The following is a 230,686-nucleotide window of genomic DNA, read 5'->3' as shown; positions in this document are numbered from 1 at the left end:
CACCGTCCGCAGCCCTTACAATTACAGGAAACGGAATCATAGGGTGCTTTGATGTCATGCTTCTTCCTCCATAAATTTTTTGATAAATTCCAGTCCGGCGTGTCTTCTTCTCTGGATGGTAGAACGGTTGACTTCCAGAATTTTTGAAATTTCCGTATCGTCAAATCCGAGGAAATAATATCTCAGGATAACGTCACGTTTCTTTTCATCCAGATTTTCTAATGCTTCTGCTAATAGGCTGTTTTCAATGCGGACAGTAAATCCATCCATTTCAAAAGTATGGAAATGGGAGGGATAGGTGTCTTCGGAAGAAAACAGATTGACGGTGTAATCGTCCATATCACAGAACAGGGTTTCCCGTTTACACTGTCTGGACAACGCTTTGAGATAGTCTTTGCGTTCATTCTCCATAGCGACTTTACAGATATAATCAAACTGGTTCTCTATGGTTGTCTGAAATTCAGATGGCTTCATCATTGCTCACCCCCTTTCCAGCCTTGAAAGGGAGCGAGTTGATAGGAATTTCTGCTTCTTTCCCCCTTTTCGCTCTTAGTCCCGACAGGACAGGGGGTGCAGTTGCGTTTTGAGAAGAAAAATTTAAAAACTTTTTCTTCCAACTAAAAAAGCACGCAAACAGACGATATTTCTGCTTGTGTGCTTCGATAGTTCTTACTATGTATTGTGAAAAACCATATTGCAGGTCAGACTTTTCTAGCGTAGGTGGATGGCTTTTTTTAACGGTTTACCGAATGTAGATATATTTAAGAAAATATTTTGCATAGCGGCTTCCTCCTGTAAGCCGCCGGAGCCTAAAAAAAGCTGACTTTAATACAACCTCCATGTGTTCTGGAAAAAAGAAAGACGGCGGCTTTTATTAAACCGTCGTCTGGAAAGGCTTATGTGATTTTGACGCAAGAAAAGTGTACTGCCAAATAACGGTTTTTTTTATTTCCGTTTCAGCAGCATAGTTTTATCTTTGGTACACATAATAGGAACTGTACAACTGTACAATACGTTTTTCTATACCTGTCACTATTATAACAGGAACAGTAAAATGTACAGAGGTGGTGTATTATGCGTAAAAAAGAAGATAAATATGATTTCAGGGCTTTGGGGCTTGCCATAAAAGAAGCCCGTAAAAAACAGGGTTTGACCCGTGAACAGGTGGGAGCAATGATTGAGATTGACCCACGTTATTTAACCAATATTGAGAACAAAGGGCAGCATCCCAGCTTACAGGTGCTTTACGACCTTGTATCTCTGCTGAATGTATCAGTGGATGAGTTTTTCTTGCCTGCCAGCAGTCGGGTGAAAAGTACCAAACGCAGGCAGTTAGAAAACAAAATAGACAATTTCACAGACGCTGACCTTGTTATTATGGAAAGCGTCGCAGATGGTATTGTCAAATCTAAGGAAGTGGGGGAAATGTAAATCCTCCACTTTTGTTTATAATTGCAGTGATATTAGAATTGATACTCTGCAATATTTTTGAAATCATTGTTCAACACATAATATACCTTATTTTTAGCAACGGAATATACAAAAGAAACTCTGGTTGCCCAAAGTCCTTCCTGACGTACTGACCTAAGTACATCAAAGGCGTTGGAAATAGAGAAGTTTTCTCCATATCCTTGCAGTAAATCCTTTGCCTTTTCATATCTGTTATCCCCAGATAAAACATATGGATTAGTCAATTCTGGTTTTAGAATGGAGTAATTTGTTATTAAGGAATATTTTTCTTTTTCCAAACGATACCCAATCCCCGGTTCAATAATGAGAACACGCCCAGTTCTATCCGAAAACATAGCCTGCATAGTAGTGTCAGGAGCATAAGTAATTTTCTTTTTTTTCACTATTTCCAATGAATCATCAAAAGAGAGGTTGCCTTTTATAAAATTTTCTGTCAAATCAGCTATTGTATAGCATGATTCATTACCGCAAAATTGTGCATTGTCATTTCCATGTACATACAACAATGTGCCAACATTCCCATTTCTATTGATTCCGTGAAAAGAGTGATACTTATTATCGGACATTTTTATCCCTATAAAAAAACGGTCTTTTTCAGCAATTACGGTATGTTCCCATTCAGAAAGGTCAATATCAAAATTGAACCCAACAATGGTTTCTTTCCCATTATACACAAATCTTGTACACATATTTGTAGTTCCTTTCATAAACTAATTATAGTAGTATCAAAACTAATTATATTAGTAATATTAAATATTATAATACAATTTGTCAATATAAAAGTTCTTTTTTTCTAACCTAATTATTGACTTCGCTAATTTAATTACTTAAAATGAGGTAAATGATGTGAAGAAAGAGGAAAATGAATATGCGAGTTACAAGAGCCGAAGTTATAAAAACAGCGTCTGATATGGCTGATAGAAATGGACTTCATAATGTTTCTTTGAAAGCTATTGCTGAAAATTTAGGGATTCGTACCCCCTCCTTATATAATCATATAGGAAGTTTGGATGAACTTCTTAGGGAGATAGCACATAGTGGTATGCGTACTATGAATGAAAAAATGATTCGTGCAGCAATCGGTAAGACAGGGGATTCAGCGTTAAAATTAGTGGCAGTTGAATATCTTAATTATATGATTGAACATCCCGGTGTGTATGAAATAATTCAATGGGCTAGTTGGAATGGAACAGAGGAAACAGCAATCATTTTTAATGATTATCTATCTTTACTTAAAACACTTATTTGCTCATGTGGCTTTAATCCAGATAAGACCACTGAAATTTTGAGCATGGTAACAGGTATGCTTCATGGTTATACAACATTACAATTAAGATATGCCTTTTCAAATCCTGATAAAGTAAGAAAAGAATTATCCGAAGCAATTGATACACTACTGCTGGGAGCTAATCAAAAATATAAAGATTAAACGAAAATTTCTTTTAAATACTTTGTAAGAGAAACGTGCAAATCTCCAAATGAGAAATGCACGTTTCTCTATAACTATTTCACAATTTTCCAGTTTTCCCCGTTCTTTTCCAGCACAAGGTAAAACTGCGATACCTGTGTTGTCATGGTCTGGTTATCCAGATATTTTACTGCAAGGGAAGCTGTCACCTGATTTCCGTTTCGGTTGTAGACAGGATTTACCAGTTCCGAGAAGATATATTCTTTCCCCACAGGTTTCAGCACGCCCTCATTCACATAATAGGTCAGCTCTTTTGCGGTTGCCGTAGGGTACAGCTTGAAAAAGGTAGTGAGAAATTCGTTGATTTCCTCCGTGGTGATGGAATCCACCGTACCGTCACTTTGTACCGCTTTTGGGGTGTAACCGGATTTTACAGGAACGCTGGTGATGGTTGGGTTCTGGATAATCGTCAGGTTTCCAGAGCCGTCCACATAGACCGTCACCTGATAGGCGGAACGGACGGTTTTACTGGATTCTCCCTCTGTGATACGCTGTTCCACTGTATAGGTCACTTGATAATGCTGCTCCTTTTCTTTTGTAATTTCCCATATCTGAAAATCGGTCAGGGCAGACGATACGGGGATGTCCTTTCGGACAGTATCTACATTCAGGGCTTGCAGCTCTCCGGTGAGATACCCTTTTAAAGCGTTTGTCCGGTTGTCAATGGAAGTGGCGGACTGTTCCCATGAATAGTAGACTTCTGCGAAATTCTCCACAAAGTTTTCTATCTTGTGAGTGTCGAGGATGGTTTCCTCAATCACTTTGGTTTCATGGACAGTATGAATGTCTATCGCCGTGAAATTCTTATAGACGGCAAACAGGAAGCTCATTGCCAGCAGCACCCACAGGGCAATCACGGTTTTTTTGTGGGTATTGACTTTGTAAACTTTCAGTTTCTTTTCTTTCTGCTTTTTCTGGTTATCCTCTTTTCTAATCTGAATCATATCGGTTCATCCTTTCTTATTGTTTGATTCGTCCGGCTCCGGCAAGGTGCTGTTGCCAGTAGGAGCCTGTCAGGTCTGCGTAACCAATGGGATTTCCGGCATGGTACATCCGGTTATTTCCCACATACAGCCCCACATGGGTGATGTAGGTTCCGGCGTTGTAGGTGGAGTGGAAAAAGACCAAATCCCCTGCTTTTGCTTCGGACAGGGGGATGTGCTGCGTCACATTATACTGTTCCTGTGCTGTCCGTGGCAGGGCGATTCCTGCCTTGCCATAGCACCACTGCACCAGTCCCGAACAGTCAAAGGAAGTGGAGGGGGAATCGCCCCCGTACACATACGTCCAGCCCTCATACTTTAAGGCTTCCTCCATGATAGCCTGCACCGTTTCATCATCAAACTGTGCCACGGTCAGGTATTGCGATACCAAGAGGACATAGAACATATTTCCGTAGGAATACCGCCAGCCTCCGTTTTTCTCTACCGCAACAGGGTTGGTGTAGGTGACTTTCTTTCCGCCGGATTTGTCCCTTGCGAAGCTCTCTGCCAGTTCAAAGGTGTACGTTTTCCCGTGTCCTGCTACATAATCTAAAAAACCGCCGCCGTAGTTATAGGACTGAATCACGCTGTTTAAGTCACAGCCCTTTGTTTCTGCTGCTGCGAGCAGTTCCGAGAAATACTTGCAGCCCTGTTTGATGGATTCCTCTGTACTAAGGGAGTTCGGAGGAAGCCCCAGAGATTCCGAGGACTGCATAACGTCTTCCAGCGTGCCGCCGGATTCCACCTGAATGATGGCGAGCAGCACATTTAAGTATTCTTCTATGCCATATTCCTTTGCATACTTTTCCAGCATAGGTTTATGGGCGAGGACTTCCTGTGATACGCTCACGCCCCCATAGATAAGGTTTCCGCCGCTTCCGCCGTCTTCCTCATCCGAGAAGACAATTACCACCAAAAGGAGCAGGGAGAACATCATCACGAACACGCCGGAACAGGCAAAGAAAAGGTGTCTTAACTTCATGGTTTCTCCCCTTGCTTTTGTTTGGCAGCCGCTTTTACCGTTTTTGTCCACTCCTTTCTGGCGGTGGTACGCCGGATGGTAAAGTTCGATTCTTTTACCACAGGGGCAGCCCGTTTTCTTTCCGGTATCACAGGAGCCGTATCATTCTGGACAGGTCTTGCCGGATGGGGAGCAGCAGGGGTGATGGTGGGACTTGTCTTTTGTCTTTCCTCTGGTTTGTCTGGGGAAACCGGAGGGAGTATCTGGCGTTCCGTCCTTACTGGCGGTGTTTGCTCATGGTGGATGGAAGCTGCTTTTACCACCGGAACCGAAGCCCGTTCCGCCACAGTTCCCCCATAAGAAACCTGTCCCCGTTCCCTGATGGATGGGGAAGCTGGCTGCATGGCTGGTTTTCCTGCATGATGTCGGAAATCTTCTGGCTGCTTTGCAGTAACAGGGCGTTCATGGACAGGAGCCGCCCCTTTGGGTGCTTCGGAAGCTGTCTTTTGCGGCTGTTTTGCCTGTTCCAGTTCCGCCCTGCGTTCTGCAATGGTCTGTCTGCGGCTTTCTGCCTGTGCGTTTCGCTGTTCGGCTCTGGCAGTTCGGGTCTGGGTCACGCTGGAAGTAAAATCCCGTACTCCCTCTGATACCTGTGTTTTCCCGTGGTAAAGGGCGTACTTTGCATTGACAGGCAAATCCTTTGCCTGCTCCCGAAGCTGTCCGGCAGTATCGGCTATCTTATCTTTGGTATCTGCCACCGCACCTACCGCAGAGCCAGCCCGTTTCCATGCGGATTCCTTTTCCGGTGCTGCCTGTCCGTCTGGTCTGCTGTGGTCTGCCTGCGTCCGTTTGGAAGAGCCGGAGCTGGAAGCAGTTCTCTGGTCTGAGCCAGCCTGTTTTCCTGCATGGTAGGCAGCCGTACCAGCCCCAAGAGCCGCCACAGAACGTCCTAACTTATGCTGTAAACGGTGCATATGGGCGTGCATGAGCATACGGGGTCTTCGCATGATACGGCTCCCCATGCTTTGGGAATCCCCACTCTGTAAGGAGAACATCCCCATCAAATCCCCCAGCTTGAAATAAATTCCGGCAAAGGTCACTATCTGCAAGAACGCCGTCAGGAAGAACGGATATTCCCCAGACAGGTTGTAGAGCATGGTGGAAATACTGAACGCTACCGTGATAATCAGGGTGATTCCGGCTCTGGTAAGGATGGTGTTGAACAGTTTTGTAATGGCACGTTTTGACATCCCCTCAAAAGAGGGAACCATGCTAAGGAGAAAGCTCACAGGCAGGAACATGGCGTAGATGATAAAAAGCACCTGTGAGAAAATCATTATCCCTGTGAGCAGGAATACAAAAATGGAGATACCCATATTGAACATGAACAGGAAGAAGACGGTTCCCAAGCGGTTGATGGTCTTTGTGATGGTAAGGTTGGTGTTTTCCCTGTCTTCGATTTCCTCCACTACGATTTCTTCCCTGTCCTGCCCATTGTTTTCGTTTGGGCTGGTTGAGAGCAGGCTTTCCACACGGTCAGCCCCAATGCTTTCCACATCTGAGTTGCCGTATTGCAGCAGGAGCCACGGCTGCTTTACCTGTATGGAAAACAGGCTGTCCCGTATCAAATCCACGCTGTCTTTTCCTTGACTTTCCGAGTTCGGCAGCACAATCTTTGTACCAAGGGTCAGGCTGGCATTGCTGATGTCTGCGGAAAATTCATTGATTTTCCCGATATAATCAGGGGCATAGGCGATAAAGGCAGCGGACAGCACGAACACCATCACGAAATTGACAACGGCATGGATGGCTTTTGTGGTTTCCCGTTTGATAAGCCCTGTGTAGGCAACGTAAATCCCCACCACCAGAATGAGAATCAGCAGGAACCCGATATAAAATCCCTCCGAGGACAAGCCGCCTGTGGTAACGCCTGCCAAGGTCTGCATATTTTTTCCAATGGAATCCGCCGTAGAGGAAATGAAGTCCAGCGAGTAGGCTTCCTGAATCAGATACCCCGTGGCGTTGGAAAGGTACAGGCTGATTGTCCAGATAAAATTTGTGATGGCATATAGCCCGTACATCACCTGTTTTCCGATACCGTCCAGCCAGTTCCACGGGAGCCAGTCCCATCCGCTGTCCACATAAAAATCAAGCTGGTAGTTGTCCAGAGGATATTTGCTGTATTCGTTGGCAGCGTCCACCGTATCATCCACCAGTCCGGCAGCGTGGGCGGCTGTGCCGAAGACTGCAAACAGCAGGAGGATGAAAAGGAGTGCCAGAAGCACTTTTCCTGCTATACTCCCGATTTTTTTAAAAGAGTTTTCTCCCTTTGTCCGGCAAGGGACAAGAGCTGTCCCCTGTTGGATGGGCTTTCTTATCTTCATTCCTCCACCTCTTTTCTTACGGGCGGTCTGGTATCAAAGGCATGGAACAGGTCTTCAAAGATAGGATGGAACTGTATGACTCCCACACGCCCGTATAAATCACTGATAAGGCACTGTCCGTTTTCCAAGTCACGGAGCCGCTTCTGGTTGTTTTCATCTTCGGAATCCACCCCGAAAAAGGCAAGGGTCTTCTTGATTTCGTTGATGTCTGTGGAACGGAACGCAAATTTCAAGCCCAGATTGTTTTTCAGCTTTTCATCCAGCAAATCGTCCGTGTTCTGGGTGACAAAGTAAACGCCTGCGTTCATGGCACGTCCGGCACGAACCAGCTTCATGGAGAGTGTCTTGCCCTGTGCCACCTGTAAGAAGCTCCATGCTTCATCCAAATCCACAATCTTAAACACGCTGCGGTCGGTATGGATGAAGTCGAGGGCAAAGGTGCTGATTACAATGAGCATTGCCACGGAAAGTAGCTCCATTGTGGTGTATTCTTCAAACGAGGTTTCCTTATCCGGCAGCACCAAATTCGCCACTTGAATGATGTTGAGTTGCTTTTCAAGGCTGATGGACTGTGTGACATCCCCATCCGAAAAGAGCAGGTGTGCAAAGTCATAGTCCGTAAAGGATTCGATATGGTCGGCTATGCTGGTGCTGATGGTGGTTCCCTCCGCCCGAAGTTCTTCAATCACCTTGAAAAGCCCCCGTTCCTCACTGTTTGTTACCGCACGGATGGCTTTCCGAAGAACAGGGAACTTCTCTCCGTCACGGCTGGAAATGCCTGTTAAAAAAGTCAGGATGTCGATTGCCAGTGATTCGGAATCCTTTGGGTTCTCCATAATCACATACGGGTCAAGTAAGCCCCTGTTCTGTTCCTCCGAAGTCAGGTTTACGATATTGATTTCATGGGCGATTTCCGGCAGGGTTTCTTTCCACCGTCCCCGTTCTGCTTTCGGGTCAACAATGAGAGCCTGTGCCCCAAATAATACGGAATAATAGACAATCATGTTGTTGCTGAATGATTTTCCACCGCCGAGGGAGCCGACAAAAGCGGCAGCAAGGGCGTTGGTGACGGAGCCTTTTACTCCTTGACTGGCAAGGGCAGGCTTTAAGTACACGTTTCTTCCCGTATCAAGGCTGTACCCGATATAAATGCCCTCCGGTTCCCCCAACATCTGGGTTGCCCCGAAGCCAAGACCAGCGAGGAAGTCGCTGGTTACATACTGGATGTAATCGTTCAGATACCGCTTGCTGGCAGGGAGAAATTCCCCATGCAGCCCCAGCATATCTCCAAAGGGGCGAACCAGCTTCACGTTCAAATCGTCATAAAAATCTTTCACCTCATTGCAGCGGCGTTTCAGTTCTTCCAAGTCGGGAGCCGTCACACGCACCACATAGGACAGCTTATACATAGATTCCTTGCTCTGGTCTAAGGTGGATTCCAGCTCATTTACGCTGTCTAAAGCGTCCACCACGTTTGTACTGGTTTCACTGTCATTCTGCCATGCGTGGTTGTCCAAATCTTTCAGCTCTTTTTTCTTGTTCCGCACCGTGGAGAGGGCTTTCCGGTTTGTCACAATCTCCACATTCATAGAGGTATCAATGGGAAAAGTGAATTGCTGCTGCTGATAGTAAAAGATTTCCGAGGATGGGAAGTCCAGTTCCCCTACAATGCTGTTGATAGTAAAGTAGGCGGCATAAACTGTCCCGTCTTCCTGTTCGATTTTCAGATACCGCTGGTTTTCCTCTATCAGACAACGGGTGGGTTTGATGAGGTCATAGTATTTCACCAGCGTTTCCTGCTGAAACCGTTTCTTCGGAAGATAATACTCATAATCTTCGTAGGCGGTTCCGGTCTGCCCGTATAAATGCTCAATCAGATAGCCAAAATCGTCCTTGTTAAGCCGCCGGACTTTGAAGCGGCGTGAGATTTTACTTTCCAGCAGCTTTTCCATCTTCTGAAACCGCCAGATTTCTTCATTGCTCATGGAAACAAAATCTCCCATGAGTTTGTGGTTGACTTCATGGAGAAAATCGGAAACGGCGGTCTTTGCTTCCCTGCGAAACTGCTTCATGGTGACTTCCTGCTCATTGACAAGCAGCTTGAAGCCGATAAAAAAGCGGTAGTCCACCTGATTTTCCCCTATCATGGAAATCAGGGCTTCGGTCTGTGCGTCAATCTTTGCACAGGCAATATCTTTTAACTTGCCTGTTACTTCCTGTTTGGAGCGTTCCTGTGCTGCCCGTATGCTGGATTCGGTGCTGATTTGCAGGGCGTGAATCTTCCCGTCCCTGTTCTGGGCGATAAGCTGCCGGAACGAATCGTGTACCTGATATTTCTGTTCAGGGCTTAAAAAGGAATAGTTGTAGGGAAGCAGCTCATAGTAAGCGAAGCACTCCCCGTCATGGTTGAACACAAGGTTATTTTCGATGTATTTAATCGGATATGCCATAAATATCACTCCTTACTGCCGTGATGGGCTGTGCTGGATATTCCTTTTCCAGCTTCACGGGCTTTCCTGCATAGGTCAGTTTCGGGCGTACCAGATATGCCAGTACGGATTTCAGGAAGCCGTAAGGCTTCTTCCCGTCAAAGGTCTTCTGGCACATGAACCAAGTGAGGGCAAAAGGTACGCCGAAATATTTTAAAAATGCCCCGTCAATGAATGAAAGGGGAGGGAGGTTCCCCAAGAGCATAACTGCAAACACCGATACCACGAACCACGCCATCTGTGTGAACGTGATGGGGAATGGCAGCTTAAAATCATTGATGGAATAGAGTACCTTTTCCACCGACCAGATACTGGTATAGCTTCGTATTTTCTTCATGTTGTCCGTCCTTTCTAAAAGATGGGGACAGCAAAAGAGCCGCCCCTGAATAAAAAATCCGCCTGTATTTCCTGAAAGAGATACAGACGGGTCTACCGTAAGATTTCATATACGCCGTGGTTCGTGACAACAAAGGTTCCCTCCAATTCCATGTCACGCCCATAGGCTGCATAGTCGATATAGTTTTGTAAGTGTGCCGGAAGTTCTCCAAGCTGTCCGCTTTCTTCCAGATAGTAGCGAGCCACATCCGCCATATCGTCACAGCCGGAATGGCAGATAATATCGTCTTCATGCTCACAGAGTTCTTCGATACTGCCAAAGTAGGATTGCAGCTCTGATAGTTCCTCCTGAATGTACTCCGGTAAGTCCTCCACCATTTCACACAGGCGGTTGACTTCCTCAATGGGGGTATATTCGTCAATCTCAAAGGGCAGTTCATAGTCATGGATGGCGTATTCCTCATATTCATCATTCAAACTGATACGTTCCTTGACTTCCTCAAAATCCACAGGCGGCGTGAACCATGCCCCTACCAGTTCGCCCTCATTGTATTTTCCTAAGTTGGCAATGTAAATCCGCATTTCTTCCAAGTTCCTCCACCTCCTTTTAGCGGTAATAAAAGATACCATTGTCCGTAAACAGATAGTTTTCGCTGGTTTCCAGCTCCCGACCAATGGAAGCGTAGTCGATATGGTTCAACAGGTCTGGATGTACTTCTCCAAATATCTGTACCTCCTGCACCAGATAACGGGCGAGGGATTCCCCGTCCTGAACCGGATAGCAGCGTATCTGGTCTTTGTGGTCGATAAATTCCGTAAAGCTGGAAAACCACCGCTTTTGTACCACATCCATTTCATAATAGAGGGGCGTTCCCTGCATTTCCTGTACCATCCGGCAAAGGGCGTTGATTTCCCAGAGCCTTGTGTTGCCCTCCAACGGAAACGGCAGCTCATAGTCTTCAATTTCGATTTCTTCCTCACTCTGAACGCCAAGACGTTCCTTGACTTCCTCAAAATCCACGGGACAGGAAAACCATGCCCCAGGGTACTCCTCAAAATCCTCATGGTAAAACCGTGTGGTGTTCAGGATGTAGATTCTCATTTTCTCAATTAGTATCACGTCCTTTCTTAGAACAAAAAATGGCAACTAACTTTGTTTGTCAGTTGCCATTTTTCTAATAAAATATTCGCTTTAATTCTTCATCACTATTGATTTTTTTAATTACCCAAGGTTGTAAAAAATAATTGATTTGTGGGTCTAACATACTTACTAAATGAGTTTGTCCGGCAGGGGTTAATATTTGTAAATGTTGAAGTTCTATTACTAATCCATTGTTCATGGGTAATGGCAGGGTGTGAGTTGGTTCACGTAAAAACTCCCGAATGATTGTCACCTGTTCTGGTGTCATATTTTTCAAATATTTAATCTGAGCAGTTCCTAATCTCTTTGAAGCATACTTGTCATAAAAGAAATGAAAAATTTTAGATAGTAATAAAACTATTAGTAAGGCTGTGGAAATCACAAAAACAATGCCTATTGTAAAACCATATTTTTCTCGAAAATTTATAATATAAAACTTTTGGGCTAACTTTTGAGGCAATAATAATAATGTACCACTGGCAATAGATAAAGCTCCTAAAATGTTCGGTGGTAATTTCAAAAAATCAATAAAATCCTTCATACATTTCCTCCGCTTTCAATTACTATATAAAGAAATTATACCACCATTCTTAGTTTATCTCAATTATCATACACTATCATATTACATCTTCTTTCTTTTGGGGAGTTACGCTCCCCAAGCCCCTAGTGGACTTCCGCCATGAAGCAATCAGAGCTTGCTCCATAACGGAAGTGTAAAATGGGTTTTTCTATGCACCGATAATCTTATTGAACAGTTCCAGTAAGATGTCCTTTACACCGTCCGCATTGAAGACCAGCCCAACCGCTACAAGGGAAACTACCAGAAAACCGATAAGTTTGGAAAATTCCCTCTTAAATCCGAGGTACAGTCCAATTACCACGATTGCCAGCAGCACAAGGGACTGGGCGTTGGATAAAAACCAGTTGTAAAGATTCTGTCCGAAATTCATAAAAGCTCCTTTCTTTCCTGTAAGAGTTCTTAGGTTCCAAAATTGCCGCCGTTAAAGCACCACCTCCTTTGCAGCGGCGGCTTGCTGCTTCAGGATTTTTTCGTGCTTCTCCGTCAGCTTTGCATGGGTGATGATGTCATGGACAATCTGGGTGTGGTTCATCTTATCCAGACGGAGAGCCAGCTTTAATGTGGGTGCTACCTGATGGGAGAGCCAGTGCAGGGTGCGTTCAAAGGAATAGGGTTCCGGTTTGGTTGTCAGTTTCAGGCTTCCCCTGTGTTCCCCAATGAACCACGCCCATTCCTCACTGATACGCCAGTCAGAACGGGGTTTCGTATCGTCCTTGTCCACGAACCGGACATAGCGGTTGATGATTTGAAAGGCTGTCCGTTCTGGATTGTCATGTTCTAACAGGTCACGGATGGCGTAAAAGGCACGCTCATTTTTCAGCCGGATTTCAAAGCGGTTCTTTACCTCTGCGTCCGCAATGGGAATATCATGCTTTTTGTACTGCTCATAGTCCTTTTCGTAAATGCAGAAGTACACCTCACTTTGGAGGGAGCCGATATACAGGGTGTTCCCCATACATTCTTTTTCCTCACGCCGTACCAGTTCGCCGCTGCGGTAGCTTTTGAAGCTGCGGAAGACCGAGATACATTCCTCATTCCGGCACTTCTCTGTCAGATGGGGAATGTTCAGGATTCCCGTTTTGTCATTGATGGCGAGGTCAAGCCGCTTCATCACGCCGTCCTCCATGAGAACATCCATGAAAAACTCATACCAGCTCCGTTCCTGTGCCAGCAGATAGCTTTCAAACTGGCGGCAGCCACGCCCTTTCAGTTCCAGCAGCACCCCTTTTTCCAGTTCCGGTGATACCAGAACGAAAATATCCCCCAGATAGTAATGCTCTGTGTAAGAGTAGAAACCGTAGTCTTCATGGATAAAGTAGGGGAGCTTTAGCCGCAGCACGTCTTCCACGATATGCTTCACATCCGTAGTGGGAAAGCGAATCCGCACATAGTCAAAGAGCATTTCAAGGGGAGCGTCTGGGTTGAATCGTTCCAGAGCTTCCGTGATGGCTTCCTGTAATACTTCGGACGGGTGAGCCTTGCCTGTTTCAATGTCGCTCAGGTACGGACGGGTGATTCCGGCAGCTAGGGCAAGTTTCTGTTGTGAGATACCGTAACTTTCCCGTTTTTCTTTGATGTCCCGTACCCATGTTTCTTCATTCAGTGAAAATCCCTCCTGTCTAAAAAAGCGTATGTCAACTTTCAGAGCCTTGTTGACACACGCCGGATATGGGAAAATCCCTTGTGTACCATGGGATTCTGCCCTGTTGTTTGGTTGTTGCCTGTCGATTTGTACCCCTCTGTTAGATACGAGGGGTTTATGCTGGCGTGCCTTGCGGCACACCAGCCACAGCAGGTCAGTCCGCTTCTGCGGCTTTCGCTTCGCACGCCGCCTGCACTCCCTGCCTGCTGTCTGTCAGTTTTTTTATTTCTTTGAGGAAATCGTGTCCTTTTTGTACAAGGGGCGTGTAAAACTCCGAGATAACGCTAGTTCCCACATCCATATAGCCACGCCCCTTTATCTGCTTTAGGAAGAAGTCCTTTGTGGTTTCCCCGAACATCATCCCATAGCCCATTTCCGACATCCGCCCCAGAGCCACACGGAAATTGAACTGGTCACGGATTCCGTCCCCCAGATACTTTGCGTCCGGACGCTGGCAGGCGAGAATCAGGAAGAAGCCAGCCTGCCGCCCAAGCATAACGATTTGTTTTAATTTGTTGAGGACGGCGGCGTTTTCCTTTGTGCCGAGCATTTCCATAAATGCCACATATTCATCAAAGATAAGGAAATGTGCCGAAAGTCCCAAGTAAGCGTAGTTTTCCCCTGTCCGGTAATTCTCCATGAGCTTCATGTCTTCGCTGCGTTTCATCATTTCTTCATAGAAACGGTCAATGCAGGCGAGCATATCTTCCTTTTTGTAGTACACATCCGGCATAACCGCCTGTAAATCCGCAAGGTCAGCGTTCTTTGGGTCTAACACGAACAGGACAGCGTTGGTGCGGAGCAGGGCTTCAATGAGGGTCAGGATGAAGTAGGTCTTTCCGCCGCCGGTTCCTCCGGCAATGAGCATATGGGGGAGCTTATCATACTCCCACCAGACATTTTTCATAAGCCGGAGCCTGCCGTCCTTTGCCTGTACATCCTCAATGGAGATACGGTTGGCAATGGTATCATAGAGCAGGGTGTACTCCACATAGGAATCCTTTAATTCCTTATCCGTCAGCTCACAGTACAAGCCGCTTTCCAGCTTTTTCTCCAAGTTTAAGAGCTGTTCCTGATATTTCCCCAAGGTGATTTCCACACGGATATGGAGCAAGCCCTGTTTCATCCGGTAGTAGATTTTGGGAAAGTAAGTGATGGTTTCTTTGGAACGGCTGGAAGACAAGTCCTTGAAAAAAGCGTCTTCTTTTCTCTGCTCTGATTCATACCACTTGTTTTCCAATACCATCCTTGCCAGCTTTTGACGGTGGATGAGCTGCTTTACTTCATCCCTGCGGTATCGCCAGAACAGAAGAACGGCTGTAAGGCACACCATTCCTGCCACGCCCATGCTGAATAGCAGATAAGGGAGATTTACATCCTGTGTTATCTGGGAGAGGGACACTTCCTGCCAGTTGGTTCCGGCAATTTGCCGGATATGAAACAGCAGGACAACCAGCAGGAAGACAGGGAACAGGGCGGCAAGGGAAGTATGGAACACAAGGTCTTTATCCGTGGGACGGATACGTTTTCCACGGGGGAAAAATGGTTTCATACTGAAATCCTCCTTTTCATAAATTAAATTTTTAATCTTGACAAAAAGAATGAATAAGTGTTATACAATAAATATAACTAGATGATACCGGCATGAAAGTAGATTCATGTTGCTAACCTCAAACAGCTAAGGAGGATTGTTATGAAAAAAATTAAACATTCTACTACTTTTTCTTTTCATCGAGAGAAAACAGATACAAAAACAGAGTTATTGTTATCTCTAACAACGTCATCAACGTCTAAATCAACTTTTGATTCATCGAACATGTCAGCAATACCCAAAATCGGTAAGCAACTAATATCTTTTATTCTTACTAACTATAATAAGATTTTACCGTTCTGTTCCACTATACAAGATAGTTTGCTTATTGATTTAGTTATATTTTTATTGATTGAAAACTTTTTATAATAACTTATGAAAGGTGTAGCCGAACTACTCGCTGTATGAGTAATTCGGCTACTAAAGGTTTTGGATGCTATGCAAAAAATCTTGACCTATGTTATTTATATTCAGTAACCATGTCTATTCCTATTTTCTAACTACTTCATCTTTTTTCGGCTGCTGCGGATTCATGGCAGCCCCTTTTTTCAGGACAATATCCTCCGCCTTGATGTACCAGTCCACCTCTGCTCCCTGAAAGGTAGCCGTTGCTACGGTATCCGCCACAGGATTGATAATTTCTACCTCTGCGTTGTAATCGAACTCCTTTAACGGCACGCTGGCAGGGATGGAAACCTGAATCATACGCCCCTGCCCTCTGGATTTTAAGTCATAGGTACGTTCTTTGATTTCTTCTGATACCGAGCCGTCTTCATTCTGGAGGTGAACCTCACGGCGGAGGGCAGAAAACTTCAATGCCCCGAATGTTGCTTCCTTGTCAATCACGATTCCGTTTGCTAATCTCATAGTCTGATGTCCTCCTTTTCCTTACGCTTTTACCATATCGTCAGCGTGTAAAATGTAGTTGGTAAAGCCCCTTGTGCCGATTTTATAGCCCTCTGCGGTGATACGAGGATTGACGAGCTTCACACGTTCCTCAAAGTCAAAATGTTTCTCTCCTGCTTCAGCAGGGAGGATAACCACAATATCATCTGCCCTCTGTACGTCTGAATAAAGATTGAAGCTGCGAGAGAGTACCGCCATGCGTCCGTTGATTCTTCTCTGTTCTGTTTTGTCTTCTCCGGCAAACTCCAAGTTGCCAAATGTTTTTTCCATGTTGGGGATAACGAATTTTAATTCCATATAGATGTATCTGTCCTTTCTGAATGTTGTGTTTGTTGGTTTTGGGTTCTGGTCTGGAAGCGGAGGGGAACGCTCCAGCGGTGGTGAGTTCTTCGTAGTATCACATCCTTTCTGGGGCTATTGAAGAAATTACAGGGTTGTGATATTATCTAAGTGTTAAAAATTAAGTGGTCATGGTTAGGATTGTTAGCTTGTATTTTCTCATGCAGCTCTGTCATGTACTCCCAACAACTTAAAAGTAGATTTCAGTGGAGATTTATAATATCAGGAGGTACGGTTATGACAATAATAACGACTGTAAAAAGCATTATGGTGGGCAACGGAATTTCTGGGAATTTTTGCTAAAGTGTGCAGGGGCAGTGGGAAAAATTACGGCTGGCATGACATGAAGAATCCGGGAGGGTCAAATCTCCAATTCCCATCGGGGCTGTTTTCAGCCCCATTTAATTTTGAAACAAAAAATAGACGCTCATTCTTGAACGTCTATTTTGGGATGATATTGAGGTTTGCTGGTCTATCTTATAAAATCTGAATGTACTTCGATTGCATTTTTATTGCATTTTTTATTTTTTTTCATATAAATTTTAGTGGTTGATAGTTCCTGAAAATGCCTTAAAATCAATGATTTTCACTTATATAGCATACTGTCTGTCTGGAGTTTGAATAAACAAAAATGCTTAGTAAACCAAGCACTTATGCGGGTTTGCGGCACTTTTAAAAGTCTTTTGATAACAAATTGATAACAGTTGCATAAGAGCCATTATTCTTGTAATCCGGTGGTTTTCGGGTTAGAGAATGATTGACAGGTGGTTGTGCAACAAATAAATCCATATTTATCTAAAAAGCCCTTAGCTGTGGGTAAAAACTCATAGCTAAGGGCTTTTTGTCGTGCTTATTTATTTTTTTGCTGACGCTTTATAAGAATATCCATCAACTCGATATCATTATGGGGTAATTCATCATCTTCAAATTCACCTAAATAAGTTACATCATGATATTTTTGACCATCATATTCGTAACCAGTGTAAGGATACCCCCTATCTGTTGTTCCGTGATATTCTTTGAACTCTTGTTTGGCTTCTTCGGCGGTGAAAGTGCTTGAATCGAAATAGATACCTTCTTTTTCTTTAGCCCAACCCATTTTTGTTGCCTTAAACAGATGCTTCATAGATGTTCCTCCTTTAAAGAATTTATTAGAGCGTCGCTAAGTGCCTGTGATGGGACTTTTGCCCATGTTTGCGTAGTATCAAATTCTGGGTAGTGGTAACGCCACTCATCGTATTTGTCTTTACTGATTTCCTCAGAAGATAGCTTGTCAGCCTGTTCTTTCCAGGCATACAGCATTTTCTGGAGTTCGTGAGCATCTTTGCCTTTGGAAGTATCGACTTTCAGACAGATTTTTCCGTCTGATTCACTGACAGTCAGACCGTACAAATCTTCAAGGGTAAACAAAGTGTGCATCAGCCCGATATAGCTGTCAATGTCAGGCACATCGAGGGCATGAGGGGAAACATCCAGAGCCTGTGCCAGTGCAGCAGTAAGTTCCGCCTTCGGTTTTCTTGTTCCTGTTTCGTATTGTGCCAAACGTACATCGGCACTTCGCTCAGGAAAGCCGACAATCGTACCAAGATATTTTTGTGTCATTCCACGCAGAATGCGGAAAAAATGGATTCTCTCTCCAATCGCCATAACGTGTCCACTCCTTGTATGTATTTTACTATGAGTATAGCAGATATGTTTAGGATAAGTCAAGACAATACAAAACAAAAAAGTTTAATATTTTTCGCAAAGCCACTTGACACAAACAAATATGCTTAGTATAATAAGTTCGAAATTAAACAAATAAGTTTAATAAAAACGAAATGACCGTCCGAACAGTATAAACCGCCAAGACCTTGACAGAAAGCAAGCGAGCACCTGACATATTACGATATATCGGGACAGCACAGTGCCGAACAGGGAATACCTGCTGGAACTTCATTCGGATAGAACGGCAATAAAAAACGAAAGAAGGGATTGATGATATGAAAAACAGATTTATTTGTGCCGAAGAAGTGGCACAGGAACTAAGCGTATCAAAGCCGTATGCCTACAAGTTAATCCGTCAGTTGAATGAGGAATTGAAAGCAAAAGGCTTTATTACGATTTCAGGACGGGTAAACCGCCAGTATTTCTATGAAAGACTCTACGGAGCAGGAAATCCCCAAGGGGATACCACTATGTCCTATAAGGCAGGACAGGAATAAGGAAAGGAGGATGAATAATGCCGGTATTTAAAAACGAGGACAATGGAACATGGTATGTGATGGCGAGGTATGTAAACTGGAAAGGCGAGCGTAAACAGAAATGCAAGCGTGGATTTGCTACCAAGAAAGAAGCACAGGAATGGGAGCGAATGTTCCAGTTGCAGAACTCTTCCGATATGGATATGAGTTTTGAAGCATTTACCGAACTGTATATCCGGGATATGAAAAGCCGTCTGAAGGAGAACACATGGCTGACGAAGGAGCATATCATCTGCACGAAGATTTTACCTTATTTCGGCAAGCTGAAAATCAGTGAGATTTCCACAAAAGAGGTTATCGCATGGCAGAATGAGATGCTTGCCTATCGGGACGAAAAGAAAAAGCCATACTCACAGACCTATTTGAAAACGCTGCACAATCAGTTGTCCGCTATCTTCAATCATGCGGTGCGGTATTATGAGCTGCGTTCCAATCCTGCCGCCAAAGCAGGAAATATGGGAAGTGAGGAACACAAGGAAATGCTGTTCTGGACGAAAGAAGAATACAAGAAATTCTCATTCGAGATGATGGATAAGCCGGTTTCCTTTTACGCTTTTGAAATGCTCTACTGGTGCGGCATCCGAGAGGGAGAATTGTTGGCACTGACCGCCGCTGATTTTGATTTTGAGAAAGAAACGGTCAGAATCAACAAGTCCTATCAGCGATTACACGGAGAAGATGTGATTACCACACCGAAAACAAAGAAAAGTAATCGCATCATCAAAATGCCGAAGTTCCTTTGTGAAGAAATGAGGGAGTATTTGCAGATGCTTTACGGACTGAAGAAGAAAGACCGAATCTTTACAGTCACAAAAAGTTATCTTCATCACGAGATGGACAGAGGTGCGAAAGCCGCAGGTGTAAAACGAATCCGTATCCATGATTTACGGCACCCGTATGTCAAGCCCACGACAAAAAAATTTATAACTTTTTTTGAAGTTTTTCGGGCAGCTTCATAGCTGCCCATAGCTGTTTCAAATGGGTGTTCACGGTTATACCTTTTCGGATTCCTTAGTTTCTAAGAAATCCCGTGTTGTATATTCAATCTCAATCCGATCTCCTGGAAAGACGTAAACTTTGTTGATAAGCCGGTCAATCAGAGCTTTTGTCAGCATGTTGGCGTTTCCGACTTCCTGCACAATTTCCTGTTGTTTCAGCTTGATCTCATAATCACTTTTTATCTGCTTTGTCTGTGCAGTAATGACAGCATGAACATTTTTAGCTCGTACCAGTTCCGTGTCATAAACCGCTTTTCGTGTTCGATAGGTTTCCAAATCAATCTCTCCAAGCGCATACTGCTCATAAAGATGCCGCTTGCTGTCTTGAATAGAACGGAGTTTTTCTTCATGTTCGGCCTGCTGGACTGTCTGCAAATCCAATTTATCCTTATTGCTGTCAATTCCCAGTGCCGGACACATTTGAGCCCGAATTGTTTCAAATACAACCTGCTCCAGATCGGCCATCTTTATGCGCACACCATGACAAGGAAGCGTTTCAGCCACCTCGGAATGACGGCAATAAAACCACGCACCATTTCGTAGAGACATTGCATGATCGCAGCATCCGCAGAATACCTTACCACGGAGCAGATAATCATGCGTTTTTTTATTTGACAGAGAGAAACGCTTAATTGAAGCATTGGCTTTTTCAAATAGATCCACACTTACAATAGCCGGATGATGGTTCGGTATTTTGAACCACTCACTTTCATCCTTTAACTGTGTATGTCGGCTGCCAATCTCTTTTACCTTTCTCTTGCCAATTACATAGGTACCGATATATCTTTGATCTTCTAAAATACGCAGAACCGTTGATGTACTCCAAACGCCGTTTGTTCGGGAAACATTATAATAGTCCTTGCCTTTAAGTTTGCGATATTCCCCAGGGGTGGGGATATTCATGGCATACAGTCTTCTTGTGATCTCGGCCGCGGTGTTGCCTTCAAACGCCCATTGAAATATCATCTGTACATTCGGGGCAACATCCTCGTCCGGTTCCATACGTCCGTCTGCACTCTTGCGATAGCCGTAAGGACAGATGACACTCTGATATTCCCCACGACGCATCTTTGCGTATTTTGCACTTTTGGTTTTCATGGACATATCCCGGCTATAACACTCGCTGATAAGATACTTGAAAGCAATATCAATCCCTCCGGTATCACCTTTGAAATTAGCTGTGTCAAAATCATCACTGACGGAAATAAAACGGGTGTGGTAAAGAGGAAATACCCGCTCAATAAAATAGCCGGTTTCAATGCTGTTACGTCCAAATCGGGAAAGGTCTTTTACAATAATACAGTTGATTTTTCCGGCCTGAACCATTGTTAAAAGTTCCTGCACCGCCGGACGCTCAAAGTTTGTCCCCGTATGACCATTGTCAATAAATTCCAAAATCTCGCTGTCATCCCATTCCGGCAGAGACATAGCTTTTTCACGAAGAATCAGTTTTTGATTTGGTATGCTCAAACTTTCAGTTTTGAAATCTTCCACAGAAAGACGGATATAAAGAGCAATCACATAGTTGCGCACGGTTCCACCGCCTTTCCCTGAAATTCATTTTTGAAACGGAAGGTCACATGAATATTCCGCTCGTGGTCTATCTCAATTCGTTCAATGAGCCGTTCGATCAGTTCTGCAGTCAGTACGTGATCCTGTGCCAGTGTTTTTGCATCCTTTTCCATTGCACGGTATCTGGCAAGCTGGTTGTCCAGAGAGTCCATAGATTTTTCAAATACTTCAATCTCACCAGACAGAGTATTGATAGCATGTTCATAATCCGCTTTCAATTCAAAGTATTCGTCATTTGTCAAAATACCCTGCACAAAATTTTCATATAGGCCACGAATCAGCCGGCGTGTTTTTTCAATTTCCTGTCGTTTGGTCGACATCTGAATTTTCAGCTTATCTTTTTCCTGTTTTTGTCTTGCCTCCAACTGAAAGAGTGGCAGCGACATTCCCAGCGCAACTGTCAGCTCTTTTTCAAGAATAGCCGTAACAGTAGAAATCAGTTCTTTCTCCTGTATCATCGCACCTTTGCAGCTATCTTTTTCCACCCGGCTGTTTGTAAGGCAGTGGAACCAGTAAGTGTCGGGTCCTTTCCGGCGCTCGGCGCGTTGCCTGTGAAGGCTTCTGCCACAATCAGCACAGAACACTTTACCTTTGAAAATGTTTGGTGTGTAGGGACGTTTTGGAGTTGCTTTGCTTTCTTCACAGATCTGTTTTCTGTATTCCTGAACTGCATTAAACAACTCATGGCTGATAATCGGTTCATGGGTGCATTTTACAATAATCAGATTATCTTCTCCAGCCTTGACCTGCTGATGATCTACAATCTTTGTTTTCCCTTGCACCAGATCGCCTGTATAAACTTCGCTTTCTAAGATTTTCATCACTGTACGGGTCTGCCATTTGCCGCTTCCGATCAGTCCCGGACTGGTAATCTCGCCAGTGGTCTTTTTATAATGGCTCGGTGCCGGAATCCCCATCTCATTTAGGTTGCGGACAATCCGGTTCAGTGCCACATGTTCATGTGCCCATTCAAAAATCTGTTTTACTACAGGGGCAGTATTTTCATCAATCAGAAGTTTATGGCAATCATCCGGGTCTTTCCTGTAACCGTAAGGTGCCCGTGCACCAATATAGTCGCCATCTTTCATAGCCTGCCGCGCCTGTGCTTTGATTTTTCGCCCAATGTCCAGAGCATAGGCTTCATTGATCATATTTTTCAAAGGCAGCATGATACCGCCATGAAGATTTCCGGAATCCGCTGTGTCAAACTGATCCGTAACAGCAATGAACCGAACATTATGCGCATGAAAATATTGTTCGATATAATAACCTGTGTCAATAGAATTTCGCCCTAATCGGGAAAGATCCTTAACAATCACACAGTTAATGTGGCCTGCTTCAATATCAGATAGCATTTGCTGAAATCCAGGGCGGTGAAAATTTGTCCCTGTTGCTCCGTTGTCGATATAAGTATCATACACAACGAAGTCCGGTTTATCCGAAAGAAAGTCATTCAGTACCAGTTTTTGGTTTTCTACTGAGCAACCCCGCTTTTTGTTATCCTCCACAGAAAGACGGATATACAGAGCCACATGTACATACAAAGATGGTGCCGGCATAGGAGCTGCCGTCTGTTTTCTGCTTTTTCTTGCCATTTAGCTCACCATCCTTTCTTCATTTTTTGTAGCAATCTGTTCAGCCAAAGAGATTGCTTTCTGATATTCATCCTGGTAATTAAATTCAATATGCAGTTCATCTTTACCCATTACCCGTATGCTTCGGATAAGCTGCATGACTGCCCGGCGGTCAATATCCTCCATAGTAGAAAATTTCATAAAATGGTTGATCCAACGGTTTCGTTCGCTTCGGTTTTCCAATACATCTGTAAGTTTATCGTTCCATTCAGCGATTGCCTTTTGGAACAGTTCAATATCTGCATTGTATTTTAGCTTATAAGAGAGAAATTCTTCCTTTGTCAGAATTCCACTCACCAGATTTTCATAGAGTTTTGCCTTAAAGCCCTCGGTCTGTGCCACACGCTTTTCATTTACTCTGATCTGTGCGGCATATTCCTGCGCCAATTCCCGGTTGATCCGTTCCTGACTGATACTGGACAGCAGGGCATCCAGAGAAGCAACATTTTCAATATGTCCTTTCAAACTGTCCTGCACACATTCAATCAGATCCGACTCTTTCAGCATGACCGACGATGTGCAGCCATTCTTTTTGCCGGTCGGGCAGTAATAATAGTGATACTCTTTGTCTTTATAGCGGTTCGTCTTGCGGGTCATACGGCAGCCACAGCATCCGCAGATCAAAATACCGGAAAACAGGTAAACCTTATCCGATTTGGGAGAAGTCCTTGTGTCAATCCTGCGGAGCCGTTGCACCAGATCAAAATCGTGCTTTTGTATGATCGCTTCATGGGTTCCCTCCACACGAATCCATTCCGAAGAAGGTTTGTCCTCACGCTCTTTTAATTTGAAATGGGGCGTTGTCTGTTTGCCCTGGACCAGTGTTCCGGTGTAAGTTTCATCCTGCAAAATGCGGATGATTGTAGTTGCAGACCATTTGCAATCCTTTCGGTCTGTATAGCCACCTTTTGCATGAGGCATTCCATGATTGCGCTTATACGCCAAAGGCGAAAGAATTCCTAATCGGTTCAGTTCATCCGCTATATGGGAAGCGCTGAATCCCTCCAGCCGTTTTCTGAAAATATCCCGCACAACATTAGCAGCATATTCGTCTACTTCCAGGCTCTTGTGTTTATCGCCGACTTTCACATAACCATAGATGGTAAAAGCACCTACAAAATCCCCGCTGCGCCGTTTTACTTCCAGGGCGCTCCGTGTCTTAACGGAAATATCCCGACAGTAAGCCTCATTCATAATGTTTTTGACAGAAACTGTGAGATCATCGGCAGCGTCATTTTCCGTATCTACATTATCGTTAATTGCGATAAAACGCACTCCATAGGCTGGAAATACCCTGCGCATATAACGGCCTGTTTCTATGTACTCACGACCTAAGCGGGAGAGGTCTTTGACAATCACGCAGTTAGCCTCGCCCTGTTCGATCATCCGCATCATTTCCTGAAATGCTGGACGGTCAAAGAGGACACCGCTGTAACCGTCGTCAATCTTTTCTGCCACAACCTCAATCTCCGGGTGCCGGGCAATGAAATCATCAATGAGCCGCCGCTGATTGGCAACGCTGTCACTTTCCACCGACTTGTCATCCGTATAGGAAAGACGGATATACTTAATAGCTTTATAAACCTGCATAAAAAAACACTCCTTTCGTTGCGCAGAAAAATCCCCGCAATTCAAGAAGTGTGGTTATGCCGTATTCAATTCCTTTTCCGACTCTTATTGTACCACGCTCTTACGGGAAAGTCAGCCCTTTTCTGGAAGAAATTTTGCTTCACCGTAAAATACCCTTGATACATTCCTCCAGGGTGGCACCGCCAGGGGCAAAGCTGGCCCGGACGGTAAAACGTCCGCACTTAAAACGGTAAGGGTTTTTGATCTGGCGCACAAATTCAGTGATTCGTTCCTCGCGGGGAAGCTCCTTATCCACGGTGACATCCCGAATGTCTACCAATGAACCGCTTCCGCCAGCAGTAATATTCTCCATAATACCAACTCCTTCCTGAAATTACTGGTCTATCAAAACCACATGAATAAGCCGGACCCGCCCTATAAATAGAAACAGGTCCGGCCCATTGTATCTGATTTCGATTTTGCTTGCCGTATTTGCCACGCCCCCCGGCAGCTCTGTCTACACAAAGCGGGGTTGCCATAGGCTGCGGCCAGCTTTACCGCATCATAGCCCCGCAGATGCCGCCGCTTTGCCAGAGCAAGCGCACACCGCAGGGACTTCCCTTCAAGTCCGTGAGAGATTGTGAAAAAGTACCATTATGATCTGCGCCGTCGTCGCGCCCGGCCTGCCACAGCCGGGTCAATGGATTGCGTGGATCGCTCGGACAGCCGGATTCATCACCTCCCTGGCTGCCTGTCTTTGCGCCGCTCCATTTGCCGCTCGGAACACAGAATGACGTACCCATAGCAACGTATATTCGGTTGTCAAAGTGCAACGAGGGCACGGCCATTATGACATTTTATAGTTGGGGTGGACCAGAGCATGTGCTGTATGGCCGCACCCATTGGACTTGTCTGCCGAATATGTCCCTCTATTATTCATTTCATTTTCGGGGGCAAAGTTGCCGTCTGTCAGGAAAGTTCTTTCAAAAACTTTTCCAAACTTCGCAGGCCGGCATTGATAGAGCGAGTAATTCGGCTCTTATGGGTGCCCTCCGCTTTTGCAATATCCGATTTGCTCATGCCAAGAAAATAGTGCGCATAAATCCGATTCCGCTGTTTCTCCGGCAAAGAGGCAAGTGCCTGATACAGCCTGGCATTTTCTTCTTTCCGTTCCAAAATATCCGCAGGTGTCAGGACAATTACCAGAGCGTCACGCTCGACATTGGCATCATAGTCCAGCGAAAAATATGCTTTGTGCCGGTATGTACGCAAAATATAAGCCGCCTCATTCAGCTTATACTCATGGAGCAAATCAGCCACTTCGTCCGGCACTTCCACAATGGTATCAGTTGTATAAAACGGGTAATAATCCCGCAGATTGATCTTTTTCATTAGATTATCCTCCAATTTCAATTTTTGAGTTGATAGGCAAAATCGAAATCAGAGGGCGGGGAGCGACAGCCAGGAGTTCCGCCTACAAGAAAAAAATCAGATAGGCTTGTCCGCCTTTCAGATATGAAAAAAGCGCGTACCTGTTTTATTTCAGGAACGCGCTCATAGGAATATTTTGTTGAGTATTGGGGAAAAGGATAAAAATATGTCGATACAAAAAGCGCCGCAGCGTTTTGAGCTGCGGCACTAAAAGATTTTCGGCTATATCGTTGTCGGTTTCTGTAGAAATATTGGACCTTCCAAATGTGCATGTCTGCCCCCATACCTGGGGGAGCACAAACAGATTAGAACGGTATTGCTTTTATACTTCCCCCAATCTGTTACTTTGGGGACATTATATAGGGTATAGTAATCAGCCTCCGTTCACCTTTTTCTCAGAAGTTAATCAAGATGTTGTAATTTCACTTCTTTTGCTGCGTTGTGTCAAATTTATATCCAACACCGCGCACACTGATAATATAATCTGGAATGTCCGGGGATATTTTGAGTTTTTGCCGCAGCCGACTCATTATGTTATGAATCGCAGTTAGTTCGTTCTCAACATATTCCTCACTCCATACATGGTAGGCTATGGTTTCAAAGGTCATTACTCGTCTTCGATTCATAAGCAATAAGTAAAGGGCATTAAACTCTCTGACCGACAAATCTACCTTTTTCCCTTGGACAGCGACCTCTCTTTCTTCCAGACAAAAATACAGATCACCTTCCCGAATTTCTGTTAAAGGTTGAGACGTATCTATCCGTGCGCCAAAAGAATCCGGGTTAGTACATGGGATGGCCGAAAAGCCCTGCTGTTGTTCTGTTTCAAGGACAAACTGTATCATTTCGCGTTTCTGCTCAACATCAAGCAAAACAAAAAGTTTCTCACCAATCTGCCGGCCATTCTCCGATAAATCAAGTACCGCTAGTTTCCCATGTCATCACCTTCCTTCCTTAAAGCGTCTTTCAATTTCTGAAAGGATTCCTCGCTGATTGCGTGTTCTATCCGGCAGGCGTCTTGCTCTGCCGTTTCCTGATCGACACCGGCAGCGACAAGCTGCTCCGTAAAGAATCGGTGCCGTTCATAAATTTTCTCGGCAATCTCCCGGCCTATGTCTGTCAGATGGAGAAAACCATCTTTATCCACGGTCAGAAAGCCACCGTCCCGCAGGACACCTACTGCATGGCTGATACTCGGTTTGCTAAAGCCCATGTGTCGGGCAAGATCAACAGAGCGTACCATGCCGGATTTCTTTTGCAGCATTAGTATGGCCTCTAAGTAGTCCTCGCCTGACGCATGAAGTTTCATCCGTTCCTCCCTTATGTAAGGCTCCATCCAGCAGATTTTTTTCGGATATTGACAAATTCCTGATAAATTCCGGCTTTTGCCATAAGCTCATCATGGGTTCCCTGTTCGCTAATCTGTCCATTAGAGATTACCAAAATCTGATCTGCCTGCCGGATGGTATTCAGCCGATGTGCAATTACAAGTAATGTCTTACCCTTGACCAGCTCATTGATTGCCTCCTGAATGTAACTTTCATTATCAGTATCGACACTGGCTGTTGCTTCGTCTAAAATTACAATCGGGGCATCTTTCAGAATACAGCGGGCAATAGAAATACGCTGTTTCTCGCCGCCGGACAAAGTAGCGCCGCCCTCGCCAACAACAGTCTGAAATCCATCCGGCAGAGCCATGATAAAGTCATAACACCGAGCTTTCTTAGCTGCCTCATAGACTTCCTGTTCAGTGGCGTCAGGTTTGCCCATGCTGATATTGTTATAAATTGTGTCTTGGAATAAGTACACGCGCTGGAATACCATGCTGATTTGTTCCATCAACTCAGCCAGCGGCACATCCCGAATATCCGTCCCGCGAACCGTTACCGTTCCAGATTTCACATCCCACAGCCGCGCCAGAAGGTTCGCAATCGTGGATTTGCCACCGCCAGACGGTCCCACAAGTGCGGTCATGGTATTCTTCTGCATAGAGAAGCTGATGTTGTGCAGGACTTCCTTGTCCTGATAGGCGAAGGCCACATCGCTAAATTGTACTTCTGGCTGATCCGGCTGTGCCTGTGACAGAATATGTTGATTTCCGTTATCGGGAAGTTCGGGCTCGTCCAAAACAGCTTCAATGCGGTCTAATGCGGCATTCATCACGGTCAGTCGGGTTGCTTCTCCATAAAGAGCTTTCAGAGGCCCAAAGAGATCAAAGACAAACAGCAGCACGCCCAAAAGATAAGCCAGGGAGAGTACGCCTTCCTGATGTAAAAAAACGGATAAACCGAAGATAGCGGCAATACCCACGCCATAGAGAATGTTTAAGCCAGTGGTCCACGGTGTCATTTTCTGCTCAAACTTCGTATTGACATCCCTTGATTTTTTGAAGTTTTCCGTTAATTCGTCAGATTTTTCTCCGAGCAGATTGTAACTTTTGATAACCCCAATTCCTTCAGCAAAAGACAAGACCGCATCCGTCAAATTCTCGCTTTGGTTTTGACGCCCGACAGCCTCCTTGAAGGAAACCTTATTCATATATTTTGCAACCAGCGATGCCAGCAAGGTAATGATTACCGCAATCAGCCCAAGTCTCCAATCCAGTACGAACATAAAAACAGCTAAAACCAAAGTAGACAGCATATAGCTCATCATGTTGCCAATGGTACTCATAGAAACTTCCTCAATGAAAACCATATCCGTACTGAGAACAGAGCTGATTTTGCCAATATTCCCCGATGTAAAGTAACCCATCGGCATTTTTCTTAAATGATTTCCCAACTCCATCCGTTTATCAGCAAAGATCATAAATCCAGCGGCACTTTGCAGACGGTCGCTCAAATAGTGAACCACTGTCTGAACCACTACAACAGCTAATAATCCAAGTCCGACAAACAGACAGGTCTTTCCAGTCAGCGTATTATCAGCAAACCCGGCAAAGACAATAAACGCCATGAAGATCGGCATTTTGGAGAGAATGGACTCGACAAATGCACATAGAAATGCAGCCTGAATACGGCTTTTATACCTCCCGGAGAGGTTCAGGATTCTTGAAATCAATGCAAACATTTATCTTCCCTCCTTTGCAGTAGATACTTTCCACTCGGCGCTGTCCTGAGCCGCTTTCCACAACTTTTGGTATTCTGGGCAAGCTTGAATCAGCTCCTGATGTTTTCCGGTTGCCACCATCTTTCCGTGATCCATAACGCATATTTGATCTGCGTTCATTATAGCGGGAAGTTTGTGAGCGATAACTACCAAGGTTTTTCCCTTCACCAGCTCCGCAATAGCAGCCTCCATTTTTTCCTCATTTTCTGGATCAGCATAGGCCGTGGCCTCGTCAAGCACTACAATCGGGGCATCCTTCAATATTGCTCGCGCCAGGGAAATTCGCTGGCGCTGCCCCCCGGAAAGCATTTTCCCCGCATCGCCCGCCATGGAGTGAATACCTTGCGGCAGCTTTTCCAGAAACTCCATACACTGGGCTTTCTTCGCCGCCTCCATTACTTCCTCATCGGTAGCATCCAAACGTCCAAGACGGATATTTTCCAGCAGGGAGGTGTTAAACAGGTACTGATCCTGAGCCACATAGGAAATGCGGCTGTTCAATGCCTCCAGGCTCATATCACAAAGTTTCTGCCCGCCAATGGAAATGCTCCCTTTCTGCGGGTCATAGTAGTGGATCAACAGTTTTGCAAGGGTGCTCTTGCCAGAACCGGATTCACCAACCAGGGCAGTTTTTTGTCCTGCTTTTGCCACAAGGGTAATATCGTGGAGGACTTCGTTTTCCGCTATTATCGGTTTCCCATCTGGGCCAGGCTGTGTCGTTTGATACGCAAAGGAAACATGATCGTAAGAAATGTTAAAATCCTGTCCGTGGAAATCATCCTCAGCAGCTTGCAGCGGTGCCGCATTTAACATCTGTTCAAGTGCCGTGATCTTATAATTCAGATTCGGAATCGTCTCCATAAAGCCCAGTGCTTTCAGGAGAGGAATCCCAATGCTGAGGGAAAGGCAGAGGACTAAAATCAAATCAGGTAAAGTGCTTATGCCACAGAGAACAAACCATGCCCCAAGAGGCAAAGTCAGAATAACAGTGCAGGGCAGCAGACTTCCGTATATCGCCATCCAGGGCCAGGCGGCCTTATACCATGCCAAGGTATAATCCCGATAGTCCGTTACATCCTTGCGGAAGTTCTCGTAAGATTCACTCTCCCGGTTGAAAACCTTGACAACCTCCATACCATTGATGTACTCAATGATCGTGTTGTTCATTTTCTGTGCAGACTGATAGTAGGGACCCATGCGCTTCATTCCAACAGAGTACATAATGACCATGGAGAGCAGGCTGATCGGGATAGAGGCCAAAGACATAAGAGCCAGTTTCCAGTCCGCACAAAACATAGCAACATAAATCACCAGCGGGATCAGCAAATTTGCGATACCCTCCGGGACTGAATGAGCAAGGAGCAATTCCAAGCTGTCCACATCATCGACAAACAGCTTTTTGATTGTCCCTGTCCCTTTTTCCTCCACAATGCCAAGGGGAAGTTTCTCAAACTTCTCTTGCAGAGATACCCGCAGCCGGAACAATGTGTTATATGCTGCTTTATGAGAAATTGATAATCCCCATCCATATAAAACCGCCTGCAAAACAAGACAGATCAAAACCCCTATAACACGCAATAAAACAAATTCTGTCTCAACAGAATCGCCCATAACCAATGGCGAAATGACCTGATAGGCCAGCACAAAAGGCAGGACGCCCATAAGAACGCTGACCAGTACGACAACCGTGGCCACATACATATTTTTCTTATATGGCCCTGCGTACTCAAAGATTTTTTTGAACATAAGCCCTCCTTATATTGAGCCGTACTGTCTGTGCTTCAAAAACAAGAGGCCGCCAAAGTAAAGCGGCCTCTTATCATTATCTTTCTGTCCAGTCAAGGCGGCCCTGACATTCATAATTTCTAAAATTCACTGGCGGATTCGGAAAAAATCCAAAACCTTTTTACTGCCGGATTCGTCCAATGGATAGCTTTCTTTTATTTGCCCTTTTTCCATATGGACTACATACGAACATCCCGCCATCACCAACTCCGGATCATGCGTAATAACAAGAAGCGTTTTGCCCTGATCCGCGAGTGACTTCAAACTCCGCGCAACTTCCCACATATGTTTGAGATCAAGCCCGCTGGTTGGTTCGTCAAACACAATGATCTCCCGGTTACTCACAATGGCAGATGCGATCGCTACCCGCTGTTTTTGCCCGCCGGAAAGAGAAAGCGGGTGCCTGTCTTTATATTCCAGCAGATCAAACTGTTTAAGGATTTCATCTGCAACAGTTTCATCCTCGTTGTCCATGCTCAGAAGCACTTCATCCATCACGCTTTCGGTAAATAGCTGATGGCTGGTATCCTGCATTACCATGTAGCAATGTTTGAGCCGGGCTTTCCAATCAAGGGTTTTCCCGTCAACCTGCAAAAGGCCACACTTCTTTTCCAGTCCGCAAATACAGCGGGCCAAAGTAGATTTTCCAGCGCCATTCAGGCCGATAATGGCAATCGTTTCTCCAACAGGCAGTTCAGCACTCGGAATATGGAGGCTTTCCGGTTCCCGCTTTTTATACGCAAAGCAGAAATTTTGAAATTCCATCAGTTTAGCTGTATGCGCCTGATACTGATTCGCGGGTTTCAACTTCGAGAGAGAAAACGGCCGCAGCCCCATTTCTTTTCGAGTGCTATCCGATAAACTGTCAAATTCAGCAGGCGTGTATTCCCGTTCAATCTCCCCATCTTTTACATACAGCACACGATCTGCAAGATCGTGAAGGTAGTAAAGGCGGTGTTCTGCAATCAGAATTGTTTTGCCCTGCTTTTTCCAGAGGCTCAAGACCTGCCGCAGGTCATCAATAGCAGCCATATCCAGATTAGAAGATGGTTCGTCAAGGACCATAATTCCCGGTAGCAATACACTTGATGAAGCACAGGCTATTTTTTGCTTTTCGCCCCCGGACAGAGCAAACACGCTTCGCCCCATCAAATCTTCAATATGATAATCGGAAACTGTACGGTCAATCCTTTTCAGGATATCTTCCTGGGGATAGCCTAAATTTTCACAGGCAAAGGCTAATTCACTATCCGTATCCACGTTGAAAAACTGACTTTTGGGATTCTGGAATACAGATCCCACCATAGCAGCCAAGTCATAAAGCGGCGTATCTGATACGCTTTTTCCGTCCAGAAGGACATCACCCTCTAAATTGCCCTCGTAATAATGAGGCACCAGCCCGTTTACCAAACGGGTAATCGTTGTTTTCCCACAGCCGGATTCTCCCGTGAGTAAAACAAATTCCCCTGTGTTTATGGTGAGATTGACATTTCTAATCCCTCCGCCGCTGGATTCTTCACCATAAGAAAAAGAAACATTTTGAAAATCTATCATGGCAAAATCCCTCCTGCGGAAATTATCGGGGAAGCAATCGCCCAAAATACTACAAAGCAGCAGAACAAAATCAGCACCACATCAGCGAAATTGAATTTAAGCTGACAAATATTTGTCCGTTTAACGGGAGCGCCAAGGCCACGGGTAATCGCAGAAGCGGAAAGTTCCTCCCCAATTTTCACGGAACAGGTAATCATTGGAATCAACTTATACTCCAGTATTTTTGAAGATTTTTTCCCACCGAGTTTAATCCCCCGCATTTTCATGGCATCACTGATTGCTTCCGACTCTTGAAAGACAGTTGGAAAAAAGCGGAACATGACAGTTAAGGGGATTGTCACTTCTTTAGGCATGTGGATTCTTTCCATGCCCGAAATCAATTCACTAACCGTTGTTGTTTTGACTGCATACGCAGCGATTGCAACGCTGGGAAGGATACGGCAGAAAAATCCTGTTGTAAACAGCACGAGAAAATTCAATATTCCTGTAAGGTGTGGTAAAACATAAACTTGAACAGCGTAAAAAACAGAGAACACAGCAATATAGCTTACGGCTTTTACAAATTGTTTTGAAGTAAGCAACAACAGTGCCGGAACCGCACAAAGAACAAGGCGGATCAGCCCCATAGCCTCTCCGCCTGTTCCTCCCATGACAAAAATACTTATGATGAAGATGAGCAACAGCTTTGTACGCGGATCAAGCCGCAACCCTTGTTCTGTTTTTTTGCTGAGCAGAATTTCCCGCGCCATTACGCAATACCTGCACGCTGGAAGTGCTTTTTACAAATTGCTTTGCCAAGCAGACCGCCGACAAGTCCGAACACAAAGCAGGCAACCAGCAGAACAGGAGCAATCCACATCGGCATATAGCTATTAAGCGTAGCAGCATATTCCGCACCATAGCCTTCAGTCAGCATAACCATATAGCTTTCGCGGTTCAGGAAAATGGGAGCAAAGTTGCCAAACACCCAAATGCTGAACACGCCGCAGGATAGAACGCTGCTCTTTGCGCTTTTATATCCGCCGTTTTTCAAAATTACATCAGCAATCAGACCGCCAACCAGCCCTGTTACCATCGTAAGATAGCCGTTACCAAAGAACACCATGACCAGGCCGATCAGGAAACCCATGATTGCGGTCATCCCGAATTTTTTAGCCTTTGTAACATACAGCATATAGGGGATGCCACCAATCAAAGGGCACAGCACCGCCATCAGCGGAATAAAAATGGGGATGAAGCCAAGCATCGCCACCAGCATGACAATAACAACATAGATAACCGTGTAAATGCCAATCGTGATTAAGTCCTTTCCCTCAAGTCGGGAAGCACTTTTTTTCTTTGCATCCATAAACAATATCCTCCTATCCTTGTACGGAAAAATAAAATGTGGCGTAGTTAGCATAATCTAACCACACCACATATTGTAACTGTTACCGACAATGAATCCAACCCAAACCCGATTTCATTCTACCCAAAAACGGTATTTTTTTAGGTTTAGCCAATCGTATTTTCATCTTTATAGTTCTTAGGTATTACTCCATATTTCTTTTTGAACGCAGCCGCAAAATTGCTTGGTTTTGAATATCCAACCAGCGTTGCGATCTGGCTTACATTCAAGTCGCTTTCCAAAAGCAGCCCTGCCGCTTTTTCCAGTCTTTGATCTATGATGTATGCGTGAACCGATGTCCCAAATAAAGAATTAAATCCCTTTGTCAGCTTGGAAACACTGATATTGACCTTTTTCGCCAGTTTCTCACAACTCGGTGCAAAAGCAAGCTGGCTGTCGATAATCCGCTTTGCCTCGGTAATTGAGTCCCTGTCACTTTTAGAAATGCTGATATAACTCGATGAAAGAATACTGAGTTCCAATACTTCACTCAAATACACGGACAGCAATTCAAAGACCTTGCTTTCCAGAAATAAATACCCTAAACCGCCCCGGTATTGCGTAAAATCTTTTAACTCCGCAAAAATATGTTCCATATACGGGGTGATACTCACTTTTGAAATGCCAGTCAATAATTTTTTCTCATAAGCATCTATCTCACTATCTTCAAAGTAGTCACTCAAAATTTTATGAAAATAGGGCATGGGAATTTTTATATTTTTGAAAAGAAAGTTTGTCTTTCCGGAATAACACAGATATTCCATCTTACCATGTCCTCGATAAATACAGGATTCGCCTTTCTGTATGCTGACACATTGACGTGCATCTGCAATATTCCACGATACGCCATCATTAAAGCAAAATAAAAGTTGAATATAATCTTCGCAGCTTACACCCTGCACATTCATATCTGAAAAATAATTCATTTTCCAGTCTGATACAACAGCTCCTTGCTTTGTAACAACCTGTGAAATCTGACCTGTTCCCATATCAGCCGGAATATCTATTGTCACTGTCTGCGGAGAGTTGGAGAGCAGATCATGGTACAGCTTTGTCATGTATTGATTTGTCATTGTGCGCCCTCCTTTTGGTTAGTTTTAGCTAATCACAGTCTACACCACTTGCCTTGAAAAGTCAATTTATCTCTGTGGAATATGCAAAGATTAGAGAACAAAACTGGTTATCAGTAATTCACGATACTACCGGCAAGCAATGCAATCTTCCGTAAGATTGCGTATTTTGGCAGGAATCCGTTTCCGGTATTCCTGCCAAAATGCTTGTTGGTGACATATCCCCAAACCCCTGAGATCATCACCTGCGGTGATGGCTGCGCGTTCCGTTGGAACGCTGAAAACCGAAAGCAGAAGGAAAACTATTGCCGCGACTTCTGCGATTCCTTCTGCGGTTCCCGTCCGGTAGGAATGTCCAGCAAATGCTCCACATTTGCCCGGATATTATAAAGCTCCTTCATATCGGCTCTGGCCTGTTTGTAAGAAGAATAGGCTTTCCGTTTCTGTTCCAGAAGTCCGGCATATTCCTCACGCAGAGATTTGACGGAGGGCAGCTTTGTAATCCCAACCTCGTCAAAGTGTTTCTTCGCCGCCTGGTGCAGAAGGATTTCCGTCTCATGCACCGCACGGAATTTTTTGCTGTACCCGGCTTTCCGGTACTCCACATAGGCCGCCCGCGTCTTGGCATAATTTACGATCTGTTTCTGCAGCTCCCCGTTGGCGGCCATCTGTGATTCCAGTTCCTTGATCTGTACCGACAGCGCATTGAAGCTGGCGGTAGCGGCATCTGATTTTTTCTGCAAATCCTCATAGCTCATATCGCCATGCTCTTTGAGATAGATTACCGCCTGGGAAAGCTGCTTTAAGTTGAACACCTTCGCCCAGCGTTCATACCCCGGCCCTTTGCCGGAACGGACCGCCGCCTCAATGTCCACCAGCAGTCCGACTTTGGAAACTGGCTTTTGGGGAGAGATACGGCGCGGTTTCACCGTCCGGATGCCGGCGATCCGTTCTCTGATGGCCTGCTCGGTATAGTCGCCCTTTAGCGTATCACACCGGGTATATCTATCTTCCGGTGACAGGCGAAAACGGAGGTACTTCCGCTCTTGGTTGACTTCGATCCCGGCCGCCTCCAGCTTCTTCAAAAGTTCTTCAAAGTCCTTCGGCTTTTCCTCCAGGGCAGCATCGATGGCCCAGCGTAGCTGCTCCTGATGGGAAGGCTGTTTCTGACTTCCCATCCATGTGCCGTAGTGGTTGCGGCTGGGCTTCGGATTCTCTACAATGGAAAGCCCATGCTCCAGGCACAGCTTGTCATTCATGCGCCGGATCGCCCAGGTGGAACCCCAGAAGTTGCGGAATTTTTTCTGACAGTCCAGCGTGGTAGAATTTATGATGATGTGGTTATGGACATGGTGTTTATCCACATGGGTGCAGACAACAAAAGCATGGTTTTCCTTCGTCAGTTTTAGTGCCAGCTCCCGCCCGATCTGGTTCGCTTCTTCTGGCGTGACCTCGCCGGGCTTGAACGCCTGCCGGAGATGGTAGGCAATCACATCATCCGCGCCCCGGTTACGTCCGGTCAGGTTCGCATACTGCCGTTTGGATAAAAGAAACTCCGCATCGGCGGTTCGGGTGTCACACTCATAACCATAAATGAATTTTCCAAAATCGGTTTTCTGCGGATTCTCTACGTAGTCAATGATGTCTGCAATCGCCGTGGAAACATCCCGGCCTTTACCGACATGCAGCGGCATGAGCCGTGTGGTCGCCATCCCATCACCCCCTTACTGTAAAACCGGCTCTGTTATCGTGTCTGTTCTTTTTTCATTTTCGGTTTGTCGCTGTGAGCCGCCTGCTGCCCGGCATGTTTGCCCAGACTGTCATGTATGGAAGGCTTTTCACCTTGTTCCTGAGTAAGCTCCTGTTGGGTCAGTTTCCGATATGTGTCCATACCGGGAATCAGTGAAAGGCTGCGTCCATTGTCCCAGGCAACCCCAATCTGGCCTATGTCATCCACATACTTGACAGTTCCACGGGTGCCAGCGGGCACCGGGGCATAGGGATCATCCATATGCTGCAACAAAATCCGGGTATTCGGTGGGTAGGTCTGACGTATAAACTCCACTTGGTTACGGCTCGTAAACTCTTGATTCATCTTGAAATCCTCCTTTGCAATGTCTCTGGCTTGGGTAAGAAATAAATCCATTAGTCCTGGATGGCTACGGTCTACCACAAAGGAAACATTCCTGTCATATCCGAAACCGTCCTTATCTTCACAGACCGGGATTGTCTGCGCCCAGGCTTTGTTATCACGGGAAATTCGCCCGTCATGTTCTTTCTGCCGGACCGTGTTGGCAAGGACATAGAAAATCCGGCCAGGATCAAATTGTTGTAAGACCTGCTGCACACATGCGGGGCCTAAACGGTTATCCCGGTAGTTGTCCGCAATGGCCTGTTCGATTGCCTCTTTACACGCAATGTTTGCCTTGTGGGAAGCACGGTACTGATCCAGCTCCCCATGCTCATGCGCATAGGTGGCAGAATGAAAATAAATTGGCGTTGTATCTTTCAATCAAATCCCTCCAATCAAAAAGCTGCCATAGCAGACAGCCATAATTATAGAAAAAGGGCGGGGCTGCCAATGAGCCCCGCCGAAACTGTTTAACCAAATACGAAATCCTTTAACGCGCTGTTTGCGCCTCCGATGATCCCCACCAGCCAGGCCGCCGCCATTGGCAGACCGTAGGGGCTGATCAGGAACGCGATCACCAGCCATGAAAGCCCCGGCCAGAACCCGGCTGCAAAGAACAGCGCCAGCGCCGCCAGAAATACGATCCCCGATAGAATCCCCAGCACAGCGCCGGAAACGACCACCAGGAATTTACACACCAGATAGAGAATCCCCGTAACCAGTACAAAGGGAAGTGCCAGTAATTTACCAATCAGACGCATACGCCCGCCTCCTTTCAAAGAGAAACATATTGTCCCTCTATCAAAATTCTACCGTGCCGGTTGCCGGAAAGCAACGGCGTTTTTTTCCTGTTTACGAAATGTTCGCAAATCCCCGCAGCAGCTTATCCATGCCATCCCATAAACTGTCCAGGCGTGTGCGCAGATCGTCCACGTCGGCAGCGTAAATACTGCCGGTCTCATTGGCACGCCGGGTGTACTGGTTCAGGTTATTGGAGCAAATGCGAAGGAGCCGTATCATTTCCTGAATGTCGCTCATATCCAGATGGATGATATAACCGTCCACCGCCATCTTGCGCAGATATGCGGAGAGGTTGGTAATGCCAAGTTCCGCCATGCGTTCTTTTACCAGTTCGGCCTCCGGTTCGGACATGACAAATTCGACACGGACGGATTTTTTGTTATGCCCGGCCTTCATCGTTCAGGCTCCTTTTTATGGGAAGGCGGTTTCCGGGTGAAAGCGGCTACCGCCTGCACCTCTTTCAGTTTCCCCCGCAGTGTGCTCTTTTTCAGGCTATCCATATATTCCTGAATATCACCGGGCTTTGCATGGTAATCCCGCTTAACGTGCTCCCGCCGCAGGATTGTTTGTAATTCCCGCTCACTTTCCGGCAGCCAGGTCACACATTTGGAAGTTCCATGCTCTGCCTTAAACATGTTAATCTGCTGTATATAGGAATCATAGGGGAATACCGCCTGTGTACCATCCTGGAACAATACCGATACTTTTTCAATCGCACAGGACAGCAGCTTGACCCGTTCCACATGGGCGTGATAATCGAGAGGCCAGATACAGCCGGTGACTTTCCCGTCCTGTATGCCGTCCAGTTGGATTGCATACGCCAGGATAGAATCTTTCGTCTGCTCATGGTAAAACCGCCACACCTTATTTTCGTGGCTGTCCTGCAGGTAAACATCCCTTTCCCATAAACAGTAAGTGCCGCAGGTCCTGGACATCCATAAAAGCTGTTCATTTTCTCCATTTCTGCAAGCCGCAAGATTTTGTATCAGTTCCTTGTCAATATCAAAATCGTCCTTATAATGCTGCGTGTGCAGCTCTACAACCTTCCCTAAAAAGTCCAGCACATCCACGCCCTCAAATTTTACCGCGCCCATCAGCGTTCCCTTTCCGGCACAGGCGGCGCTGCCTGTTTCGCCTCATGCTCCGGGCGTTCCGCTTTCAGCCGCTCCATCAGGGAAGGTTTTTCCTCCGGCAAAGTCTCCGGTGCAAGCTCCCGGATTTCCTCATAGGTCTGGCCGTCCGTTAAGTCAGGGCGTTCCGGCGGCTCATTATTCAGCCGGCCATCCAGCATATTATAGTTTCCGGTCTGTCCTTCCTCGTAGAGTTCCGCATTACGCAGATAGCTCTCCGGCGGCTGGAAGGGCTGCCCGGCGAACAGGATTTCTCTTTGGGTGGTAAACTGTGCAAGGACGCCATTTTGCAGTCTCGCAAATTCTTCGTACTGGTGCAGGGTGAGTCCTCGTTCCAGCATTTCCGCCTGGGTATGCGCCCAGCCTTCTCCATAAAGAAAATAATACATATCGGGCTGATCACAGACAAAACACAGGGAACCGTCCTGATTGTCATAGTAAGATGGCTGCATATCCTGGTAATGGCAGCGTTCCTCATGCCCCAAATACACACGGTTGTCCGCACCCAGCATAGCGACCATACCCGCGTAATTACTATGAACCGCAGAGCGGATTTCTACCAGCGGATCTGTTTGAGAAGGAATCTGTCTGCCCGGAATCTCATTTTGTTTTTCCGCTGCATCATTTCTTGGTATCACTTCTTCATGGCTGCGTGCATCCAGCTCCGGTTGAGATGTTCCTTTCCGAACAGCACCGGGCTCCGGTTCTTTTTCTTTCACATAGTATCGGACATTTGCTGTCGTATGCTCGTTGGCTTCCTTTGCATAGTTTTCAGCAGCAGCTTTGGTATCAAACTCCAACGGTTTTCCATTTTCCTTGCACCAGCTTTGTGCCGGTCCGAAAATAGAAGTGCTGCTTCGTACTGCCCATACACCATAGGTCCGTTTCTTTTCCATTCCGCATCCCTCCTTATCGTTCCTGCTGTTTGGAAGTTTGTTGCTTTTTTACCGGGTCTGCCGGTTTTGTTGCTTTTAGCTGCTGACGGAGAGAATTCTTATGCTCCGGTTCGGAATCTGTGATGTTGACATATTCGCCAATGATACAGAGCGCTTCTCCATAACTGCCGGAAGCAAATACCCGATCAGACATTTCTTTTGCCTGTTCTTTCAAACCATGCTCCCGCAAAGTACGGGAAGCAATACCCAGCAGATTAAAAATGTTCCCATCTGCTCCGATCAGCGGACAATCCGGTTTATCTGCCAACGCTTCCGGTGTTTCTATAAATCCGCCTAAATAATTCGGCACAAAGTCCGACAGCCATGTGCCGCCATAGACTTCATGGGTCTGCAATCGCCACATGGCAAGTTTCCCAATGTCCAGCTTCACATTCTCAAAAGGATAGAGCAGACAGGTAAGCTCCCCATACTGGAAAGTGGAAACACCCTCAAATTTACTGCCATCCTTCAAAATGCCCGCTTCGGTGAACATCTCATTGATCCCGTCCACCCATTCCTTCAAATCCCCGCCGCAGCCCTGTAAGATCAGGCCGTCTTTGCCCTCCATGTGCCGCAGGTCATCGATTGTGATCGTATTGATATTCAAAAAATCGCCTCCTATCGTTCCTGTTGATGATTGGTTTTCTGCCGGGTGGCTTTTGCCTCCGGCTGTTTTTTTAGCTGCCTGCGGACAGAGGGTTTCTGCCCCGGTTCCCGCATATCCGTAAAAATATCGGATAACGGCTGCTCCCAGTTTTCCCCGAAGCCACGGACCACCGTGCCCGCCAGCGCGCCGTTTTCCTGAAACATTTTCAGTGTGTCAAAAGCCCGGTCAAACAGCGTGATATTTCTCTTATCTACACAGGGGGCAAAGTGGATCACCCCTTTGGGGTAGTCCCCGCCAGTGCCGATCCAGCCCCGGACAAAATTGTCATAGCCTTTTGTAATCCCGGCGTCGGCCAGTTCGTTGGCATGGCTGGAAACCATTGTACTTGTAGCTGCATACTGATAACCTAAGACCAATATGCCGGTTTTGGGGTTATACATAAAGCGCCGGTTATCAATCTGCTGTATATCAATCATCTGCCTCCTGGTATCAATCCGCATAAGCTCTTTTGTAATCGCTGTCTTTTCTATCTGCATCCCTCCCGTTTGTTTATTTGTCCGCAACTTAGACCTGTTTCGGGGCGTCAGAGTATTCTAATACAGCCACCCCTCAAACCGGGTCCCGAAAGCCTTGAAAATCAAGCCTCATTTTGGTTAAGTTGCGGACATATTACCTTTAATTTTTTCTGATCCGGCGCTTGCGTTCCCGCTCGGATTTCCGTCTGGCAAAGGTGCGGCAGGAATCCGAACAATACGCCTGGCTGGTAGTAGGCAGATAGGCTTTCCCACAAACCGGGCATGTTTTCTGTTTCAGGGAAGTGTCCTCGCCGGTAATGGCAGATTCCAGCGCCGGGTCCACCGGCAGCACCGCCTCCCGGAAGTATCGGCAGAAAGAGCCGGTCCACCATTTTTGCAGCATATAACAGGGGCAGTCTAAGGGGAGGCAGAGCCTATCCTGATTGTCATGGTTAGCGCAAAGGTCTGTTACCAGCCTTCGGATTGCTGCCCGTTCCTGTCTTGTTAATTCCCGTGAGGGCTGCCCGGTCATTTCTTTCTGCCTTTCTTAGCCGGAAATTCCAGCTTGAAATTCACATATTTTCCGCCCGTATCATCCAGCAGCACCACCGCGTCATAGGTCTTTCCCGTCTTTTCGCTGTAAAGCCCGGACATGGAAACGCGGCCCTCTTTCAGAAGGGCCGCCGCCACGGATTTTGTTATGGATTTTTTCTTGCCGGAAAAGAATTTATTGTCTTTCCACAGCGCAAAAGCACAGTCCCGGTTATCACAAAAGAATCCTTTTTTACCCTCATATACGGTTCCGCCGCAGCGGGGGCAGGTGCCGACAGCCTCACCTCCGTTTCTTTTTGCATCCGGGAAGAGGCCGGAAAAGCGTTCCTCCGGGGCGGTATGTTCCTTTACCAGCGTCCGGCTCATATCCGCAATCTGCCCCATAAAGGATTCTGCAGCCAGCTCGCCGCGTTCTACCTGCTTCAACATGGATTCCCATTCTGCGGTGAGCGTAGGCGATTTGATATTGTCCGGCAGGACCAGGATCAGGTTCGTACCTTTTTCCGTTGGAATAAGCTGCTTTTTTTTCCGATCCACAAATCCGGCAGAGACCAGTTTTTCCAGTGTAGCCGCACGAGTGGCCGGGGTGCCTAATCCTTTACGCTCGGTATCCTCCGGCATATCCCCGGCTCCGGCGGTCTCCATTGCTGCCAGAAGGGAATCCTCCGTATAGTGTTTCGGCGGGGAGGTTCTGCCCTCCCGGACGCTGGCAGAGACCGTTTCAAAAACCTGCCCCTCCTGCAGCATGGGAAGGGAAGCATCCGTACTCTCGTCATCCTCCGGTTTGGATTGTTTCAATCCCATGCGGTAGAGGCGTTCCACTTCCTTCCATCCGGCCTGCAATACGGTTTTCCCTTTTGCTGTAAAGGAATTACCCCGGCAGTCCAGGACCGCCGTCACCGCCTCGAACCGGTGCGCCTGGGCCGTGGCAGAAAGCAGCCTTGCGGCAATCAGCGTCAGTACATCCCGCTCCCCGGAAGGCAGCTCCGATAAATCCGTCCGGGCAACCTCCACCGTAGGGATAATCGCGTGATGGTCGGTGACTTTGCTGCCGTCCGTTACGCGGTCAATATCAGGTTCCCCTGTGCAGCCTTTTCCAAAGGGCATATAATCCCGCAGCCAGAGAACCAGGGAGGCGGCGGTTGCCTGCATGTCCTCAGTCAGATACTGGCTGTCCGTCCGGGGATAGGTCGCCAGTTTTTTCTCATAGAGGGATTGCACATAATCAAGGGTCTGCTGTGCCGTATAGCCATAAATGCGGTTACATTCCCGCTGCAAAGTTGTCAGGTCATACAGGCGGGGCGGCTGCACCGTCTTGACCTGCTTCTCCACGGATAGCACTAAAGCACCCTGCCCGTCACAGTCCATACAGATTTTTTCAGCTTCATTTTTCCCGGACAGCTTTTCCCCAGAGGCAGTAAAGCCGCCGCAGGTGATCTCCGGCACATAGAAGGGCTTGCTCGTAAATGCCCGAATATCTGCCTCCCGCTGTACCAGAAGGGCCAGCGTGGGCGACATGACGCGCCCCACATTCAGCGTGACGCCATACAGGACAGAGAAAAGCCGGGTGGCGTTAATACCGATCAGCCAGTCAGCCCCGGCCCGGCAGACCGCCGCGTCATAGAGCTTATCGTAGTCGCTGCCAGGACGCAGGTGCTCAAACCCGTCACGGATTGCCGCATCCTCCATACTGGAAATCCAGAGACGTTCCATCGGTTTCTTACATCCGGCGTGTTCATAGACCAGACGGAAGATCAGTTCGCCCTCCCGTCCGGCGTCCGTAGCGCATACCACGGAATCCACCCGTTTGTCTTTCATCAGCCGGCAAAGAAGGTCAAGCTGCTTTTTCTTATCCTTCGGCACTTCATATTTCCATGTTTCCGGCAGAATCGGCAGATCACCATAACGCCATCTGGCATACCGTTCCCCATAAGCCTCCGGCTGCGCCAGTTCCAGAAGGTGTCCCACGCACCAGCTTACCAGATAACCCCCGCCCTCCATGTAGCCGTCTTTTTTCTCATTCGCACCCAGAACCGCCGCCAGCGACATGGCGACGGAGGGCTTTTCCGCAATTACTAACTTCATTCCTGTAACCTCCATTTCTTTGAATTAGAAAAGGCAGCATAGCCGCTGCCCCTTATAAGCTCGGTTCCTGTTTGGTTTTCTGTCTTTCTTTTGGTGCTTTTGCCTCTCTTTCCTGTACCTGTGCTTTATTTTCGGAAAGACGTTCCAATAGTCCTTTTTCCTGTTTTCGTCCCAGGGTTTTTGCTGCCCGGTCATAATACTGCACCTTATCAGAAAGTAAATCCTCTGGCGGCACCTGGGTAGCATTCACTTCTTTTACCATATCCTCCAGTTCTTTAGTCTGCATATTCCCGTTATCCGGCACAAGGATAACTTCATGGGTCGATGATGGGAGGACATAAAAATCAGAACCAAGCAGCTCGCCGATTTTATCCAGTACGCCGTCTCTTGCCAGAACCCCGGCGCCATTTACTTTATTCTGGTTTGTCAGGATATACATAGGTATCATTTCAGATTCTAATGGTTCCGTCTGTTCAAAAAGATTCTCAGGCTTTACGGACAGCATTATTTCTGACATCACATCATCCATTGTGTATAAACAGACAGGATTCCGGGCGTTTTCTGCTGACACCGTATCGTGGTGAAGCTGCTCTGGTGTAATTCCCCAAAGATTCAACATATCATTTGTAACAACAGCGGAAGCCGTTCCGCTGCTGTCCTCCATGATCTGAATACGGTAGGTTGCCGCCAGTTCCCCACATGCGGTATGGGGTTTATCTTTCAAATATTCCTGATTCTTTTCCGGGTCGCACAGACGGATCGCAAGCAGCGGCCTGGCTGTTTCATAATCCTGAAGTCCTTTCACATCAATAGGAAGTTCCAGGCTGTTTTCCATTTTTATCTGTGCAATTTCCTTCATAATGTCGTCCATCGGGCGGCCTTTGCCAAACTGTTCCTCATAGTGTTCCAGATAAATGGACGGTACAGCCGTTTCATCATCCTTTCGGATGATAAGCCCTGTAAGAATCCGGTCATTTCCTTTGGTGACTTTTTCAAGGGTTATCTTTGCATCCTGATAGTCCACCGGCAGATATTCCCGGATATGGTTTTTGATATTTTCTGCAAATTCCTGGTTCATTCGTTTTCCTCCCGTTTCCTGTTTTCTAACCATTCATCTTCCTGCTTTCCCGTCTGCAAAAGACACATCAGCACAACGCCGGCAGACATTCCCCCGGTGAATGTAAGAAAGTGTGTAATCATGTTCCACATAAAAAATCCTCCTAAAAAATAGGTAAAGAAAAACGCCCACCGAAAAGTGAGCGCATCATCAAGTATCAGTTATCCATTTTTTCATTTTCTTTTCGCAATGGGTTGGCCTGGCAGAACAATCTCCCCGACAGGGATTTCCCGCAGTACCTTTTTCATCTGGTGGGCAAACCGGATTGTCCTCACCGTGCCGCCTTTTTCCCTCCCGTCATACACAGCGATCACCCGGTCTGAGTGTTCCACCATGTAGCGGTTCCGGTGGGAATAGACGCTGGGGTGGTATTCCTCCTGCATGACAACAACATCCGCGCAAGCCTCCAGCATTTCATAAGTCCGGCCCTTTGCCATCAGGCTGTCCAGACGCTTTTGATAGGGAATGACAGCAATCAGCTCCAGCGCCGGATTTGTCTTTTTTTTCTCCAGCACAATCTCGGCAAAATACTGGTCCACGCCGTCTGCGAAACCGCTCATAAAGCGGGTAAACCCGTCTGCAACCGCTGAATCAATTTCACGCCGCAGGGCGGTCTTTACATGGTTAATCTCTTTCTGGGGTAAATCCCTGTGTCCGGTGACACAGCAGGTCTTTCCTTCCATTTTTATTCCTCCGTCCGATAGGTATTATTCTTCACTTTCCATATTGTAATAGATTTAATTTAGCAAGTCAACGAAAACACCCTTTTTCCCTTTGCGAATAATACAAGGGCGTGAGGTACAATCTATTACAGAATGGGAGGTGAAGGCGATGTATGAAGATTTTGTCCCGGAACGGCTGGCAAAGCTGCGGACACAGAAAGGCGTATCTGCGCGCGATATGTCTCTATCGTTAGGACAGGCAAACAACTACATCAACAACATTGAAAACAAAAAGTCACTTCCCGCCATGCAGTCTTTTTTCTATATCTGTGAATACCTGGGTGTAACACCGCAGGAATTCTTTGATGAGGGTAACACCTGCCCCGAAGCCTTGCGGGAATTTATCGCAGAGGCGAAACAGCTCGACTCCAAATCCATGCAGTATATCCTCGGTATTATGAAAGAACTCAATAGCAGAAAGTAAGCGGTCACGGTGCTGGCCGCTTTATTTGTAAATTTTTTTCGTACCCCTTGCATAAATCCCTCAAAGTGGATATACTATAAGTAAGAAAGTAAGAATTTCTTACTTTCAAACTTAAAGCAAAGGAGATGATCGTATGCTGGCCGAATTGCGTCAAAAAGCCCAGGTCACAATTCCAAAGGAAATCATCGTTAAACTCGGTCTGTCCGAAGGCGATAAACTGGACATCTTCGAGAAGGACGGTTCCATCTGCATCATGCCGGTGGTTGTCTACCCCAAAAAATATTTAAGCGAGCTTAAAGAAGAAATCGGGGATGTAAAAGCAAAAATCGCATCCGGGGAGCAGCCTGTCTTTGACAGCGTGGACGCCCTGTTTGACAAATTGGAGGCGGAATGATGGCGTATGAGTTTACCTTTACGCCCCGTTTCCAAAAGCATTTTAAGGGTCTGACCGTACAGGAGAAGAAGCAGCTTAAAAACAAGCTGGAACTTTTGGCCGAAAATCCTTCCCATCCGTCGCTGCGCACTAAACGCATCCAGGGAACCACGGATCTTTTTGAGTGCAGCGTCAACATGGACATCCGCATTATCTGGTATTACGAAGGCGACAAAATGATTATCCTGGTGGACGTAGGGCACCACGACATATTAAAGCAGTTTTAAGCAGCAGGGCGGTACGCTATGACAGTGTACCGCCTTTTGCTGCCTTCTGCCTTTCTTTTATTGTACCCTGCAATCTTCCTGATATGCCCAATCTCACTACCGGCGATAATTCCCTAATTACTCTCTAAAAGTCACTTTTTTATTTTCCTGTACTTCCAAATCCGCCTGTGCCGCGCTGCTCGCCAAGTTCGGTAACAAAATCCGCGATCACAACCGGGGTGATCACAAGCTGGCCCACGCGGGAGCCTTTGGAAAGCTCCTGCGTCTGATTGCTTACATTACTGATGATCGCATGGATTTCCCCACGGTAGCCGGAATCCACAGGAGGCAGTTCACAGACCAGCCCTTTTACCGCCATGCTGGTACGTGGGAACACATAGCCCGCATAGCCGTCCGGCACTTCAATCCCGAATCCAAGAGGAACCTTTGCGATCTCTCCCGGCTGCAAAGTACAGTCATAGGGCATGTAAACATCCGCGCCGGCATCGTTCCCATGCGGACGGAAAGGGCGGCGGCCCTCCGGCACGCCAAAGTCAATCAATTTGATCTTCATGCGCGCCTCCTTCCGAAAGTGCCGGATAGTCCGCTTTCAGAAGATCCTCCGGCGTTATATCCGCGTCTATTTTTCTGCCGCAGGCCATTTTCCCCTCCAGGCATTTGTCCCGTTGGCAGAACGATCCTGTAAGGCCAGGGGCAAACAGCGCCGGGCTTAAGGTATAAAGCTCCTGCCAGATTTTCAAAAGTACGATCCGGGTTTCGTCCGTATTGCGCCGGCATACCCGCTGGCCGATGATGTGTTTCCACTGATAGGGCGTGGCGCTGATAATCAGCACATTCCGAAGCCCCTGGGGTGTGGCATAGCCCGCCGCGTCATGGCCGATTCCCTCGGCACACAGCTTTTCGTAACAGTCCATACCTTCGTGACAGCTTTTTAAGTACAGTTCCCGGACCGCAGCCGGGGCGGCCAGAATCTCATAGGGTACGGCAAAATCCGCCTGCCCCGCATAATTGCTGTACTGTAAGGACGCGCTCATAAACTTTACTTCGTTCTGATGGCGCGTGATCTGCGACAGGAACCGCCTGCTTGCCCCCACAACAGCAACGGTGATCACCGCAAATTTCTGAACCGTGGGGTGCGGAAGGCCGCTGATTGCCGCCACGGTATTTTCGCTGAATGATTTTTCATAAAGAGCCATCAGATCATCCATTGTGGCAATCCGGTGGCCCCTTTGCGTGAGCCGGGCGGCAAAGACCATGTTTTTCTCGGCCTCTGCAATCGCCTGACAGTTTAATATTTTTACTTCAATCCGTTTGATTGGTATGTCCCTCCTTTACAATAGCTTTCAGTAAGAACAGATAGTTGAGACTGTCTGTGATCTTTTCATTCCATGTACTTAAATCGTAATCCGTATCATCGTCAAAGCACATGTCATACAGGGAAACGATATGCTTCGCCAGCATCCCGGCAAGGGCACGCTCCGGCGTGGTGTGCTGTAAAGCTGCCGCCGCCTTAAAAGCCCCCAGCCGGTCCGTATCGTCCCCGGTGTATTCTTTGGTTTTCTTTTGCAGAGTGTCAGCGCAGAGCTGCACCTGCTCGTCAAATACGGCATTGACTTCCTTTTGTGTGATATGGCATCCCTCCTTTGAAAATGAACTGTCCCGAATTTTGTCTATTATTCGGGACAAATTTATATAAAGTTCCCGGCATTATGCGCTGGGAAGGTAGATCCAGTCGTGCATCAGGCACACGCTGGGTTCGTCCTCCCTGGGAACCAGGCGGTAGGTACATTCCCCGTACACGGTCCGTTTGTCCTCAATCTCCATGCCATACGCCTTATAGAAGCGGTATTCCAGGTTGGAAATGATACAGCGGAGCGTCTGCAGCGCCTCCCGCTGTGAGGTCACGATCAAATCCCGGTCAATGCTGCGCTTTAAGAACAGCAGGGATTTATAAAGCTGTACCTCTGTCCGGTAAGGGCGGCAGTTCATATGTTCCAGCCAGTTGCTAAAGGCTACCGGCCCGCTCTGGATCACATCACGCTCCGGGTGGTAATACTCGTAGCAGTCCAGGTTTGCCGTGTTCAAAAGATAGAGCATTTCCCGGACCTCATTTTCCGGCATATCATAGAACCGCAAAAGGGAGCGGTACAGATGGACGTAGCCGGGTATTGGAATAATGGCATTCACCATAGAAAAATCCTCCTAAATAGCAGGTGCGGGAGCAGACAGCCCCCGCACCGGTTTCCCATATTCTTGTTAATCGTTTACAGCCGCCAGTTTTCCCATGACAATGAAGCGGCTCGCGCCTCCGGGCGTACAGGTGGAAAGGGTCAGCACCTTGTCACTGGAAGTCACCGTAACATCGGTTTCAATGACAGAACGGCCCGCCATTTCAGAAAGCCATGTGGTGTAGGCCCCGTCATCCTTGAAGCTAAGCCTCCAGGGGGAAGTGTCGCTGCCGGACTCGCTGGGTTTTGCTACAAACGCCGTGAAAATTTCCACGACATAGCCGCCGTCAGGGGTGACAAGATACATCTGCGGGTGTCCGTCATAATAGCTCTGTTCGTCATACTCATTCAGCGTGGCGAACATGGAGCCGTCCCGCATATTGTGGCCGTAGATAATGGTATTGCGGTCCGAAAAATCCTCCTGATTTTCATAATCCGCAAACAGGCAGCCCGTCTTATTATAGGTACCGTCATACAGGTGGTGCAGGTAATACTCGTTGTCGTCTGTCTGCGTGACCGGGTAGTTAATGGCCGTATCAGGAAGGGTAAGCCACCCGATGATGTCCGGCCCGGTTTCCCGGAGCGCATCAAAATCCACTGTGGGGAGGACCACAGAAGGGTCCTCCCCGGCAGGTTCCGTTTCCGTATTATCGTCCTCCGGCGCTTCGGTCTGCTCTGGCAGCTCTACATGGGAAGCAATGTCCTCATAGGCCCCGGCGCTCTCGGAATACTGGTTAAGGTCGCGTACCATCAGAAACCCGCTGCCAAGTGCCAACAACCCGCAGAGGGAAACCACCGCAATACCAACAACTTTTCTCTTTGGGGTATTTCTGCTGTACTTGCCCTTTTTGAAATAGGCTGCGGCAAACAGCCCGCCGCCAATCACAGCCAGCGCCAGGAGCCCGCCATACAGGAAAATGAAATTGTCATCCCCAGTCTGCGGTACCGCTTTATCAGGGTTAGATGGTGTGGACGGATTGGACGGTGTTTTCGGATTATCCGGGTTATCCGGGGTGGTCGGTTTCTCCGGCTTTTCATTGAAGAACTGGACCGTTGCGGTTTCGTCTGCCTTGATCTCCACGGTGGCAGCGTCAGGAATGATATAGTCCCTGCTTGCCCGGTTGGAGATTTCCGTTACGGTATAAATGCCAACACGCAGCCCTTTGACCTCGATCACGCCGGATTTTGGGCTGGTAAAGGTCTCACAGTAGGAGCCGTCTGCGCTCTTGACCTCAAAAGCGAACCCATCCTTGCGCCCGTCACTGGAATCCTTTGTAATCTTCAGGTTCCCGCGGTACGCCTCATTGGTAAAGCCCCGTCCGGCCTCACCATTTTCCACAACCGCAACCTGGCCGTCCTCTGTGATGGCAAAGTAGTAGGCGTTCCCGTCAAGCTGGTAGCCCTCCGGTGCCTTGCTTTCCTTCACAAAGTAGCCCTTTGCCAGAAGGCCCTCCGCGGTATGGTAGCCTGCATCCGATTCTTTCAGTGTGCCGATCTTCGTATCTTCGGAATCAAATTCCTTATTGCCGTTGGCGTCCTCATACAGATCGAATACCGCGCCGTAGAGGAAACGCAGGAAGGTGTTGTTATCTTTGTCCTCTTTCTTCACAGAAGAAGGCTCGTCTACTGCCTCGGTTTTCATCACCTGCACGCTGCCGCGGATCAGGGTATTTTCCACTTTGATTTCAATGCGCTGGCCGTCCACACCGATATAGATATGGTGCTGCTGCGGGCTTACCGTATAAAGTGCCGGAGAGGAAATTTCCTTTACAATCCAGTGGCCGTAAGGGATATTCTCAAAGGCAAAGCTGCCATCCTCGGCAGTGGTGACAGTAAGCAGCGCATTTTCCTCGGTAAATTCTTCCGTGTCCGGCCTGAATAATCCCATCAGTGCCCCGGACAGCTTCACATCTTCGCCGCCCTCCGGGTTTTCGCCGACTTTCACGCCGTCCACACGCCCGCGCAGCAGGTCGTTGGAAACAACCTCGCCTTCATTTACAAGAATCTGCACCAGCGCCGCCTCCTGGCCGGCATACTCAAAGACAACCGGATATTCGGTATCAGAGAGGATATAGGCGTTGTTTGTGGTGCGTTCCTTCACATAGTAGCTGCCAAAAGGCAGGTCGGAAGCAAAGGAAGCGTCATAGCCGCCCGCCTCATTCGGGTCAACGGAAACCACCTCTAAAAGCCCGCCAGCCGGAATTACGCTGCCGTCAAGAGCCGTCAGGTCTGCGGAAGCATACAAGCCGAAAGAAATATCTTTGTATTCCTCATTCATGCCAAGCCCAAAAAGATCGTCCGTTTCCAGTGCTTTGAACAGGCTCACATCCACCTTCTGACGCTCGTCATAAAGTCCGATGGCGGTCTGCGTTACTTCCACAGTTTCACCCGCATAAGTAAGCTCGGCATATTCCGGCTGGGTATTTAAGACCATCCCCTCCGGCGCCTGGCGTTCCTCCAGACGGTAGCGGCCCAGATAGAGAAGCCCGCTCTGGGCGGTTCCATCCTCCCCGGTGGTAAGGGTTTCCACAACCGTATCTTTTGCCGCCCTGAGCGTTCCGTCACCGGTATAAATATCTTCATCCGCGATCACGTCATAGACTGCGCCCGGCAGCCCCATGACCTCATACACCGGCTGGTACAGACCATCGTTTTCCTGGACGGAAGCGAATACCTCGCCGGTCTTGGTGATGGTAAGCTGCCCCTTCTGCGGCATATTGTACTGCGTAACCGTGACAACGGCCTCGCTGCCGTCAATGGTAAACGGCACCGGCTCGCTGGAAAGTACATACCCGTAAGGCGCCGCCACCTCGTAAAGCTCATAATCCCCGGTGTGCAGAGGCTCCGGCAGCATCAGCCAGCCTTCATCCGATACATAGAAGGTATCAAGGGTTTCCGGGTTCGGATAGTAAATATCCTGGGTGACAAATTCCCCGGTAGACAGGTCCTTGATCTGGAAACCGGTGCCCGTCATGGGGATAATATTGCCGGTCTCCGCGTCGCATTTCTCCACACGCAGCCTTGCGGTAATGGTGCGGTTATTCAGGATATAACTGTAAGTCTGTCCGTTGGAGGAAATAAAGACCGTAAAATCCGGGATAAACGCTTTTCCTTCCTCGCCGGAAACCTGGTGGATCGTATAATGGCCGTAAGGGAGCATTTTGGAGGAAGCGAAGCCGTCTCCATCGGTGGTGAGCAGATCACGCTCGCTTTCCTTTGCCGCATCATAGTTGCCTGCCGCCTTCAGGTAAACCTCAAAGACCGCACCGGCCTCCGGGCGTTCAATGACGCCCTCATTGGGTTCGTCCGTATTTTCATCCCCGGACACATCCGGGTCCAGGTCGTCCGTATGCTTCACCAGCTGGATATTTCCATAAATGACCGTTTCCGTAACCTGGTTTTCCGTGGTATTCAGTTCCACTTCATACAGGGTCGGGGAAGCGCCCACCTCATAGACCGTATCGTTTAAGAGGTAGCCGGTGCTGGGATCAATCTCCCTCACCGTCCAGTTATCACCGCAGACATAGTAGCGGGTCATAAAGCTGCCGTCCGGCCCGGTGGTGTAGGTGTCTACCAGCTCGCCATTGTTATAAATGCCATAAGTCGCCCCGGCAAGGGTGGCGTCGCCCTGGGCGGTGCCGGTATCAGCGTCGCTCTTTACCGCATGGACGCGGAACTTTTTCAGGATATTGCTGAAATGCACCGTGGAGGTCTGGCCGCTTTCAATGGTGACATACTGCGCGGAAGGGGTCACATAACGGTCCACCGGCAGCTCTTTCACCAGATAGGTGCCGGGCAGCAGCTTTTCTTTAATCTGCCCGTTTTCTCCGGTAGTGACAGTTTCATCCACTTTATTTCCCAGAATGTCCGTACCGGAGATTTGGAAAGGAATCCCGGACACAATGCCGTCCTCACTGGTCTTGACAATCTTTGCGGTGCCGTAGGTTTCGGTCTTGATCTTTACAAAGAAGGAAACCGGGTCGCTGGCGCCGGTCATCATAGTCTGGTAGCCGGGTCTGCCCCAGATCAGCATGTCATTGGCAACCGGGATGTCCTTTCGGAATTCAAAGGTGACGGGGTCCATAATCATGTTCTTACTGGTGAACGTGTACTTGTTCCCGCTTCTTGTGACGGAAACGCCGCTGCCTTTCAAAGTCTCCAGGTCGATTTTCAGGTTATTGGTGTCCGTGACAGTCAGGGTATAAATCTTCTTTTCCGTGTCCCATTTCAGTTCCAGCTCTGGTGCCTCGCTTTTCTTCGTGGAAGTAAAAGAGGGGACCGTGGAATGGGAGGCAACCTGTGACAAAATCCAGTTGTAGGCTTTTTCCGCAGGACGTCCGGCAATCACGCTGAAATACTGGTTGGCGTCTGCATGGCCGTTCCCATGCCGGCTGTATGGGTCGCTGCGAAGCTGCTGCTGGTATTCCCAAAGGATGATCTGCGTCGCCATTTTGTAATCGTCCTCGTTAATGCCGGACACAGGGAGGGAGGCGCCGGGTTTCCAGCCGTAGATTGCCGTGAGGGTGATCCCCCGTCTTGCCTCGGAAGGGAGCAGGTTTAAGTAATTGCTGTTGGTGCCGCTTTCCGATGTATAGGTATTGTCGGAAGTGTTATAGGCAATGCCGCTTTCCACACAATATACCTGCTGGCTGCTCCCGTCCGAAGCTGTCAGCATATAGTGCCGGTAAGCGTTGCCCCCAGAACTGCTGCGAACATCCATCGTTCCATCAGAATTGTAAACAAGGTAGGTGTAAGGCGCCGGCGCATAATAATGCTGTCCGTCAGACCCTACATATTGATCGCCCAGCCAAGAGCTTGCTTTCTGTCCCGGCGAAAATGCGAACGCCTGGGTAGGGATCATCCCAAAGACGCATACTGCGCAAAGCAGAAATGCCAACAGCCTCTTTACGCCGCTGCGGTAATGGGTATTTATTTTTTCCATGAAATATCCTCGCTTTCTTAAAATAGTAAAGGACAGCTTTACTCGCTGTCCTCCTGTTCCTTATTGATTCTGTCATCAAAATCATCTTCGGAGAGATATTCCGGCTCTCCATAGGCTTCATCCGGGTCAAAGCCTTCGCCGTACCCGTCATCCTCGAAATCTTCGTCATCCTCTGCCTGCTGCTTCGGACGGACGATCTTTACATAATAGCCAACGCCGCCTACCGCAAGCAAGGCAACGATAATAAAGATAATCGTGCCGGCGCTGCCGTTGTCCTTTTTCGGCGGTTCGGTCTGTGCGGGTTCCTCTGTTTCCGCAGGTCTTTCCTTTCCTGTGCAGCCTTTGAGGTCATTCTTGCAGACCGGGCAGGCGGTATTGACTTCGCCGGCTTCGCATTTATCCGTACAGGTGCAGACGTCCTCTGCCGGGATCACGCTCATGGTGCCCTCGTTCTTTTCCGCCAGAGCCATCAGGTCAGCTTCGGTAACACCATTCAGGAAGTAGACGTTGTTGTCGTCCCGCTTGCCGTCAATGATAAGATAGAACACATTTCCGGCCTCGGTGGTAATCGTGTAAAACTGCTTATCGTCACCCTCGCCAGTAGCTTCATCCAGCACTGTGCCGGTTCCCTCCGGGGTAAACGCGCCATCCGGGATAGAGGAAGTGGTTTCCGTTTCTTCCTGGGAATTGGAGCTGCCGCCATTTGTGCCGGAGGCTGTATTGCTGCCAGTATGGTCCGTATTCGTACCCGCATTAGAGCTATTCCCGGAAGCATTACTGCCGGAATTGCTGCTTTGGGCGTTAGTATTTGTACTGCCGGAAGAAGCAGCCTGGGCTTGCACAGGTTTCACCGCTGCGCTGTTCTGGTTCTGCTGTACCGTGGCAGCAGGTTTCTCCGTGGGTGCTGGTTCCTCATAATAGGGATTCTCAAACTTCACGGTCTTTGAGCGGTTCCCGGCATAATCCTGGGCATACACGCTTACCTGTTTTCCTGTGCCGGCATAATCCTTTAAGGTGACGGTAGCCGTCCCATTGGTCAGGGAGTTGATACGGTTCCCGTCCACAAAGACCGCCTCCACGCCGGAATTGTCGTCGCTGCTTTCTACTTTCAGCGTACCGCCGTCCAGAGAAGCCGCAAGCTCCGGCGGTGTGGTATCTTTGTCCCCGGCAGCATAAGCCGTCAGGGGCAAAGCGATGGCGCTTATGACAAGCACAAGCGCCAATAGCAGAGAGATTTTTTTAGTCCTCATTCATGTCCTCCTGTTTCTGCAGCGGACCATCCCCGGACGGAGCGGCCTGCTGCGATTTCAGAAATTCGGCCAACTGCTGGGGCGTCAGATGGAAGCTGCGGGCAATCGCCACATAGTCGGTGTTCTCCAGCTCCGTTTTCTGTTTTTCCAGGTCGCGGAGCCTGGCCTGCATCTCCGCAATCTTGTTTTTCGTCTTGTCAATCTCTTTCTCCAGTTTTTCAATCTTAGGGTTCAATTTATTACCTCCAATCTGTCAGGGCAGACGCCCAAATGTATAAAAGTGTTGCTGCCAGTAGCTTGTGTTGATGTTCGCGTAGGAGATCGGGTCCCCGCAATGGATCATCATCCCGTTACCCACATAGATTCCCACATGGCTTGCGCCGCTGGTATTGTAGGTCCCCTGGAAGAAGATCAGGTCGCCGGGTCTTGCATCGGCGCTTGATACAGGCGTACACACGTCTAAAAGCCCATTCGCGGTCAGGCGTCCAAAGTTCCAGCCCACGCCGCAATGGTTGACTACCCAGGAAACATAGCCGGAACAGTCAAAGGAAGTGGAAGGGCTTGCGCCGCCCCATACATACGGATAACCTAAATACTTTTCGGCCTCCGCAAGCATGGCCGCAAATTTTTCATCCGCAAGGGCCTCCGGTGGAACATCATAGTCAAAATAATTCCCTCCGCCGCCTGCGCCTGTTGCCGGCAGATGCCGCTCGCTGGTATCGCCGGTATCGGCAAAATACAACGGGTTCCTATACTGTCCGTCAACCAATACCTCCAGGTGCAGGTGCGGCCCGGTGGAGTTTCCGGTGCTGCCGACCTTTGCGATCACATCCCCGGCCTTTACCTCCTGTCCGGCAGATACTAAGATTTGCGAACAGTGGCCGTATTTGGTGGTAAGGGAGTGCCCCTCGTAAGCCTCGCCCTCAATGGCGACGCACAGGCCATAGCCGCCTGCGTTTCCTGCCAGCGTGACCGTGCCGTCATGCCCGGCCAAAATCTCCGTGCCCTGGGGCATCCCAATGTCAACGCCGGTATGGTAGTTCTTTTCCCCGCTGATCGGGTGTACCCGGTAGCCGTAGTAGCTGGTGACATAGGGCAGCCAGTTCGTGCCAAACACATTTTTCACATACTGCCGGTTTCCTTTGGTCTGCAATAGAATCTCGCAGATTTCTTTCTGGTCTGCGTCCATGCGTGAAACCACCAGGTTTTCAAGCGGCGTGGAAGTAAGCGTTACATTTAAGATGTGCCACTCATAAGGCACTTCTTCTTCGGTTTCTTCGCCGGTCTCCGGGTCCACATGGGTCTCTGTCCGGTAGCGGATTTCCGTTTCTTCTGAAAAGGATAAGGAATACTGCCCGTTAAAAAGCTCCCGGAGAACACTCTCGATCTGCGCATAGGTGAAATCCTGATACGCAGAGGTGAGATAACCCATTAAAACATAAGGATCATGCTCAATGGGGCCGATATTATAGCGGTACTCGTCATAACCGGGCCGGTCCGATTCCACACGGTTGATCTGCATCTGCAGGTCCGTTTCCCACTCGGTATATATAAGCTCCGCATTGTTGATGTCCGCATCGTCCGCCAGATAAGTAGAGGCGGCAAGGCTCCCCAGCCCTCCGGTTCCGATATTGGAAAAGGAAGAAAACAAGGAAGCGATCAGGAAAAATACCAAAAGGAGCAGGATCACGATTCCGCATAGAACCGGGTGGCGCTTGACAGCGTGAACCACACTTGCAGCGATCTTTTCCGTGGTAACGGCGGTGTCCTTTGCCCGCTTTCCGGCTTTTTGTGCCTCCCTCGCTGCCTTGGCATACTGGCGTTTTAGTTTTTGTTTCTGCCACATCCGGGCAAGAAGATTTTTCTTCAGCTCCGGGTTATTCTGTAATGCCTGCCGGTAGGCAAGCCGGGCATTGGCCCTGGCTGATTTCTGCTGTAATTTTGCCACCCTGCGGTATGGCACGGTCTTATGCCTGTGATATGCCATGCGCAGCCCCGACTCGCTTACAAGCTCGGTGCGGTGGGCCGCTTTAATGCCGACATTTTCATTCTCCGCCTGGTAGATTTTTTTGTGGGCGTAGCCAACCGCCATGTTTGCACCGGCCTTTACCGGGCGCAGAGGAACCGGACCCTTTACATGGGTCCGCTGGGATTTCACTTCCTTTTCAAATTTCAGGCGTTTTTTGGCCTTACCCGTATCAGGATCAGAAGATGTTTCCATCCGCAGCTTACGGCGGGCAGGCAGACGGTTTTCCGCCTGCTCCAGTTTTTCCGCTGTCCGTTCCGCTTTCCTCCGGGCTTTGGTGAGCTTTGTATCTTTTGCCTCTGGTGGGAGTTCGTCAGCGGTAAATTCCAGCTTGGAAGGCCGTTTTGGTTCTCCTTCGGCTGCCTCCGGTGGTTTCTCCTTTGGTTCCTCGGCTTTTGCCGCCTCCTGGAAACGCTGCTGGTATTTGTTGCCGTGCTGGTGCATCCGGGAACGGCGTTCTGTCTGGCTGGATTCTCCCTGCGTGGAGTGCCCTATATCAGAATTGCCGCTGTCAGAATCCTCACGCCAGGAATCCACATATCTAAAATCCCTCCGGCGCGGTTCCGGTGCAGAAGTTCCCGGTTCCAGAGGATTCCGTGTTTCAGGTGCCCGTGCCGGCTCATGGTCCATATCCCTGCTTTCCAAATGTTCCGGTATGGAAATATCCGCCTGCTGCGGTACATCCGCTTTGAAAGGCTGTGTATCATCCGCTGCCTGCTGTGCTGCGGTTTCATACCTCCGGCTCCGGGCCGTTCCCGAAGAAGAAGGGGCGTCCCTGACCCGCAGCAGGTTAAAATCCTGTTCGCTCTGCCGGGTGTCCATACGTTCCTCCGCATGGGAATCACGGACCGGCATCCGGGTATCTTTCTTTTTCCTCTGAAATTCTTTTTCCCGCGGCACTGTTATCACCTCCAGTCATTTTTATTTTCGGGAATTTATGCACCTGCCACTTCATCAGGCCGTGTTGTGAGTACGCTGTATAACAGGGTGTCTTTCGGAAAATGATCGACAAAGGGGATAATCACATTCCCGAAAAACAGAAGCCCCTCGCCGGGACCGGAATGGGTTACATAAGAAAGCTGGTGCGGGGAAATTCCCAACTGTTTCGCCAAAATCTGCCGGTCCCCCTGGGCCTGGTTCAGCATGTAGATAAAATCCGAGTTCTCAAAAATATTCTCAATCTCACGGGAGGCCAGCAGGTCTTTCACATTCTGCGTCAGGCCGCTGGGTATGCCGCCCCATTTCCTGAACCGTTTCCATATCTCCACGCTGAAACTTCCGGTCTGCCCTTTCAAAAGGAGATGGAATTCGTCGATATAGAACCAGGTCGTCTTGTGCTTCGAGCGGTTGGCGGTAACACGGTTCCACACGGCATCCTGCATAATGAGAAGCCCGATCTCTTTCAGGGCCTTGCCCAGAGATTTGAGCTGGAAACAGAGTACCCGGTGGTTATTCATGTCAATGTTGGAACGGTGATTGAACACATTCAGGGAACCATTGACGTAGATTTCCAGCGCCGTAGCGATATTCTGCGCCTCCGGTTCAGACTGCTTCAAAAGAAGCTCATATAGGTCTCCCAGAACCGGCATATTCTCCGGGCGGGGGTCCTGCAGGTAATCCCGGTACACAAGCCTTGTGCAGCGGTCAATGATGGTCCTCTCAATCGGGGAAAGCCCTTCCTTGCCGCCGATAATCAGGTCACACAGCGACAGGATAAAATCGCTTTTCAGTGTGATGGGATTTTCATCGTCCGAATAGTCCAGGTTAATGTCCATCGGATTGATATAGTTGGTGGAAGTCGGGGAAATGTCAATGACCTGCCCCTGGGCTCCAAACTGCTGTACCAGAGGCCCGTACTCATTTTCCGGGTCTGCAATAATGATGTCATCCTCCGTCAAAAGGAACACGTTGACGATCTCACGCTTGGCAGAGAAGGACTTGCCGCTGCCGGGCGTTCCCAGGAACAGGCCGTTTGGATTCTTTAAGTTCTTGCGGTTCGCCATAATCAGGTTATTACTTAATGCGTTCAGACCATAATAAAGAGCCTCGCCCTCCTGGAACAGCTCGCAGGTCGTAAACGGCACGAAAATGGCGGTGCTGCTGGTCGTAAGCCCACGCTCAATTTCAATCTGGTTCAACCCTAAGGCAAGAGAGGACATAAGCCCCTGTTCCTGCTGGTAGTCCAGACGTTTCAGGGCACAGTTATATTTCTGCGCAATACCGGAGGCAGACAGAATATCATTAAACAGCTTTTGCCGTTTGGAAGCGATATTCTCCACCAGCACTGTCACAAGAAACATGCGCTCATTCCGGCTCTGCAAATCCTGTAAGAGATTCTTTGCTTCTTCGCCGTAGGTGGCAACGATATGAATGTACAGGAGTCTGTAAATGTGATTTATCAGACGGCAGAGGATGGACTGGCAGATACAGTAAAGCCAAGACTTGAGCTTGCCGGAGCGGATTGTGAAAAGATACTTGTTATTGATGAAAGTGATAAATCACTGTCTATGGCAGATGAAAGGCTGGAAGAGGCAATTGCTAAGACAAGGGCAAAAGTATTGATATTAGATCCGATACAGGCTTATCTCGGTGGTGGTATGGATATGAACCGGGCAAATGAAGCAAGAGATATGACAAAGAAGCTGGGAGCATTAGCGGAGAAATATCAATGTGCAATTCTTCTTATCGGTCATATGAATAAAGCATCAGGTAATAAAGCGGCATATAGGGAGATGGGCTCTATTGATTTCTTTGCAGTAGCAAGGAGCGTGCTTCTGGTCGGCAGGATAGAGGGAGAACCTAATACAAGAGCAGTTGTTCAGATAAAGAATAATCTTGCGTCATTTGGATATCCAAAGGCATTTATGTTATCAGAAACGGGCTTTCATTGGTTGGGAGATTATGAGATTACAGCAGATGAAGTACTTGGTGGTATTGCACCAAAAGCAAATAAGTTGGAACAGGCAAAGCAAATGCTTCGTGAATTGGCAGAAACAACTAATATGGTGCAGAGTAATGAAATATTTGAAATGGCTGATAAACAGGGCATTTCAAAGAGAACATTGGAAAATGCCAAGAAAGAACTAGGTATCCGGGCAAAGAAAATCAATAATTCGTGGTATTGGGAACTGGATGCAGTAAAACAGAGATAGGACAAGAACGCAACATTGCAGGCTATATAGAAATTGCGGAGATAAACTTTGCAAGGTTGCAAAGCATATAGACTTTGCAGTGTTGCGGTCTTGAATGAATTAGGAAAGGGATGGTGGATTGATATGAAAAATGTACAGATTTCAGAAGAACTCTTCGTTGCGATAATGAGATATTTTATGTTGGAACAGGAAGAACTGTTGCCTCAGATAAAACAGGGGCTGGAGAAGAAGCTGGACGCAATGGTAATGAGAGAATTGTATACAAAATATAAGACTGCACCAACGGAAGAAGAAAAGGAAAAGGCTCGAAAGGAATATTTGGATAGACGAGGTGTGCCGGAGAGCTTCCGGTGGTAGTTTTTTCTTAAACATATATAACGGCTGCGTGTCACGCTTCCGTTAGAATCGATAAGGAAAATGTGGTGTGCTTGACACAGTGGAGGCTTGTGTACACTGACTGCCGCAGGCAGAAAAGCTCCCGGCAGGGCGCAAAACCTGACAAGTCAGGTTGCATTTTTGATGCCGCAGGTGTCAAAAGTGCTTTTGCGTTACTTTCGGCGAAAGTAACAAAGCCTGCGCCGTATCCGGCGCTAATATGACAGATAAAAGAAAGGGGAAGATTGCCTATGGAGAGAACGATAAGTGCAATGATCGGAAAAGGTTCTGTGAACCATAATACCAGAGCATTTACAGCTAAGAATGTAGATAAAAACAGAAGTGCTGATAATGTGGAATTTTGCCAGGAAGATATTAAGCAGGTTTATCATAAATTGTTTGATGAAGCACGGGAACGATATAATGCAAAACAGAAACGGAAAGATCGCATGATTGATGATTACTATGAGAAAATCAGACGAGGCAAGCAGGAAAAGTTGTTTCATGAAGTAATATTTCAGATTGGGAACAAGGATGATATGAATGCCAGAAGTGAGGACGGAGTGCTGGCAAAAAAGATTTTAACGGAATTTATGAACGAGTTTCAGGCAAGAAATCCCAATTTATATGTATTCTCGGCACATCTGCATATGGATGAGGAAACACCACATTTGCATATTGATTTCGTACCATATATTACAGGAAGTAAGCGAGGACTTGATACAAGGGTATCATTAAAATCTGCACTGGCAGCAGAAGGATTTGCTGGTGGTACAAGGGGTGCAACAGAATTAAATCAGTGGATTGCATCAGAGAAACAGGAGCTTGCAGCTGTAATGGAGCGATATGGTGTGGAATGGCTGCAAAAGGGTACACATGAGAAACATTTGTCGGTGCTTGAATTTGAAAAGAAAGAGCGGGTAAGGGAAGTAGCTGAATTGGATAGTCAGAAGCGGGAAATATCTTCGGTGGTTGCACAGCTTGGAGAAGAGGTTTCTGTAAAGAAACAGGAATTAAAGAATGCTACAACTGAAAAAGAACTGGCAGAAGAAGCTACACAGAAAGCAAACGAGGAGAGAATTACAGCACAACAGGAGAAGGAAGTATTGCTTGCAGGTAATAAGGATTTGAGAATGGAAAATTCAAGGCTTGAAAGCCACAAGGACAGACTTCGCATGGAAAATCATGATTTGAAGCAAAAGCAGTTACAGTTGCAGACAGATAATGAAGAACTGGAACAACGGCATGAAGATTTACAATATACGAATAGTAAATTGAAGAATGTGAATGATCAGTTATCTGATGACAATCACACTCTGGAGCAAAGGAATGATTCATTGAAATCTGATAATCAGGTATTAAGACAGAAATACAATGATTTGCAACAGAATAATGTTCAACTTGAAAAGCAACAGAATGAGCTTAAGAGCCATATAGAGCAGATAGTGCAGTCGGAGCAGTTATTACAGCGTGATGTAAGAAAGTATGATGAAGCATCGGAGTGGCAATTGCCGGAACCGGGAGCATTTGCAAGTGCTAAGTCATTTCGGGATAAGGTAGTCATGCCATTTGTGAACAAGCTTAAAACACTGATAAAGAATCTGACAATCCAGTGTGTAAGGCTAAAAGAGGAAGTAATACAGCTTCGAAAGGAAAAGAAGAGATTGTCAGATGATGTGGAGTTTTACAAGGGCAAGATTAAGGATATGAGTGATAGGACAGAGCTGTTGCAGGAAAAGGCTGATGATCTGGAGCGTGTGAAGAGATATGCCGGTGCAGAGCAGATTGATACGATTATTCGTAAGGTAAAGGAACAGGAGCGTACAGAGCAGCAGATAAGGCGATATGACAGGTCTTATGGGACAAGATAATGGGAAGGATGGATTGATGAGATGAAAGATAATCGAATGGATAATATCGTGGAATGTGCTTATAACATGGATAACGGCTATGTTGAGGTGTGGTTTACAGATGGAAATATGTTGCGGATAAAGTGTGAAGAAGTGGAAGCTGCTCTGAGGACAACGGAGCAGTCACTGGCGAAGCTGCATAGGTTGTTGGATAACAAGCCAATAGAGTATGTGGTAATGGCTTTGTCTGGGGAGATGCAGGCATATTGTGATATTGAGGATGATATGGTTAAGGGAATGTTTGGGACGATTGTGCAGGGGTATCTGAAAAAGGGGTATAACCGGGATACTGCGGAGATGATGGCTAGGGAGTTCTTTAGGTATGAGAGTTGAAATAAATATAGATGTTTTGAATATAATGTTGTATACTTTAAATGTAAAATTGGATAAAAATCAATATGATATTAGATAAAATAATAGTTTGACGGAAAGGAGGTTATATCATGTTTTATTCTCCATTGAGATATCCAGGAGGTAAAGGAAAATTAGAGCCGTTTATGGAGCTATTGATTCGACAAACAGGACATTTGGGCGGAACTTATGTGGAACCCTTTGCTGGCGGTGCGGGAATTGCATTAGAATTATTAGAAAAGGAAATTGTGAATGATATAGTTATCAACGATTTGGATAAAGGAATTTATTCATTTTGGAGAGCAATTCTTTCAGAAACAGATAGATTTATAAATGATATACGAAATGTAGAATTAACTATTGATGAATGGAACAGGCAGCGACAAGTGATAGATAATTGTAATCGATATAGTTATGAACTTGGTTTTGCAACTTTCTATTTGAATAGAACGAATAGATCGGGAATAATAAAAGGTGGAGTAATTGGAGGTACAGAACAGAATGGTAATTGGAGAATGGATGCTAGGTTTAATAGAGAAGCCTTAATTGAACGTATTATAAAAATTGCAAAAAGAAAAAACCACATCCATTTGTATAATAAAGATGTTAATTCTTTTATTCAAAATTATTTGCCTAGATATCAGCATAATGCATTTGTGTACTTTGATCCTCCATATTTTGGTAAGGGAAAACAATTGTATTTGAATTTTTTTTCATATGATGATCATGTAAGAATCGAAAGAATGATAGATAATCATGTTAATTGTGATTGGGTTATTACATATGATGATGTTAAGGAAATTGCAGATATTTACCAAAATCATATTTTGAAAAGGTTTGATTTGAACTATAGTGCGGCTGTAAAGAGAAAAGCAAGTGAAATTATAATATTTAGACGTCTGGATATGATACCAACGGATAGCCAGATGCAACAGAGTGGAATTTGTGTGAATTTACGATAAAGGAGATTAAAGTACATGAGGATAAGACCATATCATTTTTATATTGAAAACTTTAGAAACTTTCGGGACACTTCTTTTGATTTAGGTCGAAAAATAACTGTTGTCAGTGGACAAAATGGTGTGGGCAAATCCAATATTTTATCGCTAATAGCATCGAGTTCAGGAGTAAGTTCTAAGTCGATGTTAGGAAGTAATTTTCAGCCAGAATTCACAGACTTTTTTAATATTGATCCAGATGAATCATATGAGGATTATAAATTATATTTGACTTATAAAGATAGTAATGGAACTGACGCTTTTACAAAAAGACTTGCATTTAAGAATGATACAAAATTTGGAAGAGGTATTAGAATTATCCCAAGAACTTCTAATGTTGGGTTAGAAAACTGCACGAATAAAGTGGCTGCGGATCAAGCAAAGCACAATTATGGAGTAGGTGCAGATGGAAGAGTAAAAATACCTACAATTTATTTGAGTTTATCTAGATTATATCCTTTGGGTGAACGAAAGGATACTGTAAAAATATCAAAGATAAACAAAAATAATACGTTTTATAAAACGAAGGCAGATGAAAAATATAAGGAATGGTACAACTATATCATACCAAACTCTATAGTTAGTGATGCATCATTGACTGTTGTAGAGAAAAATGCTTGTTCTAGAGCATCTTTACATATGGATTTATTAAATACACCTACATTGTCGCAGTCTATTGGTCAGGACAATATAGGAAATATTATAAGTGCCTTGGTAGATATTTATGTATTATCAATGCAGGATGGATATGATGGGGCATTATTGTGTATAGATGAAATTGATGTCTCGTTGCATCCTGATACTCAAATTAGATTACTGAATTTATTTGATAAATTATCAGATGAGTTATCAATTCAATTTGTTGTGAGTACTCATTCATTATCGGTATTAAAAGAGACAATAAAGAAGGAAAATAAGAATAATTTAGACTATAAAGTTGTTTACATAAAAAATCCAATGGCTCCATATGTATCTGATAGTAATTCATATGAATTATTAGAAGCAGATATGTTTGGTAGCTTAAGTTTTGATAAGCCTAAAGTAAGAATATATTTTGAAGATCCAGTTGGAAAAGAATTATTTAGATTATTATTCAAAGCATTTAGAAATATTTTAAACACTATCAGGGAGAATGTTGATGACCCATATTTGAGGCATAGCTCAGATGTGAAAGATTATGCTACTATCAATGATAGAATTCGAGTATTAAAGGGTATGGAAGATTTTGAAGAAAAAATCAACCAAATACCAACTATATTGGGATGCGAAGAATTAATAAAAATATGTGAGGTAGATTCATATTTTAAGAGAGTCATTTTTGTTCTAGATGGGGATGCAAGATATAAAGAACCATCTCAAAAACCTAAAATAAGAGATTTCTTGAAGGAAAAATATGATCAAAAGAAATTGTATCTGAATGATCGGAGACATCCTCAAAACATATGTTTCTTCCCAGATTATTTTGCACCAGAATCATTTTTGTATAGAATTATATATGGAGTAACAAATGCACCACTTGATAATTATGATTTTTGGAGATCAATGGATATGAAGGAAGAAACTGCTCTATATACAACAGATAAAATAAAGAATTTGTTTGCAAATTTGCCGAATGATTTTAATAATGATAATTTGAAGGATATATTTAAAGAAGTATCTTCGACAGAAGTATGGAAATTTATTCAGACATCGGATATTGTAACATATTATTATTCAGATTATAGGACAGTAGAAGAACTATTACAGTTTATAGAAAATATCAAAAAAGCATTCGATATGACTTGGCCAATAACTTTAGCAAATAGATATTCGTAAGAAGTACGTGACTCCATTTTGGCTCTAAAAATTTTAGATGAGGTACACAAAAATGCGAAATAAGATGAATATGAAGAATAAAATGCACAAATGTGTACCAAGAAACAGCCAGATAAATCTCTCCGCCCAAGAGTTTGAGTAGAACAATTTATCACAGGGCAAAGGCTTTTATCCAGTTTCAGGGCAAAAGTATCATCCTGTGAAAACATGAAAAATAAGTTAGAATAAAGAATGACCTTGATGGTCTGGAATATCCAGACTGTCAGGGTCTTTTTTTTATCAAAAGTCTGTTTGTAGCTATTTGGCAGCAGTTTTTGGAGATTCTGAAAGTAGAGAAAAGCCTTATTTTAAGGGCTTTTAGAGGTACTAAAAGCGATATAAAATTTGAATTTTATGAGGAAACCTGAAATCAGAGAAAAACAAAATCTGAGGAAAAGGGAAGTCAAAGGGAATTGGTTTCAGGAGGAAAAGTTTCATGATTTTTGATGAAGATTCGTGTATCAAGAGAATGAAAACTTTGCCCCAAAACAGAATAAAAGAGATTGCCCTTTGACACAATTTTTGCTCGAATCCCTCTAAAATAGGGGGGGTCGGCTCTTTTTTTACTTTCGTGATACACTTTTTGTAGCCAAAAGATATTATGAAACAAATCGTTGAGTAAATTCTTATATCTAAAAAGGATATTTTTGTTCTGAAAATATATCCATTTTTCCCAAAAAACAAAAAACTTCATAACTGATTTAGTAATACACGATATTTTATCCCATATGTATTTTGAAAGAACAAATACAGAGCAAGGAGGATAATTATGTATTTTTCACTTTGTTACAAGGATGCAAAAGAGCCTTCTGTAAAAAATATATCGTTTGAAATGGTGCAGGGGGAAAGGGTGTTTTTAGATGGAAATAATGGGTGTGGAAAGTCGAGTCTTATAAAATCAATTATGGCACAGGTAAACGGAAAAGCTGAAAGAGAGTTGAACTATGAAACAACAGGAACTCTATCGGTAGTAAGCGGCCTTAAGATTTCGTATATCAGTCAGGATACTTCTCATCTGAGAGGAACTTTAAAAGCTTATGCAGAAAAAAATGATATTGATTATACACTTTTACTGACACTTTTAAGACAACTTGATTTTTCAAGAGTACAGTTTGGTAAGGATATGATAGAATTTTCAGAGGGACAGAAAAAGAAGGTTCTGATAGCGTCCAGTCTGCTCACACCGGCGCATATCTACATATGGGATGAGCCGCTGAATTATATTGACGTTTTTTCCAGAATGCAGATTGAAAAATTGTTAATGCATTATGCCCCGACGATGTTGCTTGTAGAACATGATGTTAAGTTTAAGGAGACGCTTTCTACTAAACTGGTGAAAATGTAGTTAATACTCAATAAAGAATGATATTTTATTTATTCGTTATTCGGAATTCTGTAACAACAAAGTCTGGATTATCACTTAAATAAAAAAGCTGTAAAAATTCACGTTGAATTTTACAGCTTTTTGTGTATAATATAAGTAGCAGAAACAATATAAAATCAAGGAAGGAGCTGAAAAAATATGGCAAGTATTTTACCAGTATCTGATTTGAGAAATTATAACGAAGTCCTGAAGAACTGCCACAAAGGCGAGCCTGTATATCTTACCAAGAATGGTAGAGGACGTTTTGTGGTTATGGATTTTGAAGATTATGAACGTGATCGTGCGGAAAAGAAGCTTTTGATGAAGCTGCAGGAAGCCGAAGAAGCAGTGAAAGACGGCGAAGGATGGCTGGATTTGGATGAACTGAAGGCACTTGTGGGGGAATAAGATGTTAGAATTGCGGATTAACCCGATTGTTGCAAAGGATCTGAAGACTATTCGGGATTACATTGCTGAAGACAATGAGGAATATGCGGCAAAGACCCTAAAGGAAATTTACGGTAAATTTGAGAACCTTCAGATGTTTCCGGGAATGGGGGCGGATCTTTCCAAACGGGTAAGCTTTCGGACAGATTATAAATATGCAATATGGGAAGATTATGTGATTATCTATAAAGTGGGCAGTGAGTATGTAGAGATTTATCGTGTAATTAACCGGTATCAGGATATTACGAGAATCTTTGATTGATAAACAGTATCTTAATAACACCGTTTAGTACAATCTGTGAACTTAGGACAATGGAACACATACAAAACCAGATAGAACTATAACACCTATACAAAAATATATAACGATAAGGCTTTGCTTGCGGGTTTGCATTGTGGAATCACACAACTAATCTGAGCTATGATCTTTAATGAAATGGTCGATATTATTCTTGATTTGAGAAAACGGAGAGCACTTGCACCAGAAAAGCGTTCGTTTGATAAAAAAGAAATTATGTGTCTTTCATATCTGACAGATTTTGTAAGAGGTTCATTGGTTACAATAATATAGTGTGTTATATAAATTGATAGTATATGACGGAGGTAAGGGATGAATTTTAAACCAGATGAAAAAAATATACGTAGTTTATTGAAGTCTGGATGCCAGTTTGTGATTCCAAGATTTCAGAGGGAATATTCCTGGGACAAAAAGAATTATCAAGAATTCTTTGAAGATATGATGAATAATTTGGTGGCATCAAATGGAACAATAAGCGATGATCAATATTTTTTAGGAACAATGCTTTTTGTGGGGAATTTTGCCGAGAAACCAGATAAGCCAATAGAAGTTGTTGATGGACAACAACGCTTAACGACTATAACCATTTTGTTTTCAGTATTGTCAGATCGCTTTCGTGAATTAGGAGAAGATACTCTTAGTAAGCAATTGTTTAATTACATTATGACAACGGATGATAATGGTGAAGAAGTACGTGTTTTGCAAAGTAAAAGTAGTTATCCATATTTTGTATATTATATTCAAGATAGAGAAAAACAGATCAAGACGGAGCCAAGCACAGAAGAAGAAAATTGTATACAAGAGACATATGAATTTTTTTTACAACAAACATCTGAAAATTCATTGAAAAAATTGTTAAAAAAGCGAATGGGAGATGATATAGTTAATTCAATCTCATATGTGGATATTTTAAAAGCATTACGAGATCAAGTTTTGGACTGTACATTTATATCAATTGCGGCAGGAGATAAAGATCAAGCAAATAGGATATTTGCAATATTAAATGCTAAAGGAAAAAGGCTAGCATATATTGATTTGATAAAGAATAAAATATTCGAAGAATTAAAAGATGGAGTTAATGGAACATTTGCTGAAGAATGCTGGAATGATATTAAGACGACTTTGAATTCAGGTTCAGAAACCGTTGGGATGGCTACGTTTTTCAGACACTATTGGATATCTAAGTACAAAAGGTGTAATGCGAGTGTACTTTATGATAGTTTCAATAAAACAATTGTCAAAAATGAGACACTTTATCGTAATTTCTTAGAGGATCTTCTTTTAAATGCCAAGAATTATATGAAGATCATAAATCCCAGAAGAGAAGATTATAATAATCGTAAAGAATATTTTTGGCTAGTTCAATCATTAAGCACTATGAATAAAACATTTAATGTAGTCCAAACGAGAATAGCACTTTTGGCATTGTATGATATAAAGGAGCGTAATTTAGTATCTACAGATCAGTTTAAAAAAGCAATATTAACAATAGAAAATTTCCATTTTGCATTTACAGCAGTTTGCTCAATGAGAACAAATAACTTGGAGACGATATATTCTCGTTTTGCTATCGCGTTGCGAAAATGTACTAATAAATCAGATACGAGCAGGGTAATTGATGAAAAATTGATTATACCACTTAATAAATTGTATCCAAGTTATGATGTGTTTGTTGTAAAATTTAAAGAGTTGTTTTTTACAAAAAAGGATGAGCCAACAAATGTTAAATGCAAATATGCAATTTACAAATTAAATTGTTTTCTTAGTGGCAAAGATGTTTTTGAGGATGATGGAAGTATAGAACATATTCTGTCAGAAACAAGTGGCGATCATGCTTTGAATATAGGAAACTTAATCCTTTTGGAAGGAAAAATAAATGGTGATGCAGGACAGAAAAGTTATGTAGAAAAAATTCCTTATTATCAAAAATCTCAGTATGCGTGGGTAAAGAAGTTTATAAAAGCAAATAAGGATTGGGATGAAAGTATGTTTGAAGGAAGAGCAGAGAGGTTGGCAGCAGTTTATTATAAAGAGATATTAAAGAGAGAACTTCCAAAAGGTAACATGATTCGGGTAGAAGATGTTGTTTAATAGCTTACTACGCTGATTAATTGATAACATTCCCCTGATAACAAATTGATAACACCGTTCAGTACAGCCTATGGATTTAGGACAGTGGAATACATATAAAACCAGATAGAACCATAATTCCTATACAAAAGTGTATAGTGATAAGATCTTATTTGCGAGTTTGAATAATCCACACAATCATAAGATGCCAGTATTTATGCGGGTCGCAAACAAATTTGCTTAGTGACTGGCAACAAAATGGCAACATTTTGTGATTATTCAAAAGATAAAAATTTTATTTCATAACGTATATAAAGAAACCTACTGATTTTCAGAAGTAAAAAACTGAATATCGGTAAGGTTTTTTCTTTTCTCTTATTTTTCTTTTTTAGTCAATTCTTTTACGAGGTAATCACTCAATTCTTGAGATGGTACCTTGGCATGTTTCTGGTAAGTATCCAGTTCCGGATACTTATATCTCCATTCATCATATTCTTCCTTGCTGATTAGAAGAAGTTGCAGCGGAACTGGGAGTTTCCAAGTCTTATGCTTATAAGATTGTCAAACAGCTAAATGAAGAATTACAGAAGCTGGGTTATCTTACGGTGTTGATTGTCAAGTAAAATTGACCCACTTTTACGTTTAATTCTGACCCACCTGAATTCAGAAATCACCTGATTTTCAAGTGGGTCATTTCTGTATGTAAATCTGATTTTTTACACTGTGAATTGACCCGTCAAGCGCATCAGCTGAACGGAAGTTCAGCATCCGGATCCATTACCGGATCACTCCATTCAGTATTTATGATTATGCTGTCTGAAACAGTATCATAATCCCCGCGAAGCTCCCTTAATTCTTGTTCTCGTTCTTCTTCTGAAAGACTCATCCGCCATTCATACATTTCATCCTGGAAACGCATTGCGCTGACAAAGTCCATTGGGCATCCGTTTTCGCTATAAATATAGTCTCCGTTATCATAGGGGCTTCGTCCACTGGCTACCCATTTTTCTAATTCACGTAACTCATCTTTCGACATGGTTATTTCTTTTTTGTATTGTTTTAACTGTTCCTGCAGGAATTCTCTGTGCTCCGCAGGCACATTTTTTCTAAATCTCATATCTGCCTCCTAATTAATGAGCACCTGATATCCGTCAGTCTGCATTGAACTTTTATCGATCAGTATTCTTTTGCCGATTGGATCCAGCAATACATACTTACTGAGTTCCAGTAACCGGTCACTGATCAGGGAATGTACCATGTTCTCCATGGCTTTTATACGGTCATTTCGATTTATAGCTCCTTTAGATCGGTCAGATGTTTCGATTTTATTTTCACAGAGCATCTCTAAATTTAAAAATATATCATCTTCCTTACGGCTGTCTGATTCAAAACGGTCAGTATCATAGTTATATCCAAGACTCTTGTCTGCTTTCATCCTTTTCATAACACAAGTTGGATTTTTGATCTCATAACAGCTTCGCATTAGGTCATAGGCGGCTGTTTTTCCCTCTGTATTGTAAACTTCTATGATCTGCGGATATTTATCCGGTGTGATTTTTATACTCATTTCTATGCCTTCCTTTTTTAATACTCAGTTTTTGGACCTTTGACACGATAGCTGTCACCCGTTATACTTATGACATGGCAATGATGGACCAGGCGGTCAAGGATCGCTGCAGCGGCCAGCTTGCCGGTGAATAGTTCATCCCATCTGCCCATGGGCAGGTTTGTGGTGATAATGAGGGAGCTTTTTTCATATCTTTGGCGAATGATCTGAAAGAAAAGGCTCTCTCTTTCTTTATCCATTTTTAAATATGACAGTTCATCGATGATCAAAAGCGGAATCTTACTGATCTGTTTCAGAGTTTCTTTCAGATATCCTTTCTGCATATCCTCATACAGCTGATCGACCAGTTCTTTTGCATTCACAAAGAGAACCTTATATCCGGCTTCACATGCATTCCGGCCAATCCCGGTGGCGATCATACTTTTACCGACTCCCGGCGGCCCAATGATTATGATATTTTCATGGTTATCCATAAATTCAAGTCTGCCCAAAGATTGAATTTTATCCGCATCCAGGTTTGGATTGGAGCGGTAATCAATGTCAGACAGCCGTTTATCAGAGTCGAAATTAGCTGCATCTGTCAGGCGTTCAGCCTGTCGGCGTTTCTTTCCTGTTTCCTCCGCTTGTAACAGCATGATCAGGAAATCTTCATACGTCATAGACTGTTCTGAAGCTACACGTATAAGTTCCTGATATTGTTCGCGCATATCGACCAGTTTAAACTGTTTCATTCTGGCTTCTATATAAGCTGCGTTTACAACACTTGTTTCACTAGGCATTTACCGTTCCTCCTACATTCTGTTCATAGTAATCCAGATCCCGCAAAAGTTTTGAATCATCGTCACGGTATTCTCCGGTTTTACACAGAACTTCCGTTCTCTGTTCAGATATCTCAGGAAGAGACAGCCGGCCTGCATTGTAAGCTTTGAGCAGTTCTTTAAATGACAGGATGTCCATAGAATCATGCTGTATTGCATATCCAATAAAACGATTGAGGGTATCTGTATCATAAAGTTCTTCGAGCAACATGATCTTTCTTGCGTAATGTGTGGGCTGGTCAAACTTTTTCCCGGCTGCTTCCAGATAAGCCAGACCATTGCTGTATCTGGCAGTGAATTCCCTTCGTATCTGCGGAATCGATGTTGGCGCCTTTGGTGCTACATTTTTATAGTGCTCCGAATTTGTCAGGATTTCATGCTTGTTACGTGATGCTTCCAATTTCATGACATAGTTCTTTTTTCTGTCATAAAGCTCGATTCTGAACCCATAGATGATCCTGAAATACATGGTTTTGGCTGCAAAGATATCAGGAACGCTATACTTATTTCCGCCAATGCTGATATAACAGTCAGGACTGATGATCCTGCTTTCCAATTCCTTCAGTCGATAACGACGGTCTGGCAATGGCAGCAACAGATCCCGTTCTTCCTGAAGATAATGTATGTTTGGAATTCTTTTGGTCGTTGTGTGTGTTTCATTACACCAGGACTCAACGAAATCTTTTCCACGACGATTCAGATCTTCCATTGAAGCAAAGTGGTTTCCCTTTATGAATTGTTCTTCGATATAGTTGAAGGGTCTCTCGATCTTTCCTTTCTTGCGCGGCCAGTAGCAGGGACATGCATTAAGTTCTGTTCCCAGATGTCTTGCCATAAGCAGGGCATGGGGATTATAACGGATCTCCATTTCGTTCCTTGGATTATTTTCGATGACCAATGCTGTTGGATTATCGATCAAAAGCTCCAGTGTTACTCCACCAAGATCTTCAAACAGTTCCTGAATTGCTTCATAAATGGCTGCCGCATCTGCCTTTAAAGAAAAACAGACTGCTTTCTTTCTGGATGCTGAAAGTATCATTGAAAAACAGTAAACAGTTATGATCACGCCATCAACAGGGACATTATAAGGTGACCAGTCGAACTGAGCCTGATCTCCCGGAGGGCTTTCATGCCTTACAGTAGCTTTGGAACTGATGTGGTCTTTGATATCCTCTTCAATTTTTGACAGATACCGGTAAACAGGGCCAATGCTTCCTGTATAACCTCTTGCTTTCAATTCTCTAAAAATCCGTGTTCCATTGAAAAGAAACGGTTCGCATCGCCATTCGATGATCTGTTCTTTGAAACCATCAATCTTGCTCTTATAAACTGTCCGTTTATACACCGGTGCTTCTTTTTCTTCTAAAAGACTCCTGACAGTATTTCTGGACATTCCAAGTATTTTTGCAGTTGCCCGTTTTGATCTTGTCTGTTTATAAACTCGCTGAACAGCTGCCCAATCTTGCAAATCATACACCTTCTTTCAAACCTCCTCTCTTGTATTGGTGCATACAGAGAGAAGTGTATCGTTTGCTATCAGGTGGGTCAATTTTCCTCGTTAAAACTGGGTCAGTTTTAAGTATAAATCAACATACGGTAGTTGGCAGAGTAAACACTAATTATTTCCGCAAAAAAGTATGTTACAGCGAAATGTAAGAGAAAGAGAGGAGAATTTGTATGAGTATTTACAAAGATAATGTCACTGGGAAGTGGCGAGTGGTCTGTTTTTTGCAAGACCTTTTTGCATAAAATTGCAAAAAGGTCTTGCAAAAAACATAATCGGGTTAAAAATAACGAAAAAGGTATTAGTAGTTGAATCATATAACCAATGACAAAGATGATCAATCATTTTAGAATATAAATATCAAATGTGACTGTTCAGGCGCCGACGGTTAAGAAAATTTGAGTAAATAATTGTGATGCAAGATTAAAAAAGTGGGATTATTTCTTATCATTACAACAGCAAGATTTCACTGGGCTTTATCAACCCGGACTATGCAAAAGAGGGAACAGAGCTGGGAATGATTTGGGGTATTAGCGGAATAAGGAGGAAAGTGTAGTGGAGGATTATATTGGAGCGAGAGTAGATTATGAGCCCAAGTATAAAGATGTTTTAACCTATTTTCAGAATATTGGGAATCTTTATACTTGGGAAGCTGATCCTTGGTATGAAACTTGTAAATCGTGGGCAGAAACATGTTATATTCATGCAGGGATTAGTGGGGCTGAAATTACATTCCAAGGAAAAGATGCACAGGCGTTTCTCTCAAAACTTTGTATGAATAACATTAGCAAATGGAAAAACGGAAAACATAAACATTTGGTTATGCTTGATGAAGAAGGATTGATAGCAGCTCATTGTCTTAGTATGAAAGACGACGATAATACATATCGGATTACGGCTGCACTTCCATTTGCAGCAATGAAACTGTTGGAGACTGGTGCTTATGATGTGAAAATGACCATGCGTGATATCTTTGTCTTTCAATTTTCAGGACCAAAGTCATTAACAATTATAGAAAAACTTACGAATACGAATCTTCATGATCTAGCATTTTTGCAATTTCGTAAGGTAAGTATTCCGGGACTGAATATTGAAGTGGAAGTGAACAGGATTGGGATGAGTGGAACACTTGCATATGAAATTCGTGGTTTAAAAGAAGATGGTCCCAATGTATATCATGGAATATGCCAAAGAGTGCGAAGAAGTGATTGTAAAATGGGGCGATTATGGAAAGCGTATAAAGGATATCCGTGCAGTAATTGCAAAATTTCCATTAAATGATCTGGTTGAGAATAAAAATTATGATATTAGTTCTTGTCCGTATGGCTTTGAAGAATGAAGGGAGTTTCCATGAGTAAAAAAAATAGAAAATGGCTGGTATTTACGATTATGTGTCTTGCATATATGCCGGGAAGTTATGCACAATACCAGTTATCCGTGTATGCCCCGGAACTAATACAATCTTTTGGACTTACAACATCGCAGTTTTCATCTTTATTTACGGCGCCTATGATTGTAGCAATTTTCTTGAGTTTTGTAGGAGGAATGATTTCTGACAAGGTTGGTTCAAAGAAAGTCATTAATATTTCATTTGTTATAGCTGGAATTGGAATGATTGGGAGAGTTTTTGCAAATAGCTATATGCCATTTTTTCTTTGCATGGCATTAACCGGTTTCTCCAATATGTTTGTCAATATTAATGCATCCAAGATTACTGCAAGTTGGTTTGAGCAGGAAAAGCTAGGAATTTTGATGGGCATATTTGCATTTTGCGGACAACTTCCGGGAGCCTTTGCGACAGCAACGACGGCGGTTTTGTTTGATAGCAGGACATCTGCTTTTATTGTATCAGCAATATTCTGTATTAGTGTATTTGTTTTATGGTTGCTTTTTGTGAAAGATAAGCCAGAGGATACAATGGAAGAAAGGGAGAAGATAGATCAGGAAAATCAACCTTCCATTGGGGATTCTCTTAAGGTAGTACTTTCTAATAAAGGTGTATGGCTGGTTTCTATTTGCATTATGATGGCTCTTGGCAGTACGGTAACTTTATCCACTTTTATGCCGATGGCATTGCAGACCATGTATGGAATAGATATGAAAGTATGTGGTACGATTGCATCTATGTTGACATTGGGAAATTGTATTGGCTCTATTACAGGTCCCATTGTATTCTCTAAAATCAAAAATGTTAAAGTGTTTGTATCAGGAGCTGCCGTGTTGAGTTTTGCCGGAATTATTATGTGTTGGAGATTTCCGTCCATATTCGTTTTACACATACTGGTTCTTTATACTGGAATTATGCTTGGAGCGTCAATGCCTATTTTCCTTTCCGCACCGGTTTTGTTAGAAGGACTTGGAACTAAATATGCAGGAAGTGCGGCGGGTGTCATCTCTACATTACAGCTTCTTGGAGCTGTTTTGATTCCAACTTATATCTTAACACCGATTGCGGGAGAAAATTATAGTTTGTTGTTTATGCTTGCATCCATATGTATGGTAATTATGTTCCTCTGTGGGCTGTTACTCCCTCAGTTTGGAAACAATCAAAAGTAAGAATCACAAAATAAATGCAAATCTTCCTATGTTGCAATGAAATTGCTGTCGCAAGCCAAATTTCAAGCATAGGAGGATGTCCAAATTAAAGTGTTTCGCAGATGAGGCAGGATATTAATAAATAGAGAAGCATATTTTTCATCCAGGTAATCCAGTGAAATATGGAGCAGGTCTTCGATTTTTCGTAGCCGGTAGATCAAGGTGTTTCTATGAAGATGAAGCGTCCGGGCAGTCTCCGCTATATTTCTTCCGTTGATAAGATAGCATTTTAAGTTATGAATGAGTGTGAGATCCTGCTCCATATGGCTTTGCCACAGGGATAAAACAGCTGGGTGGCAGAAGCCCGGCAAGGAGTTTTTTTCCTTAAGGACACCATATAAAACATGTAGAAAGGCTTCATCAAACCTTTGAATATGTTTTTGAGGCTCCAAAGGGTAAGATTTCATAAGCCTGCATTGTCCATATGCCATGGAAAGCTCCGTGAATCTAAAAAAACGGGTGCTTATATAGACCTTAAGGGAAAGCCGTTTTAGCAAATCCTCCAGTGCGGCGTATGATTTTTCATAATCAGGATCAAAATCCCGCCTGCGGCAAACCGCAACAATAGAATGTTCAAAATAGAGGACAACTCCATGAGGCAGAATGTTTTTTATCTGATGAATATAGGCAGACTGACGGGTATCCGAGACGTCAGATTCCGGAAGGGAAAATTGATAAAGATACCAAATATCCTGGTTCGTATAATTTCTGGCTTGGAGATAATAAGAGGTAGAAAGCTCATCTGCCGGATATCCCTGTAAAAGCCGTATAACATAATAGTTTTCTTCATCCTGCAAAAGAAAAGGCTGAATCTGGTGATTCATAGCAAGCTCTGTAAAATGAACGACTTCTAATAACAAAGCCTTTTGTGCTTCCGTAAAGGGACCGTTTATATCTGTCGTACCGAATGCTCCAAAGTTTTTTCCCTCAAAATAAAGCGGAGCGGTCAGAGAGTGATGGGATGGATCCTGACGAAAGACGCTGGAGATTAAGCGGTTTCCGCTGTGAATTTCCTGCATAACTCTCTGGTGTTCGTCAGGATATATGGATTCTGTCGGTGTAAAGCCGAAATTGATAACCTCGTCCCAGAGAGTTCCCTCGATTTTTTCCTGAAATTTCCCGGTATAATGCAGCAGCTTTCCGGTTGGAGAAAAAAGGGCAATCGGGTTGCAAAGAAAGGTGGTCGCATAATCAAGCAGATCTGAAACGTCTTTGTTTTCGATAATTATATTTAGGCATTGCTCATACCAGGCATAGTACTTATCAAAAATATCCAGAAACTCACGGAATACCTTATGAAAAGGCTCGTCCGTATATAAGATGGCGGCATGCTCCATCCAGGAAGGGTTTATCTGTCCCTCCCTTGATCCGGTTTTGGTACAGAAAATCAGGAACCGGGGCTTACGTATATCCCATTCCCTATCAAGGAAAGAGCTCTCTTGTGTTAAATACAGAAAATCATTATCGATTATTTCCATGGAATCATCAAGCATGCGGGCATGCCGGAATAATTGATCTAAGACCGTAGATTTATAAAAAACCCTGTATTTATCAGGAATCCAGTCAAGGATGACAGAAATGCTCATAGATTTCATTGCAAAAAACTCCTTTGGTTATTTTTGACGAAAAAAGACAGTATAAATGAATTATATAACTGATGACGGGAGATGGCAACTGCCTTACTATAAATATATAGGAAACACTGTTCAGGCGCCGACAGTTAGAGAGGAGATAATATAATTCAGACAAAAGGAGGGAGGCAATAAAAAGAGCTGAGGGAGCATCCTATAAAGGGGTATCGATTTTTTAATATTATAACTATATAGTTGAAAGGATTATTTTTTATGAAAAAGATATTGTTAAATGGAGTAGACGGGAATTTTGGAAGCAGATCAGCCCGTGTATTGCTGGAAAAATATCCTCATGAAGCTTTGATTTTTACGGCTCCAACAAAAAATGGTCTTGAAAAATACCAGGCAATGGGCATTGAAACCAGAATTGCCGATTTTAACAATGCGGAAAAACTGACGGAAGCATTTAAAGATGCGGATACAGTTATTCTGATCTCCATGCCATTCGTTGGACCGAAAAGAAGAGCGGCACATAAAATTGCAATTGATGCGGCTGTGGCGGCAGGTGTAAACAAACTGGTTTATACATCGATTGTAGGAGCCGGACATGAGGATATCAATGCTTACGAAGTAAACGATCATGTATGGACCGAAAGGTATATCAAAAAACAGCCCATCCATTATTTGATTCTTCGGGATTCCCAATATGCGGAAGCAATGGTCTCCACATTTGTGGAAGCAGTTGAAAATACAAACGGCATCATCCGCAATAACATGGGAGATGGGAAAATGGCATTTGTTTCGAGGGATGACTGTGCGCTTGCGGCGGCCTGTGCGGCAATGTCTGATTGGGAAGATCGAATTGTTGATATAAATGGAGCCGAGCTTCTGACAATTGCACAGTACATGGCAATCGCCTCGGAGGTTACGGGTAAAAAGACGGAATATCAATATATCAACGATGATGAGATGTATGAGTTCTTTGACTCCATCGGCGTTCCAAGGACAACGGAGGAAATGTGGGCGGACACGGCGAAGAACTTTCCATTTTGCTCAGATGGAATGGTGTCCTTTGGCAGGGCAATCCGTCTGAATCAAATGAGTACATTTACAGATGATTTTGAAAAGCTGACAGGGCAAAAGCCCATCACGGTAAGAGAAATGTTTGAAGATATGGAAAATCATTTAATCGGAACAAGAACATCTACAGATAATTAAAAACAGTAGGAGGACGAAAAATGGCAGAAATGATGAATCCGGCGCTGGAAGGCGCCACCTTATTGTTCCCACAGGGATCTTTTATTACGGCATATGCTTATACGGGCGTGGAGGATGAGATCAAGGCATATCAGACCAGCGCATGGATTGGAACGGCGCTTATGACATCCCCCATTTATGATGTATACGGACCGGATGCCGTTAAATTAATGGGACAGGTTTGTACAAATGATTTTACCACGCTGGGAATGAACGGCATACGCCATGCCGTAATGTGCAATGAGAAAGGTCAGATTCTGACAGACGGCGTTGTAATCCGTATCGGAGAAGATCGTTACAGAACCTACTGGCTTGATCCGGTGATCTCTTATTATGTCAATACATCAGATCTGGATGTGCATGGCGAAAACATGAGCGGAAAGGAATATTTTATCCAGATTGACGGTGAAAAGTCCTTAGAGATTCTGGAAAACGCATTCCAGGCTAATCTTCACGACATCAAATTCGGCAGACATAGAATCCAGGAGGTAAACGGAAAACAGGTACGCATCATCCGGCTTGGCATGTCCGGCAACCTTGCTTATGAAATTCACGGAGATATGGCGGATTATGCGGAGATCTATAATCTGGTATGGGCGGCAGGTGAAAAGCTGGGAGCAAGAAAGCTTGGGCTCCAGGCTTATAACATGTTTAACCATACGGAGGCCGGATTCCCGAATATCAATCTTCACTATCCGCTTCCGTGGCTGGAAACCAGCGAGAAAATGACAGAATATATGCGCACAGTGCCTCAGTTATCCATGTTCAATCTCAATCGAAGGCTTCTCGGAAGTGTGGGGGATGATCTTCAGGCTCGCTTTGTTACTCCCTATGATGTGGGATGGGATTTCCTGATTAAATACAATCATGACTTCATTGGAAAAGAAGCCCTCCTTGAAATGTCGAAAAAGCCCCAAAAAAAATGCGTAACCCTGGAGTGGAACGCCGAGGATGTGGCAGAAGTCTTTGCAACCATGCTCAGACCTGGGGAGGAACCCTGCGAGGATATTACCAAACCATGCGCTCTTGAATACTATTTCTGTGTCAGAGAGTTTGGTTTTGAGTACCGGGCGGATAAGGTGCTGGCTGCAGATAAGGAGATCGGGATCACAAGCGGAAAAATCATCTCTTATACCTATAACAGCATGATTTCTCTGGCCTTCATTTCCGCAGAATATGCCAAAGAAGGGACGGAGCTTGAAATACTCTGGGGAACGCCGGGAACCCGCCAGATGAAGGTTCGCGCAAAGGTTGCCAGATTCCCGTATAATCAGGATTATATCCGTAATGAAAAGCGGGATGTTTCGGATATACCTGTTTTTGAAAGATGAAACCGGAGATGATTACATAAGGAAAATAAAATTTATGTGTTCCCCTGCAGAGTTTTCAAGCTTTGCAGGGGATCTGCTGTTTACGGGTTTATTCTTTTAACTTAATACATATACCTGTATTAATTATTGAACATAATATAGAATTTATTTCTCATGTAGCAGATTATCTTGTAGATGTAGGAAGAAATGCAGGAAATAAAGGTGGAGAGACTATAATTCAGGGAAAACCAATAGAAGTTGTTAGGAACGTAGAATCATCATGGAATAATATAATAAATTGATTGACACCACATATGACACCATATATAATATAGATAGGAGGTATGACAAATGTCAAAATGGGATAAACTGATAACACGTATATGCAATTTATCGAAAGACCTCCGGTTTGATGAGTTACGGAAGGTATTGGAAAGTTATGGATACGAAATGAATGCACCAAGAAGTGGAAGTAGCCATTATACTTTCAGAAAACAAGGGTGTATGCCAATTACAATACCAAAGCATGAACCAATCAAGAAAGTATATGTAGAAATGGTAAGGCAGATTGTAGAAAGCGAGGCGAAGAATGATGAAGACGCTGAATGATTATATGGCAATGTCCTATCGTATGGAAATTGTGGAAGATAAAGATGAAGGCGGATTTGTAGTTTCTTATCCGGATTTGCCTGGTTGCATTACTTGTGGTGAGACAGTGGAGAGTGCGGTAGCAAATGCACTGGATGCAAAAAAAGCATGGATTGAAGCTGCATTAGAAGATGGTGTAGAGATTCATGAACCAGACAGTCTGGAAGACTATTCCGGACAGTTTAAATTGAGAATTCCGAGAAGTCTGCACAGATCACTGGCAGAGCATTCGCAGAGAGAAGGAATCAGCATGAATCAGTATTGTGTGTACCTTCTTTCCAGAAATGATGCAGTGTTCTCAAAATAAATGTTGTCAAACTTATTTACATCATTTACAATAAGCTGGCAACAAATTGGCAACAGAAAATCAGCGAGCCAAAATAATATATGCAACTGAAATAAAATAATGGCAAAAAAGATACAAAACTTAAATAAATATGTTTAAGAATATCTTTGGACTTGCCGAGTTTGAATAAAAAAGTGAAATAAACAAAAAAGCGAAATTGGCTGTAGGATAGAATTCCTGCAGCCTCTTTTCGTGCAAAAAAATAGCAGCTTTTACAGATTAGGACTGGTCGACTGGACAACGTCTTGGTACAATGTAATCAGTGAAACAATCCGCAGGTATGGTAGTCGGGGACTTTTGCCTCCGACATTATATATAAGTAACCCCATGTATGAAAAGAAGGAGAGGCCTCATGCAGGTATCAGATAAATTAATCAAACCACTGACAGAAGCGAAATATTTAAATGCAGATAATGTAAGCAGATATCGCTGTATTATGCGTATTTTTTTTGAACATTACGAGAAACTGAAATACTGGCTGTACCAGGAAGAGGTTTACGAAGAAATGATAAAGGATCCTTTTTTTGCAGATTACAGACCAGAGCAGTGTCAGCAGGATCTCACAATGTTGACAGAATGGAAGAATCTGAATACGATCCAGGATACGAAAAAGGTGGCATCCATTGAAGAATTTAAGAACAAAAAGTACCGCTATCAGATGACAGAATATAGTGTAGAGATAGAACGTCTGGTGCTTAGACTTGAGAACCTGTTCATTGAAGGTGCATCCCTAGAACCCACATTATTGGAGCGGATACGAAGAGGGATAGAACGGTTTCCGGAGATGGTGGAAAGAGATAAAAATGAAGTATATACCTGGTGGACAGATCTGAATAATGATTTTGTACGTCTGAATCAGAATTATCAGGACTATATCAGAGATCTGAACAGTGTGCGGGCAGAAGAAATGATGCATACGAAACAGTTTCTGGTGTTTAAAGACCGGTTGATCGAATATCTGCGCAGCTTTATTAAGGGATTACAGAGAAATGTAGGTGTGATAGAAGAAAGCTTATGCATGCAGAAGGAAGAGATGAAAAATCAGGTATTTGAAAAAGTAGTTGATTATGAATTGTCGATACCGCGAATGGATGTGGAAGTATCGAAGGAAATGATCTGGCAGAAAGTAAAGGGCCGTTATCAAAGTATCTATGACTGGTTTGTAGGAAAGGAAGGTCAGGAGAATGAAGCGGGAAAGCTTTTTGATGCAACAAATGATATTATTCGCAGGATCACAAGATATGCAGCGCAGTTAAGTGAAAAGAATGCATTAGGTGCTAACAGAAAAGAAGAATACCGCAAAGTGGCAGAATTATTTTTGAAATGCCAGGATATGGAAGAAGCCCACAAAATGTCTGCAATGGTATTTGGCATGGAGTGCCCGCAGCATATTGCCGGAGATCTGGTACGTGAAACGGATAGCATGAATATCGGAGTATACGAAGAACAACCCATGGAAATCAGTTTAAAGCCAAGGATACGTACATACAGGGAGAAATCCAGAAGAAGTGCGATCCGCGAATCAGCAGAGCAAAAGCAGGAAACAAGACGTAAAATGCTGGAAAAACAGAGAGAAGAAATGGAAAAATTGCAGGCGTTGGAAGTAAATGGAAGGATTCATTTTGGAGAATTACCGGTGCTGGAACCAAGAATCAGAGAGATCCTTTTGAAATGGCTGTCGGATGCCATGGAATCTGCGGATTTTTCTGCAAGAACGGATGATGGAAGAAGATACATATTAGACAGAAGCCGGGCAGATGAGACCTGTGTTGTGCATTGTCTGGATGGTAATTTTACTATGCCTGATCTGTCAATTGTATTTCAGGAGGAAACGTGATGAAGGAACTGGAGATCCTGTTAAATAAAAGATGGGTATTAAAATCCAGAGATAAGGAAACCTATTATAAATTAAGAGATGCTCTTGGAGAACTGCGTAAATTTACTACAGAGAAAATGGGCTGCCAGATCATTGACAATTCACTTCTGATAAAGATGGAGAAGATTCCGGTGATACCGGAAAGCTTTATGGGGATCCAGAAATTTTCCTCAAAAGAAGAATATGCCTATCTCTGTATTTTGCTGATGTTTCTGGAAGATAGAGATGCACAGGAGCAGTTTATCATATCACAGCTGACGGAATATATTACAGCAAATCTGCCTGGGGAAATCTCTGACTGGACATTGTATACGAACAGAAGAAAGCTGATTCGTGTAATGAGATTTGCAGCAGATCAGGGGCTTATTGGAGTTACAGATGGAAAAGACGAGGCATTCATGGATGACGAAGGAGGAGAAGTGCTTTATGAAAATACAGGGGCATCCAGGTATTTTATGAAGAGCTTTTCAAAAGACATTATGGAATATACGAAACCGGAAGATTTTCAGGAAAGTGACTGGTTTGAAGTGGATGAAGACCGAGGCTTTGCAAGAAGACACAGGGTTTATAAAAGACTGATTTTTGCACCTGGTATGTACAAAGCGGATGGCTCATCGGAGGATTTTGAATATCTGAAATATTACGGACGCAGATTAAGCGAAGAACTGGAGCTGATATTTGACTGTCATGTGCACATTCATAAAGGAAGTGCATATCTGCTATCCGGAGACGACTGCAGGATGGGAACGGTATTTCCCGGCAATAATTCCATATCCGATATTTTGCTTTTGTGTTTTCGTGAAATACGCAAGAAAATTGAGAAGGGTCAATGGAAGACCGGATTGGATGAAACCTGTCTTATAGATCAGATTGAATTTGAAAATATGATAAAAGAAATGAAACAGGAATATGGAAGTGGATTTTCGAAAAATTATCGCGAGATGCCGGAAGGGGAATTTGTAAAAAGTGTGTTGGATGAGATGAAGTTGTGGATGTTCATAAGAAAAGAAGAACTCGCTCATCAGATAAAAATATGTCCTCTCACCGGAAAAATACAGGGAAGTTATCCGGAGGATTATATGGGAGGAAGAAATGATGAATAGCAGATGGCAGGCAAATAAGATCGGGCTGATTAATTTCTGGTATTATGACGAACAGGAATTCCCATTTGTGAAGGGAAGAATGCTCCTTCGAGGTTCAAACGGATCGGGAAAATCAGTAACCATGCAGAGTGTGGTGCCCCTTCTTCTGGATGGAAATATGAGTCCGGAACGACTGGATCCCTTCGGTTCCAGGGATCGTAAGATGAGCAGCTATCTTCTGGAAGAAGATGACGGACGTGAAGAACGCACTGGCTATTTGTATCTGGAGCTTAAAAGACAAAACAGTGACACATATTTGACCATCGGAATGGGTATCCGCGCAAGAAGAGGAAAGAATCTGGATAAATGGTATTTTAGCCTGACCGATGGAAGACGTATCGGTAAGGATTTCTTTTTATACAAGGATTCAGGAGAAAAGGTTACACTTTCCAAAAAAGAGCTGGAAAACAGGATTGGGGATGGCGGCCGCGTTATTGACAGACAGGTTGATTATATGGAATATGTGAACCGTCAGATTTTTGGATTTGAGACAACAGAAGAATATAAGGAAATGATAGATCTTTTGATTCAGCTGCGTACACCGAAGCTTTCCAAGGATTTTAAGCCATCTGTAATCAATGATATTTTAAGTGATTCCCTTCAGCCCCTGTCTGATGATGACCTGCGTCCTATGTCGGAAGCCATTGAAAATATGGATACCATGACCATGAATCTGAAAAACAGAAAAGAAGCCAGACAGGCAGCAGAAAAAATCCAGGCAGTATTTTCAAAATATAATCAGAAATTATTATATGAAAAAGCAGAACGCTGCGAACAGGCTGGGCTAAATTTGGAAAATGCAAGGACGCGGCAAAATGAACAGGAGAAAAAGCTACGTGAATGCAGACAGAAGATAGAAGACTTGAAAATAGAACATCAGAATCTGGATGTGAAACGTGAGTCCATGGAGAAAGAGAAAGAATCTCTGAACAAAAGCGACGCGGTAGCATTGAAGCGAAGAGAAGCGGAGCTGATTACAGAATTAAACGGACAACAGAAAAACCTGGGAGAAAAGCAGAGATTCCTGGAGCAGAAACAGACTCAATATCAGGATGCACAGAATCAGATTAAAACAGAAGAAGACAGGAAATATGAGAAAGAAAAAGAACTGGAAGAGCTTATAGAAGAGATGCAGGATGAGGCTGATACCATGGCCTTTGAAGAGCATGCATTTATGACGGAAGAGCTGGAAAAACATCTGGAAGAACCATACAAATTCAATTTACACCAGCAGCAGTTTGACAGCACAAAAGAAAAAATAAATGAGGGAACAGAGATTCTTGCAGAGACAGATCACCTGGAAAGACAGAAAGATGATCTGATAAAAGAAAGAGAAAGACGGATTCGTGAACTGGATACTCTTCAGAGAAAAGTGTCAGAACTGGAATCTGTATTTGTGCAGACACAGAATGAATGGAAAGAAGCATTGTATCAGTGGAACGGTGCAAACCAGGAGCTGGCATTAGAAAAAGAATTATTAAGAGAATTAAGTATATTTGCAGATGCGTATAAGGAATCTTCTGATTTTGCTGAAGTTCGTCAGAGGATTGCAGATGTATGGATCAAGAAAAATGGGGAAATCGAAGCTGAACTTTCGGTAAATGATACAGAGAGCCAGAATACAAAAAAGGAATTGGAAGAAGTAAGGGCTGATCTGGCAGAATGGGAGAATCAGAAAGAACCACAGCCGGAACGCTCAGAGGCAGTTATACGTAACCGTAAGAGACTGGATGCTCTTGGAATTCCATATCAGGAATTTTACAAGGTCATAGAATTTGGAAATAATCTGGAAGAAGAAGCCTGTAACCGTTTGGAAGAAGCTTTATTAAAGATGGGAATTCTGGATGCACTGGTAATAGATGAGCAATACAAAGAGCAGGTTCTGAAAACAGAAAAAGGATGTGAAGATCACTATCTGTTTGTCTGCAAGAACAGTCAGAAGAATTTGCAGCCAGACAGAAGTCTGTTAGATGTATTGGAACTGAATGAAGAAGTGAACGACATATTTTCCAATCAGCGTCTGACCGGAATTCTCGGAAGTATTGCATATGATAGTGAGAGCTTGTTTACGGTTGCAGAAGATGGAACTTACGGAATGGGAGTGCTTGCCGGAACTGTAACAGGAGAATATGAGGCAGGATTCCTTGGAACAAAGGCCCGTGAAAAACACAGACAGGCAAAGATAGAAGAGTGCAGACAGAGAATCACAGAGTTGGAAACCGCATTACAGCAGCTGGAGGAACTGCATAGAAAGCTGTCTGACAGAAAAGTTATTCTCAGAAAAGAATACGAGAATCTTCCGAAAGACACAGATATGAGAGAAGCACTTCGGATGCTGCAGGCCGAGGAACGAGAGTGCGAACAGCTGAAGCGAGAGAGTGATAAACTGGAATATCAGATCCGTGAACTGGCCGAGATACTGAAAGAAAAGAAAAAGAAAGCACTGGAAATTGCAGAAGCATTATATCTGACCTGTTCTTATGATATATTTAAAGAAGCAAAAAAAGCAGCAGAGGAATATGGAAAGCATTTGATCAGCCTGATTGCCGCACACGAAATGTATCTTAGAAGTCTGATGTATCTGAGAGAGCGAAAAGAACATTTGGAAGATTTGGATGCAGATATGGAACAGATACGGTATGATCTGCAGGAGATTCAAAAAGAAATCAGGAGAAAGACAGAAGAACAGGCTTCCATTCAGGAACAATTGCGTCTGACTGATTACGAAGAAATTAAAGAACGGCTTGATGTATGTATTAACTGGCTGCAGGATTATCCGGAGCAATTACGTGTATGCGTAAGCAGACAGACACATGAAGAAGACGAAGTGGGACAACTGACACTGCGTTTAGACGAAAACAAGAAGAAAATTGAAGAATATGAAAAGAAAACGAAATATTTTTCGGAATGCTATGATATGGAAAAGGCTTTGCATTATGTGGAAATACCAAAAGAGATACCGGAAGATGCCGCACATATCAGAAGTTATCTGGAATCAGATGTAAAAGCGCTGGATAAAGACAGTGTGATCCGCGATCTGAATAAGGTATATTTTGAAAACAGAGGCTTTCTTACAGACTATCATTTAATGCAGAATGAGTTGTTTACGGAAGAAGAACAAACGGAATTTCCTGCAAAACGACTGGACATTTCGGCCAGATATCAAGGCGTAAAGATATCATTTGCCAGTCTTCTTTTGCATCTTGAAGAAGACATTACAGAGCTGGAGAATCTGATCAAAGATGGAGATCGGGAGTTGTTTGAAGACATTCTTGCCAATACGGTAAGCAGAAAAATCCGTGGAAAGATTAACGGTTCCAATACATGGGTACAGAAAATGAATTCCCTGATGAACGGTATGAATACCTCCAGCGGATTAAAGCTTAGCCTTAGATGGCGAAGTAAGACTGCAGAACAGGAAGACCAGCTGGATACGAAAGAACTGGTAGAATTACTGAAGAAAGATTATCGGCTGATGAGTGAAGATGAGGCAGCCAGATTGTCTGCCCATTTCCGTTCCAAAGTGGCAGAGGCACGAAGAAATGCGAAAGACAGTGCGGGAATGATATCCTTCTATCAGATCATGAAGGATACGCTGGATTACCGTAAATGGTTTGAATTCCAGCTGTTTTCCCAGAAAAACGGGGAACGTCAGAAGGAGCTGACAAATAGTGTATTCGGAACCTTCAGTGGCGGAGAAAAGGCAATGTCCATGTATGTACCGCTGTTTTCAGCAGTTGTGGCCAAGTATCAGGGAGGAAGAGAAGATGCACCGAGATTGATATCTCTGGACGAGGCATTTGCCGGAGTAGATAATAAAAATATTCGCGATATGTTCCGTCTGATGACAGAATTCCGGTTTGATTTTATTATTAACTCACAGGTTCTGTGGGGAGATTGTGATACGTTGGACGCATTGGCAATCTATCAGTTAATCCGTCCGGGAAATGCGAAATTTGTAACCGTTATGCCTTATTTATGGAATGGTCACAGGAAAGAATTGTTAGAACACGAGGAAGAAGTTGAACAGAGAGGAATAGAGCTTGGACAGGCAGAAGGAGTATAAATCTGAAAATAAAATGAAAGACTGTCTGGCTTATTTTCACCTGAGCCCGGTCTGGGAGAAGGTTCTGAAAGGCTTTCGGGAGAAATATATTTCTTACGGAAGGTTTGGTGGGAAAGTAATTCTGAAGAATCTGAAACCAACAGATATTGAAGAACTGGAAGGATTTTTTGGAAAATCTTTTCACAGTCAGAAAAGTGTAACGGTGTCCTCAGAAAAATTCAGACAGGCGCTGGAAACAAGCAGATATAAAGAGATAACGCCGGAATGCCTGTTGGAGAATTTTTTTGAAGAGCCACTGCTTGTAAGACAGGAGCAAAAATCCTTACGGGAACAGGAAAAAGAGCGTATATGGGAGATTTTTCAGAGAGACTATGAAGGAACTCCTGTAGAGACAGCCTTAGAATCGTTGCGAAGCATTGTGAAAGACAACGGGAGTCAGGAACTGGCCAAATGGGACAAGATGCTGCGGCTTGGAGCAGAAATCTATAACAATCTGCCATATCGCAGCACAAAGATGTACCTTGCCGTATTTGCAGCTATGCGGACAGGCAATCCACATGCGTTTGATATTGGAACAGCAGATGGGAATTTTTTATATCAGATCATACAGATGGATTTGGAAATACGAAGAATTACAGTAGAGACATCTGCAATATTTCCTGCGTATAAGCGTCAGAAAAGTTATCTGCTGGCAGGAATCATGCTGGATGATGTTTCCAATTATACCATGCTGTATCAGGTGCAGGCTGTGAAAAAAGATGGAAATTATCATAAAGGTATGGCAGGTTTTGCGAAAGAACAGCATATTGTACAGGTTCCTCTTGCAGTGCTTACAGAATGGGATGCACTCTATTGTCCCCAAAATGAAATATATATTGTGGAAAATCCTTCGGTTTTTGCCATGCTTTGTGGAAAAGAAGAAACAGATCATAAGGAAAAAGCATATATGTGCATGAACGGTCAGCCAAGACTGGCAGGTTTGATGGCATTGGATTTACTTGCAAAATCCGAAACACGGATTTATTATGCAGGAGATCTGGATCCGGAAGGTGTGTTGATCGCACAGAAACTGTCACAGTATTATAAGGGCGAATTTTATTACTGGCATATGGAAGCCGCGGATTACGAAAGATGCAGATCCAAAGAGGTCATATCACCTAAGCGGCTGAAAATACTGGAACGAATAACGGATGAAAGGTTAAAGCCGGTGGCAGCGCTGATCGGAAAATACAGGACAGCCGGATATCAGGAGATGCTGGCAGAAGATATGCTATAGAAATCAGATGAAGATCTTTTGAATGAAAAGGAGAAGTTATGAAGACACGGAAACGAATTTTGTCAATTGTATTAACAATTGCAACACTGCTTCTGCTTGTACTGGATATTCCTGTGACAGCAGCTGGGACGAAAAAGGTAGACGTTTTGTTTACCCATGATACTCATTCCCATTTGGACAGCTTTTCAACAATTGTAGATGGACAGCAAAAAGAAGTTGGCGGTTTTGCGAAAATAAAAACCCTGATGGATGAAAAGAAGAAAGACAATCCAGATACCCTGGTATTGGATGGCGGAGATTTTTCCATGGGTACACTGATCCAGACCGTATATGATACGGAGGCGGCGGAGCTTCGAATGCTGGGATATCTGGGGTATGATGTGACTACTTTTGGAAATCACGAATACGACTACCGGTCAAAGGGACTGGCAAATATGCTGAAAGCAGCCATAAATTCCGGTGAGACAGTGCCGGAGATCGTAGTGTGCAACGTGGATTGGGACGCTATGGAAAAAGATGGCTTAAATGATGGGCAGAAGCAGATTAAAGAAGCGTTTGAAGCTTATGGCGTGAAAGATTATGTTGTGGTTCAAAAGGGCGATACGAGAATTGCTGTGGTTGGTGTATTTGGAAAAGATGCCCTGGAATGTGCGCCTACATGTGAATTGCTGTTTAAAGATCCGGTAGAGGCGGTAAAGCAGACGGTAACGGAGATTAAGAAAAACGAGAATGTGGATATGATCGCATGTGTGTCTCACGGCGGAACCTGGGAGGACGAGGATAAGTCAGAGGATGAAATCCTTGCAAAAAAGGTGCCGGATCTGGATCTGATCATCAGTGGACATTCCCATACAGAGCTGAATGAAGCCATTAAGCATGGGAATACATATATTGTATCCTGCGGTGAGTATGGGAGAAACCTTGGATCACTTTCAATGACACAGAAGGAGGATAGGCGTTGGGAAATGACTTCCTATGAGCTGATTCCTGTGTCTGATGAGATCAAGCCGGATCAGGAAACACAGAAACGGATTGATGAATTAATGGATACAGTAGACACCAATTATCTTGCAGATTTTGGGTACACCAGGGATGAAGTTCTGGCTCAGAACGATATTGAATTTAACAGTCTGGAAGAGATGGGGACAAAGCATGAAGAACTGAATCTCGGCGATATTATGTCTGATGCGTATGTATATGCTGTGGAAAATTCAGAGTATTACGATGGGAACCCGGTAGACGTAGCGGTTGTGCCAAGCGGAACGGTCCGTGACACATATACAAAAGGCAATATTACAGTAGAGGATGTTTACAATTCTTTTTCTCTGGGAATTGGAAAAGACGGTGTAGCAGGATATCCTCTTATCAATGCATATCTGACAGGAAAAGAATTGAAGCTGGCAGCAGAAGTAGACGCTTCTGTTTCGGATTTTATGACAACTGCAAGATTGTATTGCAGCGGACTGAATTTTACATATAATCCTCATCGAATGATTCTGAATAAGGTGACGGACTGTTATCTGACCAGAGAAGATGGAGAAAGAATTGAAATTCAGGATGATAAACTGTACCATGTTGTGACTGACTTGTATACAGGACAAATGCTTGGCTCTGTAATGAAAATGTCCTATGGCCTGCTGTCCCTTGAACCAAAGGATAAGGATGGAAATCCAATTGAAAATCTGGAAGATCAGGCAATCATGGAAGATGGCAGGGAATTGAAAGCGTGGGATGCTATTGCAAGATACATGCAGTCTTTTGAAGATACAGACGGGGATGGAATTGCTAATGTACCGGAATATTATGCAGTCACTCATAACCGTAAGGTTGTAGATGACAGCACAAATATTATTGATCTGGTGAAAAATCCCAATAGATTCTCAGTAATGATCGTGCTGATCTGCCTGCTCTTCCTTGTAATTATTATTCTTATTGTAGTCCTGATCCGAAAACTGGTCCGCAAGGCAAAAAAGAAAAGTATGTGATACTATCACAGAAATGGGGGGAATAAAATCTGATATAATACTATAAACACCATAAAGTTACAAAAGGGGCTGTCAGGAAATAGACAGCCCCTTTTACGTTCAGAATCAATCTTCTTCCATCCATACCTTCATGGTTTTCAGAAGCTTTTGTTTCTCTGGAATACTCATTTTATGTACCTGCTCGGAAAGCTCGCGGTCCAGGGCAGTTTCACGGTATTCAGAATCAATTCTGCCAATCAGGGAATCCAGGGAGATGTTCAGCAGCCTTGCATAATAAATAAGGATACGCAGGGACATTGCAGTACGGTTATTCTCCACGTTGCTGATGTAGCCAGGAGTTACATTCAGAGCTTTGGCAACTTCTGCCTGGGTAAGCTTCATTTTGATTCGCAGTTCTTTCATTCGGGATCCTAAGTTTTCGTAATCAATCTGATTCATATTTGTTCTCCAATCTTTTTAACAGGTGCCGAACTGGCTTACCTGTGATTTTACACGTATTTAAGCTGCTTTCCAATTTGAACAAAATCTCCTGCAAATTCTGACGCACATCTTGCAGAAAACCCTTTTCAAACAGTTTCTTCAAACATGCTCTGGCAATCTATGGAACGGTTTCACCGCTTCCTGATTGCCTGCGGGTTCTTATATTATGGAACGACAGCTTCTTTATCCATAATATAAAGTATATAGAAAATATATGAAAAATGTAAGCTGTAAATTGTATGCTATTTATTTTATAGCTATATATCTGTTGTCGTTATTTTGACATTTTTGTCAGATACCCATATAATAAAAAGTGAAATTGGAAACAGGAATCGAACAGTTTGAGGTAATCACAAGATGCAGGATACATTTGAAATGCTGGAGGAGCTTTTGGAACAGGAGCAATTTGAATTGCTGTTTCCGAAAGAAAACGGAGCACAGGCTGAATGGGAATGTTATGAGACATATGAAAATAATGAGGGAAAACAGGGCGAAAAAGACAGCCTTGCCAGAGTGGGAAAAGAGAAAATTCCAGGTGATATCCGCCTTGTTTATTTGATGAATGATGCCGTAGAAAGCTTTCTCATTTTCCGGGATGCCAGACTTACAGGCTCTTATCTGGAGAATTATGAAGGCCCTCTGAAATCATCCTTAAGTCAGGAAGGGGATGAATATATACTGGTAGTATGGCAGGGGAAGAACGTAGTCACCCTGTTTTTCAGAATGCTGGATCTGGAGGTTTATCTTTATAACTATGGGGAAATCGGTCATTTCTGGGTACCTGGGTATGAATATCTGCGTCAGCTGGAATATCGGATCGCTATTGCAAGAGATAAGCTGGAATATCTGGGAGAAGAGTTTTGCACAGAAGAAGAAAGGGCACTTGTGCAGCTGGCGGACTTTCCACCGTTGAATTATTGCTGTTATCCGGCAGTGCCGAAACAGTATATTGTGCCAAAGGAAGACCCCTGGAAGCCGTCTGCAGCAGCATTTCAGGTAATGGAAGGGTTAGCAGAAGAAGCCCGGGATTTTTCTCTGCTTCGGTTGTTGTATGTTTATAAAAAATTTCCAGCTCCATTTATCGCCAGGATTTTTGCCAGGGCATTACACAAGAATAAGCATAGTGCAGTGATTGATCTTCTTACCGGAAAAATAAAAAGCGCAGCGGCAGCTTATCCTGACCGGAATTTTGGAAATGAGGCTGATCAGCAGTTAAAAAGTCTGCTGTCAAAAGCGGGAAAACTGCAGGAAAAACTGGCCCGGGATGGAATCCATGCAGAGATATTAAGAGAAGAGCCCTTTACAACAGCCAGAGACAGCCTGGATTTTCAGGTTTTTCTCATGGTTTGGAAAAAGGGCTGGCGGAATCGCAAGGTGGAAATCCGGAAACTGTGAATAAGAAACTATCGTGCTTTAACACTTCTCAGAAAATAACAGATTGCCCACGCAATACTCATCCCCGCGGCGATTCCAAATGCGAAGAGAAAGGTGTCCCTCCCATATTTAAGTGCCTGCATGGGATTTCCCTCTACAATACTGCTCATGCAGTAATAAAGGGTACTTCCGGGAATTAACGGAATCACGGAAGTAACGAAAAAAGAAGTGGAAGTTTCCTTGCAGATTCTTGCCAGGATTTCCGCATACACATCTGCAATAAAACCAGCCAGCAGTGCCGGAAGAAAAACACTTCCCCACAGACTCTTCCCGAAGAGAAAGACCAGCCAGCTAAGAAAACCACCGGCAGCAGCCAGAGGCAGATATTTGGTTTTCATGTGAAAAAGAAGACCAAAAGCCACAGATCCGATAGCTCCGGTAATCAGCTGTATAACCGTCATTGTGATCAAAGTCCAAACCTCCCAAAAAGAATAATTGCGCCCATAAAACCAAGCGCCAGTGCTGCTGCAAGAAGTAACGCAGCGATCAGCCTGATAATACCCGAAAGGGTATCACCAATGAGTACATCGCGGATCGCATTAGTCGACATAAGTCCTGGGATCAGAAGCATAATATCACCAATCATGATCTTATCCATGTGAAGGAAAGGACAGAGCAAGGTAAATCCGCAAATGGCGCAGCCAGTGAGAAAAGATGCTGCAAACTGGAAAGTAACCTCGTTCATACATACTGGTCTTAGATATTTTTGCAGGCTCCATATCAGGATTGCAGCAATGCCGGCAGTAATGGCATCCGGAATGGTGCCGCCGTAGAAAAGGGCAAAACTGCTGGCTGCAAGAACGCTTCCAAGCAGTTTCCAAAGAGGCTTAGGTCTGTTTGCATTGATCTTCTCAAATTCATTTCGCAGCTCCGCAGCAGAAACCGGATGATTGCAGAAGCGGCGGCTCAGGTCATTGAGCTGCTCCAGCTTGGTGAAATCATTCCCCCCACATTCATGAATGCGCCGTGTCTGCGTCCGTGCGCCATCTCCGGGAAATTCCATAGTAATAACAATGCTGGACGTGATGACGAAAACATTCATATGGGTAGCACCACAGGCATAGCCCATCCGGTTCAGGGTATCCTCCACCCGGAAAATTTCTGCGCCGCTGTTTAACAGTGCGTCGCCCATATCGAGAAAAACATGCAAATAATCTTTAGATGTCTGCATAAGGAATGCTCCTTTAAGTTATAGAAAAGCCCTGACGGGCAGGATTCTTTCGCGTATCATTTTGCTACGGGAATAAGATAAGTATAAAGCTTAATGGCAGGCAATACAACCGTTAAATAATTGATTTCCGGAATCTTGTATTCCATAAAATGCCCGATTGTGCTAACATAGAGCATAGTAGATTACGAAATATTTTCAGGAGGAAATTTAAATGGGTTGTACTACAATTTTAGTTGGAAAAAAGGCATCTTATGATGGCTCTACCATGATCGCAAGAAATGATGATTCCGGTTCCGGACATTATATGCCCAAAAAATTTGTGGTGGTTCATCCACAGGAACAGCCGCGGAAATATAAATCTGTGATTTCTCATGTGGAAATTGATCTTCCAGATGATCCAATGGGCTATACATCTGTGCCAAATGCAGTAGACGGCGAAGGAATCTGGGCAGCAAGCGGTGTAAATGAGGCAAATGTGGGAATGACTGCTACAGAAACGATTACTTCCAATCCCCGGGTACTTGGTGCGGATCCTCTGGTAACCTATCAGCCGGTCAAGGACGGTAAGGAGGAAGCAGCCGGTGGAATCGGAGAGGAAGATATTGTATCCATTGTTCTTCCATACATTCATAGCGCCCGCGAAGGTGTGGTCCGTCTTGGAAGTATCCTGGAGAAATACGGAACCTATGAGATGAATGGAATTGCTTTCCAGGATCAGAATGAAATCTGGTGGCTGGAAACCATCGGCGGCCATCACTGGATGGCAAGAAAGGTTCCGGATGAGGCGTATGTGGTAATGCCAAATCAGCTTGGAATTGATAAATTTGACTTGGAAAAGGCATTGCGGGATCAGGAAAAATATCGGTGCCCACGTGAGGAATATGCGGATCTGGAATACATGTGTTCCGCTGACCTGAAAGAATTTATCAGCAAAAATCACCTGGATCTTTCCTTGGATGGTGTACTGAATCCAAGAGATGCGTTCGGAAGCCATGACGATTCCGACCATGTTTATAATACTCCACGTGCATGGTATATGCTGAGGACCCTGAACCCGAAGACAAAAATCTGGGATGGCGTAAATGCAGAATTTACTCCATATTCTGATGATCTGCCATGGTGCATGATTCCGGAAAAAAAGATTACTGTAGAGGATGTGAAATATGTATTGTCCTCCCATTATCAGGGAACCTCTTATGATCCATATGCTTCCTATGGAGAAAAAGAACAGCGCGGAGCATTCCGTTCTATCGGTGTGAACCGTACAGATTTCCTGTCTCTGATCCAGATGAGACCAGGCATGGAAAAGGACTGCAATATTCTGGAATGGGTTGCATTTGCATCCAATGCATTTAATGTGCTGGTGCCGTTTTATGCCACAATTGATACCACTCCGGACTATTTTTCCAGCACCACCAGGGAAGTAACCACTGACAGCTTCTACTGGGTAAGCCGCATGATCGGTGCCATGGCAGATGCTTCTTATAAGAGCTCCATTTTCCATATTGAACGTTATCAGGAGCGTGTAATGTCAAAAGGCCACCAGCTGATTGGCAAATATGACGCTCTTCTGGAAAAAGAGTCTGACGCAGCGAAGCGAATGTCCCTTCGCCATCAGGCCAACCAGGAAATTGCGGATATGGTGAAAAAAGAGGCTTCTGACACACTGAATAAAGTGCTTTATGAGCTGAGTAATCAGATGAAGAATGCTTATTCCAGGTCTGATGCGTAATGTCAGAGCCTTTTTCAAACACGCTCTAGAAACCTGTGGACAAATTTCTTTCAATTTAATATAATAAAGTGCAGAAAGCAGTTACATAGGGAACCGGAATGAAAATTAAGGAGGCTGGAATGACAATAAAAGAATGTTATGAGAAAGTTGGCTCAGATTACGATGGAGTTCTGAAAAGACTGGGAAGCGAAGCGCTTGTGAAAAGATTTGCGGTGAAATTTCTTAATGATCCAAGTTTTCAGGAGCTGACAGATGGTCTTGCCGCACAGGATGGAGAGAAAGCCTTCCGTGCAGCCCATACCCTGAAGGGTGTGTGCCTGAACCTTGGATTTACAGAATTGTATAAGGTCAGTGCAGAGCTTACGGAGGTATTAAGAGGAAGAGAAACCGCAGGAAGTGATGAGCTTTACGCGCAGGTGAAAGAGCAGTACACGACCTTGACAGATGCTATCAGGGAACTGGCCGGTAATTAATGCCTGCTCCTATTCAGCAGATATCATCTCAAGAGATATTTTGTGAACTTCGTTTACAGAAAACCCAAGAAGTACGGCGCGAAAACATGGGAAACATGATTTCTGTGCATCGCGAAGAGTGTAACTATGAAGGAACGGAAGCGGAACTTATGGGCTGCCAGAAGCCATTGCGATTTTGTTTATCGTATTTTTGCATAAGTGGAAAAAGAATACACTGCTTAGTATTGGCGGTGGAACGATTTTGTATATGCTGCTGGTGCAGAGGGTGTTTTAGACCGTGTTTGAAAAAGTATTCCCGCAAATTGTGACGCACATCTTGCAGAAAGCCTTTTTCAAACACGCTCTGAAATTGGCAATACACCAAATCTAACATATCTAATCAGATATAGCAATATTCTATAACGAACTCAAGGTAAAATGAATTATACAAAATCCTCTTATCTTGCTATGATATGTTCAGACAAAAAAGAGAGAAAACATTTCTCTGAACGCGATTATACGAATCTGGAGGAAAATCATGGCAAGAGGAATCAATACAAAATGTTTACATTTGGAAGAAGAGGAAGGCTGTTGTAACAATTATGGCTCTATCAGTTTTCCGATTTATCAGACAGCAACATATGAGCATCCGGCAGTAGGCCAGAGTACAGGCTTTGACTACAGCAGACTGCAGAACCCAACCAGAGAGCATCTGGAAAAAATTGTAGCAACTTTGGAAAATGGAATCGATGCACTGGCTTTTTCCACTGGAATGGCAGCAATCACTCTGGTAATGGAGCTGTTTAAACCAGGAGACCATCTGATCATAGATGCAGACCTGTACGGCGGAAGCATCCGGCTTTTTGACAATGTTTCTTCGAAAAACGGAATCCATTTTTCCAGAATCGACTGTTGGAAAGAAAATGTGAAAAGTTATGTAAATGAAAACACAAAAGCAATTTATATTGAAACTCCAACCAACCCCATGATGAATGTCACTGATATTGCGGCACTTGCGGAAATTGCAAAAAGACATAATCTCCTTCTCATAGTAGACAATACATTTTTATCTCCATACTTCCAGAATCCACTGGAACTGGGAGCGGACATTGTAGTGCACAGCGGAACCAAATTCCTGGGCGGACATAATGATACCCTGGCAGGATTTCTGGTAACCAACAGAGAGGATATCAGTGAAAAGCTTCGTTTTCTTATTAAAACCACAGGCTCCGGCCTGGCTCCTTTTGACAGCTGGCTGATTCTTCGCGGTATCAAAACTCTTGGAATCCGCATGGAGCAGGCACAGAAAAATGCTTTCAAAATCGCAGAATGGCTGAAAACAAAGAGCGCAGTGACCAGAGTAATCTATCCGGGATTACCAGATCACCCGGGATATGAGATTATGAAAAAGCAGGCCAGAGGATTTGGCTCCATGCTTACGTTCCAGCTGGAAAGCAGGGAATTTGCCCTTTCTGTCCTGGAAAAAGTGCGGATGATCAAGTTCGCAGAAAGCCTTGGCGGCGTGGAGACGTTGATCACATATCCAACTACCCAGACGCATGCGGATGTGCCGAAGGAGATACGGGAACGCAACGGAATTACAGAGGCAACCCTTCGCCTCTCTGTTGGAATCGAGGATACACAGGATCTTCTTGATGAATTTGAAAAAGTATTTGCAGAAACAGAGGAAGAATTACATGGCGGAAAGAAATCTTGATTTTGATAAAGTGATTAACAGAAAAAATACCAGATGTCTGAAATATGATTTTGCCGTAAAAAGGGGAAAGCCGGCAGATGTGCTGCCTCTTTGGGTCGCAGACATGGATTTTGAGACCTCTTCTTATATTGAGGATGCGCTGGTAGAGCGTGCAAAAGAGGGAATTTTCGGATACAGTGAGGTTCAGACTCCTTATTTTGAAATCATTGCAAACTGGATGAAGCTTCACCACAACTGGGAGATACAGGAGGACTGGCTGATCAAAACACCAGGAGTTGTTTTTGCCCTGGCGATGGCAGTAAAAGCATACACGCAGCCGGGAGACAGTGTGCTGATCCAGCTTCCCGTTTATTATCCTTTTTCAGAAGTTATTCAGGACAATGGAAGAAAAGTGGTGAGCAGCAACCTTTATCAGGGAGAAGACAACCGCTATCACATTGATTTTCAGGATTTTGAAAAGAAAATCGTGGAGGAAAATGTAAAACTGTTTTTCCTGTGCAATCCTCACAATCCGGTGGGAAGAGTGTGGAGCGCAGAAGAATTGGAAAAAATAGGAGATATCTGCGTAAAAAATGGTGTGACCGTTGTCAGTGATGAAATCCATCAGGATTTTGTTTTTAAGGGAAAGCATCAAGTGTTTGCCAGTCTGAAAAAGGAGTTTCAGGATATTTCCATTACATGCACTTCCCCAAGTAAAACTTTCAATCTTGCAAGTATGATGATTTCCAATATTTTTATTCCCAATCCGGAGCTTCGCCGAAAATTCCGGAAGCAGTTGGATGCGGCAGGAACCAGCCAGCTCGGGGTTCTGGGACTGGTGGCAACAGAGGCTGCTTATTCCAAAGGTGAAGAGTGGTACCAGGCAATGCATGCTTATGTGGAGGCGAATATCAATTACACAAAAGAGTATGTGGAAAAATATCTGCCTGGGGTGAAGATGACAGATCTGGAAGGCACGTATCTGGTATGGCTGGACTTTCGTGAGACAGGTCTGACTGTTGAGGAATTGGAAAATTTGATCCTTAACAAGGCCAGACTTTGGCTTGACAGTGGAAAGATTTTCGGAAAAGCAGGCGAAGGATTCCAGAGGATTAATGTGGCGTGTCCAAGGGCAACGCTGACGGAGGCGTTGGAGCGGATTAGAAAAGCGTTTTAAATGGAGATATTTTTACTTTCAGTTGTGTATAGCGCATAGGAATGGTAAAATAGAAAAAACATTTTGCGTATACACAGGAGAAAACCATGACCAACAAAATCGACCGTGAAGATATGCTGGCGCTGACCAGGAGGATGAATGTTGCCCGGAGTTCTTTTACAAGGATTGCGGGATGTTATGTGGATAAGGACGGGGACTTTGACGGCAGCTTTAACGTGAATTTTTTAAAGCTGTCTGCCGCAGAAAAGAAGAAAAACATTGAGCTTGCCAAGGTAGTTCCCTTTGCAGCAACAAATGTAAATCTGAAACGTTATGAATTTGCAGATGCAGACAGAAGGCCAGGAACCGTGTGGCAGCTTTTGATGGCAATCCGGGAATGTGGGCTGAAAAACGATGCTCTTATGGACAGCTTCTATGATCTTGTAATGGAGAATTATAAAAGCAGGAGACCTTATGCAGTTTATATTTTCCACGACAGATATGATATTCCGGCAAAGGCAGCAGATAAGGAGCGGCTGGGGGAATCAGAAGCTGTTTTTGAATATCTGATCTGTGTAATTTGTCCTCTTGCAGATGAATACGAGCCAGGTGAGCCGGAGTGCGGCTTTCTTTTTCCGGCATATACAGATGGAGGCGCAGACCTGAACCATGTGGCCGTGTTCCAGAAGGATGCAGACAGACCGCATCTGGAACTGGTGAGGTCGATTTTGCGGGTGAAATAATAGAAATCTAACAGTTGCTTTTGCAAAATATAATAAAGGTACTCTGTTATATTGATATCAATTATGTTGATACCAATATAACAGAGTACCTTTTTACATAGTCTGGAGTTCTACTTTATAGGATATTCTCGTATTCCCGTATGATCTCCTTTGCAGCTGCATACTTCGTCCGCCAGTGCTTCAGCTGCATTGGATCCGGCGTGACGGAAGAAAGCCGTGTTTCATCTGAATTATGGGCGAGATCCGCAATCTTTACCTTACGAGCCAGCGGATTTTCGCAAAGTCTGCGCACATAATCCAGATAATCATCGGAAGGAGCGTGTGTAAGCAGCTGGACTGCCTCTGTGATCTCTCTTGGGAATTCCGCTTCCAGATCAGGAAGAGTCAGGGCAGTATCTTCCAGAACGTCATGAAGCAGGGCAATGCAGGTGGTAGTTTCATCTGTCATTTGTTCTGCAAGATGAACCGGGTGAAGAATATAAGGAACCCCACTCTGGTCGTATTGTCCTTCGTGTGCTTTATATGCAATTTTTATGGCTTTTATGGTTAAGGGAGTATAGACCATAGTTTATTCTGCAGGCGCAGCCTCCGTGTCTGTATTTAATGGAGTAAAAGCTGCCAGAATTTCATCTGCTTCTGCTGTGGTATCTGTGGTGTATGATAAAATAATGGAGACAAACTTTCCTCCCTGTTTGCGGGTACAATATTTCTGAAGAACTTCATAGTCATTGACTGCCACACTTGTTTCCATAACACGGAAATCCTGCCCGGCAATCTGTATATCTGTTACGTCTGAATAAGTATAGCCCATCCCGGTAGCATCCAACATCTGCTGTGCAGCCAGAAAATACTGGTCAACAGTCATATTCTCCAAAGAAGCATCTTCGACAACTAAGGAAACATTAGGAAAACCAGAGATGGAAGAAGCCATCATTTCATAAACAGTGCCGGACAAAGCATCCTCTCCAAGTTCCACCCCGGAAGCTTCCTCCAGAGTAGTCTGGCCCTGCTTCATAACAGACTGAAGCTCTTCCTCTGTATTCATGACTACTGTTTCCGGCGGTGTGAATTTCAGATTCAACCACTCACTCTGAAAATCAGTGTCTGTGATGGTGCCTTTTTCATAAGGGGAATCAGAAGTATCTGTAGCACTTTGTGTATGTGCCTCTTGTTCATTATCTGCTGCATCAGCTGTCTGTGAGGTCTCCTCCGCCAGTACTGGGACAACAGCACCGGTGCAAAGGGAAAAAGCCAGCACAGCCGGTATTAGTAAGCTCTTTTTTCTTCGCATGAATTCGGTATCCTCCTAAGATTTATAATGTCAGAAAAGTTTGATGCGTTTGTTGAATAAAGATGGGGATGAAATATCCCACAAATTGTGATGCACATTTTGCAGAAAGCCTTTTTTAAACATGCTCTGATGTCGTGAAACTATTATAGCAAATTCGAAATTACTTTCCTAGTGATAAAAGGTAGAAAAAAACGTGAAAAAATTGTGAAGGGTTACTGTTCGCTGGTGATTTACTGTGGGGAGTTGCGTTTCCTGTCATATTTCGTTATAATAAAAACCAAAGACCCAAAAACAGATTTTTACCGATTGACAACTTATTATACAAGGAGTTTCTATATGAGCTTTTGGAATACCCTGAAACAGAAATTACGAAGCTTTATTCCGGTAAGCCGCACCTATATGGACAATAAGCTGCGTGAACTGGAAAAAGAGAATAAACGCCAGGAAAAAATCCTCCTGGAGCTTCAGAAAAACAGCCAGTCCATGCTGGAGCTGAAGGAATATGTGTCACAGGAACTGCATCGCCGGGACGACTGGGGAAAGCGGGCTGCACAGGTGCAGCGTGAAGCGAAAGAACGCCAGATCTGGGTGATCAAATGTCCTGCTCCTGAGGAAAAAAAGATCCGTTGGGGCGATTATGCGTATGCCGTTGCCTTGAAACGCTACCTGGATCGAATGGGAATGTACACTATAATTGACCTGCACGAAGACTGGGACTGTGAAGTAAACGCAGATGTGGTTCTTGTACTTCGAGGCTGCGAATTTTACCGTCCGGATCGCCGGAACACCAAATGCCTCTACATTATGTGGAATATCAGCCACCCGGAGATGGTTACTCAAGAAGAATACCAGCTCTATGATATTGTATGCGTAGGTTCCCGCCATTATGTCAGGGAGCTTCAGGCGAAGCTTACGGTTCCTGTTTATCCATTGCTTCAGTGTACAGACACTGAGCTTTTTTACCCGGATCAGGCAGCTGAATGCAGCCGTGGAAAAGATTATTTATTTATTGGAAATTCCCGTGGTGTGGCCCGCCCATGTGTATTATGGGCAGCACAGGATAAGCTTCCGCTGAAAATCTGGGGTGCCGGCTGGAAAGCCATGTTAGGCCCAGATAAGACCATGGTACAGGACGTTTTTATCGAAAACAGCCAGATTCCAGCCCTTTACCGAAGTGCCCGCGTCACATTGAATGACCACTGGAAAGACATGTTGGATTACCAGTTTGTGAATAATCGCATTTTCGACGCCCTGGCCTGCGGTCTCCCAGTAATATCTGACTGCTGCGATGAGCTCAGGGAAATCTTTCCGGAAGCAGTGCTGTACTATAGCAATAAAGAAGAATTCCACCAGTGCGTGAAGGAAATTGAGAACAACTATGAAGAAGTGAAAGCAAAAGTCGACGAGCAGTGGCCGGTGATTAAGGAGAAATATTCTTTTGAGACGAGAGCGCGAGAACTGGTGGAGATTGTGGAGAAACACAGAACGGAGAATTCATGGCTTCAATAAAAACAATATCAAAAATTTTGATCATTATACCAGCTTACAATGAAGCTGGATGCATAGAAAAGGTAGTAGACAATCTGGAAAGGAATTATCCTCAATATGATTACGTGGTGATCAATGATGGCTCCACCGATGACACCCGTAAGATATGTGCCCGCCGCGGTTATAATTTCATGGATCTTCCTGTAAACACCGGACTTTCCGGCGCGATCAAAAGCGGTATGCGCTATGCGAACTATTATGGATATGATTACGTTCTCCAGCTGGACGGCGATGGTCAGCATGATCCAAAGTATATAGAGGATATGATTACGGAGATGGAGCGGACCGGTTGTGACATTGTGATCGGGTCCAGATTTAAAACCCAGCGGAAGCCTGTTAATTCCAGAATGATTGGAAGCCAGCTGCTTACCTACGCCATCATGATAACCACAGGCGGGAAATATATTGGAGATGTAACTTCCGGAATGCGCCTTTTTAATAAGCGCATGATCAAACGCTTTGGCTACGATATCAATTACAGTCCGGAACCGGATACCCTGGCATACCTTTTGAATTGCGGGGTAAAGATTGAAGAAGTGCAGGTAGAAATGCACGAGCGAATTGCAGGAACCAGCTACCTGGATTTCAAAAATTCCATTTGGTATATGATGAAAATGTTCTTTTCTATTTTTATTTTTCAATGGGTGCGTAAACGAGAGAAAGGAGACAAAAAATGAGCGACACGCTGAAAGGTTTACTTATTATTGCCTCTGTTCTGACTGTTGGATGGATTCTTCGAAAAATCCGAAAAAATAAAGTCAAAATGGAGGACGCTATTTTCTGGATTTTTTTTGCAGCCATTTTACTTTTGCTGGCAATCTTTCCGGAAATTTCCTATGAATTGTGTCGTATATTCGGAATTATGTCACCAAGTAATCTGGTGTTTCTGGTGATCATTTTCCTGCTGGTGGAAAAAATATTTACCTTATCTATTATTGTATCTCAGCTGGAAGACAAGATTGGAGTGTTATCTGCAGAAGTTGCGCTTCGTTCCAAGGCTGAGAATAAGAAGATTGATAAAGTAGATGAGAAAGAGACGTTATTGGAACGGGAAGAAGTAGAAAAGCAGGAGATAGAGGCTGAAATTGGTATTGGAGAGGGAAGATGACCAATGGTTTCCTAAAAAATCATTCCAGCAATCTGTACTCCCCACTTTTGGGGATATTTTGCAGAAAGCCTTTTTCAAACATGTTCTGGAATGCATATATCTAAAAGTTTATAGAGAAAATGAAAAATATGGGATTAAAGAATTTTGATAATAGTAATAAAATAAATCTTCATACATTTGCGGTATGCGCGTACGGTGAGAGTCCGTATTTGGAAGAATGTGTACAGTCTCTTCTGGCGCAGAAAGTCAGAACCAGAATTCTGATCGCGACTTCAACTCCCAATTCATATATATATGGAATTGGTGAGAAGTATGGAATACCTGTTCATATAAACCACGGTGAAAAAGGTCTTGCCGGAGATTGGAATTTTGCCTATAGCTGTGCAACAACACCGCTTGTAACCCTCGCTCATCAGGATGACAGATATTATGTAAACTACACGGAGGATGTGCTGGCAGCTGCGAAGAAATGTCGCCATCCTCTTATTATTTTTACAGACTATAATGAACTTCGAAATGGAAAAACGGTGACAACTAACCGGCTTCTTAAGGTGAAACGTCTGCTTCTGACTCCTCTGAAACTGAAAGTCTTTTGGAAAAACCGTTTTGTTCGGAGGAGAATTCTCTCTATAGGATCGGCTATCTGTTGCCCTGCAGTCACCCTTGTAAAAGAAAATCTGGACAGTTTTTCCTTTAAGAATAACATGAAAAGCAACATTGACTGGCAGGCATGGGAGGAAATTTCCAGGCGAAAAGGCGAGTTTGCATACACTGCAAAGGCAGGAATGGAGCACCGGATCCATCAGGAATCCACAACCTCGGAGCTGATTGAGGAAAACGGAAGAAGAGCGGAAGACTTATATATGTTCCGAAAATTCTGGCCTGAGTGGATTGCGAAAATGATTGAGAAGGTTTACCAGAAGAGTGAAGAATCTAATGAGGTGTGAAGAGAATTAAGGAGAAAATCATGCCGGAAGTATCTGTCATTATTCCAGTATATAATAGTGAAAAATATGTAGAAAAATGTATCTGCTCGGTTATGGCGCAGACTTTGCCCGAACTGGAAATCATTATAATCAATGATGGGAGTATAGATGAAAGCGGGAAAATTCTGCGTAAATTGGCGCAGAAAGACAGCCGAATTATTCTGTTAGATCAGGAAAATAAAGGCGTGGCAGCAGCCAGAAACCTGGGCGTAGAGAAAGCGACCGGAAAATACCTTACATTTGTGGATGGAGACGATTATCTGCAAGAGGATTATATTGAGCTAATGTACAATCTTGCCGAAAAAGAAACCCTGGATATGGTAATATGTGGTCTGACTTATGTTGATGAAGGTGGAAAAGAGCTGAACAGAGTTATTCCAGGTGTGTATAAGCGTCTGGAAAACGAAGAATGGACATTCCGGGTTTCAGCAGTATGTTCTCATTTGTATAGAAGAGAATTGTGGGAAAGATATGATGTGAAATTTCAAAGTGGTGAGCGCGGGGAAGATATGCCGGTTTCTTTGTTCTTTGCCGCCATATGTTCACGAATTAACACTTTACCGGAATGTGGTTATTACTACGTGCAGCACGCTTCTTCCGCAATTCACAATTTCAAAGGTCTGGAAAAATACTCTCTTCCGTATAAAGGCCTGGAAAATACTTTAACCAGAGTAAATAAAATTGGAATCCAGAACAGTCAGGAGTTCTACGAACTGTTTGTTATGAGGATTTTTGCAACCTGCCTGTTTCAGCTTGCTCCGGGAGCCAGCTACGAGAAAACAAAGGAATTGTGCGATTATATCAGCTGTACGGTAAATACATATTTTCCAACTTATTGGAAAAACAGCAAAGCAAAGCTGAATGCAAAGGTGGACATTCCATTTACGCAGAAAGCAGCAGTAAAAGTATTGATGCTTTTATTAAAAACGAAACTTCTTAAGCCCTTTGGGCGGCTGATCAGTAAAAAAAAATAATAAAAAAGATTGTGCGGCGCGTTATTTCCAATGCTTCGTATTAAGCGTTGAAATAAAATGATGTTAGTGTCAAAAGGGCTTTTGAGACCCTGGTATCATAAAATTTCAGTAGAAATATTAAGAGGAATATAAATGGAATACGTAAGCTTTGTGATATTACATTATAAAGATTATTCAGTGACGGATACCTGTGTCCAGTCCATATTGGCAATGGAACAGCAGGAACGGATTAGAATTGTGGTCGTGGATAACGATATTCAGAAAAAAGAAGAGGATAGGCAGGAACTGCTCCAAAAATATCAGGGGAATTCCAGAATCAAGGTTTTGCAGATAAAAGAAAATGGCGGCTTTTCTTATGCAAATAATCAAGGGTATCAGTACGCCAGAGAACATTTTGGGAAAAGCTATATCATTGTTTTGAATAATGACATTGAATTTACACAAAAAGACTTTATCAGCAGACTGGAAAAAAGTTATGTAAATAATCAATGCTATGTTCTGGGTCCCGATGTGATCAGGCAGAGTACCGGTGAACATCAGAACCCAATGGATACCAGACTTAGAACCAAAGAAGAAGCAGAATATACTATAAAAATGAACCGCCTGGCGTTACGTTTTTATCCAGTCATGTATCCTGTTGTTTACCATATGCTTCAAAAAGCGGAAAAAAACAAGATAGAAAATCAGAAACAACATATGACACTTTATAGTCAGCTTCAGAAAAATATTGTCCCTTTTGGCGCCTGTCTTATTTTTACTCCATCATTTGTCGAAAAAGAAGAAAAAGCCTTTGAGCCGGAAACCCGGTTTTTCTACGAAGAATATATACTGGCGCTGCGCTGTCAGCGAAAAGGCTATAATATTGTGTATGATCCTTCCATGTCGGTGAAACATGAAAGCGGTGCAGCAACCAAGAAAAGCTATGGGACAGAAAAGAAGCGGATTCGGTTTATGATGGAGAAGACTGTGGGGGCGTGTGAGGTTTATTTGGAGATGCTGGGAGAAGAGTAAGTCTGAGAGATACTTTTTCATGTGGTTTTCTTGCGTTTTATATACATATATGATAAGATAACTTCGATTTAAAAGGACAAATATTTGAAATGATCAGGTGGAATACATGAAAAAATGGTGTGAGAAATTGAAAGGAAATTTATTTTTTGTTAGTCAGTTTGCATTGGATGATTTTAAAACAAAATATGCCGGTTCTGTGTTGGGATTTTTCTGGGCATTTGTTCAGCCGGTTATTACGGTATTAATATACTGGTTCATCTTTCAGATTGGATTCAAAAATGGAGATGTAGACGGCTATCCATTCATATTATGGCTGGTATCCGGCTTATTGCCATGGTTTTTTGTAAGTGATTCTATTACAAATGCAACTTCAAGCTTAGTAGAATACAGTTATCTTGTAAAAAAGGTTTTGTTTAATATTAATATATTGCCAGTTGCAAGAGTTGTATCTGTGTTTTTTGTACAATTATTTTTAATTGGTTTTACAGCGATATTATTTATCGTATATGGACAGATGCCAAGTGTGTATTGGTTACAGTTAGTTTATTATATTGTCTACATGCTTCTTGTATGCATTGGAATATCGTATTTCACTGCATCACTTTTTGTTTTTTTTAGGGATGTCGTTCAAATCGTATCCATTGTTCTACAGATTGTTTTCTGGATAACACCGATTGTATGGCAGATGAGTATTTTTGATGAAAAGGTACAGTGGGCACTGAACTTTAATCCTTTGTTTTATCCGGTACGAGGCTATCGTGACGCATTGATGAGTGGAAAATGCTTTTGGGAATATGGATTCGGATGGAATTTGTATTATTGGCTGATTGCGTTGGCTTTTTGTTTAATAGGAATGAGCTGCTTCAAAAAATTAAAACAGCATTTTGCTGACGTATTATAGAAGTGAGGATATTAGGAATGCAAAATTATGCAGTGAATATAGAAAATTTGAATAAAACATATCGCTTATATAATAAACCGTCTGATCGTGTAAAGGAAGCGTTAGGCTTTGGCAAGAAGCAGAGTAAAACTTTTGAGGCGCTTAAGGATGTAAGCTTCAATGTGAAAAAAGGCGAGACAGTGGGGATTATCGGAACGAATGGTGCCGGTAAATCTACTTTGCTGAAAATTGTAACCGGAGTTTTAAGTCCGACAGCAGGAAATATTCAGATAGAAGGTAAGGTTTCTGCTTTATTGGAACTTGGAGCTGGCTTTAATGAAGAATATTCTGGAATAGAAAATATATATTTGAATGGCCGTATGATGGGTTATTCACGTAAGGAAATGGATGAGCGCCTTAACGGAATCGTAGAATTTGCGGATATTGGAGACTTTATCAATCAGCCGGTGAAAACTTACTCAAGCGGTATGTTTGCACGTTTGGCTTTCGCAGTTGCGATTAATGTGGAACCAGATATTCTTATTGTAGATGAAGCACTGAGTGTTGGAGACATTTTCTTCCAGAACAAGTGTTTTAAAAAATTTGATGAGTTAAAACGAAATGGCGTTACGATTCTTTTTGTATCTCATGATATCGGAAGTGTACGCCAGATGTGTTCCAGAGTTTTATGGCTTGATCATGGTACGGTCAGAGCCTTTGGCGAAGCTGCGCATATTTGTGATATGTATATGGACGAAAAGCGAAAATCAGCAGAATATGTGGCCGGACATATTCAGGATGAAGTTGCAGGGAATGTCTTCATGGAAAAAATTGATGAAGAGAGAAAATATCCCAAGATCAGTTTTGTGGAGGATCGTTTTCACAATGACAGTGTGGCAATCCGTTCTCTGTTTTTTACAGATTCCGAAGATAAAGCGGTAAATCGACTGTACGTTGATAAAACTTATCGAACTCATGTAGTAATTGAGTGTATGAAAGATGCACCAAGCCTGATTGTTGGATTTGTGTTGGAGAATAATAAAGGACTTCCTCTGTTTGATATTAACAATTTTATTAATCAGGGCGAAGTGGTCAACGGAAAGAAAAATGACATTATTGAGATCGTGTACGAATATACATTGCCGCGTATCATGAATGGTGTTTATCTGGTAGGAGCAGCGGTAGGTCAGGGTACACAGTCTAAGCATGAAATGCTTACCTGGCTTCATGGTATTATGGAACTGGAAGTCGTAAATCAAGGTTACAATTCTTCTTATATTGAAATTCCAAGCAAGATCAGAGCCTTTTCCAATCGACAGGAAAATGTAATGTTTCTATAGAATTTGTGGGTAAAATATGGATATTGTAATTGTTACATATAATTCTGAAAAATGGATAAAAAGGTGCCTGGATTCTCTGCTGAAGGCAAAGGCACTTTCTTCAGATCTGAAGTTGTTTTTTGTGGATAATCATTCCAGTGATCAGACGGTAGAATTGCTGACTGCTTATGAAAAGAAAGACGACTTCAGCCGTTTTGAGATTATTCAGCAGGAACAGAATCAGGGTTTTGGAAATGCTAACAATCTAGGAGCATCCTTTGGAAAGGATGAAATTGTTTGCTTTTTGAACGTTGATACAGAGGTATTCGAAGATACTTTTAAGCGGCTGGAAGAGATAATTGCAGAGTCATCGAAAGAAATCGGAGCCTGGGAATTCAGACAGCTGCCATATGAGCATCCCAAAATTTATGATCCTGTTACTGGCATTACAAGTTGGATGTCCGGAGCAGCATTTGCAGTACGCAGAGAAATTTTTGAAAAACTTCAGGGGTTTGATAAAAATATTTTTATGTATGCGGAGGACGTGGATTTCAGTTGGCGTCTGAGAGCATCCGATTACAAAATTAAATATTGTCCGACTGTGAAAATAATGCATTATTCGTACGAAAGCATTGGAGCGGTGAAGCCGGCGCAGTATGTAAATTCTCTGATTAATAATCTGCTGCTGCGATATCGTTTTGGCAGCTTTTCCGATGTGATGAGAGGCTATTTTCAGTTTGCAATAGTGTTTTTTTTACATCGGGCCCCCTATCCGGGAGCAAAAAAACAATTGCTTCAGGCTTTTGCGGCACATTTTTCATGTATCTCTTCTTTTAATAATAAAAGTTATGCCAGGGCGCAGGTGGGACAGTTCCTGGAGTGGGATTATGAAATTACGCGTGACAATAAAATCCAAACACAGAAGGATTGTGAATTTTGTCCTTTGGTTTCCATTATTGTGCGAACCTGTCAGCGTGCAGAAGTTTTAAGAGAAGCGTTGATCAGCATCCGAAATCAGACGTATTCCAATATAGAGGTTATAGTGGTGGAAGATGGTGAGGCTTCTGCTGAAAAAATGATCGTAGAAGAATTTTCAGATTTGAATATCCGATATTATTCCACCGGAAAGAAAGCCGGACGTTCAGAAGCGGGAAATCTTGCATTATCGAAAGCAGCCGGGGAATATATTAATTTTCTGGACGATGATGATATCTTTTTTGCGGATCATGTAGAAACCCTGGTACAGGCTTTGGCGCAGAACAGAAAATATCTTGCAGCATATGCATTTGGATTTGAGACTCCGGTTGTTGTAGAAAGCACCTCTCCGTACAAATACCATATTAAAGCTTATAATAAGCGATATACGACTGCATTTGATGAAGTAGAGCTGTGTTATCATAATTTTATACCAATACAATGCATTATGTTCTCGAGACGTCTTTATGAAGAATTTGGGGGCTTTGACAGCTCACTGGATTATCTGGAGGACTGGGATTTATGGGTAAGGTATGCACAAAGGACAAAGTATATTTGTGTGGAAAAAACAACATCTTTGTATAGAGTTCCTTTTGAACAGAAGATTCAGAAAGAACGACAGCATCAATTAGACGAGGCATTAAAAACAGTACGAAAAAAACACGAATCCTATGAGATTCCTGTGAGTGCAGCAAGACTGGCTGTATATGGAAAAAAACGAATATGGGAGAAATAATAATGAAATTACAAATTCAATCTGTAATTTATGGAAATCAGGTAGACGCTTTGGTGAAAGCAATGAAAGCCCTTCAGCAGGCTGTAAAAGTCTATCACAGACGCGTGGGAGATCTGCAGGTGAGGCTTATTTATGGTGACTCTACACCAACTCCTGTTCTGGATGAAAAAACACAGAAAGATATCCGTGAAATGCTGAAGGCGGAAATTGAATTTGAATATAAAGTATTTGGATTTAATTCCGGAACTGCCAAAGGTCATAATCTGATGGCTGAGAATACAGATGCTGATATTATGATGATCATGAATCCAGATGTTATTTTGGAGCCAACCTGTCTGTGTAAGCTGATGGAACCTCTTAAACTGAAAGAGGTTGGAATGGTGGAGGCAAGACAGACTCCGCTGGAGCATGCAAAGGAATATAATACAAAAACAGGAGAAACGGAATGGGCATCTACTGCCTGTACTGTGTTTAAAACAGAGGTATACAATAAAATAAATGGTTTTGATGCAGAAACCTTCTTTTTATATTGTGATGACCTGGATTTTTCCTGGCGTGTGCGCTTGGCTGGTTATAAAATCATTTATATGCCATCCGCTATTGTATATCATGCTAAAAATCTGTCCTTATCAGGAACCTGGCAGCCTACATCCGCAGAAATATATTATTCTGCAGAAGCAGCCATGCTTCTTGCCTATAAATGGTCAAATCCGGAAAGGGCAGAAAAGCTTTGCCAGCAGTATCTGACTCATGGTGGTGAAAGCGAAAAAAAAGCAGCGCAGGAATATCGTAAAAGAGAAAAAGAGGGTACTTTACCCCAAATGATAGATCCAGAACATAAAATCGGAAGATTTTTAGGGGATGAATATTGTAAGATGCGATTTAAGTTTAATCACTAATTGCTTTGAGGAAATGAGTATGAATAATAAAAATAATAATAGTTGGAAAGATATTATTGGTGAATTTTCAGCGAACAGTAATGTTGGGCTGTATTTAAAAGGATTAGAGCATTTAAATACAGAAGAAAACCAGAAATTATACGAAGAGAAATATCTTCCTGTCATTCAAGGTGAAAAAAAGGAAAATTCTCCTTTTTTAAGCGTTATTATCCGTACGCAGGGAAAGAGAGAGCAGGGATTGCGCGAAGCCCTGCTGTGTCTGCAGGCGCAGGAATGCCAGGACTTTGAAATATTATTGATTGCGCATAAAGCTGATGAAGAACATGGTAAGTTGATCGAAGAAATTCTGGAAGATCAGGAAGAGGAATTCAGAAAGAAAATAAGATTCTTTCGTCTGAATGAAGGAACCAGAACAACTCCGCTGAATTATGGTTTTTCCCATGCGTGGGGCAAGTATGCAGCTGTTTTTGATGATGATGATATTCTTTTCTCAAACTGGGTAGAGGAATTTAAAAAGTGTGCAGAAGAAAACGAGGGCCGTATTCTTCATTCTTTTGCATTTGCACAGGACTGGGAAAATCTGGAAAAACTGGGATATTGTGCAGTGGCTGCTCCGTCTGCAAACTACTGTGTTCCCTTTAATTTGATCAATCAGTTATCTGTTAACAGATGCCCATTGATGACTCTGGCGTTTCCTGTAAATATTTTTCAGAAGGCAGGAATTATATTCAACGAAAGCCTTAATGTGACAGAAGATTGGGAATATTTTATGAGAACCGCTTTTTTATGCGGCGTTTCCGATATTGAAGCACCGACAGCAATCTACAGATTCTGGAAAAACATTGAAACATCTGCCACCTTGCATGATCAGGAAAATTGGGATGCAACGTATCATTCTGTACAAGAGACTTACAACAGTCAGAATATTATTCTGCCGGCAGGAAATATCAGAAGAATCATAGAGCTGTCAACAGCTGGTGCAGCTCAGAATCTTGTAAATGCCAATGGCGAAATGGTAAGTCAACTTTTCTTCAGTAAAGGTGAAAGGTTTAGCAATAATCAGGTGATTCAGGCCGTGAATAAGGCAGAAGCACCGCAATTTGACATCTGGTTTCTATTTGAAGAAAAAACAAATGATTTAACAGCAATGCGATTCGATTTATGTGAAGAAGGACTGTTTATGCTGAAAAATTTCAGTGTGGATATCTGGTTTACAAACGGAGAGAAAAAAGTACTTACGTTAGAGGATTGTGTACATAACGGCCTGGAGACGAAAGAGGGAGTATTTTTCATTAACTCAGATCCGGAAATCGTGTGGGAACTTAAAGATGAAAGACTGCTCGATGTTGTGAATGTGAAAGGGGAATTTGAACGGCGGGTGAAAACCAAAGGATGGGTGAATACGCTGCTGAATATTTTCCCATTGAAAAAATGTTTTAAAAAGAGAAAACTACATAACAAAGGGTATTTTTAGATCAGGAGGGTAAGATAATGAAAGTATTGGTAACTGGTGCTGCTGGCTATATGGGAAAATATGTAGTAAAAGAATTGTTGGGAAAAGGTCATGAGGTTTATGCAATTGACTTTAACCATAAGGAAATTGACTCAAGAGCTGAAATTCTGGATGTGGATATATTTTCCGGTGATGACAGAATTTATGAAAAGGTAAAATGTCCTGATTTATGTATTCATTTAGCATGGCAGGATGGATTTGTGCATAATTCACCAAAGCATATGGAAAACTTATCAAAGCATTTTACATTTCTGAAGAATTTAATTGATGGCGGCTGCAAAAGAATCGCAGTTATGGGAACCATGCATGAGATTGGATTCTGGGAAGGTGCAGTGGATGAAAATACTCCGTGTAATCCATTATCACAGTATGGTATTGCAAAAAATGCATTGAGACAGTCTCTTTTACTGCTAACCCAGAATTCAGATGTGAAGATTTACTGGTTAAGAGCATATTACATTCTGGGAGATGACAGACGAAACAGTTCTATTTTCACAAAGCTGCTTCAGGCAGTAGAAGATGGAAAAGAAGAATTTCCATTTACTTCAGGTGAAAACAAATATGATTTCATTGACATAAAAGATCTTGCAATGGAAATCGTAGCTGCAAGCACACAGGATGAAATTACTGGAATTATAAATGTCTGCACAGGAAATCCAGTTGCTCTGAAAGATAAGGTGGAAGCATTCATTAAAGAAAAGGGACTTCCGATTAAATTGAAATATGGAGCATTTCCTGACAGACCTTATGATTCCAAGATTATTTATGGCGATAGCACGAAAATAAATAAAATTTTAATGACAACAGGGAAATAACATTATAAAAGGATGTGATCGTGTGGAATTCGGAAATGGAAAAAAGAATCAGTTAGTATGGCGCTCGTCTGAAAACAGATATCATAATGAGGAATTCAAAGTGAATGAAGATAATGACAATGTAAATGTTGCGATACTTGCACGCCAGGTAAATGCAGAAAGTACAGTGCTTGATATTGGCTGCGGTGAGGGCAAATTTGGTGCTATGCTACTGAATAAAAAATGCCAATTATATGGAATCGATATTGATTCAGAAGCATGTCGAAATGCATCGGAAAAATATAAATATAATAAGATATTCTGCACAAATATTGAAGCGCCTGATTATGCGGATGAAGGATTTGCAGAATTAGAAAGTCTGTCTTTTGAATTTGACTATATTGCCTTGATCGACATTCTTGAACATGTAATAAATCCTACAAGGGTTATTGAAAACTCAGTCAGATACTTGAAAGATAAAGGGAAAATCCTGATCAGTGTTCCAAATGTGAATAATGCAGATATATTTTTAAATTTGCTTAATGATCATTTTAATTATCGCGAAGCGGGTGTGCTGGATAATACACACACGAAATATTTTACCAGACATTCTTTTATTGAGTGGATCGAAGATATTAATAGTACAGCAGACTTTGCACTGGATTGTGAATATATAGGAAGTACTTTCGGGGAAACCGAGTTTATGCAGGAAGTGGAGAAAAAGTATCCAAACGTGTATGAACTGATTCAGTTAAATCCATGGTTTAATGCGATTCAGCATTTGTTTGTACTGACCTATTATAAAAACAAAAAAGAGGCAAACACCAATCATCTAGAAGGACTTTTACAGGAAAAGGGTAATAATCTTGTAGGAAAGCTGAATCAGGTGCTTGATTTTTCAGGGGCAGATTTGCAGGAAAAGGATTTTTCAATGCTTCCAAATGAGAGAAGAATTTTAAAAGAGCAAGTCTTTGTATCAGAAGAAGGATGGAAAAAGTGTGCAGATGAGTTAAAGAAAGCGAAAGCCTTTGAGGAAAAAAATCAGAGAGACATTGATGAATTAAAGCAAGCATTAGAGCAATCGCAGCAAATGGTGAGTGAAAAAAATGCGGAGCTTAAAAATGTAGAGGATAAATTGGCGCAAAGTACAGCCGCACTGGAAGAAACTCGTGTTGAGTGGAAAAAGTGTGCAGGGGCATTGGAAGAAACCCGTACCGAATGGAAAGAATGTGCGGAAGCATTGGAAAATGCGAAAAAAGGCTGGGGAGAATGCGCGGAAGCATTAGAAAATGCGAAAAAAGGCTGGAAAGAATGTGCGGAAGCGTTAGAAAGTGCGAAAAAAGGCTGGAAAGAATGTGCGGATGCATTAGAACAGGAAAGAAAATCAAAGTGATGTATCCACATAAGTGAAATATAAGAGGAAATGGAGAAAGAAATTATTTAATGGCGAGGGAGAAAAGAGACAATAATTTTAATATCATTAGGTTTGTTGCTGCAATAATGGTTATGGCTGGACATATGGCATATATTGGTGGCTATACCCTTCCTACATTATGGGGAGAAGGAATTCAGGCGCTCGGAGTAAAAATCTTCTTTTTGATTGGTGGATTTCTTATTGCGAAAAGCTGGGAATCAGATTCTAATCCGGTACGGTATATGACGAAAAGAGTTTTTAGAATTTTTCCTGCGCTTATTGCATTTACATTAGTTGCTGCTTATGTGATTGGACCAATCCTGTCAACACTTACAATCAACGAATATTTTCAGTCACCACTGGTTAGAAATTATCTGCGAAATATATTGTTATTTCCAGCATATTCACTGCCAGGAGTGTTTGAAACAAATCCATATCCCAATGCAGTAAATGGTTCATTATGGACTCTGCCTATAGAATTCGCAATGTATATTTTGGTTCCGATTATTTTGATTCTTGCAGGAAAAAAAAAGGAGAAGAGATATTCTTTTGCTTTTGTTTCTGTGATTACCGTTGTATTATGTTGTCTACAAATGGTAAAACTTTTGTATCATCCTGAATGGCGTTGTGTCATATATGGGACAGATATATGGGCTGCGATGGAACTGATTCCGTGGTATCTGATTGGAGTGTTATTCACTTTTCCATGTATGCAGAAATTGTTAAATATTCAGGTAAGTATTTTGGCAGTCTTCCTGTTGTCCTGTCTGAACCCAGGATCGCTTACCTTTTGTATATTAAAATATGTGACATTTTCATATACAATATTCTCCTTTGCATTGGTGGAAAAACCGACCTTTGCAAAATGCTTTTCGCAGGCTGATATATCATATGGATTATATTTATATGGTTTTTTTGTGCAGCAGATCGTAGTATATCTGTTTAATAAAAGCAGCATTGTAATAGGAGAAATTTGGTTATTGGTATTTTGTATTGGCATTACATGCATAATAGCGCTGCTTTCTTTTTTATGCGTAGAAAAGCCGATGCAGCAGTTAAGCAAGAAAATATTGGTCAGATTATAGAAAATGCATAATTATATTAGACTTTTGTTCGTCGATTATTTATGTAAAAACTATTTAGTAATCGACGCTGGTTATTATGGATAGCTCTGTAAATCTTGAAAGTAGTACACTTTTTCCTATGTTTACATGAATTAGAATACAATGCTGATATGGAATAATTTGATTAATTATACGATAGGGGTTGGAATGATAATTGAAGAATGTAATTTGACATTTGATCCCGATATGCTGGTGAATATCAACTCGTATAGAGAATATCATCCCAAAGAACATTTTTCCACTCTTGCCCGCCGATTACCAATGTAGTAAAATAAACCTACATGGTAATCGGCGGTTTGTTATTATGGAAAGAAGGTTGGTGAAGATCATGTGTGAGAAAAAAGAATTGAGGTTTTCTATATTCATGTTGTATAGTCTTGCCGATAAATGGAAGATGTCTCCAGCCAAAGTTTATAAAATATTAAATTCAACCGGCATTTTGGATAATTATATCATTAAATGTTACGATGTTCTTCATACGCAAGGTAAAGAATACCTGGTAGAAGATATTACCGATTTCGCGAGGGAAAAGGGAGTTAATGTATGATTGTTTATCATGGCTCAACAGAAATCATAAAGAATCCGGATGTTTCGCATTCAAAGAAATATTTGGATTTTGGTAAAGGCTTTTATATCACGACATTCGAAAATCAAGCAAAAAAGTGGGCAGCCCGAAAAGGAATGAGACAGGAAAAAACAGCGATAGTGAACGTTTATGAGTTGTCCGAAAAATGGGATGGATTTCGAGTATTGTCTTTTGAAAAAGAAAATGAGAAATGGCTTGATTTTGTATGTGGCTGCAGAAAAGGACAGCCGTTAAATGCAGAGTATGATATTGTCATTGGAAATGTTGCAGATGATGATGTGTTTAAGACTGTAGATATGTATTTTAGAGGTTTATGGGATAAAGAAAAAGTTTTGAGTGAATTACGATATTACAAGATGAATAATCAAATATGTATTGCAAATCAGGAAATATTGAATAAGCTTATTACTTTTAAAAGATCGTATGAGGTGAAAAGTAATGGTAGATAAAAAGCAACTTGAAGAAGTTTATAAGCAGAATTTGGAAAATGATATCATCGATACACTTTCGAAAATGAAAGGAATAGATTTGCGAAAGGCATTTGATATTTATTATTCCAGCAAGCTTGCAGAGCAAATTTCAAATGACAGTTATGGAATAGAAAATATGGATGCAAAATACTTGGCAGAAGATTTGATTGAGAACGAACCAGAGTTATTTTGAAAGTAAGCAACAAATAGTCCTACGGATTTCCTGACATTTAGATTTTTCCTATAATTTTAGGTGAAAATATCGCAAAGATCGTGTTCCTATGCTGGAAACAATCAGCATTATCTGTAAATACAAATATGGGAGCAATATATGAAAATAAAAAAATTAGAATTAGATAATTTCATGATTTTCAATCATTTGGATGTTGAATTTTCACCGGATATTAATATTATAAGTGGCGAAAACAGTACGGGAAAAACAGCCTTGATTAAAATTCTGTATTCTTGTATGAAGGGGTACTCGAATGCGTGTTGGTCAAAAAATGATGTAACAAAAGACAGAATTGAAGATATGCTGGTCAACAAAATACAAGGAGTATTTCGACTAGACAAGGATGCAATCGGTCGTTTAGTCAATAGAAAACAGGGAAGTAACAGAGCTGATATTAAGATTAATTTTGATGATGATACGAAGCTGCATGTGGGATTTGGAAATCGTCAGGAAAAACATATTGACATTTTGAATAATGATGTTTTGGATATGAAAAAAATTAATTTAGGTTATATTCCTCCCAAGGAAATTATTTCGTCTACAGAAAATTTTGTTTCCCTATATGCCGATTATCGCATTGCATTTGAAGAGACTTATTATGATCTTGCAAGATTATTAGAATGTCCGTTAAAGAGAGGTGCAAATACGGCTGAGTAGAATCGGGTGATGAAAAGTTTCGAAAAGATTGTGCAGGGAAGTATTACACAAAAAGACAAAAACTTTTATTTGAAAGTACCAGGAGCCGGAGAGTTTGAAATGGGACTTGTATCAGAGGGATACAGGAAGCTTTCTACAATTATGTATTTAATCGCATCTGGTACCTTAACAAAAGATGCTGTGTTGTTTTGGGCTGAACCTGAAACAAATATGAATCCGAAAATGATAAAACCAGTCGTAGATGCAATCATAGAATTATCCAAAATGGGAGTTCAGGTTTTTGTCACAACGCATGATTATTTTGTGCAACAATGTTTTAATTTAGCTGCAACATATTCCAATTATTCTAAAGACGAAAAAAGAAAATTGGATTATCAGTTTATATCGCTGTACAAGGATCAAAGCGAGATTAAAAGTGAATATTTCCCATACTTACATGATTTAGAACACAATGCTGTTATAGAAGAATTTGATCAATTATATGATAGAGAACAGGAGTTGTTGAATGACAATTGAGGAAAGCAATCTGACCTTTGAGTTTGATTCTGATACACATGCAGTTAAATTTGATGATACGGAATTTTATCGGAAGTATTTTAACAAAATGCCAGGTAACTGCATTGTAAAAACAGCTGGGAGATATCCCATGCTCATTCCCCCATGTAGCATCTGTCAGACCGCTTTGCCTGCATTCGGTTACCAGTTCCATCCATTCTTCCAGGGAACGCCCTGGAGCACGTTTCTTACTCAACCTCCAAATGTAGTAAATTTCTATCTCCTATCAAGCGGAGTGTAGTAAAAATCTATTTACTATCATTATGAGTTCAAAAACGTAGACAGTAAAGCTACCAAAGATTTAAGCGCTTACGGAAAAAGTATTGATCGGATAGTTTGGGGAACAATCCCCTTGCCCGTCGATTGTCTATGTAGTAAAATAAAGCTACAAGACAATCGACGGATTTTTTGCGTAAAGAAAATTTACTTAAGAATCGTCGGAAAGGAATGCATTTAAAATGGATAAAATAGCAGTACTAATCCCCTGTTACAACGAGAGCAAAACCATAGAAAAGGTTGTAACAGATTTCAAGAAAGTATTGCCGGAAGCGGTAATATATGTATACGATAATAATTCCACTGACCATACAGATGAAATTGCCCGCAGAGCAGGTGCTGTGGTCAGATATGAATATCAGCAGGGTAAAGGAAACGTTATTCGCAGAATGTTTCGTGAAATTGATGCACAGTGCTATATCATGGCAGACGGAGATGATACTTATCCCGCAGAGTTTGCCCCCTCAATGGTTGAGAAGGTATTGAATAAAAAGGTTGATATGGTAGTGGGAGATCGTCTGTCATCTACTTATTTTACAGAGAATAAGCGGCCATTCCATAATTTTGGAAACAGTCTGGTGCGTAAATGTATTAACATTATGTTTAAAACCCAGATAAACGACATCATGACAGGCTACAGAGCATTCAGCTACCAGTTTGTAAAGTCCTTCCCTGTATTATCCAAGGGGTTTGAGATTGAGACTGAAATGAGCATTCACGCAGTTGATAAGAACATGTATATCGAAAATGAAGTGATCGAGTACAGAGACCGTCCCGAAGGCAGTGAATCCAAACTGAATACATATTCAGATGGCTTCCGGGTACTGAAAACCATAGCCAAATTATACCGTAATTATAAGCCAATGGCATTCTTCGGACTGGTGGCAGCAGTGCTTTTGATCCTTGGAATTGGATTCTTTATCCCGGTATTTGTAACCTTCCTTGAAACCGGACGTGTGGGAAAAATTCCTACTCTGATCGTATGTGGTTTTGCTGTTTTGGGGGCAATTCAGTCATTGTTTTCCGGACTGGTCCTGCAGACAATGGTTCAGAAGAACCGGCAGGACTTTGAAATGGAACTGCAGAGGATACAGGAGCAGTACAATTACATTGTTGAAGAAAAGAAATGACTTTCAGCAAACAATTTATCATAATGGACCAACCCTTTTGGGGGAATGAAAACCGGATATGAGGTGAGTCAGTTGATTCTTGAGATGGAACAGCAGTCAGATGATGGTCATCGGTTTAATAAGATAGTCACTTATTTTAAAATTATATTGCAGAATTTGGAGCGAACCTATGATGGCGCTTTTGGAGTATAGCGGTGTTGATTATAAGGCGTTTACCGTGGAACATGAAAATATATCAGAATTAGATGTAGAGCCCCTGTTCAACTGGCTACGCTTATGGGAAGAGAATATCGCTTCATAAAAGAAAGAGAAAGATTGCGAGGGTGCGCCAGACATTGTGCAGGTATGGCGGTGGATGAGAATCACAATTTTTATACATATGGTCAGTATCTTCAGGTAGAAGAGAGAAAGACGGTGTTTCGTTCCGGAGTGTTGGAATGTGTACATTACAGCATTTACAACTGGGTAGAGAAATCAGGTTTTCAAGTGGAAAAGTACAAAAGAAATATGTAAATATCCGTTGTCGAAAAGACTTGCAGGATTTTTTGCAACTTATTTTAAGTATATGAAAGCCTACTAGAATATCAAATTGTCGGTTCGTTTTTACCAGGAACAGCGAGTTGGTTGCTGGCTTTGTTTGGATGAAGTAGGGAAGCTGAAGGAGAGTGTACGTTTTATTAAGAAAAAATTGCGGAGAAAAGAATAATTTGAATAAAGAAATAAACATGGCAAAAAAAAATGAGATATGGCGGAAATCTTCAATTATTCGCTTTATTATAGAGATAATAGCAGCTGCTTTGATCACTATATTTGTGGAACTGGCTTTCAATTACCATGCATTAATAGCTGGTTATGAACCGGTTATGATCAGTGAAAATACTATAACTTCTAAAGGTAAGCTGATTTACCAGAAAGAACTGGAAGAACCAGTTTACATAAAGAAACTAATCTTGCAGGGAACTGCAGATAAGAAAAACACTTATCATATAAAAATAGTAACTGTAAATGATTTTGGAAAAGAGAAAGAGGTGAAATTGAAAGATTCCATGTATCCTGAACTGGATGCAGCTTTTACCAATATTAACCAGAAGGTAAAGCAAATTCAAATTACATTTAATCATCCTTCTAAAATCCATCTTACCAGTATTTCTTATTCCAATGAAGTGAATTTTAATAAGATCAGAATGTTCTTTTTCTGGCTGGTGAGTTTTCTTGGCATACTTATTTTGTTTGAAAAGCGGTTGCTATTGAGGAATATCTGGGCAATTTATCTGATTGCGGCATTGGGATTTGGGAGTATCCTTGCAGTGACCTCCGGGGCTTATGCAGTGACCTGGGATGAGGAAGTGCATTATTCTACGGTACATAATACTGGTTTTTCCTCAACTATTCAGCTAAATTCGGCTGTAGCATTTAATTTTTCCAGAAATAGCTGGACCTCTGCGAATACTGCCGAGGAACAATGTATGATGAAAAATTATCTGGATGAAGAGGCAAAAAAGGATGCAGGAAGTTATGAAGTCCCTAGAGGAATTAAGAATTATATTACTCATTTTCCAATGATTCTTGCTTATCATTTTGGAGAAAAAATAGGGCTTTCTTATACCGATAATTATATTCTGGGACGTATGGGCAACCTTATTTTCTGCGCTGCAATAACCGCTTTTGCAATTTTTATAGCACATCGTAAAAAAATTCTGATCGCAGTTGTGGGAATAATGCCTACTGTGATTTTCCAGAGCAGCATGTATACTTATGATGGAGTCTGCTTCTCCTGTATTACTTTGGGCGTTGTGCTTTGTGTGAATGAACTTGAAAGAAAAAAGGAGACCAGGAAAGTGAGAAACCTGGTTGTTTCTGCGGCATTTATTGGAATGGGTTGTGTGGCCAAACCGGTGTATTTTCCCTTGATGTTTCTTCTTATTCCATGTATTTGGGAACGAGTGAAACCGCTATTGAATTCAAAGAGAAACCGCCATATATGTGCGCTGATTCTTGGAATTTCTATTTTGCTGATAGCTGGAGTGGCGACAATAAAAATGAAGCCGTTACTGTATAATATGGCAGAGGGAAATCTTAATTATCTGGGAGATCCGAGGGGCGGAGATACAGGAGTGTCAGGTCAGCTTCTGAATATTGCAGAGCATCCGTTAGCTTTTGGAAAAATGCTCATTCAAGAGATATTTTCCTTTGATAATTTTCGAAATGCCGGAGATGAAGTTGAAAACACTACGCTGGTCTGCAATCAGATGTTTTTGAATTTGTATATTCTTGGAACCTTAAAAGAGGTTTGGGCACTGATATTACTGCCCTTGCTTCTGCTTATTTTTCTTGTGGAACCACAGGGGGAACCCAGATTCATTTATAAAAAAAGAACTTTTCGGGGGTATTGCATTGTAGCAACGGTAGCATCTGTAGTGCTTGTGTGGCTTGCTATGTATCTTACTTTTTCGCCAATAGGTGAAGACTGCATTCAGGGAGTGCAGGCTCGGTATTTTTTGCCTTTGTTCTTACCATTTGCTTATGCACTATGGGGTGATCGAATACAGGTGAAAATGACAAGAACGTATTATTATCAGGTTTCGCTTGGTGCTGGATTGCTCTTATGCAGTGAATGCATTTATAAATTTTTGATAGTTGGAAAAGCTTTGTAATAAAGAAAAAAAGGAGTAAAATGAGAAATAAGAAAAAGGGAATAGGTTTGCTTCTGGCCATATTTCTTTCAATGGATCCGGGAATTGCCCTAGCTGAGGATTGGATCGATGAAAGTTCTGGCATAGAAGAATTTGTGTCAGAAACAGATTCCGAGGATTTGGGAATTGAAAGTTTTGTCAGTTCTGAAGAAATTCATGCAGAAGATGAAAAACAGATTGTGAGCGTAGAATCTGGTGAGATCATCTCCGGTGCTATTGCAGGAGATTCCGTTGACAGCGGCATCAGCCTTTTTTCTCTGGACTATTACACGGACAGCTATGGTGCTCAATTGGATGGAAATGCAAAGGCCTTGTACGATCTTCTGGTGCAGAATTATGTGGTGGATTACAGCCAGTATCTGGACAGCGTTGATTTTCCTTTTGAATTTCCTGATACCATTACATTTGAAGCAGTTGTTGAGGATGGCAGTTTTCAGAGAAAAGGAGAAAGCTATGTACAGGCTACCGATGATGTGAAAACAGCAATTCAGGCAGCTTCAGATGCTTTTTCCTATGATTATCCACAAGCTTTCTGGTTCAGGGGCAGCAACTATGGATACCGGGTCAGCTGTGTTCGGGATGGGTCCTCTTCTACCGGATACAGGGGAACCTTTAAGAATTTCACCTTTAAACCGGCAAACAGGGAAATCAGTGAGAATGCCCATACTCGAATGGGGGATTTTATGAATGGTGTTCAGAGTGCTGTTGCAGAGCTGAATGAGCAGACTTTGGGCATGGATATGGAGCAGAAAATAAAGCGGATTCATGATTATATCTGTCAGAGAGTTACTTACAGGAACGATAATACTTTGTGGGTGCATTCTGCCGCCTCGTTGTTTCTGGATGCAGATCCTGCATTTGTCTGTGAGGGCTATGCGAAATCCATGAAAATTTTCTGCTATTATATGGGAATAAATTGTGCATGTATCAGCGGAACAGCCAGGGGAACTTCTTCAGGAACTCCTGGAGCGCACATGTGGAATTATGTACAGATGGATGATGGAAACTGGTATCTGGTGGATGCCACATGGGATGATGTGGGAACCTCGCCATCTTCACGGTATTTGCTGGTAGGAAGGGCTACAAAGGGGCAATATATTACCATTGGTGAGGAGCGTGTGGAGTATACCAGTTTTTCTACTACTTCAGCAGAAACGGCTGGTCCTGTGTTTATTTTGCCGGTTCTGGCAGAAGAGAGTTATGCAGATAATAAGGGGAAAAATGAGCCCGCAGTTACAGTTGTGCCTACAGTGACACCAACTGCGGCGGTAAGTGCGGAACCGACCCCGACTGTAAGTGCGGAACCGACCCCGACTGTAAGTGCGGAACCGACCCCGACTGTAAGTGCGGAACCGACCCCAACCGTAAGCGTGATACCCACTCCAACCGTAAGTGCAGAACCGACTCCGACCGTAAGCGTAGAACCGATTCCGACTGCAAGTGCGGAACCGACTCCGACCGTAAGCGTGAAACCGACGCCAACCGTAAGTGCAGAACCGATTCCGACCGTAAGCGTAGAACCGACTCCGACTGCAAGTGCGGAACTGACTCCGACCGTAAGCGTGAAACCGACGCCAACCGTAAGTGTGGCTCCGACCCCGACTGCAAGTGCGGAATCGACTCCGACCGTAAGCGTGAAACCGACGCCGATCGTAAGTGCGGAACCGACCCCAACCGCGAGCGTAGCACCGATACCCACTGTAAGCGTTACTCCAATCCCGACTGCAACCCCAGTGCCGACTGCGACATCTACACCAACTACCACCACACTTACCTTACGGGTAAAACAAACCTACAAGTCCGGTGGTAAAATAAAGTCAGTCCGCACCACCAATAAGAAAATTGTCAAAGTGGATAAGAAGGGCAAAATCACTGGTAAAAAAGCCGGAAAAGCAACGGTAACCATCACTTATACCAACGGAAGCCGTAGGATTTACCAGGTAAAAGTGCAGAAAGGTATTGTAAAAACAATTGCTGTTTCCGTGAATAAACGGAATATAATCCTTGCCAAAAAAGGAAAAAGCTTTCAGCTGAGAGTCACTCTCACACCAGTCACCAGCCAGCAAAAAGTAACTTATAAAAGTTCCAATTCCAAAGTAGCAGCAGTAAATTCAAAAGGAAAAATAGTTGCGAAAAAGAAAGGAACAGCTACAATTACAGTGAAGTCAGGAAACAAAAAAATTACCTGCAAAGTCAAAGTAAAGAAATAACCCCAAAATACTGTCAGAACCGAAACAAAATAAAGTTTTGGTTTTGACAGTATTTTTTATTGACAAAGTCCAAAAATGTGATATACTTTGATAATCAAACTATTTTAAATCAAAAATAAGAACTATACAACATACCTGGAGGGTATTATGGTTGGAAAAATAAAGGGAACCGGTTCCTACAGGCCGGTTCAGGTGTGGGACAATGACAAACTGTCCCACATGATGGATACAAGTGATGAGTGGATTCGTGGGCGAACCGGAATCGGTCAGAGACACATTGCAAGCGGTGGAGAGACCGTTGCTTATATGGCAGCTCGTGCGGCTGAGGAAGCTCTTTCAGATGCAGGAATGCGACCGGAAGAGATTGATTTGCTCCTGGTGTCTACCATGTCATCTGAAAGAATCATGCCGTGTGCTGCATGCGAAGTGCAGAAACTGATCGGTGCAGTGAACGCAGCCTGTTTTGATCTGAACGGTGCATGCACAGGATTTCTGTTGGCGTTGAATACAGCCCAGGCCTATCTGGGACAGCAGATTTATCGCAGGGCATTGGTAATTGGTTCTGAAACTCTTTCCCATCTTACAAACTGGAAGGACAGAAGTACCTGCGTATTGTTTGGCGATGGCGCCGGTGCGGTGGTGCTGGAAGCGGAAGAAAATGCAGTCTATACCCAGGCTGTTCATTCTATTGGAAGCAGAGGCGAAGCCCTTACCTGTGTCAGCCGCAATCAGCAGCAATTTATAGAAAAAGACGCAGATATTTCTTCAACTTACATGCTGATGGATGGAAAAGAAGTATTCAAATTTGCAGTTTCCAAAGTTCCGGAAGTGATTATGGAGGTGCTGGAAAAAGCAGGAAAAACAAAAGAAGAAATCCGCTTTTACATGCTTCATCAGGCGAATAAAAGGATCGTTGCTTCAGTGTCAAAACACATGAACGAACCTTTGGAAAAGTATCCGATGAATATAGAAAATCTGGGAAATACATCCTCCGCAAGCATTCCGCTTCTCCTGGATGAGTGGAATAAAAAAGGCAGATTAAATTTAGGAGACTGGATTATCCTTTCAGGATTTGGCGGTGGACTTACCTATGGAGCCAGCCTGCTTCAGTGGTAAAAATGTGTATCAGGGCTTTGAAAAATAAAACTATAGCAGATAAAAAAGGCTGCTTTGCCATGGAAATCAGGTAATTCAGGCTGATAAATATAGGTTGTTAGAGAGCGCTTTGAAAATCATTTCCGCAATTTGCGCGCCTATTTTGCAGTATATTTTGCAGAATGTCTTTTTCAACACACTCGGGTCATATAAAGTGAACAGCAACCAAGTAAAGCTTTGAATCATAAAAAGTTGAAAATGGATTTGAAAATCTAAAAAACAAAATAAGGAGAACAAAAAAATGTTAGAAAAAATCAAAGAAATCGCAGCAGATTCATTAGGAGCAGACGTAAGTACAATGACAGCAGAAACATCTTTCAAAGAAGATCTCGGAGCAGATTCCCTTGATCTTTTTGAGATGGTAATGGCACTGGAGGAAGAGTTTGAGGTAGAGATTCCTACTGAAGATCTTGAGAATATTAAGACCATCGGTGATGTGGAAAGCTATCTTCAGAGTCGCCAGTAATTTGAAAATTTTGTATTCAGACTTTGGCAGTATACAGAAATAATCAGCCGGAATGTCAGGAAATATAAGTTATTTAAAGGATGATTCCGGCATGTATTTGCCATAGGCGGGCATGGTATAACGGAATTACAGAATGGAGAATTTCATGAAAACAGAAGTTACAGAATTACTTGGAATTGAATACCCGATCATTCAAGGCGGCATGGCCTGGGTGGCAGAATATCATCTGGCAGCAGCTGTTTCAGCAGCTGGTGGGCTGGGGCTGATTGGAGCCGCAAGCGCTCCTGCAGACTGGGTTCGTCAGCAGGTACGGGAGGTGAAAAAACTCACCGATAAACCTTTTGGTGTGAATATTATGCTGATGAGTCCATACGCAGATGAGATTGCACAGGTAATTGTGGAAGAAAAAGTTCCAGTGGTTACAACCGGTGCAGGAAACCCTGAGAAATACATGAAAATGTGGAAAGAAGCAGGAGTAAAGATCATTCCGGTTATTGCTTCTGTGGCTCACGCAAAGAGAATGGAGCGATGCGGAGCGGATGCTGTAGTGGCAGAAGGATGTGAATCCGGTGGTCATATCGGTGAGACAACCACAATGGTTCTGGTGCCTCAGGTCGTAGATGCAGTGAACATTCCGGTTATTGCAGCTGGTGGAATCGCAGACGGAAGAGGGATTGCAGCAGCCTTCATGCTTGGTGCAAAAGCCGTTCAGATGGGAACTCATTTTGTGGCAACCACAGAGTGCTGGGCACATCAGAATTACAAAGATATGATACTGAAAGCAAAGGACATTGATACAAAGGTAACCGGTCGTTCCACCGGTCATCCGGTACGTGCTCTCCGCAATCAGATGACAAAAGAATACTTGAAAAAAGAGGCAGAAGGAGTTCCGTTTGAGGAACTGGAGCAGATGACGCTTGGCAGCCTGCGCCGTGCTGTTGTGGACGGAGATGTGAAAATGGGAAGTGTTATGGCTGGTCAGAGTGCAGGACTTGTGAAGGAGCAGATGAGCTGTCAGGAACTGATCAGAAAGCTGGTAAAAGAGACAGATGTGTTGTTGAAAGGAACTGGAATTTATGAGTAAGATCGCATTTCTTTTCCCTGGACAGGGAGCACAGAAGGCTGGAATGGGACAGGATTTTTATGAAAAGTATCCCTCTGCCAGACAGGTTTTTGACCAGGCAAGTCAATGGCTTTCTCTGGATATGAAAGCTCTTTGCTTTGAAAAAAATGACAGATTAAACCTTACAGAATATACGCAGGCAGCACTGGTAACTACTTGTCTTGCAATGGAAAAAGTGGTGGAGGAGTGTGGGCTTTATCCGGATATAACTGCCGGATTAAGCCTTGGAGAGTACTGTGCTATCGCTGTTTCAGGTGGAATGAGTGTGAAAGATGCCATAGTAACTGTGCGAAAAAGAGGAATCCTTATGGAACACGCAGTGCCGGCAGGAGAAGGCTCTATGGCAGCTGTTATAGGTCTTGATGCAGATAAGATCCAGACCGCAATTGCAGGAACAAAGGCTGAAATTGCCAATTATAATTGCCCTGGACAGATTGTTATCACAGGACCAAAACCCGCTGTAGAAGAAGCTTCTGTGAAGCTGAAAGAAGCCGGTGCAAGGCGTGTACTTTCCCTTGCAGTAAGTGGTCCTTTTCATTCCTCTTTGCTTCAAAATGCAGGAAAAGAACTGGAAAAAGAACTGTCAAAAGTAGAGTTTTCCGGTCTGAAGATTCCTTATGTGACCAATGTGACCGCCCAGTGTGTGACAGACATCAGCGAGACAAAAGATCTTCTTGCAAGGCAGATTTCTTCCTCTGTTCTTTGGCAGCAGAGTGTGGAAAAGATGATTCAGGAGGGTGTGGATACTTTCGTAGAGATTGGTCCCGGAAAGACTTTGGCTGGTTTTATGAAGAAAATAGCGCCGGAAATGAAGACCTATAATATTCAGAATGTGGAAGATCTTGAACAGATTTCAGATCTTATACACAGTAGAAAATAAGATCAAAAACAGTTAATTAAAACAATACAGGTATTATCAGAAGCAGCCGATACGGAGAAATTCAGAAGTGGTTAACAAAGGAAAAGTTAATGTTTGTCGTGCTGGAAAAATATGATATTCACCTGACTTTACAGGAGTAAAACAAGGAATGAATGCAGAAAAAAAGATTGCAGTTGTAACAGGTGCTTCCCGTGGAATCGGAAGAGCGATTGCTCTTGAGCTTGCTGCTAAGAGAGCATTTGTAGTTATAAATTATAATGGTTCAAAAGAAAAAGCGGAGGCAGTGAAAGCTGAGATTATTGCTGCCGGAGGTGCGGCTGAAACCAGTCAGTGCAACGTATCTGACTTTGATGCCTGCGGTGCTTTTATTAAAGAAACAGTAAAAAAATATGGACAGATAGATATCTTGGTGAATAACGCAGGAATTACAAAAGACGGGCTTCTGATGGCAATGAGTGAGGATGATTTCTGCGGAGTTATAGATACAAATCTTAAAGGAACTTTTAACTGCATTCGTCATGTGGCCAGACAGATGTTGAAGCAGAAAAGCGGACGCATTGTAAATATGGCATCCGTTGTAGGCATCGGCGGAAACCCCGGACAGGCTAATTATGCAGCCTCAAAAGCAGGTGTGATCGGTCTCACAAAGACTGCAGCAAAGGAACTTGCATCAAGAGGAATTACCGTAAATGCCGTTGCTCCTGGCTTTATCAGAACGGACATGACAGATGTACTTTCTGATAAGGTAAAAGAAGAAACCTTGAAGAATATTCCTATGGGAACTTATGGTGAACCGGAGGATGTAGCCAAGGCAGTAGCATTCCTGGCATCACCGGAAGCCAGATATATTACAGGGCAGGTTTTGTGCGTAGACGGAGGAATGTTATGAGTAAAAGACGTGTAGTGGTGACTGGACTTGGAGCAGTAACACCTGTGGGAAATAATGTGCAGGCCTTCTGGGAAAGTGTAAAAACAGGTAAGGTAGGAATTGGAGAAATTACCAGATTTGATACTGCAGATTTTAAGGTGAAGCTTGCGGCAGAAGTAAAAGATTTTAATGCAAAAGATTATATGGATTTCAAATCTGCCAAACGAATGGAACTGTTTTCCCAATATGCAGTGGCTGCAGCAAAGGAGGCTATGGCAGATGCAGGAATTGAAATGGGAAAAGAAGATCCTTTCCGTGTCGGAGTGATCGTGGGATCCGGAATTGGAAGCCTTCAGGCAATGGAATCTGCAGATCAGAGACTGATCCAGCGCGGACCATCCAAGGTTGACCCTCTTCTTGTTCCAAAAATGATCAGCAATATGGCCGCTGGAAACGTATCCATTGCTCTTGGTGCAAGGGGAAAATGCACCAACGTAGTGACTGCCTGTGCGTCTGGAACACATTGTATCGGAGATGCATTTCGTGCAATCCAGTATGGTGATGCAGAGGTTATGCTCGCAGGTGGAACGGAAGGTGCGATCAGCCCGGTTGGTGTGGCTGGATTCACGAATCTGACCGCCCTTAGCACCAGTCAGGATCCATATCGTGCGTCCATTCCATTCGATAAAGAAAGAGGCGGTTTCGTAATTGGAGAAGGAGCCGGAGTTGTTGTTCTGGAGGAACTTGAGCATGCAAAAGCACGTGGTGCGAAGATCTATGCTGAGGTAGTGGGATATGGCGCAACTGCCGATGCCTACCACATTACGTCTCCGATTGAAGACGGCAGCGGAGCGGCACGTGCTATGATGGATGCCATGAAAGAAGCTGGTATACAGCCAGAAGAAATCGACTACATTAATGCGCACGGAACAGGTACACACCACAACGATCTTTTTGAAACAAGAGCCATTAAAGCAGCCCTTGGAGATGCGGCTAAGAAGGTAAAAATTAATTCTACCAAATCTATGATCGGACATCTTTTAGGAGCCGCCGGAGGTGTGGAAGCTGTTGTCTGTGTGAAGTCCATTGAGGAAGGTTTTATTCATCAGACTGTAGGCACAAAGGAGACAGAAGAAGAGTTGAATCTCGATTATTGCATCGGCGGACCAACACGGCAGGAAGTAAATTATGCTATGAGTAATTCTCTTGGATTTGGTGGACATAACGCAGTACTTTTAATGAAAAAATACAGGTAAAAGTGAGTAATATCAGTTTGCGAAGCCTGTAACTTTGAAGGTACTGAACAGCTACATTTAAAGTATGAATTGCTGCAGAAATTGCTGTAAATAAGGAGAAAAAATCATGGAATTTGAACAGATATTAAAGTTGGTTGACCATGTATCAGCTTCTCATCTGGAGTCTTTCTGCTATGAAAGTGATGGAGTGAAACTGACTTTAAATAATAAAATTGCACCTGTGATCATACCTGGAACCCTGCAAAATAACATGTTATCTGGTGCTGAAACAGGAGAAAAAGGTTTCGTATATGGAGAAAAATATAGCATTTCAGAACAGGCTCCAGATAGAAAAATGGCGGATAAAGAACTTTCTGCAAGTGAGAAAAAACAGGCTTCAGATACAGTGATTTCCAACGGAGAACCAACAGGAAATACTGTGAAATCTCCTCTGGTAGGAACATTCTATGCAGCTCCATCTGAGGATGCTCCTGCCTTTGTAAAAGTGGGAGATATAGTAAAAAAAGGACAGATTCTTGCTATTGTAGAAGCTATGAAACTGATGAACGATATTGAAAGCGATTTCGATGGAGAAGTTGCAGAAATTCTGGTTGAAAATGGTCAGCCTGTAGAGTATGGACAGCCATTATTTGTAATCCGCTGATATAGACAGAAGCTAATTTTTATAATATCCATGTTAAAGGGTCAGAGTTCCTTTTGACGCGCAGACCATTTTATCAAAAATAGGATAAATACATTCGTTTTCAATGAAATAGGAGCAGATATGAATCACTTAAATATAAAACAAATTGAGGAAATTCTTCCTCATCGTCACCCGTTTCTTTTAGTTGACTACATCGAAGATTATGAACCGGGAGAATTTGCTGTTGGCTATAAATGTGTCACATTCCGGGAGGATTTTTTTAAAGGACATTTTCCCCAGGAACCGGTAATGCCAGGCGTTCTGATCGTGGAGGCACTGGCACAGACAGGTGCGGTCGCGATTCTTTCCAAGCCGGAAAACAAAGGCAGGATTGCTTACTTTGGCGGTATTGACAAGTGCCGGTTTAAAGGAAAAGTTCAGCCTGGAGATAAGATAAAACTGGAAATGAAAGTCATTAAACAGAAAGGGCCTATGGGTGTTGGAGAGGCTGTGGCAACTGTGGATGGAAAGGTTGTAGTGAAAGCGGAACTTACTTTTATGGTGGGCTAGATAGATATATATTACGATACTCGGAAGGGTGAAATTATGATCAGAAAGTTATTAATTGCCAATCGCGGAGAAATTGCCGTAAGGATCATCCGCGCCTGTCGGGAAATGGGAATAGAAGCAGTTGCAGTGTATTCTGAGGCAGACAAAGAAAGCCTGCATACGCAGCTTGCAGACGAAGCCATCTGTATTGGACCGGGACCTTCTGTTAAAAGTTATCTGAATATGGAAAGTATTATCAGTGCCGCCATAGTATCCGGTGCAGATGCAATACATCCTGGATTTGGCTTCTTATCTGAAAATGCCAGATTTGCCCAGATTTGTGAGCAGTGCGGCATCACTTTTGTGGGACCTCCATCACAGGTAATCCAGAATCTGGGAAACAAACAGATTGCCAGAAATACCATGGAAGCAGCAGGAGTTCCAGTAATCCCCGGCACTACAAAAGCTATTCTGGATGTGGAAACAGGAGCAAGAGAGGCCAGTCAGATTGGCTATCCGGTCATCATAAAAGCAGCTCTTGGAGGCGGTGGAAAAGGTATGAGAACTGCCTTCTCTCCGGAGGACTTTGAACTGGCATTTCTTACAGCCCAGAAGGAATCTCAGATCGCATTTGGAGATGGAACCATGTATATCGAGCATTTTGTGGAACATCCCAGACATATTGAATTTCAGATCCTTGCAGACAGTCATGGAAATGTAGTACACCTTGGAGAAAGGGACTGTTCGATTCAGCGAAATCATCAGAAAATGATTGAAGAATCTCCTTCTATGGCAGTGTCAGAAGAGCTGCGGAAAGAGATGGGAATTGCAGCAGTAAAAGCGGCGAAAGCAGCACATTATGTAAATGCCGGAACTATTGAATTTCTCCTTGAAAAGACAGGGAAATTTTATTTTATGGAGATGAATACCCGTATTCAGGTTGAGCATCCTGTGACAGAATGGGTTACCGGTCTGGATCTGGTTAAGGAGCAGTTAAGGATTGCTTCCGGGGAAGCTCTGCCTTTTTCCCAGGAAGATATTCATATTCAGGGACATGCTATAGAATGTCGTATTAATGCCGAAAATCCATGGAAAAATTTTCGCCCGTCACCTGGAACAATCACGGATCTTCATCTTCCCGGAGGCCAGGGAATCCGGGTAGATACAGGAATTTACAATGGTTATCAGATTCCACCGTATTATGATTCCATGCTTGCAAAGCTGATCGTACACGGCAATAACCGTGAGGAAGCAATTGCAAAAATGAAAAGCGCTCTGGGAGAAATGATCATTCAGGGTGTTGATACAAATGTAGACTATCAGTTTGAAATTATGAACGATCCGGACTATCAGAAAGGTGTATTTGATATCGGCTTTCTGGAGAGTCATCAGATCGGAGGAGTGAAGGTAAATGAAGCTTAGATATGCCTTTAAACGTACAATTGCAAACAAATCTGCAGGTGCAGATAAAGAACTGAAACCAGAAGTGCCGGATGGTATGCTGAAGAAATGCAATGCCTGCAAGGCCGCTGTATTTGTAGATGAGGTGAAAAAGAATGCCTATATCTGTCCGCATTGCGGCAATTATTTCCGTGTTCATGCAAGGAGAAGAATCGAAATGCTGGCAGATGAAGGAACCTTTGAAGAGTGGGATAAGGTAATGCCAATAAGTAATCCTTTGTCCTATAAAGGGTACGAAGAGAAGGTAAAAAAGCTTCAGGAAAAGACAAACCTGGACGAAGCAATTGTCACAGGAAAGGCAAAAATAGGCGGAATATCTGTAGTGCTTGGAGTGTGTGACAGCCGTTTTCTCATGGCTAGTATGGGAGAAAATGTGGGAGAAAAAATCGCCAGAGCAGTGGAAAGGGCAACACAGGAACGTCTGCCTGTAGTGCTTTTTGCCTGCTCAGGAGGTGCCAGAATGCAGGAAGGAATTGTATCCCTGATGCAGATGGCAAAGACTTCCGCAGCTTTAAAAAGACACAGCGATTCCGGGCTTCTTTATATCAGTGTCCTTACGAATCCAACTACCGGTGGTGTGACAGCAAGCTTTGCCATGTTGGGAGATATTATCCTGGCAGAACCAGGTGCATTGATTGGTTTTGCAGGTCCCAGAGTGATAGAACAAACGATCCGGCAGAAGCTTCCTAAAGGATTTCAGAGTTCAGAATTTCTGTTGGAACATGGATTTATTGATCAGATTGCAGAACGAAAGAACATGAAAGAAACACTGGCCAGACTCTTGAAAATGCACTGTAAAAATGACTGCGCAGAAAGTCTGGAAGGACAGGAAAATGCAGAGAATATTTCTGTAAAAAAATCTGATTCAGCTGATAGCATGTCTGTAAACAGCAAATTGAATGTGGATTTTACGACGAAAATCACAGCAAAAAAATCTGCCTGGGAGCATGTTTCTCTTGCACGAAGCAAAGAACGCCCAACAGGAAAAGATTATCTTCCATGGTTGTTTGATTATTTTACAGAGCTTCATGGAGACAGACTTTTTGGTGATGACCCGGCTCTGGTTGGCGGTATTGCATACCTGGCAGGAAAGCCTGTAACTGTGATTGTCCAGGAAAAAGGAAATGGTACAAAAGAGAATATTGCCCATAATTTTGGCATGGTTTCTCCGGAAGGTTATCGAAAATCCCTGCGTCTTATGAAGCAGGCAGAAAAGTTCCACAGACCAGTGATCTGCCTTGTGGATACACCTGGGGCATTCTGTGGACTGGAGGCGGAAGAACGGGGCCAGGGAGAGGCAATTGCCCGAAATCTGTATGAGCTCTCAAGCCTTAAAGTTCCGGTGCTTTCTATTGTAATCGGAGAAGGCGGCAGCGGTGGAGCCCTTGCTCTTGCCGCAGGTGATCAGGTCTGGATGATGGAGAATTCCATTTATTCAATTCTTTCACCAGAAGGCTTTGCATCTATTTTGTGGAAAGACAGCACACGGGCAAAGGAAGCGGCAGAAGTAATGAAGCTGACAGCTACAGATCTGAAGAACCTTGGAATTATTGAGCAGGTAATCCCTGAGAATCAGCCTCTTACCAGAGAAAATATGGCAGATACCATGGAAGAGTTGAAAAACAGAATAGAAGAATTCCTGGAAATATATCAGATGCTTGAGCCGGAAAAATTACTGAATAAGCGCTATACTCGTTTTAGAAATTTGTAAAATTGTAGAAAAACATATCAAATTGTGATATACTTACCGTAAATATTTGCTTGAATGTTTTATAGAAAATAATGTTGTCACATTATAGGAGAGAAAAGAGTGGAGAACAGGGAAGTTATTAATGATGTACTGGTACATCTGTTTAACGAGATTATGGAGCTGGAAGAGCAGGCAATCATTACGGAAGAATATAAGGATATCACGAATAATGATATGCATATTATTGAAGCTGTAGGCCTTGGTGGGAACAAAATGTCCGACATTGCGGCCAAACTGAATATCACCGTAGGTTCCCTGACTACTTCCATGAACAGCCTTGTAAAAAAGGGATACGCCACAAGGGAGCGAAGTGAGCAGGATCGCCGTGTGGTATTTATCCATCTCACCCTGAAAGGAAGAAAGGCATATCATCACCATGCGGAATTTCACCGCAAAATGACAGATGCAGTGCTTGATGTACTGGACGAGAAGGAAGCGCTTGTCCTTGCCAAGGCCCTGGACAGTCTGACCCTTTTCTTCAGGCAGTATAAAGCATGATATGGGTAGAACCGGATTATTTTGACTGTGACGAAACTGAATTTCTCTTTTTCCTGAATTCCATGTTTTGATCTGGATAATGATTATGACGCATATAGTTTGACTATAAATCCAAGAGACAAATATCTGACTGCTGTAGCAGTATAGTTTCTATTACGGTTACTGTTCACTCCGTTCACAGTAACACGCTTCGCGATGCACAGAAATCATGCTTTGCATGATTTCGCGCCGCAACTCTCGGGTTTTCTGTGAACTTTGTTCACAAAAAACACCTCGCGGAATGTTACCAGTGAACAGTAACCTATTACGAACTGATGGGATCAGGTAAAGATCCGGAAAGGACATTCTATGAAGAGAAGAGCATTATCATGGTTTATGGCCGCTGCACTTGGTGTTGGAACAATGGCTGGAGGTATTGGAAGCGCAAATATTGTATTGGCAGAAGAACAGAAGGAAGAAACGGAAGCGGCAGATGAGACATCAGAAGAGCCGGCTGATGAGACGGATTCAGACAGTTCTGTAATGAAAATTGGGGCACTGAAGGGTCCTACTGCAATGGGAATGGCACAGCTTCTGGACGATGAGAATTACGAGTTTTCCCTTGCTGCATCTCCAGATGAAATTGTCCCAATGATCGTTCAGGGACAGGTAGATGTAGCAGCTGTTCCATCCAATTTAGCCTCCGTTTTATATCAGAAAACAGATAAAAACGTCAGCGTTCTGGCAGTAAATACTCTTGGTGTTCTTTATCTGGTGGAGAATGGTGATTCCATCCAGTCTGTAGATGATTTAAAGGGAAAAACGATCTATGCCAGTGGTAAAGGTGCGACTCCGGAGTATGCGTTAAACTCTGTTCTGAAGTCTAATGGACTGGATCCGGAGAAGGATGTGACCATTGAGTACAAGTCTGAGCATGCAGAGGTTGTAGCAGCGCTTGCAGAAGACCAGACAGCAGTTGGACTTCTTCCACAGCCTTTTGTAACCACTGCACTTATGAAGAATGAGAACCTTCGTGTGGCCCTTGACCTGAATGAGCTTTGGGAGTCTTCTGCAACAGATGGAAGCAGGCTGGTAACAGGTGTTGTAATTGCCAGAAATGATTATCTGAAAGAGCATGAAGCAGATATTGATGCGTTTATGGATGCATATAAGGACTCTGTAGAATTTGTAAATTCTGATACAGAAGCAGCTGCCCAGATCATTGGAAACCATGATATTATTCCGGCAGAAGTTGCAGCAAAAGCCATTCCGGAATGCAGTATTGTATTCATGGAGGGCGACGAAATGCAGACCATTCTTTCCGGCTATCTGAACACACTAAATGAGCAGAATCCGGAAACAATCGGAGGTCAGTTACCAGATGAGGACTTCTATTATAAACGCTGATAAGGCAAAAAAATATCGGATATTTTATAAAATTGTGGCAGCTGCTGTATGGATTATGGTATGGCAGCTGACCAGTATGTGGCTGAAACAGGAGATCCTTCTGGCATCTCCTGTTTCTGTTATAAAGAGACTTACCGAATTGATTGTAATGGGAGATTTCTGGAAATCTGTGGTGTTCAGTTTCGTAAGGATTATACTGGGATTTTCTCTGGCTTTGATCCTGGGAACGGTTCTGGCGGCGCTTTCTTCTGCTTTTTTTGCTGTGGAAGTGCTGATGGAGCCATTGATCATGGTGATAAAAGCTACGCCAGTTGCTTCTTTTATCATTCTGTGCCTGATTTGGATCCCATCCAGAAACTTATCCGTTTTTATTTCGTTTCTCATGGTTTTTCCAGTGGTATATACAAATATTCTGGAAGGAATCAGGCAGACGGACAAACAGCTTCTGGAGATGGCAGATTCCTTTGGAGCGGGAGTGGGAAAAAAATTACAATTTATCTATCTTTCCCAGGTTATGCCATATGCAGTTACTGCCTGTAAACTGGGACTTGGTCTCTGTTGGAAAGCGGGGATTGCGGCTGAAGTAATCGGCATTCCTGCTGGTTCCATCGGTGAAAAATTATACAAAGCCAAGGTGTATCTGGAGACACCAGACCTGTTTGCATGGACAATTGTCATTATTGCAGTGAGTGTGGGATTTGAGAAGATTTTTATGTTTGCGTTGAGAAGAAGTGTGGGAGAATAACCGTAAAAGGAAGCATTTTCGAGAAAATATCCGGGCGAAAATGCTTCCTTTTTATAGGGAGCTTTAAAACCTGCATATCCTGCAGAAAGCCTTTGCTTTAGTCTACTCCGTTTTTTGCGCAGATATCAGCGAGACAGCATCTGTCGCAATAAGGCCTGGTTCTGGCAGTACAGACTTCCCGTCCGTGGTTTACCAGGCGGTGACAGAAGTCATTTCCCTCTTCCGGCGGAATGATTTTCCACAGTGCCATTTCAACTTTCTTAGGATCCTTGATTCCATCCACAAGGCCAATCCGGTTGGTGAGACGAATGCAGTGTGTATCAGTGACAATAGCTGGTTTACCGAATACATCGCCCATGATCAGATTGGCACTTTTGCGTCCTACACCAGGGAGGGCGAGAAGAGCGTCAAAGTCACATGGAACATTGTCATGGTATTTTTCATGCAGGATTTTCATGCATGCGCTGATGTCTCTGGCTTTACTTTTTCCCAGTCCGCAAGGCTTTACAATCGCTTCAATTTCTTCAGGGGTAGCTGCTGCAAGTGCGGCTACGTCCGGATATCTGGCATACAGATCCTGCACTACAACATTGACTCTGGCATCTGTACACTGTGCTGCCAGCCGTACGCTAACCAACAGTTTCCAGGCTTCGTCGTAATCAAGAGTGCAATCTGCCAGGGGGTATTCTTTCTTTAATCGATCTATTACTTCAAGAGCGAGTTCTTCCTTTGTCATTTTGTAAAATCCTTTCATGAATGATGTATTCATTGTAATTGGAAATCTTCGATTTTGCAAGTTTATGCTGCGCTATTTTGTATGAACTTAGGAAAAAGTTACTGGTCACGGAGTGACCAGTAATGGGAAAAAAATCACTGTTGACTCTGCAGACAGTAACAGAAAAAGAGTAATACTTCAGAGTGAAAATGTGAATATTGTTAAAAAAAATCCCGCGACAGCTATATATACTGCCGCGGGATGCACTTTTTAGTTTAAATGCCAGATATCTTTATTATACTGTGCAATGGTTCTGTCAGAAGAGAAGAATCCTGCCTCACCGATATTTGCAAGCATTTTCTTTGCCCAGCTGTTACGGTCTTCATAATCTGCAAATACCTGATCTTTAACTTTAATATAATCTTTGAGATCCAGCAAAGTCATAAACCAGTCTTTATTCAAAAGCTCGTTATAGAAGTTTCTCAGATGTTCCTCTTTACCAAGCTTCAGCATCGGCTCGCTGACAATAAAATCTACATACTTTTTAATATCAGCATCTCCCTCATAAATTGATCTGGAATTGTAATCCATCTTCTCATAATGCTTGATAATTTCATCACTGGACTCACCAAAGATATAAATATTATCCTTGCCAACCAGATCGCTGATCTCAACATTTGCTCCGTCCATAGTACCAAGAGTAATAGCACCATTCAGCATAAACTTCATGTTTCCGGTACCGCTTGCCTCCTTGGAAGCCAGGGAAATCTGCTCGGAAATATCGCAGGCAGGGATCAGTTTTTCAGCAGCACTTACATTGTAGTTTTCCACCATAACAAGCTTCATATAAGGTGCTACGTCCGGATCATTCTGAATCAGGGGTTCCAGAGTCAGAAGCAGATGAATGATATCTTTTGCAATGTAATAAGCAGGAGCTGCTTTTGCACCAAAGATGAAAGTAATCGGTCTTTCCGGTTTCTTTCCGTCTTTGATTTCCAGATACTTATAAATAATATAAAGAGCATTTAACTGCTGACGTTTATACTCATGAAGTCTCTTGATCTGGATATCAAAAACACTGTTTTCATCAATCTCGATGCCAGTATTTTCCAGAACAAAATCCTTGCAGATCTTCTTTGCATTTGTCTTGATCTCAAGCAGCTGATCCAGAACCTTCTGGTCATCTTTGTAAGCCAGAAGCTTCTTCAGTTCATCGGCATCTTTCTTATAACCCTCTCCAATAAGTGAAGAAATAAACTTGGTCAGTGGCTGGTTGCAATACATTAACCAGCGGCGGAAAGTAATACCATTGGTCTTATTATTGAATTTTTCAGGATAAATTTCATAAAACTGATGCAGCTCGGAGTTCTTCAGAATCTCTGTATGAAGGGCTGCAACACCATTGATTGAGAAGCCATAATGAATGTCCATATGTGCCATATGAACCAGATTATTGCTGTCAATAATAGCAAGATTTTCAGCCGGATATTTGGCTTTTACTTTTTCATCCAGCTTGCGGATGATCGGAACCAGCTGTGGAACAATGTCTTCCAGATAATGGATTGGCCATTTTTCAAGTGCCTCAGCCAGAATTGTATGATTGGTATATGCACATACATGGGAAACGATTTCAGCAGCTTCATCAAAGTCAATTCCACGCTCACCAAGAAGGCGGATGAACTCAGGAATGATCATACTTGGGTGAGTGTCGTTGATCTGAACAACAGCATAATCAGCCAGATCATGAAGGTTGCTTCCCTTGGAAACTGCCTCATCCAGAATCAGCTGAGCGGCATTGCTGACCATGAAATACTGCTGGTAAACACGAAGCTTACGTCCATCTTCATCACTGTCATCCGGATACAGGAACAGTGTCAGATTGTGGAGAATATCCTTTTTGTTAAAGGTAATTCCATCATGAACCATGGACTCATCTGCCAGATCAATGTCAAAAAGATTAAGGTGGATCGCTTTGTTTTCATAGCCTGCAACATCAATACTATACATGGTAGATTTCAGGGAAAAACCTCTGAAAGGAACCATATAAGTTACATTTGTAGCAGTCAGCCAGGAATCAGGAGTGATCCATGGATTCGGTACTTCATGCTGAAGATTGTCTTCAAAAACCTGTTTGAAAAGTCCAAGATGGTAATTCAGACCAATACCTTCTCCAGGAAGTCCAAGTGTTGCAATAGAATCCAGGAAACATGCAGCCAGACGTCCAAGACCACCATTTCCAAGAGATGGTTCCGGCTCAACAGATTCAATTTCTGCAAGAGATTTGCCATTTTTTTTCAGAAATTCTGCAACCTCATCGTAGATTCCAAGATTGATCAGATTGTTGGAAAGAAGCTTACCAATGAGAAATTCGGCAGAAATATAGTAAATTTTTTTCTTGCCATCGTGATAGCCTTTTGCAGCTAACTGCTCTTTTGTATAGGTGAGAAGTGCTTCGTATACTTCCTGGTCGGTACATGCTGCGCAGTCTTTGTGGAACATGTTCTGGATCATAGTTTCTAAAGCTTTCATAATTATTTTCTCCTTTCGAGAGCGTGTGAATGATGCTCGTCTGAAATCCACCGGTATGCCTGATGCCGTGGACATCACCTTTGTTCGATGGTGTTATATTAGCATATGCATCTCTTAGAAAAATACAACAAAACTGTTCTGTTATGACATTTTTTTGCGGAATTTGTGAGGGGACAGCTGATTGGCTTCCTGAAATTTTTTTATAAAATAACTGGTATTGTTAAAACCTACATCTAGAGCAATGTCCGTCACAGATGCATCTGTATGCAAAAGCAGGGACTTTGCCTTTTCAAGTCTGTAGTCATTCAGGTAGGCTGCTGCTGTTTTTCCGGTATACTGTTTGAACAGCTTCATAAAATAGAATTCACTGTAATTGGAAAGACCGGACAGTTCCTTTACAGACAGAGGCTCACGGTAATGGGCACTGATATAGTCCAGGACCTTTTTTACAGATAAAAGATTCCTGTTCTGTTCGGCATCTGTAGTAATGATGTAATTTCCTGCCAGCATTTCATAAAAAAGCCCATAGAAAAGTCCTTTCAGCTTCATATAATAGAAGGGCGGTTTTTCCTTGTGGCATTTATGGATCTCGCAGAAAAGATGGAAAATATTATTATAATTTTCATTGGCAGGAGTGATCAGATGGGTGAATTCTGCCCGGTTCTCCATAAGCAGGGAGATTACTTTTTCCTGACAGAGATCCCCTGCAGGACCCGCCAGAAAGCTAAGGTCAAACACCACGCTTCTGTAATATAAAATATGTCTGGAATCTGACTTGATTCCATGCAGAACACCGCTGTTGACAATGAGAAGATCTCCCTCTTTCAGACGCAGTGTTTCCCGGTTAAGCCTTGCAAGCCCGTTTCCCTTGTCAATACAGATGATCTCCATTTCTTTATGCCAGTGGTTGTATAAGGAGCGGAAAATCTCACAATTATCTGTATAAGTTTCTACTGGCAGCTCAAAAGAACCATGGGTTTCAAGCTCCTTCATGGTTTCGTCTACGTTTGGTGAAATATCAGGTATTTTATCTGCCATGGCATCCTCCCTGAAAATGAGTATTATCCACAAGCTTCACGAAGCATGCAGAATTGTGTTATCTATGAACTTTGTTCACAAAAACGCCTCGCGGAACGTTACCAGTGAACCGTAACGAAATGTAAACAATAGCGAAATTTGTTTGCTTATAATTAATATATGTTATCATTGTCTTGTATTATACGTTATGCGTCAAACCTTCGCAAGTCTGTAGAAATTTTCGAAAATCTGACGCTTTTATTGGAAAAGAAAACCAGGTGGTTTATAATAAGGATTAAAAGAGCTGCTGTTCAGTATCTGCACATTGACAAAAGCGGTTACTTAATATTCGCTCTGGATGTGCAAAAGATACAGCGGAAAGGAAGGCATTTTGAAGATAGATTTTAAACATGCAAGAGGCGTTTTCGAGGATTATTTAAATGGATATGACAGAGAAGATGAAAAGATAAAATTAAAAATCATTCACACATATGGGGTGGTAAAAAGTGCTCGTGAAATTGGTCACAGAATGCATTTGAATGAGGAAGACCAACAGCTTGCGGAGCTTATTGCCCTGCTTCACGATATTGGAAGATTCCAACAGCTTCGTCTTTATAACAGCTTTTCACCGGACACTATGGATCACGCTGCATTCGGTGTACAACTGTTATTTGAGGGAGAAAATCCGATGATCAGCAGATTCATAGAAGACCGAAGCTATGATGACATCATTCGCGTGGCAATTGCCAGACACAGTGATTTCAGGCTGGAAGGAATTCAGGACGAAAGAACTCTTTTCCACGCAAAAATGATCCGCGATGCAGACAAGCTGGACAATTGCAGAGTGAAGCTGGTGGATTCTGTGGAGGCTATGATCGGTGTCCCTCAGGAGCATGCCGGAGAAGGCAAAATATCTCCAAAGGTATGGGAATCCTGCCTGAGAAAAGAGGCAGTTTCATCTCCTGACCGGATTACATCCCTAGATTACTGGGTATCCTATGCAGCGCAGTATTATGACCTGAATTTTAAGGAAACATGGCGGATCATGAAAGAAAAGGATTACATTTCCAGGATTATAAAGCGGTTGGAATATAAGGAGAAAGACACCAGGGAAAAGATGGAAATACTGGAGCAGCAAATGAACGCTTACATGGAGAAAATCCTATGCTGAGCTCTCAGATTTCCTACCAGATCATCCGCAGCAGCCGCAAAACTATTAGCCTGGAAATTAAGGCTGATGGCAGTGTTGTTGTACGCGCGCCTCTCCGTCTTTCCGAAGCAAAAATTCAGAAATTTGTGGAAGAAAAACAAGAATGGATCCTGAAAAATCTGGAAAAAATCCAGAAAAGAGATGCACAGAAGGAGAACGTACAAAAGCTGTCTGCCCTGGAAAGACAGCATTTGCAGAATAAAGCCTGCGTGGTAATTCCAAGGCGAGTGGCATATTATGCAGAAAAGTTAGGGGTAAGCTATGGGAAAATTACCCTGCGTCAACAGAAAACAAGATGGGGAAGCTGTGCCGCAAATGGAAATCTGAATTTTAACTGGCTGTTAATTCTGGCACCTCCTGAGGTGCTGGATTATGTGGTGGTCCATGAGCTTTGCCACCGTAGGGAAATGAACCATTCCCAGGCATTCTGGAAAGAAGTTGAGAAGATCCTTCCAGATTACCGGGAAAGACAAAAGTGGCTAAAAGACAACGGCTGGAGATTAATGGAGGAGGGTTTTTAATGAGAAAAAAAGGAAAAAAATGGTTCGGTTTGCTTATTGCAATCGTATTTTTATGTGCATTCTGTGTACCGGTAGCGGCTGCGTCCAAGCTTCCCAGATTACAGGTAAAAGGCACACAGCTTGTAAACAGCAGTGGGAAAAAAGTACAGCTTAGAGGTATCAGCACCCATGGTCTGTCCTGGTATCCAGAGTATGTAAATCAAAGTGCATTTACTTTTATGAAGAAAAACTGGAAGGTAAATGCAGTGCGTCTTGCCATGTATACTGCTGAATATAACGGCTATTGTACCGGGGATGCATCCAATCGGCGTAAGCTGGAAGCGTGTATTGATAACGGTGTAAAATATGCCACAAATGCAGGTATGTATGTGATTATTGACTGGCATATTTTAAGTGATGGAAACCCTCAGCAAAATCAGAAAGAAGCTTTGAAGTTTTTCAAAAAAATGGCAAAAAAATACAAAAATAATACCAATGTGATCTACGAAATCTGTAATGAGCCAAATGGAGGAACATCCTGGAGTACAATAAAAAAATACGCTGAAAAGATTATAAAAGGTATCCGCACCTATGACAAAAAAGCTGTGATTCTGGTAGGAACGCCCAACTGGTCACAGGATGTAGATCAGGCTGCGCTTTCCCCGGTTAGTAAGAAATACAGGAAAAACGTAATGTACACCCTGCACTTTTACGCAGCAACACATAAGGAATGGCTGAGAGATAAAGCACAGGCTGCCCTTGATAAAGGACTGCCGTTATTTGTATCCGAGTTTAGTATCTGTGATGCTTCTGGAAATGGTGGACTTGATAAAGCTGAAGCAAAAAAGTGGCTGACTTTCCTGGATAAAAACAATATCAGCTATATGGCATGGAGCCTGTCAAATAAAGCAGAAAGCTCTGCGTTTATAAAATCCGGCTGCAGTAATACAGGAAAATGGTCCTCAAAGAATCTGACAGCAGCAGGAAAATGGATTACAAACTGGTATAAAAAGAAATAAAAAGAAATAAAAAGAACACATTGGAAAGTGTTTTTTTCTATAGTTTTGAGAATTTTGAGCAGTTGCAAATCAAAATATAAATGACTGAAATGGAGTTAATTAAGTGGAAATAATCGCAGATCTTCACATTCATTCCAGATATTCCATGGCAACAAGCAAGCTTGGAACCCCGGAATATCTGGATCTGTGGGCAAGAAAAAAAGGAATTTCTTTAGTGGGAACCGGTGATTTTACCCATCCTGCCTGGCGGGAGGAACTGAAAGAAAAGCTGGTTCCGGCAGAAAGTGGACTGTATCGGTTAAGAGATGAATATGTGCTGGAAGAGGCGAAAATGCTTCCTGGGGGAGCTCCCCGTTTCGTAATTACAGGGGAGATCAGTTCTATCTATAAGAAGAATGGAAAGTGCCGCAAGGTGCATAATGTACTTCTTTTATCCGGCCTTGAAGAAGCAGATAAAATAGCTGGGAGACTGGAAAAGATTGGAAATATTCACTCAGACGGAAGGCCAATACTGGGACTTGATTGTCACGATCTTCTGGAAATTTTACTGGAAAACTGTGCCGATGGAATGCTGGTTCCGGCACATATCTGGACTCCCCACTTCGGGCTTTTTGGTGCCGCATCAGGGTTTGATACCATGGAAGAATGTTTTGAAGATCTTACTTCATATGTTCATGCTGTGGAAACGGGATTATCTTCAGATCCACCTATGAACTGGCGTTTATCTGCACTTGATGGACTTCAGCTGATCTCAAACTCAGATGCACATTCTCCATCAAAGCTTGGAAGAGAGGCTAACTTACTGGACATTGAATTGTCCTATCAGGGACTTTATGGTGCTGTCCAATATGGAAAAGGTTTTCTTGGAACACTGGAATTTTTCCCGGAAGAGGGAAAATATCACTATGATGGACACAGAAAATGTCACATCTGTCTGAGTCCGGAAGAAGCAGAAAAGTATCATGGAATATGTCCTATATGTGGGAAAAAACTGACTATGGGAGTGAATCACAGAATTATGGATCTGGCTGATAGAGAAAATGGGTTTGTGAGAAAAAATGCCAGACCTTTTGAGAGCATTGTACCTCTTCCTGAGGTGATTTCTGCCTGTGTTGGAAAGGCTGTAACCACCAAAACAGTCACTGGTGAATATGAAAAGATGCTTCAGAAACTGGGAAATGAATTTGATATTTTAAGGGAAATTCCCATTGCGGATATTGAGAAAGAAAGTAGTCACATGATTGCTTCAGGCATTCGGAAACTTAGAAACAGAGAAGTAATCTGTAAACCTGGATTTGACGGCGAGTATGGGAAAATCTGTCTGTTTTGAGGAAAAGGCTGTTTTTTGAAAAAATATAGATGAATGTGGTATAAGGAACGGTGAAATGATAGAAAATAAGAGAATTAAAATTGGAATTATTTCAGATACACATGGTCTTTTACGGACAGAAGTTCTGGACATATTACAGTCCTGTGACTGCATTTTTCATGCTGGAGATGTGGACAGACCGGAGCTTCTGGATACTATAAGATCATTGGGCGCTTTATATGTAGTGCGAGGAAACAATGATGGATACTGGGCACAGAATCTGCGAAGAAGCTTGAACTTTACAGTTGGAAATGTGAAATTCTTTATGGTTCATGACAGGAAAGATGTTGCCTGGGAGTTAGGGGATACCCAGGTGGTGATTTTTGGACACAGTCATCAGTATTTTGCAAAAGAAATTGACGGAAGGCTGTGGCTGAACCCTGGAAGCTGCGGCAGAAGCCGCTTTGGTGGAGACGTGACCATGGCAGTTATGACCGTGGAAAACGGCAGCTGGCAGGTGGAAAAAATCGTGCTCTGAACAGTTGCAATGTGGAAAAAAGGAATATCCAGAACACAGTTTTACAATTATGTTGTAGAAAAATTGGGAAAAACAGGGGAGAGAATTGTCGAAAGATGACATTGCAATTTTAACAAGATAATGTATAATAGGGCAGAAGAAAAAGCCATGAAAGAAATGAGGATTTGCAGTGGAGAAAAAAGAAATCGATGTAAAATTCATTGTAGGAATTGTCATTCTTCTGGTGATCTTTGGCGTAGTAGGCGGCTCGTTCTGGAATCTGGTTGCCAGACAGGCACAGAAAGACAAACAGGAGGAAGCCCGTCTGGAAAATGAAGCCATAAGAGCTATTTATGTGGAAGCCGGAGATATACTGAAGGAAATGGTATTCGTAGATATGGATAAAAAAACTGTTTTCAAGGCAGCGATTCCCAAGGAAGGAATTTATAACAAAAATGATAAATTAATTGCCGGGGATACCTTGGAAAATGGAGATATGGTGAAAATCTACGGTGACAGAAATATGACAAGATCCATCCCTGCACAGTATCCAGGGATTACAAAGATGAAGCGAAATGGCAGGGCTTCTCTTGAGGAGCTTCAGCCTTATCTGGAAATTGCAAATGAACTTCTTTGTGGAGACAGCGAGGAGGAAGACAAAAAGTGAAGTATCTGAGGCAATTTTGTATTATTTTGCTGGTTTCAGCGTTGGGTGAGGGATTACATATCCTTTTGCCTCTTCCGGTACCGGCCAGTGTATATGGTCTTGTGCTGATGCTTGGAGCACTTGCAAGCGGAATTCTGAAACTTGAGCAGGTAGAGGAAGCAGCAGATTTTCTGGTTGAAATTATGCCGGTTATGTTCGTTCCTGCAGGTGTGGGACTTTTGGAAGCGTGGGGTGATCTGCAGCCAATCTGGCTTCCTGTTGTGCTCATAACAATTCTGACAACCGTCATTGTAATGGTAGTTACTGGACGCAGTACTCAGTTTGTGATCAGAAAGGACAGGGGGAAGGATAAGAAATGATAAATTTTATAGAAAATTCCCTGTTTTTCGGGGCGGCATTAAGTCTGGCTGGATATGAGGTCGGTCTTTTGCTGAAGAAAAAGTTTAAAATGGCGCTGTTTAATCCTCTTTTGATTGCAATTCTATGTGTAATGGGAATGCTTCAGCTTATGCAGGTGGATTATAAGACCTACAATGCAGGCGGTCAGTATATCAGTTATCTGCTTACTCCTGCTACAGTATGTCTTGCGGTACCGCTTTACAGACAGCTTACTCTGCTTCGTAAGAATCTGAAAGCTGTCGTTATAGGAATTGTTTCCGGTGTACTTGCAAGTATGGTTAGTGTCTTGATTTTTGCAAAGCTGTTTGGACTTTCCCATTCGGAGTATGTTACTCTGCTTCCGAAATCCATTACTACAGCCATTGGAATGGGTGTATCGGAAGAACTTGGCGGACTTGTTACGATCACGGTTGCAGTTATTATTATCACTGGTGTGCTGGGAAATGTGATTGCGGAGGCAGTCCTTAAAGTGGCAAAAATTGAGGAGCCTATCGCGAAAGGTCTGGCACTTGGAACTTCAGCCCATGCCATAGGTACATCTAAGGCAATGGAACTGGGTCCTGTAGAAGGTGCTATGAGCAGCCTGGCAATTGCCGTTGCCGGACTTCTTACTGTTATCGCCGCTTCTGTGTTCGCTGGATTTATGTAAAAACATGTTTGTGGATTAACTACTATGAAAGTATAGCGAATAAATAAGCCTGTAGACATGTTCATTTAGATTTTGTAAAAAGGAAAACGTCTGATTCTGTTTGAAACAGGTTCAGACGTTTTTTTATCACTTAAAAACGAACGGATATTCGAAAATTACTGATTCATACCGTTTTATAGGACTGATATTGTGGTAGACTAGTCTCATAAAGAAAATATGTTCGGAAAATACGTTCGGTATTTGATGGCGGATGATATTGGAGTTTGGGAAACGGAGGAGATATTATGTGGAAATCAGGCAGAAATATTAACAGCAGAAGAGCTGCCCTTGCAGAGGGATATATGGAGGATACACAGGAGAGCCGCGGCAGGAAATTTTCCGGGAGCACAGCCATGATACTGGGACTTTTTATTACGTTGGAGCTCATGATCGGGGGAGCTATGATCTTTAATTATGATTTTCATGGTGCAGATCTTATTGCTCTGCTCTTTGCTTTTATGGTATTATATTCTGGAGTCGTAGCAGTATTGACAGATAAATAGGAGTAAGGATATGCCAAAATCTTTCCAGCAGAAACTGAAAATTTTATATCTTATGCGAGTCTTTTCTGAGAAAACAGATGAGGCACATCCCATGAGTGTGAAAGATCTGATTTCCTATCTGGAGAGTCTGGGAATTCATGCAGAGCGGAAGACGATATATGACGATATAGAGACTTTGCGTGTGTTCGGAATGGATATTATGAATCGAAGAGAGAGACCGTCAGGTTTTTATCTTGCAAGCCGTGAGTTTGAGACTGCAGAGCTGAAGCTTCTTGTAGATGCTGTTCAGTTTTCCAGATTTCTTACTGTTGGGAAATCGCGGCAGTTGATCCAGAAACTGGAGCACTTTACCAGTATTTATCAGGCCAAAGACCTGCAGCGGCAGGCAATCGTACTGGATCAGGTGAAGAATACAAACGAGAGCATTTATTATAATGTAGATGAGATACACAGAGCAATTTCACAGAACAGACAGATCAGCTTTCAGTATACAGAATGGACAGTGTCCAAGGAGAGACATCTGAAGAAAGGTGGAGCTCGCTATCAGATCAGTCCATGGCAGATGATATGGCAGGATGGTAATTATTATCTGATAGGAGTCGATGAGAAGAGTGGCATTGTGAAGCATTACCGCGTAGACAAAATGTTGAAGATCCTTACAGAGAATGAAGCAAGAAATGGTGCCGAACTCTTCCGGAAATTTGACAGTGCCAGATTTGCTGCCGGTACTTTTGGAATGTTTGGAGGCCGTGAAGAGAAAGTTAATCTGGAATTTGAGAACCATCTTGTTGGTGTAATGATTGATCGATTTGGTCAGGATATTATGATTATGTCCAAGGACAATGAGCACTCCGTCACCAGGGTACAGGTGAATGTAAGTACACAGTTTTATGGCTGGCTTGCTGCCCTTGGAAATAGCGTGAGAGTGATTTCACCGGAGAATGTGCGAAAAGAATACCGGGATTTTTTAAAAAAAGCCCTGGAGAACTATGAAGGATAAAAGCATGACGGTTAAATCCAGACTTTTGGAGTTATTAGAACAGCATAAAGGTGAAACTTTATCTGGTGAGGATATTGGCAGGGAGCTTTCCTGTACACGAGCCGCAGTTTGGAAGGCTGTGAATAGTCTGCGCCAGGAAGGATACCCCATTGAGGCCGGACCGAATAAGGGATATATGCTTGCAAGAGAGAGTAATCTGATTTCAGCAGAGGGGATCAGACTTTTTCTGGATGATCCACAGGTTGAGATAAAAATATTTGATGCGATCAGCTCTACCAATCTGGAGGCCAGGCAGCTGGCTGTGAGCGGAATGGCTGGACACGGCTCTTTTGTTGTTGCCATGGAGCAGACAGCAGGAAGAGGACGAAGAGGCAGGGAGTTTTATTCTCCTAAAGGCAGTGGAATTTATCTCAGTGTTATTCTGGAACCGAAGGGGACACTGGAGGGCAGCCTTCTGATCACTACTGCAGCAGCTACTGCAGTGTATAAGGCTGTGAAAGAAGTATGCGGTGTAAAACTTGGAATTAAATGGGTAAATGACCTGTACAAAGATAACCGTAAGGTTTGTGGTATTCTTACAGAGGCAGTCACAGATTTTGAAAGTGGAAATATAGAATTTGCGATTGTAGGAATTGGGCTGAACCTGTACGTTGAGCAGGAACAATTCCCAAAAGAGCTTCAGGAAATTGCCGGAGGAATCTACGAAGATGAACAATCCTCCAGAACTGCGGACAGGAACCGCCTTGCAGCGCAGATTGTGAACTATCTTCTGGAAGAAACCCGGGAATTGAAATTGTCGGAAGAATACGTGGAACATAATATTGTTCCAGGAAATGAAATTACAATTACAGATAATAAAAGCAGCAGAAGTGCCAGAGCATTAGCGATTTGTCCAGATGGGAAATTGCTGGTTCAGGAGACTGATGGCACTCAGAGTAAGCTGGCTTTTGGAGAAATCTCAATAAAAATACCGCCGATAAAATAAATTTATCGGCGGTAAAGTTATTAGAAATATTATGTGGCAGATACCTGACTTTTATTGGAATAGTTACTCTATTTTGCAGAATTATTGTCTGGCTCAGCAGTAATGAATGGTTGAACTGAAGTAGTATCCGAAATTTTGATATCGGTATTCTTTATTACATTATCCGCATTCTGATCTGGCTGTGTTGTTGAAGACACTGTTGAGGCAGGTGCTGATTTTGTATTCATTTGTGGAGCGCTGTTATCAACAGGCTGTTGATAAGGACGATATGGCTGCCAATAATGTTCTGACACATCTTTTTTACAATCAGCTTTTTCGTCAGGAGAGATGCTTTTGATTTTTCCTGTAAGAAGCTGATAACCGGCAACGATGATCAGAATTCCAATGATAACAGAAGGAATCTGGTACATGATATCCTGTATAATAATAGCCAGAGAATTTGGTAAAATCCAGAAGAGCAGATCACGGAAACCATTCCAGAAAACAGCAACTCCGAAAACAATCAGGAGAATTGCCGCAATTTTAATATGTTTTTGCGAGAGCCTGATATTATTCTGAAATATACGGTCAAGATGCAGAATATAGTTATCCTCTATCGCGTAAAATTCTTCTTCCGGCAGTTCTTTCAAGTTATGAACATGGAAGAAACTGTAGAACCATAATACAGGAAGAAAGATAACCAGAGAGGAGATATTAAGCCCTCCGGCAATTGCGATAATAGCCCAGAATAGAGTCATAATGCTGATTCCCTGCTTAAAGAATCCCATATACATTTCTCCCGCACCAGGAATCAGGGAAGAGATAAAAAGCAGGAATCCCTTTTTTTGTTTTTGCATGTTAGTTACCTCCGTTTGTTATTGTATTTGAAATAGAATTAATGTAGTTGACAACTTTCTGGGGAGCATCAGAGATTCCATCTGTAATTCCATTTGAAAAATTACGTAATGAAGTTCTAATTTCCCGGCGCGTTTCAGATGATTTGGCTGTGGACTGCGGAAGCTGAGGCGAGACGAAGTCCATTTGCCCAAGGCTGAACAACATAACCAGTGCAAGTACGACTCCGACTACAGTGCGGAGCCCCTCATAGAAAAACCGCATTTTATAGGTAGCATCCGCTGCTGTTTTCTGTATCTGAATATCAGGAGCTGTAACACGTTCCATAATTGTTTCTTTCAGATAGGCGGGAGCTGAGGATGCATGATCTGTATATTCGTCCGCAAGCTGGTTAAGACAGTAGTCGCAGTGCTTCATATGTTCCAGAAATGCAATGATTTCATCAGTGTTCATCTCTTCATTTTGAAAATTATTCAGGTCATTACTATTGATATGCATTTAATCGCTCCTTTCTGCCAACATTTTTTTCAACATGTTTTTTGCACGATATAGCTGTGTCTGAATGGTCTTAGGGTTTTTGCCTTCTTTTTGCGATATTTCTGTTACGGACATCTGTTTACAGAAATGAGCAATGGCAATTTCCTTGTAAGGACTTTTCAGGCCGCTGCATATCCGAAATACCTGCTGTTCCGAATCAGACTGCAGATACTGTTCCTCTGGGGAAGAATGATTCTCCAGATCAGGAAGCTGTGAGAAATAAATATCTTCCGTTGGAATTGAACGGCGTCCGGCAGCTTTTAGGAAATCAAGGCATTTGCGTACTGCAATTTTGCTAAGCCAGGCTTTTTCATAAAGCCCATCGAAGTGGGCGAGACTTTTGTAGGCAGACAGGAATACCTCTTGAGTGAGGTCTTCTGCATCGAAAGGATTACCTACTGATTTCAGACATATGGAATATATCAGATTCTGGTATTGGTCAATCAGATATTCCAAATATTCTTCCTGTGAAATGTTATCAGCCTCCTTCCTGTCCGTTCTCTAATTATAACGCGACTGCCTGATAAAGTTCTTCAAAAATAAATAAAAATTTTGTAATTATTCAGCTGGTACTATTTTGCAAGGTGTTTTTACTATAAAAGTCCCGGATGGAAACCATGAATGAGTCATGCATGCATGAGAGAATTCATAGATATCGGATGGGCTAGAGCGTGTTTGAAAAATCATTCCCGCAATCTGCACGCCCCACTTTGTGGGAGATTGCGGTATATTTGAACACGTCCTGAAATGACTAAATACAGAGAAAAAATAAAAATTGCGGGAAGAGCATAAATAGACTATAATCAGTTTCGTGAATAAAAGATAAAAATAAATTCTGCTGTTTAATTTATGAAAGAAGGAGCATTTATGTACGATACAAAAAAGTTATATTATGAAGATGTATATAAAAAAGAATTTACCGCCAAGGTGTTGGAGTGTCGTGAGAGCAAGAAAGGCTATGAAATAATTTTAAACCAGACAGCTTTTTATCCAGAAGGAGGCGGACAGCCCAGTGACACCGGTATATTAGGCGGAATAAATGTTAAGGAAGTTCATGAGAAGGATGGAGAGTTAGTTCATTATACAGATGGGCCTTTGGAAGTTGGTATGGATGTAATAGGAAAAATTAACTGGGGCAGAAGATTTGACCTTATGCAGCAGCATTCCGGAGAGCATATTGTAAGTGGGCTGGTACATGAAGCATTTGGATATGACAATGTGGGATTCCACATGGGAAGCGATGTGATCACCATCGATTTCAGCGGAATGCTGGATGAAGAACAAATGGCCGAAATCGAAGCGAAAGCGAATCAGATTATCTGGGAAAATCAGGAAGTTGAGATTTTTTATCCTACAGAGCAGGAACTTAAAAATCTGGATTACAGAAGTAAGAAAGAGCTTTCCGGATGGGTTCGTATTGTGCGCTTCCCGGGAGCAGATACTTGCGCATGCTGTGGAACTCATGTGACGCGTACTGGAGAAATTGGAATGGTGAAGCTGCTTTCTGTAGTGAAATTCCGTGAGGGGGTTCGTATGGAAATGCTGTCAGGTAAGCGAGTGCTTGATTATCTGAACATGATAAATGAACAGAATCGTCAGATTTCCGTGAAGCTGTCTGCGAAAATGGACAAAACAGCGTCAGCGGTAGCAAGGATTCAGGATGAAAATTTTGCTCTGAAGGGAAGAGTACATGCGTTAGAAGAAGAATTTATCGTTGGCGAAGCTGCTAAATGGAAAGAAAAAGAGAATGTGGTTTTATTCCAGGAAGGAATGGAAGCAGGAAGCGTTCAGAAGCTTACAGATGCAATTTTACAGGTTTGTAAGGGGCGTTGTGCAGTATTCTCCAGGAATACAGATGGAAGCTATAAGTATGCTATGGGAGAAAAAGACGGAGACTTACGTCAGTTTACAAAAGAGATGAATGCAGTATTGAATGGCAGGGGAGGCGGTAAGCCTTTCTTTGTACAGGGGTCTGTGCAGGCTTCCGAGAAAGAAATTCGAGCCTTTTTCGAAAATAAATAGCAGTTGTTCAGTTCCTTCGCAAAAGCACCTTGCGGAATAGTTGCAATAAATAATAAAAGAGGATTGAAAAAATCCGTATTAAAGCGTGTTTGAAAAAGCATTCCCACAATCTGTACGCCCCACTTTGCGGTATATTTTGCTCGAATTCGGCTGTCGTAGCTCGCTACGACGCCCTCCTCCGGACAAAATCTCCCACAAATTGTGACGCACATCTTGCAGAAGTCCTTTTTTCAAACACGCTCTGCGGAAGAAAGGAAAAGCTGAATTATTTTTCAAGATAATCAGTGTTATATGAAGAAATGTTTGGAGAGTGTCATGCGCACCTGATCATGGATGGACTGAATTATAAAGATGCAATTTCTATTCATAAGGATCATGTAAACGATGAAGTGATACGGAAACATTTGAAAGCTTATGAAGAGCTGGGGATTGTCTTTGTAAGAGATGGTGGAGATGCATTAGGAGTATCAGAAAGAGCCAGGAGACTGGCACCGGAATACGGAATTGATTATCGTACTCCTGTTTTTGCCATCCATAAAAATGGACACTATGGATCTATAGTGGGAAAAGGCTTTGACACTATGAAAGAATACCATGTCCTTTTGAAAGAAGCGAAAAACAAAGGGGCAGATTTTATTAAAATTATGACCACGGGACTTCTGGATTTTAATAACCATGGACAGATTACCGGAACGCCTTTAGACAGGAAAGAAGTCCGTGAGATGGTACATATCGCCCATGAAGAAGGGATGGCGGTGATGAGCCATACCAATGGGATTTATGGCGTACAGGCAGCTGTGGAAGCTGGTGTGGATTCGGTAGAACATGGAAATTATATTGATCCGGAAACAATCAGAGAATTAGCTGACAGTGATAGTGTATGGGTTCCTACTCTTGTGACAATTCGAAATCTTCGTGGATGTGGAAGATATAAGGAATCAGTGCTTGATCCTATTATAGAACTGGCCGCAAAGAACCTTCGTCTGGCATACAAGTACCGAGCAAAGGTGGCTCTTGGAAGTGATGCAGGAGCTTATATGGTCTTACATGGGAAGGGCTTAATGGATGAATACCAGGCATTTATGGACATTCTGGGAGAATCCGGGGATGTGAGAGCCTGGCTGGCAGATGGAGAGAAAAGGATTCAGGACACCTTCAGGCGTCCTGAATCTTGATAGATGTATAAATGTTGGAATTTTTGGATTTTGTAGGATCAAAGGTAATGCAGATACCTGCGCCGGATTCCATATTACTGGTGGAGATATTCTTTGCCCCCTCTGTAAAGCAGGTTATGGTTGCGCCATCGCCAGTTTGAAGTGTGACGGTATTTGCTGTATGGCCTATAATTGTACCGCTGACTGTGCTGGTAAGTTCCCGGCTTCCAAGAGAATCCGGATCATCACCGGTGACTGCTGTAACAGTAACACCATCCAGTGAATTTCCCTGAAATTGGCCAGTGTAAGTTATGGTTACATAGGAGCCTGGTGCTGTTCCACCTTTAAAGTAAGAAGGAGTCTGAGACAAATCTACATTTATTGTGCTATCAGAGCCAGAGGGAAGAACTGTGAGCGTATTCAGGGAAATATTCTGAATTTCTGCATGAATCTGCTGTTCTTTTGCTGAGTCATCGGCAGGAACTTGTGCAGGATCTGGTGTTGGTGTTGGATCTGGAAGTGTAAGCGGATCAATATCTGAAATGCTTAGTACTTTCAGATGACTGGCATTAAGAGAAGAACTTTGGGTATCCTGACTGGAAGTAAACTTGCCTTTAAAATGAATGTATACCCATACACCGGTACGGATGCCATTCTGATAATATTGTTCTGTTCCAGTGATTGGATAGGTGGCTGTTTTGCCTTTTTTATTTTTTATGGTAATGGTATTTGGAGTCAGACTCTGTACTTCCCCATAGGCCTTTCGTACTTCCAGCTGATTCTTTTTGTGAAAGTCGTCTACTACTTTCAATGCTTTTACAGTGCTGGTATCCTTGTTAGAGAGCTGCCCCTCATAAATGACACTGATTTCATCTCCAGTGATCATGCCATCTTCGCATTCCAAAGTTGCTTCAGAAAGATCAAAAACGTAAGTTTGTTCCTGGCTTTCCATAGTTAGGGTGGCACCGGTGAAATCCTTAAGGGTTCCTTTGATTTCATCCATATAAACACGCTGTTTGGGTGTTTCTGAAGTGTTCTGTAAGGTGGTTTCACTCTGATCAGAAATAGAAGTATAGCTGGTGATCATATCACCGGCAGTACATCCTGACAGAGAGAACAGTACCAAAGAGCCAAGTAATAGTTTTGTGAAATTTTTCATTGTTGCTTTGTATCCTCCGAATCCGGAAATGGTACAGGAAGAAAATCGAAAACCTCTCGGCAGGCATTCCATTCCTCCGAGTTATCCGGCATACGATAGCCAAGTCCTGTACATTCTGTAGTAGCATTTGTATTCATGTAATTATTATAAAAAACATTGTAAGGATTCTGTAGTGGCGGCTGTTTTTGGCAGGATGATTTGTTTGTGGATTTTATATTCATAGAAACACTCCTTTTTGTCAAATATTTTTCCTATATAAGGGAAGATATTCTTAGAATATGCGAAAAAGAGGAGAGTATGCACAAACATTTGTCAGTGACCAGTAACGACTAATTGTTACTGTTCACTCCGTGACCAGTAACGCGCTTCGCGATGCACAGAAATCATGCATTCGCATGATTTCGCGCTAAGATTCTCGGGTTTTCTGTGAACTTTGTTCACAAAAAACACTCGCGGAACGTTACCAGTAAACAGTAACGACTAATTTATTTATGTGAATATTATAACAAATACATATTGAAATTTCTATATTTTGTGCTATAATCATTTTAAATAAATAATAGCGAAGTAGGAATTTATGCGTCAAGTGTTCATTGGCTGGGGAGTCGCCGTGAAACGAAAAGCAGCAGGACTGTTTACGATATATTTTCCGCACCCGTTGCTACATGTGAGAACATCTCATAATGTGGAGGGATTATTATTTATGGTAACTACTCTGTTATTTTAATCATTATGGAGGTGTTTTTTTTATGCGTAAAAACAAACAGACATGGAGTGTTAAGACTCTTGTATTCCTTGCACTGCTGGTAGCAATCCAGCTTGTGCTGTCACGCGTTCTGGTAATTGATCTTGGTGTATATCGAATTACATTGGGAACTGTCGCCACTGTATTGGCAGGTCTTTGGATGGGACCTGTAGCTGGTGGTGTAGAAGGTGCTGTTGCCGATATCATTGGATGTTTTATGAAAGGCTATGGAGTTAATCCACTGATTACTTTATCAGCAGTTGCCTGGGGTGTGATCCCCGGACTGGCTGGAAAACTAATGGCTGAAAAGAACAGAAAAGTAAAGACTGTTGTTATGTGTGTCGCAATTGCAGTCTCTGGCGTAGTGGGAACACTTGGACTGACCACTGCAGGACTGGTAATAATCGGAGCAAACTTCTATGCAATTATGCCAGGACGTCTTGTACAGTTTGCAATCATGACTCCAATCTACTGCGTACTTACCAGTCTTCTTTATTTCAGCCCGCTTACAGGCATGGTTGTAGGAAACATAAGACCTGCTAAGCTGGAGAAGAAGACCGTATAAATGGCAGCAGTCCAGGAGCTGAATTATATACAAAACCCCAAATTAAATAATATGGCATAAGATGGATTATGAAGCAATGCACTTACTGGAAAGTTGATTGTTTGAGAAATCAACTTGTTGAATAAGTCAAAAAATACGATTCCCAAATAAAAGGCTGTGATCAGGATAAACACTGATCGCAGCCTTTTTTAAACATGCTCTGAAAAGTTTTCAGTTTGTATGTGTCTGAACCCGGAACCAATAGGTGTAGAGATAATGAAGTCCAAGTGATTCATAAAGATTACGTGCTGGAGTGTTTCCCTCTACTACCTGAAGATAGGCCTTAGTTGCGCCTTTCTTTTTTCCTTCTTTTAGAAGTGCAGTACAAATCTGACGAGCATAACCCTTGTGTCTGAAATCTTCGCGAACATGGATAGCGTACAATCCAATATAATTTCGATCCAGAATGCCAAGCCCGGTTGCAATAATTTTTCCGTTACTCCAGATGGAGGCGCATACGGTGTCTTTTACGATGGCATGATACATGGATGGAACTACAGCACGGTGAACAGGATTAATGGTGCCTTTCAGATCAAAAAGACTTTCAATCCAAATATCTGGAATATCGTCAGTAAGAGTTACCAGATCGCAAGGCGCAGAAGGATCTGCTCCATCCAGTGAGGCTGCCATAACATTTGTTGTATGCTGGATTTCGTAGTTGCGGTTTTCCAGAAGATAATCAAAATCCGGAGAAACCAGAGGACTGATCTTAAAAATTGCAGGGCTGCCCAGTCGGGCATACTCTGCTTCGCAGAAAGAAACCTTTTCCCTCCAGGAAAGGGTAGAAGTTCCGAACTGCTCCACACTGTTTGTTCTATGTGTATAAAAATAGGAAAAACGGAGAATCCATCCATCATAAAGCTCCATTTTATGGGAGGGCCATGCATTTAGTGACATATCTTCAATTTCTTTAATGATTTTATCCATAAAAAAACCTTCTTTTATAAGTTTAGGGTCATTATACATAATTGTATCCAGCAATGCAACTGAAAATAGTCTGTTATAAGACAGATTGCTTTTTACACATCTTGCAGAAAGCCTTTTTCAAACACGCTCTAGTACATCGTTTCGTAAATAACTATACCAATCGCGTAGGATGTGAATTCGAGTGTGCAGGTATAAAAACGCAGGCGTAGCGGGCTACGCCGAGGCTTTTATACCTGTGCAATCGGATTCACAGGCAAGTGAGTGGTATAGTTATTTCGAAAACGATGTACTAGTACGGTGAATAGCCGCAAATTAATTTATACAATCTGTCTGCCAGAAATTTTTGTCCCTGCTCAGTAAGGTGAATCCCATCTGTAGTAATTTCTGAATATCCATAACGACGCGCCTTTTCATTCAATTCCTCATGCAATGTAAGATAAGGAATTTGAAACTGTTCTGATAGCTGGTGGATCATTTGTGATATTTTCTGGCGAAAAGGAAGCCAGGTTCTATAACAGGCAGGCCAGGGGAAAAGAAATGGCTCCATTAAAATAATGCGTGAATTTGATTTTGCTAATATTGTTATAAGATCTGCATAGCATTTGTAAAAAGAAAAAAGCATATTCCTCTGCTGAAACGGTGTTCTGTCCGTATTCATTATTAATCCAATATCATTAATTCCGATTAAAATTGTTATAATATCACTTGTAAAATCAGAATCACCCTGAATTCTCTGCAGAAGTCTGTTTATAGTAAAGCCGTCAGTGCCATAATTGCGTACCTGATAGTCTGAGCCGTCCCTTTTAAGACAGTCTGACAGCATTTTTACATAGCCATTGCCAAGGAAATCTCTGGAAAAGCAGTGTTCACAATCGGTGATGCTGTCACCAAGACATGTTAATATTGTCATAATTTTACCTCCGTTAATATTATACTGCAAGAACAAAAAGGTTTATAGTTTTTTTAGAAAAATTTGTAAAAAAAAGACTGGACAAATGGAGATAGAGCACCTATAATAAGACTCACCAGAAGTCATCTGGTATCGAAGGTCATCTTTTCAGATCGACTATTCCCTATTCTACGAAAGATAAAATACAGAAAGCCTTTCTCAAATAGGCTCTAAAATACTTCAAGATAGCCTCCTGTTATTAGTAAACCTATGTAAAAGAAGGGATGGTACGTCTATGCTTTTTTACAGAATATTTCCTGCTATAGCGGCAGGCTGCGCCGCTCTGATGGATATTCAGAGAGCGAAGGTAGACAATGGATGGCTGCTTTTTTGTGTATTGGTCAGTTTGTTTACGCGAATATGGAAAATGGATGTTAGCAGTCTCGGATCTTGGATATGCGGTCTGCTGGTACCGATACTGATTCTGGGGATTTTATTCATATTCAGAATGCTGGGAGCCGGAGACATCAAGCTCTTGAGTGTTATTGGAAGCATGATCGGACCGACGAAAATTCTCAATTGCATTTCCTATTCCTTTCTGATTGGAGCTGTCATATCAGCTGCTCTTATGATTTCAAGCGGCATTGTCTGCCAGCGAATTCTTTACTTATTACATTACATCAGTGTTTATTTCAAAACAGGAAAAAGAGAACCCTATTACAAAAGCGGTATGCCGTTGGAAAACTTTCATTTCACAGTTCCTATATTTTTAAGTGCATTGCTTTATGCGGGAGGTGTCTATTGAAGAAGAATATTTTTGCTGTCTGTGATCTTGAGGTGGATTATGCCTTGAATTTTATGGATTATCTTAATCATAAGAAAAATATCCCATTTGAGATTCAGGCATTTACCAACGTAGAGAGTCTGATCGCCTATGGGAAAATGAATCACATAGAGTTGCTGCTGATTTCCCAGAAGGCTATGTGCCGTCAGGTGCAGGAATTGGAAATTGGTAAAATTGTTATACTTTCGGAAGGCGTGCACCCACCGGATCTGGACCGTTATCCAAGTGTGTATAAATATCAGGCCTCTTCAGATGTTGTGCGGGAAGTGATGGCGTGTTACGGAGCCGAGAAAGCAGTAGCTCCGGCTGTTTTTCCTGTACTGAAAAAGACCACGGAAATTTATGCAGTATATTCTCCGTTGGGGCGCTGCCTGAAAACATCGTTTGCACTTACATTAGGACAGATTCTGGCAAAAGAAAGAGCTGTTCTTTATCTGAATCTGGAGGAATACTCCGGCTTTGAAGAAATGTTGGGAAAAGGGTTCGCGCAGAATTTAAGTGACCTTCTTTATTTTGTACGGCAGGAAAATGGAAATCTGATTTATAAGATGAACAGTATGGTACAGACAATAAACAATCTGGATTTCATTCCGCCTGTACGTACGCCAGAGGACATACGAGGAACTGCATGGGAAGATTGGGAAAAACTGATACAGGAGATTGTACTTCACAGTAATTACGAATTTGTGATTCTGGATATTGGAGGGGCAGTAGATGGGACTTTTCAAGTTCTGGATATGTGCCGGAAAATTTATATGCCAGTGCTGTCTGATCCGGTATCCATATCCAAGATTTCCCAATTCGAAAACCTGGTAAGAATCTGGGATTATCCGCAGATTCTTACCAGAACTGTAAAGGTACGCCCGCCTTTTCATGGAGGAAATGTGGCACCGGAGAATTATATTGAAGGGCTGCTGTGGAGTGAACTTGGAGATTATGTCAGGGAAATTCTGAGAAAGGAAAAGGAATGAGTCAGGAAATCTTTCGCAAACTGAGACAAATGCTCATGGAGAAGCTGGATGTTTACCGGGAACTTACAGACCAGGAAATTCTGGAAACGATTGATGAGCTGATCGTAAACACTCTGCGGGAATCAGGAGTGAGCCTGAAAGAAAAAGTGCAGCTTCGCCAGGAACTGTTTTATTCCGTCAGGAAGCTTGATGTATTACAGGAATTGATCGAAGATGAAACTGTAACTGAGATTATGGTGAATGGTCCGGATTCTATTTTTGTAGAACGAAAAGGAAAACTGACAAGGTGGCCGAAGTCTTTTACAGATCAGGACAAGCTGGAGGATGTGATACAACAGATAGTGGGAAAATGCAATCGCATTGTGAATGAATCATCTCCTATAGTAGATGCCAGACTGGAAAATGGCGCCAGAGTCAATGTGGTTGTGGCTCCGGTAGCATTAAATGGTCCAATTCTGACAATAAGACGTTTTCCGGATACTCCAATTACAATGGAAAAGCTGATTGAACTGGGAAGTATAACTCCAGAGTGCGCGTCCTTTTTGGAAAAACTGGTAAGGGCCCGGTATTCAATTGTAATTGGCGGAGGAACGGGAAGTGGGAAGACCACATTCCTGGGGGCTTTGTCAGAGTACATACCAAAAGATGAACGGATTATCACTATTGAGGACAATGCAGAACTGAAGCTTCAAGGGATTGCAAATCTGGTGCGCCTTGAAGCCCGGACAGCGACCATAAACGGAGCACCGGGAGTAAGTATAAGAGATCTTATTAAGTCTGCACTTCGTATGAGACCGGATCGAATAATCGTAGGAGAAGTACGGGGTGGGGAAGCTATGGATATGCTTCAGGCACTTATATGTACTATATAATAATTATATATATAACGTATATAAGGATGAAAAATATAGATTAGAGGGAGAGACATAGGAACGGTATGAACATTAAGTATAGGTTATTGTGTAAAAGGTTAATAGAGGAACGGAAGAGAGTAGGTGTCATTCAATATTATAATGTACTGTTCATAATGGAGTTAGTGTCAGATAAAGACATATGGTCTTTAGAACAGTGGGTGAATGGTATAAATAACATATATATGAAAGATATACATAATTGGTGTAGAATACATTTTGTTAAATATCACACTGTATTTGTTTACAGGAAAGAGTATCCGGTAAAAGCAAATATTTGGAATGGGTATTCATATATAAGGTGGCGGATGGAGCGGATGATGAATTTGGGATAAGATAAAATAGTGATTGCATGAAAGAGAGCCTTAAAGCATGGTGTTCTTTTGAAAGTATGGATAGAATAAAGGCTGAAGGCTCTGCGCTATTCGTTTGGCAGAGCCTGAGTATTCTCCTGATCCGTAGAAAATAAATCTAACTGACCTTCTGGAGTGGAACTTTGACCGGATTCATCTTCAGTTGATGGTTCTCTTTTTTTGGGTGTTTTATGAGTGTATAATTTCTCAAAAGGAAGTGAATACTTGGATTTTTTATTGTATTCTAGTAAAAGAGCTTCTGCGAATCCTAATGAACCGGCACGACGTTCTCTGGCAGTACGACTGATTTCTCTGACAGAGACACGCCCAACTTTTTCTTTAAAGGTGTCATCTTTCATTGTTTCTCCATAAGCATTATCCAAACGGGCAATAGCATTAAGCATATTGGAACTAAAGGACATAGGCGCACCTTCCCATGTGGCAACACAAAGGCGTAAAACACGATCAAGAGTGTGAAAACCATATTTTTCATAGATATTAATTAAAGTGGATACAGCACATATACCTCCAGGGCGAGAGGAAGAAGTAATAGTGAGATCATATGATTCAACAAGGTCACGAATAATAAGTTCTCTATCATTACCAGCTTCAATATTAGCCATGAATATTTCATAAGGTAATAACGATTTGACATATTTCATCTGATTTGCAAAAATATCTGCTTCTTGGGTGTAAACAAGATCATCATAAACCATACACCAGACAGGAGTTTCTCTTGATCCAGAGACGAGAGCAACAATCTCTATAGTGTGTTGTCCGTTGAACACATAATTTATCCCATCACGTCTACTTACTTTTACAGGGTTTATCTGATAAAGGTCAAAATTAGCTGCAGCACGCTGAACGTGTTTGATGGAAAGATTACGTTGATAATCTTGATTTGAACATAAATTTTTAATAGGTATTTGCTCAAAATGCACTTGGGGAACAAACTTTTGTAAATCTTCGGTATTTCCATCCATAATTATATTTCCTCCAATTTTTTTAAAATATTATTTGTGGTTGATATTAGGCACATAAGCTGATATTTAAGCTTATATTTTGCTGTATCAGATGCAATTTTAAAATCTGAAACTTTTAATACTCTTTCGATAGAACTGTTCCACGAGGGAATCGTCAATGTAAGACTTGCAATTTCCGCATCTGGATCAAATTGTGGCAGGTTGCGTATTGAAGGAATAGAAACGGAAGATTCTTTCCTTAACATCGGTTTGGCGTAATTATTCCATAGTAATTCCCTTTTCATATCATGATAACTGAGATGTTCTATCTTTTCGGCAAGAAGGTAGTTATTTAGACTTAAAAGTTGCTCTTTTGGTAATCCTGAAAGCTCAATAATATTAGTTTGGGAAATCCAGAGCTGACCAGAACGAACTCGTTTGACAAGATCCGGAACTTTTTCATCAATTATATCTAGTGCACTACTGTAAGCAGAATATTTGTAAACGGTAGCCATTGCTACATTACATTCTTCGGATATTTTTTTTGCTGCGATGCTTGCACCGGAAATATGAGATTTATTCGTAGATGAAAGTTGTCTTGAAACTAAAATTTTTTCAGCATCATATTTTTTCCCAATCAGGTATTTTTTATTGATATTGGTTAAATCCTCTCGTTTAAGTTGGTCATTACATATCCATGAAATTACATCTTCTTTACTGGAAAAATGGAGTCTTTTTATTCGGAAAGGAATACTGTGTTTACGAAATAATTCATATGCTTCTATACCATTAATGACAATACCATTCCATGTGCAGATGGGGGTGTGATAGGAATGACATAATATCTGTTGTTCAAGTTGTTTATAATCTTTTTCACTGAGATATTGATACAAATTGGTGAATTCTAGTTTTGTTTTTAATGTATATATACTATAATTGCGCATACTCATCTCCCATTATTTCTGATTTGAATTCTGTTTGTGGCAGTTTTGTGATGATGTTATTCATGGAAAATAGAGCTATTTTCTTATCTGGGTAAATATTGCCTTCTAAACGAAAAATGTTAAATTTCTCCCAAGAAAGGTTAAGCTTGGAAAGTGAATATAGTAATTCTCGGCTGTACAATTCATAACTGTTACTATTGATGACAAAATAATCCTTAACTTTATGTGCCAATTTATCCTCTGCACAACTAGCCTTTATACCTATCATTTTTTGATCAGGATTAACAAGAAGTTGAATATATTCTGGGTTACCAATTTGACGGAGTGTATTGCGGTGGATTCGTATACGATTCTTTTTAAAGTCAATACATATTAGTGGATGGGAAGAGTGTTTGTTGTTCATAGGATTTTTCCTCACTTTCTGTTGTTGATGGTTCTTTTGCTTTTTCTATGGATTTATCAGTTGTCTTCTTCTTTTCTTGTATGTCAAATACTGCGTAGCCTTCAAATATATTGACTTGCATTGATTTTTGATGTTCTTCCACTGGAATACCGAACTGATTCTTCCATTCTTCAGGATAAGAAGGTGTCCTAGCAGTGGTTACAGTTCCATTGTCTTTTAGTGTACGAGGAAATATTTCAGGTGAAGTTAAATCGAAAATGAACAGTATTTCATTGCCAGAACGAATTAGTTTGCCGAGAATCTTGTACCGATAATTAGGATTCCAGTCCATGAGAGATATCACTTTAGCAAAGAAAATCCGACAGGTGATTTGTTTTGGCGAACGCTTTTTTCCAGAGGAACACCAACGAAAAGAGTCTTTTTCTTCTTCTCGACAGGGACGGACAGCCAGTTTTTTTTCAATGGGATTGACTAATATTTGCACATATTCGACATCGGGGAGTTTTTTTATGCAGGCGGTATTTACAGATACCTTGTAGTTATTAAACGTAAACGAAGGTTCGTAAATATGAGCGAAGAATTCGCCACGTACAACTTGATAACCGTCATAGCTGAAAGAATCATCGTCAATGACTTCCATTTGATTTGAGGGGCTGGGTGCGACTGTTATTGGCATAGGTGTGTTGATTTTCATTATATCAGAAGGTTCTGTAGTCATATTCCATTGATTTATAGGTTGCTCGCTCATTGGGTGTCTCCTTTAATTTCTGTAATAATATTCTTTATATTTTGTATAATGGTTTCTTTGGGAGTGGTTTGTAGCTCGGGTTCTTTATAAGGTTTACTTTCTGAAGCAGTCTGCCAGTTTTTGTCCGCTGTAAATTCTGTTAATTCTGGCGCTTGAGACTGAGTATAGTAATTATTACCGAAACTATTCATCCAGTCGGCAGGATAAGCTAACACACTCTTAGAATCAGATATTGTATCAGGCGTGTTGTTATTGGGGGCGGATACGTCGTTGGTATTTGTCGGTATTCGTATTTCTGTATCGTCCATGTTGAAAATAAGGACATTTTCATTGTCTTTTTGGTGGGCAACTCCTAATATTCTATATTTGCATTTTTTGTCCCATTTAAATATCTCGTATAATGTTGGCAAAAATGCAGCGCCGGAAATTGGTTTTGGAATAAGTTGACCATCTTTGAGACGTGACCACTGCACTTTATTTTTTGTTTCAGAGGAACATGGTCGGATAGCAAGTAGTTTTGAGCTTGGGTGTATTAGCAGTTCGACAAATTTTATGTTTGGAAATTTCCGTATAGCATCTTTGTTAAAAGAGATCTGTTTATATGAAAAAGAAACAGAAATCCGACCAACAGAGGAAAAAAATTGTCCTCTGGCAACTTCATAGTCTCTTAAATCGAAGGAACCGGCGGAAGCAGTAATTGTATCAGGTACATTCATATTTGCCGGTTTAAGGACGCTTTGAGATGCTTCAAAGTAGTCTCTGGATTTAAATCCAGACCATCTTGGATTAATGCTTATAAATCCACTTAGAGAGCCTTCTTGTATCACATGTAATTCTGGTAAAATCTCTTTATTTCCATATTTCGCATTTGTAATTAATTTTTGAACAGCTATGAAATCATCTCGGGAGATAATAGCTTCGTGATGTCCGACTTTTCTGTATTGATTACGGTCTTGATTGTTTTTCCTTGATTTATGGTCAAGATAATTCGGAGTCCATGTTTTTCTTGCCAGAACATCCCCACAATGGCGTTCATTTTGAAGGATTTGTAGTATGGTACTGGATGACCAGACATCATTATTCTTTTTTGTTTTACAACCGAGTTCTGTCAAAGAATCAGCAATTTGTTGAGTACTGCTTCCATTCAGATACATATAAAAAATAAGCTGCACAATTTTAGCTTCATGTGGATTGATTACAAGATCTCCATTTTCGTCTTGGTCATATCCGAGCAGAGGAGGTGTAAGGAATATTCCCCGACGAAAACGCATTTCAATGGAAGAATTCATAATTTCACTTTTGGTATGACTTTCTTCCTGCGCAAGTGTTGACATGAATGACAGAATCATTTCGCTTTTGGGATCAAGAGTATTTAAATGCTCTGTTTCAAAAAATACACCGACGGGTGGACGGAGTGAAGAAAGCTCTCGTACATATCGGATACAGTCAACAACGTTTCTTGCAAATCGGGATACACTTTTTGTTATGATTAAATCAATTTTTCCGGCTTCACAATCTTTAATCATTTTTTTGAATGCATCTCTATGTTGAAGCGAAGTGCCGGAAATGCCTTCGTCGGCATATATTTCTACAAGCATCCAATTCGGATTTCTATTTACTACATCCTGATAATGATTTTTCTGCAATTCATATGAGGATGTTTGGCGTGGATCATCCGTAGATACCCTTGCATATACAGCTACTCGTAGTTTTTTTTCTGTTTTAAAAATATCCTCTGGTGGAAGTGCCGGAATTACTTCCAGTTCTTCTGGATCAATACCTTTGTATCTTTGTCGGATTCTGGCTTTCTGTTCATCAATATTACTGCTTCGTTCTTCACTTTCTTTCATCAATAGCGACATCCTTTATAGTTGATATAACTATCATAGAATTTTTGGATTGAAAAAGACATAAACCATCGGTTAAGTGATTAACGGATGGTTTATGTAGAAATAGATATTTGATTGTTATTGAATGATTTAATAATCATTCGGGTTATCAGCATCGTAATTGTGTTTTGAGGATAGATGCCAATCATTGATTCGTAAAATGTTTTTTATGGCTGAAAGAACCTCGAATATGTAACGTTTTTCAGTGCTGGTACAATCTGCCATTAATAAATCAATGTCAGTTTGATATTCCGTAGGATTGTATAACAAGTTCCCATAGAGTAATTCATCAATAGTAATTTCAAGTGCGTTGCTAATTTTGATTAAAGATTCTAAACTGGGTTTACGCTTGGCATTTTCTATATAGCTTATATAAACAGTAGAAAGATCAGCAATTTCAGCCAGCTCCTCGGCAGATAATCCTCGTTGTTTGCGGGTTTCTCTTATACGTTTGCCTATAAGTGCATAATTTATTTCCATGTCCTCACCTCCTTTCCATCACAACTTGACTTTTTGTGTTGTAGATAGAAAAAATGGTGAGCTATACAACAGCAATTGGTTGTATAAAGAGAAGTATATCATATGTATATAGCAAAAAGAAGATTGTCGATTGATGGGAGAAAAAGGCGATAAGTTGTAATTGAACAACAGCGAAAAAAGGGTTATCATTTGTGTATTAAAAATTATGTCTGGGAGGAAATACATGGCAGATAAAGAGGAAATCAAAACACTAGAGGAATTAGAGGAAAAAGGAAGAATACTGCGTGAGTACAAAGAAAAATTCCGGCAGATGTGCCAAGAAAATAAAATGATAAAGGGTTCGACAGTGCTGAAGCTATATGATAAAATTGAAGAGGTACAAAGAGAATATGAGCATTTAGATAATAAGCTGACATTAATGGAATACAACTTTATATAGTTCTATTTTTTTTGTTTTAATACTACTGTTTCCCTTAGTAAATACTTGTAAGATACATCTCTAATATTTTTGCGGATTTCTAGTTACAATTAAGGTAACTACTATCGGAAAGAGGTGTGTTTACTTGCGTACAGAGGATTATATTGCGGACAATATTATAGCTTTATGTAAAAAACGTGATATGAGCAAATAGCGGCTGTCACAGTTGACTGGTATATCTCAATCTTCGATTGGAAAAATTATTGCTAAAGAAAGTTTACCAACTATGCCTACTGTAGAAAAGATATGTGATGCACTGGGAGTAACAATGGCACAATTCTTTGCCGGAATGGATGTTCCAGTAAGCTTATCAGAATCACAACAAGAGGTTTTGAATATTTGGAATAATCTTGATGAAAAAGAACAGAATGTAGTGATACAAATGCTCCGGGGACTTCAAAAATAAAGGAAACAGTTGTAACGAAAATGTTGACTGTTTCTTTTTTTATGGAGTTGGGAGATTATGGTGATTGAAAAGAAATATTATGATATTGCACAGCGTGAATTGGAAGAAATGCAAAGAGAAATTAATGCAGAAAAAGCGCAAATGTCAGAAGAAGAGATACTAGAGGATAAAAAATGGCATGATGAACAATTGGAAACAATTATTAAAAAGGCAGAAGCTCATATGCGTCGTTTTAAGAAAGTTCCAGATCCTCAAAAAGTAGTGAAATTCACTTTTTTACAAAAAGATGCATTGGAAATTGCACGAAATATGCAGATAAATATAAAAACTGAGCGTAAAGAAGATGATTTATGGGGGACGATAGAAATGTCATTTAATAATATGTGGTTTTTAGATTCGGCTCCTAGTGAATGGAAAGATATTTGGAATAACTTGATGAAAGAAGCTCAGAGAGTGTATATAGAAGCAAAAGATAACATGATCATGTATCAATATTATTATGATTTGGCGGTAGAAGTTCCTTGTGTGTAGACAAAATACAAATAATGATATACTGTGGATATGATATGTAAAAATAGTCGGAGAAAGATTTGTGAATGCACGATTATTTAGGAGGAAAAAAGCATGACCTTACGGTATTTGCTGTTGGAATGCCAGACATTTGAGCCGTACCAGCTTCCGCAGCAACCGCATTTTATTTAAGTGGAGAAGATGTGTATTCCACTGTGGTATTTCTTGCCTCAACCTCGCTTCAATATCTCACGTTGGACCATCTCGAACACTTCCGGCTCGATAATGGCTTCGTGGTTATTCTCTACATAGTATTGTGGAATTTCTCCCTCATTGACTTTGGTCTTCTAGGTAAGAAAGTCAGTGGTGTAGGACTTCTGTAGAAGAGCATCACCTTTGTACTTTTCGTTTGAGAGAATGCTTTTTACAGCTGATTGATTCCAGTTTGTCTTTCCGCCCGGTGTCAGAATGCCGTCATCGGTGAGCTGTTTTGCTATCCCGTGATAGGTCATTCACTGAAGGAACATACTGTAAATTCGTTTGATGGTAACGGCCTGTTCTGGAGTTACTACAAGGGTTCCGTCAAGACCACAGTCGTAGCCAAGAAATCTCTTGAATGGAACAGTGACCTTACCGTCAGCAAATCGCTTTCTCTGGCCCCATGTACAGTTCTCTGAAATGGAGCGGCTTTCTTCCTGTGCTAGTGAGGACATGATGGTAAGCAGCAGCTCGCCTTTGCTGTCGAAGGTCCAGATGTTCTTCTTCTCGGAATGTATATAGTACAAAATATCTTTTTTATAACACTATATATCGTGGTTTTCTTTGGATATCTCGCATAGATATTGTATTATCTTCAAGTATCATCAAGCGACTTTTGCCTATTTAAGCGACAAAAATATATCTTCGAATTGTCAGACTATAATTGAGAAACAGCCGTAAATATAGTATAATGCCAATTGAATTATTATACCTGAAAGGCGGTTGTACATATGAATGATGTAGAACAGCGTGTGGCGGCGAAAGCCTTTGCCGCATACTGGAAAGATAAAGGATATGAGAAAGGGGAAAGTCAATCTTTTTGGCTGTCACTACTGCGTGACGTTTTCGGGAAAGAGCACCCGGAACAGTTCATACTATTTGAAGAACAGGTGCACTTAGATCATACAAGTTTTATTGATGGCAATATCCCAGAAACAAAAGTTCTGATTGAACAAAAAGGACTGGGCAAAGATTTAAGAAAGCCTATCAAGCAATCAGACGGCACGTATTTAACCCCATTTCAACAGGCAAAACGCTATATAACAGAATTACCGCTGTCACAACACCCGCGTTGGGTCGTTACCTGTAATTTTGAAAAGTTCCTTGTATACGATATGGAACGCCCCGGCGGAGAGCCGGAAGAAATCCTGCTTGAAAATCTCGAAAAAGAATATTATCGGCTTCAATTTTTAGTGGATAGCGGCAACGAACACTTAAAGCGTGAAATGGAAGTTTCCATTGCTGCGGGTGAAATTGTCGGCTTGCTCTATGATGCATTTGCAAAACAGTATGCAGACCCTACAAGTGAACGTGCTATGAAAAGCCTTAATGTGCTTTGTGTCCGGCTTGTATTCTGTCTGTACGCAGAGGATGCAGGCATATTTGGCGGGCGCGGTATGTTCCATGATTATTTAGCGGAATTTGACGCACGCAAAATGCGGCGTGCTATCACAGACCTTTTCAAGATACTTGATACAAAACTCGAAGATCGTGACCCGTATTTAAAAGATGATTTCCCGGAATTAGCAGCTTTCCCATATGTCAACGGCGGATTGTTTGCAAATGAGGATATAGAAATTCCACCCTTTACAGATGAAATCCGCGATTTGTTACTAACAAAAGCAAGTTCTGATTTTGATTGGTCGGAAATCAGCCCTACTATTTTCGGTGCGGTATTTGAAAGCACCTTGAACCCGGAAACAAGACGTTCCGGCGGAATGCATTATACTTCTATCGAAAATATTCACAAGGTTATTGACCCGCTGTTTTTGGATGAATTAAAGGCGGAATTTGAGGAAATCAGAAATATTGCTGTAAAGCGTACACGGGAAAGAAAACTGCAAGATTTTCAAAAGAAGTTGTCAACGCTTACGTTCTTAGACCCCGCCTGCGGCAGCGGAAATTTTTTAACGGAAACTTACCTGTCGTTGCGTCGTTTGGAAAATGAAATCTTACAGGAATTACAAGGCGGTCAGATGGTTTTAGGCTATGACAATATGAACCCGATACAGGTTTCTATCAGTCAGTTCTACGGTATCGAAATCAATGATTTTGCCGTAACCGTTGCAAAGACTGCATTATGGATTGCTGAAAGTCAGATGATGAAAGAAACAGAAAGTATTGTTTTGATGCATCTTGACTTCCTGCCGCTGAAAACGAATGCATTTATACATGAGGGCAACGCACTTCAAGTTGATTGGGAAAGCGTTATTCCGAAATATCAGCTTTCATATATTATGGGAAATCCGCCTTTTGTAGCCCGCGCCGGAAGAACAAAAGCTAAAGATTCATCTTCAAAAGGAATGTTAGATGATACACAGAAAACAGATAGGCTTAATGTATTCGGTGAAGATTTAGGAAATGTTGACTATGTTGCTTGTTGGTTTAAGAAAGCGGCTGTTTTCACCAAAAATACAGCAATCAGATGTGCCTTTGTTGCAACCGATTCAATATGTCAAGGGCAACAGATTTACCCTATTTGGAAAAACATTTTACAAGACGATATTTATATCAACTTTGCATATAAGTTTTTCAAATGGAATTCCGAAGCGGGTAAGACAGCAACTGTTTATGTTATTATTGTTGGTTTTTCACATATTGAAGATAGAGAAGCCCTTTTGTTTTCAGGTGATAGAGTTATAAAAGTACCACATATCAGTCCATATTTGACGGCAGCTGAGGATATTCTTGTTTCATCAAGAAATAAGCCTTTGTGTCAAGTGCCTGTATTTAAGATGGGTAATCAGCCTATTGATAATGGAAATTATCTTTTCACTAAATCTGAAATGGATAATTTTGTTGAAAAGGAGCCAAACAGCCAAAAATATTTTAGACAATGGCTAGATGGGGCAGGTTTTCTAAATAATACATTTAAGTATTGTTTATGGTTGGGTGGATGTAGCCCAGCAGAATTAAAAGCAATGCCTGAATGTTTGAAACTTGTGAAAGCAGTTAAAGAATACAGAGAAAAAAGTAACCGTAAATCAACAAAAAAACTAGCAGATACACCGACAAGATTTCAGACAGAAAATATGCCGTCTGGTAATTATATTGCAGCCCCTGAGGTTTCATCGGGAAATAGGCGATATATTCCAATGGGATTTTTGGATGAAAATACATTTTGTAGCAACAAATTACGTCTCATGAGTGGCGCAACACTATTTCATTTTGGCGTTTTGCAATCAAATGTGCACATGGCCTGGACTAGAACCGTATGTGGATACTATGGTCCTAGTTACCAATATTCAATAAATATTGTATACAATAATTTCCCATGGCCTACCCCTACAGATGCACAAAAGGCAAAAATAGAACAGACAGCACAGGCTATTCTTGATGCGCGAGCACTTTACCCCGATAGCAGTCTTGCAGAACTTTATGATGAAGTTTTAATGCCGCCGGAACTTATCAGGGCACATCAAGCAAATGATCGTGCGGTTATGGCTGCGTACGGCTTCACAAAAGGAACGCCGGAATTTTCAAGTGAATCTGCCTGCGTTGCGTCCCTTATGCGAATGTATCAAGAATTGACAAAGTAATCATCTTACCCGGTGGCTGCAATATAGCTTTAAATCTGCTTTGTAGCCCTCGAATACATCAACCCGCATTATATAATATAGTACAAAGGGACAAAATAAACCAGGTTTACTTTTGTGTGCGAGCGGACTTTATACATTATATGACGTACTTCAAAAAAATGATTGGAACGAACATGAAATAGAAAATCGTGCAGAATGGCTCTTAGCTAATGCACAGAATATTTGGAAAATATAGAGTATTCCAAATCCATAAAAGCTGAATGAAAACCAATATGGGAATTTTACAGGTGATACAAAATTTGTAAAATTTTCATATTGGTTTTTTGTGATTTGTAAAAAATCATAAATTTGGATACTGAGTAAGGTTATGGATTTTGGATTTTTATGTATTTTTCAATTTTGGATAAGGCTCCGAAATTGGTAATTTTGCGGAAGTGTATCCACACTTCCTGTCCTTGCTGTTTTTAAAATCACATAGTGATTTCACAGGGATATAGAGATATTTAGTCTATTTTATATCCCTGTGTTGTGACCGGAAAAATTCGGGGAACCAAGTGTATATTTATGCTGAATGTGAGGAACTGGGGAGCACAATCCTCAGCAAGAATCCTACGTCCGGAAAATATTATATTGCTAAAATAGCGATATGGTATTACCGGGGTGGATCTTGCTCTAGTGTATACTGAGACCTCGGCATAAATAGAAAAATGGGTTTGGGGAATCCCCAGCAAGATGAAAACCTGATGAGAGAATATTGTGATGAAAGACAATATTGTTAAACACAGGTGGATCTTGCTCTGGAGTAATTGAGAAACTTATGAGAAAATGGAAATAGTGATAATATGAATTGGAACAATTGGTGTTTGTAGAACTGGTTAAGTGTATTCAGTGATGTAATTACACCTATTAAATGGTTGAAAGAGAGGAATATGAAATTGTTACATAGACTTTGGTTAAAAATAAATGATATTGGTGAATATGATGTTAAATACGGAGCATGGAAAATATATCAAATAATGTATACGAATAATCTAATTAAGGGTGGAAATTTATTTACAGATAATGACATCGTTAAAAAAGGCGGAAGACCATATATTAAATGTCAATTTATACATAATGGAAAGTCCACGGAGGAAATGAGGTTTAGTGGCGAAACGGATTTTAACTTTTCTACCCAAAAGAAAAGAGAATTATGTAGAAGCAGATATGAAAACTATAAAAAAATTTTAGAACGTGATTTAGCAGGTGAAGGAATACTAGAAATATATTTGGAAATGCTGAATGAATGTTCCCAGATGTATCATTCACAAGATAATATATCTATAATGCTTCAATCAGGAAATATGCAGGGAGCTAAGGGAGCTATCGGACTAGATAGATTAGATGTTTGGCTTCTTATTTTGGATATGAAATATAGATACAATATAAATATGTTACAAAATCACTGTACAATGGAGAATTGTTCAGAAATTGAAAAGTATTTAAATTTGTTTGATGATGTATACGATTATGCAAGCACCATTTATCATATAAATAGTGAACTGGTAGATAAACTGATTGAATCTGGGAAAAGACCATTAGATTCAGCTACAAATATAATCACATATATGTCATTGGCAAAAGAATTTTGGAATCAAAAGCACGCATTTATTGAAAATCAACTAAAATATAAACAGTGATATAATCGAAAAGAAAATGCTAGATTTGTCGATGCAAGTATAATGAATAGAAGTGCCCATTACATTTTTGTGATGGGTGTTTTTTTGAAATCCACTTTTATTCATTTTTGAATAAAAGAATTTTGAATCTGCAGCCGATAGAAGCAGATGGTTATAAAAAGCTTTTGATAACTATGAGTGAAAAAACAGATAGCTGCGAAAATTTATTATGAGCTAATAACAGAATTTGATATTTTGTGATATTGAGGGTATGGGGAATCATAATCTCCATTAAGTACGTCAGAGAATCATAATCCAGAAATGGGATTTTGAGTTACTCTAGGCGATACTTGCTTTAGAAAACGATTTGCCATAATGAGTTAGAACATGGGAGGAAAAAGCGATAAAAACAGAGAGAGCCATAAGCAACTCTCTCTGTGATAAAATCAAAAAGTTATAGTATCAGTGATTCGGTAAGATTACAAAAATCCTTAACAGGAATATTTTCTTTAAGTGGTAAAGCTGTCTCTAAAAAGGTTTCGTCTGCAAATCTTTCGAGTTCAGAATCAAAATGTATGATTGAAGCATTTGTATTTAATTGGTATGGTGGGATTGTAACAAAATAATCATAATCTTCGTAAGAAGGAGTGGCGCAAGAAACTTTGATTTTTCCGCCCAAATTTAATTTTGCAAATTCTCCATAAATGGCAGTTAAGGCTTTTTTCCTTTCTTCATCAGAAGTAATTCTATCTACATATCTAATATACCAATAATCTATATTTCCCTCTTTTAATTCAATTAAATAATCGTATGATCTGGGTGTTCCGGATTTTATTGTCCATTCAACTTTATGCAGACTTGTCATCATGGAAAGTCCACGCATTAAGGTAGAAAAAAATTTTTCATGTACCTGAACAGTAGAGAGATCCAGAGAAAATCCATTGTCTGCAATTATCTTTTTTCGTTCCCGTATTTTCTTAGAAGAATATCCCGTTGCATCATATAACTCTTGGATAAGTTCTGGATCATCAATGGCTTTTGCAATTTTATCAATAGTGCTTTTATATGGTCTTCCAGATCGGGCACCGTTGAGCATTCGTGAAATGGTTGCATTATTTAAGCCTGTTTGTTCAGATAATTCTTTTTGTGTTTTTTTCTGTAAAATGATTTGAAGTATATTGATGAATCTTTCCTGATCGTAAACGCTGTCAGGATTTATTAGTGTGCCTGAATTTGATATAAATTCGTTCATGCAAATCTCCTCTTGACTTCTTTGACTTTGTATAAATTGACTTCTTGTATTTTATCTTATCAATTATATCCTTAAAAATCAATTTAAAACATAAAGAAATCAAAAAATGCTTTATTGATATTTTTGCAAAAGTCAAAGAAATCAAAAACGTAATTGACATTTTGACTTCTTTGTGTATAATGTAGAATTAAGAAGTCAAAGAAGTCAAACAAATCAAAGCAAAAGGAAGGAGGGCTGTGGATTGAAATATAGGGTTGTTTCGATTTTGAAAGATAATAGACCACGTTTTTTGATTATTTCTGATATTGAAGAAATTGAAATTCTTCCATCAAAGTATTTGAAGCATCTGGATCAGATTAATGCTTCTCCGAATACTGTAAAATCCGCAGCCTTCGCACTTTCATATTATTACAATTATCTGCAGGAGCAAAAGATAGGATTGGATGAGATTACATTGCTATCCTATTCAGAGCAGAATAAACATTTTATTGATTTCTTGTATTGGGTTAAGAGTGGAAAGCATACTGAGCATAATACACAGACGAGCAATAAGACATGCAATATGTATCTTGGTGCAGTCTTCAGATACTACCAGTTTTTGGTACTGGAAGATGTTTTGCCAATGCTTAAAGTCTTACGAGTAAAAAAAGTATCGTATTTTGACAGTATGGGAGTAAATCATCAAAATGCAGTGAATTCGTTTAAAGGTTTCTTCAAAGAAGAAGAACCTAATCTGGAAGAAATAACATCCGAAGAAATACAGGAGCTGATAAATGCCTGTACGAATGATAGAGATCGATTGCTGATAGCAATGATGGCAGAAACCGGTCTTAGATTAGGGGAAATTCTAGGAATCCATTATACCGAAGATATTGATTTTGAAAGAAGGACGGTTCGGGTAAGGTATCGTGAATCCAATACCAACTTGGCAAGAGCAAAAAATGCAGAATATAGAATGGCTTTGTTAAGTAATACAACTTTTGAGTTCTTGGTTAAGTACATTTCTGATAACCGAAAAAGTCTGATGAACTCGGAGTATCTATTTACAAAATTAACTGGAAAAAACAAAGGAGAGCCATTAGATGCGGATTCTGTGTATAGCATGTTGAAAAGGCTATCCAAAAAAACGGATATCAATTCCCATCCGCATCAGCTCCGACACTATTTTGCGGAGGAAAGAAGAAAAGAAGGATGGGATTTGAATGACATTCGTTTTGCCCTGGGGCATAAGAAAGTTGAAACTACCATTAAATACTTGGGTGAAAATAATGAACGATTGATAGAAGCGACAGATCAATACTACTCAAATAATGAAGATTTATACCAAATTGCAGATTTTCTGTAAAAGGAAGGAGGGATTACCTTGGCAGTATTAAAAATTGTTCCGAAGTTATATCAGAAAAAAATATCTGAGAAATTAAAGGAAGAAATATCTTTAGTTACGACTGGAGAAGCAAAATACTATAACCGGTTATACAAATTTTTTCAGTATACAGATATACAGTGTACTGCAGATATTAACTATGAAACGAGAAAAATGTATATGGATTCTCTTGAAAAAGAGGATATTTCAGAAAAATATAAAGCGGAATTACTGAGCTTATTTGATTGTTTAAAAATAGAAAATATGCCGGATGTTTATTCACAAGGAAAGCCCTTCTCTGTAGAACAGGAGTTTTTTAAGCAAGACAAATTGTTTTTGCTGTATGTCCCCAATAAGAAGAAAGCACAATCTTTCCGTCAGGTGGTTGATAAGAATGATTTGTTATGGGACTTAACGAGGATACATTCATCACAGTTGGTGCGACAGACAAAAATATTGCTGTGTGAAATTCTGAATATGGATAAGGTACAAAGACATCGAAGATATTTTTTAGAACCATTAAAAGCACTTATACGGTTTTGCGATAAGTACGGAATAGATGATATTGAAGAAATGGAACAGGCAGACGAAAACAGATTTTATCTGTATTTAAACAAGGAGTCGGAAATTATAAAAAAACAGGCTTCTAAGATTGTTGAATTTGCGAGAAGAACGTTATTTCTGACAGATCCAGAGACAAATTGGCGAGCGTGTATCTGGTATATGGATAGGTTTCAGTTTGATAAATCGAGAATCAATGCCAGTTCACCTGTTAAAAGCCTTTCATTTATTAATATTTACGAAAAAGAAAATCGTTGGTATTTACAATTATACGCAAAATATTTGGTCGGGATATCTGATCTGTCTTTATCAAATATCCGAAATACAATAAGTTTTATTTCACAATTTTTAAAATATCTGGATGGACAGAGTAAGAAAGTAACTGAACTGGAGATGCAAGATATAGCGGATTATGTGTCTGTTTTGGATGAGTCCGATATTAAGTATTCCACTTTTAACCGATATATCACACATATGCATACATTTCTACAGTTTTTGAAAATGGAAAATATTGAAGTGTTGAAGTTTTATCCGGAACGATTTTTAAAAAAAGGTTTTTCGGAACACAATGAAAGAAGTGTTCCAGAAAAAACAATTGCTCATCTAATTAAGGAGCTGCCGGCATTCCCAGAGCATTTACAGTTGATGTATTTGATTTTGTTTTGCACAGGAATTAGGAAAAGCGAGGTTTGCACAATAAAATCGGGAGCCTTTTATTCACAAGGCAATGAGAATTGGATGCGCATATATCAAAGCAAAATGCGGAGAGAAAAAGTCATTCCTGTTCCCAGTTTATTGGTTGGACTGGTGAATGATTATGAAAAAAAGTACGGAATAAAAAATGGGGAGTATTTATTCAAAAATAAAAAGGGTGGTGCATTTAATGGACAGACATTTTCAAATCAGATGATTCGGGAGTGTAAGGTTCGTGGGATTGCCTGCGGAGATTATATCTTTAGAGCACACGATTACAGACATAACCTTGCAACTTCAATGTACGGAAATGGGGTTTCTATACAAGGGGTACGAGATTATCTAGGACATTCAAGTGAGAATATGACAAAACAGTACATTGATTTCATGCCGGAACGTATTGTATCGGCTGAAGATAAATATTTCTCTAAAAATCAGTCATTTAAATTGAAAGGAGCAGAAGATGATGAAAGGTAATATTAATTTGATTTCGTATGACTGTTATCAACAAGCTACAGAAAAACAGTTGGCAGGACTGAAATGGAAGGAAAACAGGGTGTACTACATATCAGAGATTCATAATGAAAAGATGCAGGATGAGATTTATGGGTATATCGATGATAGATGTAGACGTTTGTCATTATCAACAGTAGTAAATGATATTTACAGATTTGATCTGTTGAAAGAATTTCTGAATGAGAAGTGTACAAGTTGTAGCAGCATCACTGATAAAAAATGGGAAGAACTGGAGAGAAGTTATAAAGCATTTTTATATAAAAAAGGATTGGCGCTGTATGTTAGAAGAAATAGACCGGATAGGCGGAATGTTGAGCAACAAAGTAGCGCTCAGATTTCTTTTCTGAAAATGTATTATGAGTATGTTGTGAAGTGTAAAACAGCAGATATTCCAGAAAATGAAAAAGATGTATGGGATATGAGAAAGTTGGATATTGTGCCAAGGAGTAATCCGATTCGTGGAAGATATAGATTAGATTTTCGTGAGATCAGGCAGAAAGAATTTAAAGAGATAATAAAGAAAATATTGTATAGCCATTGCCAGACAAAAGCAATGGGTAGTATAAAAGGTGAATTGCGTGGATTCCGTCGGTTTGCTAGTTTCATGTATGATCGATTCCCAGAAGTAAAGCACTTTACAGAAATTAGCAGGGATATGATAGAAGATTATCTGGTTTATATAAAAACGGATACCGGTCTTACATCAGTCAGTTACACGACAGAGCTGTCGGTTTTGGATAATCTGTTGGATGAAATAGGGCGTGAACTGGAAATAGAAAATATATGCAACCTTTTTCTGTCCAGTGATTGCAGAGCATATGACAACGCTTTACCAGAAGCGTATTCAGATGCAGAAATCAGAAGATTTAATTGTGCATTAACAAAATTAAAGCCCCAGTTAGGCAGATGTTTAATAATACATCAGATGCTCGGTACAAGAATAGAGGATACGTTGACTTTGCGAAGGGATTGCTTATCTGAGAAATCTGGACATTATTTTATAACTATTATCCAGCAGAAAACAAGGAAATACAAAAGACCAGTTAGCGATCAGCTGGCAGAATTGATTAGAAAAGCAATAGAAGTTTCAGAAAAGGAGCATCCAGATTCAGAATATATTTTTCTGCAAGATAATGGAAAATTGTATACAGATTCAATGCTGAAATATCATGTAAATATCATGATTTATGAAAATGATATCAGGGATGATAATGGAAATTATTTTGAGTTTCGTACACATCGTTTTAGACATACTTTTGGAGTAAAACTTACAGAAATGAAATTAGATGATGATAGCATTGCAAGGCTGTTGGGGCATAAGGATACACGAACCATACCACATTATCGGCGGCTAAGAAACGAAGCATTAGCGGAGGATACAAAGGCTGTACGAGATGAAATGAATGAATTATTAGCACAATACAGGAGGGAAAAGGAAAATGCAGAAACACGATAAAATGGTAGCACTGGCAAAAGAAAAAAGTGCGGAAATGACGGAAACAGCAATAACAGCTATTGAAACAATGTATAGAAAAAATATAAAAATTTCAGTTGCTGAACTTACAAAACTAACAGGACTTTCCAGAGGTTTTTTCTATAATAATCCGAATGTGAAACAGGTCATGATGGAATTGAAGGAAAAACAACAGGGAATGATATTGCGAAATCCTAAAAGTGATGCTATTGCAAAAGCACAGGAAGCACGGATTAAGAGTTTAGAACAGAAATTATCCGATAGTGTTCCGAAAAACGAATATGAAAGTCTTCAGAAAAAATATGAAGAATTACAGGTGAAATATAGTCAAATGAAAAAGGGAACACTGTTGAAGATGTACGACCAATTATAGGAAGAAAAGGAGAATATTTTATGCAGAACGAAATTTATGATGAGAAAAATGGACTTACTTATATGTTATGTGGTGATTATTATTTGCCAGAATTGGCACTTACAGATATCGAACCAATTTATGGGAAATATGGGATGCTTCGTAAAAGCTATTTACAGGAACACAGAAAGGCAAAATATCAAATATTGTTGTTACAAGGAAAACTTGTCGAGCATTTGAATCAGATTGATGCAGAAGCAAGGGATAGAGAAGAACAATTAGTAAAACAGATGATGGAGAAACAAGGAATTACAGAGAAATTAAAAAGGCAGGACAACATGGAATGGACAAGGAGGATGAATATCCTTTGTCATGATGCAGAAGAGATGATTTTGACGGAAATGATATACACGAAAGGATAATGAACTGTATTGGATAGCAAGAATTTTGCAGCCCGGATAGCAAAAAAGTGGAAGTCTGGATAGCAAAAAAATGGAAGTCCGGATGGCAAGATTCTTGCTGTCCGGAAAGATAAAAAAGGGAGGGATTAAAAATGTTGGTTAAGTACATAATAAAAGTGTTTTTATATTTAATTCTTGCAGTAATGACATTGATTCACTGGTTATTAAAAATTCCGATGATATTGGGAAATATTTTGCTTTACTTTTTATCAATTATATTTATTCTGACAGGTGTTTTGAGTTATGGATTTGCATTGGAATCTGCAAGAGAATGTGGTCGAATGATAATAATTGGGATGGCATTTGGTGCAATACCAGACTTTATCCCATTTTTGGGAAAAAGTTTAGAGACATTGGTTGCAAAACTGTTGAGTATGACAAATGAATGAGAAAGTCGATATGAAAGAGGGCTGTGAAAGGCGCTCTTTTCTTTTTGCAACTGTGGAATGGCAAGATAATAACGTTATATACAGTGTATATTGAGTAAAGATATTGTATTTCTGCATGATGGGAACATAGGGAGTCCATATAAAGGCACTGAACACCGGGCATGAAGGCAGTCTTGGAACAGCTCATGCAAACAGTTGCCGTGATATGCTGGCCAGACTGGAAATAATGACATTGATGGCGGAACTGGATCTGCCGCTTCAGGCGGTAAGAAGGCAGATCGCCTCTGGCGTAGATATTCTGGTGCATCTGGGACGTATGCGCGATAAATCAAGAAAACTTCTGGAAGTTTCAGAGGTATGTGCGTATGCGGATGGTGAAATCAGGATACAACCATTGTATCAATGGCAGGATGGGTGTGGTCTGGTGCCTGTGGAGCCTCTCCTGCACAGAGAAAAACTGGAACGGGCGGGGGTGAAATTATGATCAAGCAGAAAGTTGATTATGGAAAATACAGATATTCTCAGAAAGAAATTTTAAAATATATAGGAGAAAGTGCAGCATTGTGTGGTGCTGTAGATTATTTGTTCTATCAAACACCTTGGGTAATGTTACTTGTGGTTCCGGTTTCTGTGTTCTTTCTGAAGTGGAAGAAGAAACAGATGATCAGAGAAAGAAAACGGCGCCTTAATTATCAGTTTCGGGATGCATTGAATTCTATGAGTGTGGCGGTACAGGCTGGATATTCTGTGGAAAATGCAGTTTCTGCCTGTGTGCGTGATCTAGAGCAGCTATATCCGAAGAATGAAGATATTGTAGCTGAATTTCGTTATATAGAGACACAACAGAGAGTGAGTGTGCCGGTAGAAGAATTATTTCTGGATCTTGGGCAGCGCTGTAAGGTTGAGGATATTGAAAACTTTGCTTCAGTTTTGTATACAGCAAAAAGAAGCGGTGGTGATCTTGGAAATGTAATTCAGAAAGTGGCTCGAATGCTGGGCGATAAGATTGATGTAAAAAAAGAAATTGAAGCGACTCTGGCTGCGAAGAAGTCGGAACAGATGATCATGAGTCTTATGCCGGCAGGAATTATTCTTTATCTGCAGCTGGCATCACCGGGATTTCTGGATATTCTCTACGGAAATCCATTTGGAATCTGTGCAATGACAGTCTGTCTTACAGTATATGGAGCTGCTTACTGGATGGGGAAAAGAATTGTGGAAATCGAGGTGTAGTTGATGTGGCTCCATATTGTCATTTTTGTTATATTATTGCTTTTGACCGTATGCAGTACTTTAGGCTGGATCCATGTAGAAAACATTGGTACGGCAAAAGGCAGAAAAATGTTTCTTGTGGTTGCTCTGGCAGGAAATATAACAGGAGGACTGCTGACTTGGACAAAAGGTGGCGGACAGGTATTTGAAGATGGTTATGAGTTGAAAAAGGAGGAAAACGCTTATGAAGAAAAATTTATGGTATCCGTGGAAGGAGAAGAAACAGGCAGTGTCTATGTACAGATCCCGGAAAAAGAACTGGAAAAGGAAGATACCGGGCAGCCGGAAGTGTTGACGAAAGAGGAAGACGAAGAACAGAAGCTTTTGGAATTTGTAGCAAATTATAACAGCGAACTGGAAGACTCTGAGTATTATTATCTTCCATCTGACTGGGAAGGAAGAAAACTGGAGTGGAAAATACCTTATGATACTACCGGAAACATGTTGGCAGCAATTTTCCTTGCAGCAGCATTTGTCATGATTGTTATAATTGCGCGAGAAGAGCAGAAAGCCAGAACGAAAAGATATGAAGAACTGATGATGGACTATCCGGGACTGATTATGAAGTTTACCTTGTTGGTGCAGGCTGGAATGACTGTTCGAAATACGTTTAGGAAGATGGCTTCGGATTATAAAAACAAAAATGAAAAACGTATTGCATATGAAGAGCTTGTTACTGCCTGCCATGAAATGGAGAGTGGAATTTCAGAAATGGAAGCCTATCGCCGCTTTGGTGAAAGGTGCGGACATGTAAAGTATAAAACATTTGCAACATTATTGATCCAGAATCTTCAGAAGGGCAGCCGTCATATGGGAGAAATGCTGGAAAAAGAATCTGTGGAAGCCTGGGATGACAGGAAAAGAAAAGCAAAAGTTCAAGGAGAAACGGCAACTACCAAATTGTTATTTCCAATGATACTGATGCTGGGCGTTGTAATGGCTATTGTTATGCTGCCGGCCTGTCTGTCCTTTTATGGATAAATCCAATCCGGAGGCCGATTTTCATATTTAAAAAGAAAAGTGCCAAAGGAAATTTTTCAGGCTGAGGGAGGTGAGAAATATGAGCGAACTGCGCAGACTGATGAGAGAATTTTTGTGGGAAGAAGATGCTGTAGGCGTTGTGGAAATTATTCTGATCCTTGTAGTTCTTATTGCACTGGTCATGATTTTTAAAGACCAGTTGACCAGTCTTGTGAAGAATATTCTGTCAAAGATCACAAAGCAAAGTAATTCTATTTAAATGATTTCCAACTAACAAAATGATTTGAAAAGGAGAGGTGCGCCATGGTAAAAAGAGGAAGTATTACTGTTTTTCTGGCCTTAACCCTTGGACTTATTCTGTCCCTGCTGAGCTCAGGACTCGAGTCAGCAAGAATGGCTGCGGCCAGAACTCAGATTTTGAATGGGATGGATATTGGACTGTATTCTTTATTTGGACAATATGACAAGTCCCTTTTAAAGGATTTTGACTTGTTCGCTGTTGACGGAGCCTGTGGGGGAAAGGAAATGAATCTGGCCTCTATATATGATAATCTGGAATCTTATATGAAGCCTGTGATAAAGCAAAATAGTCAGAAATTGTCAGTACAGCAGGGTGGCATTTCCGGTTATCTTCTGATGACAGATTCAGAAGGTGAAGTCTTTTATCAGCAGGCAGTCCAATACATGAAAGAAACTCTTGGAAGCCATGGGGCAAAGCTCCTTTTAAACAAAATTCAAGATATGCAGAAAAAGACAATTGAAGCGGAGCGACAAGGCAATGAGATAGAAAGTAAAGGAACCATTGAAAATTATGAAAGTGAAATGGATACTGCACAACAAAAAAGTCAGGCTTTGCTGGAAGAAAAAAAGAAACAGGAACAGCAGAATGGGCAGGATGGGTTTACAGATGGGAAAATGCTTCCGTCTGTGACAGAAAAGAATCCTCCTGCAAAAGTTGAAAATCCTATTCCAGTAATTCGAAAAGTACGAAAAATGGGACTTCTGGATCTGGTTCTCCCTTTTGGAAAAGAAGTTTCTGACAAAAAGGTAAAAACTAAAGAATTGGTTTCAGGAAGAAAACTTGAAACAGGATTGGCAATGGAGGATTCCGTAAAAGCAGATGGAAGTATGCTCTCCCAGGTTTTGTATCAGCAATATCTCATGGAAAAACTGGGAAACTATATAGAACCAGGAAAGAGCGGCTTGCGCTATCAGATTGAGTACATTATTGGAAAGAAAAACAGTGATGAGGCAAATTTGAAAGATGTAGCGAAAAAACTTTTGATGGTTCGGGAAGGACTTAATGTTGCATATCTGGTTTCAGATGCGCTTATGATGGGACAGATTCATGCCATGGCAGCGGCAATTGCAGCCGCATTTCTTATTCCACCGGCAGTTGTGGTGATTGAAGGTGCGCTGATCCTATGCTGGGCTTTTGCTGAAAGCATTCTGGATGTAAGAGAGCTATTTGCCGGCGGAAAAGTACCTTTAACTAAGAATGCCTCTAATTGGCAACTGTCGTTGCAGGGGCTGCCGGCATTGGTAGATAAGCTGGATACGGACCGGCAAAACGATGTAAACGGGTTGTCCTATGAGGATTATTTGCAGATATTTTTATTGACAACTTTAAAGACACAAAAAGTTAAAGGGGGTATGGATATGATTGAAAGTTCGTTTCGGGAGATGGAAGACTGGAATGAATTTTGTCTGGATCATTGCATTACTGCACTGGAGGCTTCTGTGGATGTAAAGGCAAATAAAAGAAAAGTGTTCACCGTAACGCGGGAATATCACTATATTTAGCTGGAAAATAGATCGTCTCTTGCCATATTACTATATAAGAAAGGCGCAGAAGGATGCTTTCCCGGAAAGGAGATGGAAAATGATTAAAAGAAAAAAGAGAAAAGATATACAGGCTCTTAGGAGCAGAACAAGAAGGAAGAGTTCTCTGGGAATCCGGTCTGTCAGAAAGTCCCCGTTTTCTGTCAGAAATCTTTTCGGAAAAGTGTCTTTGTGCGCCTTTGGAAAAGAAATAAAAGAGCAGGTAAAAAAAGCCAGTCTTACGATAGAAGCGGCCTTTGCCCTTCCACTCTTTTTCTTTGGAATGGTGACAATGATACATTTTATGGATGTATACAGAATTCAGACGGAACACTTGAGCAAACTGTGTCAGAGTGCAAAGGAAGCCGGAATGTATGCGTATGTGGTGGGAGGCGACGGAGTAGAAGAAATTACGCTTCCTGATGTTTACAAATACAAGCCAATTGGCGGATTGATACCGCTTCCGGCTAAATGGCAGTATAACAAGGTGAGGGTTCATGCCTGGACTGGCGTGGACAGAGGAAATGGGAATAGTGAAGAGAATGAAAAACCGGAAAATATGGTGTATGTAACGGTTTCAGGTTCGGTGTATCACAAAAAGCTGACTTGCAGTCACCTCAATCTGTCGGTTACTAAAGTGTCGGGTGGAAGTGTTTCTTCCAGACGAAATGAAAATGGAGAGAAATATCATGCATGTGAAAGCTGCAGTAGAGGGCAAGCTCCAGGAAGTACAGTTTATATTACAAAATCTGGAAACCGTTATCATAATGACAAAAATTGCAGCGGCTTGAAAAGGTCCGTACGTCTGGTAAAAGAGTCGGAAGCTGGTAATCTGCATGCATGTAAACGATGTGGTTAATAAGAAGAAATGGAAGGGGAATAAAATAATGGAACGAATTTGCATTCTTGCATTTCTTGGAATTAACAGTTGGAAAGATATACGTACAAGAGAAGTTTCACTTTTGTCAATTGTTGTATTTGGAATTATGGGAATGATAAGAGCCTGCTTTCTTGGAACTGTGAGTGTGGATTTGGTATGGAATGTCTGTATGGGGGCCGCTGTGATCATGCTCAGTATTATCTCGAAAGGCGCTGTTGGGATGGGAGATGGTCTTTTATTTCTGTCGCTTGGAACAGTACTGTCTTTTGAGGAACTTTTGTCAGCATTTTTATTGGGACTTTTTTGCTGCTGTTTTTGGGGGATTGTGGTGTTATTTCTGTCAGGAAAAGGGAAAAAGACTGAGATGCCTTTCGTTCCATTTCTTATGTTGGGATACATTGGAGGTTTGATTTATTGAAAAAGAGAATGAAAAGGGGAAGCATGACAATAGAAGCAGCACTTTTAATGCCGCTGCTTTTGTTGGTTGTGACGATAACTTTGTATTTGTTTTTTTACGTACATAATAAGGTCTGGCTCACAGCCGCGGCTTACGAAGCAGCTCTTGACGGCAGTCTGGAAACGGCACGGCCAGAAGGGAAAAGTCGTGATAAAGCATTAAAAAAAGGAAAAGAACTTGGGAACACCGGATTTTATGAAAGCAAAAACCTGAAACTTCAGGTCAGCGAAGGAAAAAAAGTGCAGGTAACGTATGATCTTGATATGTTTTCCGTATATGGAGGATTTAACAGTCATTTGCAGGTAAAGGGAAGTGTAAAAGTAATAAAACCGGTAACCTGGATCCGAAAAGTAAAGGGACTTTCTGAAGTGTCAAATAAGCTGAAGGGGTAAAAAATGAAATCAGAATATAAAAGAGATATAAATGGAAATTATCTTGTGCTGTATGAAAATGAAGAACCAGATACTTCTTCTTATCAGATGAGAATGCTGGTTGGCAATTCGATTCCATCTATTCTAAAATGCAGAGTGCAGGGAGTTGATGGACAGTTTATGGTGTGTTATGACATTACCTCCAAACAGTCTTTGCTTTCTCTTTATGAAGAAAAGAAAATGGGTTACGAAGATCTTCAGATGATCCTGGGGGGATTTGTGCAGGTGATGGAAGATATGTCAGAATATTTGCTGAATCCATGCAGGTTAGTATTGAAGCCAGAGTATATGTATGTAGATGTGGAAAAGAGACAGATCTATTTTTGTTATCTTCCTGGATATGATGAAGATGTGAGACAGAAATTTCAGGAACTGACAGAGTATATTCTTCCGATTCTGGATCATGAAGACTCAAAGGCTGTAATGCTTGGGTATGGAATATACAGAAGAGCTTTGGAAGACAGTTTTCATTTGGAATATATAAAAAAGGAACTTTATCAGGATAGAGAGGAAATAGAAAAAACAGTTGGTTCCTCAATTTTGCAGGAATCAGGCACTATGACAGAGAAAAGGTGTAATTCAGATGGCAGTGAGAAAATTGATCTGTTTGAAAATTATGGGGAGTCAAAAGAGGAAAAGCCTCAGGAAGAACATCTGGAAGAGTTGCTTTGGGAGGAAGAATTATCTGAAAAAAAGAAAAAAGATGTTGGGGGTACGTCTAAAGGATTTTTGATTTGGTGTGTAGCAGCTGGATTTTTTGCACTGGTGGTTGTGGCCGCAGAAACACTGGGGTATCTGCCGAGGGTATCTATGCAGGTTATTCTGGGAGTGGCAGCTGGGATTATGGTAATTGGAATGTTGTGTACCTGGGGTGTGTCCGTTATAAAGAATAAGAATTGCATCAGACATGAGAAAAAGGGACATCTGGAAATACAGAATAAAAGAGAAAATAAAAAAGTGAGTGAAGACTCAGGAAAAGATAAGGTGAACTTTAAAGATAGCATTGAAAGAAATACGACTTCAATGCAAAATACAGCAGAAGTATTGCACCAAAAAGAAAAAATATCAATATCACAAAAAAATTGCGGCGAAACAGTGGTGTTATCTGCAAATATTGTTACTGGACCGGCAACTCTTGTAAGCCGTGAACCTGGTGAACTTGCTACGATCTATCTTCAGAATGAACTTACGGTAATTGGGAAAATGGAGAATGCAGCGGATGCGGTGATCGATCTTCCTACAGTAAGCCGGATACATGCGAAGATACGGAAACGGGAGGGAGAATATTATCTTACGGATTTGAATTCACGCAATGGAACATCTGTAAATGGTAAAATTTTAAAAGGGGATGAGGAATATTGCCTTCAGGATCAGGATCAGATAGACTTTGCGCAGGCCAGGTATGTGTTTCTGAAATAAAATAACAGATTTATAAATTTACCGGGTCTGATCTGTTGAGGTATCAGAGAAATTGTGCTATACTTATTCTATTATCAGAAAGTAACAAAAACAGTCTCGAAAGTAGACTGAAAATATCGAGGTGATGGCGTGGAAGAAATAAAAAAAGAACCAATAACGGTTCTTTTTATACTTCTGAATATACTGATATTTCTTATTGTTGATTTTACCGGCGGATCAGAAAATACTGCTCACATGATTGAATGTGGAGCCGCCTATCCACCGCTGATTCTTGAAAATGGAGAGATATACAGGTTATTTACCTGTATGTTTCTGCATTTTGGAATTTATCATATTGCCAATAATATGCTTGTCCTTTTTGTACTGGGACAGCGCCTGGAACCGGTTGTAGGGAAGATTAAATTTATTTTAATTTACCTTCTTGGCGGTCTTGGTGGAAATATTTTTTCTTTTATTACGGAAATGAAATCAGCGGATTATGCAGTGTCAGCTGGTGCCTCTGGTGCCGTTTTTGCAGTAATGGGAGCAATGCTCTATGTAGTTATTCGAAATCATGGAAGAATTCAGGATATTTCCGTACGACAGATGATGATCATGGCCGGATTCTCATTGTATTTCGGTTTTACAAGTACTGGTGTAGATAATGCAGCCCATGTTGGCGGCATGGTTTGTGGATTTATCCTGGCGGCAGTTCTTTATCATCCGGGAAATTTTTCTGGCAGAACAATGTGGAAGGATGTTTCCCCATCGGATTCAATTTCTGCATAAATGTTTCCGCTGTGAGCCTGGATGATCTCTCTGGTGATTGCCAGCCCCAGTCCGGTTCCACCCTTTTTGAATGTTACAAATGGAGTGAAAATTTCATTCAGCTGTGATTCCGATATGCCGCATCCATTGTCAGTTATGACAATATGTACCCTTTGGTCACTGGAAAAAGCACATAATTTTACTTTTCCATCAGCACTGGAAATTGCTTCTGCTGCATTTCTGAGCAGATTCAGTAAAGCCTGCTTTAATTTAACGGGATCAATAAAGAGGGCAGGCAGTGAGGGCGAAATATCAGTTTTTAAGGTAATGCCCAGGTACTGGTAAGTGGGCTGGATACTGGAAATAATTTCCTTAAGATAGGCAGTAAAAGCAGTTCTTTTCCGTTCAAGTTTATGGGCATTATTGTAATCCGAAAGATTATTTAACAATTCTTTGGTATACTCCAGATTAGCTGTAATATCATTCCAGTAATCAAATGAGACAACTTCAGGATGTGTGTCTTCAATCATCTGAATCTCGCTGTTAATAAGTGCTATGGGATTGCGTATCTCATGGGAAAATCGTGATAGTATCAGATGAAATTCATCCTGTTTTTTGTTTAAGATTAAATTATTTTTCATAAGCTCACCTCAAGTGAAGTGTATCATTGAAGTGGACAAATGACAAATAAAATCGTACTTAAAAAATCGAGATTATTCGACAGAAATAAAAAATACTGTTCCAAAAATTTTTTAAAAAATTTTGGAAAAAAATGTGATTTTCGCTATTATCAGACGTATAATTTATATATTCTATTTGGGAGGATAAGACTATGAGTGATTGTATTTTTTGCAAAATTGCAAACGGAGAGATTCCATCAGCAACATTGTATGAAGATGAAGACTTCAGAGTAATTCTGGATCTGGGTCCTGCAAGTAAAGGACATGCCTTGATCTTGCCGAAAGCGCATGCGGCTAATATCTATGAGATATCAGATGATATGGCTGCGAAAGCAATGATTCTGGCAAAGAAAATGGCCACAAAAATGACCGAGGCGTTAAAGTGCGATGGTTTTAACATTGTACAAAATAATGGCGAACCGGCAGGACAGACTGTTTTTCATTTTCATATGCATCTGATTCCGAGATATGAAGGAGATCAGGTGGGAATTACCTGGAAACCTGGAACTTTAACGGATGAGGTGAAAAATGAAATCCTGGAGAAATTGAAAAGCTGCTAGAAAACGGGGTACACAAGATGAATAGCGAAGAATTTAACACATTTTACAGACGGTATTATAAAGTCTCTGTTAAAATCGCAAATGGAATTGTACAAAGCCGTTTTACAGCCGAGGATGTTACACAGGAGGTATTTTCATACTTTTACGAAATAAAAGAGAGACTGGATGCTTCCAGCGAAGAAAAGCTTCACGCATTGGTGGTATGGAAAACAACCAATAAAGGAAGGGACTACCTGAGAAAATCATATGTAAAGCGGGAAGTAATGTTTGACAATGATGTGGCTGAATTGCAGTATCGTACTACAGAAAGCGCAGAAGCGGCATTACTGGGGCTGGAAAAACAGAAATATTTATCAATGGCATTTGAAGGCCTGCGACGGAAAAATTTAATTAACTATATGATTTTTATGCGAGTTGTAATGGAAGGTGTATCTACTGAAGAAGTAGCGCGCGAATTTGGCTATACAAGAAATAATGTAAATAACAGAGTACTTAGAGCCAGAAAATGGCTTTTAGCAGAAATTTTAAGACTGGAAAAAGAGTAAAATTAAAAAGCATACCTCTGTTAAATAACAGAGGTATGCAGTGTAAAATCAGGAATGAATACATTCTTCAATGAGATTCACAATATGCTGAATAGAATTTAAGTTTTTGCCTGCAGACATAGCCGCAATATATTTATCACGTTCCTGATAGAGTTTGCGGATTGCCTCTAAGAGAGACGCTTCTGTAATCTCTTCCTCCTCCAGTACCATACTGTAACCCTGGCGCTCGAAGGAGCGGGCATTGAGAATCTGATCACCGCGGCTTGCCTTTGCGGACAATGGAATTAAGAGATTTGGCTTTGAAAGTGCGGCAAGTTCACAGATAGCATTAGCTCCTGCACGGGAGATTACTACATCTGCCAATGCAAACATGTCAGGAAGCTGTTCCTGAACATATTCATATTGGACATAACCTGTCAGCTGGATACTTTCATCCGTTTTTCCCTTGCCGCAAATATGAATAACCTGGAATTCTTTCAGCAGTTCAGGAAGAATTTTTCGTACATTTTCGTTTACAGAAGCAGCACCCAGACTGCCGCCAATTACCAAAAGAACTGGTTTATCTGAAGTAAAACCACAATATGCGCGAGCGTGTTCTTTATTACCATGGAGAAGCTCTTGACGAATAGGAGTACCTGTAAGAACTGCCTTATCTTTTGGAAGATTATTTACAGTTTCTGGAAAGTTACAGCAGACTTTTGTGGCGGAAGAAAGGCAAAGCTTATTAGCAAGTCCCGGAGTCATATCAGATTCATGAATGATTGCCGGAATGTGGCGTTTGCCTGCGGCAATTACCACTGGTACTGTCACGAAGCCGCCTTTGGAAAATACTACATCAGGCTTTAATTTTTTCATAAGACTTTTAGCCTGAAAATAGCCTTTTATAACGCGAAATGGATCTGAAAAGTTTTTCAAATCAAAATATCGTCTTAATTTACCGGAAGCAATTCCATAGTAAGGAATACCAAGCTCCTCAATAAGCTGTTTTTCAATACCATTGTAGGAGCCGATGTAAGAAATTTTATAACCTTTTTCCTGTAAAGCGGGAATCAGAGCAATATTCGGGGTAACATGTCCGGCAGTACCACCGCCGGTAAGGATAATATGCTTCATAGGATCCTCCTGAATAAGTGTTTAATAGTTACAGTTCACTTTGTGAATAGCGACCTATTTAATAAATATGAACCCCTAAAAGGGAATTGTCAAGAAAAGAAAAAAATCTGGGAGAAAAAAATGAACAAAAAAAAGATAGGAGAGAAAACCGACAGTCTGTTAGAAACTGAAATGATCAAAGAAGCAAAAATGATAGAAGAAAGTCTTCTAGGAAATGCTGCAAATGATTTTGAGATTTCGGATGAGGAACTGGATGAGGCGTATCAGCAGTTTTTAAAGAAAATGAAAGCAGAAGGCAAACTGGATGAAGATAAAATAAATGAGGCCAATTCTGCAAAAGCTATGAATAATGATACAAAGACTGCTGAAATAGTGAAGTTTCCAGGATTCCGGAACGAGGCGTCCAAAGAGGAAAATTTAAAAGATGCTCAATCAACAGAAAGTTCAGCTGAGGAAATTGATTTTATTGCAGGATTTTCTGATAAGCTACGTCAGTTTGAAAAAGAAGAAAATAAACCCTGGTACAAATATGGAAAGGCAGTAGGGATTGCAGTTCTTGCTGCAATCGGTATTCTTGCCGGAAGTATGGCAAGCCAGGCTGATTCAGCGAAATTTGTCAGCTCTGTTCAGCATATTATAAATAGTGAAGATGTTATGCCATAAAAACAGAAAAATATATGTAATATAAGTAAGAGTTCGGGTAAAAGGGGGAATCTGTATGAAGATCACTTTTATTGGAGCAACACATGAAGTTACCGGGAGCTGCTATTACCTGGAAGCAGCAGGAAAAAAGTTTCTTGTAGACTGTGGAATGGAACAGGGACCTGATTATTATGAAAATAAAGATATTCCTGTGCCTCCGGGAGAATTAGATTTTGTGCTTTTAACACATGCACACATGGACCATTCCGGAAATCTTCCTGCTATTTACGCAAAAGGCTTTAAAGGACCTGTATATGCCACAGAGGCAACCTGTAATCTTTGCGATATTATGCTCCGTGACAGTGCCCATATCCAGATGTTTGAGGCAGAATGGCGTAACCGCAAGGCAAAACGTCAGGGGAAGCCTGAATTTGTTCCAGCTTATACCATGGAGGATGCATTAGGGGTTATTCGTAATTTTGTAGGCTGTCCATATGAGACTGGAATAATTCTTGGCGAGGGGCTGAGAGTAAAGTTTATTGATGCAGGTCACCTTCTTGGATCAAGCAGTATTGAGGTGAATATCTGTGAAGCTGGAGTTGAAAAAACAATTGTATTTTCGGGAGATATAGGAAACAAAAATCAGCCGCTTATAAAAGACCCTGCCTATTTTAGAAAAGCAGACTACGTGGTAATGGAATCTACATACGGAGACCGGAGCCACGGAGAGAGACCAGATTATGTGCGCCTTCTGGCAGATGTCATTCAGGAGACCTTTGACCGGGGCGGTAATGTGGTAATTCCCTCTTTTGCAGTGGGAAGAACGCAGGAGATGCTGTATTTTATCAGACAGATAAAAGCAGAAGGCCTTATTCACGGGCATGATAATTTTAAAGTGTTTGTAGATAGCCCTCTTGCAAATGAAGCAACAAATATTTTCGGTATTCATAAATATGATTGTTTTGATGACGAGGCTCTGGAACTTATTCGAAAAGGAATCAATCCTCTTAGCTTTCCTGGTTTGAAGATATCCGTAACAAGTGAAGACTCAAAAGCAATCAATTTCGATGATGACTGTAAGGTGATTATTTCTGCCAGTGGAATGTGTGATGCAGGAAGAATTAAACATCACCTGAAACATAATCTGTGGCGGGAGGACAGCACCATTCTTTTTGTGGGCTATCAGGCTGTTGGAACTCCGGGACGCGCCCTTTTGGAAGGAACTCAGGAAATAAAACTCTTTGGTGAACCGGTGCACGTTGCAGCAAAAATCTGCCGTATGCCGGGAATCAGTGGCCATGCAGATGTAAATGGTCTGGTTGACTGGATAAAAGCATTTGAAGTAAAGCCTCAGAAAGTGTTTGTTACTCATGGCGAGGATACTGTGACAGAACTGTTTGCTGCAAGACTGCGTGATGAGATGAACTATGATGCATATGCGCCATTCAGTGGAACAGAATTTGATCTGGCTGAAGGCGAATTTCTGTACGAGGCAGAGGGCGTTAAGATACAGAAGCCTGCTGCGTTACAAAAAGCATCTAAGGCTGCAAAGGTATACGAAAAGCTGCTTGCGCTTGGATACAGACTGCTTTCCGTCATACGCAAAAACGAGGGCTGTGCAAACAAAGATCTGGAGAAGTTTTCAAGGGATGTCCAATCTTTATGTGATAAATGGGACAGAACTGATGGGTAAGTGTTACAGTCTGAAAAGAAATCCCCGGGACAAAAATCCCGGGGAAGTAATTATGAAATCGCTTCTTTTAAAGCAGTGGCAAGCTGGTCAGGGCATGAAGTAGGTCTGCGTCCACACTGGATTCCCTCCAGGCGTGCAATTACTTCTTTCGCCGGCATACCTTCTACAAGTTTGGCAACTCCCTGTGTATTTCCAGAACATCCACCAATAAATTTCACATTGTGAACTTTCTGTTCATCATCAATATCATATTGAATTGCCATAGAACAAACACCTTTTGTTTTATATTCCATTGTTTTTTCCTCCAATCGTTATGTAAAATCAGGAGCTTAGGAACGCTGGTCAGGTTATGAACAGCAATAGCTTTGCACCTTCTCTCATTATAGCAGAAGATATTATAAGTTTCCATGCCAAATTTAAGTTGGATATAGCAAGAAGTTTTGGTATAATGTCAGATGAAGAAGCAGTTAACTTTCAAAAACAGAGGAGAATGCTAAATGAAAACAATTGGTATTATTGGCGCAATGGAAGTTGAAGTTGCGATTTTAAAAGAAAAAATGGAAGATGTACGAATTATAAAAAAAGCTTCCATGGATTTTTATGAGGGAATACTTGCTGGAAAAAAGGTTGTTGTAGTGCGTTCCGGAATTGGCAAGGTAAATGCTGGTATCTGTGCTCAGATTCTGGCAGATGTATTTTCAGTAGATGCGATCATTAATACAGGAATTGCAGGAAGCTTAAATAAAAATATTAATATTGGTGATATTGTTCTTTCCACAGATGTTGTACAGCATGATATGGATGCTACCGGATTTGGATACCGCAAGGGACAGATTCCGCAAATGCCTGTATTTTTCTTTAATGCAGATGATAATCTCCGCAGACTTGCTGCAGAAGTATGTAAGGAAGTAAATCCGGATATTCAGGTATTTGAAGGAAGAATTGCTTCTGGAGACCAGTTTGTCTGCGATCAGGATGTTAAGAATCGAATTGTATCAGAGTTTTCAGCATATGCGACTGAAATGGAAGGTGCAGCCATTGGACAGGCAGCATACTTAAATGAAATTCCGTTTCTGGTTGTCCGTGCTATTTCTGATAAGGCTGATGGAAGTGCGCAGATGGATTACAGCGAATTTGAGAAAGCAGCTGTTGACCATAGTGTGAGGCTTACTTTAAATATGCTGGCGCGTATTTGAAAAATCATTCCCGCAATCTGCACGCCCCACTTTGCGGTATATTTTTCCCGAATTCAGTTGCCGTAGCCCGCTGCGGCGCCATCATCCGGGCAAAATCTTCCACAAATTGTGACGTACATCTTGCAGAAAGCCTTTTTCAAACACGCTTTGGCGCGTATTTGAAAAATGGTGCAATTGACCGAAAAACGGAAGCTTGCATATAATGAGAGTGAAATGGAAAAGGAATCGAAATTGCTGATATGATATATAAAGATTTTTATCCATTTTACACAAGCTATGCAAATCCCTTGCTCTACCGGGGAGAAAAGGAACAAGAAGAGGAATTTTTTCTGATGAAATCCTACTATCCGGACACTGCCAGAAAGATACAGGAAAAAGTGGAAGAAGAATGTGATCTTCAGGATTATGAAGGCAGCCGGCTTTACGATGAATATCCTGACAGGTTTATGTTGTATCACCTTGGAAGGAAGATCGTGGATGAAGTAAGATCAGAGGCTGATATGGAAGCAATGTCTGATGGACTTCTTGGTGATCTGGTAGAAGTGCTTCTTTTTCATGAAATATCACGAAGAAGATGCCGACGAAGAAGATGCAGGGGAGATTTTTACAGATAAGACGCATCAAAATGACAATTGGAGGTTGCTGTGAGCGGAGTGAACAGTAACGATTACAGAATATAAAAGAAAATAATTATAATAAAAATGAAAACAATAGATGAATATTTAGAGGAACAGATAAATGAACAGCTGTGTCAAGCTATCCTAAGCGGCAGCAGAGGGGACGGACCATCCAAAGTAAAAATACGCCCGGTAGAAATCCGGGGGAAGGTGGTTTATCAGGCTTCTGAAACTGTAGGGACGAAGGTGCTCCATAAAAATTATTCCAGAGAGGAACTGATCTCATATTTAAAAGCGGGGCTGCAGCATGATTTTTCTCAGCTTCAGGCAAGTGGGATGGCGCTGGATGGAACTATTCTGGTAAGCAAAAAAGGAAAGATGACCATAAAGACCAGACGTCATCCCGAAAATGGAAAAGGTCTGGCTTTCGGAAAGGACAAGACTTTCAGCAAGGGCACGCAGATATTGGCCCACAATCGTGTAAAGCAGTACATACTTAAGGAAAATATTCCAGTCCCCTTTCTTGTTGATCTTGGTGTTATGAATAAGGAAGGCAGGATTATTACCCAAAAATACGATAAGTTCCGACAGATCAATCGATTTCTGGAATTTATTCAGGACATTCTTCCAAGACTGGATCAACAGCGGGAAGTGACCATTCTTGATTTTGGATGCGGAAAGTCCTATCTTACATTTGCCATGTATTACTATCTGAGAGAACTGAAAGGTTATGATGTAAATATTATTGGTCTGGATCTGAAAACAGATGTAATAGAAAAATGTAATCATCTTGCAGTAAAGTATGGATATGAAAAACTGCATTTTTATCAGGGAGATATTGCTGATTATGAAGGTGTTTCTTCTGTTGATATGGTAGTAACCTTGCAAGCCTGTGACACAGCTACAGATTATGCTCTTGCGAAGGCTGTGGAATGGGGAGCGAAAGTTATTTTGTCTGTACCCTGCTGTCAGCATGAGGTAAATAGACAGATAAAAAATGAAGTGTTGGAGCCTGTACTGAAATATGGCATTCTTAAGGAGAGAATGGCTGCTTTGATGACAGATGGAATTCGAGCCAATCTGCTGGAAAGTATGGGATACGAAACTCAGATTCTGGAATTTATTGATATGGAGCATACACCCAAGAATTTGCTGATCCGTGCTGTAAAGACAGGCAAACCAAAAGATATGAAGAGTACAGTGCAGCTTATGAAGGAACTGCATATAAATCCTACACTGGAAAGACTTCTGTACCGTGAAGGGGAGGTACAATCAGAGAGTTAAGAGGAGAAAGAATGATTAAATTTTTACGCAGAGCAGTGATTCTCCTGTTTGTTTTTGTTCTCGGCGTGGCAGGAAGTTCGTTCCTGCTGAATAGTGAGACTACGGATGACCGCTCTGATATGAATGATCCGGTTTTTCCGGAGGTAATGGTTGATTTTGATGGAAATTATGCAAACAGGATGTATGGTTATGCACAGCCTATGCAGTCTGATTTTACCAGGGACAGTGTGACGCCTATTGATACATCCAAGGAACTGTCCTTTGTCATAAATGCCTATGATACAAAGGTGAAAAGCCTTTCCTATGAGATACGTACTTCAGATGGCAGTAAGGTACTGGAAAACCGTAAGATTAAAAGTCTGGATAAACAGGACAGCTATCTGACAACAACAATTAAGCTGAGCAGTGATCTTTTGATGAATCAGGAGTATTCTTTGCAATTATCTCTTGAGACAAATAAGGGAACAGCTTATTACTATACAAGAGTAGTTTCCAGATCCAATGTGAATGCTGCTCAGTACGTGAAGTTTGTTGCGAGCTTTTATGAAAAATGTCTGGATAAAGCGTCCGCCGAGGATCTGACTGCTTACCTGGAATCAGACACATCCAGTACGTCTACCAACTATACAGACATTAATATCAATTCTACATTTGCCCAGATCAGCTGGGGCAATCTGAACCCTCAGATTTACAGAAAGGGAATTCCTGTAGTGAAGGATATTAATGAAACCACAGCCAGTCTTTCTGTTGAATATCAGATTGCGGCACTGGATGAAAATGGAAACCAGGAAATCTATGATGTGACAGAATTTTACCGGATGCGTTATACTGAAACCAGAATCATGCTTCTGGATTTTAAACGAAGTGCATCACAGGTATTTGAGGAAAGCTCCATCAGCATTTCCGACAAGGGGCTTTTACTTGGAGTCAGAGACAAAAATGTGGAATATATGATGAATGAAAACGCAGGAGTTCTTGCTTTCGTTCAGGAAGGGGATTTATGGTCTTATTCTCCTGATGATGGAAAATTTTCCAGAATTTTCAGTTTTCGCAAAGAAACGGATGGAGATTTCAGGGATTCCAGATACCAGCATAATATAAAGATCATCCGTGTGGAAGATAACGGAGATGTGGACTTTGTTCTTTATGGATATATGAACAGAGGCGTTCGGGAAGGATACTGTGGTGTTTGTGTATATCATTACAGCAATGATCAGAATGTGGTGGAAGAAAAAGTATTTATTCCGTCTACAGAATCCTACGAATTCCTGAAAGAGGATCTTGGAACATTATCCTATGTCAGTACAGAAAATGCTCTTTATCTTTTATTTGCAAATAAGCTTTATAAGATAAACATTTCAGATGGTACCAGTGAGGTTCTTGAGGAAGGAATTAAAATAGATGACTTTGCTGTTTCGGATACAGGTGCACATGCTGCATGGATCATTCAGGAAGGTGAAAGCGCCGGAAATATAAAAGAAATAGATTTTGAAACATTAGAAACCAGGAGTCTTGCACCATCTTCAGGACAGTCTTTAGTGCTGAATGGATTTATGAATGAAGATCTTGTTTATGGAATCGTAGTTGATGGAGATGTGATCGCAGACGATAATGGTCATGAGACTACGGGGATTCATACGGTCCGTATTGAAGGATTTGATGGAACTTTGAAAAAAGAATATCATCAGGATGGATTGTATGTAACTGATATTACCATGGGAAACACTATGATGGAATTTCAGTTGTCCAAGAAGACAAAAAAAGGATACAAAGCAGTAAGCAAGGATAATATTCTGAATAATTCCAAAGCCTCGACCAATACTGTATCCGTGGAACTTGTGACAAATTCCAGAACCGGAACTCAGATACGACTGGCTCTCACTGAAACGCCTGAAATTCAGGAACCGTTAGTTGTTTATGCAAAAATGAAAAATATAGGTGATGACCGTATTATTCTGGATACGCAGATTCCTGAGGAAGATATTTACTATGTTTATGCAAAAGGAGGATTGGACAGTACATTCACAGATCCTGCACTTGCGCTTCAAAGAGCAGATGATCAGACTGGTGTTGTGCTGAATCGTGCTCAGCAGTATGTATGGGAGCGTGGAAATAAGAAGACAAAGCTGACTCTTAATCTGGAGGATGTGCCGGAAGCAATGAAGAGTGCATCCCTGGATGTTACAGCACTGCAGGAGGCTCTTGGGGATGAGGGTACTATCATTGATTTGTCTGGCTGTACATTAGACAGTGTCTTATATGAGGTCAGCGCCCAGCGTCCGGTAATTGCCAAGACCGGGGATAATACCAGTGTTGTGATCATTGGATATGATGAATATAACACATATCTGTACGATCCGCAGAAAGGGGAAACTTATCCTTACGGTATGAATGACAGTACGGAGCTGTTTGAAAAGGCCGGCAATATTTTTATAAGTTATGTTGAGAAACTGAAGCTTTAAAGTGGCTGTTGGGAAAGCCGGTACAGTCCGATATTGAACATGTATGCAAAAAATGCTGGATGTGAAAGATGCAGCAAAGTGGTGGTTAACAGTCTGTCTGTGGTGGAGGACAGACTGTTAAAAATAAAGCAACAGGAAAGGACAGAAAAATGCTAAGCGAAAGTATTAAAAAACTGGTACAGTATGGAATTGAGACAGGGCTGACTCCTGCCTGTGAGAAAAACTATACAACAAATCTTCTTCTTGATGTTTTTAAAGAAGATGAATACACAGAACCGGCAGAGGAATATTCTGATATTAATCTGGAAGAAGTTCTGAAAGAACTGTTAGACGAAGCTGTAGAACGTGGTCTGATTCAGGACAGTGTGGTTTACAGAGATCTGTTTGATACAAGATTAATGAACTGTCTTATGCCCCGCCCGGCTCAGGTACAGAAGTCTTTCTGGGAAAAATATGAGAAATCTCCGGAAGAAGCAACAGATTATTTCTATAAATTAAGCCAGGACAGTGATTATATTCGTCGTTATCGTGTAAAGAAAGACCAGAAATGGACTGTGGATTCTCCTTATGGAGCAATTGATATTACAATCAACCTTTCTAAGCCAGAGAAAGATCCGAAAGCTATTGCTGCAGCAAAGCTTATAAAATCAAGCAGCTATCCCAAATGTCTGCTTTGTCCGGAAAATGAGGGATATGCAGGCCGCGCAAATCATCCTGCAAGAGAGAATCACAGAATCATTCCGATCACAATCAATGACAGTCCGTGGGGAATGCAGTACTCTCCTTATGTTTATTATAATGAGCATTGTATTGTATTTAATTTCCAGCACACACCTATGAAAATCGAGAGAAACACATTTATCAAGCTGTTTGATTTCGTGAAGCTGTTTCCACATTATTTTCTGGGGTCAAATGCAGACTTACCGATTGTGGGAGGTTCTATTCTCAGTCACGATCATTTCCAGGGCGGCCATTATACGTTTGCTATGGCAAAGGCTGAAATTGAGAAATATGTAACTATTCCGGGCTATGAGGATGTGGAGGCTGGTATTGTAAAATGGCCGCTGTCTGTACTTCGTATCCGTCATAAAGATGAGAAGCGCCTGATTGATCTGGCAACTCATGTGCTGGAGGTTTGGAGAGGCTATACAGATGAGGCTGCATTCATTTTTGCAGAAACGGATGGCGAACCTCATAATACGATCACTCCGATCGCACGTAAAAAAGGTGATATGTATGAGTTGGATCTGACTCTACGAAACAATATTACCACAGAAGAAAATCCTCTTGGCGTATATCATCCGCATGCACAGTACCATCATATTAAGAAGGAGAATATCGGTCTGATCGAGGTTATGGGCTTGGCAGTTCTCCCTGCGCGACTAAAAGAAGAACTGGAGCTTTTGGAAGAATATATTCTGGATGGCAAGGATGTTGCTTCTAATGAGAAGATTGAAAAACATGCGCAGTGGGTAAAAGAATTCCTTCCGAAGTACGATCATCTTGATAAAGACAATATTGAAGAGGTTCTTCATAAAGAAGTTGGAAATGTGTTTGTTCACGTGCTGGAAGATGCTGGTGTTTACAAATGTACAGGAGAGGGCAGAGCTGCATTTATGCGTTTTATTGAAAATTTGTAACCAAATCATAAAGACAATCTTTTGGGGTTGAAAGAATGTGTCCGTTTGATTATACTGAAGACAGTACAGAAGATGAAATAAGAACTATTTATTTTCTGTGCAGATGATGAAAGCAGGAGAGACATTAAAAAGCAGAGGAGTGCCTATGAAAAATAAAACAAAAAGAAAAAATAGGATTTTCCGGGTTCTGTTGGCCACAATGTTGATTTTGTTCGGAGTTTCATTTAGAAATGATGGAAAAATTGGGATTAGTGGTGTTCAGTCTGTACAGGCGGCCACTAAGAACGTAGTTGTCAGATTCTGGAATCAAAGTGGAAAAACATCTTATTCCAAGCTGCGTATAAAGGTAAGTGCCGGGAAAAAAATTAAGCTTCCGGCAGTTCCTGCAATTACCGGATACAAAAATCTTGGCTGGTCCACTCAGAAAAACGATACCAAAGCGGTATATGCCGCGGGGAAAAAAATACGTCTGAAAAAGAATATAAATCTGTACGCGGTGCGTAAAAAAGTTGGTATATATAAAGTTTATTTCTATGATAATACCGGAAGCACCAGTACAGTATTTAAGAAACTAAACAAAGCTGTTACAAAAAACGGATATCTTACCTTGCCAGAGCTTCCACAAAAAAGCGGCTATAAGGCAGTTGGATGGAGTACTAAAAAGAATGCTTCCCAAGCGGCGTATACAGAGGGACAGAAGATTCGAATCAAAAAAAATATAAAATTATATGCTGTTTACGAGTCTGATACAACATTTACAGTGGCTTTGTGCAAGAATGATGGAACCGTTTACAAGACAGAGAATGTAGCATCTGGAAGTTCTTATACATTGCCGTCTGTAAGAAATGCATCCGGATACACCTTTATGGGATGGGATATCCAGTTAGGAAAAAGCACAGCACCGCGTTATGAAGCTGGTGATACTATTACAGTAAACAGCAACATAAAGCTGTATGCAGTTGTGTTTAACCGTTCCGCTGAGGAAGACCTGACTCTTTCAGAGCTTCTGCAATCCGCAAGCAGCTGGAAGATTGGAAATGGCAGCAGCCGGGGGTACAATCACATTATTTTTGTAGGAGACTCCCGAACTAATCGTATGCAGAGAACGCTGCAAAAATTAAATTCAGGGTATTATGAGTCGAATCTGCTGCGTGATATTGATTTTGTATACGAAGAGGGTAAAGGTCTTGAATGGCTGAAGTCTCAGGGAATGAATACGATTCTTTCTATTGCAGAAGAGAATTATTCCGTTCTGAAACCAACTGCGGTTATTTTTAATCTGGGAGTAAACGATCCTGGAAATATGTATGATTATATTTCTTATTATCAGGAGATTGCTGAGAGCTTACAGAAAAAAAATTGCAAGCTGTTCTTTATGTCAGTGAATCCGGTGAACAGTAAGACAATCGAGTATCTTGGTAAGAATGCAATCCGAAAGGAAGAAGTAATCCGCAAATTCAATTCTGTTGTGGGTAGTGCTCTTGGCAGCACTTTCGAATATATTGATACGTATTCTTATCTGATGGAGAATGGATATGGTACCAATATTAGTGGAACTGGAGTTGACCTGCCAGACGATGATGGACTTCATTACACCACCAAGACTTACAAACGAATTTTTAAGTATTGTCTGGATTATCTTATATTGCATTAAACGTTCAGAGAAATACTGAGAATGAGGCAACTTTGCAATAGAAAAGTACTTACAGAAGAGAAGATCTTTGTCCAAAAGTGTCGATGCTTAACAGACAGGATCTTCTTTTATTCCCTGGAAAAATATCCTTGCGCGAATAAGAGGAATAGTCTATACTATAGAGAAATGAGTGTTTGGAAAAATGAGGAGAAAGAGGAACTAATTATGAAACTTACAACAGTAAAAGAGATTTACAGAGAACGGGATAAATACCTGGATCAGGAGATCACCGTAGGCGGCTGGGTACGAAGCGTTCGTGATTCCAAGACCTTTGGATTTGTTGTTCTCCATGATGGAACATATTTTGAGACCCTTCAGATCGTTTACCATGATACAATGGACAATTTTGCTGAGATTTCCAAACTGAATGTAGGCGCAGCGATTATTGTAAAGGGAACTCTGGTAGCGACTCCACAGGCGAAACAGCCATTTGAGATCCAGGCTGCAGAGATTTCTGTAGAGGGAACATCTGCACCAGATTATCCGCTTCAGAAGAAACGCCACAGTCTTGAGTATTTAAGAACGATCACACATCTTCGTTCCAGAACAAATACTTTCCAGGCTGTTTTCCGTGTACGTTCCCTCTGTGCATATGCAATACACAAATTCTTTCAGGAGAGAGGTTTTGTTTATGTACACACTCCGCTGATCACAGGAAGTGACTGCGAGGGTGCAGGTGAGATGTTCCAGGTTACAACCATGGATCTGAATAATATTCCTACAGATGATAAGGGAAATATTGATTACTCTCAGGATTTCTTTGGGAAAGAGACAAACCTGACTGTAAGCGGTCAGTTGAACTGTGAGACATTTGCACAGGCATTCCGTAATGTATATACATTTGGACCAACTTTCCGTGCCGAGAACTCCAACACCACACGTCATGCAGCTGAGTTCTGGATGATCGAGCCTGAGTGTGCATTTGCTGATCTTGAAGACAACATGAATCTTGCAGAAGCGATGCTGAAATATGTGATTGGATATGTTCTTGAGAATGCTCCGGAGGAAATGAACTTCTTCAATTCTTTTGTGGACAAAGGACTTCTTGACAGATTGAACCATGTGGCAAGCTCTGAGTTCGGTCGTGTTACTTATACAGAAGCAATTGAGCTTCTCGAGAAGAATAATGACAAGTTTGATTATAAAGTATCCTGGGGATGTGATCTGCAGACAGAACATGAGCGTTATTTGACAGAACAGATTTTTAAGAAACCTATTTTTGTTACAGACTATCCAAAGGAAATTAAAGCATTCTATATGAAAGCAAACGAGGATGGCAAGACTGTTGCAGCTATGGACTGCCTGGTTCCTGGAATTGGTGAGATTATCGGTGGAAGCCAGAGAGAGGATGACTATGGTAAGTTGAAAGCTCGTATGGAAGAGCTTGGGCTGAAGGAAGAAGACTATGACTTCTATCTTGATTTGCGTAAATATGGTTCTACACGTCATTCAGGATTTGGTCTTGGATTTGAGCGCTGTGTAATGTATCTCACAGGAATGGGCAATATCCGTGACGTAATTCCATTCCCGAGAACAGTTAACAACTGCGATTTATAAAACGAGGTAAAAGAATGAGATTTATTCATCTTGCAGATGTACATCTTGGTGCAGTGCCCGACAGAGGCTGCCCATGGAGTGACAAGCGGGAGAATGAAATCTGGGAAACATTCCGCCGGGTTATTGCGGGTATCCGCGAAAATCCGGTGGATTTGTTATTTATAGCCGGAGATTTGTTCCATCGTCAGCCACTTCCATATGAATTGAAAGAAGTAAACGATTTATTTTCCGGAATACCGGAAACAAGGGTATATTTAATGGCAGGAGAAAGGGATTATCTGAAAGAAAATTCTTTTTACAGAACTTTCACCTGGGCACCGAATGTGACTTTTTTTCCGGAAGAGAAGGTAACCTGTGTGAAAGATACGCAATTCGGGGTATATGTTTATGGAATGAGCTATGAACATTCACAGATCAGACAGCCCTTGTATGATGGCGTACGCCCTGTGAAAAATGATGGAGTGCATATTCTTATAGCTCATGGCGGTGATGAAAGCCATTGCCCATTAAATACAGCTGCGCTTGCAGGAGCAGGTTTTGATTATATTGCATTGGGTCATTTCCATACTCCCCAGAACGTAATAAGAGATGTGGCTGCTTACAGCGGAGCTCTTGAGCCAATTGAAAGCAATGATCTGGGAGCACATGGCTACATTGAGGGAAGGATTGAAAATGGAAAAGTGAAAACCAGATTTGTGCCGTTTTCTATTCGAACCTATAGTCAGCTTCTTCTCAATGTAAATGAAGAAAGCACCCAGCTATCTATTGAAGAAGCTTTGAAGGATGAGATATTTAAAAAAGGCGGACTGAATATATATCGTGTAATTCTTCAAGGGAAAAGAAAACCAGAGCTTTTTCTGATTCCGGAAAAACTGAAATCCTTTGGAAATATTACAGAAGTACTGGATGAGACCAGACCTGCTTATGATCTGGAAGAACTGCAAAAAAAATATGCCGGAACTTTGATAGGGGATTATATCTGCTTTTTTATGGAAAAAAACAGAAATACAGTGGAAGATAAGGCCTTGTACTATGGTTTGCAGGCACTGTTGGAGACAAGACATTCCAGCTGACACAAAGCAGATAGTAACAGAAAATATGTATTGCAGTGTAAAATTGAGATGTATGTGCGAGGGAATAAGGTTATATGATTTTTAAACGCATATTAATAAATAATTTTGGTGGGCTTCGGGAAAAAGACATAGAACTGACCTCTGGAGTAAATGTGCTCTATGGACTAAAAGAAACAGAAATGAACATTGTGTTTATCTTTGTGAAGAGCATGTTCTTTGGAGTGCCTGAGGAAATGCAGGAAAAGAATGGAATTTATGAAAAAGCAGGAACTGAAGCTTCCCGGGAAAAATATGGTGGAACTATATGGTTTCAGCACAATGGAAAAGATTACCGCCTGACGCGGGAAACAGGGGCAGGAATCCATAATTGTGAGCTGTTCTGTGAAGATACCAGAGAAATTTTAAATGGGGAAAATGGAGCCCTCGAGAGGATCCTTGGGGGATTTAGTGAGAACCTGTTCGACAATACTGTTATGGTAGAATCACTTAGCGGTAGTTCTTCCAGGGAAATGGCAAAGGAACTACAGAATAAACTGGCTGTTCTCAGCAAAAGCGGAGATGGTCTGGTGGATCTTGGAAGAACGGAGCAGATGCTGAAGATGTGGCGCAAGGGATATCTCACCCAGAAAGAACGTGGCAGGAAAGCAGTTCAGAGAGAACAGGAAAAACTGAGCGAGAAACTGGAAAGTCTGCAGAATGACCTGGATGGACTTCGGGACCAGAAGGGGCAGGTGGTTCAGGCGCAGGCAAAAATCTATTCGGCAGCAGGGAAAGAAGAAGCCACTGTGATTGAAGAACAGCTGCAGACTATAGAGAAAAAGAATCTGGGAATGGTGATAGCAGGTATTCTGGCCGTTATTGTGGGAATTATTGGTATTGTTGGAAGATTTCAGTTAACTGATGAGATGTCTAAAATAGGAATGGATGTATGCATCATTGCTGCTGTTGTGGCAATGGTTTATACACTTACTGCACGAAGAAAGCTGCATATGGAGTTTGTAAAGCTAAAGAAGAAAAAAGTGTATTTGCAGTCACAGCAGGAAAAGCTGAAATCCAGTAAAGAAGATATTGATGGAATTTACGGTGAGAAACTGACTGCTTTTACGAATTTGCAGAGCGAATATCAGGAATTTGAGCTGGAAATGTCACTTCCTACTTTTGAAGATCTGGAAACACAGTCCTTGAACCTGGCTATGGATACCATTAAAGAGCTGTCACGTAGTATTTATCTTGAGAAAGGCAGAAAGATTCGGATTCGGGCATCCCAAATTTTCAGGGAACTTACAGATGGAAAATATATAGAGTTCTATGGAGATGAGGGACAGAGTTTAGAACTGTGTCTGGAAGAGGGAACTGTTTTGGCAGAAAATCTGGAAAAGGAAAATATTGAAATGCTGTATTTTTCTATTCAGATGGCTGCTGCTGAGTTGTTCACGAATGAAACTGTTTTTCCGGTTATTTTGGATGACATTTTCCATGGGAAGAATCAGGATAAGCTTATGGTAGTTTTCAGGTGGCTGAAAAAACAGCCCAGGCAGGTGCTGTTTTTTACCAATAATAAGGATATGGCTGACATTTTTTAGAAAACTGTTACAGTGAATGTTAAGTGATCACGAAGCTTGTAACTGTGAAAGTACTGAACAGTTCAAATAAATTATAACAAAACAAGAGGCTGACACCTGGAAGGGGCAGCCTCAAATTATTTTATTTATTTCTCATACTGAGCCATATATTTGTTTACACAGCGTTTAATCCTGTCAACTGGATTCAGCAGATGGCTTACAGACATATCATGATTCAGTGTATCAATGATCAGTGCAATGTATTTGCTCATATCACAGGAAATGTAATATGGTTTTGCAAGAAGTTCCTCAGACTGATATACCATATTGGTAGTGAGAAGCTTGTCAAACACGCCAGCAGCATGTGCTTCATCGAATTTCTTAAGGTTGTCTGTAAACAGACCGAAAGTGGAGCAAAGGTAAATTCTGCCGGCACCCCTGTCCTTAAGAAGAGAAGCAATCTTCAGGATAGTGTCACCAGAAGAGATCATGTCATCAATCAGGATCATATCCTTGCCTGCTACATTTGGACCAAGGAACTCATAGGCTGCAATCGGATGTCTTCCTCCTACATTCTTGGAGTAGTCAAGGCGTTTGTAATACATGCCCATATCAACACCCAGGATGTTTGCAAGATAGATCGCACGGCTCATGCTGCCCTCATCCGGGCTGATGATCATAAAATGCTCATTGTCAATATGAAGTCCCTGCTCATGGTTAAGAAGAGCCTTGATAAATTGATAAGAAGGCTGAACAGTCTCAAATCCATGAAGTGGGGTGGCATTCTGAATCTGTGGGTCATGTGCGTCGAAAGTGATAATATTTTCAACTCCCATATTTATCAGTTCATGAAGGGAAGTAGCACAGTCAAGAGACTCTCTTCCAATACGCTTGCTCTGACGACCCTCATAAAGGTATGGCATGATTACATTCACGCGGCGGGCCTTTCCTCCAATAGCTGCAATTACACGCTTCAGATCCTGATAATGATCATCTGGGGACATCAGGTTGGTGTATTTGCCAATTGGATATGAGATGTTGTAGTTACATACATCTACAAGAATATAAACATCATCTCCTCGCACGGACTCGGTGATCACACATTTACCTTCTCCGGAACCGAAACGAGGGTTCTGAACTTTGATTGTATAGGAATCTCTTTTGTATCCTTCAAAGGCGAAAGAATCTGATTCTGAATGCTCACGCTCCTTACGCCACTTAACGAGCCATTCGTCGACTTTCTGTCCAAGGCTCCTGCAGCTTTCCAAAGGAACTAATCCCAGTCTTCCAACGGGAAGTGTAGTCAATTCTTCTTGTGCCATTCTTTACTTTCCTCCTAAAAAAATTTTCTGAATGCGGATATCTTTTCCCACAAGCTTGGTCATCTGATAGTTGCTGGCGATGCGGGAAAAGGTTCTCTCAGAATAAGTTGCTGAGAAATCTTCCAGCTTCAGGTTTGTGGAAATAATCGTAGATTTCTTGCGCATGATCCGCTCATTGATGCACAGGAAAAGCTGTGAAGATACAAAGCTGTTGGTAAGCTCTGTACCCAGGTCATCAATGATCAGCAGGTCACAGTCAAAAATCGGTTCATCATCGGGAGCGTCGCTGCCTCTGGAAAAAGCAGAGCCTGCAAGAAAATCAAAAAGCTCGAATGAAGAAAAATAAAGTACACAGTGTGCACTGTCCAGAAGATCGTGAGCGATGCAGTGGGAAAGAAAGGTCTTGCCCACACCTGTGTCGCCGTAGAAAAACAGGTTCTGGAAAGAATTATCAAAGTCAGCGACAAATTCCTTCGCCATCTTATACGCGCGACGTGCAGTCTCACGTTCGGTGAGTCCCGTTGAATCATTTGTTATTGTATCAGAATAAAAGTCAAAAGAAAAGTGGTCAAAGTTCTCTTTTTCAAGAATTTCTTTTAAATTTGACTGTGTATACAGAAGTTCGATCTCTGCCTTCTTGAAACAGGAGCATTTCTGGCTGCCGATATAGCCAGTATCCTGGCAAAGAGGGCAGGTGTAGCTCATCTCCAGATAATCAGCAGGATAGCCGGAAGAAAGCAGTAATGCAGTGCGTTCCTGGGAAAGCAGGGCAATATCATTGCGAAGATCTTCAATGCCGACTTCCTGGCGGCTGATCAGGGCCCGGGCCTTCCTGGCACTTAAAGTAGCTACTTCCTCGTCGATTTCACGCAGACGGGGAATTTTCTCATAGGCTTCAGCAAGATGCTCTTCCTGTATGCGGCGGTTCCTGGCCTGGCGACGGTTGTATTCCCGCATTATAGTATCGTATTGGTAATTCTGTAAGGGCATGTAAATTCTCCTTCCAGGTTATAAGACGTTCGTATGTGTTTTAAAGAAAAATCTGTTTCCAGGATTTAATTTGGTTTGTTAAGCAGTTTCTTCTCATATTCAGCAAAATCGTAGTCACGCTGATGGAAATTGTTAAAGCGGTTTGGGGCTGCGGATTTCGGCTTGTCTGCCTTCGACACTGCTTTTTCCAGTTTGCGCTTCTGGTGCTGGGCATCCTGAAGACGGACATCCCCTAAAGTGCGGATATTCTTATCCTTCCAGCGCTGCAGAATTTTGTCTGCATATGGAAAACTTGGTTGTCCAGTCTGCAGAACTGTCCGTGAGCAGGCTTCCTGAATCAATTCCATGGCAAAACCATAGTCCCTGGTCCAGGTATTGATCAGCGAAATTTCCGCGTCTGAAGGATTGCGGTTGGCAATTCCCATCGCTTTCAGAACAGAAAAATATTCTTTGCTGTAGCGGGAGGTGGAATCCTTTGCCATTTCAACTGTGGTAATTCCTTCCTCCTTCCATGCCATGGCAACCGTCTCGATATAACGGATGCTGCGGTGGTCACGTCCGACACAGTATTCGATCAGATAATCAATCAAATCTACAGACATGTGCAGCTCGTCGTAGAAAAACAGGATTTTGCGTGTCTCTGTGGGGGTGAGCGTTTTGCCGAGGTATTGCTCGGCAATGTAAAGAAGCTGGATAATATCTTCATTCTGTTTCAGCTCCTTCACCCGATCCGGGGTAAGCGCTTTCGTTTCGGAAAGTGGTTTGGAGAAAGAAGGGGGGACAGGCAGATCGGTGCTGCGACGGGAGACCTGATCAGTCTGCAACGGTTTATCAGTGGGGACACTGGGAATGCCGGCTGTGGGTTCTGGGGCAGAAATGTGATAAGCATCAGGCACATCTCCGAGCGAACCAGCGTTACAGATACCTGCGGGAGTCACCGTAGCCAGCATATCTGCTTCATTCCACGGTGCCTGTAAGGTAATTCCTGTCAATTCAGCTTCCTCGTATAAGAGGGTAATCAGCTTCTCAGACTCCCAGTATTTCAGCGCACGGAGGATATCTCCTTCTGTACAGAACAGGGAATCTGCCATCTGGGAAAGCCCGAAAGCTTCCTCCGGGCGGCCAAGCATACGGAGCAGATAAATATAGACCTTTACAAATTCTCCATTTGCCTTTGGCATAAAACGGTCGATAAAAATATTGGATAAAATGGTGGCATCATTAAGCCCTGTACTATGTAACCTGATCATAGAAACACTCCTTATCTGGGAATATGAATCATCACTGTTCATTGTGTTTGCATTATAGCACACCCCTTTTTAAATGAGAATAGGAGATTTTTTGCCTGGATTTTTACAAAATGTGTGTGGACTACTATGTGGATAATGTGGATAATGTGGAAACCAAGTTGCACATAATGTTTATGGGAAACCCGAAAAATGCGGAAAATTAAAGAAAAACTGTGATTTTTGTCGAGTTATGTCGTAGTATTATGTTAAGCACTTTATACACATAAGAATCCACATGCAGGCCAGTGCAAAAATGTGCATAAGCCTGTGGATAATGTGGATAATTATTAAATTGCTTGAATTTCCAAGCTTTTTTCAATGTGGATAATTATTTTTGGCAAAAACAGTCTGTGACCGTGGATATGAGAAGGTATGCACGTTTTGCCAGGAAAAACAGATCAGAGACAATAAAAATGGTAAAACAAAAACAGCGGATGCCAGGTCTTAAAAGGACATGACAACCGCTGAAATTGCAATCAATTATTTTCCAAGTAACTGTTCTCCGATTTTAACAACATCTCCGGCACCCATTGTGATCAACAGATCTCCGGCTTCACAATTATTCAGCAGGAAATTCTCAATCTCATCAAAGGTTGGGAAATATTCGCATGGAGTACCAAGCTCCTGGATCCGTGCCTGCAGATCCTTGGAAGAGATTCCAAGATTATCTGTTTCTCTTGCTGCATAAATGTCTGCCAGAACCACATGATCGGCAAGCTTAAGAGCCTGTGCAAATTCCGGAAGAAGAGCCTTGGTACGTGTGTAAGTATGAGGCTGGAATACGCACCACAGCTTCTTGTGTGGATAATTGTGTGCAGCGTTTAAAGTAGCCTGGATTTCTGTTGGATGATGCGCATAATCATCAACAATGGTAACGCCTGCTACTTCGCCTTTATACTGGAAACGGCGATCTGTTCCTGTGAAACTGCCAAGTCCTTTGACAATGACATCATCCGGAATCTGAAGAAGCCGAGCCAGAGCAATTGCTGCCAGGGCATTGGAAACATTGTGGCTGCCAGGAACTTTCAGATAGAAACTGCCGGCCTTTCTGCCATCCTTCAGAACGGTAAAGGATGCATGTCCATATTTGTCATAAGTGATATCTGTGGCCTGATACTGAGCTTCATGCTCCAGACCATATGTAATAATTTTGCATGAAAGGTCTTTGATAATATCCTGATAATGCGGCGTATCCGCATTGATGATCAGGGCTCCGTCTGCGGGAAGCAGCTGGGCAAATTTGCGGAAGGAATGACGGATGTCGTCAATATCCTTAAAAAAGTCCAGATGGTCAGCATCAATGTTCAGGATCACACTGATCTTCGGGAAAAAGCTTAAAAAGCTGTTGGTATACTCACAGGCTTCTGTGACAAATGTTTCGGACTGACCTACTCGGATATTTCCCCCGATAGAAGGAAGAATGCCGCCAACACTGATGGTCGGATCCGCATCTGCTTCCAGAAGAATCTGGGAGATCATGGAAGTAGTGGTGGTCTTGCCATGGGTTCCGGAAACTGCGATTGGGGTATCGTAGTTGCGCATGATCTGACCAAGAAGCTGGGCTCTGGTCAGCATTGGAATGCCTTTTTCCACTGCACTGGCATATTCCGGGTTATCCGGATGAATGGCTGCAGTGTAAACTACAAGTTCTACATCGTCTGTAATATTGGAAGCGCGCTGTCCGTAAAAGATGCGTGCACCTTTCCTGGTAAGGGAATCCGTAAGCGGGCTTTCTTTGGAATCAGAGCCGGAAACCTTGAAGTCCTCGCCGAGAAGGATCTCAGCAAGTCCGCTCATGCTGATTCCGCCAATACCGATAAAATGGATATGAAGCGGTTTATGGAAGTCTATCTGATACATGTTAATCTCCTTATGCTAATCATTTTTGAAGCGATTCAATATTCATTGAAGGAAAAGCCTTCTGAATCGTTATGAATTTTTACAATTACTTTCATTTATTATACCCCGAACTGTGAAAATTGCAAAGTATTTCTTTGGATAGTCGGTAACCAATACAATAATTTCCCTTTCCTACAGTGTCGCTGTTCACGATTTTCACAGCAGTATGCTTCGCAAAGCACAGTAATACTACTGTACAAAATGAATAAAAAAAACAATCAGAGATTCGGTTGTGTCGAAAAAACATGTACAATAACGATAAAAAAAGTAAAATATCAACAAATAAATTGTAAAATATGTTTATTAAATATGGGAAGTATGGTATAATGATAAATCATAACTACAACAAGAGGTGATAGCATGATTAAAAAAGAAATGATTGCCATGCTCTTAGCCGGCGGCCAAGGCAGCAGACTTGGGGTACTGACAGAAAAAGTGGCCAAACCAGCAGTAGCTTTTGGAGGTAAGTACCGTATCATTGATTTTCCGTTAAGTAACTGTATTAATTCAGGAATTGATACAGTTGGAGTCCTGACACAGTATCAGCCTCTGAGACTGAATACCCATATCGGTATCGGTGTTCCGTGGGACCTGGACAGAACTGAAGGCGGTGTAACTGTACTTCCACCTTATGAGAAGAGCACAAACAGCGAGTGGTACACAGGAACAGCCAATGCCATTTTCCAGAATATGGCGTATATGGAGCAGTACAATCCCGATTATGTGCTTATCCTTTCAGGAGATCATATATATAAGATGGATTATGAGGTTATGCTTGACTTCCACAAGGCAAATAAGGCAGATGTGACCATTGCCTGTATGCCTGTACCTATTGAGGAAGCCAGCCGTTTCGGTATCATGGTAACGGATGAGACTTTCCGTGTAACTGAATTTGAGGAGAAACCAGAGCATCCAAGCAGCAATCTGGCGTCTATGGGAATTTATATTTTCAGCTGGCCGGTTCTGAAGGAAGCGCTTTACGCACTGAAGGATCAGCAGAGTTGCGACTTTGGTAAACATATTCTTCCATATTGCAAGGATAAAGGACAGCGCCTTTTCGCCTATGAATACAATGGCTACTGGAAAGATGTTGGAACTCTTGGTTCCTACTGGGAAGCAAATATGGAACTGATTGATATTATTCCTGAGTTTAATCTTTATGAGGAATTCTGGAAGATTTACACCAAGGGGGATATCATCCAGCCGCAGTATATTTCAGAAGAGGCCGTTCTGGACAGATGTCTCATCGGTGAAGGCTCTGAAATCTATGGCGAAGTACATAATTCTGTAATCGGATCGAATGTTGTGATCGGAAAAGGCAGTGTGATCCGGGATTCCATTATCATGCGGAATACAACCATCGGTGAGAATGTAAACATGGAAAAGGCAATTGTGGCAGAGGACGTAACCATAGGAAATGATGTGGTTCTTGGCTGCGGCGAGGAAGCACCTAATATAAAGAAACCTGCGGTATATGCATTTGGCATTGCGACCATAGGAGAAGGCTCCGTGATTCCGGATAATGTTAAGATTGGAAAGAACACGGCGATTTCCGGTGTGACCACTCCGGCAGATTATCCGGATGGCATTCTGGAAAGCGGACAGGTAATTGCAACAAAGGACGGTGACAAAGCATGAGAGCAATCGGAATTATTTTAGCCGGCGGTAACAATAACCGCATGAGAGAATTATCAGACAAAAGGGCAATTGCAGCAATGCCTATTGCCGGAAGCTACAGAAGCATAGATTTTGCCCTGAGTAATATGGCGAACTCCCGCATTCAGAAAGTAGCTGTACTGACTCAGTACAATGCACGTTCCCTGAATGAGCATTTAAGCTCCTCCAAATGGTGGGATTTCGGAAGAAAGCAGGGCGGTCTTTTCGTATTTACTCCTACTATCACCAAAGAAAACGGTTTCTGGTATCAGGGAACTGCAGATGCTATTTATCAGAATCTCAATTTCCTGAAGAACAGTCATGAGCCATATGTTGTCATCGCATCCGGTGACTGCGTGTACAAGATGGACTATAACAAGGTTCTGGAATATCACATTGCGAAACGCGCTGACATTACCGTTGTATGCACTACATGTCAGGATCCTTCCGAGGTTGAGCGTTTCGGTGTCCTTCGCATGAATGAGGACTGCAGGATTGAGGAATTTGAGGAGAAGCCAATGGTTTCCCCATATAATACTATTTCTACAGGTATTTATGTGATCCGAAGAAGACAGCTGATCGAACTGATTGAGAAGGCTGCACAGGAAGGTCGAAATGACTTTGTAAAAGATATTCTGATCCGTTATAAGAATCTGAAGAGAATCTATGGATATAAGATCGACAGCTACTGGAGCAATATTTCCACTGTTGAATCTTACTATAAGACCAACATGGATTTCCTGAAACCGGAGATCCGTAACTACTTCTTCAAACAGGAGCCGGCAGTTAAGACCAAGATTGATGATCTTCCACCGGCTAAATACAATCCTGGCGCAGATGTTAAGAATTCTCTGATTTCCAGTGGATGTATTGTAAACGGAGTGGTTGAGAATTCTGTCCTGTTTAAAGATGTTTATGTTGGAAATAATTGCGTAATTAAAAATTCCGTAATTTTGAATGATGTATATCTGGGGGATAATACACATATCGAGAATTGTATCGTTGAAAGCCGGGGAACCATCCGGGCAAATTCGTACTACAGCGGTGATGGAGAAGTAGAGATCGTTGTGGAGAATAATGATAGATATAGCTTGTAATATAATAAGACTTAAAGCGCAGTAAATGCGATTAAGAGGAAAGGGGCAGCAAAAATGAACATTACAGACGTACGGGTGAGAAAGGTTGCAAAGGAGGGGAAGATGAAAGCTGTAGTCTCCATTACCATTGATGAAGAATTTGTAGTACATGACATCAAGGTGATCGAAGGAGAGAAAGGTCTTTTCATCGCAATGCCAAGCCGCAAAGCAACCGATGGAGAATATCGGGATATCGCGCATCCTATCAATTCTTCCACTCGTGATAAGATCCAGACGATCATTCTCGAGAAATACCAGGAAGCTGTAGCAGAGGAAGAAGCTGCGGTATAAAAAGTAAAGAGGTTTTTACAACCCCGCATTTTATGGAGAGTTTCATGAAATGCGGGGTGTTTTTTTGCAAAAACATTCCTGTGATTTGCCCCAACTATTTCACGGTATATTGTGCCTGAATTTGCTCTAGAATCTTTATCAAACACGCTCTAAATTCGCTTTCTGTAATCATGTATTTCATTATATTTCCAGACTCTGGAAAATTGTGAAATATTACGCAAATGTTACAAAAGTTAAATAAAAGTGTTGAAAAAATTACAAAATATGTTATACTTGATCTACGAAAAAAATAACGAGGTGTTTACATAGATGAGATTTAAAAAGATTTTTGCAATGTTGTTAACTGGAATCATGACTGTTTCTATGCCCGGGGCAGTATTTGCTGCTTCTACGGAGGAACAGATCGCTGATGTACAGGCACAGAAAGAAGCTGCGCAGGCAGAACTGGCACAGCAGCAGTCCAACATGGTATCTCTGGAGAGTAAGAAGCAGGAGCTTGAAAGCTATCTGGAAGAGCTGAATGTCCAGTATACAGACCTTACCAACAGTGTATCTGAGCTTGGAATTCAGGCAGCGGAGAAAGAAGAACAGCTGAAAACTCTGAATACCCAGCTTGAGGAAGCCAAGGTCACAGCGGACAAGCAGTACCAGGATATGAAGAAGCGTATTGTATACATGTATGAGAATGGAAGTGCTTCCATGCTGGAGCTGCTTTTGTCCTCAGAAGATCTGGCTCAGTTTCTGAACCGTGCAGAGAATATAGCCCAGATTTCCCAGTATGACAGAGACATGCTTGCTAAATATAAAGCCCTTCAGGCAGATATCAAGGCCCAGGAAGAGCAGGCAGAAGAGGAAGCTCAGAATATTAATGAACTTCTGGCAGAGAAATCTGCCAAACAGCAAGAGGTACAGGCACTTACTGCAAGCACAAATGAGAACATTCAGTCCTATATTTATCAGATCAGTGCCAGCCAGGATGAAATCAGTGCTTTAAATACACAGATCAGTAATGCAGACAGCAGTATTTACAGCCTTTTGCAGGCTGCAGAGGCAGAGAAAGCAGCCCAGGAGGCGCAGGCAGCCCAGGAAGCTGAGGCTGCCGCCCAGTCACCAAGTGACGGGGAAAACTATGGCACAGAGGAATCCTACGATGACTACAGCGAGTCTGAAAGTGATTCCAATCAGGACGCAGATGCCAGCAGTGCCTATGATGATTCTTATACCGAGTCATCGGACAGCAGTGAAAGCTCCGACAGTTCTTCCGAGGGCAGTAGTTCATCTTCACAGGGAACCTACCTTGGAACCTTTACTCTCACCGCATACTGTAACTGTGCACAGTGCTGCGGAACAGCAGGAAACCTGACAGCCAGCGGAACTGTTCCTACAGCGGGAAGAACCGTTGCCATGGCTGGTGTGCCATTCGGAACTCAGCTCCTGATCAATGGAAATGTGTATACAGTGGAGGATCTTGGAACACCTTACGGACATGTGGATATTTATTTTAACAGCCATTCAGAGGCACTTGCATTTGGACTTCAGAGTGCGGAGGTTTACAGACTGAATTAAGGAAAAAGAATACGCCCTGACAGGATTAAGATCATTAAAATCTTCTGCCTGTCAGGGCATTTGTCTGCAATAATATATAGGGGGGATTGTTATAAATACGGTTCTCCCGGAATTTCCGGATAGCTTCCCATTCCGATCAGCAGTTCCAGGCCGATCTGTCTTGCCTGGAGTACAGCCTCTTTCACAGCACTGGCATCTCCGGAGAGGGCAAGGATAACTTCATTGGAATGGCTTGTACCGATACTCGGTGTCATATAGCGTGTAATATGAACTGCAGAAGCCTTCATTGCAGTGTCTGCCATTACAAGTCCAATCGCTGCCGGAGAACCTGCCATGAATCCGAAAGCTTCCCCTGGAACTGCGTGAAAGGCCATGGCAAGAGCACCACCTGCATTGGCTGAAAAAGCAAACTCCAAATGACCGGATTCGCTGATATATAATTCTCCTGCATACTTATTAGTTAGTTCCAGCGCCAGCGAAATAGCGTGGCGCACATCTGAAACATCATTTCCGCCAATCACAATATAGTTGCCGTGTCCACCCCAGCCTTTGGTATCCCGTGGAAATTCAATGGAAAGAACCTCTGTGCCAGTGGCTTTCACCGCATCATCGACAGCAGTGATCTGACCTGCTGCACCTGTACGGGAACTGAAAAGTCCAAGGGTATGATAGCGTGTCCCTATATTCATTTCCTTTAAAAGAGTATCATCAACTCCTGAAATTACAAGTCCGATGGTATCCAGAACAGCAGTTCCCACAAATTCAGTGCGGGCGCATTTGGTACTGATACTGTGTACGTCCATGGAAAAAACCTCCGTAGCATTACTTTTCCTTAGTTTAACATGATTAAGGGAAATTGAAAAGCTGTTTATCTATAATATTGCGCCTGCGCCGTCCATAGTTGGAAATATTTTCCACTTTTATCGGCAGCAAGCTCCTGGTGAGTTCCAGTCTGAATCACAGATCCTTCATGAAATACAACTATTTTATCGCAAAATTTGCAGGAAGACAGACGATGACTGATATAAATGGCAGTTTTATCGCCTGTTATTTCATTAAATTTTTCATATATTTCAGCTTCCGCAATGGGATCAAGAGCTGCAGTCGGTTCGTCCAATATAATAAAAGGGGCATTCTTATAAATAGCTCTTGCAATAGCTATTTTCTGAGCCTCTCCGCCGGAAATGATAATTCCCTTTTTATTGAAATCCTTGTAGAGATAAGTATTCAGACCTTCTGGCATTGTGGAAAGGCGATTGTAAAATCCGGATTTCTTCAGAGCACTTTTTACTTCTTCTTCGTCATAATTGATTTTGGCGGCTACATTTTCTCCAAGAGTCAGGGAAAAGAGTTTGAAGTCCTGAAATACCACGGAAAAAATCATCATATATTCTTTGTAATTATATTTTCGGATATCGATTCCGTTAAGAAGAATTTTTCCTTCTGTAGGATCGTAAAGGCGACATAGGAGTTTGATAAACGTAGTCTTTCCACTTCCATTCATACCAACGACAGCCAGCTTCTGACCGATTTTAAATTTCAAATTAATATTTCGAAGGGCATATTGTTCACATCCCGGATATCGGAAAGAAACATTTCGAAATTCTATTTCATACTTTCGGTCACTGCGTTTTTCCGTAGTCAGGCTTCCCTGATACATGTTATTGGGAATGTCCAGAAATTCAAATGTCTGCTTCAGAAAAACAGCATTGTTTTGCATATCTTCAATGGTGGAGATACAGCCGGATACACTTGAATATATTTTCGTAATAGAGGAAATATATTTTGTAACCGCTCCGATTCCAAAGGCACCTGTCCAGGCTTTTAAGCATACAAAAACATAGGCAATCCCTGTGAAAATTACAGATACTGCGGAAGACGCTGCCATGTAAAATCCAACAGGTCCCTTTCCATATCTGGCAAATAATCCCTTGGAACCGAAAGGATTTTCTTTGCTCAGATTATGCTTTTCGCATATTTTTTCCTGTTGGTAAATCCGCATATCCGCTGCCTTTTTGCTATCATAGCCCAGACGTCCGTAATATGCAAACAAACGATTGGAAAAGGTATGCAGATCTACACTTCTGACCCAGTATTTTCCTGCCTTTCCAGCGAGTACAGGCGAAAAACAGGTAATCAGTACCATAACAGAAATTATGGCTGTTACACATACCGGATTGTTAAGAATAACAAGTTTTTCTGCTGTTTTTGGAATCTGGCTGGTGAAAAGGGAAATGGTCATGGATAAGCCACAAATGATCGAAAATCCTTCTGAACACAGAGCTTCATAATTTAACAGAACATTGTATAGTCCCCACCCAGGTCCATTGAGATTTTGAATAATGGAAGAATATAACTCCATAGTTTTGCTATCATCTAAATCACAGTAATCCATATCAAAAAGTTTTTCGCACAAAATTCGCTTGATTTTCATTCCAAGACCTGCGCTCCAAGTCCTTTTCCATTTTTTAAGAAATGCAGATATCAAGCTGATTCCTGCTCCGGATAATAAAGTAATCGTTACCAGAAAACGAATGCGGTCAGGGCTTCGGTCGCCTGCAAGTTCTTCAATAACAAGTGCAGATAAATATATGATTATATAGGGAGTCAGTGCTTTCCAGATGGTCAGACTGATTTGGGAAAGAATTAATTTTGGATAATATCGGTAAAAAAGCTTATATGCTCTGTGATTAAGCTGCAGTGCTTCTTTTAACGATATGTTTTTCTCATTTGTCTTCATTTTCCCCATCTCCTTCCCTGTAATATTTGCTTTGAACCTCATAGAGAGCAGCGTATTTTCCACTTTGCCTTAACAGCTCTTCGTGAGTTCCTTCTTCCTGTATTTCTCCCTGCTCCAGCATTAAGATTCTGCTGCAGAATCTGGTAGAAGCGAGCCGATGGGAGATATAAACTGAGGATTTTCCCTTTGTCATTTCGTCATATTTCTGATAAATGTCTGCTTCAGCAATGGAGTCGAGTGCGGCAGTTGGTTCGTCCAATATAATAAAAGGGGCATCTTTATATAATGCGCGGGCGAGCATAAGGCGCTGTGTTTCTCCACCTGAAAGCATAATTGCATTTTTGTAAACCTCACGATTCAGAAAGGTTTGATACTTATCTGGAAGAGCTTCTATTTTTGGAAGCAAGCCGGCTTTTTTGATACAATTTTTCACCTGTTTCAGGTCGAAATTTTCTGTTTGCGCCACATTTTCTGCAATGGTTCCCGCTAACAATGAAAAATCCTGAAACACTGCCGAGAACAGCTTATAATAGTCTTTTCTGTTATAGTTTCGGATATCTGTTCCATTCAATTTTACCTGTCCCTTTGTGGGATCAAGAAACCCACAGATTATTTTGATCAACGTAGTTTTTCCAGCACCATTAAGACCTACAACTGCCAGATTTTCTCCTGGATGTAAGGTAAGATTTATATTTTTTAAAGTATCTGTTTCAGCTCCTGGATAGCAAAATGAAACATTTTCCAAAACAATTTCATAATTATTTTTAGCGTCCTGATTTAAGGTAAGTCCATCTTTGAAACGGAATAATTCCGGATAATCCAGACATTCCCGGACCGTGGAAATATCAAGAGACTGTCTATGTAATGTGCAAAGACCTTCCAGAATTCCTGTAACCCAGGTGGAAAAACTGTCCACTGCAGTAAAATAAAGCAAAAAAGCAGGCACATCAAGACCGCGGTATAATACCAAATAAATTAAATATGCGTAGACCGCTCCATTGCGCAGAAAAGTAAAAGTCAAATCTGCAATTCCAGCCCAGATATAAACATTTTCTGCTTTTCGATGAAATGCTGTAAATTCCCTGGCTGTTTTGCTGTATAATTCTTCCAGCCAGAAACGAAGACCGAAAATGCGGATATCTTTTGCTGCACCAAAGTCAGCTGCACGGTTTAATAAATATGCCATTTGATGTATATATTCAGCTTCTTCCTCCCGATGTTGATACTTATATTCATCTAATCTTTGAGAGATAAAATAACTGATTCCGGCAGTTGACAGAATGACCAAAATCAGAATTGGATGAATTTGTGTAAGAAGACCGGCGTAAATAAAAAAACAGACAATATTGATCAAAAGTACAGTTAGTGTATTCCAGATTGCTTCAGTGGCCTGATCGTTATTGTCCGTATATTCGGCCGATTTGGTCAGTAATTTTTTGAATTTCATATCGTCTATATTGGGATAAGATGTTGTGGATGCTTTTTTGTTTAAAAGATTCACAATCTCACAACGGACACTGATCCGTCCGCAAATTACGTTTTGATTTGCATAAGTCAATGCAGCTGATACCAGCATTATCATAAGCACAAAAATAACAATTGTAAAAAGCAGTTCCTGAATGGAAACATGATTTTCTATTGCACTTAATATGACAGGAGAAACATAAAGGTTAAGAAGGTTCTGTATAATGGTTAACAGTGCGATAAAAAAGCTGATCACCAGAACTTTCTTCTCCTGAGAAGTGCAGGCAAGTTTAATCATGAACCATATATTTTGAAAAGTACTGTATTTTGATACAGGTTTTTTTTGAAACATGATTTTCCCTTCTTTCTTATTTTCTTTTGATACCAGATTGCTACGTGCTTTACACTCCCGCAATCTTCAAAAACATTCGTAATCCGCTCATTTTTCTTCGGAAAATGGCTACTTACTCATGCTTTTTTGCGGGTCAAGAGGTCAAAAATCCTCTTGCAAGCGAGCTTGCATCGGCTTTTTGACCTTTTGACTCTGGTATCATTAAAAAGATTCTTAATATGATTTTACCAGAAAAAATATCCCCGGATTAAACCGGGGATGAATTGCATGTTTCGGGGGATGAATTATAACTGGGGCAGTAAAATCTCAGTGGTAAAGGCGCCATCTTCACTGTTTCGGCTGATATATCCATCAGATCGCTTTACTATATCATCAATACGGATCAGCCCCAGACCATGACCATCACCTTTTGTACTTTTAAAAAGATTTCCCTGTTTTTTCAACTTCTTTCCCGCTGTAAAATTAGTGAAAGAAATGTATAACTGCGTGTTTTTCATGTCCATATAAATGCGGATCAGTCGTTTTTCTTTGGGAAGCTGCAGGCTGGCTTCTATGGCATTGTCAAATAAATTTCCGATGATACAGCAAAGATCAATTTCAGAGGAATTCAGCTTAACAGGAATGTCAGCATCTGCAATTACCTGAATATCTTTGGACCGTGCCAGTGATATTTTAGAATTTAAAATAGCATCTGTCATGGCATTTCCGGTTTTTATCACAGTATCTACTGTGGTAAGATCCTTGTCAAGAAGATCGAGATAATGTCTGATTGCGTCCCAGTTTTCTGTGGCTGCATAAGCCTTCATTGTTTGGATATGATTGCGATAATCATGGCGCCAGCCTCGCATCTGGCGATACATATTATCAACCTCCTGATAGTGAGTTTCAATCAGTTCCTTCTGATATGCAGCCATTTTTTTAGCTGCTTTTTTCGAAAATAAATGCATTTCAATCTCCCAAATCAGTCCATATTAATGATTGCCCGGTTAACCTTCTCATAAGCGCCGCGTGGAAGGGGGATTATACTTCCATCCTGCAAATAAATCTCTTTTTTTGTAACCCGGCTGATTTTTTTTAGATTTACCAAAGCAGAACGTCCCGCTCTGAAAAAATGAGAATCCAGCTTTTTTTCCAATTCGCTTAAGGTCATTTTCAGGGTGATAGTCTGTTGGCTGTGAATCGTAATATAATTGCTGTTTACCTCTGCATAATTGATCTGACAGATGGGCAGACGAATCATCTCACCCTGACTGATTATGTTAAGAACCTTCTCATTTTTGATAAGCTTCGTGACTGCACGGTCAAGAACTGTAAAGAACTTCTCTTCTTGTAGAGGCTTCATCAGATAGTGAAGGGCATCTACTTCATATCCGTCAGAAATATAGTCTGCGTATCCGGTGATGAATATAATTTGTACGGTATGATTATCCTGCCGCAGCTTCCTTGCCATGGTAACACCATCCATAGCGCCCATTTCTATATCAAGGAGAAGGATGTCAAAATCTTTTTTCTCGGCATAATGAAACAAAAAATTTTCGGCTGATGTAAATTCTGAAATCTGTATACGATAACTGTTATGACTGCCCCATATTTCGCACAGAGAAGAAAGATAATTTCTGTCTGTGGCAAGGTCATCACAAATTGCAATTTTATATGTTTGACACAATTTTTTAATCCTCCATTTTACAGAAGTATAGCACGTATGCGGGAAACATGTCCAGATTCTTCACGAAGAGAATTGTAAACCAAAAATAAATAATAGGTTGACAATTGCAACGTAACTGTGTTAGATTGTATCTGACAAAAATAATATTTACTCGAGGAGGAGAATATGAGTACCGTAACCGCAACAAAGACAAAAACATACGACCTGGCATACATAGCTATTTTCGCCGTACTGATCGCAATCTGTTCCTGGATTTCCATTCCGATGACAGTGCCGTTTACATTACAGACATTTGGTGTATTTATGGCTGTTGGTGTGCTTGGTGGAAAGAGAGGCAGCCTGGCTGTACTGGTTTACATTTTACTTGGAGTTATTGGTGTTCCCGTATTTGCAGGATTTTCAGGAGGACTTGGTATTCTTCTTAACAATACCGGCGGTTACATCATCGGATTTCTTTTCTCCGCCCTGGTAATGTGGGCAATGGAATCCCTCTGGGGCAAAAAGCCTGTTATTCAGATTCTTTCCATGGTAGTCGGCCTGATCGTCTGCTATGCAATGGGAACTATCTGGTTTATGGTTGTATACACACGTACAACAGGAGCTGTTGGAATTGGAACCGTACTGGGCTGGTGCGTAATTCCATTTATCATTCCTGATCTTGTGAAGATTGCTTTGGCATTCGTTTTGTCCAGAAGGGTACGCAAGCTTGTACCAATGCAGTAAAAAAGAACGTCAGACATATCCCATTCGCCCTCATCACGGGATGTGCCTGGCGTTTTTTATCGGAAACGGCTACAGCACTGGATTTACAGCCCATATGCAGGAAATGCTGGAGCTTTTTACAAAAGGGGCAGATGTTTGTCTCACAGTAAAAACTGACGAAATCTGCTCAGCCTGTCCAAACAATAGCCAGGGAATCTGCGAGGCAGCCGAGAAGGTGAAAAGATATGACAATGCAGTGCTGGCAGAATGCGGCTTAAAAGAAGGTCAGAAACTTGCATTCCCGGAATTTACCGAAGCAGTACAGAAAAAAATCATTGAAACGGGAAAAAGAACGAAAATCTGCGGCGACTGCCAGTGGAACCGGATTTGCCAGGAACAGCCGAGCCGGTGGAGTAAATGAAGAGGCAGTGAATTATGTTTATAAAAACATCTTTCGGAATTTTACAGGTGGATAGCAATAAAGTAAACCCAGTTTCGAAAGAATAAATTCACCAGCTCTTGTGGGAAAATTGGGGACTGTCGGGCCAGCCCCCTTTCTCTTTAGTCCTGTAAGCTTTCGCGGACACGCTTCAAGTCACGTTCTAGCTTTTTCTGAAGCTTCTCATATTCCTGATTCTTTAGTAAACTTAACAACTCTTCCAGTTTGATCTCTTCTTTTCGTAAGTCATCTTTAAATTGGATGTCAGTTGGCATGTAGAAATCCTCCATCATATGAAACACCGTCCTTACTATAATTATTATGATATAACTATTGTAACGGTATTTGAACGGTGTGTAAAGCCTATAGTTGCTTTCTGTGCGCAGATTATAGTATTAAAATGGAATATAGCTTTCGAAAGAAAGCAAATAGAATTTCTTAAATATAAAGATTTATCTTATAAGATGAATATAGAATAGCTTATAAAAATACTTTTTTCAAGAAAAACAGTTTGACAAAAATCGACAAAATCTCTGCGTCCCGAACGAGCACCTACGCAAACTAATAGCCTCTTCGAGGCTATTGTGGGGGGAGTTGGTGCTGTAATGCTTGGTTTTTTGATAAAAAACAGTCATTTTCCTTAGAGGAAAAATATTATTCGTAAAAAATTCGTAAAGTTCCTAAAACCATTCATTTTTAGAACTCAGTAAATGAGCATAAAAAAACACCGAAACCCTTGATTCCTCAAGAATTTCAGCGCCCCTGCCAAGTAGTCGAAGTGACGGGATTCGAACCCACGACCTCTGCGTCCCGAACGCAGCGCTCTACCAAACTGAGCCACACTTCGTCAGCTGCAAGTGATATTATACATAGAATATACTGGCTTGTCAACAGAAAAATTGAAAAAATTCAAAAAATTTCAAAAAGAATTGAAATTAACCAGGTCTTATTTGGGGAGAGGCAATTAAATTAATTCATTTGAACAGATGTTCCAAGTGAAACAGAATGCGTTTTTATGAATGAAAATTCTGTTTTTTCATATACATTAATGAGTGAGATGCATAAAAAGGGGAGGGCGTCAGTTGGTGGGATATCGGCGTTTTATCGCATATGTATATGAATACCGAAAAGGGAAAAAGGAAGATAATTGTGGCTTTATGAAGGTGGAAGTGAGAAATCACATGTGTACAATTGAACCACATCTTCAGGTAGGAAACCTGGCAGCAGGAGAAGTGTGCAAAGTATATGGATTTGTGCGAAAAGAGGGACTGATGAATGGAATTTTGCTGGGCAGCTGCAAAACGGAGGCAAATAGAATCGAATGTCTGGTGGAAACAGACGGAATGGATATGGGGGGCTCGGGAATTTCTCTGGAAAAAATGGGAGGTATGATTTTGCTTACAGAATCGGGAGGCTTTTTTGGAACAGAGTGGGATGACCAGACAATCCGCCCGGAGAATTTTAAGGAAAGTATAATAAAGAAAGAAGAAACTGGTACCGTATGTGAAATAATAAAAGAGAAAGCAGAAGAAAAGCTGGAGAATGAAAGCAAGCCGGAAACAGATTCCACACCTGATTTAGATGACAGGCATGAAGTGGAGGATGTGGTGGAACAAATGCAGGATGATCTGCTGGAAGCAGAAGAAATGATAAGTGATGAACCACAAGCAAAAGATGAGCCAACCGTGGGGGAAATATGGGAAGCAGAGCAAAAAATTACCTGTAGAGTAAATACAAAACAAGAGGAAAAGGAGAAAACCATAGCACTCCCATTTGGTCAGCCCTTCTGCCCGTTCCAAGACAGCGATCTGAACCAGTGCTGGAAAATTACACCCCAGGATCTGGTCCATTTTCCAAGAAGACAATGCGCCCTTCGCAACAACCGTTTTTTGCAATACGGATACTACAATTTCGGACATCTCCTTCTGTGCCACAGATCAAATGGCCGGTACATACTTGGTGTACCCGGAAGCTACGACCAGCAGGAACAGTTTATGGCAGGCATGTTCGGCTTTTCCTGCTTCAAAGAAAGCAACTGTATCAAGGTGAAAAAAGGCAGGGGAGGGTACTGGTACCGTGCGATTGATCCACCTGCCGGTTGTTAAAATTGACATCCCTGTGCGAACTGCCTATAATAAAGCTATTGCCGCTGCGGCGCCTGAAATGAAAATGACAGCGCAGCGGCAAAAATGCCGAGATTCACCATAAAGTAGTAGAAAGTAAAGGTAAAAAATGCTTACAGATCAGGAACGTTATATGAAAGAGGCAATTCGCCAGGCAAAGAAAGCCCGGGCATTGGAAGAGGTGCCAATTGGCTGTGTGATCGTTTGCAACGGGCAGATCATTGCAAGAGGCTATAATCGGAGAAACACGGACAAGAATACCCTTTCTCACGCAGAATTGAACGCGATTAAAAAGGCAAGCAAAAAATTAGGAGACTGGAGACTGGAAGGCTGCACGATGTATGTAACCTTAGAGCCTTGCCAGATGTGCGCCGGAGCGCTTATGCAGTCCAGAATTGACCGTGTGGTTATCGGCAGCATGAATCCAAAAGCAGGATGTGCCGGTTCTGTGCTGAATCTTTTGGAAATGGATGGCTTTAACCACAAGGTAGAAGTAATCCGCGGTGTCCTTCAGGAAGAGTGTTCCATCATGCTTTCCGATTTTTTTCGCGAGCTTCGGGAAAAGAAGAAAATGCTGAAAAAATCTTTGGCAGAGCAGGTTGGAAAATCAGAAAATTAGTGGTATGATAAAAAACAAAGCAAAAAATACATCAAGTCGTCTGAAATGCCACAGGATGAAAGAATTATGATTTGATGGAACGTTGTGGAACATTATGTAAACAACCACATAGAAAATGACAGGAGGAAAATACAATGGAACTTGAAGCATTGAGAAAAGACATGGTAGCTGCCATGAAAGCGAAGGATAAAGTAACAAAGGATGCAGTCTCTTCCCTGATTTCCGCAGTGAAGAAGGTGGCAATCGACGAAGGCTGCCGTGACGATATCAGTGGCGAACTGGTTGACCGTGTTATCCTGAAAGAGCTGAAATCTGTGAAAGAGCAGATCGACACCTGTCCGGAATCCAGACAGGATCTGAAAGATGAATATCAGGCAAGATATGATGTGATTGCGAAATACGCTCCAAAGCTGATGGACGCTTCTGAGATCAAGGCTTACCTTACAGAGAAACATGCAGACCTGATCGCTTCTGGAAACAAAGGACAGATCATGAAGACTATTATGCCAGAGCTGAAGGGCAAGGCTGACGGCAAGGTGATCAATCAGGTCGTAGCGGAGCTGTGCAAATGATTTTTCACAGCTTGCATTCAAAATAGAATAGCAAACTAAAAATAGGACACATATTGTAAAAATGGCGTGAACAACACATTCACAGCCCTGATACAATATGTGTCTTTTTGTTTGCCTGGGGCGTACCGCGCCAGAGCCTGTTTGAAAAAGCATTCCAGTAATTTGCTCTCCCCATTTTGCAGAAATCTATTTTAATACAAAAAAAGAACGCCCTCATCCGACGTTCCACAATCATCTTATTTCGCGCGCCGCACCTCGGAATGGTCTCACAGACGTTACCTCTACAGTTAACTCAGCCCAGGCACCCTCACGGCACACAGGAGATTCTACTTAGTGCTGCTACATTCCTGTCCTGACACGGTTCATAGAGTCCTGTTGCGTAAGACCCAAACGTCAACGCCACTTATAAAGGGCAGCTCCACAAGATACAAGCCTCAGATTGGCATCACCCCTGCTGTAGCGGATTGCAGGTACAGGGCACCGCTATCTCCCCGGCTGCGCGGAATTTAATTATAAAGGAAGACTGTGGATTTGTCAAGCCACTGCTGCAAAACAGCAAAAAAATTATGAACCATTTATGATAATGTCCTAATATACCATAAAGGAAAATGTCCCAATGTAGTATAATGCTTCCATCAACAG

General features: G+C 42.0%; 224 protein-coding genes, 1 tRNA gene, 1 other RNA gene, 8 pseudogenes and 1 riboswitch (1 of these 235 cut by a window edge). Of the genes and pseudogenes, 135 read left to right on the top strand and 99 right to left on the bottom strand.

Annotation, left to right across the window (positions count from 1 at the left end):
* Positions 1-58 carry the 5' portion of a helix-turn-helix domain-containing protein gene (locus I4V84_RS02790; protein WP_118567795.1) on the bottom strand. The gene continues 182 nt to the left of window position 1, outside the view, so 58 of the gene's 240 nt are visible here — the first part of the coding sequence; it begins with the start codon at positions 56-58; the stop codon falls past the left edge of the window.
* Positions 55-474, bottom strand: a complete 420-nt coding sequence (locus I4V84_RS02785) for a sigma factor-like helix-turn-helix DNA-binding protein (RefSeq protein WP_182448439.1) — start codon at positions 472-474, stop codon at positions 55-57. The genes I4V84_RS02790 and I4V84_RS02785 overlap by 4 nt, the downstream gene beginning before the upstream one ends.
* A gap of 600 nt (positions 475-1,074) precedes the next feature.
* Here I4V84_RS02785 and I4V84_RS02780 point away from each other — a divergent pair.
* The gene (locus I4V84_RS02780) at positions 1,075-1,431 is read left to right on the top strand and encodes a helix-turn-helix domain-containing protein (RefSeq protein WP_118529858.1); all 357 of its coding nucleotides are present in this window, start codon (positions 1,075-1,077) and stop codon (positions 1,429-1,431) included.
* A gap of 32 nt (positions 1,432-1,463) precedes the next feature.
* On the opposite strand, the gene I4V84_RS02775 is transcribed toward I4V84_RS02780, so the two are convergent.
* A complete protein-coding gene (locus tag I4V84_RS02775) occupies positions 1,464-2,159 on the bottom strand; it encodes a hypothetical protein (protein WP_015552517.1) in 696 nt (231 codons plus the stop codon).
* A gap of 179 nt (positions 2,160-2,338) precedes the next feature.
* Here I4V84_RS02775 and I4V84_RS02770 point away from each other — a divergent pair, with 179 nt between their 5' ends.
* Positions 2,339-2,899 (top strand): TetR/AcrR family transcriptional regulator, encoded by a 561-nt coding sequence (locus tag I4V84_RS02770; protein WP_103900079.1) that lies wholly within the window; start codon positions 2,339-2,341, stop codon positions 2,897-2,899.
* Between the two features lie 74 nt (positions 2,900-2,973).
* On the opposite strand, the gene I4V84_RS02765 is transcribed toward I4V84_RS02770, so the two are convergent.
* The 11 genes from I4V84_RS02765 to I4V84_RS02715 all read right to left on the bottom strand — a co-directional run bounded on the left by I4V84_RS02765 (position 2,974) and on the right by I4V84_RS02715 (position 15,006).
* Positions 2,974-3,882 carry a conjugal transfer protein gene (locus I4V84_RS02765; RefSeq protein ID WP_118529860.1) on the bottom strand — a complete coding sequence of 303 codons (909 nt, stop codon included), beginning with the start codon at positions 3,880-3,882 and terminating at the stop codon, positions 2,974-2,976.
* 16 nt (positions 3,883-3,898) lie between these two features.
* Positions 3,899-4,903: a bifunctional lysozyme/C40 family peptidase gene (locus I4V84_RS02760; protein WP_118529862.1), complete on the bottom strand. Its 1,005-nt coding sequence runs from the start codon at positions 4,901-4,903 to the stop codon at positions 3,899-3,901.
* The gene (locus I4V84_RS02755) at positions 4,900-7,266 is read right to left on the bottom strand and encodes a YtxH domain-containing protein (RefSeq protein WP_118568541.1); all 2,367 of its coding nucleotides are present in this window, start codon (positions 7,264-7,266) and stop codon (positions 4,900-4,902) included. Before I4V84_RS02755 ends, I4V84_RS02760 begins: the two co-directional genes overlap by 4 nt.
* Positions 7,263-9,716: an ATP-binding protein gene (locus I4V84_RS02750; protein WP_118673081.1), complete on the bottom strand. Its 2,454-nt coding sequence runs from the start codon at positions 9,714-9,716 to the stop codon at positions 7,263-7,265. The genes I4V84_RS02755 and I4V84_RS02750 overlap by 4 nt, the downstream gene beginning before the upstream one ends.
* A complete protein-coding gene (locus I4V84_RS02745) occupies positions 9,700-10,092 on the bottom strand; it encodes a conjugal transfer protein (RefSeq protein ID WP_005427021.1) in 393 nt (130 codons plus the stop codon). Before I4V84_RS02745 ends, I4V84_RS02750 begins: the two co-directional genes overlap by 17 nt.
* Positions 10,093-10,184: 92 nt before the next feature.
* Positions 10,185-10,682 carry an antirestriction protein ArdA gene (locus tag I4V84_RS02740; protein WP_109258194.1) on the bottom strand — a complete coding sequence of 166 codons (498 nt, stop codon included), beginning with the start codon at positions 10,680-10,682 and terminating at the stop codon, positions 10,185-10,187.
* A 16-nt stretch (positions 10,683-10,698) separates the two neighbouring features.
* A complete protein-coding gene (locus I4V84_RS02735; RefSeq protein WP_015552522.1) occupies positions 10,699-11,193 on the bottom strand; it encodes an antirestriction protein ArdA in 495 nt (164 codons plus the stop codon).
* A 73-nt stretch (positions 11,194-11,266) separates the two neighbouring features.
* On the bottom strand, positions 11,267-11,773 hold the full coding sequence (locus I4V84_RS02730) for a superinfection exclusion B family protein (RefSeq protein WP_011861920.1): 507 nt from the start codon (positions 11,771-11,773) through the stop codon (positions 11,267-11,269).
* Between the two features lie 187 nt (positions 11,774-11,960).
* The gene (locus I4V84_RS02725) at positions 11,961-12,182 is read right to left on the bottom strand and encodes a hypothetical protein (protein WP_002570387.1); all 222 of its coding nucleotides are present in this window, start codon (positions 12,180-12,182) and stop codon (positions 11,961-11,963) included.
* Positions 12,183-12,233: 51 nt separating this feature from the next.
* Positions 12,234-13,445, bottom strand: a complete 1,212-nt coding sequence (gene mobT / locus I4V84_RS02720; RefSeq protein ID WP_244353836.1) for a MobT family relaxase — start codon at positions 13,443-13,445, stop codon at positions 12,234-12,236.
* A gap of 163 nt (positions 13,446-13,608) precedes the next feature.
* Positions 13,609-15,006 carry an FtsK/SpoIIIE domain-containing protein gene (locus I4V84_RS02715; protein ID WP_118673083.1) on the bottom strand — a complete coding sequence of 466 codons (1,398 nt, stop codon included), beginning with the start codon at positions 15,004-15,006 and terminating at the stop codon, positions 13,609-13,611.
* 141 nt (positions 15,007-15,147) lie between these two features.
* Between I4V84_RS02715 and I4V84_RS02710 the strand changes: the two genes are divergently transcribed.
* The gene (locus tag I4V84_RS02710; protein ID WP_117845358.1) at positions 15,148-15,414 is read left to right on the top strand and encodes a hypothetical protein; all 267 of its coding nucleotides are present in this window, start codon (positions 15,148-15,150) and stop codon (positions 15,412-15,414) included.
* A gap of 120 nt (positions 15,415-15,534) precedes the next feature.
* Here the strand turns inward: I4V84_RS02710 and I4V84_RS02705 are convergent, their stop codons facing one another.
* From I4V84_RS02705 to I4V84_RS02690, 4 genes are all read right to left on the bottom strand, one after another.
* On the bottom strand, positions 15,535-15,912 hold the full coding sequence (locus I4V84_RS02705) for a YdcP family protein (RefSeq protein ID WP_117845359.1): 378 nt from the start codon (positions 15,910-15,912) through the stop codon (positions 15,535-15,537).
* A 21-nt stretch (positions 15,913-15,933) separates the two neighbouring features.
* Positions 15,934-16,248, bottom strand: coding sequence for a YdcP family protein (locus tag I4V84_RS02700; RefSeq protein WP_002578441.1), 315 nt, complete (start codon positions 16,246-16,248; stop codon positions 15,934-15,936).
* A gap of 892 nt (positions 16,249-17,140) precedes the next feature.
* Positions 17,141-17,416, bottom strand: coding sequence for a hypothetical protein (locus tag I4V84_RS02695; protein WP_117942769.1), 276 nt, complete (start codon positions 17,414-17,416; stop codon positions 17,141-17,143).
* Positions 17,413-17,937, bottom strand: coding sequence for a helix-turn-helix transcriptional regulator (locus I4V84_RS02690; RefSeq protein ID WP_195991191.1), 525 nt, complete (start codon positions 17,935-17,937; stop codon positions 17,413-17,415). Before I4V84_RS02690 ends, I4V84_RS02695 begins: the two co-directional genes overlap by 4 nt.
* A 335-nt stretch (positions 17,938-18,272) precedes the next feature.
* Here I4V84_RS02690 and I4V84_RS02685 point away from each other — a divergent pair, with 335 nt between their 5' ends.
* Both I4V84_RS02685 and I4V84_RS02680 read left to right on the top strand, forming a co-directional pair.
* Positions 18,273-18,494 carry a hypothetical protein gene (locus I4V84_RS02685; RefSeq protein ID WP_022356662.1) on the top strand — a complete coding sequence of 74 codons (222 nt, stop codon included), beginning with the start codon at positions 18,273-18,275 and terminating at the stop codon, positions 18,492-18,494.
* Positions 18,495-18,511: 17 nt separating this feature from the next.
* Complete coding sequence (locus I4V84_RS02680) at positions 18,512-19,492, top strand: site-specific integrase (RefSeq protein ID WP_195991190.1); 981 nt, start codon at positions 18,512-18,514, stop codon at positions 19,490-19,492.
* Positions 19,493-19,525: 33 nt separating this feature from the next.
* On the opposite strand, the gene I4V84_RS02675 is transcribed toward I4V84_RS02680, so the two are convergent.
* From I4V84_RS02675 to I4V84_RS02545, 26 genes are all read right to left on the bottom strand, one after another.
* Complete coding sequence (locus tag I4V84_RS02675; RefSeq protein ID WP_119242261.1) at positions 19,526-21,064, bottom strand: recombinase family protein; 1,539 nt, start codon at positions 21,062-21,064, stop codon at positions 19,526-19,528.
* The gene (locus tag I4V84_RS02670; protein ID WP_118671055.1) at positions 21,049-22,698 is read right to left on the bottom strand and encodes a recombinase family protein; all 1,650 of its coding nucleotides are present in this window, start codon (positions 22,696-22,698) and stop codon (positions 21,049-21,051) included. The genes I4V84_RS02675 and I4V84_RS02670 overlap by 16 nt, the downstream gene beginning before the upstream one ends.
* The gene (locus I4V84_RS02665) at positions 22,699-24,327 is read right to left on the bottom strand and encodes a recombinase family protein (RefSeq protein ID WP_195991189.1); all 1,629 of its coding nucleotides are present in this window, start codon (positions 24,325-24,327) and stop codon (positions 22,699-22,701) included. It abuts the gene before it with no gap.
* Between the two features lie 139 nt (positions 24,328-24,466).
* On the bottom strand, positions 24,467-24,679 hold the full coding sequence (locus tag I4V84_RS02660) for a DUF6870 family protein (RefSeq protein WP_009250002.1): 213 nt from the start codon (positions 24,677-24,679) through the stop codon (positions 24,467-24,469).
* A 596-nt stretch (positions 24,680-25,275) separates the two neighbouring features.
* The gene (locus I4V84_RS02655) at positions 25,276-25,698 is read right to left on the bottom strand and encodes a sigma factor-like helix-turn-helix DNA-binding protein (RefSeq protein WP_009250001.1); all 423 of its coding nucleotides are present in this window, start codon (positions 25,696-25,698) and stop codon (positions 25,276-25,278) included.
* 461 nt (positions 25,699-26,159) lie between these two features.
* Positions 26,160-26,609: a winged helix-turn-helix domain-containing protein gene (locus I4V84_RS02650; protein ID WP_009250000.1), complete on the bottom strand. Its 450-nt coding sequence runs from the start codon at positions 26,607-26,609 to the stop codon at positions 26,160-26,162.
* A 53-nt stretch (positions 26,610-26,662) separates the two neighbouring features.
* The gene (locus I4V84_RS02645; RefSeq protein ID WP_009249999.1) at positions 26,663-27,046 is read right to left on the bottom strand and encodes a metal-dependent transcriptional regulator; all 384 of its coding nucleotides are present in this window, start codon (positions 27,044-27,046) and stop codon (positions 26,663-26,665) included.
* An 11-nt stretch (positions 27,047-27,057) separates the two neighbouring features.
* Positions 27,058-28,806, bottom strand: a complete 1,749-nt coding sequence (locus I4V84_RS02640; protein WP_009249998.1) for an ABC transporter ATP-binding protein — start codon at positions 28,804-28,806, stop codon at positions 27,058-27,060.
* Positions 28,807-30,591, bottom strand: coding sequence for an ABC transporter ATP-binding protein (locus I4V84_RS02635; protein ID WP_009249997.1), 1,785 nt, complete (start codon positions 30,589-30,591; stop codon positions 28,807-28,809).
* 126 nt (positions 30,592-30,717) lie between these two features.
* A complete protein-coding gene (locus I4V84_RS02630) occupies positions 30,718-32,184 on the bottom strand; it encodes an energy-coupling factor ABC transporter ATP-binding protein (protein WP_009249996.1) in 1,467 nt (488 codons plus the stop codon).
* Positions 32,181-32,933, bottom strand: coding sequence for an energy-coupling factor transporter transmembrane component T (locus I4V84_RS02625; RefSeq protein WP_009249995.1), 753 nt, complete (start codon positions 32,931-32,933; stop codon positions 32,181-32,183). Before I4V84_RS02625 ends, I4V84_RS02630 begins: the two co-directional genes overlap by 4 nt.
* Positions 32,933-33,532, bottom strand: a complete 600-nt coding sequence (locus I4V84_RS02620) for an MptD family putative ECF transporter S component (RefSeq protein WP_009249994.1) — start codon at positions 33,530-33,532, stop codon at positions 32,933-32,935. Before I4V84_RS02620 ends, I4V84_RS02625 begins: the two co-directional genes overlap by 1 nt.
* 146 nt (positions 33,533-33,678) lie before the next feature.
* On the bottom strand, positions 33,679-34,644 hold the full coding sequence (locus tag I4V84_RS02615; RefSeq protein ID WP_009249993.1) for an AraC family transcriptional regulator: 966 nt from the start codon (positions 34,642-34,644) through the stop codon (positions 33,679-33,681).
* A 299-nt stretch (positions 34,645-34,943) separates the two neighbouring features.
* Positions 34,944-36,353 carry a relaxase/mobilization nuclease domain-containing protein gene (locus I4V84_RS02610; RefSeq protein ID WP_117538740.1) on the bottom strand — a complete coding sequence of 470 codons (1,410 nt, stop codon included), beginning with the start codon at positions 36,351-36,353 and terminating at the stop codon, positions 34,944-34,946.
* A gap of 32 nt (positions 36,354-36,385) precedes the next feature.
* Positions 36,386-37,153, bottom strand: coding sequence for a DUF3849 domain-containing protein (locus I4V84_RS19770; protein ID WP_006861318.1), 768 nt, complete (start codon positions 37,151-37,153; stop codon positions 36,386-36,388).
* A gap of 89 nt (positions 37,154-37,242) precedes the next feature.
* A complete protein-coding gene (locus I4V84_RS02595; protein ID WP_006861317.1) occupies positions 37,243-37,533 on the bottom strand; it encodes a CD1845 family protein in 291 nt (96 codons plus the stop codon).
* 91 nt (positions 37,534-37,624) lie between these two features.
* Entirely contained in the window at positions 37,625-37,969 is a 345-nt protein-coding gene (gene mobC / locus I4V84_RS02590; RefSeq protein ID WP_006861316.1) for a plasmid mobilization relaxosome protein MobC, read from the bottom strand.
* The gene (locus tag I4V84_RS02585) at positions 37,966-38,667 is read right to left on the bottom strand and encodes a hypothetical protein (RefSeq protein ID WP_006861315.1); all 702 of its coding nucleotides are present in this window, start codon (positions 38,665-38,667) and stop codon (positions 37,966-37,968) included. The genes mobC and I4V84_RS02585 overlap by 4 nt, the downstream gene beginning before the upstream one ends.
* Positions 38,667-39,599: a DUF4316 domain-containing protein gene (locus tag I4V84_RS02580; RefSeq protein ID WP_006861314.1), complete on the bottom strand. Its 933-nt coding sequence runs from the start codon at positions 39,597-39,599 to the stop codon at positions 38,667-38,669. Before I4V84_RS02580 ends, I4V84_RS02585 begins: the two co-directional genes overlap by 1 nt.
* Positions 39,600-39,612: 13 nt before the next feature.
* The gene (locus I4V84_RS02575) at positions 39,613-40,245 is read right to left on the bottom strand and encodes a hypothetical protein (protein ID WP_195991188.1); all 633 of its coding nucleotides are present in this window, start codon (positions 40,243-40,245) and stop codon (positions 39,613-39,615) included.
* Between the two features lie 11 nt (positions 40,246-40,256).
* Positions 40,257-40,781 (bottom strand): hypothetical protein, encoded by a 525-nt coding sequence (locus I4V84_RS02570; RefSeq protein WP_006861312.1) that lies wholly within the window; start codon positions 40,779-40,781, stop codon positions 40,257-40,259.
* Positions 40,782-40,920: 139 nt separating this feature from the next.
* The gene (locus I4V84_RS02565; protein WP_040782657.1) at positions 40,921-41,292 is read right to left on the bottom strand and encodes a cysteine-rich VLP protein; all 372 of its coding nucleotides are present in this window, start codon (positions 41,290-41,292) and stop codon (positions 40,921-40,923) included.
* On the bottom strand, positions 41,289-43,397 hold the full coding sequence (locus I4V84_RS02560; RefSeq protein ID WP_040782654.1) for a DNA topoisomerase 3: 2,109 nt from the start codon (positions 43,395-43,397) through the stop codon (positions 41,289-41,291). The genes I4V84_RS02565 and I4V84_RS02560 overlap by 4 nt, the downstream gene beginning before the upstream one ends.
* 52 nt (positions 43,398-43,449) lie before the next feature.
* Positions 43,450-44,475: a DUF5688 family protein gene (locus I4V84_RS02555; protein ID WP_006861309.1), complete on the bottom strand. Its 1,026-nt coding sequence runs from the start codon at positions 44,473-44,475 to the stop codon at positions 43,450-43,452.
* Positions 44,472-44,606 (bottom strand): DUF3789 domain-containing protein, encoded by a 135-nt coding sequence (locus I4V84_RS02550; RefSeq protein WP_006861308.1) that lies wholly within the window; start codon positions 44,604-44,606, stop codon positions 44,472-44,474. The genes I4V84_RS02555 and I4V84_RS02550 overlap by 4 nt, the downstream gene beginning before the upstream one ends.
* Before the next feature lie 81 nt (positions 44,607-44,687).
* Entirely contained in the window at positions 44,688-45,197 is a 510-nt protein-coding gene (locus I4V84_RS02545; protein WP_006861307.1) for an SLOG family protein, read from the bottom strand.
* 148 nt (positions 45,198-45,345) lie between these two features.
* Here I4V84_RS02545 and I4V84_RS02540 point away from each other — a divergent pair, with 148 nt between their 5' ends.
* The 3 genes from I4V84_RS02540 to I4V84_RS02530 all read left to right on the top strand — a co-directional run bounded on the left by I4V84_RS02540 (position 45,346) and on the right by I4V84_RS02530 (position 46,320).
* Positions 45,346-45,660, top strand: a complete 315-nt coding sequence (locus I4V84_RS02540; RefSeq protein WP_033143530.1) for a helix-turn-helix transcriptional regulator — start codon at positions 45,346-45,348, stop codon at positions 45,658-45,660.
* A 133-nt stretch (positions 45,661-45,793) separates the two neighbouring features.
* A complete protein-coding gene (locus I4V84_RS02535) occupies positions 45,794-46,054 on the top strand; it encodes an AbrB/MazE/SpoVT family DNA-binding domain-containing protein (protein ID WP_033143531.1) in 261 nt (86 codons plus the stop codon).
* A complete protein-coding gene (locus I4V84_RS02530) occupies positions 46,054-46,320 on the top strand; it encodes a type II toxin-antitoxin system mRNA interferase toxin, RelE/StbE family (protein WP_033143532.1) in 267 nt (88 codons plus the stop codon). Before I4V84_RS02535 ends, I4V84_RS02530 begins: the two co-directional genes overlap by 1 nt.
* A 139-nt stretch (positions 46,321-46,459) precedes the next feature.
* Here the strand turns inward: I4V84_RS02530 and I4V84_RS02525 are convergent, their stop codons facing one another.
* The 9 genes and pseudogenes from I4V84_RS02525 to I4V84_RS02485 all read right to left on the bottom strand — a co-directional run.
* Entirely contained in the window at positions 46,460-46,873 is a 414-nt protein-coding gene (locus tag I4V84_RS02525; protein ID WP_006861303.1) for a deoxyuridine 5'-triphosphate nucleotidohydrolase, read from the bottom strand.
* The gene (locus I4V84_RS02520) at positions 46,854-47,636 is read right to left on the bottom strand and encodes an FAD-dependent thymidylate synthase (protein ID WP_208786283.1); all 783 of its coding nucleotides are present in this window, start codon (positions 47,634-47,636) and stop codon (positions 46,854-46,856) included. Before I4V84_RS02520 ends, I4V84_RS02525 begins: the two co-directional genes overlap by 20 nt.
* Positions 47,623-48,006 (bottom strand): hypothetical protein, encoded by a 384-nt coding sequence (locus I4V84_RS02515; RefSeq protein WP_006861301.1) that lies wholly within the window; start codon positions 48,004-48,006, stop codon positions 47,623-47,625. The genes I4V84_RS02520 and I4V84_RS02515 overlap by 14 nt, the downstream gene beginning before the upstream one ends.
* A gap of 21 nt (positions 48,007-48,027) precedes the next feature.
* Positions 48,028-48,510 (bottom strand): hypothetical protein, encoded by a 483-nt coding sequence (locus tag I4V84_RS02510; RefSeq protein WP_006861300.1) that lies wholly within the window; start codon positions 48,508-48,510, stop codon positions 48,028-48,030.
* A 66-nt stretch (positions 48,511-48,576) separates the two neighbouring features.
* Positions 48,577-53,490 carry a class B sortase gene (srtB, locus tag I4V84_RS02505; protein ID WP_195991187.1) on the bottom strand — a complete coding sequence of 1,638 codons (4,914 nt, stop codon included), beginning with the start codon at positions 53,488-53,490 and terminating at the stop codon, positions 48,577-48,579.
* Positions 53,491-53,528: 38 nt separating this feature from the next.
* The gene (locus tag I4V84_RS02500; RefSeq protein ID WP_195991186.1) at positions 53,529-54,740 is read right to left on the bottom strand and encodes a DUF4366 domain-containing protein; all 1,212 of its coding nucleotides are present in this window, start codon (positions 54,738-54,740) and stop codon (positions 53,529-53,531) included.
* Entirely contained in the window at positions 54,730-54,975 is a 246-nt protein-coding gene (locus tag I4V84_RS02495; RefSeq protein ID WP_195991185.1) for a DUF4315 family protein, read from the bottom strand. The genes I4V84_RS02500 and I4V84_RS02495 overlap by 11 nt, the downstream gene beginning before the upstream one ends.
* A gap of 18 nt (positions 54,976-54,993) precedes the next feature.
* On the bottom strand, positions 54,994-57,666 hold the full coding sequence (locus tag I4V84_RS02490) for a CD1108 family mobile element protein (protein ID WP_195991184.1): 2,673 nt from the start codon (positions 57,664-57,666) through the stop codon (positions 54,994-54,996).
* Positions 57,667-57,701: 35 nt separating this feature from the next.
* A pseudogene (locus I4V84_RS02485) lies at positions 57,702-59,129 on the bottom strand (VirB4-like conjugal transfer ATPase, CD1110 family); the annotation flags it as partial.
* A 3-nt stretch (positions 59,130-59,132) separates the two neighbouring features.
* Between I4V84_RS02485 and I4V84_RS02480 the strand changes: the two are divergent.
* The 10 genes from I4V84_RS02480 (at position 59,133) to I4V84_RS02435 (ending at position 69,605) form a co-directional block, all read left to right on the top strand.
* On the top strand, positions 59,133-59,918 hold the full coding sequence (locus tag I4V84_RS02480) for an AAA family ATPase (protein WP_195991183.1): 786 nt from the start codon (positions 59,133-59,135) through the stop codon (positions 59,916-59,918).
* A gap of 123 nt (positions 59,919-60,041) precedes the next feature.
* Entirely contained in the window at positions 60,042-60,275 is a 234-nt protein-coding gene (locus I4V84_RS02475) for a complexin-2 (RefSeq protein ID WP_118202767.1), read from the top strand.
* Positions 60,276-60,544: 269 nt separating this feature from the next.
* Positions 60,545-62,164, top strand: a complete 1,620-nt coding sequence (locus I4V84_RS02470; RefSeq protein ID WP_195991182.1) for a plasmid recombination protein — start codon at positions 60,545-60,547, stop codon at positions 62,162-62,164.
* A gap of 21 nt (positions 62,165-62,185) precedes the next feature.
* Positions 62,186-62,536, top strand: coding sequence for a DUF6061 family protein (locus tag I4V84_RS02465; RefSeq protein ID WP_173718452.1), 351 nt, complete (start codon positions 62,186-62,188; stop codon positions 62,534-62,536).
* Between the two features lie 110 nt (positions 62,537-62,646).
* Positions 62,647-63,516 (top strand): DNA adenine methylase, encoded by an 870-nt coding sequence (locus I4V84_RS02460; protein WP_116444111.1) that lies wholly within the window; start codon positions 62,647-62,649, stop codon positions 63,514-63,516.
* A 15-nt stretch (positions 63,517-63,531) separates the two neighbouring features.
* Positions 63,532-65,367, top strand: a complete 1,836-nt coding sequence (locus I4V84_RS02455; RefSeq protein ID WP_116444110.1) for an AAA family ATPase — start codon at positions 63,532-63,534, stop codon at positions 65,365-65,367.
* An 808-nt stretch (positions 65,368-66,175) separates the two neighbouring features.
* Positions 66,176-66,751: an ATP-binding cassette domain-containing protein gene (locus tag I4V84_RS02450; RefSeq protein WP_195991181.1), complete on the top strand. Its 576-nt coding sequence runs from the start codon at positions 66,176-66,178 to the stop codon at positions 66,749-66,751.
* Between the two features lie 177 nt (positions 66,752-66,928).
* Positions 66,929-67,177: a type II toxin-antitoxin system prevent-host-death family antitoxin gene (locus tag I4V84_RS02445; RefSeq protein WP_005610763.1), complete on the top strand. Its 249-nt coding sequence runs from the start codon at positions 66,929-66,931 to the stop codon at positions 67,175-67,177.
* A 1-nt stretch (position 67,178) separates the two neighbouring features.
* Positions 67,179-67,478: a type II toxin-antitoxin system RelE/ParE family toxin gene (locus tag I4V84_RS02440; RefSeq protein WP_195991180.1), complete on the top strand. Its 300-nt coding sequence runs from the start codon at positions 67,179-67,181 to the stop codon at positions 67,476-67,478.
* Positions 67,479-67,826: 348 nt separating this feature from the next.
* Entirely contained in the window at positions 67,827-69,605 is a 1,779-nt protein-coding gene (locus tag I4V84_RS02435; protein WP_118582921.1) for a DUF262 domain-containing protein, read from the top strand.
* 354 nt (positions 69,606-69,959) lie between these two features.
* Here I4V84_RS02435 and I4V84_RS19765 read toward each other — a convergent pair.
* The 5 genes and pseudogenes from I4V84_RS19765 to istA all read right to left on the bottom strand — a co-directional run.
* Positions 69,960-70,091, bottom strand: a pseudogene (locus I4V84_RS19765) (transcriptional regulator); the annotation flags it as partial.
* Between the two features lie 238 nt (positions 70,092-70,329).
* Positions 70,330-70,701, bottom strand: a complete 372-nt coding sequence (locus I4V84_RS02430; RefSeq protein ID WP_195991179.1) for a hypothetical protein — start codon at positions 70,699-70,701, stop codon at positions 70,330-70,332.
* A gap of 9 nt (positions 70,702-70,710) precedes the next feature.
* On the bottom strand, positions 70,711-71,151 hold the full coding sequence (locus I4V84_RS02425) for a hypothetical protein (RefSeq protein WP_195991178.1): 441 nt from the start codon (positions 71,149-71,151) through the stop codon (positions 70,711-70,713).
* 17 nt (positions 71,152-71,168) lie between these two features.
* Positions 71,169-71,930, bottom strand: a complete 762-nt coding sequence (istB, locus tag I4V84_RS02420) for an IS21-like element helper ATPase IstB (protein ID WP_195991177.1) — start codon at positions 71,928-71,930, stop codon at positions 71,169-71,171.
* Positions 71,923-73,446 carry an IS21 family transposase gene (istA, locus tag I4V84_RS02415; RefSeq protein ID WP_195991176.1) on the bottom strand — a complete coding sequence of 508 codons (1,524 nt, stop codon included), beginning with the start codon at positions 73,444-73,446 and terminating at the stop codon, positions 71,923-71,925. The genes istB and istA overlap by 8 nt, the downstream gene beginning before the upstream one ends.
* A 582-nt stretch (positions 73,447-74,028) precedes the next feature.
* On the opposite strand from istA, the gene I4V84_RS02410 reads away from it, so the two are divergent.
* Positions 74,029-74,754, top strand: coding sequence for a hypothetical protein (locus tag I4V84_RS02410; RefSeq protein ID WP_195991175.1), 726 nt, complete (start codon positions 74,029-74,031; stop codon positions 74,752-74,754).
* Positions 74,755-74,823: 69 nt separating this feature from the next.
* Positions 74,824-76,029 (top strand): MFS transporter, encoded by a 1,206-nt coding sequence (locus tag I4V84_RS02405; protein WP_195991174.1) that lies wholly within the window; start codon positions 74,824-74,826, stop codon positions 76,027-76,029.
* 62 nt (positions 76,030-76,091) lie between these two features.
* On the opposite strand, the gene I4V84_RS02400 is transcribed toward I4V84_RS02405, so the two are convergent.
* A complete protein-coding gene (locus I4V84_RS02400) occupies positions 76,092-77,663 on the bottom strand; it encodes a helix-turn-helix domain-containing protein (RefSeq protein WP_195991173.1) in 1,572 nt (523 codons plus the stop codon).
* A 249-nt stretch (positions 77,664-77,912) separates the two neighbouring features.
* On the opposite strand from I4V84_RS02400, the gene I4V84_RS02395 reads away from it, so the two are divergent.
* The 9 genes from I4V84_RS02395 to I4V84_RS02355 all read left to right on the top strand — a co-directional run bounded on the left by I4V84_RS02395 (position 77,913) and on the right by I4V84_RS02355 (position 91,545).
* Positions 77,913-78,857 carry an NmrA family NAD(P)-binding protein gene (locus tag I4V84_RS02395; RefSeq protein WP_118514200.1) on the top strand — a complete coding sequence of 315 codons (945 nt, stop codon included), beginning with the start codon at positions 77,913-77,915 and terminating at the stop codon, positions 78,855-78,857.
* A gap of 20 nt (positions 78,858-78,877) precedes the next feature.
* Positions 78,878-80,227 (top strand): aminomethyltransferase family protein, encoded by a 1,350-nt coding sequence (locus tag I4V84_RS02390; RefSeq protein WP_173715795.1) that lies wholly within the window; start codon positions 78,878-78,880, stop codon positions 80,225-80,227.
* A gap of 330 nt (positions 80,228-80,557) precedes the next feature.
* Positions 80,558-80,815: a type II toxin-antitoxin system HicA family toxin gene (locus tag I4V84_RS02385; protein WP_055054195.1), complete on the top strand. Its 258-nt coding sequence runs from the start codon at positions 80,558-80,560 to the stop codon at positions 80,813-80,815.
* The gene (locus I4V84_RS02380; RefSeq protein ID WP_117449528.1) at positions 80,799-81,161 is read left to right on the top strand and encodes a type II toxin-antitoxin system HicB family antitoxin; all 363 of its coding nucleotides are present in this window, start codon (positions 80,799-80,801) and stop codon (positions 81,159-81,161) included. Before I4V84_RS02385 ends, I4V84_RS02380 begins: the two co-directional genes overlap by 17 nt.
* Before the next feature lie 391 nt (positions 81,162-81,552).
* Positions 81,553-83,037: a TIGR02677 family protein gene (locus I4V84_RS02375; protein WP_173715796.1), complete on the top strand. Its 1,485-nt coding sequence runs from the start codon at positions 81,553-81,555 to the stop codon at positions 83,035-83,037.
* On the top strand, positions 83,037-84,179 hold the full coding sequence (locus I4V84_RS02370) for a TIGR02678 family protein (RefSeq protein WP_195991172.1): 1,143 nt from the start codon (positions 83,037-83,039) through the stop codon (positions 84,177-84,179). The genes I4V84_RS02375 and I4V84_RS02370 overlap by 1 nt, the downstream gene beginning before the upstream one ends.
* Positions 84,169-88,284, top strand: coding sequence for a TIGR02680 family protein (locus I4V84_RS02365; RefSeq protein ID WP_243283999.1), 4,116 nt, complete (start codon positions 84,169-84,171; stop codon positions 88,282-88,284). Before I4V84_RS02370 ends, I4V84_RS02365 begins: the two co-directional genes overlap by 11 nt.
* Positions 88,262-89,560, top strand: coding sequence for a TIGR02679 domain-containing protein (locus tag I4V84_RS02360; protein ID WP_195991171.1), 1,299 nt, complete (start codon positions 88,262-88,264; stop codon positions 89,558-89,560). Before I4V84_RS02365 ends, I4V84_RS02360 begins: the two co-directional genes overlap by 23 nt.
* A 38-nt stretch (positions 89,561-89,598) precedes the next feature.
* Complete coding sequence (locus tag I4V84_RS02355; RefSeq protein ID WP_195991170.1) at positions 89,599-91,545, top strand: bifunctional UDP-sugar hydrolase/5'-nucleotidase; 1,947 nt, start codon at positions 89,599-89,601, stop codon at positions 91,543-91,545.
* Positions 91,546-91,650: 105 nt separating this feature from the next.
* On the opposite strand, the gene I4V84_RS02350 is transcribed toward I4V84_RS02355, so the two are convergent.
* Complete coding sequence (locus tag I4V84_RS02350; protein ID WP_173715800.1) at positions 91,651-91,983, bottom strand: helix-turn-helix transcriptional regulator; 333 nt, start codon at positions 91,981-91,983, stop codon at positions 91,651-91,653.
* Between the two features lie 399 nt (positions 91,984-92,382).
* Between I4V84_RS02350 and I4V84_RS02345 the strand changes: the two genes are divergently transcribed.
* Entirely contained in the window at positions 92,383-93,420 is a 1,038-nt protein-coding gene (locus tag I4V84_RS02345; protein ID WP_195991169.1) for a DUF3878 family protein, read from the top strand.
* Between the two features lie 8 nt (positions 93,421-93,428).
* Here the strand turns inward: I4V84_RS02345 and I4V84_RS02340 are convergent, their stop codons facing one another.
* A complete protein-coding gene (locus tag I4V84_RS02340) occupies positions 93,429-93,860 on the bottom strand; it encodes a threonine/serine exporter family protein (protein ID WP_148462219.1) in 432 nt (143 codons plus the stop codon).
* A gap of 5 nt (positions 93,861-93,865) precedes the next feature.
* The gene (locus tag I4V84_RS02335) at positions 93,866-94,630 is read right to left on the bottom strand and encodes a threonine/serine exporter family protein (RefSeq protein WP_195991168.1); all 765 of its coding nucleotides are present in this window, start codon (positions 94,628-94,630) and stop codon (positions 93,866-93,868) included.
* A gap of 211 nt (positions 94,631-94,841) precedes the next feature.
* Here I4V84_RS02335 and I4V84_RS02330 point away from each other — a divergent pair, with 211 nt between their 5' ends.
* The 6 genes and pseudogenes from I4V84_RS02330 (at position 94,842) to I4V84_RS02305 (ending at position 100,409) form a co-directional block, all read left to right on the top strand.
* Entirely contained in the window at positions 94,842-96,362 is a 1,521-nt protein-coding gene (locus I4V84_RS02330) for a C69 family dipeptidase (protein ID WP_195991167.1), read from the top strand.
* 119 nt (positions 96,363-96,481) lie between these two features.
* A complete protein-coding gene (locus I4V84_RS02325; protein ID WP_148462144.1) occupies positions 96,482-96,835 on the top strand; it encodes an Hpt domain-containing protein in 354 nt (117 codons plus the stop codon).
* Positions 96,836-96,983: 148 nt separating this feature from the next.
* Positions 96,984-97,109: pseudogene (locus tag I4V84_RS02320) on the top strand (AzlD domain-containing protein); the annotation flags it as partial.
* Positions 97,110-97,352: 243 nt separating this feature from the next.
* Positions 97,353-98,531: a PLP-dependent aspartate aminotransferase family protein gene (locus I4V84_RS02315; protein WP_195991166.1), complete on the top strand. Its 1,179-nt coding sequence runs from the start codon at positions 97,353-97,355 to the stop codon at positions 98,529-98,531.
* Entirely contained in the window at positions 98,512-99,687 is a 1,176-nt protein-coding gene (locus I4V84_RS02310; RefSeq protein ID WP_195991165.1) for a MalY/PatB family protein, read from the top strand. The genes I4V84_RS02315 and I4V84_RS02310 overlap by 20 nt, the downstream gene beginning before the upstream one ends.
* Positions 99,688-99,773: 86 nt before the next feature.
* Positions 99,774-100,409: a DUF4317 family protein gene (locus I4V84_RS02305; RefSeq protein ID WP_330382746.1), complete on the top strand. Its 636-nt coding sequence runs from the start codon at positions 99,774-99,776 to the stop codon at positions 100,407-100,409.
* Between the two features lie 115 nt (positions 100,410-100,524).
* On the opposite strand, the gene I4V84_RS02300 is transcribed toward I4V84_RS02305, so the two are convergent.
* Complete coding sequence (locus I4V84_RS02300; protein WP_195991164.1) at positions 100,525-100,974, bottom strand: HD domain-containing protein; 450 nt, start codon at positions 100,972-100,974, stop codon at positions 100,525-100,527.
* A 3-nt stretch (positions 100,975-100,977) separates the two neighbouring features.
* Complete coding sequence (locus tag I4V84_RS02295) at positions 100,978-101,700, bottom strand: hypothetical protein (RefSeq protein ID WP_195991163.1); 723 nt, start codon at positions 101,698-101,700, stop codon at positions 100,978-100,980.
* 336 nt (positions 101,701-102,036) lie between these two features.
* Between I4V84_RS02295 and I4V84_RS02290 the strand changes: the two genes are divergently transcribed.
* From I4V84_RS02290 to I4V84_RS02115, 37 genes are all read left to right on the top strand, one after another.
* Positions 102,037-103,209 carry a glycosyltransferase gene (locus tag I4V84_RS02290; protein WP_148462148.1) on the top strand — a complete coding sequence of 391 codons (1,173 nt, stop codon included), beginning with the start codon at positions 102,037-102,039 and terminating at the stop codon, positions 103,207-103,209.
* Positions 103,197-103,925 (top strand): glycosyltransferase family 2 protein, encoded by a 729-nt coding sequence (locus I4V84_RS02285; RefSeq protein ID WP_195991162.1) that lies wholly within the window; start codon positions 103,197-103,199, stop codon positions 103,923-103,925. Before I4V84_RS02290 ends, I4V84_RS02285 begins: the two co-directional genes overlap by 13 nt.
* Positions 103,922-104,356 (top strand): DUF2304 domain-containing protein, encoded by a 435-nt coding sequence (locus I4V84_RS02280; RefSeq protein WP_148462150.1) that lies wholly within the window; start codon positions 103,922-103,924, stop codon positions 104,354-104,356. The genes I4V84_RS02285 and I4V84_RS02280 overlap by 4 nt, the downstream gene beginning before the upstream one ends.
* Before the next feature lie 128 nt (positions 104,357-104,484).
* Positions 104,485-105,303 (top strand): glycosyltransferase family A protein, encoded by an 819-nt coding sequence (locus tag I4V84_RS02275; RefSeq protein WP_195991161.1) that lies wholly within the window; start codon positions 104,485-104,487, stop codon positions 105,301-105,303.
* Between the two features lie 20 nt (positions 105,304-105,323).
* On the top strand, positions 105,324-106,316 hold the full coding sequence (locus I4V84_RS02270) for a glycosyltransferase (protein ID WP_195991160.1): 993 nt from the start codon (positions 105,324-105,326) through the stop codon (positions 106,314-106,316).
* A gap of 132 nt (positions 106,317-106,448) precedes the next feature.
* Positions 106,449-107,327, top strand: a complete 879-nt coding sequence (locus I4V84_RS02265; RefSeq protein WP_195991159.1) for a glycosyltransferase — start codon at positions 106,449-106,451, stop codon at positions 107,325-107,327.
* Positions 107,328-107,433: 106 nt separating this feature from the next.
* Complete coding sequence (locus tag I4V84_RS02260; RefSeq protein WP_148462154.1) at positions 107,434-108,228, top strand: ABC transporter permease; 795 nt, start codon at positions 107,434-107,436, stop codon at positions 108,226-108,228.
* Positions 108,229-108,245: 17 nt separating this feature from the next.
* The gene (locus tag I4V84_RS02255) at positions 108,246-109,547 is read left to right on the top strand and encodes an ABC transporter ATP-binding protein (RefSeq protein ID WP_148462155.1); all 1,302 of its coding nucleotides are present in this window, start codon (positions 108,246-108,248) and stop codon (positions 109,545-109,547) included.
* A gap of 16 nt (positions 109,548-109,563) precedes the next feature.
* Complete coding sequence (locus I4V84_RS02250; protein WP_148462156.1) at positions 109,564-111,237, top strand: glycosyltransferase family 2 protein; 1,674 nt, start codon at positions 109,564-109,566, stop codon at positions 111,235-111,237.
* A 2-nt stretch (positions 111,238-111,239) separates the two neighbouring features.
* On the top strand, positions 111,240-112,136 hold the full coding sequence (locus I4V84_RS02245) for a glycosyltransferase (RefSeq protein WP_187566109.1): 897 nt from the start codon (positions 111,240-111,242) through the stop codon (positions 112,134-112,136).
* 19 nt (positions 112,137-112,155) lie between these two features.
* Positions 112,156-113,610: a glycosyltransferase family 2 protein gene (locus I4V84_RS02240; RefSeq protein WP_195380266.1), complete on the top strand. Its 1,455-nt coding sequence runs from the start codon at positions 112,156-112,158 to the stop codon at positions 113,608-113,610.
* A 17-nt stretch (positions 113,611-113,627) separates the two neighbouring features.
* Positions 113,628-114,464 (top strand): NAD(P)-dependent oxidoreductase, encoded by an 837-nt coding sequence (locus I4V84_RS02235; RefSeq protein ID WP_148462159.1) that lies wholly within the window; start codon positions 113,628-113,630, stop codon positions 114,462-114,464.
* A 22-nt stretch (positions 114,465-114,486) separates the two neighbouring features.
* Entirely contained in the window at positions 114,487-115,836 is a 1,350-nt protein-coding gene (locus I4V84_RS02230) for a methyltransferase domain-containing protein (protein ID WP_195991158.1), read from the top strand.
* Between the two features lie 50 nt (positions 115,837-115,886).
* Positions 115,887-116,942 (top strand): acyltransferase, encoded by a 1,056-nt coding sequence (locus I4V84_RS02225; RefSeq protein ID WP_148462161.1) that lies wholly within the window; start codon positions 115,887-115,889, stop codon positions 116,940-116,942.
* A gap of 343 nt (positions 116,943-117,285) precedes the next feature.
* Positions 117,286-117,528 (top strand): DUF3791 domain-containing protein, encoded by a 243-nt coding sequence (locus I4V84_RS02220; protein WP_330673659.1) that lies wholly within the window; start codon positions 117,286-117,288, stop codon positions 117,526-117,528.
* Complete coding sequence (locus tag I4V84_RS02215) at positions 117,525-118,016, top strand: DUF3990 domain-containing protein (protein WP_195991157.1); 492 nt, start codon at positions 117,525-117,527, stop codon at positions 118,014-118,016. The genes I4V84_RS02220 and I4V84_RS02215 overlap by 4 nt, the downstream gene beginning before the upstream one ends.
* Positions 118,006-118,230: a hypothetical protein gene (locus I4V84_RS02210; protein ID WP_195991156.1), complete on the top strand. Its 225-nt coding sequence runs from the start codon at positions 118,006-118,008 to the stop codon at positions 118,228-118,230. The genes I4V84_RS02215 and I4V84_RS02210 overlap by 11 nt, the downstream gene beginning before the upstream one ends.
* 138 nt (positions 118,231-118,368) lie before the next feature.
* Entirely contained in the window at positions 118,369-118,926 is a 558-nt protein-coding gene (locus I4V84_RS19560; RefSeq protein WP_207748610.1) for an ATP-binding protein, read from the top strand.
* Between the two features lie 9 nt (positions 118,927-118,935).
* Complete coding sequence (locus tag I4V84_RS19555) at positions 118,936-119,442, top strand: AAA family ATPase (RefSeq protein WP_207748609.1); 507 nt, start codon at positions 118,936-118,938, stop codon at positions 119,440-119,442.
* A complete protein-coding gene (locus tag I4V84_RS02200) occupies positions 119,432-119,722 on the top strand; it encodes a hypothetical protein (RefSeq protein ID WP_195991155.1) in 291 nt (96 codons plus the stop codon). Before I4V84_RS19555 ends, I4V84_RS02200 begins: the two co-directional genes overlap by 11 nt.
* Before the next feature lie 217 nt (positions 119,723-119,939).
* Positions 119,940-120,887, top strand: a complete 948-nt coding sequence (locus I4V84_RS02195; RefSeq protein ID WP_173770920.1) for a glycosyltransferase family 2 protein — start codon at positions 119,940-119,942, stop codon at positions 120,885-120,887.
* Between the two features lie 276 nt (positions 120,888-121,163).
* Positions 121,164-121,400 carry a hypothetical protein gene (locus tag I4V84_RS02190; protein WP_195991154.1) on the top strand — a complete coding sequence of 79 codons (237 nt, stop codon included), beginning with the start codon at positions 121,164-121,166 and terminating at the stop codon, positions 121,398-121,400.
* A 212-nt stretch (positions 121,401-121,612) separates the two neighbouring features.
* On the top strand, positions 121,613-123,541 hold the full coding sequence (locus tag I4V84_RS02185; RefSeq protein ID WP_195991153.1) for a DUF2142 domain-containing protein: 1,929 nt from the start codon (positions 121,613-121,615) through the stop codon (positions 123,539-123,541).
* A 20-nt stretch (positions 123,542-123,561) separates the two neighbouring features.
* Entirely contained in the window at positions 123,562-125,790 is a 2,229-nt protein-coding gene (locus I4V84_RS02180) for an Ig-like domain-containing protein (RefSeq protein WP_195991152.1), read from the top strand.
* Between the two features lie 147 nt (positions 125,791-125,937).
* Positions 125,938-126,906 carry a beta-ketoacyl-ACP synthase III gene (locus tag I4V84_RS02175; protein WP_195991151.1) on the top strand — a complete coding sequence of 323 codons (969 nt, stop codon included), beginning with the start codon at positions 125,938-125,940 and terminating at the stop codon, positions 126,904-126,906.
* 280 nt (positions 126,907-127,186) lie between these two features.
* A complete protein-coding gene (acpP, locus tag I4V84_RS02170) occupies positions 127,187-127,411 on the top strand; it encodes an acyl carrier protein (RefSeq protein WP_118578781.1) in 225 nt (74 codons plus the stop codon).
* Positions 127,412-127,556: 145 nt separating this feature from the next.
* Positions 127,557-128,495, top strand: a complete 939-nt coding sequence (fabK, locus tag I4V84_RS02165; RefSeq protein ID WP_195991150.1) for an enoyl-[acyl-carrier-protein] reductase FabK — start codon at positions 127,557-127,559, stop codon at positions 128,493-128,495.
* A complete protein-coding gene (gene fabD / locus I4V84_RS02160; RefSeq protein ID WP_195991149.1) occupies positions 128,488-129,414 on the top strand; it encodes an ACP S-malonyltransferase in 927 nt (308 codons plus the stop codon). The genes fabK and fabD overlap by 8 nt, the downstream gene beginning before the upstream one ends.
* A gap of 148 nt (positions 129,415-129,562) precedes the next feature.
* The gene (gene fabG, locus I4V84_RS02155) at positions 129,563-130,303 is read left to right on the top strand and encodes a 3-oxoacyl-[acyl-carrier-protein] reductase (RefSeq protein WP_195991148.1); all 741 of its coding nucleotides are present in this window, start codon (positions 129,563-129,565) and stop codon (positions 130,301-130,303) included.
* The gene (fabF, locus tag I4V84_RS02150; RefSeq protein ID WP_195991147.1) at positions 130,300-131,538 is read left to right on the top strand and encodes a beta-ketoacyl-ACP synthase II; all 1,239 of its coding nucleotides are present in this window, start codon (positions 130,300-130,302) and stop codon (positions 131,536-131,538) included. The genes fabG and fabF overlap by 4 nt, the downstream gene beginning before the upstream one ends.
* Before the next feature lie 106 nt (positions 131,539-131,644).
* Entirely contained in the window at positions 131,645-132,181 is a 537-nt protein-coding gene (accB, locus tag I4V84_RS02145; protein ID WP_195991146.1) for an acetyl-CoA carboxylase biotin carboxyl carrier protein, read from the top strand.
* Between the two features lie 120 nt (positions 132,182-132,301).
* Positions 132,302-132,730, top strand: a complete 429-nt coding sequence (fabZ, locus tag I4V84_RS02140; protein WP_195991145.1) for a 3-hydroxyacyl-ACP dehydratase FabZ — start codon at positions 132,302-132,304, stop codon at positions 132,728-132,730.
* A 36-nt stretch (positions 132,731-132,766) separates the two neighbouring features.
* A complete protein-coding gene (locus tag I4V84_RS02135) occupies positions 132,767-134,131 on the top strand; it encodes an acetyl-CoA carboxylase biotin carboxylase subunit (protein ID WP_148462174.1) in 1,365 nt (454 codons plus the stop codon).
* Complete coding sequence (locus I4V84_RS02130; protein WP_118578793.1) at positions 134,121-135,881, top strand: acetyl-CoA carboxylase carboxyltransferase subunit alpha; 1,761 nt, start codon at positions 134,121-134,123, stop codon at positions 135,879-135,881. The genes I4V84_RS02135 and I4V84_RS02130 overlap by 11 nt, the downstream gene beginning before the upstream one ends.
* A gap of 99 nt (positions 135,882-135,980) precedes the next feature.
* Complete coding sequence (locus I4V84_RS02125) at positions 135,981-136,418, top strand: MarR family transcriptional regulator (RefSeq protein ID WP_330382748.1); 438 nt, start codon at positions 135,981-135,983, stop codon at positions 136,416-136,418.
* 348 nt (positions 136,419-136,766) lie between these two features.
* Positions 136,767-137,804 (top strand): ABC transporter substrate-binding protein, encoded by a 1,038-nt coding sequence (locus I4V84_RS02120; RefSeq protein ID WP_148462176.1) that lies wholly within the window; start codon positions 136,767-136,769, stop codon positions 137,802-137,804.
* Positions 137,805-137,838: 34 nt separating this feature from the next.
* A complete protein-coding gene (locus tag I4V84_RS02115) occupies positions 137,839-138,549 on the top strand; it encodes an ABC transporter permease subunit (protein ID WP_334285986.1) in 711 nt (236 codons plus the stop codon).
* Positions 138,550-138,646: 97 nt separating this feature from the next.
* Here I4V84_RS02115 and nth read toward each other — a convergent pair whose 3' ends face one another.
* The 3 genes from nth to I4V84_RS02100 all read right to left on the bottom strand — a co-directional run bounded on the left by nth (position 138,647) and on the right by I4V84_RS02100 (position 142,831).
* A complete protein-coding gene (gene nth / locus I4V84_RS02110; protein WP_187566123.1) occupies positions 138,647-139,285 on the bottom strand; it encodes an endonuclease III in 639 nt (212 codons plus the stop codon).
* 249 nt (positions 139,286-139,534) lie between these two features.
* The gene (locus I4V84_RS02105; protein ID WP_195991144.1) at positions 139,535-141,793 is read right to left on the bottom strand and encodes a glycogen/starch/alpha-glucan phosphorylase; all 2,259 of its coding nucleotides are present in this window, start codon (positions 141,791-141,793) and stop codon (positions 139,535-139,537) included.
* A gap of 141 nt (positions 141,794-141,934) precedes the next feature.
* The gene (locus I4V84_RS02100) at positions 141,935-142,831 is read right to left on the bottom strand and encodes an AraC family transcriptional regulator (protein ID WP_226836606.1); all 897 of its coding nucleotides are present in this window, start codon (positions 142,829-142,831) and stop codon (positions 141,935-141,937) included.
* A 370-nt stretch (positions 142,832-143,201) separates the two neighbouring features.
* Between I4V84_RS02100 and I4V84_RS02095 the strand changes: the two genes are divergently transcribed.
* The 11 genes and pseudogenes from I4V84_RS02095 (at position 143,202) to I4V84_RS02045 (ending at position 151,607) form a co-directional block, all read left to right on the top strand.
* Complete coding sequence (locus I4V84_RS02095; RefSeq protein ID WP_334285694.1) at positions 143,202-143,981, top strand: HD domain-containing protein; 780 nt, start codon at positions 143,202-143,204, stop codon at positions 143,979-143,981.
* Positions 143,975-144,541 (top strand): SprT family zinc-dependent metalloprotease, encoded by a 567-nt coding sequence (locus tag I4V84_RS02090; RefSeq protein WP_195991142.1) that lies wholly within the window; start codon positions 143,975-143,977, stop codon positions 144,539-144,541. The genes I4V84_RS02095 and I4V84_RS02090 overlap by 7 nt, the downstream gene beginning before the upstream one ends.
* Positions 144,541-145,539 carry a glycoside hydrolase family 5 protein gene (locus I4V84_RS02085; protein ID WP_118578801.1) on the top strand — a complete coding sequence of 333 codons (999 nt, stop codon included), beginning with the start codon at positions 144,541-144,543 and terminating at the stop codon, positions 145,537-145,539. The genes I4V84_RS02090 and I4V84_RS02085 overlap by 1 nt, the downstream gene beginning before the upstream one ends.
* Positions 145,540-145,684: 145 nt before the next feature.
* A pseudogene (locus I4V84_RS02080) lies at positions 145,685-146,866 on the top strand (endonuclease Q family protein); the annotation flags it as partial.
* A 58-nt stretch (positions 146,867-146,924) separates the two neighbouring features.
* Positions 146,925-147,386, top strand: a complete 462-nt coding sequence (locus I4V84_RS02075) for a metallophosphoesterase family protein (protein ID WP_118578803.1) — start codon at positions 146,925-146,927, stop codon at positions 147,384-147,386.
* A gap of 169 nt (positions 147,387-147,555) precedes the next feature.
* Entirely contained in the window at positions 147,556-148,032 is a 477-nt protein-coding gene (locus tag I4V84_RS02070; RefSeq protein WP_118578805.1) for a hypothetical protein, read from the top strand.
* Positions 148,029-148,391 carry a CidA/LrgA family protein gene (locus I4V84_RS02065; RefSeq protein WP_118578807.1) on the top strand — a complete coding sequence of 121 codons (363 nt, stop codon included), beginning with the start codon at positions 148,029-148,031 and terminating at the stop codon, positions 148,389-148,391. The genes I4V84_RS02070 and I4V84_RS02065 overlap by 4 nt, the downstream gene beginning before the upstream one ends.
* On the top strand, positions 148,388-149,080 hold the full coding sequence (locus tag I4V84_RS02060) for an LrgB family protein (RefSeq protein ID WP_148462180.1): 693 nt from the start codon (positions 148,388-148,390) through the stop codon (positions 149,078-149,080). Before I4V84_RS02065 ends, I4V84_RS02060 begins: the two co-directional genes overlap by 4 nt.
* A gap of 284 nt (positions 149,081-149,364) precedes the next feature.
* On the top strand, positions 149,365-149,622 hold the full coding sequence (locus I4V84_RS02055; RefSeq protein WP_148462181.1) for a hypothetical protein: 258 nt from the start codon (positions 149,365-149,367) through the stop codon (positions 149,620-149,622).
* 10 nt (positions 149,623-149,632) lie between these two features.
* On the top strand, positions 149,633-150,622 hold the full coding sequence (locus I4V84_RS02050; RefSeq protein ID WP_195991141.1) for a WYL domain-containing protein: 990 nt from the start codon (positions 149,633-149,635) through the stop codon (positions 150,620-150,622).
* Positions 150,612-151,607 (top strand): biotin--[acetyl-CoA-carboxylase] ligase, encoded by a 996-nt coding sequence (locus tag I4V84_RS02045; protein WP_334285693.1) that lies wholly within the window; start codon positions 150,612-150,614, stop codon positions 151,605-151,607. The genes I4V84_RS02050 and I4V84_RS02045 overlap by 11 nt, the downstream gene beginning before the upstream one ends.
* A 68-nt stretch (positions 151,608-151,675) precedes the next feature.
* Here I4V84_RS02045 and I4V84_RS02040 read toward each other — a convergent pair whose 3' ends face one another.
* The 3 genes from I4V84_RS02040 to I4V84_RS02030 are packed head-to-tail and all read right to left on the bottom strand — an operon-like array spanning position 151,676 to position 153,434.
* On the bottom strand, positions 151,676-152,443 hold the full coding sequence (locus I4V84_RS02040; RefSeq protein WP_148462183.1) for a hypothetical protein: 768 nt from the start codon (positions 152,441-152,443) through the stop codon (positions 151,676-151,678).
* 1 nt (position 152,444) lies between these two features.
* Entirely contained in the window at positions 152,445-152,939 is a 495-nt protein-coding gene (locus I4V84_RS02035) for a hypothetical protein (protein WP_187566129.1), read from the bottom strand.
* Positions 152,940-153,434, bottom strand: coding sequence for a sigma-70 family RNA polymerase sigma factor (locus I4V84_RS02030; RefSeq protein WP_179962516.1), 495 nt, complete (start codon positions 153,432-153,434; stop codon positions 152,940-152,942).
* 393 nt (positions 153,435-153,827) lie between these two features.
* Between I4V84_RS02030 and I4V84_RS20265 the strand changes: the two are divergent.
* A pseudogene (locus I4V84_RS20265) lies at positions 153,828-154,496 on the top strand (alanyl-tRNA editing protein); the annotation flags it as partial.
* A gap of 383 nt (positions 154,497-154,879) precedes the next feature.
* Here I4V84_RS20265 and I4V84_RS20260 read toward each other — a convergent pair.
* On the bottom strand, positions 154,880-155,200 hold the full coding sequence (locus tag I4V84_RS20260; protein ID WP_334285697.1) for a DUF6783 domain-containing protein: 321 nt from the start codon (positions 155,198-155,200) through the stop codon (positions 154,880-154,882).
* Here I4V84_RS20260 and I4V84_RS20255 point away from each other — a divergent pair.
* A complete protein-coding gene (locus tag I4V84_RS20255) occupies positions 155,132-155,281 on the top strand; it encodes a DUF6783 domain-containing protein (RefSeq protein WP_334285696.1) in 150 nt (49 codons plus the stop codon). The genes I4V84_RS20260 and I4V84_RS20255 overlap by 69 nt on opposite strands.
* A 3-nt stretch (positions 155,282-155,284) precedes the next feature.
* Positions 155,285-156,175, top strand: a complete 891-nt coding sequence (locus tag I4V84_RS02020; protein WP_334285692.1) for an amidohydrolase family protein — start codon at positions 155,285-155,287, stop codon at positions 156,173-156,175.
* On the opposite strand, the gene I4V84_RS02015 is transcribed toward I4V84_RS02020, so the two are convergent.
* On the bottom strand, positions 156,156-157,313 hold the full coding sequence (locus I4V84_RS02015; RefSeq protein ID WP_195991139.1) for a hypothetical protein: 1,158 nt from the start codon (positions 157,311-157,313) through the stop codon (positions 156,156-156,158). The genes I4V84_RS02020 and I4V84_RS02015 overlap by 20 nt on opposite strands.
* Positions 157,310-157,534 carry a hypothetical protein gene (locus I4V84_RS02010; RefSeq protein WP_118578827.1) on the bottom strand — a complete coding sequence of 75 codons (225 nt, stop codon included), beginning with the start codon at positions 157,532-157,534 and terminating at the stop codon, positions 157,310-157,312. Before I4V84_RS02010 ends, I4V84_RS02015 begins: the two co-directional genes overlap by 4 nt.
* Positions 157,535-157,874: 340 nt before the next feature.
* A riboswitch (THF riboswitch) is annotated at positions 157,875-157,976 on the top strand.
* An 86-nt stretch (positions 157,977-158,062) separates the two neighbouring features.
* Between I4V84_RS02010 and I4V84_RS02005 the strand changes: the two genes are divergently transcribed.
* The gene (locus I4V84_RS02005; RefSeq protein WP_195991138.1) at positions 158,063-158,623 is read left to right on the top strand and encodes a folate family ECF transporter S component; all 561 of its coding nucleotides are present in this window, start codon (positions 158,063-158,065) and stop codon (positions 158,621-158,623) included.
* Between the two features lie 210 nt (positions 158,624-158,833).
* On the opposite strand, the gene I4V84_RS02000 is transcribed toward I4V84_RS02005, so the two are convergent.
* Together I4V84_RS02000 and I4V84_RS01995 are read right to left on the bottom strand one after the other, a co-directional pair.
* Positions 158,834-159,589 carry a GNAT family N-acetyltransferase gene (locus tag I4V84_RS02000; protein ID WP_195991137.1) on the bottom strand — a complete coding sequence of 252 codons (756 nt, stop codon included), beginning with the start codon at positions 159,587-159,589 and terminating at the stop codon, positions 158,834-158,836.
* Positions 159,590-159,878: 289 nt separating this feature from the next.
* Positions 159,879-160,499, bottom strand: a complete 621-nt coding sequence (locus tag I4V84_RS01995; protein ID WP_173770902.1) for a GDSL-type esterase/lipase family protein — start codon at positions 160,497-160,499, stop codon at positions 159,879-159,881.
* A gap of 274 nt (positions 160,500-160,773) precedes the next feature.
* Between I4V84_RS01995 and I4V84_RS01990 the strand changes: the two genes are divergently transcribed.
* From I4V84_RS01990 to I4V84_RS01980, 3 genes are read left to right on the top strand one after another with little or no spacing between them, the layout of a single operon-like run.
* Positions 160,774-161,283: a prepilin peptidase gene (locus I4V84_RS01990; protein ID WP_118578012.1), complete on the top strand. Its 510-nt coding sequence runs from the start codon at positions 160,774-160,776 to the stop codon at positions 161,281-161,283.
* A complete protein-coding gene (locus I4V84_RS01985; RefSeq protein ID WP_226836621.1) occupies positions 161,280-162,293 on the top strand; it encodes a hypothetical protein in 1,014 nt (337 codons plus the stop codon). Before I4V84_RS01990 ends, I4V84_RS01985 begins: the two co-directional genes overlap by 4 nt.
* Positions 162,290-163,165 (top strand): ATPase, T2SS/T4P/T4SS family, encoded by an 876-nt coding sequence (locus I4V84_RS01980; protein WP_334285985.1) that lies wholly within the window; start codon positions 162,290-162,292, stop codon positions 163,163-163,165. Before I4V84_RS01985 ends, I4V84_RS01980 begins: the two co-directional genes overlap by 4 nt.
* Positions 163,166-163,625: 460 nt before the next feature.
* Here I4V84_RS01980 and I4V84_RS01975 read toward each other — a convergent pair whose 3' ends face one another.
* The 6 genes from I4V84_RS01975 to I4V84_RS01950 all read right to left on the bottom strand — a co-directional run bounded on the left by I4V84_RS01975 (position 163,626) and on the right by I4V84_RS01950 (position 168,983).
* The gene (locus I4V84_RS01975) at positions 163,626-164,540 is read right to left on the bottom strand and encodes a DUF6551 family protein (RefSeq protein WP_055155695.1); all 915 of its coding nucleotides are present in this window, start codon (positions 164,538-164,540) and stop codon (positions 163,626-163,628) included.
* A gap of 2 nt (positions 164,541-164,542) precedes the next feature.
* The gene (locus I4V84_RS01970; RefSeq protein ID WP_118692883.1) at positions 164,543-165,463 is read right to left on the bottom strand and encodes a hypothetical protein; all 921 of its coding nucleotides are present in this window, start codon (positions 165,461-165,463) and stop codon (positions 164,543-164,545) included.
* On the bottom strand, positions 165,450-165,866 hold the full coding sequence (locus I4V84_RS01965) for a hypothetical protein (protein ID WP_195991136.1): 417 nt from the start codon (positions 165,864-165,866) through the stop codon (positions 165,450-165,452). Before I4V84_RS01965 ends, I4V84_RS01970 begins: the two co-directional genes overlap by 14 nt.
* Positions 165,826-166,614: an integrase gene (locus I4V84_RS01960; protein WP_118692881.1), complete on the bottom strand. Its 789-nt coding sequence runs from the start codon at positions 166,612-166,614 to the stop codon at positions 165,826-165,828. The genes I4V84_RS01965 and I4V84_RS01960 overlap by 41 nt, the downstream gene beginning before the upstream one ends.
* Complete coding sequence (locus tag I4V84_RS01955; RefSeq protein ID WP_195991135.1) at positions 166,611-168,464, bottom strand: recombinase family protein; 1,854 nt, start codon at positions 168,462-168,464, stop codon at positions 166,611-166,613. Before I4V84_RS01955 ends, I4V84_RS01960 begins: the two co-directional genes overlap by 4 nt.
* A gap of 129 nt (positions 168,465-168,593) precedes the next feature.
* Positions 168,594-168,983 carry a helix-turn-helix transcriptional regulator gene (locus I4V84_RS01950; protein WP_008374249.1) on the bottom strand — a complete coding sequence of 130 codons (390 nt, stop codon included), beginning with the start codon at positions 168,981-168,983 and terminating at the stop codon, positions 168,594-168,596.
* Positions 168,984-169,206: 223 nt separating this feature from the next.
* On the opposite strand from I4V84_RS01950, the gene I4V84_RS01945 reads away from it, so the two are divergent.
* The 3 genes from I4V84_RS01945 (at position 169,207) to I4V84_RS01935 (ending at position 170,398) form a co-directional block, all read left to right on the top strand.
* Positions 169,207-169,422, top strand: a complete 216-nt coding sequence (locus I4V84_RS01945; RefSeq protein ID WP_055057201.1) for a hypothetical protein — start codon at positions 169,207-169,209, stop codon at positions 169,420-169,422.
* Between the two features lie 205 nt (positions 169,423-169,627).
* Positions 169,628-169,867, top strand: coding sequence for a helix-turn-helix transcriptional regulator (locus I4V84_RS01940; protein WP_243283998.1), 240 nt, complete (start codon positions 169,628-169,630; stop codon positions 169,865-169,867).
* Positions 169,868-169,924: 57 nt separating this feature from the next.
* Positions 169,925-170,398, top strand: coding sequence for a hypothetical protein (locus I4V84_RS01935; protein WP_055171287.1), 474 nt, complete (start codon positions 169,925-169,927; stop codon positions 170,396-170,398).
* Positions 170,399-170,490: 92 nt separating this feature from the next.
* Here the strand turns inward: I4V84_RS01935 and I4V84_RS01930 are convergent.
* Positions 170,491-171,153, bottom strand: a pseudogene (locus I4V84_RS01930) (recombinase family protein); the annotation flags it as partial.
* A gap of 213 nt (positions 171,154-171,366) precedes the next feature.
* On the opposite strand from I4V84_RS01930, the gene I4V84_RS01925 reads away from it, so the two are divergent.
* Complete coding sequence (locus I4V84_RS01925) at positions 171,367-174,174, top strand: DNA methyltransferase (protein WP_055171286.1); 2,808 nt, start codon at positions 171,367-171,369, stop codon at positions 174,172-174,174.
* Between the two features lie 929 nt (positions 174,175-175,103).
* Positions 175,104-175,853 (top strand): hypothetical protein, encoded by a 750-nt coding sequence (locus I4V84_RS01920; RefSeq protein ID WP_118692879.1) that lies wholly within the window; start codon positions 175,104-175,106, stop codon positions 175,851-175,853.
* Between the two features lie 433 nt (positions 175,854-176,286).
* Here the strand turns inward: I4V84_RS01920 and I4V84_RS01915 are convergent, their stop codons facing one another.
* Entirely contained in the window at positions 176,287-177,084 is a 798-nt protein-coding gene (locus I4V84_RS01915) for a helix-turn-helix transcriptional regulator (RefSeq protein ID WP_118692878.1), read from the bottom strand.
* 241 nt (positions 177,085-177,325) lie between these two features.
* Between I4V84_RS01915 and I4V84_RS01910 the strand changes: the two genes are divergently transcribed.
* The 16 genes from I4V84_RS01910 to I4V84_RS01835 all read left to right on the top strand — a co-directional run bounded on the left by I4V84_RS01910 (position 177,326) and on the right by I4V84_RS01835 (position 190,922).
* Positions 177,326-178,429 carry a tyrosine-type recombinase/integrase gene (locus tag I4V84_RS01910; RefSeq protein ID WP_118692877.1) on the top strand — a complete coding sequence of 368 codons (1,104 nt, stop codon included), beginning with the start codon at positions 177,326-177,328 and terminating at the stop codon, positions 178,427-178,429.
* 18 nt (positions 178,430-178,447) lie between these two features.
* A complete protein-coding gene (locus I4V84_RS01905) occupies positions 178,448-180,178 on the top strand; it encodes a site-specific integrase (RefSeq protein ID WP_195991134.1) in 1,731 nt (576 codons plus the stop codon).
* Complete coding sequence (locus tag I4V84_RS01900) at positions 180,165-181,673, top strand: tyrosine-type recombinase/integrase (protein ID WP_226976885.1); 1,509 nt, start codon at positions 180,165-180,167, stop codon at positions 181,671-181,673. Before I4V84_RS01905 ends, I4V84_RS01900 begins: the two co-directional genes overlap by 14 nt.
* A complete protein-coding gene (locus I4V84_RS01895; RefSeq protein ID WP_008374214.1) occupies positions 181,657-182,064 on the top strand; it encodes a DUF6262 family protein in 408 nt (135 codons plus the stop codon). Before I4V84_RS01900 ends, I4V84_RS01895 begins: the two co-directional genes overlap by 17 nt.
* Positions 182,065-182,084: 20 nt before the next feature.
* Positions 182,085-182,465: a TnpV protein gene (locus I4V84_RS01890; protein WP_195991133.1), complete on the top strand. Its 381-nt coding sequence runs from the start codon at positions 182,085-182,087 to the stop codon at positions 182,463-182,465.
* A 131-nt stretch (positions 182,466-182,596) separates the two neighbouring features.
* Positions 182,597-182,893, top strand: coding sequence for a hypothetical protein (locus I4V84_RS01885; protein ID WP_195434900.1), 297 nt, complete (start codon positions 182,597-182,599; stop codon positions 182,891-182,893).
* Positions 182,894-183,032: 139 nt separating this feature from the next.
* Positions 183,033-183,377 carry an ATPase, T2SS/T4P/T4SS family gene (locus I4V84_RS01880; protein WP_173715874.1) on the top strand — a complete coding sequence of 115 codons (345 nt, stop codon included), beginning with the start codon at positions 183,033-183,035 and terminating at the stop codon, positions 183,375-183,377.
* Complete coding sequence (locus tag I4V84_RS01875) at positions 183,374-184,126, top strand: type II secretion system F family protein (protein WP_195991132.1); 753 nt, start codon at positions 183,374-183,376, stop codon at positions 184,124-184,126. The genes I4V84_RS01880 and I4V84_RS01875 overlap by 4 nt, the downstream gene beginning before the upstream one ends.
* 108 nt (positions 184,127-184,234) lie before the next feature.
* A complete protein-coding gene (locus I4V84_RS01870) occupies positions 184,235-185,146 on the top strand; it encodes a type II secretion system F family protein (protein WP_243283997.1) in 912 nt (303 codons plus the stop codon).
* Between the two features lie 79 nt (positions 185,147-185,225).
* Positions 185,226-185,405, top strand: a complete 180-nt coding sequence (locus tag I4V84_RS01865) for a Flp1 family type IVb pilin (RefSeq protein WP_118578007.1) — start codon at positions 185,226-185,228, stop codon at positions 185,403-185,405.
* Positions 185,406-185,449: 44 nt separating this feature from the next.
* On the top strand, positions 185,450-186,949 hold the full coding sequence (locus I4V84_RS01860; RefSeq protein ID WP_195991130.1) for a DUF5702 domain-containing protein: 1,500 nt from the start codon (positions 185,450-185,452) through the stop codon (positions 186,947-186,949).
* A 79-nt stretch (positions 186,950-187,028) separates the two neighbouring features.
* Positions 187,029-187,826 carry a hypothetical protein gene (locus I4V84_RS01855; RefSeq protein ID WP_195392055.1) on the top strand — a complete coding sequence of 266 codons (798 nt, stop codon included), beginning with the start codon at positions 187,029-187,031 and terminating at the stop codon, positions 187,824-187,826.
* 28 nt (positions 187,827-187,854) lie between these two features.
* Entirely contained in the window at positions 187,855-188,265 is a 411-nt protein-coding gene (locus tag I4V84_RS01850; protein WP_195392054.1) for a prepilin peptidase, read from the top strand.
* Positions 188,262-188,696 carry a TadE/TadG family type IV pilus assembly protein gene (locus I4V84_RS01845; RefSeq protein WP_195991129.1) on the top strand — a complete coding sequence of 145 codons (435 nt, stop codon included), beginning with the start codon at positions 188,262-188,264 and terminating at the stop codon, positions 188,694-188,696. Before I4V84_RS01850 ends, I4V84_RS01845 begins: the two co-directional genes overlap by 4 nt.
* A 3-nt stretch (positions 188,697-188,699) precedes the next feature.
* Positions 188,700-190,154: a DUF6382 domain-containing protein gene (locus I4V84_RS01840; protein ID WP_195991128.1), complete on the top strand. Its 1,455-nt coding sequence runs from the start codon at positions 188,700-188,702 to the stop codon at positions 190,152-190,154.
* A 234-nt stretch (positions 190,155-190,388) separates the two neighbouring features.
* The gene (locus tag I4V84_RS01835) at positions 190,389-190,922 is read left to right on the top strand and encodes a rhomboid family intramembrane serine protease (RefSeq protein ID WP_334285983.1); all 534 of its coding nucleotides are present in this window, start codon (positions 190,389-190,391) and stop codon (positions 190,920-190,922) included.
* Here I4V84_RS01835 and I4V84_RS01830 read toward each other — a convergent pair.
* Positions 190,853-191,542: a HAMP domain-containing sensor histidine kinase gene (locus tag I4V84_RS01830; RefSeq protein WP_195991127.1), complete on the bottom strand. Its 690-nt coding sequence runs from the start codon at positions 191,540-191,542 to the stop codon at positions 190,853-190,855. The genes I4V84_RS01835 and I4V84_RS01830 overlap by 70 nt on opposite strands.
* Positions 191,543-191,733: 191 nt before the next feature.
* Between I4V84_RS01830 and I4V84_RS01825 the strand changes: the two genes are divergently transcribed.
* Positions 191,734-192,141, top strand: a complete 408-nt coding sequence (locus I4V84_RS01825) for an HIT family protein (RefSeq protein ID WP_118578001.1) — start codon at positions 191,734-191,736, stop codon at positions 192,139-192,141.
* 17 nt (positions 192,142-192,158) lie between these two features.
* Positions 192,159-192,686, top strand: coding sequence for a sigma-70 family RNA polymerase sigma factor (locus I4V84_RS01820; protein WP_118578000.1), 528 nt, complete (start codon positions 192,159-192,161; stop codon positions 192,684-192,686).
* Positions 192,687-192,734: 48 nt separating this feature from the next.
* On the opposite strand, the gene I4V84_RS01815 is transcribed toward I4V84_RS01820, so the two are convergent.
* Positions 192,735-193,799: an undecaprenyldiphospho-muramoylpentapeptide beta-N-acetylglucosaminyltransferase gene (locus I4V84_RS01815; RefSeq protein ID WP_195991126.1), complete on the bottom strand. Its 1,065-nt coding sequence runs from the start codon at positions 193,797-193,799 to the stop codon at positions 192,735-192,737.
* 120 nt (positions 193,800-193,919) lie between these two features.
* Between I4V84_RS01815 and I4V84_RS01810 the strand changes: the two genes are divergently transcribed.
* A complete protein-coding gene (locus tag I4V84_RS01810; RefSeq protein WP_195991125.1) occupies positions 193,920-194,462 on the top strand; it encodes a hypothetical protein in 543 nt (180 codons plus the stop codon).
* A gap of 55 nt (positions 194,463-194,517) precedes the next feature.
* Positions 194,518-196,134, top strand: coding sequence for an MBL fold metallo-hydrolase (locus I4V84_RS01805; protein ID WP_118577997.1), 1,617 nt, complete (start codon positions 194,518-194,520; stop codon positions 196,132-196,134).
* A gap of 50 nt (positions 196,135-196,184) precedes the next feature.
* Here the strand turns inward: I4V84_RS01805 and I4V84_RS01800 are convergent, their stop codons facing one another.
* A complete protein-coding gene (locus I4V84_RS01800; protein ID WP_118577996.1) occupies positions 196,185-196,427 on the bottom strand; it encodes a TIGR03905 family TSCPD domain-containing protein in 243 nt (80 codons plus the stop codon).
* Between the two features lie 204 nt (positions 196,428-196,631).
* Here I4V84_RS01800 and I4V84_RS01795 point away from each other — a divergent pair, with 204 nt between their 5' ends.
* On the top strand, positions 196,632-197,330 hold the full coding sequence (locus I4V84_RS01795; RefSeq protein WP_118577995.1) for a 5'-methylthioadenosine/adenosylhomocysteine nucleosidase: 699 nt from the start codon (positions 196,632-196,634) through the stop codon (positions 197,328-197,330).
* Here the strand turns inward: I4V84_RS01795 and I4V84_RS20250 are convergent.
* Positions 197,258-197,449: pseudogene (locus tag I4V84_RS20250) on the bottom strand (DUF6783 domain-containing protein). The gene I4V84_RS01795 and the pseudogene I4V84_RS20250 overlap by 73 nt on opposite strands.
* Here I4V84_RS20250 and I4V84_RS20245 point away from each other — a divergent pair.
* The 9 genes and pseudogenes from I4V84_RS20245 to I4V84_RS01755 all read left to right on the top strand — a co-directional run.
* Positions 197,387-197,533, top strand: a pseudogene (locus I4V84_RS20245) (DUF6783 domain-containing protein); the annotation flags it as partial. The pseudogenes I4V84_RS20250 and I4V84_RS20245 overlap by 63 nt on opposite strands.
* Before the next feature lie 36 nt (positions 197,534-197,569).
* Positions 197,570-197,944 (top strand): hypothetical protein, encoded by a 375-nt coding sequence (locus tag I4V84_RS01790; protein ID WP_118577994.1) that lies wholly within the window; start codon positions 197,570-197,572, stop codon positions 197,942-197,944.
* Positions 197,945-198,031: 87 nt separating this feature from the next.
* Complete coding sequence (locus tag I4V84_RS01785) at positions 198,032-199,231, top strand: methyltransferase (protein WP_195991124.1); 1,200 nt, start codon at positions 198,032-198,034, stop codon at positions 199,229-199,231.
* Between the two features lie 11 nt (positions 199,232-199,242).
* On the top strand, positions 199,243-201,693 hold the full coding sequence (locus I4V84_RS01780) for a hypothetical protein (RefSeq protein WP_118577992.1): 2,451 nt from the start codon (positions 199,243-199,245) through the stop codon (positions 201,691-201,693).
* Positions 201,694-201,842: 149 nt separating this feature from the next.
* Complete coding sequence (gene galT, locus I4V84_RS01775; RefSeq protein WP_118577991.1) at positions 201,843-203,333, top strand: UDP-glucose--hexose-1-phosphate uridylyltransferase; 1,491 nt, start codon at positions 201,843-201,845, stop codon at positions 203,331-203,333.
* 199 nt (positions 203,334-203,532) lie between these two features.
* On the top strand, positions 203,533-204,987 hold the full coding sequence (locus I4V84_RS01770; protein ID WP_207748608.1) for an InlB B-repeat-containing protein: 1,455 nt from the start codon (positions 203,533-203,535) through the stop codon (positions 204,985-204,987).
* Between the two features lie 204 nt (positions 204,988-205,191).
* A complete protein-coding gene (asnS, locus tag I4V84_RS01765) occupies positions 205,192-206,583 on the top strand; it encodes an asparagine--tRNA ligase (protein ID WP_173715850.1) in 1,392 nt (463 codons plus the stop codon).
* A 14-nt stretch (positions 206,584-206,597) separates the two neighbouring features.
* Positions 206,598-207,656, top strand: coding sequence for a DNA repair exonuclease (locus I4V84_RS01760; protein WP_195991122.1), 1,059 nt, complete (start codon positions 206,598-206,600; stop codon positions 207,654-207,656).
* 74 nt (positions 207,657-207,730) lie between these two features.
* A complete protein-coding gene (locus tag I4V84_RS01755; protein ID WP_195991121.1) occupies positions 207,731-209,239 on the top strand; it encodes a hypothetical protein in 1,509 nt (502 codons plus the stop codon).
* Positions 209,240-209,364: 125 nt separating this feature from the next.
* On the opposite strand, the gene I4V84_RS01750 is transcribed toward I4V84_RS01755, so the two are convergent.
* The 4 genes from I4V84_RS01750 to murC form a co-directional block, all read right to left on the bottom strand.
* Positions 209,365-210,540: a ribose-phosphate pyrophosphokinase gene (locus I4V84_RS01750; RefSeq protein ID WP_118577986.1), complete on the bottom strand. Its 1,176-nt coding sequence runs from the start codon at positions 210,538-210,540 to the stop codon at positions 209,365-209,367.
* Between the two features lie 3 nt (positions 210,541-210,543).
* Positions 210,544-211,530, bottom strand: coding sequence for an ATP-binding protein (locus I4V84_RS01745; protein WP_148462214.1), 987 nt, complete (start codon positions 211,528-211,530; stop codon positions 210,544-210,546).
* Between the two features lie 65 nt (positions 211,531-211,595).
* Positions 211,596-212,780, bottom strand: coding sequence for a DnaD domain protein (locus tag I4V84_RS01740; protein ID WP_243283996.1), 1,185 nt, complete (start codon positions 212,778-212,780; stop codon positions 211,596-211,598).
* A 519-nt stretch (positions 212,781-213,299) separates the two neighbouring features.
* Positions 213,300-214,679 carry a UDP-N-acetylmuramate--L-alanine ligase gene (gene murC / locus I4V84_RS01735; RefSeq protein ID WP_173769803.1) on the bottom strand — a complete coding sequence of 460 codons (1,380 nt, stop codon included), beginning with the start codon at positions 214,677-214,679 and terminating at the stop codon, positions 213,300-213,302.
* Between the two features lie 399 nt (positions 214,680-215,078).
* Between murC and I4V84_RS01730 the strand changes: the two genes are divergently transcribed.
* The 4 genes from I4V84_RS01730 to I4V84_RS01715 all read left to right on the top strand — a co-directional run bounded on the left by I4V84_RS01730 (position 215,079) and on the right by I4V84_RS01715 (position 219,367).
* The gene (locus I4V84_RS01730) at positions 215,079-216,356 is read left to right on the top strand and encodes a glucose-1-phosphate adenylyltransferase (protein ID WP_173715854.1); all 1,278 of its coding nucleotides are present in this window, start codon (positions 215,079-215,081) and stop codon (positions 216,354-216,356) included.
* Positions 216,353-217,471, top strand: a complete 1,119-nt coding sequence (glgD, locus tag I4V84_RS01725; protein ID WP_173715855.1) for a glucose-1-phosphate adenylyltransferase subunit GlgD — start codon at positions 216,353-216,355, stop codon at positions 217,469-217,471. Before I4V84_RS01730 ends, glgD begins: the two co-directional genes overlap by 4 nt.
* A gap of 54 nt (positions 217,472-217,525) precedes the next feature.
* A complete protein-coding gene (gene spoVG, locus I4V84_RS01720) occupies positions 217,526-217,801 on the top strand; it encodes a septation regulator SpoVG (protein WP_173715856.1) in 276 nt (91 codons plus the stop codon).
* 309 nt (positions 217,802-218,110) lie between these two features.
* Positions 218,111-219,367 (top strand): hypothetical protein, encoded by a 1,257-nt coding sequence (locus tag I4V84_RS01715; RefSeq protein WP_195991120.1) that lies wholly within the window; start codon positions 218,111-218,113, stop codon positions 219,365-219,367.
* Positions 219,368-219,456: 89 nt separating this feature from the next.
* Here the strand turns inward: I4V84_RS01715 and pduB are convergent, their stop codons facing one another.
* The 5 genes from pduB to I4V84_RS01690 all read right to left on the bottom strand — a co-directional run bounded on the left by pduB (position 219,457) and on the right by I4V84_RS01690 (position 225,589).
* Entirely contained in the window at positions 219,457-220,170 is a 714-nt protein-coding gene (gene pduB / locus I4V84_RS01710) for a microcompartment protein PduB (protein WP_173769799.1), read from the bottom strand.
* Positions 220,171-220,235: 65 nt separating this feature from the next.
* A complete protein-coding gene (locus I4V84_RS01705; RefSeq protein WP_195991119.1) occupies positions 220,236-222,107 on the bottom strand; it encodes an ABC transporter ATP-binding protein in 1,872 nt (623 codons plus the stop codon).
* A complete protein-coding gene (locus tag I4V84_RS01700; RefSeq protein ID WP_243283995.1) occupies positions 222,094-223,869 on the bottom strand; it encodes an ABC transporter ATP-binding protein in 1,776 nt (591 codons plus the stop codon). Before I4V84_RS01700 ends, I4V84_RS01705 begins: the two co-directional genes overlap by 14 nt.
* A gap of 338 nt (positions 223,870-224,207) precedes the next feature.
* Positions 224,208-224,837: a GHKL domain-containing protein gene (locus I4V84_RS01695; RefSeq protein WP_243283994.1), complete on the bottom strand. Its 630-nt coding sequence runs from the start codon at positions 224,835-224,837 to the stop codon at positions 224,208-224,210.
* A gap of 47 nt (positions 224,838-224,884) precedes the next feature.
* Positions 224,885-225,589 (bottom strand): LytTR family DNA-binding domain-containing protein, encoded by a 705-nt coding sequence (locus I4V84_RS01690; protein WP_195991116.1) that lies wholly within the window; start codon positions 225,587-225,589, stop codon positions 224,885-224,887.
* Between the two features lie 165 nt (positions 225,590-225,754).
* On the opposite strand from I4V84_RS01690, the gene I4V84_RS01685 reads away from it, so the two are divergent.
* Both I4V84_RS01685 and I4V84_RS01680 read left to right on the top strand, forming a co-directional pair.
* Positions 225,755-226,312 (top strand): biotin transporter BioY, encoded by a 558-nt coding sequence (locus I4V84_RS01685; protein ID WP_118577975.1) that lies wholly within the window; start codon positions 225,755-225,757, stop codon positions 226,310-226,312.
* Positions 226,296-226,712 (top strand): DUF1284 domain-containing protein, encoded by a 417-nt coding sequence (locus I4V84_RS01680; RefSeq protein ID WP_306467730.1) that lies wholly within the window; start codon positions 226,296-226,298, stop codon positions 226,710-226,712. The genes I4V84_RS01685 and I4V84_RS01680 overlap by 17 nt, the downstream gene beginning before the upstream one ends.
* Positions 226,713-226,852: 140 nt before the next feature.
* Here I4V84_RS01680 and I4V84_RS01675 read toward each other — a convergent pair whose 3' ends face one another.
* Together I4V84_RS01675 and I4V84_RS01670 are read right to left on the bottom strand one after the other, a co-directional pair.
* Positions 226,853-227,005 (bottom strand): hypothetical protein, encoded by a 153-nt coding sequence (locus tag I4V84_RS01675; RefSeq protein ID WP_173715862.1) that lies wholly within the window; start codon positions 227,003-227,005, stop codon positions 226,853-226,855.
* A gap of 498 nt (positions 227,006-227,503) precedes the next feature.
* A tRNA-Pro gene (locus I4V84_RS01670) sits at positions 227,504-227,577 on the bottom strand.
* A gap of 238 nt (positions 227,578-227,815) precedes the next feature.
* Between I4V84_RS01670 and I4V84_RS01665 the strand changes: the two genes are divergently transcribed.
* The 3 genes from I4V84_RS01665 (at position 227,816) to I4V84_RS01655 (ending at position 230,044) form a co-directional block, all read left to right on the top strand.
* Positions 227,816-228,835, top strand: coding sequence for a DUF6128 domain-containing protein (locus tag I4V84_RS01665; protein WP_272112927.1), 1,020 nt, complete (start codon positions 227,816-227,818; stop codon positions 228,833-228,835).
* Between the two features lie 127 nt (positions 228,836-228,962).
* A complete protein-coding gene (tadA, locus tag I4V84_RS01660; protein ID WP_118577972.1) occupies positions 228,963-229,472 on the top strand; it encodes a tRNA adenosine(34) deaminase TadA in 510 nt (169 codons plus the stop codon).
* A gap of 134 nt (positions 229,473-229,606) precedes the next feature.
* On the top strand, positions 229,607-230,044 hold the full coding sequence (locus I4V84_RS01655; RefSeq protein WP_118577971.1) for a GatB/YqeY domain-containing protein: 438 nt from the start codon (positions 229,607-229,609) through the stop codon (positions 230,042-230,044).
* Between the two features lie 241 nt (positions 230,045-230,285).
* On the opposite strand, the gene ffs is transcribed toward I4V84_RS01655, so the two are convergent.
* An RNA gene (gene ffs, locus I4V84_RS01650) (signal recognition particle sRNA large type) lies at positions 230,286-230,547 on the bottom strand.
* Between the last annotated feature and the right edge of the window lie 139 nt (positions 230,548-230,686).

Origin of the sequence: Ruminococcus sp. 1001713B170207_170306_F1, assembly GCF_015668065.1 — a bacterium.
Classification (GTDB): domain Bacteria; phylum Bacillota; class Clostridia; order Lachnospirales; family Lachnospiraceae; genus Blautia_A; species Blautia_A faecis.
The sequence above is the reverse complement of the archived record's forward strand: the minus strand, read 5'-3'. Positions and strand labels throughout refer to the sequence as shown.

What these genes read in the sequence shown, in the direction of transcription:
- I4V84_RS02785 (WP_182448439.1), bottom strand. Translation starts at nt 474, where the DNA reads ATGAAGCCATCTGAATTTCAGACAACCATAGAGAACCAGTTTGATTAT.
- I4V84_RS02780 (WP_118529858.1), top strand. Translation starts at nt 1,075, where the DNA reads ATGCGTAAAAAAGAAGATAAATATGATTTCAGGGCTTTGGGGCTTGCC.
- I4V84_RS02775 (WP_015552517.1), bottom strand. Translation starts at nt 2,159, where the DNA reads ATGTGTACAAGATTTGTGTATAATGGGAAAGAAACCATTGTTGGGTTC.
- I4V84_RS02770 (WP_103900079.1), top strand. Translation starts at nt 2,339, where the DNA reads ATGCGAGTTACAAGAGCCGAAGTTATAAAAACAGCGTCTGATATGGCT.
- I4V84_RS02765 (WP_118529860.1), bottom strand. Translation starts at nt 3,882, where the DNA reads ATGATTCAGATTAGAAAAGAGGATAACCAGAAAAAGCAGAAAGAAAAG.
- I4V84_RS02760 (WP_118529862.1), bottom strand. Translation starts at nt 4,903, where the DNA reads ATGAAGTTAAGACACCTTTTCTTTGCCTGTTCCGGCGTGTTCGTGATG.
- I4V84_RS02755 (WP_118568541.1), bottom strand. Translation starts at nt 7,266, where the DNA reads ATGAAGATAAGAAAGCCCATCCAACAGGGGACAGCTCTTGTCCCTTGC.
- I4V84_RS02750 (WP_118673081.1), bottom strand. Translation starts at nt 9,716, where the DNA reads ATGGCATATCCGATTAAATACATCGAAAATAACCTTGTGTTCAACCAT.
- I4V84_RS02745 (WP_005427021.1), bottom strand. Translation starts at nt 10,092, where the DNA reads ATGAAGAAAATACGAAGCTATACCAGTATCTGGTCGGTGGAAAAGGTA.
- I4V84_RS02735 (WP_015552522.1), bottom strand. Translation starts at nt 11,193, where the DNA reads ATGAGAATCTACATCCTGAACACCACACGGTTTTACCATGAGGATTTT.
- I4V84_RS02730 (WP_011861920.1), bottom strand. Translation starts at nt 11,773, where the DNA reads ATGAAGGATTTTATTGATTTTTTGAAATTACCACCGAACATTTTAGGA.
- I4V84_RS02725 (WP_002570387.1), bottom strand. Translation starts at nt 12,182, where the DNA reads ATGAATTTCGGACAGAATCTTTACAACTGGTTTTTATCCAACGCCCAG.
- I4V84_RS02715 (WP_118673083.1), bottom strand. Translation starts at nt 15,006, where the DNA reads ATGAAACCATTTTTCCCCCGTGGAAAACGTATCCGTCCCACGGATAAA.
- I4V84_RS02710 (WP_117845358.1), top strand. Translation starts at nt 15,148, where the DNA reads ATGAAAAAAATTAAACATTCTACTACTTTTTCTTTTCATCGAGAGAAA.
- I4V84_RS02705 (WP_117845359.1), bottom strand. Translation starts at nt 15,912, where the DNA reads ATGAGATTAGCAAACGGAATCGTGATTGACAAGGAAGCAACATTCGGG.
- I4V84_RS02700 (WP_002578441.1), bottom strand. Translation starts at nt 16,248, where the DNA reads ATGGAATTAAAATTCGTTATCCCCAACATGGAAAAAACATTTGGCAAC.
- I4V84_RS02695 (WP_117942769.1), bottom strand. Translation starts at nt 17,416, where the DNA reads ATGAAGCATCTGTTTAAGGCAACAAAAATGGGTTGGGCTAAAGAAAAA.
- I4V84_RS02690 (WP_195991191.1), bottom strand. Translation starts at nt 17,937, where the DNA reads ATGGCGATTGGAGAGAGAATCCATTTTTTCCGCATTCTGCGTGGAATG.
- I4V84_RS02685 (WP_022356662.1), top strand. Translation starts at nt 18,273, where the DNA reads ATGAAAAACAGATTTATTTGTGCCGAAGAAGTGGCACAGGAACTAAGC.
- I4V84_RS02680 (WP_195991190.1), top strand. Translation starts at nt 18,512, where the DNA reads ATGCCGGTATTTAAAAACGAGGACAATGGAACATGGTATGTGATGGCG.
- I4V84_RS02670 (WP_118671055.1), bottom strand. Translation starts at nt 22,698, where the DNA reads ATGGCAAGAAAAAGCAGAAAACAGACGGCAGCTCCTATGCCGGCACCA.
- I4V84_RS02665 (WP_195991189.1), bottom strand. Translation starts at nt 24,327, where the DNA reads ATGCAGGTTTATAAAGCTATTAAGTATATCCGTCTTTCCTATACGGAT.
- I4V84_RS02660 (WP_009250002.1), bottom strand. Translation starts at nt 24,679, where the DNA reads ATGGAGAATATTACTGCTGGCGGAAGCGGTTCATTGGTAGACATTCGG.
- I4V84_RS02655 (WP_009250001.1), bottom strand. Translation starts at nt 25,698, where the DNA reads ATGAAAAAGATCAATCTGCGGGATTATTACCCGTTTTATACAACTGAT.
- I4V84_RS02645 (WP_009249999.1), bottom strand. Translation starts at nt 27,046, where the DNA reads ATGAAACTTCATGCGTCAGGCGAGGACTACTTAGAGGCCATACTAATG.
- I4V84_RS02640 (WP_009249998.1), bottom strand. Translation starts at nt 28,806, where the DNA reads ATGTTTGCATTGATTTCAAGAATCCTGAACCTCTCCGGGAGGTATAAA.
- I4V84_RS02635 (WP_009249997.1), bottom strand. Translation starts at nt 30,591, where the DNA reads ATGTTCAAAAAAATCTTTGAGTACGCAGGGCCATATAAGAAAAATATG.
- I4V84_RS02630 (WP_009249996.1), bottom strand. Translation starts at nt 32,184, where the DNA reads ATGATAGATTTTCAAAATGTTTCTTTTTCTTATGGTGAAGAATCCAGC.
- I4V84_RS02625 (WP_009249995.1), bottom strand. Translation starts at nt 32,933, where the DNA reads ATGGCGCGGGAAATTCTGCTCAGCAAAAAAACAGAACAAGGGTTGCGG.
- I4V84_RS02620 (WP_009249994.1), bottom strand. Translation starts at nt 33,532, where the DNA reads ATGGATGCAAAGAAAAAAAGTGCTTCCCGACTTGAGGGAAAGGACTTA.
- I4V84_RS02615 (WP_009249993.1), bottom strand. Translation starts at nt 34,644, where the DNA reads ATGACAAATCAATACATGACAAAGCTGTACCATGATCTGCTCTCCAAC.
- I4V84_RS02610 (WP_117538740.1), bottom strand. Translation starts at nt 36,353, where the DNA reads ATGGCGACCACACGGCTCATGCCGCTGCATGTCGGTAAAGGCCGGGAT.
- I4V84_RS02595 (WP_006861317.1), bottom strand. Translation starts at nt 37,533, where the DNA reads ATGCGTCTGATTGGTAAATTACTGGCACTTCCCTTTGTACTGGTTACG.
- mobC (WP_006861316.1), bottom strand. Translation starts at nt 37,969, where the DNA reads ATGAAGGCCGGGCATAACAAAAAATCCGTCCGTGTCGAATTTGTCATG.
- I4V84_RS02585 (WP_006861315.1), bottom strand. Translation starts at nt 38,667, where the DNA reads ATGGGCGCGGTAAAATTTGAGGGCGTGGATGTGCTGGACTTTTTAGGG.
- I4V84_RS02580 (WP_006861314.1), bottom strand. Translation starts at nt 39,599, where the DNA reads ATGGAAAAGAAACGGACCTATGGTGTATGGGCAGTACGAAGCAGCACT.
- I4V84_RS02570 (WP_006861312.1), bottom strand. Translation starts at nt 40,781, where the DNA reads ATGCAGATAGAAAAGACAGCGATTACAAAAGAGCTTATGCGGATTGAT.
- I4V84_RS02565 (WP_040782657.1), bottom strand. Translation starts at nt 41,292, where the DNA reads ATGACCGGGCAGCCCTCACGGGAATTAACAAGACAGGAACGGGCAGCA.
- I4V84_RS02560 (WP_040782654.1), bottom strand. Translation starts at nt 43,397, where the DNA reads ATGAAGTTAGTAATTGCGGAAAAGCCCTCCGTCGCCATGTCGCTGGCG.
- I4V84_RS02555 (WP_006861309.1), bottom strand. Translation starts at nt 44,475, where the DNA reads ATGAACCAGGAATTTGCAGAAAATATCAAAAACCATATCCGGGAATAT.
- I4V84_RS02550 (WP_006861308.1), bottom strand. Translation starts at nt 44,606, where the DNA reads ATGTGGAACATGATTACACACTTTCTTACATTCACCGGGGGAATGTCT.
- I4V84_RS02545 (WP_006861307.1), bottom strand. Translation starts at nt 45,197, where the DNA reads ATGGAAGGAAAGACCTGCTGTGTCACCGGACACAGGGATTTACCCCAG.
- I4V84_RS02540 (WP_033143530.1), top strand. Translation starts at nt 45,346, where the DNA reads ATGTATGAAGATTTTGTCCCGGAACGGCTGGCAAAGCTGCGGACACAG.
- I4V84_RS02535 (WP_033143531.1), top strand. Translation starts at nt 45,794, where the DNA reads ATGCTGGCCGAATTGCGTCAAAAAGCCCAGGTCACAATTCCAAAGGAA.
- I4V84_RS02530 (WP_033143532.1), top strand. Translation starts at nt 46,054, where the DNA reads ATGGCGTATGAGTTTACCTTTACGCCCCGTTTCCAAAAGCATTTTAAG.
- I4V84_RS02525 (WP_006861303.1), bottom strand. Translation starts at nt 46,873, where the DNA reads ATGAAGATCAAATTGATTGACTTTGGCGTGCCGGAGGGCCGCCGCCCT.
- I4V84_RS02510 (WP_006861300.1), bottom strand. Translation starts at nt 48,510, where the DNA reads ATGGTGAATGCCATTATTCCAATACCCGGCTACGTCCATCTGTACCGC.
- srtB (WP_195991187.1), bottom strand. Translation starts at nt 53,490, where the DNA reads ATGGAAAAAATAAATACCCATTACCGCAGCGGCGTAAAGAGGCTGTTG.
- I4V84_RS02500 (WP_195991186.1), bottom strand. Translation starts at nt 54,740, where the DNA reads ATGAGGACTAAAAAAATCTCTCTGCTATTGGCGCTTGTGCTTGTCATA.
- I4V84_RS02480 (WP_195991183.1), top strand. Translation starts at nt 59,133, where the DNA reads ATGAATGTACAGGAGTCTGTAAATGTGATTTATCAGACGGCAGAGGAT.
- I4V84_RS02475 (WP_118202767.1), top strand. Translation starts at nt 60,042, where the DNA reads ATGAAAAATGTACAGATTTCAGAAGAACTCTTCGTTGCGATAATGAGA.
- I4V84_RS02470 (WP_195991182.1), top strand. Translation starts at nt 60,545, where the DNA reads ATGGAGAGAACGATAAGTGCAATGATCGGAAAAGGTTCTGTGAACCAT.
- I4V84_RS02465 (WP_173718452.1), top strand. Translation starts at nt 62,186, where the DNA reads ATGAAAGATAATCGAATGGATAATATCGTGGAATGTGCTTATAACATG.
- I4V84_RS02460 (WP_116444111.1), top strand. Translation starts at nt 62,647, where the DNA reads ATGTTTTATTCTCCATTGAGATATCCAGGAGGTAAAGGAAAATTAGAG.
- I4V84_RS02455 (WP_116444110.1), top strand. Translation starts at nt 63,532, where the DNA reads ATGAGGATAAGACCATATCATTTTTATATTGAAAACTTTAGAAACTTT.
- I4V84_RS02450 (WP_195991181.1), top strand. Translation starts at nt 66,176, where the DNA reads ATGTATTTTTCACTTTGTTACAAGGATGCAAAAGAGCCTTCTGTAAAA.
- I4V84_RS02445 (WP_005610763.1), top strand. Translation starts at nt 66,929, where the DNA reads ATGGCAAGTATTTTACCAGTATCTGATTTGAGAAATTATAACGAAGTC.
- I4V84_RS02440 (WP_195991180.1), top strand. Translation starts at nt 67,179, where the DNA reads ATGTTAGAATTGCGGATTAACCCGATTGTTGCAAAGGATCTGAAGACT.
- I4V84_RS02435 (WP_118582921.1), top strand. Translation starts at nt 67,827, where the DNA reads ATGAATTTTAAACCAGATGAAAAAAATATACGTAGTTTATTGAAGTCT.
- I4V84_RS02430 (WP_195991179.1), bottom strand. Translation starts at nt 70,701, where the DNA reads ATGAGATTTAGAAAAAATGTGCCTGCGGAGCACAGAGAATTCCTGCAG.
- I4V84_RS02425 (WP_195991178.1), bottom strand. Translation starts at nt 71,151, where the DNA reads ATGAGTATAAAAATCACACCGGATAAATATCCGCAGATCATAGAAGTT.
- istB (WP_195991177.1), bottom strand. Translation starts at nt 71,930, where the DNA reads ATGCCTAGTGAAACAAGTGTTGTAAACGCAGCTTATATAGAAGCCAGA.
- I4V84_RS02405 (WP_195991174.1), top strand. Translation starts at nt 74,824, where the DNA reads ATGAGTAAAAAAAATAGAAAATGGCTGGTATTTACGATTATGTGTCTT.
- I4V84_RS02400 (WP_195991173.1), bottom strand. Translation starts at nt 77,663, where the DNA reads ATGAAATCTATGAGCATTTCTGTCATCCTTGACTGGATTCCTGATAAA.
- I4V84_RS02395 (WP_118514200.1), top strand. Translation starts at nt 77,913, where the DNA reads ATGAAAAAGATATTGTTAAATGGAGTAGACGGGAATTTTGGAAGCAGA.
- I4V84_RS02390 (WP_173715795.1), top strand. Translation starts at nt 78,878, where the DNA reads ATGGCAGAAATGATGAATCCGGCGCTGGAAGGCGCCACCTTATTGTTC.
- I4V84_RS02385 (WP_055054195.1), top strand. Translation starts at nt 80,558, where the DNA reads ATGTCAAAATGGGATAAACTGATAACACGTATATGCAATTTATCGAAA.
- I4V84_RS02380 (WP_117449528.1), top strand. Translation starts at nt 80,799, where the DNA reads ATGAAGACGCTGAATGATTATATGGCAATGTCCTATCGTATGGAAATT.
- I4V84_RS02375 (WP_173715796.1), top strand. Translation starts at nt 81,553, where the DNA reads ATGCAGGTATCAGATAAATTAATCAAACCACTGACAGAAGCGAAATAT.
- I4V84_RS02370 (WP_195991172.1), top strand. Translation starts at nt 83,037, where the DNA reads ATGAAGGAACTGGAGATCCTGTTAAATAAAAGATGGGTATTAAAATCC.
- I4V84_RS02365 (WP_243283999.1), top strand. Translation starts at nt 84,169, where the DNA reads ATGATGAATAGCAGATGGCAGGCAAATAAGATCGGGCTGATTAATTTC.
- I4V84_RS02355 (WP_195991170.1), top strand. Translation starts at nt 89,599, where the DNA reads ATGAAGACACGGAAACGAATTTTGTCAATTGTATTAACAATTGCAACA.
- I4V84_RS02350 (WP_173715800.1), bottom strand. Translation starts at nt 91,983, where the DNA reads ATGAATCAGATTGATTACGAAAACTTAGGATCCCGAATGAAAGAACTG.
- I4V84_RS02345 (WP_195991169.1), top strand. Translation starts at nt 92,383, where the DNA reads ATGCAGGATACATTTGAAATGCTGGAGGAGCTTTTGGAACAGGAGCAA.
- I4V84_RS02340 (WP_148462219.1), bottom strand. Translation starts at nt 93,860, where the DNA reads ATGACGGTTATACAGCTGATTACCGGAGCTATCGGATCTGTGGCTTTT.
- I4V84_RS02335 (WP_195991168.1), bottom strand. Translation starts at nt 94,630, where the DNA reads ATGCAGACATCTAAAGATTATTTGCATGTTTTTCTCGATATGGGCGAC.
- I4V84_RS02330 (WP_195991167.1), top strand. Translation starts at nt 94,842, where the DNA reads ATGGGTTGTACTACAATTTTAGTTGGAAAAAAGGCATCTTATGATGGC.
- I4V84_RS02325 (WP_148462144.1), top strand. Translation starts at nt 96,482, where the DNA reads ATGACAATAAAAGAATGTTATGAGAAAGTTGGCTCAGATTACGATGGA.
- I4V84_RS02315 (WP_195991166.1), top strand. Translation starts at nt 97,353, where the DNA reads ATGGCAAGAGGAATCAATACAAAATGTTTACATTTGGAAGAAGAGGAA.
- I4V84_RS02310 (WP_195991165.1), top strand. Translation starts at nt 98,512, where the DNA reads ATGGCGGAAAGAAATCTTGATTTTGATAAAGTGATTAACAGAAAAAAT.
- I4V84_RS02305 (WP_330382746.1), top strand. Translation starts at nt 99,774, where the DNA reads ATGACCAACAAAATCGACCGTGAAGATATGCTGGCGCTGACCAGGAGG.
- I4V84_RS02300 (WP_195991164.1), bottom strand. Translation starts at nt 100,974, where the DNA reads ATGGTCTATACTCCCTTAACCATAAAAGCCATAAAAATTGCATATAAA.
- I4V84_RS02295 (WP_195991163.1), bottom strand. Translation starts at nt 101,700, where the DNA reads ATGCGAAGAAAAAAGAGCTTACTAATACCGGCTGTGCTGGCTTTTTCC.
- I4V84_RS02290 (WP_148462148.1), top strand. Translation starts at nt 102,037, where the DNA reads ATGAGCTTTTGGAATACCCTGAAACAGAAATTACGAAGCTTTATTCCG.
- I4V84_RS02285 (WP_195991162.1), top strand. Translation starts at nt 103,197, where the DNA reads ATGGCTTCAATAAAAACAATATCAAAAATTTTGATCATTATACCAGCT.
- I4V84_RS02280 (WP_148462150.1), top strand. Translation starts at nt 103,922, where the DNA reads ATGAGCGACACGCTGAAAGGTTTACTTATTATTGCCTCTGTTCTGACT.
- I4V84_RS02275 (WP_195991161.1), top strand. Translation starts at nt 104,485, where the DNA reads ATGGGATTAAAGAATTTTGATAATAGTAATAAAATAAATCTTCATACA.
- I4V84_RS02270 (WP_195991160.1), top strand. Translation starts at nt 105,324, where the DNA reads ATGCCGGAAGTATCTGTCATTATTCCAGTATATAATAGTGAAAAATAT.
- I4V84_RS02265 (WP_195991159.1), top strand. Translation starts at nt 106,449, where the DNA reads ATGGAATACGTAAGCTTTGTGATATTACATTATAAAGATTATTCAGTG.
- I4V84_RS02260 (WP_148462154.1), top strand. Translation starts at nt 107,434, where the DNA reads ATGAAAAAATGGTGTGAGAAATTGAAAGGAAATTTATTTTTTGTTAGT.
- I4V84_RS02255 (WP_148462155.1), top strand. Translation starts at nt 108,246, where the DNA reads ATGCAAAATTATGCAGTGAATATAGAAAATTTGAATAAAACATATCGC.
- I4V84_RS02250 (WP_148462156.1), top strand. Translation starts at nt 109,564, where the DNA reads ATGGATATTGTAATTGTTACATATAATTCTGAAAAATGGATAAAAAGG.
- I4V84_RS02245 (WP_187566109.1), top strand. Translation starts at nt 111,240, where the DNA reads ATGAAATTACAAATTCAATCTGTAATTTATGGAAATCAGGTAGACGCT.
- I4V84_RS02240 (WP_195380266.1), top strand. Translation starts at nt 112,156, where the DNA reads ATGAATAATAAAAATAATAATAGTTGGAAAGATATTATTGGTGAATTT.
- I4V84_RS02235 (WP_148462159.1), top strand. Translation starts at nt 113,628, where the DNA reads ATGAAAGTATTGGTAACTGGTGCTGCTGGCTATATGGGAAAATATGTA.
- I4V84_RS02225 (WP_148462161.1), top strand. Translation starts at nt 115,887, where the DNA reads ATGGCGAGGGAGAAAAGAGACAATAATTTTAATATCATTAGGTTTGTT.
- I4V84_RS02220 (WP_330673659.1), top strand. Translation starts at nt 117,286, where the DNA reads ATGGAAAGAAGGTTGGTGAAGATCATGTGTGAGAAAAAAGAATTGAGG.
- I4V84_RS02215 (WP_195991157.1), top strand. Translation starts at nt 117,525, where the DNA reads ATGATTGTTTATCATGGCTCAACAGAAATCATAAAGAATCCGGATGTT.
- I4V84_RS02210 (WP_195991156.1), top strand. Translation starts at nt 118,006, where the DNA reads ATGGTAGATAAAAAGCAACTTGAAGAAGTTTATAAGCAGAATTTGGAA.
- I4V84_RS19560 (WP_207748610.1), top strand. Translation starts at nt 118,369, where the DNA reads ATGAAAATAAAAAAATTAGAATTAGATAATTTCATGATTTTCAATCAT.
- I4V84_RS19555 (WP_207748609.1), top strand. Translation starts at nt 118,936, where the DNA reads ATGAAAAGTTTCGAAAAGATTGTGCAGGGAAGTATTACACAAAAAGAC.
- I4V84_RS02200 (WP_195991155.1), top strand. Translation starts at nt 119,432, where the DNA reads ATGACAATTGAGGAAAGCAATCTGACCTTTGAGTTTGATTCTGATACA.
- I4V84_RS02195 (WP_173770920.1), top strand. Translation starts at nt 119,940, where the DNA reads ATGGATAAAATAGCAGTACTAATCCCCTGTTACAACGAGAGCAAAACC.
- I4V84_RS02190 (WP_195991154.1), top strand. Translation starts at nt 121,164, where the DNA reads ATGGGAAGAGAATATCGCTTCATAAAAGAAAGAGAAAGATTGCGAGGG.
- I4V84_RS02185 (WP_195991153.1), top strand. Translation starts at nt 121,613, where the DNA reads ATGGCAAAAAAAAATGAGATATGGCGGAAATCTTCAATTATTCGCTTT.
- I4V84_RS02180 (WP_195991152.1), top strand. Translation starts at nt 123,562, where the DNA reads ATGAGAAATAAGAAAAAGGGAATAGGTTTGCTTCTGGCCATATTTCTT.
- I4V84_RS02175 (WP_195991151.1), top strand. Translation starts at nt 125,938, where the DNA reads ATGGTTGGAAAAATAAAGGGAACCGGTTCCTACAGGCCGGTTCAGGTG.
- acpP (WP_118578781.1), top strand. Translation starts at nt 127,187, where the DNA reads ATGTTAGAAAAAATCAAAGAAATCGCAGCAGATTCATTAGGAGCAGAC.
- fabK (WP_195991150.1), top strand. Translation starts at nt 127,557, where the DNA reads ATGAAAACAGAAGTTACAGAATTACTTGGAATTGAATACCCGATCATT.
- fabD (WP_195991149.1), top strand. Translation starts at nt 128,488, where the DNA reads ATGAGTAAGATCGCATTTCTTTTCCCTGGACAGGGAGCACAGAAGGCT.
- fabG (WP_195991148.1), top strand. Translation starts at nt 129,563, where the DNA reads ATGAATGCAGAAAAAAAGATTGCAGTTGTAACAGGTGCTTCCCGTGGA.
- fabF (WP_195991147.1), top strand. Translation starts at nt 130,300, where the DNA reads ATGAGTAAAAGACGTGTAGTGGTGACTGGACTTGGAGCAGTAACACCT.
- accB (WP_195991146.1), top strand. Translation starts at nt 131,645, where the DNA reads ATGGAATTTGAACAGATATTAAAGTTGGTTGACCATGTATCAGCTTCT.
- fabZ (WP_195991145.1), top strand. Translation starts at nt 132,302, where the DNA reads ATGAATCACTTAAATATAAAACAAATTGAGGAAATTCTTCCTCATCGT.
- I4V84_RS02135 (WP_148462174.1), top strand. Translation starts at nt 132,767, where the DNA reads ATGATCAGAAAGTTATTAATTGCCAATCGCGGAGAAATTGCCGTAAGG.
- I4V84_RS02130 (WP_118578793.1), top strand. Translation starts at nt 134,121, where the DNA reads ATGAAGCTTAGATATGCCTTTAAACGTACAATTGCAAACAAATCTGCA.
- I4V84_RS02120 (WP_148462176.1), top strand. Translation starts at nt 136,767, where the DNA reads ATGAAGAGAAGAGCATTATCATGGTTTATGGCCGCTGCACTTGGTGTT.
- nth (WP_187566123.1), bottom strand. Translation starts at nt 139,285, where the DNA reads ATGACAAAGGAAGAACTCGCTCTTGAAGTAATAGATCGATTAAAGAAA.
- I4V84_RS02105 (WP_195991144.1), bottom strand. Translation starts at nt 141,793, where the DNA reads ATGAAAGCTTTAGAAACTATGATCCAGAACATGTTCCACAAAGACTGC.
- I4V84_RS02100 (WP_226836606.1), bottom strand. Translation starts at nt 142,831, where the DNA reads ATGGCAGATAAAATACCTGATATTTCACCAAACGTAGACGAAACCATG.
- I4V84_RS02090 (WP_195991142.1), top strand. Translation starts at nt 143,975, where the DNA reads ATGCTGAGCTCTCAGATTTCCTACCAGATCATCCGCAGCAGCCGCAAA.
- I4V84_RS02085 (WP_118578801.1), top strand. Translation starts at nt 144,541, where the DNA reads ATGAGAAAAAAAGGAAAAAAATGGTTCGGTTTGCTTATTGCAATCGTA.
- I4V84_RS02075 (WP_118578803.1), top strand. Translation starts at nt 146,925, where the DNA reads ATGATAGAAAATAAGAGAATTAAAATTGGAATTATTTCAGATACACAT.
- I4V84_RS02060 (WP_148462180.1), top strand. Translation starts at nt 148,388, where the DNA reads ATGATAAATTTTATAGAAAATTCCCTGTTTTTCGGGGCGGCATTAAGT.
- I4V84_RS02055 (WP_148462181.1), top strand. Translation starts at nt 149,365, where the DNA reads ATGTGGAAATCAGGCAGAAATATTAACAGCAGAAGAGCTGCCCTTGCA.
- I4V84_RS02050 (WP_195991141.1), top strand. Translation starts at nt 149,633, where the DNA reads ATGCCAAAATCTTTCCAGCAGAAACTGAAAATTTTATATCTTATGCGA.
- I4V84_RS02045 (WP_334285693.1), top strand. Translation starts at nt 150,612, where the DNA reads ATGAAGGATAAAAGCATGACGGTTAAATCCAGACTTTTGGAGTTATTA.
- I4V84_RS02040 (WP_148462183.1), bottom strand. Translation starts at nt 152,443, where the DNA reads ATGCAAAAACAAAAAAAGGGATTCCTGCTTTTTATCTCTTCCCTGATT.
- I4V84_RS02035 (WP_187566129.1), bottom strand. Translation starts at nt 152,939, where the DNA reads ATGCATATCAATAGTAATGACCTGAATAATTTTCAAAATGAAGAGATG.
- I4V84_RS02015 (WP_195991139.1), bottom strand. Translation starts at nt 157,313, where the DNA reads ATGAAAAATTTCACAAAACTATTACTTGGCTCTTTGGTACTGTTCTCT.
- I4V84_RS02010 (WP_118578827.1), bottom strand. Translation starts at nt 157,534, where the DNA reads ATGAATATAAAATCCACAAACAAATCATCCTGCCAAAAACAGCCGCCA.
- I4V84_RS02005 (WP_195991138.1), top strand. Translation starts at nt 158,063, where the DNA reads ATGCGTAAAAACAAACAGACATGGAGTGTTAAGACTCTTGTATTCCTT.
- I4V84_RS02000 (WP_195991137.1), bottom strand. Translation starts at nt 159,589, where the DNA reads ATGGATAAAATCATTAAAGAAATTGAAGATATGTCACTAAATGCATGG.
- I4V84_RS01995 (WP_173770902.1), bottom strand. Translation starts at nt 160,499, where the DNA reads ATGACAATATTAACATGTCTTGGTGACAGCATCACCGATTGTGAACAC.
- I4V84_RS01990 (WP_118578012.1), top strand. Translation starts at nt 160,774, where the DNA reads ATGCTTTTTTACAGAATATTTCCTGCTATAGCGGCAGGCTGCGCCGCT.
- I4V84_RS01980 (WP_334285985.1), top strand. Translation starts at nt 162,290, where the DNA reads ATGAGTCAGGAAATCTTTCGCAAACTGAGACAAATGCTCATGGAGAAG.
- I4V84_RS01975 (WP_055155695.1), bottom strand. Translation starts at nt 164,540, where the DNA reads ATGGATGGAAATACCGAAGATTTACAAAAGTTTGTTCCCCAAGTGCAT.
- I4V84_RS01970 (WP_118692883.1), bottom strand. Translation starts at nt 165,463, where the DNA reads ATGCGCAATTATAGTATATATACATTAAAAACAAAACTAGAATTCACC.
- I4V84_RS01965 (WP_195991136.1), bottom strand. Translation starts at nt 165,866, where the DNA reads ATGAACAACAAACACTCTTCCCATCCACTAATATGTATTGACTTTAAA.
- I4V84_RS01960 (WP_118692881.1), bottom strand. Translation starts at nt 166,614, where the DNA reads ATGAGCGAGCAACCTATAAATCAATGGAATATGACTACAGAACCTTCT.
- I4V84_RS01955 (WP_195991135.1), bottom strand. Translation starts at nt 168,464, where the DNA reads ATGAAAGAAAGTGAAGAACGAAGCAGTAATATTGATGAACAGAAAGCC.
- I4V84_RS01950 (WP_008374249.1), bottom strand. Translation starts at nt 168,983, where the DNA reads ATGGAAATAAATTATGCACTTATAGGCAAACGTATAAGAGAAACCCGC.
- I4V84_RS01945 (WP_055057201.1), top strand. Translation starts at nt 169,207, where the DNA reads ATGGCAGATAAAGAGGAAATCAAAACACTAGAGGAATTAGAGGAAAAA.
- I4V84_RS01935 (WP_055171287.1), top strand. Translation starts at nt 169,925, where the DNA reads ATGGTGATTGAAAAGAAATATTATGATATTGCACAGCGTGAATTGGAA.
- I4V84_RS01925 (WP_055171286.1), top strand. Translation starts at nt 171,367, where the DNA reads ATGAATGATGTAGAACAGCGTGTGGCGGCGAAAGCCTTTGCCGCATAC.
- I4V84_RS01920 (WP_118692879.1), top strand. Translation starts at nt 175,104, where the DNA reads ATGAAATTGTTACATAGACTTTGGTTAAAAATAAATGATATTGGTGAA.
- I4V84_RS01915 (WP_118692878.1), bottom strand. Translation starts at nt 177,084, where the DNA reads ATGAACGAATTTATATCAAATTCAGGCACACTAATAAATCCTGACAGC.
- I4V84_RS01900 (WP_226976885.1), top strand. Translation starts at nt 180,165, where the DNA reads ATGATGAAAGGTAATATTAATTTGATTTCGTATGACTGTTATCAACAA.
- I4V84_RS01895 (WP_008374214.1), top strand. Translation starts at nt 181,657, where the DNA reads ATGCAGAAACACGATAAAATGGTAGCACTGGCAAAAGAAAAAAGTGCG.
- I4V84_RS01890 (WP_195991133.1), top strand. Translation starts at nt 182,085, where the DNA reads ATGCAGAACGAAATTTATGATGAGAAAAATGGACTTACTTATATGTTA.
- I4V84_RS01885 (WP_195434900.1), top strand. Translation starts at nt 182,597, where the DNA reads ATGTTGGTTAAGTACATAATAAAAGTGTTTTTATATTTAATTCTTGCA.
- I4V84_RS01875 (WP_195991132.1), top strand. Translation starts at nt 183,374, where the DNA reads ATGATCAAGCAGAAAGTTGATTATGGAAAATACAGATATTCTCAGAAA.
- I4V84_RS01870 (WP_243283997.1), top strand. Translation starts at nt 184,235, where the DNA reads ATGTTTCTTGTGGTTGCTCTGGCAGGAAATATAACAGGAGGACTGCTG.
- I4V84_RS01865 (WP_118578007.1), top strand. Translation starts at nt 185,226, where the DNA reads ATGAGCGAACTGCGCAGACTGATGAGAGAATTTTTGTGGGAAGAAGAT.
- I4V84_RS01860 (WP_195991130.1), top strand. Translation starts at nt 185,450, where the DNA reads ATGGTAAAAAGAGGAAGTATTACTGTTTTTCTGGCCTTAACCCTTGGA.
- I4V84_RS01855 (WP_195392055.1), top strand. Translation starts at nt 187,029, where the DNA reads ATGATTAAAAGAAAAAAGAGAAAAGATATACAGGCTCTTAGGAGCAGA.
- I4V84_RS01850 (WP_195392054.1), top strand. Translation starts at nt 187,855, where the DNA reads ATGGAACGAATTTGCATTCTTGCATTTCTTGGAATTAACAGTTGGAAA.
- I4V84_RS01840 (WP_195991128.1), top strand. Translation starts at nt 188,700, where the DNA reads ATGAAATCAGAATATAAAAGAGATATAAATGGAAATTATCTTGTGCTG.
- I4V84_RS01835 (WP_334285983.1), top strand. Translation starts at nt 190,389, where the DNA reads ATGATTGAATGTGGAGCCGCCTATCCACCGCTGATTCTTGAAAATGGA.
- I4V84_RS01830 (WP_195991127.1), bottom strand. Translation starts at nt 191,542, where the DNA reads ATGAAAAATAATTTAATCTTAAACAAAAAACAGGATGAATTTCATCTG.
- I4V84_RS01825 (WP_118578001.1), top strand. Translation starts at nt 191,734, where the DNA reads ATGAGTGATTGTATTTTTTGCAAAATTGCAAACGGAGAGATTCCATCA.
- I4V84_RS01820 (WP_118578000.1), top strand. Translation starts at nt 192,159, where the DNA reads ATGAATAGCGAAGAATTTAACACATTTTACAGACGGTATTATAAAGTC.
- I4V84_RS01815 (WP_195991126.1), bottom strand. Translation starts at nt 193,799, where the DNA reads ATGAAGCATATTATCCTTACCGGCGGTGGTACTGCCGGACATGTTACC.
- I4V84_RS01810 (WP_195991125.1), top strand. Translation starts at nt 193,920, where the DNA reads ATGAACAAAAAAAAGATAGGAGAGAAAACCGACAGTCTGTTAGAAACT.
- I4V84_RS01805 (WP_118577997.1), top strand. Translation starts at nt 194,518, where the DNA reads ATGAAGATCACTTTTATTGGAGCAACACATGAAGTTACCGGGAGCTGC.
- I4V84_RS01800 (WP_118577996.1), bottom strand. Translation starts at nt 196,427, where the DNA reads ATGGAATATAAAACAAAAGGTGTTTGTTCTATGGCAATTCAATATGAT.
- I4V84_RS01795 (WP_118577995.1), top strand. Translation starts at nt 196,632, where the DNA reads ATGAAAACAATTGGTATTATTGGCGCAATGGAAGTTGAAGTTGCGATT.
- I4V84_RS01790 (WP_118577994.1), top strand. Translation starts at nt 197,570, where the DNA reads ATGATATATAAAGATTTTTATCCATTTTACACAAGCTATGCAAATCCC.
- I4V84_RS01785 (WP_195991124.1), top strand. Translation starts at nt 198,032, where the DNA reads ATGAAAACAATAGATGAATATTTAGAGGAACAGATAAATGAACAGCTG.
- I4V84_RS01780 (WP_118577992.1), top strand. Translation starts at nt 199,243, where the DNA reads ATGATTAAATTTTTACGCAGAGCAGTGATTCTCCTGTTTGTTTTTGTT.
- galT (WP_118577991.1), top strand. Translation starts at nt 201,843, where the DNA reads ATGCTAAGCGAAAGTATTAAAAAACTGGTACAGTATGGAATTGAGACA.
- I4V84_RS01770 (WP_207748608.1), top strand. Translation starts at nt 203,533, where the DNA reads ATGTTGATTTTGTTCGGAGTTTCATTTAGAAATGATGGAAAAATTGGG.
- asnS (WP_173715850.1), top strand. Translation starts at nt 205,192, where the DNA reads ATGAAACTTACAACAGTAAAAGAGATTTACAGAGAACGGGATAAATAC.
- I4V84_RS01760 (WP_195991122.1), top strand. Translation starts at nt 206,598, where the DNA reads ATGAGATTTATTCATCTTGCAGATGTACATCTTGGTGCAGTGCCCGAC.
- I4V84_RS01755 (WP_195991121.1), top strand. Translation starts at nt 207,731, where the DNA reads ATGATTTTTAAACGCATATTAATAAATAATTTTGGTGGGCTTCGGGAA.
- I4V84_RS01750 (WP_118577986.1), bottom strand. Translation starts at nt 210,540, where the DNA reads ATGGCACAAGAAGAATTGACTACACTTCCCGTTGGAAGACTGGGATTA.
- I4V84_RS01745 (WP_148462214.1), bottom strand. Translation starts at nt 211,530, where the DNA reads ATGCCCTTACAGAATTACCAATACGATACTATAATGCGGGAATACAAC.
- I4V84_RS01740 (WP_243283996.1), bottom strand. Translation starts at nt 212,780, where the DNA reads ATGATCAGGTTACATAGTACAGGGCTTAATGATGCCACCATTTTATCC.
- murC (WP_173769803.1), bottom strand. Translation starts at nt 214,679, where the DNA reads ATGTATCAGATAGACTTCCATAAACCGCTTCATATCCATTTTATCGGT.
- I4V84_RS01730 (WP_173715854.1), top strand. Translation starts at nt 215,079, where the DNA reads ATGATTAAAAAAGAAATGATTGCCATGCTCTTAGCCGGCGGCCAAGGC.
- glgD (WP_173715855.1), top strand. Translation starts at nt 216,353, where the DNA reads ATGAGAGCAATCGGAATTATTTTAGCCGGCGGTAACAATAACCGCATG.
- spoVG (WP_173715856.1), top strand. Translation starts at nt 217,526, where the DNA reads ATGAACATTACAGACGTACGGGTGAGAAAGGTTGCAAAGGAGGGGAAG.
- I4V84_RS01715 (WP_195991120.1), top strand. Translation starts at nt 218,111, where the DNA reads ATGAGATTTAAAAAGATTTTTGCAATGTTGTTAACTGGAATCATGACT.
- pduB (WP_173769799.1), bottom strand. Translation starts at nt 220,170, where the DNA reads ATGGACGTACACAGTATCAGTACCAAATGCGCCCGCACTGAATTTGTG.
- I4V84_RS01705 (WP_195991119.1), bottom strand. Translation starts at nt 222,107, where the DNA reads ATGAAGACAAATGAGAAAAACATATCGTTAAAAGAAGCACTGCAGCTT.
- I4V84_RS01700 (WP_243283995.1), bottom strand. Translation starts at nt 223,869, where the DNA reads ATGATTAAACTTGCCTGCACTTCTCAGGAGAAGAAAGTTCTGGTGATC.
- I4V84_RS01695 (WP_243283994.1), bottom strand. Translation starts at nt 224,837, where the DNA reads ATGGCTGCATATCAGAAGGAACTGATTGAAACTCACTATCAGGAGGTT.
- I4V84_RS01685 (WP_118577975.1), top strand. Translation starts at nt 225,755, where the DNA reads ATGAGTACCGTAACCGCAACAAAGACAAAAACATACGACCTGGCATAC.
- I4V84_RS01675 (WP_173715862.1), bottom strand. Translation starts at nt 227,005, where the DNA reads ATGCCAACTGACATCCAATTTAAAGATGACTTACGAAAAGAAGAGATC.
- tadA (WP_118577972.1), top strand. Translation starts at nt 228,963, where the DNA reads ATGCTTACAGATCAGGAACGTTATATGAAAGAGGCAATTCGCCAGGCA.
- I4V84_RS01655 (WP_118577971.1), top strand. Translation starts at nt 229,607, where the DNA reads ATGGAACTTGAAGCATTGAGAAAAGACATGGTAGCTGCCATGAAAGCG.